At 64.6% G+C, this 229482-nt stretch carries 214 protein-coding genes, 1 tRNA gene, 2 pseudogenes and 1 riboswitch (2 of these 218 running past the window's edge); of the genes and pseudogenes, 96 read left to right on the forward strand and 121 right to left on the reverse strand.

Features of this window, described 5'->3' with window-relative positions:
- Together NLN62_RS14590 and NLN62_RS14595 are read left to right on the forward strand one after the other, a co-directional pair.
- Positions 1-753, forward strand: the 3' end of a protein-coding gene (locus NLN62_RS14590; protein WP_254109238.1) for a methyl-accepting chemotaxis protein. The gene continues 1389 nt to the left of window position 1, outside the view; only the last 753 of its 2142 coding nucleotides appear in the window; the start codon falls outside the window, past its left edge; its stop codon occupies positions 751-753.
- Positions 754-943: 190 nt separating this feature from the next.
- Complete coding sequence (locus NLN62_RS14595; RefSeq protein ID WP_254109239.1) at positions 944-2005, forward strand: MBL fold metallo-hydrolase; 1062 nt, start codon at positions 944-946, stop codon at positions 2003-2005.
- 9 nt (positions 2006-2014) lie between these two features.
- Here the strand turns inward: NLN62_RS14595 and aroQ are convergent, their stop codons facing one another.
- Complete coding sequence (gene aroQ / locus NLN62_RS14600) at positions 2015-2446, reverse strand: type II 3-dehydroquinate dehydratase (RefSeq protein WP_027521416.1); 432 nt, start codon at positions 2444-2446, stop codon at positions 2015-2017.
- 348 nt (positions 2447-2794) lie between these two features.
- Here aroQ and hemA point away from each other — a divergent pair, with 348 nt between their 5' ends.
- From hemA to NLN62_RS14615, 3 genes are all read left to right on the forward strand, one after another.
- Complete coding sequence (gene hemA, locus NLN62_RS14605) at positions 2795-4024, forward strand: 5-aminolevulinate synthase (RefSeq protein ID WP_254113494.1); 1230 nt, start codon at positions 2795-2797, stop codon at positions 4022-4024.
- A gap of 398 nt (positions 4025-4422) precedes the next feature.
- Complete coding sequence (locus NLN62_RS14610) at positions 4423-7932, forward strand: PAS domain-containing hybrid sensor histidine kinase/response regulator (protein WP_027521418.1); 3510 nt, start codon at positions 4423-4425, stop codon at positions 7930-7932.
- Positions 7933-8082: 150 nt separating this feature from the next.
- Complete coding sequence (locus NLN62_RS14615; protein ID WP_254109240.1) at positions 8083-8937, forward strand: class I adenylate-forming enzyme family protein; 855 nt, start codon at positions 8083-8085, stop codon at positions 8935-8937.
- 28 nt (positions 8938-8965) lie between these two features.
- On the opposite strand, the gene NLN62_RS14620 is transcribed toward NLN62_RS14615, so the two are convergent.
- Positions 8966-9637, reverse strand: a complete 672-nt coding sequence (locus NLN62_RS14620) for a response regulator transcription factor (RefSeq protein ID WP_027521419.1) — start codon at positions 9635-9637, stop codon at positions 8966-8968.
- Between the two features lie 341 nt (positions 9638-9978).
- Here NLN62_RS14620 and NLN62_RS14625 point away from each other — a divergent pair, with 341 nt between their 5' ends.
- Positions 9979-11604, forward strand: coding sequence for an MFS transporter (locus NLN62_RS14625; protein ID WP_254113497.1), 1626 nt, complete (start codon positions 9979-9981; stop codon positions 11602-11604).
- Between the two features lie 83 nt (positions 11605-11687).
- On the opposite strand, the gene NLN62_RS14630 is transcribed toward NLN62_RS14625, so the two are convergent.
- Entirely contained in the window at positions 11688-12158 is a 471-nt protein-coding gene (locus NLN62_RS14630; RefSeq protein ID WP_027521421.1) for a secondary thiamine-phosphate synthase enzyme YjbQ, read from the reverse strand.
- Between the two features lie 153 nt (positions 12159-12311).
- Positions 12312-12833 (reverse strand): hypothetical protein, encoded by a 522-nt coding sequence (locus tag NLN62_RS14635; RefSeq protein ID WP_027521422.1) that lies wholly within the window; start codon positions 12831-12833, stop codon positions 12312-12314.
- Between the two features lie 346 nt (positions 12834-13179).
- Here NLN62_RS14635 and NLN62_RS14640 point away from each other — a divergent pair, with 346 nt between their 5' ends.
- From NLN62_RS14640 to NLN62_RS14660, 5 genes are all read left to right on the forward strand, one after another.
- Positions 13180-13554, forward strand: a complete 375-nt coding sequence (locus tag NLN62_RS14640) for an AtpZ/AtpI family protein (RefSeq protein WP_027521423.1) — start codon at positions 13180-13182, stop codon at positions 13552-13554.
- A 108-nt stretch (positions 13555-13662) separates the two neighbouring features.
- Positions 13663-14412, forward strand: a complete 750-nt coding sequence (locus NLN62_RS14645) for a F0F1 ATP synthase subunit A (protein ID WP_027521424.1) — start codon at positions 13663-13665, stop codon at positions 14410-14412.
- Between the two features lie 53 nt (positions 14413-14465).
- Positions 14466-14696 carry a F0F1 ATP synthase subunit C gene (locus tag NLN62_RS14650; RefSeq protein WP_027521425.1) on the forward strand — a complete coding sequence of 77 codons (231 nt, stop codon included), beginning with the start codon at positions 14466-14468 and terminating at the stop codon, positions 14694-14696.
- A 59-nt stretch (positions 14697-14755) separates the two neighbouring features.
- Positions 14756-15322, forward strand: coding sequence for a F0F1 ATP synthase subunit B (locus tag NLN62_RS14655; RefSeq protein ID WP_254109241.1), 567 nt, complete (start codon positions 14756-14758; stop codon positions 15320-15322).
- Positions 15323-15327: 5 nt separating this feature from the next.
- On the forward strand, positions 15328-15813 hold the full coding sequence (locus tag NLN62_RS14660) for an ATP F0F1 synthase subunit B (protein WP_027521427.1): 486 nt from the start codon (positions 15328-15330) through the stop codon (positions 15811-15813).
- A 242-nt stretch (positions 15814-16055) separates the two neighbouring features.
- On the opposite strand, the gene NLN62_RS14665 is transcribed toward NLN62_RS14660, so the two are convergent.
- The 14 genes from NLN62_RS14665 to coxB all read right to left on the reverse strand — a co-directional run bounded on the left by NLN62_RS14665 (position 16056) and on the right by coxB (position 28460).
- Positions 16056-16736, reverse strand: a complete 681-nt coding sequence (locus NLN62_RS14665; RefSeq protein ID WP_035661294.1) for a hypothetical protein — start codon at positions 16734-16736, stop codon at positions 16056-16058.
- Between the two features lie 91 nt (positions 16737-16827).
- The gene (locus tag NLN62_RS14670; protein WP_027521429.1) at positions 16828-17415 is read right to left on the reverse strand and encodes a GNAT family N-acetyltransferase; all 588 of its coding nucleotides are present in this window, start codon (positions 17413-17415) and stop codon (positions 16828-16830) included.
- 44 nt (positions 17416-17459) lie between these two features.
- Positions 17460-18749, reverse strand: coding sequence for a pitrilysin family protein (locus tag NLN62_RS14675; RefSeq protein WP_027521430.1), 1290 nt, complete (start codon positions 18747-18749; stop codon positions 17460-17462).
- On the reverse strand, positions 18746-20164 hold the full coding sequence (thrC, locus tag NLN62_RS14680; RefSeq protein WP_027521431.1) for a threonine synthase: 1419 nt from the start codon (positions 20162-20164) through the stop codon (positions 18746-18748). Before thrC ends, NLN62_RS14675 begins: the two co-directional genes overlap by 4 nt.
- A 455-nt stretch (positions 20165-20619) precedes the next feature.
- Complete coding sequence (locus NLN62_RS14685; RefSeq protein ID WP_027521432.1) at positions 20620-21264, reverse strand: response regulator transcription factor; 645 nt, start codon at positions 21262-21264, stop codon at positions 20620-20622.
- A 154-nt stretch (positions 21265-21418) separates the two neighbouring features.
- Positions 21419-21784: a nuclear transport factor 2 family protein gene (locus NLN62_RS14690; protein WP_027521433.1), complete on the reverse strand. Its 366-nt coding sequence runs from the start codon at positions 21782-21784 to the stop codon at positions 21419-21421.
- 116 nt (positions 21785-21900) lie between these two features.
- On the reverse strand, positions 21901-22656 hold the full coding sequence (locus tag NLN62_RS14695) for an SURF1 family protein (RefSeq protein ID WP_027521434.1): 756 nt from the start codon (positions 22654-22656) through the stop codon (positions 21901-21903).
- Complete coding sequence (locus tag NLN62_RS14700) at positions 22653-23039, reverse strand: DUF983 domain-containing protein (RefSeq protein ID WP_027521435.1); 387 nt, start codon at positions 23037-23039, stop codon at positions 22653-22655. Before NLN62_RS14700 ends, NLN62_RS14695 begins: the two co-directional genes overlap by 4 nt.
- A gap of 81 nt (positions 23040-23120) precedes the next feature.
- A complete protein-coding gene (locus NLN62_RS14705) occupies positions 23121-24017 on the reverse strand; it encodes a cytochrome c oxidase subunit 3 (protein WP_027521436.1) in 897 nt (298 codons plus the stop codon).
- Positions 24018-24094: 77 nt separating this feature from the next.
- Positions 24095-24745 carry a cytochrome c oxidase assembly protein gene (locus NLN62_RS14710; protein WP_254109242.1) on the reverse strand — a complete coding sequence of 217 codons (651 nt, stop codon included), beginning with the start codon at positions 24743-24745 and terminating at the stop codon, positions 24095-24097.
- Between the two features lie 5 nt (positions 24746-24750).
- A complete protein-coding gene (locus NLN62_RS14715) occupies positions 24751-24915 on the reverse strand; it encodes a hypothetical protein (RefSeq protein WP_027521438.1) in 165 nt (54 codons plus the stop codon).
- A gap of 7 nt (positions 24916-24922) precedes the next feature.
- A complete protein-coding gene (locus NLN62_RS14720) occupies positions 24923-25861 on the reverse strand; it encodes a heme o synthase (RefSeq protein ID WP_254109243.1) in 939 nt (312 codons plus the stop codon).
- Between the two features lie 64 nt (positions 25862-25925).
- Positions 25926-27551: a cytochrome c oxidase subunit I gene (gene ctaD, locus NLN62_RS14725; RefSeq protein WP_254109244.1), complete on the reverse strand. Its 1626-nt coding sequence runs from the start codon at positions 27549-27551 to the stop codon at positions 25926-25928.
- Positions 27552-27620: 69 nt separating this feature from the next.
- Positions 27621-28460, reverse strand: a complete 840-nt coding sequence (gene coxB / locus NLN62_RS14730; RefSeq protein WP_027521441.1) for a cytochrome c oxidase subunit II — start codon at positions 28458-28460, stop codon at positions 27621-27623.
- A 453-nt stretch (positions 28461-28913) separates the two neighbouring features.
- On the opposite strand from coxB, the gene NLN62_RS14735 reads away from it, so the two are divergent.
- Positions 28914-29450 carry an invasion associated locus B family protein gene (locus tag NLN62_RS14735; RefSeq protein WP_254109245.1) on the forward strand — a complete coding sequence of 179 codons (537 nt, stop codon included), beginning with the start codon at positions 28914-28916 and terminating at the stop codon, positions 29448-29450.
- A gap of 293 nt (positions 29451-29743) precedes the next feature.
- Here the strand turns inward: NLN62_RS14735 and NLN62_RS14740 are convergent, their stop codons facing one another.
- Positions 29744-30031 carry a hypothetical protein gene (locus tag NLN62_RS14740; RefSeq protein WP_254109246.1) on the reverse strand — a complete coding sequence of 96 codons (288 nt, stop codon included), beginning with the start codon at positions 30029-30031 and terminating at the stop codon, positions 29744-29746.
- A 197-nt stretch (positions 30032-30228) separates the two neighbouring features.
- On the opposite strand from NLN62_RS14740, the gene tldD reads away from it, so the two are divergent.
- The 3 genes and pseudogenes from tldD (at position 30229) to NLN62_RS14755 (ending at position 33143) form a co-directional block, all read left to right on the forward strand.
- A complete protein-coding gene (gene tldD / locus NLN62_RS14745) occupies positions 30229-31656 on the forward strand; it encodes a metalloprotease TldD (RefSeq protein ID WP_027521444.1) in 1428 nt (475 codons plus the stop codon).
- Positions 31653-32453 (forward strand): signal peptidase I, encoded by an 801-nt coding sequence (gene lepB / locus NLN62_RS14750; RefSeq protein ID WP_254109247.1) that lies wholly within the window; start codon positions 31653-31655, stop codon positions 32451-32453. The genes tldD and lepB overlap by 4 nt, the downstream gene beginning before the upstream one ends.
- Positions 32454-32578: 125 nt before the next feature.
- Positions 32579-33143 (forward strand): annotated as a pseudogene (locus NLN62_RS14755) (nucleotidyltransferase family protein).
- A gap of 124 nt (positions 33144-33267) precedes the next feature.
- On the opposite strand, the gene NLN62_RS14760 reads toward NLN62_RS14755, so the two are convergent.
- From NLN62_RS14760 to NLN62_RS14770, 3 genes are all read right to left on the reverse strand, one after another.
- Positions 33268-33870, reverse strand: a complete 603-nt coding sequence (locus NLN62_RS14760; protein ID WP_254109248.1) for a PAN domain-containing protein — start codon at positions 33868-33870, stop codon at positions 33268-33270.
- Positions 33871-33978: 108 nt separating this feature from the next.
- Positions 33979-35349, reverse strand: a complete 1371-nt coding sequence (locus tag NLN62_RS14765; protein WP_027521448.1) for a glutamate--cysteine ligase — start codon at positions 35347-35349, stop codon at positions 33979-33981.
- 99 nt (positions 35350-35448) lie between these two features.
- Positions 35449-35937 (reverse strand): MarR family winged helix-turn-helix transcriptional regulator, encoded by a 489-nt coding sequence (locus NLN62_RS14770; RefSeq protein ID WP_027521449.1) that lies wholly within the window; start codon positions 35935-35937, stop codon positions 35449-35451.
- A 125-nt stretch (positions 35938-36062) separates the two neighbouring features.
- Here NLN62_RS14770 and gstA point away from each other — a divergent pair, with 125 nt between their 5' ends.
- From gstA to NLN62_RS14785, 3 genes are all read left to right on the forward strand, one after another.
- A complete protein-coding gene (gstA, locus tag NLN62_RS14775; RefSeq protein WP_254109249.1) occupies positions 36063-36677 on the forward strand; it encodes a glutathione transferase GstA in 615 nt (204 codons plus the stop codon).
- 231 nt (positions 36678-36908) lie between these two features.
- Positions 36909-37217 (forward strand): hypothetical protein, encoded by a 309-nt coding sequence (locus tag NLN62_RS14780; protein WP_254109250.1) that lies wholly within the window; start codon positions 36909-36911, stop codon positions 37215-37217.
- 274 nt (positions 37218-37491) lie between these two features.
- Positions 37492-37956 (forward strand): hypothetical protein, encoded by a 465-nt coding sequence (locus NLN62_RS14785; protein ID WP_254109251.1) that lies wholly within the window; start codon positions 37492-37494, stop codon positions 37954-37956.
- Between the two features lie 73 nt (positions 37957-38029).
- On the opposite strand, the gene NLN62_RS14790 is transcribed toward NLN62_RS14785, so the two are convergent.
- The 4 genes from NLN62_RS14790 to NLN62_RS14805 all read right to left on the reverse strand — a co-directional run bounded on the left by NLN62_RS14790 (position 38030) and on the right by NLN62_RS14805 (position 43991).
- Positions 38030-40243 (reverse strand): FAD-dependent oxidoreductase, encoded by a 2214-nt coding sequence (locus NLN62_RS14790; RefSeq protein ID WP_027521453.1) that lies wholly within the window; start codon positions 40241-40243, stop codon positions 38030-38032.
- Positions 40244-40398: 155 nt separating this feature from the next.
- Positions 40399-41607: an acetyl-CoA C-acetyltransferase gene (locus NLN62_RS14795; protein ID WP_027521454.1), complete on the reverse strand. Its 1209-nt coding sequence runs from the start codon at positions 41605-41607 to the stop codon at positions 40399-40401.
- Positions 41608-41662: 55 nt separating this feature from the next.
- Positions 41663-43453 carry an acyl-CoA dehydrogenase C-terminal domain-containing protein gene (locus NLN62_RS14800; RefSeq protein WP_254109252.1) on the reverse strand — a complete coding sequence of 597 codons (1791 nt, stop codon included), beginning with the start codon at positions 43451-43453 and terminating at the stop codon, positions 41663-41665.
- Positions 43454-43586: 133 nt separating this feature from the next.
- Positions 43587-43991 (reverse strand): hypothetical protein, encoded by a 405-nt coding sequence (locus NLN62_RS14805; protein ID WP_027521456.1) that lies wholly within the window; start codon positions 43989-43991, stop codon positions 43587-43589.
- A gap of 183 nt (positions 43992-44174) precedes the next feature.
- Here NLN62_RS14805 and NLN62_RS14810 point away from each other — a divergent pair, with 183 nt between their 5' ends.
- The 5 genes from NLN62_RS14810 (at position 44175) to NLN62_RS14830 (ending at position 51573) form a co-directional block, all read left to right on the forward strand.
- Positions 44175-44762, forward strand: coding sequence for a PadR family transcriptional regulator (locus tag NLN62_RS14810; RefSeq protein WP_027521457.1), 588 nt, complete (start codon positions 44175-44177; stop codon positions 44760-44762).
- A 424-nt stretch (positions 44763-45186) separates the two neighbouring features.
- On the forward strand, positions 45187-48579 hold the full coding sequence (locus tag NLN62_RS14815; RefSeq protein WP_254109253.1) for a tetratricopeptide repeat protein: 3393 nt from the start codon (positions 45187-45189) through the stop codon (positions 48577-48579).
- Positions 48580-48891: 312 nt separating this feature from the next.
- Positions 48892-49695 carry a hypothetical protein gene (locus NLN62_RS14820; RefSeq protein WP_254109254.1) on the forward strand — a complete coding sequence of 268 codons (804 nt, stop codon included), beginning with the start codon at positions 48892-48894 and terminating at the stop codon, positions 49693-49695.
- A gap of 190 nt (positions 49696-49885) precedes the next feature.
- On the forward strand, positions 49886-50803 hold the full coding sequence (locus NLN62_RS14825; protein ID WP_027521460.1) for a sulfite exporter TauE/SafE family protein: 918 nt from the start codon (positions 49886-49888) through the stop codon (positions 50801-50803).
- A complete protein-coding gene (locus tag NLN62_RS14830; RefSeq protein ID WP_027521461.1) occupies positions 50803-51573 on the forward strand; it encodes a TIGR02186 family protein in 771 nt (256 codons plus the stop codon). Before NLN62_RS14825 ends, NLN62_RS14830 begins: the two co-directional genes overlap by 1 nt.
- A gap of 218 nt (positions 51574-51791) precedes the next feature.
- Here NLN62_RS14830 and NLN62_RS14835 read toward each other — a convergent pair whose 3' ends face one another.
- Together NLN62_RS14835 and NLN62_RS14840 are read right to left on the reverse strand one after the other, a co-directional pair.
- Entirely contained in the window at positions 51792-52565 is a 774-nt protein-coding gene (locus NLN62_RS14835) for an MBL fold metallo-hydrolase (protein WP_027521462.1), read from the reverse strand.
- A 12-nt stretch (positions 52566-52577) separates the two neighbouring features.
- On the reverse strand, positions 52578-53504 hold the full coding sequence (locus NLN62_RS14840; RefSeq protein ID WP_254109255.1) for a DMT family transporter: 927 nt from the start codon (positions 53502-53504) through the stop codon (positions 52578-52580).
- Positions 53505-53611: 107 nt separating this feature from the next.
- Here NLN62_RS14840 and NLN62_RS14845 point away from each other — a divergent pair, with 107 nt between their 5' ends.
- Positions 53612-54475 (forward strand): LysR family transcriptional regulator, encoded by an 864-nt coding sequence (locus tag NLN62_RS14845; protein WP_254113500.1) that lies wholly within the window; start codon positions 53612-53614, stop codon positions 54473-54475.
- Between the two features lie 11 nt (positions 54476-54486).
- Here NLN62_RS14845 and NLN62_RS14850 read toward each other — a convergent pair whose 3' ends face one another.
- The 5 genes from NLN62_RS14850 to NLN62_RS14870 all read right to left on the reverse strand — a co-directional run bounded on the left by NLN62_RS14850 (position 54487) and on the right by NLN62_RS14870 (position 60782).
- Positions 54487-54894 (reverse strand): hypothetical protein, encoded by a 408-nt coding sequence (locus tag NLN62_RS14850; RefSeq protein WP_254109256.1) that lies wholly within the window; start codon positions 54892-54894, stop codon positions 54487-54489.
- A 10-nt stretch (positions 54895-54904) separates the two neighbouring features.
- Entirely contained in the window at positions 54905-55603 is a 699-nt protein-coding gene (gene pdeM, locus NLN62_RS14855) for a ligase-associated DNA damage response endonuclease PdeM (RefSeq protein WP_254109257.1), read from the reverse strand.
- Between the two features lie 57 nt (positions 55604-55660).
- Positions 55661-58288, reverse strand: coding sequence for a ligase-associated DNA damage response DEXH box helicase (locus NLN62_RS14860; protein WP_254109258.1), 2628 nt, complete (start codon positions 58286-58288; stop codon positions 55661-55663).
- Positions 58289-58507: 219 nt separating this feature from the next.
- Positions 58508-59737 carry an ABC transporter substrate-binding protein gene (locus NLN62_RS14865; protein WP_027521467.1) on the reverse strand — a complete coding sequence of 410 codons (1230 nt, stop codon included), beginning with the start codon at positions 59735-59737 and terminating at the stop codon, positions 58508-58510.
- 118 nt (positions 59738-59855) lie between these two features.
- Positions 59856-60782, reverse strand: a complete 927-nt coding sequence (locus tag NLN62_RS14870) for a class I SAM-dependent methyltransferase (protein WP_254109259.1) — start codon at positions 60780-60782, stop codon at positions 59856-59858.
- A 68-nt stretch (positions 60783-60850) separates the two neighbouring features.
- Here NLN62_RS14870 and NLN62_RS14875 point away from each other — a divergent pair, with 68 nt between their 5' ends.
- The 5 genes from NLN62_RS14875 (at position 60851) to NLN62_RS14895 (ending at position 66564) form a co-directional block, all read left to right on the forward strand.
- Positions 60851-61888, forward strand: a complete 1038-nt coding sequence (locus tag NLN62_RS14875) for a ligase-associated DNA damage response exonuclease (protein ID WP_254113503.1) — start codon at positions 60851-60853, stop codon at positions 61886-61888.
- A complete protein-coding gene (locus tag NLN62_RS14880) occupies positions 61885-63804 on the forward strand; it encodes an ATP-dependent DNA ligase (RefSeq protein WP_254109260.1) in 1920 nt (639 codons plus the stop codon). Before NLN62_RS14875 ends, NLN62_RS14880 begins: the two co-directional genes overlap by 4 nt.
- A 368-nt stretch (positions 63805-64172) precedes the next feature.
- Complete coding sequence (locus tag NLN62_RS14885; RefSeq protein ID WP_027521471.1) at positions 64173-64478, forward strand: DUF6460 domain-containing protein; 306 nt, start codon at positions 64173-64175, stop codon at positions 64476-64478.
- Positions 64479-64502: 24 nt separating this feature from the next.
- On the forward strand, positions 64503-65237 hold the full coding sequence (locus tag NLN62_RS14890) for an MBL fold metallo-hydrolase (protein WP_254109261.1): 735 nt from the start codon (positions 64503-64505) through the stop codon (positions 65235-65237).
- Position 65238: 1 nt separating this feature from the next.
- On the forward strand, positions 65239-66564 hold the full coding sequence (locus tag NLN62_RS14895; protein ID WP_027521473.1) for an MATE family efflux transporter: 1326 nt from the start codon (positions 65239-65241) through the stop codon (positions 66562-66564).
- A gap of 163 nt (positions 66565-66727) precedes the next feature.
- Here the strand turns inward: NLN62_RS14895 and NLN62_RS14900 are convergent, their stop codons facing one another.
- Together NLN62_RS14900 and NLN62_RS14905 are read right to left on the reverse strand one after the other, a co-directional pair.
- Positions 66728-67825 (reverse strand): quinone-dependent dihydroorotate dehydrogenase, encoded by a 1098-nt coding sequence (locus NLN62_RS14900; RefSeq protein WP_027521474.1) that lies wholly within the window; start codon positions 67823-67825, stop codon positions 66728-66730.
- Positions 67822-68166: a DUF952 domain-containing protein gene (locus tag NLN62_RS14905; protein ID WP_027521475.1), complete on the reverse strand. Its 345-nt coding sequence runs from the start codon at positions 68164-68166 to the stop codon at positions 67822-67824. Before NLN62_RS14905 ends, NLN62_RS14900 begins: the two co-directional genes overlap by 4 nt.
- Before the next feature lie 188 nt (positions 68167-68354).
- Here NLN62_RS14905 and NLN62_RS14910 point away from each other — a divergent pair, with 188 nt between their 5' ends.
- Positions 68355-69005: a helix-turn-helix transcriptional regulator gene (locus NLN62_RS14910; protein WP_027521476.1), complete on the forward strand. Its 651-nt coding sequence runs from the start codon at positions 68355-68357 to the stop codon at positions 69003-69005.
- Between the two features lie 212 nt (positions 69006-69217).
- Here NLN62_RS14910 and NLN62_RS14915 read toward each other — a convergent pair whose 3' ends face one another.
- From NLN62_RS14915 to NLN62_RS14935, 5 genes are all read right to left on the reverse strand, one after another.
- Positions 69218-70861, reverse strand: a complete 1644-nt coding sequence (locus NLN62_RS14915) for a lysine--tRNA ligase (protein ID WP_254109262.1) — start codon at positions 70859-70861, stop codon at positions 69218-69220.
- A gap of 185 nt (positions 70862-71046) precedes the next feature.
- On the reverse strand, positions 71047-71985 hold the full coding sequence (locus NLN62_RS14920) for a transporter substrate-binding domain-containing protein (protein ID WP_254109263.1): 939 nt from the start codon (positions 71983-71985) through the stop codon (positions 71047-71049).
- A 93-nt stretch (positions 71986-72078) separates the two neighbouring features.
- Positions 72079-72669 carry an SCO family protein gene (locus NLN62_RS14925; RefSeq protein WP_027521479.1) on the reverse strand — a complete coding sequence of 197 codons (591 nt, stop codon included), beginning with the start codon at positions 72667-72669 and terminating at the stop codon, positions 72079-72081.
- 25 nt (positions 72670-72694) lie between these two features.
- Positions 72695-72889, reverse strand: a complete 195-nt coding sequence (locus NLN62_RS14930) for a hypothetical protein (RefSeq protein ID WP_027521480.1) — start codon at positions 72887-72889, stop codon at positions 72695-72697.
- 120 nt (positions 72890-73009) lie between these two features.
- Positions 73010-73531, reverse strand: coding sequence for a hypothetical protein (locus NLN62_RS14935; RefSeq protein WP_254109264.1), 522 nt, complete (start codon positions 73529-73531; stop codon positions 73010-73012).
- A 255-nt stretch (positions 73532-73786) separates the two neighbouring features.
- Here NLN62_RS14935 and NLN62_RS14940 point away from each other — a divergent pair, with 255 nt between their 5' ends.
- From NLN62_RS14940 to NLN62_RS14965, 6 genes are all read left to right on the forward strand, one after another.
- Entirely contained in the window at positions 73787-75445 is a 1659-nt protein-coding gene (locus NLN62_RS14940) for an FAD-binding dehydrogenase (protein WP_254109265.1), read from the forward strand.
- A gap of 40 nt (positions 75446-75485) precedes the next feature.
- On the forward strand, positions 75486-76367 hold the full coding sequence (locus NLN62_RS14945; RefSeq protein WP_254109266.1) for a PHB depolymerase family esterase: 882 nt from the start codon (positions 75486-75488) through the stop codon (positions 76365-76367).
- Positions 76368-76603: 236 nt separating this feature from the next.
- Entirely contained in the window at positions 76604-76954 is a 351-nt protein-coding gene (locus NLN62_RS14950; protein WP_027521484.1) for a RidA family protein, read from the forward strand.
- 205 nt (positions 76955-77159) lie between these two features.
- On the forward strand, positions 77160-77525 hold the full coding sequence (locus NLN62_RS14955; protein ID WP_027521485.1) for a nuclear transport factor 2 family protein: 366 nt from the start codon (positions 77160-77162) through the stop codon (positions 77523-77525).
- A 263-nt stretch (positions 77526-77788) separates the two neighbouring features.
- On the forward strand, positions 77789-78247 hold the full coding sequence (locus NLN62_RS14960) for a MaoC/PaaZ C-terminal domain-containing protein (RefSeq protein ID WP_254109267.1): 459 nt from the start codon (positions 77789-77791) through the stop codon (positions 78245-78247).
- Between the two features lie 378 nt (positions 78248-78625).
- Complete coding sequence (locus NLN62_RS14965; RefSeq protein ID WP_254113506.1) at positions 78626-79063, forward strand: PaaI family thioesterase; 438 nt, start codon at positions 78626-78628, stop codon at positions 79061-79063.
- A 143-nt stretch (positions 79064-79206) separates the two neighbouring features.
- Here NLN62_RS14965 and NLN62_RS14970 read toward each other — a convergent pair whose 3' ends face one another.
- The 11 genes from NLN62_RS14970 to NLN62_RS15020 form a co-directional block, all read right to left on the reverse strand.
- Positions 79207-79482 carry a hypothetical protein gene (locus NLN62_RS14970; protein WP_254109268.1) on the reverse strand — a complete coding sequence of 92 codons (276 nt, stop codon included), beginning with the start codon at positions 79480-79482 and terminating at the stop codon, positions 79207-79209.
- A 464-nt stretch (positions 79483-79946) separates the two neighbouring features.
- The gene (locus tag NLN62_RS14975) at positions 79947-80789 is read right to left on the reverse strand and encodes an amidohydrolase (protein WP_254109269.1); all 843 of its coding nucleotides are present in this window, start codon (positions 80787-80789) and stop codon (positions 79947-79949) included.
- A gap of 94 nt (positions 80790-80883) precedes the next feature.
- Positions 80884-81816, reverse strand: a complete 933-nt coding sequence (locus NLN62_RS14980; RefSeq protein WP_254109270.1) for a sugar-binding protein — start codon at positions 81814-81816, stop codon at positions 80884-80886.
- Between the two features lie 94 nt (positions 81817-81910).
- On the reverse strand, positions 81911-82981 hold the full coding sequence (locus tag NLN62_RS14985) for an ABC transporter permease (protein ID WP_254109271.1): 1071 nt from the start codon (positions 82979-82981) through the stop codon (positions 81911-81913).
- Positions 82981-83745, reverse strand: coding sequence for an ATP-binding cassette domain-containing protein (locus tag NLN62_RS14990; RefSeq protein ID WP_027521489.1), 765 nt, complete (start codon positions 83743-83745; stop codon positions 82981-82983). The genes NLN62_RS14985 and NLN62_RS14990 overlap by 1 nt, the downstream gene beginning before the upstream one ends.
- A gap of 12 nt (positions 83746-83757) precedes the next feature.
- Positions 83758-85080, reverse strand: coding sequence for a xylose isomerase (gene xylA, locus NLN62_RS14995; protein WP_254109272.1), 1323 nt, complete (start codon positions 85078-85080; stop codon positions 83758-83760).
- Positions 85077-86534: a xylulokinase gene (gene xylB, locus NLN62_RS15000; protein WP_254109273.1), complete on the reverse strand. Its 1458-nt coding sequence runs from the start codon at positions 86532-86534 to the stop codon at positions 85077-85079. The genes xylA and xylB overlap by 4 nt, the downstream gene beginning before the upstream one ends.
- A gap of 82 nt (positions 86535-86616) precedes the next feature.
- The gene (locus NLN62_RS15005; RefSeq protein WP_027521492.1) at positions 86617-87669 is read right to left on the reverse strand and encodes a LacI family DNA-binding transcriptional regulator; all 1053 of its coding nucleotides are present in this window, start codon (positions 87667-87669) and stop codon (positions 86617-86619) included.
- Positions 87670-87751: 82 nt separating this feature from the next.
- Positions 87752-88216, reverse strand: a complete 465-nt coding sequence (locus tag NLN62_RS15010) for a GNAT family N-acetyltransferase (protein ID WP_254109274.1) — start codon at positions 88214-88216, stop codon at positions 87752-87754.
- 13 nt (positions 88217-88229) lie between these two features.
- Positions 88230-88742 (reverse strand): GNAT family N-acetyltransferase, encoded by a 513-nt coding sequence (locus NLN62_RS15015; RefSeq protein ID WP_254109275.1) that lies wholly within the window; start codon positions 88740-88742, stop codon positions 88230-88232.
- Positions 88742-89323, reverse strand: a complete 582-nt coding sequence (locus NLN62_RS15020) for a helix-turn-helix domain-containing protein (protein ID WP_254109276.1) — start codon at positions 89321-89323, stop codon at positions 88742-88744. The genes NLN62_RS15015 and NLN62_RS15020 overlap by 1 nt, the downstream gene beginning before the upstream one ends.
- A 176-nt stretch (positions 89324-89499) precedes the next feature.
- On the opposite strand from NLN62_RS15020, the gene NLN62_RS15025 reads away from it, so the two are divergent.
- A complete protein-coding gene (locus NLN62_RS15025) occupies positions 89500-90492 on the forward strand; it encodes an alpha/beta fold hydrolase (RefSeq protein ID WP_254109277.1) in 993 nt (330 codons plus the stop codon).
- A 57-nt stretch (positions 90493-90549) separates the two neighbouring features.
- Here the strand turns inward: NLN62_RS15025 and NLN62_RS15030 are convergent.
- Positions 90550-90623: transfer RNA gene (locus tag NLN62_RS15030), tRNA-Gly, on the reverse strand.
- 172 nt (positions 90624-90795) lie between these two features.
- On the opposite strand from NLN62_RS15030, the gene NLN62_RS15035 reads away from it, so the two are divergent.
- From NLN62_RS15035 to NLN62_RS15055, 5 genes are all read left to right on the forward strand, one after another.
- On the forward strand, positions 90796-91371 hold the full coding sequence (locus NLN62_RS15035) for a methylated-DNA--[protein]-cysteine S-methyltransferase (RefSeq protein ID WP_027521496.1): 576 nt from the start codon (positions 90796-90798) through the stop codon (positions 91369-91371).
- 96 nt (positions 91372-91467) lie between these two features.
- Positions 91468-92307 carry an AraC family transcriptional regulator gene (locus NLN62_RS15040; RefSeq protein ID WP_027521497.1) on the forward strand — a complete coding sequence of 280 codons (840 nt, stop codon included), beginning with the start codon at positions 91468-91470 and terminating at the stop codon, positions 92305-92307.
- A 57-nt stretch (positions 92308-92364) separates the two neighbouring features.
- Complete coding sequence (locus NLN62_RS15045) at positions 92365-92724, forward strand: VOC family protein (RefSeq protein WP_254109278.1); 360 nt, start codon at positions 92365-92367, stop codon at positions 92722-92724.
- Between the two features lie 220 nt (positions 92725-92944).
- Entirely contained in the window at positions 92945-93337 is a 393-nt protein-coding gene (locus tag NLN62_RS15050) for an SRPBCC family protein (RefSeq protein ID WP_027521499.1), read from the forward strand.
- A 126-nt stretch (positions 93338-93463) separates the two neighbouring features.
- Complete coding sequence (locus NLN62_RS15055) at positions 93464-93934, forward strand: hypothetical protein (protein ID WP_254109279.1); 471 nt, start codon at positions 93464-93466, stop codon at positions 93932-93934.
- 96 nt (positions 93935-94030) lie between these two features.
- On the opposite strand, the gene NLN62_RS15060 is transcribed toward NLN62_RS15055, so the two are convergent.
- From NLN62_RS15060 to NLN62_RS15080, 5 genes are all read right to left on the reverse strand, one after another.
- A complete protein-coding gene (locus tag NLN62_RS15060) occupies positions 94031-94723 on the reverse strand; it encodes a hypothetical protein (RefSeq protein ID WP_254109280.1) in 693 nt (230 codons plus the stop codon).
- Positions 94724-94866: 143 nt separating this feature from the next.
- Positions 94867-96333 carry an MATE family efflux transporter gene (locus tag NLN62_RS15065; protein WP_254109281.1) on the reverse strand — a complete coding sequence of 489 codons (1467 nt, stop codon included), beginning with the start codon at positions 96331-96333 and terminating at the stop codon, positions 94867-94869.
- A gap of 232 nt (positions 96334-96565) precedes the next feature.
- Complete coding sequence (locus NLN62_RS15070; protein WP_254109282.1) at positions 96566-97618, reverse strand: hypothetical protein; 1053 nt, start codon at positions 97616-97618, stop codon at positions 96566-96568.
- A 105-nt stretch (positions 97619-97723) separates the two neighbouring features.
- Positions 97724-98146, reverse strand: coding sequence for a PAS domain S-box protein (locus tag NLN62_RS15075; RefSeq protein WP_027521504.1), 423 nt, complete (start codon positions 98144-98146; stop codon positions 97724-97726).
- 224 nt (positions 98147-98370) lie between these two features.
- Complete coding sequence (locus NLN62_RS15080; protein WP_156944108.1) at positions 98371-99507, reverse strand: 2'-deoxycytidine 5'-triphosphate deaminase; 1137 nt, start codon at positions 99505-99507, stop codon at positions 98371-98373.
- 79 nt (positions 99508-99586) lie between these two features.
- Positions 99587-99666, forward strand: a riboswitch (SAM riboswitch).
- A gap of 69 nt (positions 99667-99735) precedes the next feature.
- On the opposite strand from NLN62_RS15080, the gene NLN62_RS15085 reads away from it, so the two are divergent.
- Positions 99736-100932 carry an O-succinylhomoserine sulfhydrylase gene (locus NLN62_RS15085; protein ID WP_027521506.1) on the forward strand — a complete coding sequence of 399 codons (1197 nt, stop codon included), beginning with the start codon at positions 99736-99738 and terminating at the stop codon, positions 100930-100932.
- Positions 100933-101034: 102 nt separating this feature from the next.
- Here the strand turns inward: NLN62_RS15085 and NLN62_RS15090 are convergent, their stop codons facing one another.
- The 3 genes from NLN62_RS15090 to NLN62_RS15100 are packed head-to-tail and all read right to left on the reverse strand — an operon-like array spanning position 101035 to position 104093.
- On the reverse strand, positions 101035-102042 hold the full coding sequence (locus NLN62_RS15090) for an SGNH/GDSL hydrolase family protein (RefSeq protein WP_027521507.1): 1008 nt from the start codon (positions 102040-102042) through the stop codon (positions 101035-101037).
- 12 nt (positions 102043-102054) lie between these two features.
- Positions 102055-102834: an SGNH/GDSL hydrolase family protein gene (locus NLN62_RS15095; RefSeq protein ID WP_027521508.1), complete on the reverse strand. Its 780-nt coding sequence runs from the start codon at positions 102832-102834 to the stop codon at positions 102055-102057.
- Complete coding sequence (locus NLN62_RS15100; RefSeq protein ID WP_027521509.1) at positions 102834-104093, reverse strand: OpgC domain-containing protein; 1260 nt, start codon at positions 104091-104093, stop codon at positions 102834-102836. Before NLN62_RS15100 ends, NLN62_RS15095 begins: the two co-directional genes overlap by 1 nt.
- Before the next feature lie 178 nt (positions 104094-104271).
- Between NLN62_RS15100 and apaG the strand changes: the two genes are divergently transcribed.
- Positions 104272-104667 carry a Co2+/Mg2+ efflux protein ApaG gene (apaG, locus tag NLN62_RS15105; RefSeq protein WP_027521510.1) on the forward strand — a complete coding sequence of 132 codons (396 nt, stop codon included), beginning with the start codon at positions 104272-104274 and terminating at the stop codon, positions 104665-104667.
- A 138-nt stretch (positions 104668-104805) separates the two neighbouring features.
- On the opposite strand, the gene NLN62_RS15110 is transcribed toward apaG, so the two are convergent.
- The 3 genes from NLN62_RS15110 to NLN62_RS15120 all read right to left on the reverse strand — a co-directional run bounded on the left by NLN62_RS15110 (position 104806) and on the right by NLN62_RS15120 (position 108166).
- On the reverse strand, positions 104806-105813 hold the full coding sequence (locus tag NLN62_RS15110; RefSeq protein WP_027521511.1) for an Hsp33 family molecular chaperone: 1008 nt from the start codon (positions 105811-105813) through the stop codon (positions 104806-104808).
- Between the two features lie 221 nt (positions 105814-106034).
- A complete protein-coding gene (gene argF, locus NLN62_RS15115; protein ID WP_254109283.1) occupies positions 106035-106958 on the reverse strand; it encodes an ornithine carbamoyltransferase in 924 nt (307 codons plus the stop codon).
- Positions 106958-108166 (reverse strand): aspartate aminotransferase family protein, encoded by a 1209-nt coding sequence (locus tag NLN62_RS15120; RefSeq protein WP_027521513.1) that lies wholly within the window; start codon positions 108164-108166, stop codon positions 106958-106960. The genes argF and NLN62_RS15120 overlap by 1 nt, the downstream gene beginning before the upstream one ends.
- A gap of 457 nt (positions 108167-108623) precedes the next feature.
- Between NLN62_RS15120 and NLN62_RS15125 the strand changes: the two genes are divergently transcribed.
- On the forward strand, positions 108624-109136 hold the full coding sequence (locus NLN62_RS15125) for a GcrA family cell cycle regulator (protein WP_027521514.1): 513 nt from the start codon (positions 108624-108626) through the stop codon (positions 109134-109136).
- An 82-nt stretch (positions 109137-109218) separates the two neighbouring features.
- Here the strand turns inward: NLN62_RS15125 and phoB are convergent, their stop codons facing one another.
- From phoB to NLN62_RS15175, 10 genes are all read right to left on the reverse strand, one after another.
- Complete coding sequence (gene phoB, locus NLN62_RS15130; RefSeq protein WP_027521515.1) at positions 109219-109926, reverse strand: phosphate regulon transcriptional regulator PhoB; 708 nt, start codon at positions 109924-109926, stop codon at positions 109219-109221.
- Positions 109927-109940: 14 nt separating this feature from the next.
- On the reverse strand, positions 109941-110657 hold the full coding sequence (gene phoU, locus NLN62_RS15135; protein WP_027521516.1) for a phosphate signaling complex protein PhoU: 717 nt from the start codon (positions 110655-110657) through the stop codon (positions 109941-109943).
- Between the two features lie 11 nt (positions 110658-110668).
- Positions 110669-111487 carry a phosphate ABC transporter ATP-binding protein PstB gene (gene pstB, locus NLN62_RS15140; RefSeq protein ID WP_027521517.1) on the reverse strand — a complete coding sequence of 273 codons (819 nt, stop codon included), beginning with the start codon at positions 111485-111487 and terminating at the stop codon, positions 110669-110671.
- Positions 111484-112329 carry a phosphate ABC transporter permease PstA gene (gene pstA, locus NLN62_RS15145; protein WP_027521518.1) on the reverse strand — a complete coding sequence of 282 codons (846 nt, stop codon included), beginning with the start codon at positions 112327-112329 and terminating at the stop codon, positions 111484-111486. The genes pstB and pstA overlap by 4 nt, the downstream gene beginning before the upstream one ends.
- A 4-nt stretch (positions 112330-112333) precedes the next feature.
- Positions 112334-113323 carry a phosphate ABC transporter permease subunit PstC gene (gene pstC, locus NLN62_RS15150; protein ID WP_027521519.1) on the reverse strand — a complete coding sequence of 330 codons (990 nt, stop codon included), beginning with the start codon at positions 113321-113323 and terminating at the stop codon, positions 112334-112336.
- Positions 113324-113493: 170 nt separating this feature from the next.
- Positions 113494-114504: a phosphate ABC transporter substrate-binding protein PstS gene (gene pstS, locus NLN62_RS15155; protein ID WP_027521520.1), complete on the reverse strand. Its 1011-nt coding sequence runs from the start codon at positions 114502-114504 to the stop codon at positions 113494-113496.
- A 142-nt stretch (positions 114505-114646) separates the two neighbouring features.
- Positions 114647-115945, reverse strand: a complete 1299-nt coding sequence (locus NLN62_RS15160) for an ATP-binding protein (protein WP_027521521.1) — start codon at positions 115943-115945, stop codon at positions 114647-114649.
- Between the two features lie 34 nt (positions 115946-115979).
- Positions 115980-117035: a lysylphosphatidylglycerol synthase domain-containing protein gene (locus tag NLN62_RS15165; RefSeq protein ID WP_027521522.1), complete on the reverse strand. Its 1056-nt coding sequence runs from the start codon at positions 117033-117035 to the stop codon at positions 115980-115982.
- Between the two features lie 474 nt (positions 117036-117509).
- The gene (locus NLN62_RS15170; RefSeq protein WP_027521523.1) at positions 117510-117806 is read right to left on the reverse strand and encodes a hypothetical protein; all 297 of its coding nucleotides are present in this window, start codon (positions 117804-117806) and stop codon (positions 117510-117512) included.
- A gap of 1 nt (position 117807) precedes the next feature.
- A complete protein-coding gene (locus NLN62_RS15175) occupies positions 117808-119202 on the reverse strand; it encodes an OmpA family protein (RefSeq protein WP_254109284.1) in 1395 nt (464 codons plus the stop codon).
- Positions 119203-119366: 164 nt separating this feature from the next.
- On the opposite strand from NLN62_RS15175, the gene NLN62_RS15180 reads away from it, so the two are divergent.
- Both NLN62_RS15180 and NLN62_RS15185 read left to right on the forward strand, forming a co-directional pair.
- Positions 119367-120425: a polysaccharide deacetylase family protein gene (locus NLN62_RS15180; protein WP_254109285.1), complete on the forward strand. Its 1059-nt coding sequence runs from the start codon at positions 119367-119369 to the stop codon at positions 120423-120425.
- Positions 120426-120548: 123 nt separating this feature from the next.
- Positions 120549-121358 carry an SDR family oxidoreductase gene (locus tag NLN62_RS15185; RefSeq protein WP_254109286.1) on the forward strand — a complete coding sequence of 270 codons (810 nt, stop codon included), beginning with the start codon at positions 120549-120551 and terminating at the stop codon, positions 121356-121358.
- 216 nt (positions 121359-121574) lie between these two features.
- On the opposite strand, the gene boxB is transcribed toward NLN62_RS15185, so the two are convergent.
- From boxB to NLN62_RS15210, 5 genes are all read right to left on the reverse strand, one after another.
- Complete coding sequence (gene boxB, locus NLN62_RS15190; protein ID WP_027521527.1) at positions 121575-123026, reverse strand: benzoyl-CoA 2,3-epoxidase subunit BoxB; 1452 nt, start codon at positions 123024-123026, stop codon at positions 121575-121577.
- Positions 123027-123171: 145 nt separating this feature from the next.
- Positions 123172-124860 (reverse strand): 2,3-epoxybenzoyl-CoA dihydrolase, encoded by a 1689-nt coding sequence (gene boxC, locus NLN62_RS15195; protein WP_254109287.1) that lies wholly within the window; start codon positions 124858-124860, stop codon positions 123172-123174.
- 119 nt (positions 124861-124979) lie between these two features.
- Positions 124980-125501: a DUF309 domain-containing protein gene (locus NLN62_RS15200; RefSeq protein ID WP_027521529.1), complete on the reverse strand. Its 522-nt coding sequence runs from the start codon at positions 125499-125501 to the stop codon at positions 124980-124982.
- A 21-nt stretch (positions 125502-125522) separates the two neighbouring features.
- Positions 125523-126359, reverse strand: a complete 837-nt coding sequence (locus NLN62_RS15205) for an alpha/beta fold hydrolase (RefSeq protein ID WP_254109288.1) — start codon at positions 126357-126359, stop codon at positions 125523-125525.
- A gap of 112 nt (positions 126360-126471) precedes the next feature.
- Complete coding sequence (locus NLN62_RS15210) at positions 126472-128013, reverse strand: benzoate-CoA ligase family protein (protein WP_254109289.1); 1542 nt, start codon at positions 128011-128013, stop codon at positions 126472-126474.
- Between the two features lie 90 nt (positions 128014-128103).
- Between NLN62_RS15210 and NLN62_RS15215 the strand changes: the two genes are divergently transcribed.
- Positions 128104-129045: a helix-turn-helix transcriptional regulator gene (locus NLN62_RS15215; protein ID WP_256575919.1), complete on the forward strand. Its 942-nt coding sequence runs from the start codon at positions 128104-128106 to the stop codon at positions 129043-129045.
- A gap of 188 nt (positions 129046-129233) precedes the next feature.
- Here NLN62_RS15215 and NLN62_RS15220 read toward each other — a convergent pair whose 3' ends face one another.
- The 3 genes from NLN62_RS15220 to NLN62_RS15230 all read right to left on the reverse strand — a co-directional run bounded on the left by NLN62_RS15220 (position 129234) and on the right by NLN62_RS15230 (position 131860).
- Entirely contained in the window at positions 129234-130364 is a 1131-nt protein-coding gene (locus NLN62_RS15220) for a glycoside hydrolase family 172 protein (RefSeq protein ID WP_254109290.1), read from the reverse strand.
- A 235-nt stretch (positions 130365-130599) separates the two neighbouring features.
- Positions 130600-130929: a PRC-barrel domain-containing protein gene (locus NLN62_RS15225; protein ID WP_027521534.1), complete on the reverse strand. Its 330-nt coding sequence runs from the start codon at positions 130927-130929 to the stop codon at positions 130600-130602.
- Between the two features lie 145 nt (positions 130930-131074).
- The gene (locus tag NLN62_RS15230) at positions 131075-131860 is read right to left on the reverse strand and encodes an IclR family transcriptional regulator C-terminal domain-containing protein (protein ID WP_254113511.1); all 786 of its coding nucleotides are present in this window, start codon (positions 131858-131860) and stop codon (positions 131075-131077) included.
- A gap of 111 nt (positions 131861-131971) precedes the next feature.
- On the opposite strand from NLN62_RS15230, the gene NLN62_RS15235 reads away from it, so the two are divergent.
- The 3 genes from NLN62_RS15235 (at position 131972) to NLN62_RS15245 (ending at position 135709) form a co-directional block, all read left to right on the forward strand.
- Entirely contained in the window at positions 131972-133330 is a 1359-nt protein-coding gene (locus NLN62_RS15235) for an aromatic ring-hydroxylating dioxygenase subunit alpha (protein WP_254109291.1), read from the forward strand.
- A gap of 211 nt (positions 133331-133541) precedes the next feature.
- Positions 133542-134978 carry a glutamine synthetase family protein gene (locus tag NLN62_RS15240; RefSeq protein ID WP_254109292.1) on the forward strand — a complete coding sequence of 479 codons (1437 nt, stop codon included), beginning with the start codon at positions 133542-133544 and terminating at the stop codon, positions 134976-134978.
- A gap of 431 nt (positions 134979-135409) precedes the next feature.
- Complete coding sequence (locus NLN62_RS15245; protein WP_254109293.1) at positions 135410-135709, forward strand: hypothetical protein; 300 nt, start codon at positions 135410-135412, stop codon at positions 135707-135709.
- Between the two features lie 213 nt (positions 135710-135922).
- On the opposite strand, the gene NLN62_RS15250 is transcribed toward NLN62_RS15245, so the two are convergent.
- From NLN62_RS15250 to NLN62_RS15280, 7 genes are all read right to left on the reverse strand, one after another.
- Positions 135923-136636, reverse strand: coding sequence for an ABC transporter ATP-binding protein (locus tag NLN62_RS15250; RefSeq protein ID WP_027521539.1), 714 nt, complete (start codon positions 136634-136636; stop codon positions 135923-135925).
- 4 nt (positions 136637-136640) lie between these two features.
- The gene (locus NLN62_RS15255) at positions 136641-137408 is read right to left on the reverse strand and encodes an ABC transporter ATP-binding protein (protein WP_027521540.1); all 768 of its coding nucleotides are present in this window, start codon (positions 137406-137408) and stop codon (positions 136641-136643) included.
- The gene (locus NLN62_RS15260) at positions 137401-138345 is read right to left on the reverse strand and encodes a branched-chain amino acid ABC transporter permease (RefSeq protein ID WP_027521541.1); all 945 of its coding nucleotides are present in this window, start codon (positions 138343-138345) and stop codon (positions 137401-137403) included. Before NLN62_RS15260 ends, NLN62_RS15255 begins: the two co-directional genes overlap by 8 nt.
- Positions 138342-139259, reverse strand: coding sequence for a branched-chain amino acid ABC transporter permease (locus NLN62_RS15265; RefSeq protein ID WP_027521542.1), 918 nt, complete (start codon positions 139257-139259; stop codon positions 138342-138344). The genes NLN62_RS15260 and NLN62_RS15265 overlap by 4 nt, the downstream gene beginning before the upstream one ends.
- 437 nt (positions 139260-139696) lie before the next feature.
- On the reverse strand, positions 139697-139912 hold the full coding sequence (locus NLN62_RS15270; protein ID WP_254109294.1) for a hypothetical protein: 216 nt from the start codon (positions 139910-139912) through the stop codon (positions 139697-139699).
- Positions 139913-139922: 10 nt separating this feature from the next.
- On the reverse strand, positions 139923-140582 hold the full coding sequence (locus tag NLN62_RS15275; RefSeq protein WP_254109295.1) for an acyl-homoserine-lactone synthase: 660 nt from the start codon (positions 140580-140582) through the stop codon (positions 139923-139925).
- Positions 140583-140662: 80 nt separating this feature from the next.
- Positions 140663-141391: a LuxR family transcriptional regulator gene (locus tag NLN62_RS15280; protein ID WP_027521545.1), complete on the reverse strand. Its 729-nt coding sequence runs from the start codon at positions 141389-141391 to the stop codon at positions 140663-140665.
- 175 nt (positions 141392-141566) lie between these two features.
- Between NLN62_RS15280 and NLN62_RS15285 the strand changes: the two genes are divergently transcribed.
- The 10 genes from NLN62_RS15285 (at position 141567) to NLN62_RS15330 (ending at position 151565) form a co-directional block, all read left to right on the forward strand.
- A complete protein-coding gene (locus tag NLN62_RS15285) occupies positions 141567-141743 on the forward strand; it encodes a hypothetical protein (protein ID WP_198031701.1) in 177 nt (58 codons plus the stop codon).
- Between the two features lie 243 nt (positions 141744-141986).
- On the forward strand, positions 141987-142925 hold the full coding sequence (locus NLN62_RS15290; protein ID WP_027521546.1) for a LysR family transcriptional regulator: 939 nt from the start codon (positions 141987-141989) through the stop codon (positions 142923-142925).
- 129 nt (positions 142926-143054) lie between these two features.
- The gene (locus tag NLN62_RS15295) at positions 143055-143930 is read left to right on the forward strand and encodes a shikimate dehydrogenase (protein WP_027521547.1); all 876 of its coding nucleotides are present in this window, start codon (positions 143055-143057) and stop codon (positions 143928-143930) included.
- A 58-nt stretch (positions 143931-143988) separates the two neighbouring features.
- Positions 143989-145116, forward strand: a complete 1128-nt coding sequence (locus tag NLN62_RS15300; RefSeq protein WP_027521548.1) for an ABC transporter substrate-binding protein — start codon at positions 143989-143991, stop codon at positions 145114-145116.
- A 167-nt stretch (positions 145117-145283) separates the two neighbouring features.
- The gene (locus NLN62_RS15305) at positions 145284-146159 is read left to right on the forward strand and encodes a branched-chain amino acid ABC transporter permease (RefSeq protein ID WP_254109296.1); all 876 of its coding nucleotides are present in this window, start codon (positions 145284-145286) and stop codon (positions 146157-146159) included.
- Complete coding sequence (locus NLN62_RS15310) at positions 146156-147154, forward strand: branched-chain amino acid ABC transporter permease (RefSeq protein WP_027521550.1); 999 nt, start codon at positions 146156-146158, stop codon at positions 147152-147154. The genes NLN62_RS15305 and NLN62_RS15310 overlap by 4 nt, the downstream gene beginning before the upstream one ends.
- Complete coding sequence (locus NLN62_RS15315; RefSeq protein WP_027521551.1) at positions 147151-147894, forward strand: ABC transporter ATP-binding protein; 744 nt, start codon at positions 147151-147153, stop codon at positions 147892-147894. The genes NLN62_RS15310 and NLN62_RS15315 overlap by 4 nt, the downstream gene beginning before the upstream one ends.
- Positions 147895-147904: 10 nt before the next feature.
- A complete protein-coding gene (locus NLN62_RS15320; RefSeq protein WP_027521552.1) occupies positions 147905-148642 on the forward strand; it encodes an ABC transporter ATP-binding protein in 738 nt (245 codons plus the stop codon).
- Positions 148639-149697 (forward strand): Gfo/Idh/MocA family protein, encoded by a 1059-nt coding sequence (locus tag NLN62_RS15325; RefSeq protein ID WP_027521553.1) that lies wholly within the window; start codon positions 148639-148641, stop codon positions 149695-149697. Before NLN62_RS15320 ends, NLN62_RS15325 begins: the two co-directional genes overlap by 4 nt.
- Positions 149694-151565, forward strand: a complete 1872-nt coding sequence (locus NLN62_RS15330) for a bifunctional sugar phosphate isomerase/epimerase/4-hydroxyphenylpyruvate dioxygenase family protein (RefSeq protein WP_027521554.1) — start codon at positions 149694-149696, stop codon at positions 151563-151565. Before NLN62_RS15325 ends, NLN62_RS15330 begins: the two co-directional genes overlap by 4 nt.
- Before the next feature lie 54 nt (positions 151566-151619).
- Here NLN62_RS15330 and NLN62_RS15335 read toward each other — a convergent pair whose 3' ends face one another.
- The gene (locus NLN62_RS15335; protein WP_027521555.1) at positions 151620-151898 is read right to left on the reverse strand and encodes a hypothetical protein; all 279 of its coding nucleotides are present in this window, start codon (positions 151896-151898) and stop codon (positions 151620-151622) included.
- A 265-nt stretch (positions 151899-152163) separates the two neighbouring features.
- On the opposite strand from NLN62_RS15335, the gene NLN62_RS15340 reads away from it, so the two are divergent.
- Positions 152164-152742: a hypothetical protein gene (locus NLN62_RS15340; RefSeq protein WP_254109297.1), complete on the forward strand. Its 579-nt coding sequence runs from the start codon at positions 152164-152166 to the stop codon at positions 152740-152742.
- Between the two features lie 250 nt (positions 152743-152992).
- Complete coding sequence (locus tag NLN62_RS15345; RefSeq protein ID WP_254109298.1) at positions 152993-153769, forward strand: response regulator transcription factor; 777 nt, start codon at positions 152993-152995, stop codon at positions 153767-153769.
- 18 nt (positions 153770-153787) lie between these two features.
- On the opposite strand, the gene NLN62_RS15350 is transcribed toward NLN62_RS15345, so the two are convergent.
- The 5 genes from NLN62_RS15350 to NLN62_RS15370 form a co-directional block, all read right to left on the reverse strand.
- Entirely contained in the window at positions 153788-155143 is a 1356-nt protein-coding gene (locus NLN62_RS15350; RefSeq protein WP_371932988.1) for an HlyD family type I secretion periplasmic adaptor subunit, read from the reverse strand.
- Between the two features lie 62 nt (positions 155144-155205).
- Entirely contained in the window at positions 155206-156993 is a 1788-nt protein-coding gene (locus NLN62_RS15355; RefSeq protein ID WP_254109300.1) for a type I secretion system permease/ATPase, read from the reverse strand.
- Between the two features lie 130 nt (positions 156994-157123).
- A complete protein-coding gene (locus NLN62_RS15360; protein WP_027521558.1) occupies positions 157124-157582 on the reverse strand; it encodes a hypothetical protein in 459 nt (152 codons plus the stop codon).
- Between the two features lie 361 nt (positions 157583-157943).
- Positions 157944-159152, reverse strand: coding sequence for a hypothetical protein (locus NLN62_RS15365; protein ID WP_035661324.1), 1209 nt, complete (start codon positions 159150-159152; stop codon positions 157944-157946).
- Positions 159153-159690: 538 nt separating this feature from the next.
- Complete coding sequence (locus NLN62_RS15370) at positions 159691-160863, reverse strand: ABC transporter substrate-binding protein (RefSeq protein WP_027521559.1); 1173 nt, start codon at positions 160861-160863, stop codon at positions 159691-159693.
- Between the two features lie 304 nt (positions 160864-161167).
- Between NLN62_RS15370 and NLN62_RS15375 the strand changes: the two genes are divergently transcribed.
- Positions 161168-162433 (forward strand): NAD(P)/FAD-dependent oxidoreductase, encoded by a 1266-nt coding sequence (locus tag NLN62_RS15375; RefSeq protein ID WP_254109301.1) that lies wholly within the window; start codon positions 161168-161170, stop codon positions 162431-162433.
- Positions 162434-162476: 43 nt separating this feature from the next.
- On the opposite strand, the gene NLN62_RS15380 is transcribed toward NLN62_RS15375, so the two are convergent.
- The 3 genes from NLN62_RS15380 to NLN62_RS15390 form a co-directional block, all read right to left on the reverse strand.
- Positions 162477-163253: a cyclase family protein gene (locus tag NLN62_RS15380; protein WP_027521561.1), complete on the reverse strand. Its 777-nt coding sequence runs from the start codon at positions 163251-163253 to the stop codon at positions 162477-162479.
- Positions 163254-163264: 11 nt separating this feature from the next.
- Positions 163265-164506, reverse strand: coding sequence for an MFS transporter (locus NLN62_RS15385; RefSeq protein WP_254109302.1), 1242 nt, complete (start codon positions 164504-164506; stop codon positions 163265-163267).
- A gap of 73 nt (positions 164507-164579) precedes the next feature.
- Positions 164580-165239, reverse strand: a complete 660-nt coding sequence (locus tag NLN62_RS15390; protein WP_027521563.1) for a GntR family transcriptional regulator — start codon at positions 165237-165239, stop codon at positions 164580-164582.
- Positions 165240-165344: 105 nt separating this feature from the next.
- On the opposite strand from NLN62_RS15390, the gene NLN62_RS15395 reads away from it, so the two are divergent.
- Positions 165345-166331 (forward strand): fumarylacetoacetate hydrolase family protein, encoded by a 987-nt coding sequence (locus NLN62_RS15395; protein WP_254109303.1) that lies wholly within the window; start codon positions 165345-165347, stop codon positions 166329-166331.
- A gap of 73 nt (positions 166332-166404) precedes the next feature.
- Here NLN62_RS15395 and NLN62_RS15400 read toward each other — a convergent pair whose 3' ends face one another.
- The 3 genes from NLN62_RS15400 to NLN62_RS15410 form a co-directional block, all read right to left on the reverse strand.
- Positions 166405-167616 (reverse strand): ABC transporter substrate-binding protein, encoded by a 1212-nt coding sequence (locus NLN62_RS15400; RefSeq protein ID WP_027521565.1) that lies wholly within the window; start codon positions 167614-167616, stop codon positions 166405-166407.
- Positions 167617-167678: 62 nt separating this feature from the next.
- Complete coding sequence (locus tag NLN62_RS15405; RefSeq protein ID WP_027521566.1) at positions 167679-168002, reverse strand: 2Fe-2S iron-sulfur cluster-binding protein; 324 nt, start codon at positions 168000-168002, stop codon at positions 167679-167681.
- A gap of 9 nt (positions 168003-168011) precedes the next feature.
- Positions 168012-169232: a cytochrome P450 gene (locus tag NLN62_RS15410; RefSeq protein WP_254109304.1), complete on the reverse strand. Its 1221-nt coding sequence runs from the start codon at positions 169230-169232 to the stop codon at positions 168012-168014.
- A gap of 80 nt (positions 169233-169312) precedes the next feature.
- Between NLN62_RS15410 and NLN62_RS15415 the strand changes: the two genes are divergently transcribed.
- Entirely contained in the window at positions 169313-169807 is a 495-nt protein-coding gene (locus tag NLN62_RS15415) for a MarR family winged helix-turn-helix transcriptional regulator (RefSeq protein ID WP_027521568.1), read from the forward strand.
- 359 nt (positions 169808-170166) lie between these two features.
- Here the strand turns inward: NLN62_RS15415 and NLN62_RS15420 are convergent, their stop codons facing one another.
- Together NLN62_RS15420 and NLN62_RS15425 are read right to left on the reverse strand one after the other, a co-directional pair.
- Positions 170167-171849 carry a tannase/feruloyl esterase family alpha/beta hydrolase gene (locus tag NLN62_RS15420; protein WP_254109305.1) on the reverse strand — a complete coding sequence of 561 codons (1683 nt, stop codon included), beginning with the start codon at positions 171847-171849 and terminating at the stop codon, positions 170167-170169.
- Between the two features lie 225 nt (positions 171850-172074).
- Complete coding sequence (locus NLN62_RS15425; protein ID WP_027521570.1) at positions 172075-173931, reverse strand: feruloyl-CoA synthase; 1857 nt, start codon at positions 173929-173931, stop codon at positions 172075-172077.
- 135 nt (positions 173932-174066) lie between these two features.
- Between NLN62_RS15425 and NLN62_RS15430 the strand changes: the two genes are divergently transcribed.
- Both NLN62_RS15430 and atzF read left to right on the forward strand, forming a co-directional pair.
- Positions 174067-174576, forward strand: a complete 510-nt coding sequence (locus tag NLN62_RS15430; RefSeq protein WP_254109306.1) for a MarR family winged helix-turn-helix transcriptional regulator — start codon at positions 174067-174069, stop codon at positions 174574-174576.
- Between the two features lie 196 nt (positions 174577-174772).
- A complete protein-coding gene (gene atzF / locus NLN62_RS15435; protein ID WP_027521572.1) occupies positions 174773-176581 on the forward strand; it encodes an allophanate hydrolase in 1809 nt (602 codons plus the stop codon).
- Positions 176582-176680: 99 nt separating this feature from the next.
- Here atzF and NLN62_RS15440 read toward each other — a convergent pair whose 3' ends face one another.
- From NLN62_RS15440 to ugpB, 11 genes are all read right to left on the reverse strand, one after another.
- Positions 176681-177403, reverse strand: a complete 723-nt coding sequence (locus NLN62_RS15440; protein ID WP_027521573.1) for a GntR family transcriptional regulator — start codon at positions 177401-177403, stop codon at positions 176681-176683.
- 4 nt (positions 177404-177407) lie between these two features.
- Positions 177408-177800 (reverse strand): oxalurate catabolism protein HpxZ, encoded by a 393-nt coding sequence (gene hpxZ / locus NLN62_RS15445; RefSeq protein ID WP_254109307.1) that lies wholly within the window; start codon positions 177798-177800, stop codon positions 177408-177410.
- A 1-nt stretch (position 177801) separates the two neighbouring features.
- On the reverse strand, positions 177802-179196 hold the full coding sequence (locus tag NLN62_RS15450) for an AtzE family amidohydrolase (RefSeq protein WP_027521575.1): 1395 nt from the start codon (positions 179194-179196) through the stop codon (positions 177802-177804).
- Between the two features lie 7 nt (positions 179197-179203).
- The gene (locus NLN62_RS15455) at positions 179204-179383 is read right to left on the reverse strand and encodes a DUF4089 domain-containing protein (protein ID WP_027521576.1); all 180 of its coding nucleotides are present in this window, start codon (positions 179381-179383) and stop codon (positions 179204-179206) included.
- 19 nt (positions 179384-179402) lie between these two features.
- Positions 179403-181211 carry an ABC transporter ATP-binding protein gene (locus NLN62_RS15460; RefSeq protein ID WP_254109308.1) on the reverse strand — a complete coding sequence of 603 codons (1809 nt, stop codon included), beginning with the start codon at positions 181209-181211 and terminating at the stop codon, positions 179403-179405.
- 290 nt (positions 181212-181501) lie between these two features.
- Complete coding sequence (locus NLN62_RS15465; protein WP_254109309.1) at positions 181502-182401, reverse strand: ABC transporter permease; 900 nt, start codon at positions 182399-182401, stop codon at positions 181502-181504.
- A 9-nt stretch (positions 182402-182410) separates the two neighbouring features.
- Entirely contained in the window at positions 182411-183424 is a 1014-nt protein-coding gene (locus tag NLN62_RS15470; protein ID WP_027521579.1) for an ABC transporter permease, read from the reverse strand.
- Between the two features lie 227 nt (positions 183425-183651).
- Positions 183652-185274, reverse strand: a complete 1623-nt coding sequence (locus tag NLN62_RS15475) for an ABC transporter substrate-binding protein (protein ID WP_027521580.1) — start codon at positions 185272-185274, stop codon at positions 183652-183654.
- A 315-nt stretch (positions 185275-185589) separates the two neighbouring features.
- Positions 185590-185856: a protealysin inhibitor emfourin gene (locus NLN62_RS15480; protein WP_027521581.1), complete on the reverse strand. Its 267-nt coding sequence runs from the start codon at positions 185854-185856 to the stop codon at positions 185590-185592.
- Between the two features lie 42 nt (positions 185857-185898).
- The gene (locus NLN62_RS15485) at positions 185899-186930 is read right to left on the reverse strand and encodes a M4 family metallopeptidase (protein ID WP_027521582.1); all 1032 of its coding nucleotides are present in this window, start codon (positions 186928-186930) and stop codon (positions 185899-185901) included.
- A 233-nt stretch (positions 186931-187163) separates the two neighbouring features.
- Complete coding sequence (gene ugpB, locus NLN62_RS15490; protein ID WP_027521583.1) at positions 187164-188504, reverse strand: sn-glycerol-3-phosphate ABC transporter substrate-binding protein UgpB; 1341 nt, start codon at positions 188502-188504, stop codon at positions 187164-187166.
- Between the two features lie 218 nt (positions 188505-188722).
- Here ugpB and NLN62_RS15495 point away from each other — a divergent pair, with 218 nt between their 5' ends.
- The 10 genes from NLN62_RS15495 (at position 188723) to NLN62_RS15540 (ending at position 200236) form a co-directional block, all read left to right on the forward strand.
- Complete coding sequence (locus NLN62_RS15495; RefSeq protein WP_027521584.1) at positions 188723-189718, forward strand: TRAP transporter substrate-binding protein; 996 nt, start codon at positions 188723-188725, stop codon at positions 189716-189718.
- 6 nt (positions 189719-189724) lie between these two features.
- Entirely contained in the window at positions 189725-191800 is a 2076-nt protein-coding gene (locus tag NLN62_RS15500) for an ATP-binding protein (protein WP_051389620.1), read from the forward strand.
- Entirely contained in the window at positions 191770-193518 is a 1749-nt protein-coding gene (locus NLN62_RS15505; RefSeq protein ID WP_027521586.1) for a DUF3369 domain-containing protein, read from the forward strand. The genes NLN62_RS15500 and NLN62_RS15505 overlap by 31 nt, the downstream gene beginning before the upstream one ends.
- Before the next feature lie 24 nt (positions 193519-193542).
- On the forward strand, positions 193543-194280 hold the full coding sequence (locus NLN62_RS15510; protein WP_027521587.1) for a response regulator: 738 nt from the start codon (positions 193543-193545) through the stop codon (positions 194278-194280).
- 375 nt (positions 194281-194655) lie between these two features.
- Positions 194656-195267 (forward strand): sigma-70 family RNA polymerase sigma factor, encoded by a 612-nt coding sequence (locus NLN62_RS15515; RefSeq protein ID WP_254109310.1) that lies wholly within the window; start codon positions 194656-194658, stop codon positions 195265-195267.
- 445 nt (positions 195268-195712) lie between these two features.
- A complete protein-coding gene (locus NLN62_RS15520) occupies positions 195713-196411 on the forward strand; it encodes a cytochrome c biogenesis CcdA family protein (RefSeq protein ID WP_254109311.1) in 699 nt (232 codons plus the stop codon).
- Positions 196412-196441: 30 nt separating this feature from the next.
- The gene (locus NLN62_RS15525) at positions 196442-197017 is read left to right on the forward strand and encodes a thioredoxin family protein (RefSeq protein ID WP_254109312.1); all 576 of its coding nucleotides are present in this window, start codon (positions 196442-196444) and stop codon (positions 197015-197017) included.
- Between the two features lie 128 nt (positions 197018-197145).
- Entirely contained in the window at positions 197146-198132 is a 987-nt protein-coding gene (locus NLN62_RS15530) for a hypothetical protein (RefSeq protein WP_027521591.1), read from the forward strand.
- A 361-nt stretch (positions 198133-198493) separates the two neighbouring features.
- On the forward strand, positions 198494-199087 hold the full coding sequence (locus NLN62_RS15535) for a L,D-transpeptidase (RefSeq protein WP_027521592.1): 594 nt from the start codon (positions 198494-198496) through the stop codon (positions 199085-199087).
- A 111-nt stretch (positions 199088-199198) separates the two neighbouring features.
- Complete coding sequence (locus tag NLN62_RS15540) at positions 199199-200236, forward strand: amino acid ABC transporter substrate-binding protein (protein ID WP_027521593.1); 1038 nt, start codon at positions 199199-199201, stop codon at positions 200234-200236.
- A gap of 273 nt (positions 200237-200509) precedes the next feature.
- On the opposite strand, the gene NLN62_RS15545 is transcribed toward NLN62_RS15540, so the two are convergent.
- Both NLN62_RS15545 and NLN62_RS15550 read right to left on the reverse strand, forming a co-directional pair.
- Complete coding sequence (locus tag NLN62_RS15545; RefSeq protein ID WP_027521594.1) at positions 200510-201649, reverse strand: acyl-CoA dehydrogenase family protein; 1140 nt, start codon at positions 201647-201649, stop codon at positions 200510-200512.
- Between the two features lie 130 nt (positions 201650-201779).
- Positions 201780-202994, reverse strand: a complete 1215-nt coding sequence (locus tag NLN62_RS15550; protein WP_254109313.1) for an acyl-CoA dehydrogenase family protein — start codon at positions 202992-202994, stop codon at positions 201780-201782.
- A 153-nt stretch (positions 202995-203147) separates the two neighbouring features.
- On the opposite strand from NLN62_RS15550, the gene NLN62_RS15555 reads away from it, so the two are divergent.
- Positions 203148-203693, forward strand: coding sequence for a carboxymuconolactone decarboxylase family protein (locus NLN62_RS15555; RefSeq protein WP_027521596.1), 546 nt, complete (start codon positions 203148-203150; stop codon positions 203691-203693).
- Between the two features lie 89 nt (positions 203694-203782).
- Positions 203783-204277, forward strand: a complete 495-nt coding sequence (locus tag NLN62_RS15560) for a VOC family protein (protein WP_027521597.1) — start codon at positions 203783-203785, stop codon at positions 204275-204277.
- Between the two features lie 132 nt (positions 204278-204409).
- Here the strand turns inward: NLN62_RS15560 and NLN62_RS15565 are convergent, their stop codons facing one another.
- The gene (locus NLN62_RS15565; protein WP_027521598.1) at positions 204410-205657 is read right to left on the reverse strand and encodes an MFS transporter; all 1248 of its coding nucleotides are present in this window, start codon (positions 205655-205657) and stop codon (positions 204410-204412) included.
- Positions 205658-205859: 202 nt separating this feature from the next.
- Between NLN62_RS15565 and NLN62_RS15570 the strand changes: the two are divergent.
- Positions 205860-207931: pseudogene (locus tag NLN62_RS15570) on the forward strand (prolyl oligopeptidase family protein).
- A 13-nt stretch (positions 207932-207944) separates the two neighbouring features.
- On the opposite strand, the gene NLN62_RS15575 reads toward NLN62_RS15570, so the two are convergent.
- Positions 207945-208619: a DUF938 domain-containing protein gene (locus tag NLN62_RS15575; RefSeq protein ID WP_027521600.1), complete on the reverse strand. Its 675-nt coding sequence runs from the start codon at positions 208617-208619 to the stop codon at positions 207945-207947.
- Between the two features lie 238 nt (positions 208620-208857).
- Here NLN62_RS15575 and soxX point away from each other — a divergent pair, with 238 nt between their 5' ends.
- The 10 genes from soxX (at position 208858) to NLN62_RS15625 (ending at position 216607) form a co-directional block, all read left to right on the forward strand.
- Positions 208858-209214, forward strand: a complete 357-nt coding sequence (gene soxX, locus NLN62_RS15580; protein WP_027521601.1) for a sulfur oxidation c-type cytochrome SoxX — start codon at positions 208858-208860, stop codon at positions 209212-209214.
- 49 nt (positions 209215-209263) lie between these two features.
- Positions 209264-209749 (forward strand): thiosulfate oxidation carrier protein SoxY, encoded by a 486-nt coding sequence (gene soxY / locus NLN62_RS15585; RefSeq protein WP_027521602.1) that lies wholly within the window; start codon positions 209264-209266, stop codon positions 209747-209749.
- An 18-nt stretch (positions 209750-209767) separates the two neighbouring features.
- Positions 209768-210079 (forward strand): thiosulfate oxidation carrier complex protein SoxZ, encoded by a 312-nt coding sequence (gene soxZ, locus NLN62_RS15590; RefSeq protein ID WP_027521603.1) that lies wholly within the window; start codon positions 209768-209770, stop codon positions 210077-210079.
- Complete coding sequence (soxA, locus tag NLN62_RS15595) at positions 210079-210942, forward strand: sulfur oxidation c-type cytochrome SoxA (RefSeq protein ID WP_254109314.1); 864 nt, start codon at positions 210079-210081, stop codon at positions 210940-210942. The genes soxZ and soxA overlap by 1 nt, the downstream gene beginning before the upstream one ends.
- The gene (locus NLN62_RS15600; protein WP_371932989.1) at positions 210939-211259 is read left to right on the forward strand and encodes a hypothetical protein; all 321 of its coding nucleotides are present in this window, start codon (positions 210939-210941) and stop codon (positions 211257-211259) included. The genes soxA and NLN62_RS15600 overlap by 4 nt, the downstream gene beginning before the upstream one ends.
- A 57-nt stretch (positions 211260-211316) precedes the next feature.
- On the forward strand, positions 211317-213065 hold the full coding sequence (soxB, locus tag NLN62_RS15605) for a thiosulfohydrolase SoxB (RefSeq protein ID WP_254109315.1): 1749 nt from the start codon (positions 211317-211319) through the stop codon (positions 213063-213065).
- A complete protein-coding gene (locus NLN62_RS15610; RefSeq protein WP_027521607.1) occupies positions 213062-213520 on the forward strand; it encodes a hypothetical protein in 459 nt (152 codons plus the stop codon). Before soxB ends, NLN62_RS15610 begins: the two co-directional genes overlap by 4 nt.
- 245 nt (positions 213521-213765) lie before the next feature.
- Positions 213766-214806 (forward strand): MBL fold metallo-hydrolase, encoded by a 1041-nt coding sequence (locus NLN62_RS15615; protein ID WP_027521608.1) that lies wholly within the window; start codon positions 213766-213768, stop codon positions 214804-214806.
- A gap of 105 nt (positions 214807-214911) precedes the next feature.
- Complete coding sequence (locus NLN62_RS15620) at positions 214912-215067, forward strand: hypothetical protein (RefSeq protein ID WP_198031703.1); 156 nt, start codon at positions 214912-214914, stop codon at positions 215065-215067.
- 331 nt (positions 215068-215398) lie between these two features.
- On the forward strand, positions 215399-216607 hold the full coding sequence (locus NLN62_RS15625) for an MFS transporter (RefSeq protein WP_027521609.1): 1209 nt from the start codon (positions 215399-215401) through the stop codon (positions 216605-216607).
- Between the two features lie 89 nt (positions 216608-216696).
- Here NLN62_RS15625 and NLN62_RS15630 read toward each other — a convergent pair whose 3' ends face one another.
- A complete protein-coding gene (locus tag NLN62_RS15630; RefSeq protein WP_254109316.1) occupies positions 216697-218028 on the reverse strand; it encodes an MFS transporter in 1332 nt (443 codons plus the stop codon).
- Positions 218029-218187: 159 nt separating this feature from the next.
- Here NLN62_RS15630 and NLN62_RS15635 point away from each other — a divergent pair, with 159 nt between their 5' ends.
- Genes NLN62_RS15635 through NLN62_RS15650 form a run of 4 tightly spaced genes read left to right on the forward strand, consistent with a single transcriptional unit; the run spans position 218188 to position 222790 of the window.
- Complete coding sequence (locus NLN62_RS15635; RefSeq protein WP_027521611.1) at positions 218188-218841, forward strand: ABC transporter ATP-binding protein; 654 nt, start codon at positions 218188-218190, stop codon at positions 218839-218841.
- Entirely contained in the window at positions 218838-221300 is a 2463-nt protein-coding gene (locus NLN62_RS15640) for an ABC transporter permease (RefSeq protein WP_254109317.1), read from the forward strand. Before NLN62_RS15635 ends, NLN62_RS15640 begins: the two co-directional genes overlap by 4 nt.
- On the forward strand, positions 221290-222372 hold the full coding sequence (locus tag NLN62_RS15645; RefSeq protein WP_254109318.1) for a lipocalin-like domain-containing protein: 1083 nt from the start codon (positions 221290-221292) through the stop codon (positions 222370-222372). Before NLN62_RS15640 ends, NLN62_RS15645 begins: the two co-directional genes overlap by 11 nt.
- Before the next feature lie 28 nt (positions 222373-222400).
- Positions 222401-222790, forward strand: coding sequence for an MAPEG family protein (locus NLN62_RS15650; RefSeq protein ID WP_254109319.1), 390 nt, complete (start codon positions 222401-222403; stop codon positions 222788-222790).
- 100 nt (positions 222791-222890) lie between these two features.
- On the opposite strand, the gene NLN62_RS15655 is transcribed toward NLN62_RS15650, so the two are convergent.
- The 3 genes from NLN62_RS15655 to NLN62_RS15665 all read right to left on the reverse strand — a co-directional run bounded on the left by NLN62_RS15655 (position 222891) and on the right by NLN62_RS15665 (position 228683).
- Positions 222891-224090 (reverse strand): ABC transporter substrate-binding protein, encoded by a 1200-nt coding sequence (locus NLN62_RS15655; RefSeq protein WP_254109320.1) that lies wholly within the window; start codon positions 224088-224090, stop codon positions 222891-222893.
- Positions 224091-224331: 241 nt separating this feature from the next.
- Complete coding sequence (locus tag NLN62_RS15660) at positions 224332-227487, reverse strand: efflux RND transporter permease subunit (RefSeq protein WP_254109321.1); 3156 nt, start codon at positions 227485-227487, stop codon at positions 224332-224334.
- Positions 227484-228683, reverse strand: a complete 1200-nt coding sequence (locus tag NLN62_RS15665) for an efflux RND transporter periplasmic adaptor subunit (RefSeq protein ID WP_254109322.1) — start codon at positions 228681-228683, stop codon at positions 227484-227486. The genes NLN62_RS15660 and NLN62_RS15665 overlap by 4 nt, the downstream gene beginning before the upstream one ends.
- Before the next feature lie 372 nt (positions 228684-229055).
- On the opposite strand from NLN62_RS15665, the gene NLN62_RS15670 reads away from it, so the two are divergent.
- On the forward strand, positions 229056-229482 hold the start of the coding sequence (locus tag NLN62_RS15670) for an iron-containing alcohol dehydrogenase (RefSeq protein WP_254109323.1). It continues 728 nt past the right edge of the window; only the first 427 of its 1155 coding nucleotides appear in the window; it begins with the start codon at positions 229056-229058; its stop codon lies beyond the right edge, outside the window.

The raw sequence follows: 229482 nt of genomic DNA on the forward strand, positions 1-229482 counted from the left end.
ACCGCGCAGAGCATGTCGTCGACGGCCGACCAGTCCAATGCGCTGGTCAACGCCGTGGCGTCGGCCGCCGAGGAGACCTCGGTCAACGTGCAGACGGTGTCGGCCGGCACCGAGCAATTGTCATCGTCGATTGCCGAGATCAGCCGCCAGGTGGTCACCTCGGCGGAGATCGCCAAGAAGGCGGTCATCGAAGCCGGAGCGACCGATGCGACCGTGCAGGGCCTCGCCGACAGCGCGAGCCGCATCAGCGTGGTCGTCGATCTCATCCAGACCATCGCCTCGCAGACCAATCTGCTCGCGCTCAACGCCACGATCGAAGCGGCGCGCGCCGGCGAAGCCGGCCGCGGTTTCGCCGTGGTCGCCTCCGAAGTGAAGAGCCTTGCAAGTCAGACCGCGAAGGCCACGGACGAGATCCGCACCCAGATCGCCAGCATGCAGCAGGTCACGACCTCTGCGGTCGGCGCGATCAGGGGCATCGGCCAGATCATAGGCGAGATCAACGACGTGACCACGGCGATCGCCGCCGCCGTCGAGGAACAGGGTGCCGCGACGCACGAGATCGCCCGCAACATCCAGCACGCCGCCGGTGGCACCAGCGAGGTCTCCAGCAACATCGTCGGCGTCTCCACGGCCTCGGCCGAGGCGGGCGCCGCGGCGACGGAGGTGCTGAGCGCCTCCGATGCGCTGCGCCGCGAGGCCGACGTGCTGCGCGGGGAAATCGACGCGTTCCTCAGCAATATCCGCGCGGCGTGATCGTCATTCCAGGGCGGTGCGCCAGCACCGAACCCGGAATCGCGCGCCACTACCTCGGGATTCCGGGTTCGCGGCTTTGCCGCGCCCCGGAATGACGTCGTGTCCGCCCGCCGGAATGACGGCCATGCGAACGTCACCCCGCGTGGTTTTTCGGCTGGCGTCCCGCCCGATGTGCGGGTACCGATAGTGCATGCATTCGAAGAGCGACAGTGTGCAGTCCTCGGCCGAGGCCCTGCGCTACCCCTGGGAACAGCACCCCGGCCCTGAAGAGGTCGTGGAGGTGCGTCCCGGCGTGTTGTGGGTGCGGCTCAAGCTGCCGTTCCGCCTCAACCACGTGAACATCTACCTGCTCGCCGACGGCGACGGGTATGCGATGATCGACTCCGGCTTCGGCAATGAGGAGACGATCGAGGCCTGGACGAAGCTGTTCGACGGGCCGCTGAAGGGCGTCAACATCTCGCGGCTTATTGTCACTCACTCCCATCCTGACCATGTCGGGCTCGCGGGCTGGATCGTCGAGCGGTTCAACTGTCCGCTCGAGATGTCGCAGGTCGAGTATCTGCAATCGGTCTATCACCAGAATCGCGGTACCGAGGAGCGCCGCAACGCGCAGCGGCTGTTCTTCCGCCGCCACGGCATGGACGAGACGCTGACCGACAAGCTGCTTGGCCGCGGCCAGGAATATCTGAAGCGCGTGTCGGTGCTGCCTGCCTCCTACCGCCGCATCTCGCATGGCGACGAGGTCGTGATCGGCACGCGCCGCTTCAAGGTGATCACCGGCGGCGGGCACGCGCTCGACCAGGTGATGCTGTATTGCGCCGACGACAAGCTGTTCCTGTCCGCCGACCAGGTGCTGAGCAAGATCTCGCCGAACGTCAGTGTCTGGGCTGTCGAGCCCGACCAGAACTCGCTCGGCGAATATCTGGCCTCGCTCGCGAGCCTCACCACGACGCTGCCCTATGACGTGCTGGTGCTGCCCGGCCACGGCGTGCCGTTCTACGGATTGAAGACCCGCATCAAGCAGCTCGCCGACCACCACGAGGAGCGCTGCCGCATGATCGCGGAAGCCTGCCGCGAGGTGCCGCAGACCTCGTCCCAGCTCGTGCCTGTCGTGTTCCACAAGCACGTGCTCGATCCCCACCAGATGGGCTTTGCCGCGGGCGAGTTGATCGCCCACGTCAACTACATGCTGGTCGAGGGACGACTGACCGCCGAAGAGAAGGACGGCATGCTTCAGTTCAGGACGACCTGAGCGCTCGGCTCACTTCATCTGCGCGATCGCGTGCATCGCCGCGATGTAGCCATAGGGCCCGAGCCCGCAGATCACGCCGGTTGCGACGAACGAAATCTTCGAGTGCCGGTGATATTCGTCGCGGGCGTGGATATTGGAGATGTGCACCTCCAGCACGGGGCCCTCGAACGCCTTGATCGCGTCCATGATCGCAACCGACGTGAAGGAGAAGCCGGCCGGATTGATGATGACGGCATCGGCATCCTGCCGCGCCGACTGGATCAGGTCGACGAGGACACCCTCGTGGTTGGACTGGTGGAAGGCAACCGTGAGTCCGAGCTTCGCGGCGGCCTCCTCGCAGCTCGCCTTGATCTCGGGAAGCGTCGTCGTGCCGTAGATATGCGGCTCGCGCACGCCGAGGAGATTGAGGTTCGGGCCGTTCAGGATCATCACTCGTTTCATGGCGCTTCCCTTTGCAAGAGCTGTCCTCCGGGCGAGCGACGCCGCAGCCGGTTCAACAGAACGGCCGCGCGCCCGGCTCAGCCGGTTCCGCGATCATGACCGGCTAGGCGCCATGGACAAAATGTCCATGCCGCCTGAGCGCGACCGCGCAGCCCAAGCGGCCGGCTCGCCGGCCGCGACGCGGTGGCACTAGCCGGTTGATCCACATCAATTATTACCGATGGCCCGCCGCTATGAATGGCGCTGCCCGCCGCACCGCCAAATGTGGGCTGGTACATAGACATTGGAGCTGGAAAAGCTCTAAGAAGAAATGGCCGCATGGGCCCAGGTTCAGCCGCAGGTCTGCCGATGGATTACAACGCGTACTTCAATTCCGCCCTCGACCGCCTCCACGCCGAGCGGCGCTATCGCGTCTTCGCCGATCTGGAGCGTATCGCCGGCCGGTTCCCGCATGCGATATGGCACTCGCCCAAGGGCAAGCGCGACGTCGTGATCTGGTGCTCCAACGACTATCTCGGCATGGGCCAGCACCCGAAGGTGGTCGGCGCCATGGTCGAGACTGCGACCCGGGTCGGTACCGGTGCGGGCGGCACGCGCAACATCGCCGGCACGCACCATCCGTTGGTGCAGCTCGAGGCCGAGCTCGCCGATCTCCATGGCAAGGAGGCCGCTCTCCTCTTCACCTCCGGCTACGTCTCGAACCAGACCGGGATTGCGACCATCGCAAAGCTGATCCCGAACTGCCTGATCCTGTCGGACGAGCTCAACCACAATTCGATGATCGAGGGCATCCGTCAGTCCGGCTGCGAACGGATCGTGTTCCGCCACAACGATCTCGCCGATCTCGAAGCGCTATTGAAGGCCGCCGGCCCGAGCCGGCCAAAACTGATCGCCTGCGAGAGCCTCTATTCGATGGACGGTGACGTCGCCCCGCTCGCAAAAATCTGCGACCTCGCCGAGAAATACGGCGCGATGACCTATGTGGATGAAGTCCACGCGGTCGGCATGTACGGCCCGCGCGGCGGCGGCATCGCCGAACGTGACGGCGTGATGCACCGCATCGACATCCTGGAAGGCACGCTGGCGAAAGCCTTCGGCTGCCTCGGCGGCTACATCGCCGCCAATGGCCAGGTCATCGACGCCGTGCGCTCCTATGCGCCAGGCTTCATCTTCACCACCGCGCTGCCGCCGGCGATCTGCTCGGCCGCGACCGCCGCGATCAAGCATCTGAAGACCTCGAGCTGGGAGCGCGAGCGCCACCAGGACCGCGCCGCCCGCGTCAAGGCGATCCTCGATGCCGCCGGCCTGCCGGTGATGTCGAGCGACACCCACATCGTGCCGCTGTTCGTCGGCGATCCCGAGAAGTGCAAACAGGCCTCCGACCTCCTGCTCGAAGAGCACGGCATCTACATCCAGCCGATCAACTATCCCACCGTGGCCAAGGGCACCGAGCGGCTGCGTATCACGCCCTCGCCCTATCACGACGACGGCCTCATCGATCAGCTCGCTGAAGCCCTGCTCCAGGTCTGGGACCGCCTCGGCCTGCCACTGCGCCAGAAATCTCTGGCGGCGGAGTAGGTCCTCCTTCAACTGCCACCGTCCCCGGGGCTACCCCCCCTCCCCAGCCCTCCCCCGCAAGGGGGGAGGGAGCGAGACAGGTGCTTACCCTCACGTCGATTGAGCGCACATACGGACACGGAGCTTGTCTCGTGCCTGTTGCAGCGGGCGATGCTCGCCCCGTTCCCTCCCCCCTTGCGGGGGAGGGTCAGGGGAGGGGGGTGCCACACGGGGACTCTCTCGGAAGGCCTGAGACCACCGTGCGGTCAGGCCACACCGCGCGGCTTAACGACGATGATGGTTCCTGCGGCAACCGGAAAAATGGCTGTCGCTTGCGGCAGGCTTAAGCGCTAGATTTTCTTCGGAAAATGAGATCGGACGCGGCCCCCGCCGCGACGCAAGGGAGAGGTTCCCCAGCAATGCTGCATGACTGGGGCGTGATCGCAGCCGCTTTCGGCTATATCGGCTTTCTGTTCCTGGTGGCGAGTCATGGCGACCGCCGCTCCCAGGCTAAAGCCGGCCGTGCCTCCGGCCTGATCTACCCGCTTTCGCTCGCGATCTATTGCACCTCGTGGACCTTCTTCGGCTCGGTCGGCTTCGCCACCCGCACCTCGACCGACTTCCTCGCGATCTATGTCGGCCCGGTCCTGATGATCGGGATCGGCACCGGCATCCTGCGCCGCGTGATCCAGCTCGCCAAGGCGCAGAACATCACCTCGATCGCCGACTTCATCGGTGCGCGCTACGGCAAGAGCCAGGCGGTGGCGGCAACGGTCGCTCTGATCGCGATCATCGGCTCGGTGCCCTATATCGCCCTGCAACTGAAGGCCGTCGCCTCCTCGCTCGAAACCATCTTGAGCGAGGACCAGGCCTTCTCCCACATCCCGATCCTCGGCGACATGGCGCTGATGGTGACGCTGACGATGGCGGCCTTCGCCGTGCTGTTCGGCACGCGTCAGACCGACGCCACCGAGCATCAGCACGGATTGATGCTCGCGGTCGCGACCGAATCCATCGTCAAGCTGGTCGCCTTCCTCGCCGCCGGCGCCTTCGTCACCTTCTGGATGTTCTCGCCGCAGGAACTGATCGAGCGCGCGATGAAGACGCCGGAGGCGGTGCGCGCCATCAACTATTCGCCCTCGATCGGCAACTTCCTCACCATGACGCTGCTGTCGTTCTGCGCGGTCATGCTGCTGCCGCGCCAGTTCCACGTCAGCGTGGTCGAGAATTCGTCCGATGCCGAGGTCGGCCGCGCACGCTGGCTGTTCCCGCTCTATCTCGTCGCCATCAACGTGTTCGTGATCCCGATCGCGCTCGCCGGCCTCGTGACCTTCCCGTTCGGCGCGATCGACCCCGACATGTACGTGCTGGCGCTGCCGATGGAGGGCGGCAACGACCTGCTCAGCGTCGCCATCTTCGTCGGCGGATTGTCGGCGGCGACCGCGATGGTGATCGTGGAATGCGTCGCGCTCTCCATCATGGTCTCCAACGACCTGGTGGTGCCGCTGGTGCTGAAGCGCCGGCCCGAGGGCCGCGCCGGCGCCACGGATTTCATCAACTTCCTGCTGCGCTCACGGCGGCTCGCGATCTTCGCCATCATGGTGATGGCCTATTTCTATTATCGCGCGCTCGGCAACACCCAGCTCGCGGCGATTGGTCTGCTGTCCTTCGCCGCCATCGCCCAGCTTGCGCCGAGCTTCTTCGGCGGCCTGTTGTGGCGGCGCGCGACCGCGCGCGGCGCCATCGGCGGCATGCTGGTCGGCTTCGCGGTGTGGCTCTACACGCTGTTCCTGCCGAGCTTCCTCGACTCCTCGACGTCAGGCATCCTGCTCCTCCAGCACGGTCCGTTCGGCATCGAAGCGTTGCGGCCGCAGGCGCTGTTCGGCGCCGACCTGCCGCCGCTGCTGCATGGCGTCGCCTGGTCGCTGTCGCTCAACGTCCTCACCTACGTACTGCTCTCGCTGGCGCGCCAGCCGAGCTCGATCGAGCTCGTGCAGGGCGACCTGTTCGTCCCCAACACGCTCGCGCCGATCGCACCGAATTTCCGCCGCTGGCGCACCACCGTCACCGTGCAGGACATCCAGAGCACCGTCGCGCAATATCTCGGGCCCGACCGCGCGCGGCATTCCTTCGAAGCCTTTGCAGCACGGCGCAATGTGCGGCTCGAAGCCGGGGCGCCGGCCGATTTCGAGCTGCTGCAGCATGCCGAGCACATGATCGCTTCCTCGATCGGGGCGGCCTCCTCACGCCTCGTGATGTCGCTCCTGCTGCGCAAGCGGACCGTATCGGCAAAAGCCGCGCTCAAACTCCTCGACGATTCCCATGCGGCGCTGCATTTCAACCGCGAGATCCTCCAGACCGCGCTCAACCATGTGCGCCAGGGCATCGCCGTGTTCGACGAGGACCTGCAGCTGATCTGCTCGAACCGGCAGTTCGGCGAGTTGCTGAGCGTGCCGCCGCATTTCATCCAGTTCGGCACGCCGCTGCGGGAGATCCTGGAATTCATGGGTGCCGGCAATCCGGCGGAAGTCGACGACCACGAGGCGATGCTGGCGCGGCGGCTCATCGCCTATACGACCGACAGCGCGCCGTATCTGGAGCGCCTGCCCGATCGCCACATGGTCATCGAGGTCCTGACCAATCGCATGCCCGGCGGCGGCTTCGTCATTACCTTCACCGACGTCACGCCCACCTTCGAGGCGGCGGAGGCACTGGAGCGCGCCAATGCCACGCTGGAAAAGCGGGTGCGCGACCGCACCGAGGAGCTGACCCGACTGAACTCGGAGCTGGCGCAGGCGAAGAGCAACGCCGAAGACGCCAACATATCCAAGACGCGCTTCCTCGCAGCGGCGAGCCACGACATTCTCCAGCCGCTGAACGCCGCGCGGCTCTACGCGACGAGCCTGGTCGAGCGTCAGCATGGCGGCGAGGAGACGCGGCTGGTCGAGAACATCGACGAGTCGCTCCAGGCGATCGAGGAGATTCTGGGCGCGCTGCTCGACATCTCGCGGCTGGATGCGGGTGCCATGACGACCTCGATCTCGAGCTTCAAGATCGGCGACCTGATGCGGTCGCTGGAGATCGAATTCGCGCCGATTGCACGCGCCAAGGGTTTGCGGCTGACCTTCATGCCCTGCTCGCTGGCGGTCAAATCGGACCGGCTGCTGCTGCGGCGCCTGCTCCAGAACCTGATTTCCAACGCGATAAAATATACGCCGCGCGGGCGCGTCCTGGTCGGTTGCCGCCGCCATGGACAATCGCTGAAAGTCTGCGTCTACGATACCGGCGTCGGCATCCCCGCCGTGAAGCGCAGCGAGATCTTCAAGGAATTCCACCGCCTCGAACAGGGCGCGCGGATCGCACGCGGCCTGGGGCTGGGCCTGTCGATCGTCGAGCGCCTGGCGCGAGTGCTCAAGCACGGCATCGCCATCGATGCCAATGCGAGCGGCGGCTCGATGTTCTCGGTGACGGTGCCGACCGCGAAGGCTGCGACCCATACCGCGGCCGTGACCAGCGCCACGCCGCTCGCACGCACACCGATTGCCGGCGCGCTGATCGTGTGCATCGAGAACGACGCGGCGATCCTCGACGGCATGCGCACGCTGCTGAAGGCCTGGGATGCCGAGGTCATCGCGGTCGCCGATCCCGAGGGCGCGATCAGCGCGATCGAGGCGGCCGGCCGCAACGTGACGGGCCTGCTCGTCGACTATCATCTCGACCGCGGCAACGGCATCGCCGCCATCCGCGACATCCGCCGCCGCTTCGGCGACAACATCCCCGCCATCCTGATCACCGCCGACCGCAGCCCGGCCGTGCAGCTCGCGGCGCGCGAGGAGCAGATCGCGGTGCTGAACAAGCCGGTGAAGCCGGCTTCACTGCGCGCTTTGCTTGGCCAATGGCGCACGCAGCAGATGGTGGCTGCGGAGTAACCCTCCACCATCCATGTGAACCCTCGTTCATGTCGGCCGTGCGATCGGGCGGCACATGCCTATCCGTGTCGCCATAGGCCCAGACAATGAGGCGCGACGGGCACAGCCTATTCAGAAATTGGGCACTATCGGTGTGGAACCCGTTGCCTTATGGCTTGGACAGGCGCTTCGCGCCGCAAGACGCTGTGCTTCGCAGCATCGCCCTACCAGGCGATCCGGATGATCGAGCTGTTCGGCATCGACATGCTCTATACCGCGACCGAGCAACTGGTCTCGCTGGTTCGCGTGGCCCGAAAAACCGGTGCGCTCGTGCGAAGCCTGCGCACGACCGTGGTCGCCGGCGGCATTCCCACACGCGCCTTGCTGGAAGGCGCGGCCGTCTATCTGTGCAAGAACATCGCCTGCCGCTACGGCACCTCGGAGCTTGGCGTGCTGGCTGAAGCGCCGGCCAGCAAGGTGCTGCAAAACCCCGGACTGATCGGCCATGTGCTGCCCGGGTTCGAGATGGCCGGTTTCAAGGAAGACGGCAGCCAATGTGCCCCCGGCGAAATGGGCATCGTCAAGGCCCGCGTCAAACCCAATCCGGACCGCGGCGAAGACTCCTGGACCGATCACGGCGACGTTGGCTGGGTCACAGCTGCGGAAGAGGTCTTCGTGGTCGGCCGGACCTCGGACATACGACCGGCCGACTTTGCCTCGGCCGCGGCGCGCGAGGTCTCGCCGGTCTACGAGATCGAGCATCTGGTGCGACTGGAGTGGGACGCCGCCGACGCTGCGGCTCTCATGGTCGAATCAGCCGGTGCCGGCGGCGGTCCGGAAATCTGGGTCGCAACGGTCGATTGCAAGGACGCGCGCGCCGACCGGATTGAAGACATCCTTCGCCAGCGCGGCATTGCGGGCAAGGTCCGTCTGTTCTCCGTCGCGGCAATTCCCCGTGGCGCGGCCGGCAAGATCCAGCGCGTGGAGTTGCAGTCCTTGCTGCGGAACGCCGACGAGCAAGCCTGAGAGACGCATCAATCCGGCCGGCATCCGACTACTCCGTCGGCGTGCCCTGCTTCCACTGGCCGCCGGCGATCTTGGCGGCGGCGATCACGGCCTGGGTGCGGCTTTCGACGCCGAGCTTTTGCAGGATGGCGGAGACGTGGGCCTTGATGGTCGCCTCGGAGACGCCGAGCTCATAGGCGATCTGCTTGTTGAGGAGACCTTCCGACAGCATCATCAGCACCCGCACCTGCTGCGGCGTCAGCGTCACCAGGCGATCGCGCAGACGCATCATGTCGGGATCGGCGGCGGAGTTGAGGTCGGTGTCCGGCGGCACCCAGACGTCGCCGTCCATCACCTTCAGGATGGCGTCACGCAGGGTCTCGACGCCGAACCGCTTGGGAATGAAACCGGAAGCGCCGAAGTCGAGCGAGCGGCGGATCGTGGCGCTGTCGTCGGACGCCGAGACGATGACCACCGGGATCGCCGGGTATTGCGCACGCAGATAGATCAGGCCGGAAAAGCCCGAAATTCCCGGCATCGACAGGTCGAGCAGGACCAGGTCGACGTCGGAATCCTGTTCCAGGAGCTTGGTCAGGTCTTCGAACGATCCAGCCTCGTCGACCCTCGCCGAGGTCAGAACGCCGGCCACGGCCTGGCGCAGCGCATCGCGGAACAGGGGATGATCATCGGCGATGACGAGGCGGGTTGCGGGAGCGTTCATCGATCTCTTGCTGTCGTTGTGGTCGGGCCAATTAGCCGAGGCACCGGCGGGTCAATTCTTCCCCGAGCGGCCGTGGCATGCAAGCACACATTATCCCTTTGCCGCAAAGGGGTTAATCCCGATCTTCTACCTCCCGCGGCATTGCATGCCAGCAGCCGTCAGGCACGCGTCAGTGCGAAAGGCCGAAAGTCGTATTGGGGCGGGTTTCACGGCGATGTTACCTTTGGGGCAAGCCCAGAGGCTGTTCGGCCGCGTCCGGACACCTGGGAGCGAGGAAACGATTTTCGGGGAGCGAACTCAACATGTCGACAATGACTGTGTCCCAGGCTCGTGCGGGAGGGATGACGAAGGACGAACGGTTCGTCATTCTCGCCTCTTCGCTCGGCACCGTCTTCGAGTGGTACGATTTTTACCTCTACGGTTCGCTCGCCGGCATCATCGGCCTGCAATTCTTCTCGGATTATCCGCCGGCGACCCGTGACATCTTCGCGCTGCTGGCCTTCGCGGCAGGCTTCCTGGTGCGCCCGTTCGGCGCCATCGTGTTCGGCCGCATCGGCGACATCGTCGGCCGCAAATACACCTTCCTCGTCACCATCCTGATCATGGGTCTGTCGACCTTCATCGTCGGCCTGCTGCCGAACGCCGCGACGATCGGGTTCGCAGCTCCCGTGATCCTGATCGCGCTGCGCCTCGCCCAGGGTCTCGCCCTCGGCGGCGAGTATGGCGGGGCGGCGACCTACGTTGCCGAACACGCGCCGAACGGCAAACGCGGCTACTATACCTCCTTCATCCAGACCACCGCGACGCTCGGTCTGTTCCTGTCGCTGCTGGTGATCCTGTTCACCCGCACCGCGACCGGCGAAGCCGACTTCGCCAAGTGGGGCTGGCGCATTCCGTTCCTGGTCTCCGTGCTCTTGCTTGGTGTCTCGGTCTGGATCCGGCTCCGCCTCAATGAATCGCCGATCTTCCAGAAGATGAAGGAAGAAGGAAAGAGCTCCAAGGCGCCGCTGACGGAAGCCTTCGCCAACTGGCAGAACGGCAAGCTCGTGCTGCTCGCCCTGCTCGGCGGCACCATGGGTCAGGGCGTGGTCTGGTACACCGGCCAGTTCTATGCGCTGTTCTTCCTGCAATCGATCCTGAAGGTCGACGGCTACACCGCGAACCTGCTGATCGCCTGGTCGCTCTTGCTGGGCACCGGCTTCTTCGTCGTGTTCGGCGCACTGTCCGACAAGATCGGCCGCAAGCCGATCATCCTCGGCGGCTGCCTGATCGCGGCGCTGACCTTCTTCCCGATCTTCAAGATGATCACCACCAACGCCAACCCGGCGCTGGAAAAGGCGATCGAATCGGGCAAGGTCGAGGTGTGGGCAGATCCCGCGGGCTGCGGCGACCTGTTCAACCCGGTCGGCACCCGCGTCTTCACCGCACCTTGCGACACCGCGCGCGCCTTCCTGTCCCAGTCGTCGGTCAAATACGTGACGATGCCGGGCACGGCCGGCTCCGGCGTCAAGGTCGTCGTCAACGGCAAGGAAGTGCCCTACGCCAACGCCAAGGACAGCAACCCGGCCGTCCTCGCGGCGGTGCAGGCAGCCGGTTATCCCAAGGCGGGTGACCCCGGCATCGTTAAGATGGCGCATCCGTTCGACATCTTCCGTCCGCAGGTGGCCGCGATCATCGGCCTGCTGTTCATCCTGGTGATCTTCGTCACAATGGTGTACGGGCCGATCGCGGCGATGCTGGTCGAGCTGTTCCCGACCAAAATCCGGTACACCTCGATGTCGCTGCCCTACCACATCGGCAACGGCTGGTTCGGCGGTCTGTTGCCGGCGACCGCGTTCGCGATCGTGGCCTCGACCGGCGACATCTATGCCGGCCTCTGGTATCCGATCGTGTTCGCAGTGATCACCGCCGTGGTCGGCTTCCTGTTCCTGCCTGAGACCAAGGACGTCGACATCAAGGCGACCTGATCGCGCAAGCTGCCGGCGCCTGCCGCCGGCGGCGCAAGCCAATAGCAAACCGGCCGCGGCATCCCGCGGCCGGTTTTGTTTTGTCAGCCCATGCCGGTCTGGCCGATGAATTGCAGCACGACCTCGCGGCGGTGCGGCGCCTTGCGATGCTCGACCAGATAGATCCCCTGCCAGGTGCCGAGTGCCAGTTCGCCCTTCAGGACCGGCACCTGGAGCGATGTCCCCGTTAGCATGGTCTTGATATGCGCCGGCATATCGTCCGGCCCTTCGAGGTCATGCACCCACCCGGAATTCTCCGGCGCGAGCCGCGACAGCGCCGTCGTGAGATCGACGAGCACGGAGGGATCGGCGTTCTCCTGGATCGTCAGCGATGCCGAGGTATGACGGATGAACAGCGTCAGCGCGCCCTCGCGCGCATGAACGTCGCGCACGAATTTCTCGGCTTCCGCGGTGAGATCGATAAAACCGCGGCCTGAAGTGTGCACCGTCAGCAACGATGTGCTGATCGTCGCGGACTGCACGGTCGATGGCGCGGAGCGCGTGGTCGATGTCATGAAAGGTCTCGCTCTATCGAACGCCATAGTAGGGCGGGCAAAGCGAAGCGTGCCCACCTCTTCTATAGCAATCGTGAAAAGACTGTGGGCACGGCGCTGACGCGCCTTTGCCCACCCTTCGAAGGCTCAACGCATCGGCGCGCCAGCGGGTCCTCAAATCTTCCCCGACACGTCCTTCTGCACGCGGTTGGCCATCTCGATCAATCGTCGCCAGGCACGCTCCAGGAATGACACCACGCGGTCGACGTCCTGATCGCTCGGCAACGGGACCTCGATCTTGCGATTGTTCTCCGCAGCTTTCGGCTCGGCCTTCTTCAGCGAGTCAGATTTCGGCAGCGCCTCCTCGACCTTGCCGGAGACGGTCGGCCCGGCGGCCACCTGCGCCTTCAGCTTCTCGAGCTCGGCCTGCAGGCGGCCGATCTCGGCATCGAGCGCGGAGCGCTCGTCGGGTACGGCGTAGCAGGCCCAGCCCGCCCCGTTGTTCGAGCAGGTGGACACGACCCCCGTGCGCGTATCGAGCCGCAACACGCCGTCCGGGGTCGGCGTCATCGTGTAGCGGCCGTTCTCGCTGTCGGGCGCCGCCTGCGCGAAAACGAGACCGCCACCCGCCGCGACAGCCACGGCGATGACGGCCGCCGAAAACCACGATGTCCTGGATGACGTCGCCGACCTCATGGCGCTGCTCCGTCGGAAATGATCTGACCTGTCCGCAATCCTACACCCCGCACGCGAAAAACGCGCCGGCGGGATGACTGATTTCCGTACCTCGTTCGGTATCCGCACAGCGGCCAAATCCGGGCAAGGCCCGCTGATTGCGGCGCGAGCTGCTGCGGTGCGGCGTCACGCTGTGTGTAGCGCTGGGGAACGCGGCGTTATCGCAAGTAATATCAAATAGATAAACGAAAACGACGCAATCGTGGCTTGGCTTGACTTGATTATGTGCGGTCAGTATGGTCCGCGCGGCTTTCGAGGGTGGCGGGCGTAATTTCCATTCAACCGCGGCGTTTCGGGTCTTCGTTGCATGACTACAGGCACGGGGCACGGCGAGAATGGAAATGGCGATAAATCGCCTGAGGAAGCTGCGCTTTCCGCAAGGCTCGGAAGTCTTAATCAGCGGTTGTCCGAATTTCGCGACCGCAGGATCAAGACCGAGCAACCCGAAGGTGAAGGTGGAGACAGAGCGGCCAGAGCCTCGGCGATGGCGCTTGGTTTCCGGCTATCCTCCGAGTTGATCGCCGGGGTCATTGTCGGAGCGGGGATTGGCTGGGGTTTCGACCGCTTGCTGTCGACGTCGCCTTTCGGATTTATCGTGTTCACGCTGCTCGGCTTCGTGGCTGGTGTGGTGAACGTGGTGAGATCGGCGGGCGCGGGTCAAAACAGGCGCAGTGGTTCGTAGCCCCTCAGGCCAGAGGAATTGATCGTGCCGGCCTCGCCGGTACGGGCCGGCCCGGCCGGCTGACCGAGACCAGCCGGCTTGCCCGGCAGACCGAGAGATGCCGCGCGGATGACAATCGACCCGATCCATCAGTTCAATATCGAGCCTCTCTTCACGATCGGCCATATCGGCAATCACGCGATCGCCTTCACCAATTCGTCGCTCTACATGCTGGTGGCGGTGGCGGTGATCTCGCTCCTGATGCTCGCCAGCGGCACCCAGCTCGTTCCCGGCCGCCTGCAGTCGGTTGCCGAAATCTCCTACGAATTCGTCGCGACCATGATCCGCAGCAACGCCGGCGCGGAAGGCATGAAGTTCTTCCCGCTGATCTTCTCGCTGTTCATGTTCATCGCCGTCTCGAACCTGATCGGCATCATCCCCTACACCTTCACGGTCGCGAGCCAGCTGATCATTACCGCGACGCTCGCGCTCCTGGTCTTCTTCACCGTCCTGATCTACGGCGTCTACAAGAACGGCCTGAAATTCTTTAGTATTTTCGTGCCGCACGGCGTTCCCGGCTACATCCTGCCGCTGGTGATGTTCATCGAGATCCTGTCGTTCTTACTGCGGCCGGTCTCGCACAGCGTGCGTCTGTTCGCCAACATGCTGGCCGGCCACATCGCGCTGAAGGTGTTCGCGGGCTTCGTCGCCATGCTCGGCGTCTCGCTCGGCGCCGTCGGCTGGATCGGCGGCGTGATGCCGCTCGCCCTTACCGTCGCGCTCACCGCGCTCGAACTTCTGGTCGCGTTCCTCCAGGCCTACGTGTTCGCGATCCTGACCTGCATCTACCTCAACGACGCCCTTCATCCCGGACACTGAGCGGTCCGGGGAATATCCACCCACAACCCAATCTTTCTTCCAAGGAGTCAAAAATGGATCCGGCAGCAGCAAAACTTATCGGCGCGGGCATCGCGTGCATCGGCATGGGCGGTGCGGGCGTCGGCGTTGGCGTCCTCTTCGGCAACTACCTCGCAGCCGCAGTGCGCAATCCGTCGGCCGCCCAGGGCCAGTTCGGCAACCTGATCTTCGGCTTCGCCGTGACCGAAGCGCTCGGCATCTTCTCGCTGCTGATCGCGCTGCTTCTGCTGTTCGTTCCGCTCTGAGGACGTGTTCGCGCCGCCCGACCTACGGGCGGCGCGCATGACAGCAACAGGAGATCTCCATGGCTGAGAGTCATGGCGGGGCAAAAGGCCCGGAGGCCAATGCTCACACCGAGGCCGAGGGCGGTCACCACGGCGGAGGCTTTCCGCCGTTCGACAGCAGCACCTTTCCATCGCAATTGGTGTCGCTCGCGATCTTCTTCGTCGCGCTCTATCTGATCGTGTCGCGCATTGCGCTGCCGCGCGTCGGCGGCGCGATCGAGGCGCGTCAGAACAAGATCGACGGTGATCTGGCCGAGGCGCAGAAGCTGAAGGACCAGTCCGACGCGGCGCTGAAGGCCTATGAAGGCGAGCTCGCTTCGGCGCGTTCGCGCGCCCAGGCGATCAGCAACGAGACCCGCGAAAAGTCGAATGCGCAGGCGGAAGCCGAACGCAAGACGCTGGAAGAGCAATTGGCGAAAAAGCTCGCCGAGGCGGAGAAGACCATCGCCTCGACCCGCGCCACCGCCATGGGCAACGTCCGCGGCATCGCGGCCGATGCGGCCGGCACGATCGTGCAGCGGCTGACCGGCGTCGTTCCCGACGCTGCGTCGGTCAACGCCGCGGTCGATGCGTCCCTGAAAGGTTAGTCGAGATGTTCTTCGAACCTGAATTTTGGGTCGCCGTCGCCTTTGTAATCCTGATGGTCGTGTTTGGCTATCTCGGCATTCACAAGACCGTGCTGACCACGCTCGACCACCGCGCCGAGCGCATCAAGGCCGAGCTCGACGACGCCCTGCGCCTCAAGCAGGAGGCGGCCAAGGTGCTCGCCGACTACAAGGCCCGCAGCGCCTCCGCCGAGCGTGAGGCCCAGGACATCATCGCCAACGCAAAGGCCGAAGCCGAACGCATCGCGGCCGAAGCCAAGGCGAAGATGGAGGATTTCGTCGCCCGCAGAACCAAGACCGCGGAGAGCAAGATCGCGCTCGCCGAGGCCCAGGCGCTCGCCGACGTCCGCGCCGCAGCCGCAGAGGCCGCCGTCCAGGCCGCCTCTACGATCCTGTCGCAGTCGGTCAAGGGCAAGGTCGCGGACGACCTCCTCGCCAAGGGCATCACCGAGGTCCGGCAGAAGCTGAACTGAGGCGAGCTTCCTCACAAATCGAAAAGCCGGCGCGATGAGCGCCGGCTTTTTTTTGTTGGCTGTTGTTGGGCTCGCACGCTTTCCAGATTCTCGTCGTCATCGCCCGCCTTGTGCGCAATTGCGCACTGGGGCGGGCGATCCAGTATTCCAGAGGCGGTGACGAATACGGAGAAGCCGCGGCGTACCGGATGCCCCGGTCAAGCCGGGGCATGACAGCCGAATTGATGGCCCCAGCTACCCGCTTATTTCTTCTTCTTCGCCGGCGCCTTCGACGATCCCGACAACGCCTGCGGGTCGAAGCCGACGTAGAAGATGTAGGAATCGGCGGTCGCGGCAGACGGCATCGAATAGACCATGTCCTCGGCGACGAAGGTGAAGGGCACGCTGCCGTCCTCGGACATCGCCACCGTGGTGCGATAGGCCTTCGACCCGATCACCTTTTCGCCGACACCGCCCTGCACCACCGCGACGCGCAGCGGAATCTCCACAGACGACGGCGCACCGGCGGGGCCGGCGACGATACGGCCCTGGATGCCGATCCGCGCGGTGATCTCGCTGCCGTTGCGGACGCATTCGCGCGCCATCTTGGTGATCGAGGCCTGGTAGCGCACGTCGTTGCCGACCGCCTGCTTGCCGGGAACGGCCACGGCATAGGTGGACGCGCCCGAACGCACCGTGACCGGCGGGCAATCGACCTCGGTCTGGGCGTCGGCCGGCTGGCCGGGTGCCGGCGTCGTGGTCTGGGGCGCCTGCTCGTCCGAGGATCCGCCGAAGAGGCTCTTGAACCGGTCAGTCAGCGACTGCGCCGTAGCCGGCGAGGCCGCCGCGAACACAATCGACAACGCCAGCGCCATCACCGGACCTCGCCGCAGCGCGGTCTGCGAGGACCGAAGCTCTCTCACCTTCAAGGGACCATACTCCATGACAATGTCCCGGCAGATCGCCGGCCTGCTGCGCGTTATATCGCCAAAATCGGCGAACCCAAGGCACACGACACGGTAACTTTCGGCCTGCTTAGCCGCGGAAATCCTCGTGCAGCAAGCCGAACAACAGATGGTCCTGCCAGACCCCGTTGATGCAGAGATAGCGGCGCGCCAGCCCCTCGCGGGAGAAGCCGCACTTCTCCAGCACCCGGATCGACGGCGCATTGGTGGGGATGCAGGCGGCCTCCACCCGGTGCAGATTGAGCTCGCCGAACAGGGTCGGCAGCAGCACCCGCAGCGCCGCGGTCATATAGCCGCGATGGGCGTAGGGCTGCCCGACCCAGTAGCCGATCGTGCCGGCCTGGACGATGCCACGGCGGACATTGGCAAGCGTAATGCCGCCGACCATGGCGCTGTCGAGTTCCCGGAAGATCAGGAACGGATAGGAGCGGTCCGCGGCGATGTCCTCGGCATAGCGGCGCAGGCGCCGGCGGAAGCCCGAGCGAGTGAGATCATCGGACGGCCAGATCGGCTCCCAGGGCGTCAGGTAGTCCCTGCTTCCCTCGCGCAGATGCGCCCATTGCAGGAAGTCGGACATCTGCGGCGCACGCAACAGCAGCCCGTTGCCGCGCGGGGCGAGGGCGGCGGGTCCACTGGATGGCAAGCGAAAAAGGGCCATGTGATGCTTCCCGGGGCGCAGCATGAGCCCTTTCGGCATAGCTCCTAGTGGAGCCTTGCCTTGGCTCGCGCCCGGGTCAATCCTTCCGCAAAAGACACTGCCGTGTCCAGACCCCTGCCGCTGCCCAATGCAACGACCGCGGGGCGGCTCCGCGATAATAGCGCTCGCGCCGCATTTCGCGTCGATTCGACGCTGACGGCATCGATTCGAGCCACCAGCTCCTGCACCGTCTGGGGCCGCCCATAGGCCAGCACATGCCGCGCGAGCTGCTCGGCGCGCGAAGAGCAGCTCTCCAGCGCCATCAGGAGGCCCGCCTTCATCTGTGCTTTTGCGCGCGCGATCTCGGCCTCGGTCAGCGTCTCCACCGAATCATTGATGATGTCGACGACGACCTCCATCATCTCCGGCGCGTCCCCCGGATCGGTGCCGGTGTAGAGCCCGAAGAAGCCGGTATCGGTATAGGGCGCATGGAAGCTGTAAATCGAGTAGCACAGCCCGCGCTTCTCCCGCACCTCCTGGAACAGCCGCGACGACATCCCGCCGCCGAGGACGTTGGTGAAGACCTGGAGCGAGAACAGCGACGGATCGGTCTGCGGCACGCCTTCCAGCGCCAGCGTCAGATGCGCCTGCTCGAGCTCGCGATGCACCACCTTGGCCCCGCCCTTGCCGAACATCGCAGGCGCCGGCTTCGGCCCTGGCGTCGCCTCGAAACTCGCAAACCGCTTCGCCACCTCGTCCACGACCTGACGGTGGTCGACCGCGCCTGCGGCAGCCACCACCATGTCGGGGCCGCGATAATGCGTGGAGAGATAGCCGCGCAGCATGTCGCGGTTGAAGCCGCGCAGCGTCTTGGCGGTGCCGAGCAGCGAGCGGCCCATCGGCTGGTCGGGATAGCAGAGCTCGTTGAGATGCTCGAACACGACGTCGTCGGGCGTGTCCTGCGCAGCGCCGATCTCCTGCACGATGACGTTCTTCTCGCGCTCGAGCTCTTCCGGCTCGAAGGCGGGATTGGCGAGGATGTCGGCGAGCACGTCGAGCGCCAGCGGCACGTCGGCCTTCATCACCCGCGCGTAGTAGGACGTCGTCTCGGTCGAGGTGCCGGCGTTGAGATCTCCGCCGACTGCCTCGATCTCCTCGACGATCTCGCGCGAGGAGCGCCGGGTGGTCCCCTTGAAGGCCATGTGCTCGAGCAGGTGCGAGATGCCATGCTCGTTCGACTTCTCGTCGCGGCCGCCCACGCCGGCCCAGACGCCGAGCGCGGCGGTCTCGACATGGGGCATGTTGTCGGTGACGACGGTGAGGCCGGAGCCAAGCTTGGAGATCTCGACGCTCATCCGGCAACTCCCTGCTTTGCGGCGCGGCTAACCGACAACACGAACCGCTCCACCTCGGCCTGATCGTTCTTCATCACCTTCATGTGTTCGGATTTGGTCATCAAGCCGTCGAGCCAGGCCGGCAATTGCGGCCGCATGCTGCAGGCGGCCTCGACCGCGTCGGGGAATTTGGCGGGATGCGCGGTGGACAGCACGATATTGGGCACCGTCGTGTCCGTGGTGTCGCGATCGGCCACCGCGAGGGCCACTGCGGTATGGGGATCGACGAGCTCGCCGGCCTCACGCCAGGCGGCACGGATCGCAGCCGAGGTTTCGGTCTCGTCCGCGCGGCCGGCATCGAACTCCTCGCGGATCGCAGCGAGCGTTGCGTCGGGCAGCACGAAGCGTCCCGACTGCTTCAGCGAATCCATCAGCCGGCGGACGCCGGCCGCATCGCGCCGGCTCGCCTCGAACATCAGCCGCTCGAAGTTCGAGGAGATCTGGATGTCCATCGAGGGCGACGCGGTGGCGTGCACCTCGCGCACTTCGTAGATGCCGGTCTTGAGCGTGCGCGCCAGGATGTCGTTGACATTGGCGGCGATGCGCAAGGTGCGCACCGGAAGCCCCATGCGCTTGGCGACGTAGCCCGCAAAGATGTCGCCGAAATTGCCGGTCGGCACCGTGAAATCGACCTGCCGCGCCGGCGCGCCCACCGCGACCGCGGAGGTGAAGTAGTAGACCACCTGCGCCACGATGCGCGCCCAGTTGATCGAGTTGACTCCGGACAGAGCGACGGTGTCGCGGAAGCGGTGATGGTTGAACATCCCCTTCACCAGCGCCTGGCAATCGTCGAACGTGCCTTCGATGGCGAGCGCATGCACGTTGGCGGCGCCCGTCGTCGTCATCATGCGCTGCTGCACGTTGGAGACGCGGTTGTGCGGAAACAGCACGATGAGGTCGACATTCTCCAGGCCCGCGAAGGCTTCGACGGCGGCGCCGCCGGTGTCGCCTGAGGTCGCGACCGCGATGGTGGTGCGCTGGCCGCGCTTGGCGAGGACGTGATCCATCAGCCGCGAGATCAGCTGCATCGCGACGTCCTTGAAGGCGAGCGTCGGACCGTGAAACAGCTCCAGCACGAATTGATGCGGCGACATCTGGCGCAGCGGCACCACGGCCGGGTGGCGGAAGGTGGCATAGGCCTCGTTCGCCATGCGGCCGAGATCGGCATCCGAGATCTCACCGCCGGTGAACGGGCGGATCACGTCGACCGCGACCTCCCAATAGGGACGGCCGAAGAATCCCGCGATCGTCTCTGGCGAGAGCTGCGGCCAGGCGAGGGGCACATAGAGCCCGCCATCGCGGGCAAGCCCGGTCAGCATCACGTCGCAGAAGCCAAGCTCGGGGGCCTCGCCCCGTGTGGAGATATATCGAGTCAAACCGCCCTCCAAAGGCCGGCCGATCGCCTAAACCTTTGATTTTAATGAAGTTACTTTCTCTTGCCGCAGCAAGCTGGAGGGCACCATAAAGCGTTTTGCCGCATCGGGAAACCGCTTCCCGTGTCGCCCCCGGCCTAAAGCGGCGCAAGAAAAAGGGCTGCGGCGGTGCCGCAGCCCTCTCCTGGAAGGGTCTGTCGTTACGTGTGCAGACCGGTTTTACCCATGTTCAGAGGCCGGTTCGTGGGCCAGGGCCTCGTCAAATCATTCGCCGTGAGCTTTTGGTCGGGTGTCATCTCATCGTCAAGGGAAAAACGGTTTGCGCCGGAGAACGTTCCAACTTTTCCCGCAACCTGCCAATGCGATGATCGCGGATCGCGCTCCGCTTTGAAGCTCGGCGTGACACGCCTGCTATTTTTTCCCGCCGCTGGAAGGCCGTTCAGTTGGGACGACCGAACTCAGTTCATCCCGACCGCCACCGCGATCCGGATCAGGTCAGAGTGGTTTTTCGCGCCAAGCTTCTGCTTCAACAGCGACGTGGTGTTGGCGACGGTCTTGTAGGAGATGCCGAGCGCTTCGGCGACCTCGACGATCTTGTCGCCGCGCCCTAACAGCCGCAGGATTTCCAATTCCCGCGGCGTCATCTGCGAGGCCGGGTTCGCCTTGATCGCCGCGCCGGAAAAGGTCACGGCCTCCGCGAGTTGCGGCGAGATGAAATTGTCGCCGGCCGCGACCTTGCGCACCGCCTTGACCAGGATCTTGATGTCGTCGCCCTTGGAGACATAGCCCTGTGCGCCCATCTCGACCGCCCGGACCACAAAAGCCGGATCGTCGTTGGTGCTGAGCATGATGATCTTGGCGTCCGGATCGTCCTTGCGGATACGGCGCATCAGCTCGAAGCCGGAGACGTCAGGCAGGCTGATGTCGATCAGGGTGACGTCGGGACGCTTGCTGACGAAGGCGCGGTGACCGGACTTTGCATCACTGGCCTCGTCGATCCGGATCGAGTGATCTGACGCGAACAGCGACCTGCAGCCGAATACGACGACCGGATGGTCGTCGACGATCAATATCCGCGTGGCCGGCTTGACGATGTCTTGCATTGTTCGTGCTCGCTTTCCCAAACAGATAAGCCAGCGGGAACAAATGGAAAGAGTGAAAATGCGACCTGCGTTAGAATTTAACTAAATGGGGAAGACCCTACGTGCATCTGGCTGCGCCCGTTTGCATATTTGGCGGCGCGGGGCCATTCCCCCGCTAGCAGGCAGAGCAGTCCATCGGATTCTGCCGCGCCGGCGCGCAGGTGGTCCGGGAAATCTTGCCATCGGCGCTGAAGCCGAAGCTGGCGCGGATGCGCAACGAGCCGGCAATCGAATATTCGAGCTCGACGCCCTGCGGCGCGGGGCTGATGTCCTCGAGCCCGAATCCGGCAGAGGAGAGTGCCCCAAGCCGCGATCCCCAATAAGCTTCGAGCTCGCTGCGGCCGTGGTAGAGATGCGTGCCCCCGCATTGGCATTCGAGGCTGGCATCATCGGTGTAGAGATCGATCAGCGACCTGAGGTCGCCCTTGCGACAGGCGTCCAGCCAGTCGACGACAATGCCCATCTGGTCGAAGTCACTCACGCGTCCATCCCGATCTGCTAACGCGAATTCGTTTCGCGGCTTTTGGCCACAGTCGCGAATGAACGCTGAATGGTAAAGCCCGGAAGATTCCGGGTTCCGCCGCGGAAACCGGTGGATCAGCTCCGCCGCCGTCCCCTCACCCATACGCCGAACGCGATCAGCACCGCGGCGGCGAGCGTGAACCAGGTGATGGCGTATTGCAGATGATCATCCTTCAGATGCACGTCGAGCGGTCCGGGACGCGGGATGCCGTTCTCGGGCGCAGGCTGTTCCAGATCGATGTAGAATGGTGCGACCGCGCCCCAGCCGAGCGCACTTGCCATCAGATGCTGATCGCGCACGAACCACAGCCGCTTGGTGCGATTCTCCGCAGGCGTGAGCCAGCCCGGCGCTTCCGGAAAACGCAAGTATCCGGTGAGCGCGACCGGCCCGCCGGTGACGAGCTTGGTTACAGCACGATCCTCGACGGACCGATCCTGCATCGTATTCTCGACGAAGCCGGCATCGATCACGATCATCTCGCCGGTCGGCAGCCGTGCCGGCAGGAAGGCCCAGGTGCCGGGACCGGCGGCATCCTTGCGCACGGCCGAGCCGGAGCTGTAGACCATGGCGTCTGGAAGCGGCGCGTAGGTGGCCGTGAAGCTCACGCGGCGAAACTCGTCATTGGCCGCGTTGAGCGTGCTCCACTGTAGAGGCGGCGGCAGCGCGACCGGCGGCGCTGCAAGCCGCTCGGTCAGCGCTGCGATCAATTCATGCTTGGCGACGCGGCGCTGCAATTGCCAGACACCGAGCGCGATGAAGGCTGCGATCATGGCGAGCGTGAACAGGCCAAAGCCCACCACGCCGCGGCGGCGCGTCGCGGTCCCGTTCATTTCGCGCGATCGACCAGCCGGCCCGGCGCCGCCTTGTGGTGGAATTGCAGCGCGATCAACAGAGACTTCATGGCGCGCAGCGGCAACAGCGTGGTGGCCAGGATCAGCGGCAGCCACAGCACCGCATGCAGCCAGAACGGCGGCTGGTATTTGACCTCGACGATCAGCGCGCAGGCCACCACGATCGCGCCGGCCAGCATGATGATGAAGATCGCCGGCCCGTCGCCGGAATCGATGAAGGCGTAATCGAGGCCACAGACCTCACACGACGGAGCGAGCGTGAGAAAGCCTGCATAGAGCTTGCCCCGTCCGCAGCGCGGGCATTTGCAGGCAAGTCCGCGCATCGCGCTCTGGAAAACGGTCGTGGGAGGATACTCGGTCATGCACTTTCCTTCGCCTCTCCCCACCTTAAGCAAAAGGGGCGGCCCTTGAGGCCGCCCCTTTGTATCACGATCGACGGGGCGTTAATGCGCGCCGTGGGCCATGGTCTCGGCGCCGCGACCCCAGACGTAGATGCAGATGAACAGGAACAGCCAGACCACGTCGACGAAGTGCCAGTACCAGGCGGCAAACTCGAAGCCGAGGTGCTGCTTCGGCGTGAAGTGACCGGCATAGGCGCGCGCCAGGCACACCAGCAGGAACACGGTGCCGACCAGCACGTGGAAACCGTGGAAGCCGGTCGCCATGAAGAAGGTCGCGCCGTAGATGTTGCCGGCAAAGGAGAACGCGGCGTGGCTGTACTCATAGGCCTGCACGCAGGTAAAGGTCGCGCCCAGGAGCACGGTAAGGATCAGACCGTACTTGAGGCCCTGGCGGTCGTTTTCCAGCAGCGCATGGTGCGCCCAGGTCGCGGTGGTGCCGGAGGTCAGGAGGATCAGCGTGTTAAGGAGCGGCAAGTGCCAGGGATCGAAGGTCTCGATGCCGTGCGGCGGCCAGGTGCCGGGCACGCTGCAGGCGCCGGCCGCGGTGCCCAGTCCGCAACCGAAGACTGCGTCACGGGTGGCCTGGATGGAGAAGTCGGGGAACAGCGCCGAGTTGAAGAAGGCCCAGAACCAGGCGACGAAGAACATCACCTCGGAGGCGATGAACAGGATCATGCCGTAGCGGTGGTGCAGCTGCACGACGCGGGTGTGGTCGCCCTTGTACTGGGCTTCCCTGATCACGTCGCCCCACCAGCTCGCCATGGTGTAGAGCACGCCGACGGTGCCGAAGCCGAAGATGATCGGCGCAGCCGCGAACATGTGGTGCATCCAGGCGATGGCGCCGAATGCCATGACGAAGGCCGAGACCGAGCCGACGGCCGGCCACGGAGACGGATCGACCAGGTGATAGTCGTGATGCTTGCCTTGCGCGGTCGCCATTTCCGTCTCTCTCCTTAGCCCGTGCCCGTCAGGCACTTATCCCCTTTAATTCCAATCCCCGGATCTGAGCCCGGCGATCAAAGATTGCCTTTGCGCTTGTCATCCTCGCCGGATGCGAGCGGCTTCACCGCCGGCTCGCGCACCGGATAGAACGTATAGGACAGCGTGATCGTGCCCAGCCCGTCATTGTCGTGATCGTCGATGATCGATGGATCGACATAGAACACCACGGGCATCTCCCGCTTCTCGCCGGGCGCCATGGTCTGCTCGGTGAAGCAGAAGCAGTTGATCTTCTGGAAATAGGACCCGACCGTCAGCGGCGCGACATTGTAGGCCGCTTGCCCCGCGGTGGTGCGCGCGGCCTGGTTGGTCACGGTGTAGTAGACGGTCGTGACCTGGCCGACATTGACCTCGATCTCGGTCTGCTCGGGCTCGAACTTCCAGGGCAGGCCCGGCGCGACGTTGGAATCGAAGCGCACCGCGATCTTGCGCGCGATCGGCCCGGTGGTAGGCGCGGAGGTCGCGACTTGAGTGGTGCCGTTGAAGCCGGTGGCGCGGCAGAACCAGTTGTAGAACGGCACGGCCGCGTAGGAGGCGCCGACCATCAGTGCGACCACGCCGCCACAGATCGAGGCGACCAGTGCGTCGCGGCCAAGACCGTTGAAAAGACCACGCCCCTTCGTGGCCCTTCGGCTCTCATCCCGCGATATGGTCGGCTTCTGATCCATCTTTCCTACAATGGCCGAACTAGCACCGCTGGTCCCTTGACCATGGTGACCGCGAAAAACAGCACCACGAGCACGCCGAGCGCGAGCGCGATCGCGATCGAGCGCTGACGGCGGCTCCTCTTCTGCGCCTCGGTGAGGACGATTCCATCTGGCTCGGGTTTGTCGGGCATGCCAGCGTCATGCGCCCCCTACCATCGGAGCAAGGGCGCGGAACACGACCTCGGCGAGCAGGGTCGCGAACAGCGCGAACAGATAAAGAATCGAGAAAGCAAACAATTTGCGCGTCGCCCGCAGCGACTGGCTGCGCTCGCGCCGCATATAGACGTTGCTGGCGAGCACCAGCATGCCGGCGCCGAGCACCAGCGAGGTGACGCCGTAGATCCAGTCGAAATAACCGAGCGCCCAGGGCGCCGCCGCCACCGCGATCAGGACGACGGTGTAGAGCAGGATCTGCAGCCGCGTCGCGTCGGGACCGGAGACGTTGGGCAGCATCGGGATGCCGGCACGGGCGTAATCGTCGGAGCGGAACAGCGCCAGCGCCCAGAAGTGCGGCGGAGTCCAGAAGAAGATGATGAGGAACAGGAGCAGCGGCTCGACGTCGACCGTGCCGGTCACTGCGGCCCAGGCGACCACCGGCGGCAGCGCGCCGGCGGCGCCGCCGATCACGATGTTCTGCGCGGTCCAGCGCTTCAACAGCATCGTGTAGATCACGACGTAGAAGAAGATGGTGAAGGCAAGCAGCGCGCCCGCGATCCAGTTGACGAGAATGCCGAGCGTCATCACCGAGAAGAAGGCGAGCGTCATGCCGAAGGTCATCGCCTCGGGCTTGGTGATGCGGCCGCGCGGGATTGGCCGGTTCGCGGTGCGCGACATCTTGGCGTCGATGTCGCCTTCCAGCGCCATGTTCAGCGCACCGGAGGCGCCGGCGCCGACCGCGATGCAGAGCAGCGAGGTGATCGCGAGCACGGGGTGGAAATGCCCGGGCGCCAGCATCAGCCCGACCAGCGCGGTGAAGATCACGAGCGACATCACCCGCGGCTTCAAGAGCGCGATGTAGTCGCCGACCTCCGCCTCGGAGATCCTGATATCGACAGCGTTCTGATCGAGGACCGACACTTAAACCTACTCGCTTCGTTATAGAGCAGCGGCGCCCGTAACAGGCGCCGCGGCGAAGGGTTGCTTACTGCACGCGGGGCAGCACTTCGAACTGGTGGAACGGCGGCGGCGAGGGCAGCGTCCACTCCAGCGTGGTTGCGCCGGCACCCCAGGGATTGTCGGCCGCCCGCTCCTTGCGGATGAAGGCGTCGAACACGCAGTAGAGGAAGATCAGCACGCCGAAGCCGGAGATGTAGGAGCCGATCGAGGAGATCAGGTTCCAGCCCGCGAACGCGTCGGGATAGTCGACATAGCGGCGCGGCATGCCCGACAGGCCGAGGAAGTGCTGCGGGAAGAACACCAGATTGACGCCGATGAAGGTGACCCAGAAGTGTGCCTTGGCGAGCGTCTCGTTGTACATGTAGCCCGTCATCTTCGGGAACCAGTAGTACCAGCCGGCGAAGATCGCGAACACCGCGCCGAGCGACAGCACATAGTGGAAGTGCGCGACGACGTAGTAGGTCTCCTGGAGCACGCGGTCGACGCCGGCATTCGCCAGCACGACGCCGGTGACGCCGCCGACCGTGAACAGGAAGATGAAGCCCACCGCCCAGATCATCGGCGCGCGGAACTCGATCGAGCCGCCCCACATCGTGGCGATCCACGAGAAGATCTTCACGCCCGTGGGCACCGCGATCACCATGGTCGCGGCGACGAAATAGGCCTGCGTCGCCGAGGACATGCCGACCGTGTACATGTGGTGCGCCCACACCACGAAGCCGATGCCGCCGATCGCGACCATGGCGTAGGCCATGCCGAGATAGCCGAACACGGGCTTGCGCGAGAAGGTCGACACGATCTGGCTGACCATGCCGAAGCCGGGCAGGATCAGGATGTACACCTCGGGGTGGCCGAAGAACCAGAACAGGTGCTGGAACAGCACGGGGTCGCCGCCGCCGTCCGGCGAGAAGAAGGTGGTGCCGAAGTTGCGGTCGGTGAGCAGCATGGTGATCGCGCCGGCGAGCACCGGCAGCGACAGCAGCAGCAGGAACACCGTCACCAGGATCGACCAGACGAACAGCGGCATCTTGTGCAGGGTCATGCCCGGTGCGCGCATGTTGAAGATCGTGGTGATGAAGTTGATCGCGCCCAGGATCGAGGAGGCACCGGCAAGGTGCAGCGACAGGATCGCGAAATCGACGGCCGGGCCCGGATGACCCGTGGTCGACAGCGGCGCGTAGATGGTCCAGCCCGCACCGACGCCGTTGGCGCCCGGCTCGCCCTCGACGAAGGTCGAGCAGAGCAGCAGCGCGAAGGAGGCCGGCAGCAGCCAGAACGAGATGTTGTTCATGCGCGGGAACGCCATGTCCGGCGCACCGATCATCAGCGGCACGAACCAGTTACCGAAGCCGCCGATCATCGCGGGCATGACCATGAAGAAGATCATGATCAGGCCGTGGCTGGTCACGAACACATTGTAGGTGTGGGTCTCGTGGAAGATCTGCACGCCCGGATACATCAGCTCGGCGCGGATCGCGATCGACATCGCCGCACCGATGATGCCCGCGATGACCGCGAAGATCAGGTACATCGTGCCGATGTCCTTGTGGTTGGTCGAATAGACGTAGCGCCGCCATCCGGTCGGATGGCCGTGATCGTCGTGTGCGTGGTCTTGGGCGTGATCGCCGTGTGTCGCTGCACTCGTTGCCATTTTCAAATCCTGCCTTGCGTCCCGTTCGGACCCCGAGAGGTCCCGCCCTTTCGTCCCCTGAACCGGCGCTTACTGCGCCGGGCCGGCCGCGGAGGCGTAAGTGCTCGTGCCACCGCTCGCAAATTTCTTCTTCGCCGTATCAACCCAGGAGGCGAATTCCTGGTCGCTGACCACGCGAATCGCGATCGGCATGAAGGCATGGTCCTTGCCGCAGAGCTCCGAGCACTGGCCGTAATACATGCCGGTCTTGGTCGCCTTGAACCAGGTCTCGTTCAGGCGGCCCGGAATCGCGTCGATCTTGACGCCGAAGGCCGGCAACGCGAAGGCGTGGATGACGTCGGCGCCGGTGGTCTGGACGCGAATCACCTTGTTGACCGGCACCACCATCTCGTTGTCGACGCCGAGCAGGCGGGGCTGCTTGTCCTGCGCCATCAGCGAGTCGAACTCGAACTTGCCGTTGTCCGGATAGGCGTAGGACCAGTACCACTGCTTGCCGGTGGCCTTGATGGTGAGGTCCGCCTTCGGCACGTCGAGCTCGAGGAACAGGAGGCGGAACGACGGCACCGCAATGCCGACCAGGATCAGCACCGGCACCAGCGTCCAGAGCACCTCGATCAGCGTGTTGTGGGTGGTCCGCGACGGCACCGGATTGGCTCTCGCGTTGAACTTCACGACCACGATCACCAGCAGCGCAAGCACGAACAGCGTGATCACGGTGATGAGCACGAACAGGAAATTGTGGAACCAGACGATGTTGTCCATCACCGGGGAACCGGATTGCTGGAGTGTCCACTCCCACGGCGCCGGCTGACCCAGCTCGGCAAATGCCGCGCCACCAGTGGCCAGCGTCAGGCCAGCTACGGCCAATCCCAGCAAGTGCCGGCCCATCCGGCCCATCGACATCCTCATGCCGCTCGCGCTCCCCTTACGAAATCACCCCAATGCGCTCCCCTATTTTTGGGGAACGCTTATTCGATCCGCCCGTCCGACAAACCGCCGCGCAAGAATACCTCTAAGAGGAATTGGGGCCAGATCGCTAGAACGCCGAAATCAAGCCTCTCAAACCATAATTCTTGATGTATCGCAATGCAGTCTTGAGCCCGGTCTGCCAGCCATCACACGCAAGATATTTCAGACAAAATGAGCGGTCCCGGGAGTGTCGCGGCTTGACAGCAGGATTGCCCGCTGTAGGCACTGATCGGCCGCCCCCGCAGGAGCCTGATTCGCGCGGGAAAAGGCGACCGGCGCGGCGCGAGATTTGCTTGTTGGTTGCTTGGGATCCGCCTTCAAGCCGCCGTCATTTCCGTACCTGAGTGAAAGCGAAGCCGCCCAAGCAGGTTGCGAACAGAGGGATCGACCCCGATGGGGCTTTCGACACGCATGGCGAAACCCGCTCCTTACCGCCATTTTGGCACGCTGGCCTGTCTTCTGGTGGCCGCCGCCCTCCTCCTGCCGGGCCTTGCGCATGCGCAAGGCGCGGTGCGCTCGGTCCATGGTGACTGGCAGATCCGCTGCGACACCCCGCCGGGCGCCCAGGCCGAGCAATGCGCCCTGATCCAGAGCGTTGTCGCCGAGGACCGCTCCAATGCCGGCCTGACCGTGATCGTGCTGAAGACCGCCGACCAGAAGAGCCGCCTGATGCGGGTGGTCGCGCCGCTCGGCGTGCTGCTGCCCTCCGGCCTCGGGCTGAAGCTCGACAACCAGGACGTCGGCCGCGCCGGCTTTGTCCGCTGCCTGCCAAACGGCTGCGTCGCCGAGGTCGTCCTGGAGGACAAGCTGCTCGGCCAGCTCCGTTCAGCCAAGACCGCGACCTTCATCATCTTCGAAACCCCCGAGGAAGGCATCGGCTTCCCGCTCAGCTTGAACGGGCTCGGCGAGGGCTATGACAAGTTGCCGTAGGGCGATGCCAGTCCCGACATCCTGAGGTGCGAGCCGCAAGGCTCGCCTCGAAGGATGAACAGCAGAATGGCCGGCCGGGCCGTCGCCCTTCGAGCCCTCCGCTACGCTCCAGCACCTCCAGCGACAATGGCTTCGCCATTGCGCGGTGGTGACGGTGACGGAGTGGACCCTAGCCACTCGAGTCATTGCGAGGAGCTCTTGCGACGAAGCAATCCAGAGTCTTTCCGCGGATTGCAGTCTGGATTGCTTCGCTGCGCTCGCAATGACGGGAGTGTGGGCCGCTCGTCCGCACCTCACGCCCTGTCGACGCGATAAAGCTCCGTCTCGCACCAGGTGCAGCGGTAGATGCGGCCGGCACTGGTGACAGCCATTCCGGCCGCCTTCTGCCGGCACTTGGCGCAGACGACGCCGCCCGCCGTCGCTGAGCCTGGATGGGCCGCGACGTACTGTTCGCGCGTGGGGTAGGATTTCCAGCCACGCCGGAAGATGAGCTGGTTGACGAACAGGACCAGGGCCAGCACGGCAAAGCCGATGATCAGGCCGTGATACTGATCCCAGAATGCAAGCAGGGAATTCCACATGCTTTGGCCGCCGGTTCACACAGGTGTGCGCCCGTATAGGCTGAAAACCTTGAAAACCGGCTTAAGACGAGGCCAATCGAAAGGCTGGCCGGGTGCGATCCCGACCATGTCGTTTCAGTAATGTGACGGCCCGCCCCCCTCGCCGAACGCTTTTGAAACCATTATCTTGCCCCACATCTCCCGATAATGGATCGCCGATGACCAACCCTGCCACGACCTCCCTGCTCGACCGCGCCAATCTCGATCGCGACCAGGTTCGCCACGAAGTCGCGCGCGGGCTTTCGGGCGCCGACGACGGCGAATTGTTCCTGGAATACAGCCAGACCGAAGCGCTGATGTTCGACAATGGGCGGCTGAAGCAGGCGACCTATGACACCTCGCAGGGCTTTGGCCTGCGCGCCGTGAAAGACGACGCGGTCGGCTACGCGCATTCCTCCGACGTGTCGCTGCCGGCGCTGATCCGCGCGGCCGATGCGGTCGCAGCAGTCCGCGGCGGCTATTCGGGAAGCTTTGCCGCGCCGCCGCCGCATACCAATGTGCGGCTCTATGCCGACGACAATCCGCTGGATGCGCCGGGTTTTGAAGCCAAGGTCAAGCTGCTCGCGGAGATCGACGCGTATTTGCGCGACAAGGATCCGCGCGTGCGGCAGGTCAGCGTGAGTATAGGGGCGACCTGGCAGGTGGTTGAAATCCTCCGCCCCGATGGCGAGAGCTATCGCGACATCCGCCCGTTGGTGCGCGTGAACATTTCCGTTGTCGCCGGCCAGGGCGATCGTCAGGAAAGCGGCAGCAAGGGCTATGGCGGCCGTGCCGGCTATGCCGAATTCATCGAGACCAGGAACTGGCGCGACGCAGCTGACGGCGCGCTGCGCGAGGCGCTGGTGAATCTGGAATCCGTGCCGGCGCCCGCCGGCGAGATGGACGTGGTGCTTGGCGCCGGCTGGCCCGGCGTCATGTTGCATGAGGCGGTCGGCCATGGCCTGGAGGGCGACTTCAACCGCAAGAAGACCTCGGCGTTTGCAGGGCTGATGGGCCAGCAGGTGGCGGCCAAGGGCGTCACCGTGGTCGACGACGGCACCATTGCCTCACGGCGCGGCTCGCTGTCGATCGACGACGAGGGCACGCCGACCAACCGCACGGTGCTGATCGATGACGGCATCCTGGTCGGCTATATGCAGGACCGCCAGAACGCGCGCCTGATGAACATGAAACCGACCGGCAACGGTCGCCGGCAGGGCTACGCCCATGTGCCGATGCCGCGCATGACCAACACCTACATGCTCGCGGGCGACCGCGAGCCGGGCGAGATCCTCGCCTCGGTGAAGAACGGCGTCTTCGCCGCGAATTTCGGCGGCGGCCAGGTCGACATCACCTCGGGCAAATACGTCTTCCAGTGCACCGAGGCCTACAAGATCGAGAACGGCAAGATCGGCGCGCCGCTGAAGGGCGCCATGCTGATCGGCAACGGGCCGACCGACCTGCATCGCATCCGCGCAATCGGCAACGATCTCGCGCTCGATACCGGCATCGGTACCTGCGGCAAGAACGGCCAGGGCGTGCCGGTCGGCGTCGGCCAGCCGACGCTTCTGATGGAACGGATTACGGTGGGTGGTACGGGCGCATGAGCGTTGAGAAAATGACTGCAACAACCAAGCCCAAGAGCGGCGGCAAGAACAGCGGCAAGAGCGGCACCTGGCGCGGACAGCTCGTGCAGCTTGCCGGCATCGTCGCCGCCGTGTTCATCGCCAAGGGTGCGCTGGCCGAGCCATTCTACGTGCCGTCGGGCTCGATGGAGCCGACCTTGCTGATCGGCGACGCGCTGCTCGCCTCGAAATTCCCCTATGGCTACGGCACCTCGTCGTTGCCGATCCAGATCAACCTGCCGGAAACCGGCCGCGTCTTCGCCGAGACGCCGAAGCTCGGCGACGTCGTCGTGTTCCGCTGGCCCGGCGACCGCTCGCAGGCCTGGGTCAAGCGCGTGGTCGGTCTGCCCGGCGACCGCATCCAGATGCGGCAGGGCCAGCTCTTCATCAACGACCGTCCTGCGGAGCTGAAGCCCGATGGCGTCGGCCAGGCTGAGGACGACAACGGCGGCAACGAGCCCGCCTATCGCTATGTCGAGACGCTGCCGAATGGCGTCTCGCATCTCATTTTCAAGATGCGCGACAACGGCCCGCTCGACAACACGCCGGAAGTGACGGTGCCGGCCGGGCATCTCTTCGTGCTCGGCGACAACAGGGACAACTCCGCCGACAGCCGCGTGTCGCTGCGCTCCGGCGGCGTCGGGCTGTTGCCGATCGACAATCTCGTCGGCCGCGCCGACGCAGTACTCGGCTCCTGGGATCTCGGCATGCGCAGCCAGCCGATGTGGACCTGGCTCTCGGGCTTCCGGATGGCCCGGTTCTTCACCGCGGTGAAGTGAGGCACGGAGCCGGAAGATCGTAGGCTGGGCACAGCGAAAGCGTGCCCGCCACTTCTGTCGCAATCCTGGAGAGATGGTGGGCACGACGCGCGAAGTGCGCGCCTTTGCCCACTCTACGATTCCCGATGACCCGCGACGAATTCCTCGCATTGGCGCTGCGCAATCCCGTCAACGTCGCGATCACCGACGCGCTCGCGCAGCTTGCGCTGCCGGATGCCTGGCTGGTGTCGGGATGCCTGGTGCAGACGGCGTGGAACGTGATCACGGGCCGCGCGATCGATCACGGCATCGCCGACTACGACGTGTTCTATTTCGACCCTGACACCTCGTGGGAAGCGGAAGACGCGGTGATCCGCAAGCTGGACGCCAGCCTTGCGCATCTCGGCGCGAAGATCGAAGCGCGCAACCAGGCGCGTGCATCTGTGGTACCCCGACAAGCACGGCCTGCCCTATCCGCCGCTGACCTGTTCGACCGACGGCATCGACCGTTTCCTGACGCAGAACACACAGATCGGCATCCGGCGTGCAGGCGATCGCTACGACGTCTATGCGCCGCACGGGTTCGACGACGTCGCGGGGTTGATCGCGCGTCCCAATCCGGGCGCGAATTTCTCCGCGACGAACTACGCGGCGAAAACTCAGCGATGGAAATCGCTATGGCCGGAGATCGCGATCATTGCGGCGGAGTAGGTCTCGTGTCCGGACGCGGCGCGGCACGCAGTGACGCGACGCAGAGCCGGGACCCAGCGACGTGGGCCCCGGTTCAGCAGCGCATCACTGCGTGCTGCACTGCGCCCGGGGCGCGAGAGTATCCCTACCTGACCACGCCCGACGTAAACCCCGCCTTCCTGCGTGGCGGCTTGATTTCCTTCTTCAGGAAGCATTTCGCGGCGCGCCCGGTATAACCGGGGCGCGCGAAGGTGAAGGCGCGGCACTTGTTGTCGGCGACGCAGGCGGCCTTGCAGGCGTCCTCGCCTTCGTCGACCTTCAGTTCGAAATTGCGCAGGTCCCCGCCGGGACGATCGATCGACGTCTCGACACCCTCGACGCGCGGCTCGATCACGCCCGCGCCGCGGACGCCGGAGATGCAGCAATTCGCCGGGCTGCGCGGCGGCACGGTGTTCTTCAGCCAGCACACCGCAGGCGCGCCCTCGACGTCGGGATAGCTGAAGCTCCAGGATCGGCAGCGCCGGTCGCGCTCGCACAGCAGCGCGCAGTCCTCGGGATCCCCTGACGCAACGGGCGTGTTGAAATAGTCGCCGCCGGGCCGGTCGAATGCGGTCTGGGCACTCGCCGGCACGATGGTAGGCAGGACTGCCAGCAGCATGACCCACGCCATACCCTGTGCCACGACCCTCGTCACGGCTCTTGCCATGACCTTTGCCATCAAGGCCCCTGGCAGGCGGCCTTTCCCCATTAGAACAGCTTTCGAGTTATTGAACGCGCTTGGATTTTTCAGCCGGTCATTTGATCGCCGCAAACCTGTACGGGCGATGAACGGCGGCGCGCCGCTCGTCCGGCTGAACTAGAACGCGTAGTCCTCGTAGGCCGGTTCCACGGATTCCTTCCAGGCGCCGTGAAATTTCTCCAGCATCTCCTCGGCCGGGGTCCGTCCGCAATCGATGATGCGGTCGAGTGGCTCCAGATGGCGGGTCTCATCCCGGCCGAGCTGGTCGATCCGGCCACGGCGGCGCAGGCCGGCATGGGCCAGCACCAGGCATTCCTTGGCAATCTCGAAGAGATAGCGGTCCTTGATCCGGGCCTTGAAGCCGAAGCGCGGCACATCGTCGCGCAGCGCCTGGCGCTCATGCGCGCTCCAGTGCTTCACCAGATCCCAGGCGGCATCGAGCGAGACGTTGTCATAGAGCAGCCCGACCCAGAACGCCGACAGCGCCGGCAGCCGGCCCCACGGACCACCGTCGGAGCCGCGCATCTCGAGGTAACGCTTCAGCCGCACCTCCGGGAAGATGGTCGAGAGATGATTGGCCCAGTCCGACAGCGTCGGCCGCTCGCCGGGAAGGTTGTTGTTGCGGCCGTCGAAGAAGGCGCGGAAGGAGGAGCCCGAGACGTCGATGTAGTCCTCGCCGCGCTTGACGAAATACATGGGCACGTCGAGCGCATAGTCGACATAGCGCTCAAAGCCCATGCCGTCCTCGAACGCGAAAGGCAGCATGCCGGAGCGTGCATTGTCGGTGTCGCGCCAGATTTCCGAGCGGAAGGACAGGAAGCCGTTGGGCTTGCCTTCGGTGAACGGCGAATTGGCAAACAGGGCAGTTGCGACCGGCTGAAGCGCAAGCGAGACGCGGAGCTTCTTGACCATGTCCGCTTCGGACGAGAAGTCGAGATTGGTCTGCACCGTGCAGGTGCGGTACATCATGTCGAGGCCGTATTTGCCGACCTTCGGCATGTAGTTGGTCATGATCTTGTAGCGGCCTTTCGGCATCACCGGAATGTCGGCGCGCGACCAGGACGGCGTCATGCCAAGGCCAAGGAAGCCGATGCCGAGCGGGGTCGCGATCTCCCGCACCTGCGCCAGATGCGCCATCAGCTCGCTCTGCGTCTGGTGCACGGTCTCGACCGGCGCGCCGGACAATTCGAACTGCCCGCCGGGTTCGAGCGAGATCGCGCCGCCGCCGGTAACGTCGTAGAGGCCGATGATGTTGCCCTTCTCCATGATCGGCTCCCAGCCGAGCAGGAGCTTCATGCCTTCGAGCAGCGCGCCGATGCCGCGCGCACCCTCGTAAGGAACCGGGCGGCGGCCTTCGAGCGTGAACGGCGTCTTCTCATGCTCGGTGCCGATGCGGAAGTCGTCGAGCGGCTTGCAGCCGGCCTCGAACCACGCGACGAGCTCGTCGCGTGACTGCAGCGGCGTCATATCGATCTGGTCTCGCGCCATATCAAACTCTAATCAAAAGCGCTTCGACCGAACGCGCGCGGGTGACAGGGATGGTCCGCGAACCCACCGGTTGCGCGGACATGTTGGTTTGCTGCGGAGTCATCGCAACGGTGTGCTTTCGTTGGCGACCGGCAGCTTCATCTCGCCGCAGGAGCAACCGAGACGGTCGAGCAGACCGCTGAGCTTGACGGCATCCGCATCGGACAGTTTTGAGCCGACATACTTCTCGATTGCGGCGGAATAGGCTCCCCACATCCGCTTCTGCAACTCGCGACCGGCTTCGGTGATCTCGACGAACTGGCCGCGCTTGTCGATCTTGCATTCGCGGCGCACGGCGAGGCCCTCGTCGACCAGGCGGTCGATCAACCGCGAGGTCGAATATTGCGGGATCAGCATCTGGCGCTCGAGCTCCACGGGGCGCAGCTCGCCCGACGGCGCGCGCGACAGCTCGAGAAGCGCATCATACCAGGCGAGCGGCGGGAAACCGGCTTTCTTCAGGTCCTGCTCCACGCAGTCGAGCACGCGGCTCTGCACCCGCATCAGGCGGATCCAGGCGGACGTCGCCTCGGTCGATGGTCTGCGTTTCATGGTCCCGCTCAAGTGTGTAGCCTGTTCTTAGCGCACTTGATGCACCTGCATCAATCTTGACTATTCCATGCAGATGCATGTAGGCGTTCTTTCGCCCCAACCAACCATCGGCAGGAGAAAATTCCATGAAACTCTATTACTCGCCGGGAGCGTGCTCGTTGTCCCCTCACATCGCCCTCCTCGAAGCCGACCTGCCCTACGAACTCGTCAAGGTCGATATCCGCGCCAAGAAGCTCGAAAACGGTGAGGATTTTCTGAAGGTCAACCCGAAGGGCCAGGTGCCGGCGCTCGGCCTCGATAGCGGAGAGATCGTGACCGAAGGCCCGGTCATTGTCCAGATGATCGCCGATCAGGCCTCGGCCAAAAGCCTGGCGCCTGCGCGCGACAGTTCCGAGCGCTACAAGCTGCTGGAGTGGCTGAACTTCCTCACCTCGGAGGTACACAAGAGCTTTGGCCCGCAGTTCTCGCCGGTGCTGGCCGACGATGCCAAGGCCTTCTTCAAGGACCGCGTGATGGGCAAGCTGAAATATATCGACGGTGAGCTCGCCGGACGCGACTACCTCATGGGCAAGCAGTTCACGGTCGCCGACGGCTATCTCTTCACCATGCTGACCTGGGCCGAGCGGATGAAGTTCGACCTCTCGGCGATGCCGAACCTCCTCGCCTACAAGGCCCGCGTCGCCGCGCGGCCGAAGGTGCAGGAAGCACTGAAGCGCGAAGGGCTCGCGCAGGCGGCGTGAGACCGTCGATCGAGGTTCAGTGACAAGGAGCCGGATCAGTGATCCGGCTCTTCTTTTTTGTTCGTTGGATTGCTCGTTTGCAGGCGAGCCGCGTCGGGAGCAATTGAACAGCATTGTCGCAGTTAATAATAACCGGCCTTGTGAACGGCGTGCGTAACACCATTGTTGCGTGAGCGACCGGGTTGGCCAACTATCGATTGCAGGGGGCGTTGGTGAAGTGGAATTGGAACTGTGACCGTTGCCGTCACCCTCCTGCTTGCGAGCCTGGTCGTCGGACTGGCGACAGGTCTGTTGTTCCGGGTCTGGGCGCTGGCGCTGGCTTCGCCGTTGGTCGCGGTCGTGTCCGCGATCGCTCTTCAGTCCGCGGGCTTTGAGTTTTTCGCCGGTGTGTCCGTGATCGTCGGGTGCCTCGTCGTCAGCCAGCTCGCCTATCTGCTGGCGACGTTCCACCTGCACCGGGAGAAACACTCAATGGAGGACGAAGTCGACGGCCTTCCAGGCAAACACCGCCAGAAGAATATCCGCGACCAGTACGAGTAGCGTCAATCCCGCCCAGGACGGAACCTTGCGGCGCTGACGCAAGGACTTTCGGCGCGTCAGCAGGCCACTCACAAAGGACAGGGGCGTGAATTGGAGCGCGATGCCGGCCGCACTCTTTTGGGACACCAGTGAGTTCATTGGGGGACACCTTCATTGCTGATCGTCGCCTTACCGGCTTGCTGGTGGGAACGGTAGCAAGAGCGGTGCCAGTACGCCGTGGGCGTGGCGTCCCTGCGGACGCGGCGCGGCCGGAGTGTGTCATCGCGGATGCGTGATGGCACCTGACGCGGGGTGCCAGGCAGCAGTTGCACGCAAAAATCGCATCGATGCCGCGAACTGCATGATCCGTCGCAGCGACCAAGGGCTGAACATCCTCACGCGAGAATATCCACTGATGAACCTGATCGTATTCATGACGTCCTCCGGGACGTACCTCGCCATGCTGCTACTGTCGCAACCTGTCGCGCCGCAACGCGACTGTGTCTTCACGCTTCACCCGGGGATGACCAGCGCCGCGTTCGAGAGCAGAGAGGGCCAGATCGTGTTTCCCGATCGGCCCACCGAATATCGCTGCACATACACCGAACGGAAGGACGGCGCGGAGATCGCGTTCACCAACCAGAACGACTGGCATTTCGAGGTGCGCGTTGCGCGCGGCAACAAGGGCAGCTGGACCGCCAGCAAGGGCGATGAACGCGTCTCCGGTCATGCGCTCTATCCGGAAGACTGCCTGGAATGAACGCGCAGGTCGAAAACCAAAAAAAGGCCGGATCGGTGATCCGGCCTTTTCACTACATAGCGACAGCGGAGTCTTACGCCGCCGATTTCTTCGGCGCGAAGCGCCCGTAGAAGGTCTCGCCCTTCGCCGCCATCTCCTCGAGCAGTTTGGGCGGCGTGAAGCGGGAGCCGTATTTGGCTTCCAGCTTGTGGCAGAGCTCGACGAACTTCTTCGTGCCCATGAAGTCGATGTAGGACAGCGTGCCGCCGGTGAACGGCGCGAAGCCGAAGCCGAGGATCGAGCCGACGTCCGCCTCGCGCGGATCAGTGATGACGTGATCCTCCACCGTGCGCGCGGCCTCCACCGCCTGCACCACCAGGAAGCGCTGCTTCAGCTCCTCGACGTCGAGCGTATCAGGATCGAGCTGCTTGGGCTGGAGCGCCGACAGCCCCGGCCACAGGCTCTTCTGACCCTTGCCCTTCTCCGGATAGTCGTAGAAGCCCTTGCTGTTTTTGCGGCCAAGCCGGCCCTGCTTCTCGACCATCTCCACCATCAGCTTCTTCTGATCGGGGTTGATGGCGTTGGGGCCGAGATCAGCTTCCGTCGCCTTCATGATCTTCAGACCGAGGTCGAGCGCGACTTCGTCGGACAGCGAGAGCGGGCCGACCGGCATGCCCGCCATCTTGGCGCAATTCTCGATCATCGCCGGCGGGACGCCTTCGAGGAACATCTCGTTGCCTTCGGCGACATAGCGGCCGACGCAACGGTTGGCGAAGAAGCCGCGGCTGTCGTTCACGACGATCGGCGTCTTGCCGATGGTGCGGACGTAGTCGAGCGCGGTCGCCAGCGCGACGTCACCGGTGTTCTTGCCGAGAATGATCTCGACCAGCATCATCTTCTCGACCGGCGAGAAGAAGTGGATGCCGACGAACTTGCCCTGGTCATTGAAGCTCTCGGCGAGCGAGGTGATCGGCAGCGTGGACGTGTTCGACGCGAAGATTACGTCGGACTTCAGATACTCCTGCGCCTTGGCGAACGTTTCCGCCTTGACCTTGCGATCCTCGAACACCGCCTCGATGACGAGGTCGACGTCCTTCAGCGCAGCATAATCAGCGGTCGGCGTGATGCGCGCGAGCAGCGCTTCGGCATCCGTGGGCTTGGCGCGGCCCTTCTTGATCTGCTCCTCAATCACCTTCTGCGCATGCGCCTTGCCCTTGTCGGCGCTCTCCTGGTCGCGGTCGATCAGGACGACGTCGAGACCGGCGCGGGCCGAGACGTAGCCGACGCTGGCGCCCATGAAGCCGGCGCCGATCACGGCGATCTTCTTCACCTTGGTCGGCGGCACGTCCTTCGGACGGCGCGCGCCCTTGTTGAGCTCCTGCATCGACAGGAACAGGCTGCGGATCATCGCAGCCGCTTCCTTGGAGCGCAGCACCGAGGTGAAGTAGCGCGACTCGACGCGCAACGCGGCGTCGATCGGCAACTGCAGGCCCTCATAGACGCAGCTCATGATCGCTCGCGCGGCCGGATAGTTGTCGTAGGTCTCGCGGCGGTAGATGGCATTGCCCGCTGGGAACATCATCATGCCGTTCTTGGAGAACACCGGGCCACCGGGCAGCTTGAAGCCCTTCTCGTCCCAGGGCGCGACCGCCTTGCCGCCGCCCTTGATCCAGTCCTTTGCCGCCTTGATGAGATCGGCCGCGGGAACGATGGCGTGGATCAGGTTGAGTTGCTTGGCCTTGTCGAGCGCGACGGGATCGCCCTTCAGCAGGATGGTCATCGCGTCCTGCGGCGGCACCAGGCGCGGCACGCGCTGCGTACCGCCGGCGCCGGGGAACAGGCCGACCTTGACCTCGGGCAGGCCGAGACGCGTCTTGGGATTCTCCGCCGCCACGCGATAGTGGCAGCACAGCGTGATCTCGAAGCCGCCGCCGAGCGCGAGGCCATTGATCGCGGCCGCCCACGGCTTGCCGGAGGTCTCGATCGAACGCAGCACCTGCGAGAAGCGGCGGCTCTGGTCGAACAGCATCTGGTTCGCGGCCGTCTCGCCCTGCTCCTTGAAGACCTTGGCGTAGGCCTGGTTCATGCCCTCGAGCATCGACAGATCGGCGCCGGCGCAGAACGCCTCCTTGCTGGAGGTGATGACGACGCCCTTCACCGCGTCATCCGCGGTGGTCTCTTTCACGATCGCATCGAGCTCGCTGGTCGAGGTCTCGTCGAGCACGTTCATCGAACGGCCCGGGATGTCCCAGGTGACGAGCGCGATGCCGTCGGCGTCGGTCTCAACCTTGAAGTTCTTGTAAGCCATGTTGGTTGCTCCTCGGTGCCGCAGCCAGTCTTTCGGCGCGGCGGTTGACTGTGATCTCGTAGGGTGGGCAAAGGCGCTCTTGCGCCGTGCCCACCATCATTCGCGGAGACATCAGTGGTGGGCACGCTTCGCTTTGCCCACCCTACGGCAGCTCGTTACACCCGCTCGATGATGGTCGCGGTACCCATGCCGCCGCCGATGCACAGCGTCACCAGCGCGGTCGACTTGTTGGTGCGCTCGAGCTCGTCGAGCACGGTGCCCAGGATCATCGCACCGGTTGCGCCGAGGGGATGGCCGAGTGCGATCGCGCCGCCATTGACGTTGATCCTGGCGTTGTCGATCTCGAAGGCCTGGATGTAGCGCAGCACGACGGAAGCAAAGGCCTCGTTGAGCTCGAACAGGTCGATGTCCGACTTCTTCATGCCCGAACGCGCAAACAGCTTTTCGGTGACGTCGACCGGACCGGTCAGCATCATCGCCGGCTCCGAGCCGATATTGGCGAAGGCGCGGATCTTTGCGCGCGGCTTCATGCCGTATTTCGCACCCGCCTCCTTGCTGCCGAGCAGCACGGCGCCGGCACCGTCGACGATGCCGGAAGAGTTGCCGGCATGGTGCACGTAATTGACGCGCTCGATCTCCGGATGCGACTGGACCGCCACCGCGTCGAAGCCGCCCATCTGCGCCATCATGGTGAAGGACGGCTGCAGCTGCGCCAACGACTGCATGGTCGTGGTGGGCCGCATATGCTCGTCCTTGGCGAGGATGGTGAGGCCGTTGATGTCCTTCACCGGCACCACCGACTTGTTGAAGCGGCCTTCGTCCCAGGCCTTGCCGGCACGCTGCTGGCTCTGCACGGCATAGGCGTCGACGTCGTCGCGGGAGAAGCCGTACTTCGTGGCGATCAGATCGGCCGAGACGCCCTGCGGCATGAAATAGGCCGGCACTGCCATCGAGGGATCCATCGGCCATGCACCGCCGGACGCGCCGATGCCGACGCGGCTCATGGATTCGGCGCCGCCGCCGATCACCAGCTCATGCTGGCCGCTCATGACCTGGGCAGCAGCGAAGTTCACGGCATCGAGGCCGGAGGCACAGAAGCGGCTGATCTGCACGCCGGGGACGGCTTCGCCGAGGCCGGCTTTGAGCGCCGCGAAGCGCGCGATGTCGCTGCCGGCCTCGCCGACGGGATCGACCACGCCGAGCACGACGTCATCGACGGAGTCCACGGGCAGGTTGTTGCGCTCCTTCAGCGCCTGCAGCGGCACGGTGGCGAGCGCCAACGCCGTGACCTCGTGCAGCGCGCCGTCCGGCTTGCCGCGGCCGCGCGGTGTGCGAACGTGGTCGTAGATGAATGCCTCAGGCATGACGCCCTCCTGATGTGATGTTCAATGCGATTGGGACCTGGCGACGGAAGCGGGCTTAAAATGCTTCCGCCGGCAGTTCCATGACGGTGGCGCAGCCGGCCTGGATGCGCGCGAGATTGGCCGCGGTCTCCGGCAGCATCCGCTCCATGAAGAAACGGCCGGTAACGAGCTTGGTCGAGAGATAGGGCGTGGACCCGGACTCGGCAATCTTGGCCTGCGTGACTTTCGCCATCCGCGCCCACATGTAGCCGAGCGCGACGAAGCCGAAGAGATGCAGGTAATCGGTTGCGGCGGCACCGGCATTGTCCGGCTTCGCCATCGCGTTCTGCATCAGCCAGGTGGTGGCCTGCTGGAGATGGCCGAGCGCGGTCGAGAGCGGCGCGACAAAAGGCTTCAGCGCCTCGTCGCCGCCGTTCTCCTTGGCAAAGGCTCCGACCTCGCCGAAGAACGCCATGATGGCGCGGCCGCCGTCGCGCGGCAGCTTGCGGCCGACGAGGTCGAGCGCCTGGATGCCGTTGGCGCCTTCATAGATCATGGCGATGCGGGCATCGCGCACGAACTGCTCCATGCCCTGCTCGGCGATGTAGCCGTGGCCGCCATACATCTGCTGCGCCTGCACGGCGTTGGCAAAACCGTAGTCGGTGAGGAAGCCCTTCAGCACCGGCGTCATCAGGCCCATGTGATCGTCGGCGGCCTGGCGGTCCTTGGGATCCTCGGAGCGGTGGGCGACATCGCTCTTCAAGGCAGTCCACACCACGAAGGCGCGCGCGGCTTCATTGAAGGCGCGGATGGACAGCAGCGTGCGGCGCACATCGGGATGCACGATGATCGGGTCGGCCGCCTTGTCCGGCGCCTTTGTACCGGTGAGCGCGCGGCCCTGGATGCGCTCGCGCGCATAGGCAACCGCGTTCTGATAGGCGACCTCGGACTGCGCGAGACCCTGCACTGCGACGCCGAGGCGGGCCTCGTTCATCATCACGAACATGCCCTGCATGCCCTTGTTCTCTTCGCCAATCAGCCACCCGGTGGCGTTGTCGTAGTTCATCACACAGGTGGAATTGCCGTGGATGCCCATCTTGTGCTCGATCGAGCCGCAGACCACCCCATTGCGCGCGCCGACGGAGCCGTCGGCATTGACCAGGAATTTCGGCACCACGAACAGCGAGACGCCCTTGATGCCGGCGGGCGCGCCCTCGATACGGGCCAGCACGAGGTGAATGATGTTGCCAGCAAGATCATGCTCGCCGGCCGAGATGAAGATCTTCGTGCCCGTGATCTTGAAGCTGCCGTCGGCCTGGCGCACCGCCTTGGTGCGGAGCATGCCGAGGTCGGTGCCGCAATGCGGCTCGGTCAGGTTCATGGTGCCGGTCCATTCACCCGCCACCATCTTCGGCACGTAAGTCTTCTTCTGCTCGGGGCTGCCGTGCACGAGCAGCGCCGCGGTCGCGCCCATGGTCAGGCCGCCATACATCGCGAAAGCCATGTTGGCCGAGCACTGGAATTCGTTGACCGCCTGGCTCAACGCCACCGGCAGGCCCTGCCCGCCATATTCGGTCGGCACGGAGAGGCCGAGCCAGCCGCCTTCGGCGAGCTGCTTGAAGGCGTCCTTGAAACCCTTCGGCGTGGTGACGCTGCCGTCGTCAGCGCGCTTGCAGCCTTCGAGATCGCCGACGCGGTTGAGCGGCTGCAGCACCTCTTCGGCGAGCTTGGCGGCTTCGCCCAGGATCGCCTCGCGCACATCGCTCGATGCGTCGGAGAAGCCGGGCAGATTGTCGTAGCGGTCGATCTGGAAGACGTCGTTGAAGAGGAAGTTCACGTCTTCGACGGGGGCTTTGTAGATCGGCATGGCGTTCTCCCGGCATGGAGCCGTTAAGTGGTGGTATTCTTTAAAATGCCCTGCGGCGCAGTCCTAGTCGCGAGTCTAGCGGTTTCTGCAACCTCAGGGCAGGTGGTATCGAGCACGCAGTTCGGCGAAAGCCTCACTGGGCTGCGAGCTGCTCCGCCATCAGGCGGTGCAGCATGTTGATGGCCTTGAGCGGACGCACCATCACCTTGAAATGCGTGATGCGGCCCTCGTTATCGAAGGTGATGATGTCGACGCCGTTGATCTCGATGCCGTCGATCTCTGTCTTGAATTCGAGCACGGCGCCGCTCGCGCTCTTCCACTCGCCGACATAACGGAAGCTGGGGCCGCCAAGCACCGTCTCGGCGCTCGACAGATATTTGAAGGTGATGTCGCGCCCGCGCTGCGGCGTGTGCACGACGGGACTTTCGAAGACGGCGTCGGGATGAAGCAGGTCCCACAGTTCGGCGCGCGCCGCAGCGCGGTCTCCAGCGTGCTCTTGGGACTTCATGTAGCCGTACCAGGAATCGAGGCCGGTCATTCTCAGGGTGCCTCCCTTGATAAAAGGCGTTGGCAAAAAGCTTGAAAACAACCCCATGCAAAGTAGCGCGAAGGCCGACGCCGGCTGGGCAACAGGCCGACCGTCATATGCACATTGACGCATATGCGTGGATATGCATAAAGTCAAGTCAATTGGTCGGGTACGTCTTAAGGGAGCCGTGTCATGGCGCTGGGCGACGCAATCCTCGCATGCCTGACGGAACGTCCGATGACGGGCTACGAGCTCGCCAAGACGTTCGACTCCTCGATCGGCTTCTTCTGGAAGGCCGACCACCAGCAGATCTATCGCGAGCTCTCCAAGCTGCGCGACCGCGGCTACATCCAGGGCCGCGAGGTCGTGCAGTCCGGCAAGCCCAACAAGCTGGTTTATACGCTTACCGAGGAGGGACGAACAGCGCTGCGGCACTGGGCCGCGCGCCCGAGCACCCCAGCCTCGACCAAGGATGACCTGCTCGTCCGCCTCCATGCCCTAGACAGCATCGACATCGAGCCCCTGCGCACCGATTTGATGGCCCGCCTGGAGCATCACCGCGACCGCCATGCCAATTACGAGCGCATCCTGAAGAAGCGCTTTCCGGACGGAGAGGCGTCGGGCGTGCTCGACCTCGGCAATTTGCTGCTGCTCCGCCTCGGCGCCCGGCACGAGCAGATGGTGGCCGACTTCTGCGAGGAAGCGCTCGAGGCGCTGTCGACCATGAACGCGCGCGGCACCGTGGTGCCGATCGACGAGGGCAAGCGCGAGAAGGGCTGAGCAACCAAGCGTGACACGAGGCAATGCCGCCGCCAGCCACTCCGCCGTCATCGCCCGGCTTGACCGGGCGATCCAGTACTCCGAGACGGTCATGATCGAATCGAATAGGCCGCGGCGTACTGGACGCCCCGCCTTCGCGGGGCATGACACCGGTGAATGTGGCAAATCGGGAGCGAGCCGCGGGCTCGAACAACCTCTCCCGCAAGCAGGAGAGGGAGCGCACCGACAATGCGCCACTCCTGTTCCCTGCGCCCAACTTTAAGACAGCGGCGACGGCTTCCTTAACCCGTTATTTACCGTAACAGAGAAAAGTCGGTTTTTGAGGCAGACGACCCGCGCCGAATGGAATTGTCTCTGCAACTGGGACGCGCGGGAAAGCTGGAGGCATCGGGTGGGGTGCCGAAGTCGGAACCGGACAGAAGTCATGAATTCGCGCGTATCGTGGAGTGTTGACGGCATCGATCCATCCGTCAGGGAGCGGGCCGAAGCAGCCGCGCGCCGTGCCGGCATGTCACTCAACGATTGGCTGAACTCCACCCTCGGCGACACCATCCCGCCGAACTTCCGCGGACCTTACGAGCAGCGCCCGCAAGCCCCGCAGGCCCCACACCTGGCACCGAGTCAGGAAAGCCGCGACGTCGCCGACATCCACCAGCGGCTGGATGCGATCACCCAGCAGATCGAGCGCATCTCGAAGCCCGCGCCGCGCCAAGACACGTCGCGCGACGCCTCGCGCGAGCAGGGCGTCGCGCGTCAGCTGAACGATGCGATCTCGCGGCTGGACGCGCGGCTGTCGCAGATCTCGCGGCCGCAGGCGCAGGCATCGCGGCCCGCTCCGGTCGAGACGCGCCAGCGCCAGGCCGAGGTGGTCGAGCGCGCGGCAGCACAGGTCTATCGCAACTCGCCGCCGCTCAGCCCCGCCTCGCTCGACGTTGCGGTGGCCGAAATCAGCGCGCGGCAGAACGAGCTCGACAGCTTTGCGCCCCGGCAGATGCCGCCGCGCGCGGCGCCTTCGATTGCGCCCGCCGCGCCGATGGCTCCCGCAATGTCTCCCCCGTTGGCGCCCCCTGCCCCCGCCTACGCGCCGCCGCCTCCGCAGCCGAGCTCCGACTTCTCTGCGCTCGAACGGCATCTCCTCAAGATCACCAGCCAGATCGAGGCGCTGCAGCGCCCCGATCACATCGAGCAGTCGATCACGGCGTTCCGCAACGAGCTTGCGGAGATCCGCCACGTCATCACCGAGGCGATGCCGCGCCGCGCGATCGAATCGATCGAAAACGAGATCCGCTCGCTGCATCGTCGCATTGATGAGACGCGCACCTCCAGCACCGACGGCCAGGCGCTCGCCGGCGTCGAGCACGCGCTATCCGAGATCAAGCAGGTGCTGCGCACGCTGACGCCGGCCGAGCAGCTCACCGGCTATGACGAGGCGATCCGCAATCTCGGCGGCAAGCTCGACCTGATCCTGCGCGCCAATGACGATCCCGGCACGGTGCAGCAGCTCGAAGGCGCGATCTCGGCGCTGCGCGGCATCGTCTCCAACGCCGCCTCCAACGAGGCGCTGGCACGGCTGTCCGAGGACGTGCAGCTGCTGTCGTCCAAGGTCGATCAGATCAGCCGCGCCTCCGTCCCCAGCGGCGACAGTTTTGCGGTGCTGGAGCAGCGCATCGCCGCGCTCACCGCGGCGCTGGAGACGCGCGAACAGCCTGCGCCGTCCCAAAGCACCGAGCATCTGGAGAACGCGATCCGCGCGCTGTCCGATCGCTTCGACCGCATGCAGGTCGGCGGCGACTCCGCCTCCACGTTCGCGCATCTCGAGCAGCGCGTGTCGTATCTCCTGGAGCGGATCGAGGCTGCCTCCGATCCGCGCAACGGCAATCTGAGCCGCGTCGAGGACGGCCTGCACGACATCCTGCGGCATCTGGAGCGGCAGCAGGCGACCTATGCCGCGCTCGCCGAGAGCCGCAGCTCGGCGCCGGCTTCCGATTCCGGCGTGGTCGATCTCGTCAAGCGCGAGCTCTCCGACATCCGCTTCAGCCAGGCTGAGACCAATCGCCACACGCAGGACTCGCTCGACGCGGTGCACAGCACGCTCGGCCATGTCGTCGATCGCCTTTCGATGATCGAGGGCGACCTGCGCGCGGTGCGCAGCGCGCCACCTCAGGCCGCGCCGCAGGCCTTCGCAGCACCGGCAATGCCGGCCGAACCGGCGCGCAGCGCGATGCCGACGCAGCCGCCCAGAGCCGACATCAAGCCCGATCTGCCCAATCCGGCCGCGGCGCAGGCGGCCTTCGTCGCCGCACCGCGCGAATTTCACGCCGCAACGCCGGCTGCTCCGCCGCCGGTCCCGGCGGCACCGCAAGTCACAGCACCCGTGCCGCCGCGCGCGATCAGCGAAATCCTGGAGCCGCATGCCGCGCCTGTGCGCGCTGCGATCGCACCGGAGCTGCCGCCGGATCATCCGCTGGAGCCGGGCACGCGGCCGAGCGGACGCGCCCCCACGCCGTCGGAGCGCATTGCCGCGTCCGAAAGCGCGATCAGCGAAATTCCCGCCCCGCCAAAGGAGCCGGTGTCGTCGTCGAGCTTCATCGCCGCCGCACGCAGGGCCGCACAGGCGGCCGCCGCGCAGCCCGAGAAGCCCGGCCGTGGCGGCAAGGCTGCCGCAGGCGGCGCTGCCCTGGACAAGGGCAAGGAAGGCTCGACCATCACCTCGAAGATCCGCTCGCTGCTGGTCGGCGCAAGCGTGGTCGTGATCGTGCTCGGCACCTTCAAGATGGCGATGAACCTGCTCGAGGGCGGCGGCAGCACTCCACCGGTGCCGGCGATGGAGACCCCCGCAAGCGCGCCCGCGCCGCAAGCCCCTGCCCCCGCCGAGAACAGCGCGAAGCCCGCCGTGCCCGAGCAGGTCACGCCGTCGATGACCTCGCCGACCCCCCTCGGCCGGCAATCCCTGAACAATGCCGCTCCCGCGAGCTCCGGCAGCGCCGCGTCGGTCGAGATCCCGCCCCCACCGGCGGTGGCTGGAAATAGCGACATCACCGGCGCGATCCCGACGACGCCGTCGCGCGCGCGGCTCGGCACCGTCCAGGTGCCGCCGAGCGAGCGGCTGGCCGACGGCATCGGCGGTCCGGTGCTGCGCGCCGCCGCGATGAAGGGTGATGCGACCGCGGCCTATGAGATCGGCGTACGCTTCGCCGAAGGCAAAGGCGTGGCTGCGAATTACGAGGAAGCAGTCAAATGGTATGACCGCGCGGCGCAGGCCGGCGTGGTGCTCGCGACCTTCCGGCTCGGCACGCTCTATGAGAAGGGCCTCGGCGTGAAGAGAGACGCCGACATCGCCCGCCGCTACTACACGCAGGCCGCCGAGCGCGGCAATGCCAAGGCTATGCACAATCTCGCGGTGCTCGACGCCGACGGCGGCGGACGCGGCGCCAACTACAAGAGCGCGTCGCAGTGGTTCCGCAAGGCCGCCGATCGCGGCGTCGCCGACAGCCAGTACAATCTCGGCATCCTCTATGCCCGTGGCATCGGCGTCGAACAGAACCTTGCCGAATCCTACAAATGGTTCAGCCTCGCCGCAGCCCAGGGCGACTCCGATGCGGCGACCAAGCGCGACGACGTTGCCAAGCGCCTCGACCCGCAGTCGCTCGCCGCTGCCAAGCTCGCAATCCAGACGTTCAGCGCCGAGCCGCAGCCGGATGATGCCGTCAACGTCGCAACGCCTGCCGGCGGCTGGGACAGCGCCCCGGCGCAGGCCAGCGCCAAGCCCGCGCCCAAGCCTGTCGCGACCAAGCGTCAGGCCTTGCTGGTGCATTAGCGCATCAAGAAATTTAGTTAGCTCGATCTTGCCACAGACTCGCTGCACCTCTCCCGCTTGCGGGGGAGGTCGGCGCGAAGCGCCGGGTGGGGGCTGTCTCCACATTGGGAGTCTCGATTGTGGCGACACCCTCACCCCAACCCTCTCCCGCAAGCGGGAGAGGGAGCGCACGTCCCTCGTGGTTGGCAATCTCACCCCGTTCTAAGGCGAAATCCTCTCGCGACCTGCGGTTGCGCCGTCCTATACCTCGCTGCTGATGCCGTGTAGAACTGCGGGACACCCGCGCGCGGTATCCAGCAGCAAGAGGTCGCCTTGTCCGAGACTGATCGCCGGGAGGAAAGCTCCTTCCGCAGCTCTCCCACCGGTCCGCGTATCGCACCTCCGCGCGGTGCGGCCCGACGGCTGACAGTCGAGGGGCCGGTGCCCCTGCCGGCGCGCAGGCGGCTGTTCTGGTCGGTTGTCATCTTCCTGCTCCTGTCGTCAGGTGTGCTCATCCGTGCCTATCGCGACGTGTCGCGGCCCGAGGCCTGGGCCTACTGGAGAGACCAGTATGTCTCGCCGAGCCTGAGCTCGGCCGTCATCGCCAATGTCGATCTCGGCGGCGCCGCGCGCGGCCGGCGCGCACTCGCCGTCAGCGGCGAGATCGGGCCGGCAGCCGCGAACTGGCTGCGTGACCGGCTGGATGATGCGCATCTCGTCCCCGGCGATCTAGTCCTGTTGTCCTCGCCGGGCGGCAACCTCAACCAGGCCGTCATCATGGGCGAGGCGATCCGCGCGCGCGGGCTTTCGACCGCCGTCGGTGTCGCCGACGCCTCGGGCCGGGTACGGCCGGCCTATTGCGCCAGCGCCTGCGTGCTCGTCTATGCCGGCGGCAAGATCCGCTATGGTGTCGAAGGATCGGCACTCGGGGTTCATCGGTTCGTGAACACAGCCGCAGTCAGCGACCCCGTCGCCGACGCCCAGCGCACGGCCGGCGCAGTGCTCGGCTACGTGACGCGCATGGGCATCTCCTCCTCGATCGTCGAGGCCATGTCGCAAACCAGGGACGTGCGCTGGCTGGCGCCCGACCAGGCCCTGGCGATGAATTTGATCACGGATCCCGTCGGCAAGCGGTGAGGATCGGCTCGCGTTAATCTGAACTATTCACCATGCCGGGCGGTCCTGATCGGACCACGGGCGAAAACGCCGCACGCCGGAAAATTCCTTGTCCCGCCGCGCGCCAAATTCGGCTAATGAGGGACGCGGCAATCGTTCCGCCTTCCCGCGAGCATTCCGCAATCCGATCCGTCTCGCCGGAACGTGCCCGATGCAGCTTTACCTCCCCATCGCTGATCTGCCGGTCAATGTGTTCCTGGTGCTCGCGATGGGCGCCGCGGTCGGTTTCGTCTCGGGCATGTTCGGGATCGGCGGCGGATTCTTGATGACGCCGCTGCTGATCTTCGTCGGCATTGCACCGGCGGTCGCGGTCGCTTCCGTCGCGAGCCACATCGCGGCTTCGTCCTTTTCCGGCGCGATCTCCTATTGGCGGCGGCGCGCGATCGACCCGGCGCTCGCGACCGTGCTGTTATGTGGCGGCGTGACGGGCACCGCGCTCGGGGTTTGGACCTTCACGCAGCTGCGCGCGCTCGGCCAGCTCGATTTGATGATCGCGCTCTCCTACGTCGTGCTGCTCACGACCGTGGGCAGCCTGATGTTCTCGGAAGGCCTGCGCGCGATGATGCGGACGCGGCGCGGCACTGTCCCGCCGCGGCGCACGCACAACTGGATCCATGGCCTGCCGCTGAAGATGCGCTTCAAGCGCTCGAAGATCTATCTGTCGGTGATCCCCGTGGTCGTGGTCGGCATCATCATCGGCTTCATCGGCGCCATCATGGGCATCGGCGGCGGCTTTATCCTGGTGCCGATCATGATCTATCTGTTGCGGGTGCCGACCTCGACGGTGATCGGCACGTCGATGATCCTGACGCTGGTCACCATGCTGGTCGCGACCATGCTGCATGCGATGACCAATCATCTGGTCGATGCGGTGCTGGCGCTGATCCTGATGGTTGGCGGCGTCACCGGCGCGCAGTTCGGCGCACGCGCCGGGCAGAAGATCCGCGGCGAGCAGTTGCGGCTGCTCCTGGGCCTGCTCATCCTCGCCGTCGGCCTGCGCTTCGCCGTCGAGCTCGTGCTCCGTCCCGAAGACCTCTTCACCATCCGCGAGATCGGAGTGACGGGATGATCGCGCGCGCAATCATCGCTGCCCTCCTGATGCTTTTGCTCGGCGGCGCCGCGCGGGCCGAGCGGCTGATCGTGTCGGTCTCCAACCACCGCGTCACCGTGACGCCGAACTATTCCGGCGAGGAGCTGGTGCTGTTCGGCTCGGTGGAGAGGGATGCGGCAACGCCTGCGAATCGCAATGCCTACGATCTCGTCGTCACCGTGCTGGGCCCGCGCGCGGACATGGTGACGCGCCGCAAGGAACGAAAGTTCGGCATCTGGATCAACACCGACTACCGGCAATTCTTGCAGGTGCCGAGCTATCTCGCGCTGTTCGCCAATCGCCCCTTCGACCAGATCACCTCGCCCGAGATCGCGCGGCGCCAGCAGATCGGGCTCAACAACGTGCTGCTGACCCAGCGCGTCGGCACCGACTATGCCGACGTGGTGCCGGACGACGCGTTCCGCAGCGCCTTCATCCGCCTGCGCACGCAGCGCGGGCTCTACCGCGAGGATCCGTCGGCGGTGACGTTCCTGACGCCGACGCTGTTCCGCACCGGCATTCCGCTGCCCGCGGAAGTGCCGATCGGAACCTATGAGGTCGAAATCAAACTGTTCGCGAACGGCGCGCTCGTGACCAAGACCGAGACGGCGTTCGAGATCGTCAAGGTCGGCTTCGAGCAGTTCGTCGCCACCAGCGCGCGGCAGAACGGATTGGCGTATGGGCTGGTGACGGCCGCGCTGGCGCTGATGTGCGGCTGGGCGGCGTCGATCGTGTTCAGGAAGGATTGAGGCGGGCGCTCGTTATGGGCGCAGGTGGACACCAATATCTCGGAGTCGTCCTGGCGAAAGCCAGGACCCATTACCACAGGCTGTTGTTGTTAGAAAACGCGGTGGCCACGGCTTGCCGCAACAACTCGAAGTCGGGGTAATGGGTCCTGGCCTTCGCCAGGACGACGTTGGGGGAGCAGCTCGCCTTCGCTGTTCGCAGTGACAACAGCGGAGTCTGTTTAGGGCGCCTCGATCACCGTAGGTACGCCGGGCTCGAGCAGGCGCAGGCGCGGGCCGAAGCCGAGGACGTCGAAGGTCTTGCGCAGGTCCTCGCCGTTCTGGCGGAAATGCGCCCAGCCTTCGGTATGGACGGGCACGATCACCGCATCGGGAAAGGCGCGCGCGGTCTCGATGGTGTCGTTGGTGTCCATGGTGAGATGGAACGGCCCGCGCGTCTGCGCAGCGCCGGCAAAGGGCAGCACCACGCCGCAATCGAAGCGGCGCGCTACTTCCGCAACACCGTCGAACCAGGTGGTGTCTCCGCTGATATAGATCGCGCGGCTGTCCTTGTTGCTGGAGGACACGACGAAGCCGATGACATCGCCCGACAGTGGCTCGATGCCGGCCGGACCGTGGCGCGCGGGCGTTGCGGTAATCGTCAGCGTGTTGCCGTCGCGATCCCTGACCTGCGTCGTGTCCCATGGCGCAAGTCCTTCGACGTGACCGCCGAGCCGTCTTGCGCCCGCTTCCGTCGTCAGCACGCGTTTCACCTTGAAGAGCAGCTCGCGGCCGGAATTGTCGAGATTGTCAGAATGCTGGTCATGGCTGAGCAGCACGGCATCGACCGGGCCGATCGCGTCGGCTTTCAACGCCGGCCCGATCGTCTTCTCCAGCTTCACATGCGGCAGCTGATAGGCGCCCGGACCATCGAAGGTCGGATCGGTGAGGAGCCGGAAGCCGTCGATCTCGATCAGCGCGGTCGGGCCGCCGATCAGCGTGATGGAAATGGGCATGACGGGCTCCTGTTACGCGGCGGACCTGGTTGCGAGGGTTTGGGCGGGACGCGTCACGAGATAAATGCCGATCGCCACCGGAAGGATCCCGAAGAGATCGCGCGCCTCGACATGCTCCCCCAACACGAGGAACGCGAACAGCATGCCGAGCGGCGGCATCAGGAAATGATAGGCACTGGCCGCGGTCGCGCCACACACTTTGAGGAGATGGAACCAGAGCAGATAAGCGAGGATCGAGCCGCCGAGCACCAGGAAGGCGAAGGCGCCGAGGAGGCCGGGCGTGTACTGGATGGCGTGGACATCAGCGAACGTCAGCGCGATCGGCGTGAGCACGATGCCGGCCGCCATGTTCTGGATGCCGTTGCCGATCCACAAGCTGCCCTTCGGCGCGAACAGCTTGAACAGGATGGTGCCGGCGACGATGGAGGCGAGCGAGGCCAGCGTGAACATGATTCCGTGCAGGCTGTCGGTGCCGACCGCGAGGCGATGCCAGACGATGAAGGTGACCCCAACGACGCCGAGCAGGAGGCCGCTCGCCTTGCGCCAGGTCATGCCCTCGCCGAGCAGCAGCGCGGCGAGCGCCGCCGTGAATACCGGGTTGGCCGACACGATCAGACCACCGAGGCCCGCGGAGACCCATTGCAGGCCGGTATAGCCGAGCCCGAGATAGAGCGCGTTGTTGGCGATGCCGAGCACGGCGAACATTGCGGCATCACGCCAGGTCATCTCCCACGCATCGCGGCGCAGCGCCGAGACGCCGAGGATCAAGATGCCGGCGAGCGAAAAGCGCGCCGCGAGCAGGATCGGCGGCGGGCAATCGGTGACGCCCATCTTTCCGGCGACGAAGGCAAAGCTCCAGAGCAGGCAGAACAGGCCGATGTAGAACGGGAGTGGATTGAAGCGGCTGCGGGGGACGGCGAGCGAGGGGGCGAGCGACATTGCGGTTCTCTTGGCATTCTCCTGAGCCCTCGATCTAGGGACGCCCCTTGTCATTTGGAAATTAAATGATTAACTGCCGTCCAGTGGATTTATAAATGGAGGCTGATATGCTCGATCTGGAGCTCCTCCGCAGCTTCGTGTCCGTGGTGGATGCCGGCGGCTTCACCCGCGCCAGCGAACGCGTCCATCGCACGCAATCGACGGTCAGCCAGCAGATCAAGCGGCTGGAGGAGGATGTCGGCCAGGTGCTGCTGCACCGTGACGGCAAGGACGTGCGCCCGACGGAGGCCGGCGAGCGGCTTTTGTCCTACGCGCGCCGCCTGTTGTCGCTCGCCGAGGAGGCGCGTGACGTGCTCAGCGAGCCGGGCAGCGAAGGCGCAATCCGGCTCGGCATCCCCGAGGATTTCGCCGCCTATCGGCTGGCAAAACTGCTCGGCACGTTCTCGCGCTCGCATCCGGGCCTGCGGCTGGATGTGCGTGCCGACCAGAGCAGGAACCTGTCCCGCGACCTCGAACGCGGCGAGCTCGACCTTGCGCTGTTCAAGCGCGAGGCCGGCGAGAAGGGCGCGATCGCCGTGTGGCCGGAGCGGGTGCACTGGGTGACCAGCAAGAGCCATCCGATTCAAGCCGACGTGTCGTCGGTGCCGCTGATCGGCTTTCCGCTCGGCTGCCTCTATCGCGCCGGCGCCATCCACGCGCTGGAAAGCGCCGGCCGGCCCTGGCACATGGCCTATACGTCATCGAGCCTCGCCGGCATCCAGGCGGCGGTTGCCGCCGGCATGGGCCTCAGCATCTTGTCGGAGATGGCGATCCAGTCCGATCACCGCGTACTGACAGCGAAGGACGGCTTTGCGCCAATCAACGAGACGGAGGTCGCGCTGATGGCCTCCCCGGGTGCGAGCCCGGCCACGTTGCGGCTTGCGGATCGCTTGGCCGAGTTCTGCGACACGGTACAGGCGAAGGCAGCGTAGCGAGCCGACGGCTACGTGGGGTCGACCAAAGCTTCTTTGGCCAGCACCCAGCCAGAGAGGCCATACGACGAACTTAGAATGAAGCCTTTGACGCCCTTTTCCGCGAGCACCTGCGCCGCAGTAGCCAAATCGGCCGCCCACGGCCCTGGGGCGCCCGCCATACGATAAGACTCCGCGATCGCGTAGCCATACTCTGCCAACACTTGCTCAATGGAAACCACCGCCAGTGAGAAGACGATGTTTCCAAATGCGTCGTCCTCGAACTGGTATCCCTCGACACCATTGAAAACGATGGTGCAGGGCCGCTGTTCGCGCTTCGCAGCGTCTCTGGGATCCGGTCTTGTGTGAAGTTTGATCTGGCGGGTTTCGCAGTTCACCTCGTACGAAACGACGAAATCATCGTGAAGAGAGGGCAGCATGGTCGTTCCCTCAACAACACCGCGACGCCGCGATGGCGTGCACGCGATTGTCGCCGAGAAGATGCGCGGTGAAGTGGCGCGCGCCAAAGACTTTTGCGAAGGCCGCGTCGCGGATGCTGAGGCCGCCGGCATAGGCGCCGAAGGCCGGCATCACGGCGCGCATTCCGTCGGAGGCGAAGCAGCGCCGCTCCATGGAGCGGCCGCGTGCGGTAACGCGCGCCTTGGGATGGAGATGGCCGGCGATCTCGCCGCACGCGCCGGTCGGCTCGTGACGGAAAATGATCGGGCCGATCGCGACTTCGTCGGCGACGGTGCCACCGAGATCGCGCGGCAGCGCCGGGTCGTGATTGCCTGAAATCCAGATCCAGTCGCGGCCGCTCTGGAGCGAGGTCATGGCGTCGCGATCCTCAATCGACAGCCGCTCATGGGCGCTGCGATCATGAAAACTGTCGCCGAGCGCGATCACGATCCGCGGATCGTGCCGCGCGATCACGGCCGCAAGACGACTGAGCGTGGCGACCGTGTCATAAGGCGGCAGCAGCACGCCGCGCGCAGCGAAGCTCGAGCCTTTTTCCAGATGCAGGTCGGAAACGACGAGCAGGCGCTGCTCGTCCCAGAACAGCGCGCCGGAGAGATCGGCATGGAACGATGCGCCGGCGACGTCCAGCGTGCGCGTCGACGTGATCGAAATGGCCGCCTGCTCGGTCAAGGCCGGGCTTGACGACTTGGCAGGAGTTGCGCCCCAAGGATTCATTCTGCGGACAGTCTACGACATCGCCTCTTTGACGAGCTCGTCGGCGGCCTCCGCCAGCAGCTCGTCTGCAGCTTCGCCATAAACTGACTCGCGGCCGATTTCCAGCATCACGGGGACGGCGAGCGGGGAGACGTGGTCGAGTTCCCGGTGCGTGATGTGGCCGTGGATGCGCGCGAGCATGTCCCCGAGCCGGCGCAGGTCGAGCAGGCCGGTCGCGGCATCGGCGCGCGCGGCGCGCAGCAGCATGTGATCGGCCTGGTGCTTGCGCAGGACGTCGTAGACGAGATCGGTCGAGAACAACACCTGCCGGCGGCTCTTGTCTTCATCCGTGAAACGGCGCTCGATCAGGCCGGATATCAGCGCACAGTTGCGGAACATCCGCTTCATCAGCGCGGATTCGGCGAGCCAGGCCTCGAGGTCGTCGCCGAGCATATCAGGATCGAACAACGCGTTGAGATCGAGCTGGCCATTGCGGATCATGAAGGAGGCATCACCCAGCCCCCAGATCGCGACCGCATATTCATTGGCGACGAAGCCGAGCGGCCGGGCGCGGGCGCGCTCCAGCCGGCGCGTGAGCAGCATGCCGAGCGTCTGGTGCGCGAGCCGCCCCTCGAAGGGATAGCAGATGAGATAGTGCTTGTTGCCGCGCGGAAAAGTTTCGACCAGGAGCTCGCGCACCGCGGGCACGCGCGAAACATCCTTTTGCAATGACAGCCAGTCGCGCACCTGCTCCGGCAGGGCACCCCACGCGCGCTTGTCATCCAGCAGCCGGCGCACGCGCTCGGCCAGATAAGTCGACAGCGGAAACTTGCCGCCCATATAGGACGGCACCTTGGGATCGGCGTCATGGGCGCGGGAGACGTAGACCTGGTCCTCGGCCAGTGCCTCATAGCGCACCACCTCGCCGCCGAACACGAAGGTGTCGCCGGGGCTAAGGCCCTCGATGAAATATTCCTCGATCTCGCCGAGCACGCGGCCGCCGCGCGCAATGGCGCCGGTCGAGCCTCCCGCTTTTCCTTGCCCCGTGGAGCGCGAGCGCACCAGCCGGACTTTCAGCATCGGCTCCTCGACGATGGTGCCGACATTGAGGCGATAGCTCTGCCGCACTTTTGGATTGGCGACGCGCCAGCGGCCCTGCTTGTCCTGCTTGATGCGCGCGAAGCGTTCATAGGTTTTCAGCGCGTAGCCGCCGGTAGCGACGAAATCGACGACGTCGTCGAAATCCTGCCGCGACAGATCGGCGTATGGCGCCGCCGTGCGCACCTCGTCATAGAGCTCGTCCGAGAAGAACGGCTCGCCGCAGGCGCAGCCGAGCACGTGCTGCGCCAGCACGTCGAGCGCTCCGATGCGTAGGGGCGGCGTATCCTGCGCATTCTCCGCGATTGCGTCGATCGCGGCGCGACACTCCAGCACCTCGAACCGGTTGGCTGGCACCAGCACCGCGCGCGAGGCCTCATCGAGGCGGTGATTGGCGCGGCCGATGCGCTGCATCAGGCGCGAGCAGCCTTTTGGCGCGCCGATATTGATGACCAGATCGACGTCGCCCCAGTCGACGCCGAGATCCAGCGACGAGGTGCAGACCACGCCGCGCAGTTTTCCCGCCGACATCGCGTCCTCGACCTTGCGGCGCTGCGCAACGTCGAGCGAGCCGTGATGCAGCGCGATCGCAAGTCCGTCGTCGTTCATGCGCCAGAGATCCTGGAACAGCATCTCGGCCTGGCTGCGGGTGTTGACGAAGACCAGCGTGGTCTTGTTCGCCTTGATCAGCTCGTAGACCTCGGCCAGCGCATGGCGCGCAGTGTGGCCGGCCCAGGGCAGGCGCTCGCTCGTATCCAGCATCTCGACGATCGGCGCCGCCGCGCCGCCGGCCATGACGATATCTGCGGCGGCGGCCTTTCCGGCCGGCTGCGGCATGAGGAATCGCGCCAGCGAGTCCGGCTCGGCCACCGTCGCCGACAGGCCGATCATGCGCATCTCCGGCGCAAGCCGCCACAGCCGCGCAAGCCCGAGCGACAGCAGGTCGCCGCGCTTGGAGGTGACGAGCGCATGCAACTCGTCGAGCACCACGCGCTTGAGCGATGAGAACAGGAACGGCGCATCGTCGGAGGACAGCAGCAATGCGAGCTGCTCCGGCGTCGTGAGAAGGATGTCCGGCGGATAGCGGCGCTGGCGCTGCCGCCGCGACACCGGCGTGTCACCCGTGCGGGTCTCGACCTTGATCGGCAGTCCCATCTCGGCAATCGGCCGCTCAAGGTTGCGCGCGATGTCGACGGCGAGCGCTTTCAGCGGGGAGATGTAGAGGGTGTGCAAACCGCCGCTGCGCTGAACGGCGCGGCCGGTGGAGATGATCTTGTGTTTGTCGTCGGCAGGCAGGGCTGCCCGTGGCCACCCCCCTCCCCGGCCCTCCCCCACAAGGGGGGAGGGAGAAGAGAGTTCGACCAGCGTCGGCAGAAATCCCGCCAGCGTCTTGCCGGCGCCGGTTGGTGCGATCAGCAGCGCGGAGCGACCCTCGCGAGCCTTTTCCAAGAGCGCCAATTGATGCGCGCGCGGCGACCAGCCGCGGGCCGCGAACCATGTCTGGAAGCGGTCGGGCAACGGTGCGGCCGGCTCGGCCGAGGCGGTGAGGATACGGGGCGGCACGGCGATAGAGGTAAGCCGTGGGGACGGGTTCGTCGAGGGGTGGGTTCTTCGCCTCGCCCCGCTCGCGGGGAGAGGCCGGAATTCAAGCACAGCTTGAATTCCGGGTGAGGGGGAGCTTCCACGAGTCCATCTATCACCGTGAATGCGGATGCAGCCCCTCACCCCGACCCTCTCCCCGTAAGAACGGGGAGAGGGAGAGGCGGCGTCAGCGCGCGCCCGCTACTCCGTCACGGGCTTGTCGGAGACCTGCCAGTCCTTGCCGTTGAAGGTCGAGATGAACAGTGTCTTCATCGGCGTGTAGTCGTCGGGCGTGTAGCTGTAGTCGACGCCGTCGAGGAAGAACGGCGAATGGAAGCCCTTGAGGTTCGCGGCCTGCTTCAGCACATTTTCGCGCGTGAGCTCGTCGCCGCAGCGGCGCAGGATCTCGCCCATGCTCACCGCCTGGCCGTAACCGGCATAGGCGATGGTGTTGTCGGGATCGACGTTTGGCAGATAATTCTTGCGTAACGTGTCGAACGCGATCACGTCCTTGTCATTCTCCCAGGGGCCGGGGCCGGCGTCCTTGGAATAGCGGATCGCGACGATGCCGGATGCGTTCTCGAAGCCGGCGGCGCCGAGGATGGATTTGCCGGTCGAGCCCGCCGAGAGCAATTGCAGCGGCTTCCAGCCGAGTTCGGCCGCTTTCCGGATCGACTGCGACGACGCCTTGCCGGTGGAGATGTTGTAGAAGACGTCGGCGCCCGACTTGGAGAGATTGATGAGTTGGGAATCGATGGTCGGATCGGTCAGGTCGTAGGTCTGCTCCAAAATCACCTGCGCGGTGCCGCCGGCATCCGCAAGCACCTTCTTGAAGGGCCCGAGGAAGTCGCGGCCGAAATCATCGTTCTGGTAGAGGATGCCGATCCTGGCATTCGGCTTCACGCTGATGACGTGCTTGGCGAGAATGCGCGCTTCGGTCGGATAGAGCGGCAGGCCCGCCATCGTCCATTTGAATTCCTTCGGGTTGTTCCACTTGGACGCGCCGGTATTGAGCAGGAGCTGCGGCACGCCCTTGGAATTCAGATATTTATGAACAGCGGTCTGCGGCGCGGTACCGAGCGAGCCATAGAGCGCCAGCACCTCCTCCTGCTCGACGAGGCGCCGCGTCGCCTCGACGCATTTCGGCGCGCTGTAGGCATCGTCCATGGTGAGGAATTTGACCTTGCGCCCGTTGATGCCGCCCTTCTCGTTCAGCATCTGGAAATAGGCTTCGCCGACACGACCCAGCACGCCATAGAGCGAGCCGGGGCCGGAATGCGGCACGGTCTGACCGATCTTGATCTCGGTGTCGCTCGCGCCCGCATCATATTTCTTCTCCGCAGCCCAAACGTAGGGCGCCGGCAAGGTCGAGGCTGCGATTGTGGCAAATGCACCGGCGCTGAAATCGCGCCGCGATGGATTTTTTGTCATTGGCGTTGTCTCCCTGATGCTGCGCATTGTGCGGACATCAAGGCACGCATCGCAAGTGGCAAGGCTGCGCTTTTGCGGCGCAATGACGCTCAATTTGCCGCAGCCCCAGCGCCTAGACTCAAGTTTTCTCGGCAACGATGACGAGGCCGCGCACCGGCTCGTTGTTCTCGTTTCGCGGCGAGGCCGGCGCCAGTGTCAGCAGCTTGAGGCCGGCATTCGCGATCGCAGCCTGCACATATTCCGCCGCATGGGCATAGCGCAGCCCCTCGCCCAGGACGACGCCGCTGCCGTCATGCGTCTCGAGCGTGAAGGCGAGCGTACCGCCGGTTGCGAGCACGCGCGTTGCTTCCATCAACACCGGCGCGAGATCGGACAGATACACGAACGCATCCGCAGCCACGACCAGACTCGCGCTCGCGTCCGGCTTGCTGCGCAGGCCGTCGATCATGTCGGCGACCTCCAGCTCGGCATAGAGGCCGGTGGCGCGCGCCTCCTTGATCATGCCGGGCGAAAGATCAATGCCGATGAAATGGTCGACCTGCTTTGCGAAGGCACTGGCCGCGAGCCCCGTGCCGCAGCCGAGATCGATCGCGCACTTGAAGTAGGCCGGCTTCTTCGCGGCGACGCGCGCGGCCAGCACCGCCTTGAAGATCAGCGCGGGGGCGCGATAGCCGAGATCGTTGATCAATGCATGCTCGAAGCGCGGCGCGTATTGATCGAACAGCGCCTGCACATAGGCTTTCGGCATCTCCGCCATCTGTGCCTCGCCGAGCCGCATCAGATGCAGGCCGGCGCCATGCTGGTCCTCAGGATCAGAGTCGCGCGCCTTGCGAAACGCCGCGGTCGCCTTGTCGCGCTCGCCGAGCTGCTGAAAGATTTCGCCGAGCGTGAACCAGGCCGATGTGAAGTTCGGCGCGAGCTCGATCGCCTGCTCCAGCAGGTCAGCTGCGGCCGGCAAATCGCCCTTCAGCTGCAGGTCGCGCGCGAACTCGAAACGGCGGTCGGCCATCAGATCGCCGGAGGACAGGAACAGACGCAGGGGCATTTTTGGAACCAGAAGACGACGCGGGCCAATGACTCGAATGAAACGGGCGTGCAGCCTATATGACAGAAATGCGCCCGCAAGACATCCTGTTGCCAACTGCTGCCGGCCTGTGCTGCAAGCCGGGCGGCTTCCATATCGATCCTGTCCGCCCGGTCGAGCGCGCCGTGATCACCCACGGCCATTCCGACCATGCGCGTGCCGGCCACGGCGTCGTGCTGGCGACGCAGGAGACGCTGGACATGATGCGCCTGCGCTATGGCGAGAACTTTGCCGGCACGACGCAGGCGATCCGCTATGGCGAGGAGATCCGGCTCGGCGACGTCAAGGTGAAGTTTCACCCCGCGGGCCACGTGCTGGGCTCGGCGCAGATCGCGGTGACCTGTAAGGACACCTGTATCGTCGCCTCCGGCGACTACAAGGACGCGCCGGACCCGACCTGCGCGCCGTTCGAACTCGTGCCCTGCGATGTCTTCATCACCGAGGCGACATTCGGCCTGCCGGTATTTCGCCACGGCGATGCGGCGGACGAGGTGAAGAAGCTGCTCGCCTCCGTGGAGCTGTTTCCGGAGCGCGCGCATCTCGTCGGCGCCTATTCGCTCGGCAAGGCGCAGCGCGTCATCGCACTGCTGCGCGCGGCCGGATACGACACGCCGATCTATCTGCATGGCGCGATGGAGACGATCACGCACTATTACCAGAGCCGCGGCATCGCGCTCGGCGAGCTACGCCCGGTGAAGGGCACGAAGAAGACCGATCTCGCCGGCACCATTACGCTGGCACCGCCCTCCGCCACCTCCGATATCTGGACGCGGCGGTTTCCCGATCCGGTCACGGCATTTGCTTCGGGCTGGATGCGGGTGCGCGCGCGAGCGCGGCAGGGCGGCGTGGAATTGCCGCTGGTGATTTCCGACCATGCCGATTGGGACGGCCTCACCGCGACGATCGCCGCGACCGGCGCCGGCGAAATCTGGGTCACGCACGGCCAGGAAGACGCGCTGGTGCATTGGTGCAAGAGCAAAGGATTGCGGGCCCAGCCGCTCGATCTCGTCGGCTATGGCGACGAGGAGGAGACCGAGACGCAGCTCGCAAGCGAGGCCGAGGCATGAACCGCTTCGCCCAACTGTTGGACCGTCTCGCCTACGAGCCCGGCCGCAACAACAAGCTGCGGCTGATCACCGGCTATTTTCGCGAGGTCGGCGATCCCGACCGCGGCTATGCGCTGGCGGCGCTGACCGGCGCGCTGAGCTTCAAGCACGCCAAGCCTGGGCTGATCCGCGACCTGATTGCGGCGCGTACCGATCCGGTGTTGTTCGGGTTGTCGTATGATTACGTTGGTGATCTCTCGGAAACAGTTGCGCTGATGTGGCCGAAGGGCGTCGTCAACGACAACCAGTCTTTCCTGGGCGACCCCCCTCCCCCGCCCTCCCCCGCAAGGGGGGAGGGAGCGCAGCGCGACGCGGGGCGACATGAGAGCGACACGTCGAACAACAAGTCTGAAGCAGTGGTGAGCGAAACCGTTACGGTTGTCGACGTATCGTCACGTGATGCAGGCACAGCTTCCACCGCTCCCTCCCCCCTTGCGGGGGAGGGACAGGGAGGGGGGTGCCCCGGGGGAGATGACAGCCACCATCTCCGCCCACGCAACCACAACCACCCGCCGCCACCAACCCTCACCGACGTCGTCACCACGCTGCGCACGCTCGGCAAGACCGAGCTGCCGGGCCAGCTTGCGCGCTGGCTCGACGAGCTCGACGAGACCGGCCGCTGGGCGCTGCTCAAACTCGTCACTGGCGCGCTTCGCATCGGCGTATCCGCACGCCTGGCAAAAACCGCGGCGGCCGCACTCGGCGACAAGGATCCGCATGAGATCGAGCTGATCTGGCCCGGCCTCGTCCCGCCCTATCTCGACTTGTTCGCCTGGCTCGAGGGCCGCGCGGAAAAGCCCGTCAACCGCGACCCCGCGCCGTTCCGTCCCGTCATGCTCGCGCATGCGATCGAGGACTCAGATTTCCAAAGCCTTGATCCCGCCGACTACGTTGCCGAGTGGAAATGGGACGGCATCCGCGTGCAGGCGGTGGCGGGCCGCAACGATCGCGGCCACATCACGGCGCGGCTCTATTCGCGCACCGGCGAGGACATCACGGGGAGCTTTCCGGACCTCGTGCCCTCGCTGCACCTGCCCGGCGCGATCGACGGCGAGCTGCTCGTCGTGCGCGACGGCCGCGTGCAGAGCTTCAACGTTCTCCAGCAGCGCCTCAACCGCAAGGTAGTCTCGCCAAAGCTGATCAAGGATTTTCCGATCCACCTGCGCGCCTATGATCTGCTCGGCGACGACGAGAACGATCTGCGCGAGCTGCCCTTTGCCGAGCGGCGCCAGCATCTCGAAACCTTCATCAAGAAGCTGGGCGATTCCCGCATCGACCTTTCACCGACCGTGCCCTTCGATAGCTGGGACGCACTCACCGCCGCGCGCGCCGATCCCGCAAGTGCCGGCGCCGGCGAGGATGCCGAGGCCGTCGAAGGCGTCATGCTGAAGCGGCGCGATGCACCCTATTTGCCGGGCCGGCCGAAGGGGCAATGGTGGAAATGGAAGCGCGACCCGCACATCATCGATGCCGTGCTGATGTATGCGCAGCGCGGCCATGGCAAGCGCTCGTCCTATTATTCCGACTACACCTTTGGTGTCTGGACGGGAGGCGAAGGCGGCGACGAGCTGGTACCGGTCGGCAAGGCCTATTTCGGCTTCACCGACGAGGAGCTGCTCGAGATCGACCGCTTCGTCCGCCGCAACACCACGGAAAAATTCGGCCCCGTGCGCCATGTTGTGCACGAGCCCGACAAGGGGCTGGTGCTCGAGGTCGCCTTCGAAGGATTGCAGCGCTCGCCGCGGCACAAATCCGGCGTCGCCATGCGCTTTCCCCGCATCAGCCGCCTGCGCTGGGACAAGCCGCCACGCGAGGCGGACCGGCTGGAGACGCTGGAAAAGATGCTGAAGGCGGAGGTGGCGGAGATTGAGGCGTGAAAGCGCAATGAGGCTGGATTGCGGCCAGGACGGCGGTGCCCCCTCTCCCGCTTGCGGGAGAGGGTTGGGGTGAGGGTGTCTCCGCATTGGGATTCCCCCAGAGGCGAGAGCCCTCACCCGGCGCTCCGCCATAGCCGAGGCTTTGCATCGGCGTTCTTTTAAGAGGAACGGCCGCCGGTGGCGGCCTGCGCCTCTCCCGCAAGCGGGAGAGGTTGCACCGAGCCTGCGACACGATCATCCCGCAACCAAGGCGTACTCCGCTTCCCGAATTAAAATCCCGTAAGCCGATTGACGGCCGGATGCGGGTTCCCCATCTGCCTCGCCGTGCCCTATAATGGGGATCGAATCCGCTGAGGAGTTTTTTTGAGATGGCCAACGACGTCAGAGATTTGCCGGCCGGCCACAGCGATGGCCTGAACCGCTTTCTCGGTGGCTCGCCGCTGGCGGTCGCATTCCGCCTGATCCTGCTCTCGATCCTGGTCGGCGTCGTGCTCGCTGCGATCGGTTTCGATCCCTGGAATATCATCCACAGCATTCGCCTCCTGTTCCAGCGGCTGTGGGACCTCGGCTTCGACGCGGTCAACTGGCTGTGGCGCTACTTCCTGCTCGGCGCTGTCATCGTGATCCCAGTGTGGTTTCTGTCGCGCCTGTTCGGCGCGCCGCGCGGCCGGTAGATTGGGAGAAGGAGTGCGCAGCCGATGCAATTGCGCTTTGTCGGCTGCGGCGATGCGTTCGGCTCGGGCGGCAGGGCCAACACCTGCTTTCACGTCACGGGGAGGCAGGTCAATTTCCTGATCGATTGCGGTGCCTCCTCGCTGCCGGCCTTGAAGCGGCTCGAGATCGATCGCGACGAAATCGACCTGATCCTGATCACGCATTTCCACGGCGATCATTTTGCCGGCCTCCCGTTCTTTCTGCTCGACGCGCAGTTCTCCAGGCGGACGCGACCGCTGGTGATTGCCGGCCCGCAAGGCATCGAGATGCGGCTCGCGCAGGTGATGGAGGCGCTGTTCGAGCACTCATCGAAGACCAAGCAGCGCTTCGAGCTTTCCGTCGTCGCGCTCTCGCCCGGCGAGAGCCGCAGCTTCGGTGGCGTGACGGTGACGCCCTATCCGGTCGTGCATGGCGAGTCCGGTGGGCCGTTCCTCGGCTATCGCATCGAGGCCGAAGGCCGCGTGCTCTCCTACAGCGCTGATACCGAATGGACGGAGACGCTCATTCCGCTGGCGCATGACGCGGACCTTTTCATCGTCGAAGCCTACATGTACGAGAAGGTGGTCAAGAACCATCTCAGCCTGAAAACCCTGGAACAGCATCTGCCCGAGATCGGCGCCAAGCGGCTGGTCCTCACCCATATGAGCGAGGACATGCTGTCGTGCCTTGATGACGTGCCGCATCTGGCGGCGGAGGACGGCATGATGCTGGTGTTCTGACATGCACGCACCGGTTCATCCCAGGGTCACCACAAGACAGGTGTTCGCCATCGCAGGCCCGGCGATGGTCGCGAACCTCACCACGCCGCTGATCGGCGTGGTCTCGACCACCGCGATCGGGCGGCTGAACGACGCCGCGCTGCTCGGCGGCGTCGCCATGGCGTCGGTGATCTTCGACTGCCTGTTCTGGCTGTTCGCCTTCCTGCGCATGAGCACGCTCGCCTTCACTGCGCAATCGCTCGGCGCCGGCGAGTCGGAGGAGAAGAGCGCAATTCTCGTGCGCGGCTTCATCGTGGCCGGACTGATCGGCGTCGCGCTGATCGCGCTTCAGGTACCGCTCGGCGCCGTGCTGTTCAGCCTGATGGGCGGCAGCGAGGGCGTGACGCGCGCGGCAAAGACCTATTTTGCGATCCGCATCTGGTCCTCGCCGCTGGCCTTCGCCAACTACGTCGTGCTCGGCTGGCTGGTGGGACTTGCCCGCGCCAATCTGGCGCTGCTCCAGCAGATCGTGATCAACCTCATCAACGTGGCGGCGACCGTGCTCCTGGTGCTCGTCTACGACACCGGCATTGCGGGCGCGGCGATCGCCGCTGTGATCGCGGAGGCCGCGGGCTTCCTGCTCAGCGCGATGGTGGCGCGGCGTCTCGCCAAAGGTGGTCTCGCCATTCCCCGCGCGCGGTTGTTCGACCGCGCCAAGCTGATCCGGATGCTGTCGGTCAACTCGGACATCATGGTGCGCACCGCCGCGCTGATCACCGTGTTCCTGTTCTTCACCGCCAAGGGCGCGCGGGCCGGCGATGTCACGCTCGCGGCCAATGCGGTGCTGAACAATTTCCTGCTGGTCAGCGCCTTCTTCCTCGATGGCCTCGCCAACGCCGCGCAGCAGCTCTGCGGCCGCACTTTTGGCGCGCGCGATGCGCGCGGCTTTGCCGATTCGACGCGGCTGGTGCTGCTCTGGGGCGTCGGCTTCGCGCTGGTCGTCGCGTTGCTCTTTGCGCTGTTCGGCCCGGCACTGATCAACCTGATGACCGCGAGCGAGGAGGTCCGCCGCAGCGCGCGCGATTTTCTCGTCTTCATCATCCTGGCGCCGCTGCCCGGCGTGTTCGCCTTTGGTTTCGACGGCATTTATGTCGGCGCGACCTGGGCGCGCGAGATGCGCAATCTGATGCTCGCCTCGCTCGGAATTTTTCTGGGCACGTGGTGGGCGCTGCAAGCGTTCGGCAATGCCGGACTGTGGACCGCGCTGCTCGGCTTCTATGTCGCGCGCGGCGGGCTGCAGGGCCTGCGCTATCCGGCGCTGTTTCGGGCGACGTTCGCCAAATCATGACCATCGTGTCCCGGACGCGGTGCGGCATGCCCCGGCGATGCGAAGCATCGTCCGATAATGCCGCTCCGCAGAGCCGGGACCCAGCGACTATGGGCCCCGGACCAGCAGCGCACCAAGCCAGCGAAGAGCGGCGCGCTGCGCTGCATCCGGGGCACGAGACCTTCTACATCCCCGGCCAGTCCTCGGCCGTGAGCGTGGCGGCGTCGGCGCCGACGATCTCGGACAGCGAGTCGCGCCCGGTGCGCAGCAGCGTCGAGGCGAGATCGCGCTTGATCTCGTCGACAAGGCCGAGGCCCTTGTAGACAAGCGACGAATAGAGCTGGATCAGGCTCGCGCCGGCGCGGATTTTTGTCAGCGCCGCACCGCCGCTATCCACGCCGCCGACGCCGATCAGCGGGAACGCGCCCTCGACGCGCACATAGGTCTCCGCGACCATGCGCGTCGACAGGCGAAACAGCGGCCGGCCGGAGAGACCGCCCTGCTCCTTCGCGCGCATCTGCTCGCGCAGCGTGCTCGGCCGCGCGATCGTCGTGTTCGACACGATCATGCCGTCGACCTTCCGCGCGCGGGCGACCTGCACGACGTCGTCGAGCTGGGCGAGGCTCAAATCCGGCGCGATCTTGAGCAGCACCGGCGTATCGCCGGCCGTCTCGCGCACGCGCTCGCGCGCGTCGATCACGTGGGCAAGGAGATCGTCGAGCAGCGCGCCCTCCTGCAAGTTGCGCAGGCCCGGCGTGTTCGGCGAGGAGACGTTCACGGTGAAATAGCTCGCGACCGGCGCAAACGTCTCGATCAGCTTGACGTAATCGGCGACGCGATCGGGCGAATCCTTGTTGGCCCCGACATTGACGCCGACGATGCCGCCGTTCTCAGCGCGCGCCGCAAGGCGCCGCAGCGCGATCGTCGCGCCGTCATTGTTGAAGCCCATGCGGTTGATGACGGCTTCATCGCGCTCCAGGCGAAACAGCCGCGGCCGCGGATTACCGGCCTGCGGTTTCGGCGTCACCGAGCCGATCTCGACGAAGCCGAAGCCGAGCCTGAGCAGTGCGTCCGGCACTTCCGCGCTCTTGTCGAAGCCCGCGGCCATGCCGATCGGATTGGGAAAATTCAGGCCGAAGGCCCGCACCGCCAGTTTCGGATCATCGGCGTGCGGCTTGGTCGGCGGCAGGAAGCGCAGGCCCTGGATCGCCAGGCGATGCGCATCCTCCGGATCGAGCCAGCGCAAGACAGGCAGCGAGAAAGCATCGAACGCGCGGATCACGGTGCAAGCTCCGGAATGTCGTGATTGCCGTCGGAGCGCATAGCGAGATTGATGATCGAGATCACCGCACCGAGATCGAGCTCGCCATAGAGATGCGGAAACAGCTCGTCGTTGCGCGAGCGCTCCCAGCGCAGGGCGTCGCCGAGCGCATCGCCGTCGATCTCGACCAGGAACAGGGCGCGCTGCCCGAAGAAATGCTTTCGCGCGGTCTCGGGAACCTGGGCGGCGGTGGAGAAATGGATGAAGCCGTCGCGCGCGTCATCCGCGCTGCCCCGGTACACACCCTGCCGTTCGGCCTCCCGCCAGGCCGAAGCGGCACAAATTTTATAGATCTTGACCACCTGTTGCGGTGTCCTGCTTACGCTTGCTCGTTGAGTCTCTTGGGGTTTTCGCTCCCCAAGGGTCCCAGACCCGGGCGCGACCGTAAAGGCGGCACCTTTCGAACTCAAGACTTGGCTGCCGCCTCTTGCACCGAAAACGGAAAACCGGTTCATTTGAGGCTAGTTTTCCTAGGCGGGCCGGATCGAGGATGATCAGACAGGCCAAAGCGCAGAGGATGCTGACTCACGAGCAGATCTGGGGAGCCCTGGATCGGCTCGCGGCGCGCGCCGGGCTGTCGCCGTCGGGGCTTGCCAAGCGGGCGGGGCTCGATCCCACCACCTTCAACAAGTCCAAGCGCGTGACCTCCGACGGCCGGGAGCGCTGGCCCTCGACCGAATCGATCGCCAAGGCGCTCGCGGCGGCCGGCTCGTCGATCGAGACCTTCGTGCAGCTGATCGGCGATGGCGTACGCGACGGCCGCTCGGTACCGCTGCTCGGCTTCGCGCAGGCCGCGACAAGCGGCCATTTCGACGAGCAGGGCCTCCCCGCCGGCAAGGGCTGGAGCGAAGTCGCGCTGCCCTCGGCGGAGGACGATCACAGCTTTGCGCTTGAGATTTCCGGCGATGCGCTCGCGCCCTATCGCGACGGCGACGTCATCCTGGTGTCGCCGGGCACGCCGATCCGCAAAGGCGACCGCGTGGTGGTGAAGACGAGGGCCGGCGAAATGCTGGTGAAGGCGCTGAAGCGCCGCACGGCGAAGTCGCTGGAATTGCAGTCGCTCGATGGCGCGCAGAACGAGCGCACGCTTGCGGTTGCCGATGTCGCCTGGATCGCAAGGATCGTGTGGGCGAGCCAGTGAGGGGCCGATGTGGCGCCTCAACTGCGCGATGTCGTCCTGGCGAAAGCCAGGACCCATTACCCCAGGAGGTCGTTTGGCGAAGACAACTCGTTTGGGACTGCGACCAGACGCAGTCGATAGATTCCGCGGTATGGGTCCTGGCTTTCGCAAGGACGACATCGGGGAGATAGTGCTTCCCGGATTTCGCTGCGTTCCATCCTGGCTACACGCCCTCACGCACTCCTCGCCAGCGCGCCGTCGATCATGTTGACGGCGTTCTGGATGCCGTAGACGGCGACGAAGGAGCCGAAGCGCGGGCCTTTCTCCTGGCCGAGCAGGACCTGGTAGAGCATGTTGAACCAGTCCAGCGTCACGCCGGGACGGCCATCCTTGCCCTTCTTGACCTGGTCGAGGAACGGCTCGCGGCGGCCGATCTCGTAGACCACGTTCTGGATATCCTCCGCCGAGGCGTCCTGCGGCAATTGCGAGAGCGCATCGCGCAGGTCCTGCAACGCGGCGCGCTCGCTATCGGTGGGCTCGCGGAACTGCTTCGTCGGCGCGACGAAGTCGCGATAGTAGTTGATGGCGTAGCCGACCATCGCGTCCAGCTTCGGATGCGTCTGCGGGCTCACGCCGGGGCGATAGCGGCCGATGAAGCCCCACAGCGTCTCGGCGTTTTCGGCGTTCGACGACGACACCAGCGTGAGCAGAAGCTGGAAGGTGACGGGCATGTCGGCCTTCGGCGGACGGCCGTCATGGATGTGCCAGACGGGATTGCCGAGCTGCTGCTTGGCATCCTGCCGCGAAAAGCCGTCGAGGAACTGCTGATAGTCGTCGACGTTGCGCGGGATGACATCGAAATAGAGCCGCTTGGCGGCCTTCGGCTCGCGATACATGAACAGCGACAGCGATTCCGGCGGCGCATAGCGCAGCCATTCGTCGATGGTCAGTCCGTTGCCCTTCGACTTCGAGATCTTCTGGCCCTTCTCGTCGAGGAACAGCTCGAAATTGAAGCCTTCGGGCGGCGTGCCGCCGAGCGTCCTCGCAATGGCGCCCGAGAGCTTCACCGAGTCGATCAGATCCTTGCCGGCCATCTCGTAGTCGACGCCGAGCGCGACCCAGCGCATCGCCCAGTCGGCCTTCCACTGGCACTTTACATGGCCGCCCGTGACCGGCGTCTCGACCTCTTCGCCTGTATCAGGATCGACGTAAGTGACGGTGCCGGCAGCGACGTCGCGGCGGATCATCGGCACCTGCAAGACGACGCCCATGGTCTTGCTGATGGGCAGAAACGGCGAATAGGTCGCGCGGCGGTCGGGCCCGAGCGTCGGCAGGATGATCGCCATCACTTTGTCGTAGGCGGCGAGCATCTTCAGCAGCGTCGCGTCGAACCGGCCCGAGGTGTAGTAGTCGGTTGCGCTGGCGAACTCGTAATCGAAGCCAAAGCTGTCGAGGAAGGCACGCAGGCGGGCATTGTTGTGGTGCCCGAACGACGGATAGTCGTTGGAGAACGGATCCGGCACCCGCGTCAGCGGCTTGCCGAGATGCGTCGCCAGCATCTCCCTGTTGGGCACGTTGTCGGGGACTTTCCGAAACCCGTCCATGTCATCGGAGAAGGCGATCAGCCGCGTCTTGATCTTGTCCTCGGTCAGCACGCGGAAGGCGTGACGCACCATGCTGGTGCGCGCGACCTCGCCGAAGGTGCCGATATGCGGCAGGCCGGACGGGCCGTAGCCGGTCTCGAACAGCACCTCGTCCTTCGGGCTCTTCTTCAGCCGCGCGACAAGCGCCTTCGCCTGCTCGAACGGCCAGGCGTTGGATTGTTCGGCGAGCGCACGAAGATCGCTCGGGCTGGCGGCAGGATCAATAACGGACATTCAAGGGGCCTCCGGGCCGCGGAAAATAGCGATTTCCGCGCAGAATGCAATTTTGTGGAGCGATACAACCTCACACGCCGTCATTGCGAGCGAAGCGAAGCAATCCAGAATCTTTCCGCGGAAACACTCTGGATTGCTTCGTCGCTGCGCTCCTCGCAATGACGGCGGAGGTGGCAGCGACTGACCTAAAACGGGCTCACCGAGAAGTACCGCAGCCACAGATCGGTGTAGCGGCCTTTTTCCCAGACGCGGAACAGCGCCCAGTTCAGCGCCTGCCGCAACAGATCGTTGCCCTTGCGCACGGCGATGCCGACGCCCTCGCCAAAGAAGCGGCTCTCGACGAAGGGGCCGCCGGAGAAGGCGCAGCAATCGCCGGAATCCGTGCCGTTGATCCAGAACGCCAGCGAGATGGCGTCGCCGAAGATGAAGTCGACCTCGCCGCGGCGGAGCGCGGTGCGCAAGGCCTCGTCATTGGGATAGCCGTGCAGCTCGGCATCGGTGAACATCGCCTTGAGATACGCTTCATGGGCGGAGCCCGCGATGACGCCGACCTTCTTGCCCTCGAGATATTCGGGACGGATCTCCTGCATCACCGCGTCCTTGCGCGAGGCGAAGCGCGCCGGCACGCGATAATAGGGATCGGTGAAATCGGCGCGCGCACGGAGCTGCGGGCTCACCGCCATGGACGCGATGATGGCATCGCCGCGGTTCGAGGAGAGCGCATCGACCAGCGTCTCGAAGCGGCGCATCTGCACCGTGCAGGTGACCTTGATCTCCTCGCAGAGCGCACGGGCGAGATCGACGTTGAAGCCGGCCGGATTGCCGTCGGCGCCGGTGTAGTTGAACGGCGGATAGTCGGTCTCGGTCAGGAAACGGATCACCGTCAGGCGCGACAGGTCCGGCCGTTCGGGCCGGCGGCGCGGGTCCCAGAAGCCGGGCACGGCCTGGGGAGCCGCTTGAGGCGAGACCTGCGGGGAAACCTGGGGAGCACCGGGCGCTGGCTTGGCCGGGGTCTGCGCAAGTGCGCCGGACGCAGTCGACAACAGGCAGGCGCCGGCTGCCGCCATCCCGATCAGGAGGCGGCGGACAGTTTTGAGCGATTTCGCCTGTTGCGATGGGGCCATCGGCTTGAGATTAGCGGGATTTCGTTGAGATCGGAGGGCCTTATAGACCATCCCGCCGGGAACGCGAGCGCCGATTGCAGCCCATCTGAGACCTCAGAGATACCGCTTCAGCTCGGCCGCGGCCTCTTCGGGGGGCCGCTTCATATTGAACGGCGCGACGAACCTCCCATCGCGGTCCATCAAATAGATCAGCGCGGTGTGGTCCATGGTGTAGTCGCCGTCCTTGGTCGGGACCTTCTTGGCGTAGACGCGGTAGGACGTCAGCACCTTGCTCGTCTCGGCGGGATCGCCGCTGAGGCCTTCCAGATGCGGATCGAAGCTCGACAGATAGTCCTTCATCGTCGACGGCGTGTCGCGCTCGGGATCGACCGAGATGAAATAGGCGTTCACCTTGTCGGCGTCCTTGCCCATCGCGCGCAGTACCTCCGAGATCTCGAACAGCGAGGTCGGGCAGACGTCCGGGCAATGGGTGTAGCCGAAGAAGATCAGGGTCGGCTTGCCCTTCAGGCTCTTGTCGGTGACGGTTTTGCCGTTCTGGTCGGTGAGCGTGAACGGCCCGCCAATCGCGGCCGGCTGCGCCACCTTGCTGACGCCGCCCATAGCCCAGAACATTACAAGCAGACCGACGACGAGGCTTGCGGCGAAGGCAGTCGCGATCACCAGCGGGCGGGCAGTCCGGCTCATCGTGGAGAGAATCCCATTTTACGGATCAGAAGCAGGCGGACAGGCCGGCCCTGATCACTTCAAAAAACACCTGGGTGCCGTAGTGGAACCATAGCGCCAGCGTGGCGAGCACGGCGAGACCGCCAAGCCCTGCGCCCGCAAATAGCAGCACGGACGGCGTCCTGCCGGCAGTGGGCGAATTGTCCGATACCGGATGTGCCGATTGCAGCGGTTGAGCCATGACAATGACCGGGGCGATGCGCGCCGGTTCCCTGCCCTTCAAATAGGCGCTGGCCCACGCCCGGGCAAGCGCCGCGGGCGGGCCAGAATAGCTCCCCGGATCAGCTCGTTCTGATGGATATTAGTGAAGCAGCTGGCCCCGGGCGGACTCCAGCTCATCCGCTTGCGGAAGAGCCCGGCGCGACGGCCGGCTGGGCGCGGCCTGCACGTCCATGTAGCAGGGCTTGTACATCGCCTGGAGCTGCCTGCCCCTGAGGAAGATCATGTGCGGGGTGAGGCCGCCACGCTGCGAGATCCAGCGCCTCACGTGCGACGGGTACATCGCATACAGCATCTGGGTCGCTTCGGGATTGGTGACGGCGCGGCCATTGGAGCCGAAATCCCAGGCGGCATGGAAGCCGAGCGTCGCATGCGAGGTCACGCAGATGCGGTCTCGCGGGATGGCACCGAGGACGATGGTGCAGGCAGAGGCGCAGAGCCCGTCGATGATCACGGTCTCGCCGGACTGCCGCAGGTCCTGGTACCTGTCGACATAGGTTCCGATGCGGCCGCCACGGTCGTCCGCGATACGAACCACTGCGCGAGAGGCCCCCATGCCCGCGAACAGGAGAACCGCTGCGAGCAACCCCGTCAGAAACTTCATGTCCCCCGCCCCAGTCCCATTCGAATCTGTGTGTCAGGTGATGATGCTGCGCCAGCGTCCGTCGTAACCGTGGTTTTGTCTAGGCGCGTGGGCTGGCTCAAAACAAATTCAAATACGGTGTTGCGCCCGCGCTGCACTTCGCCGATCCCTTGGCCGGCCCAATCCCAAAGTGGAACAAGTTAACGGATTCTTGCGCCCCTCCTCTTGATCCCAGCGACGGCGGCTGACAATCCGGATGACTACAGGGGGAACTCAATGGCTGAGCAGGCGGACGTCATCATTATCGGCGCGGGGTTGTCGGGGCTGGTTGCTGCAACCGAGATTGCCGATGCCGGCAAGCGCGTGATCGTCGTCGATCAGGAGGGCGAGCAATCGATCGGCGGTCAGGCGTTCTGGTCGTTCGGCGGATTGTTCCTGGTCGATTCGCCGGAACAGCGCCGGCTCGGGATCAAGGATTCCTTCGAGCTCGCATTGCAGGACTGGCTCGGCACCGCGGGCTTCGACCGCGACGAGGATTTGTGGCCAAGGAAATGGGCTGAAGCCTATGTGGCGTTCGCGGCCGGCGAGAAGCGCTCGTGGCTCCGCGCGATGGGCCATCGCATCTTCCCGGTGGTCGGCTGGGCCGAGCGCGGCGGCTATGACGCGATGGGGCACGGCAATTCGGTGCCGCGCTTTCACGTCACCTGGGGCACAGGACCCGGCATCGTCGAGCCGTTCGAGCGCCGCGCACGCGAGGCGGCCAGAAGGGGCCGGCTGACCTTCAAGTTCCGCCATCGCGTCGATGCATTGAACATCACGAACGGCACGGTCGACGGCGTGAGCGGAAAAATCCTCGAGCCTGACAGTGTCGAGCGCGGCAAGAGCTCCTCGCGCAAGGTAGTCGGCGACTTCACGTTGAAGGCGCAGGCGGTGATCGTTGCCTCCGGCGGCATCGGCGGCAATCACGATCTGGTGCGGCAGAACTGGCCGAAGCGGCTGGGCGAGCCGCCGAAGTTCATGATCTCCGGCGTGCCCGAACACGTCGACGGCCGCATGATCGGCATCACGGAAGGCGTCGGCGCGCGGCTGATCAACCGCGACCGCATGTGGCACTATGTCGAGGGCATCCAGAACTGGTCACCAATCTGGCCGCGCCACGGCATCCGCATCCTGCCCGGTCCCTCCTCGATGTGGTTCGATGCCACGGGCACGCGCCTGCCGGCGCCGCTCTTCCCAGGCTCGGACACGCTCGGCCAGCTCAAATACATCATGTCGACCGGCTATGATTATTCCTGGTTCGTGCTGACCCAGAGCATCATCAAGAAGGAATTTGCGCTCTCGGGCTCCGAGCAGAATCCGGATCTCACGGGAAAAAGCTGGCGCATGACCTTGCGCCGCGCCACCAACAAGGGCGCGCCGGCGCCGGTCGAAGCGTTCAAGAGCCATGGTGTCGACTTCATTGTGCGCGACAAGCTCGAGGAGCTCGTGGCTGCCATGAACAATCTTGCCGGCAACGATCTCCTCAGGCTCGACCATGTCAGGATGCAGATCGAGGCGCGCGACCGTGAGATCGCCAATCCCTTCGTCAAGGACGCGCAGGTCATGAATATCCACAATGCGCGCCGCTATATCGGCGACAAGCTGATCCGCACCGCCGCTCCCCATCGGATCCTCGATCCCGAGCACGGGCCGCTGATCGCGGTCAAGCTCAACATCCTGACGCGCAAGACGCTCGGCGGCTTCGAGACCGATCTGGACTCGCGCGTGTTCGGACAAGAGGGCCAGGTCATTCCCGGGCTTTACGCCGTGGGCGAGGCCGCCGGCTTCGGCGGCGGCGGCGTGCACGGCTACCGCTCGCTGGAAGGCACGTTCCTCGGCGGCTGCCTGTTCTCGGGCCGCAACGCCGGGCGCGCAGCGGCGAAGGCTGTGGGGTGACATCGTGCTGTGGCGGTGGGGCATTGGAGTTGTGGCTGCAATGCTGCTGTTCGCCGTACATGCCGAGGCCGACACGATCGACGTCAATGGCGTGACCCGCACGTTCATCATGATGCGGGCGCCGACCAAGCCGGCGCCGCTCGTCATCGTGCTGCACGGCAAGACGCAGCGCGGCGCCGACATGGTGACGCGGACATCCTGGCCGCTGATTGCCGGGCGCGACTCCTTTGCCGTGGTTTTCCCTGATGGACTGAGCAACGCCTGGGCTGATGCGCGACCCGACGCACGACGCGCCGGCCGCGGACCGCCCGAGGGCACCGACGACATCGCTTTCATCGTGGCCCTGGTCGACAAGCTCGTGAAGGACGGCACGGCAGACGCGCGCCGCGTCCATATCACCGGCATCTCCAATGGCGGCGCGATGACCATGACGCTGGCCTGCAACCGCGCCGATCTGTTCGCGGCCGCCGCGAGCGTGATCATGAACCTCAACGACGAATCGGCCGCCGCCTGCCATCCATCGCGTCCGCTGCCGATGCTGATCATGAACGGCACCGTCGATCCGCTGATCCCCTATGGCGGCGGCCGCGGCACGAGCTATTTCGCGGCCAACGGTTTCTGGTCGACCACGAAGACGCTGGCATTCTGGCGCAGTGTCGATGGCTGCGAAGCTGATGATGCCACGGCAACCGATCTGCCCGACAGGAATCCTCACGACGAGTCCACCGTGACGCAGATCGGCTCTCGCTGCCCGAAAGGGCGCGACGTCGTGCTCTATCGCGTCAATGGCGGCGGTCATCGCATGCCCGGGCATTTCCCCGACGCGAATTTCCCAAAGCTCGCGAACGGCCTGCTCGGCCCGCAGAACGGCGACATCGACGGCGCCGATACGATCTGGGCGTTCTTCAGCCGCTTTCCTTAGCGCATGATCCGGACCCGAAGGGCCGCGTTAGCGCAAAGTGCGAAGCGGTTTTCCGAAAAAGATCATGCACGATCAAGAACCTAAAGCGCGGTGACGATTGATTTCAATCTCATCGCGCTTTAGGCCGCGCATGCATCGGCCGCGACGCATGCGTCACCGGCGACGCATGCGTCACCGGGGTGGCAGAGCACAAGGCGCTGCGCTAGACAGGGCCGCCATTCCAACAGGAGATCCCCATGAGCATTCAACGTCTTGAATCCGGCCCGCGCATGAGCCAGGTCGTCGTGCACGGCAACACCGTCTATCTCGCTGGTGTCGTCGCCAGCAAGGCCGCCGGTGAAAGCGTGACGAAGCAGACCCAGGACATTCTGGCGACCATCGACAGCCATCTTGCCAAGGCAGGCACCGACAAATCGAAACTGCTGTCGGCGACGATCTACATCACCGACATGAAGACCTTTCAGGAAATGAACGCCGTGTGGGACGCCTGGGTGTCGCCCGGCAACACGCCGGCGCGTGCCACCGTGGAAGCCAAGCTCGCCGCCCCGCAATACACCGTCGAGATCATGGTGACCGCGGCGAAGTAAGCGTCGCCCGGACAAAATTGCGCGCGCCTGAAGCGCGATGAATATCATCGCGCTTCAGTTCTTTGTTGGCGCATGATCTTGTCGGAAAACCGCTTCACACCTTACCGGATCATGCGCATGACCTCCGAGGTAATCGATTGGCGCGCGCAAACCTTCGATAGTCAGGGACAGCCGAACCATCCGGCGTTTTTCGAAGGAGGCCACCATGACCGACCACATCACCCTCGCCCGCCGCTATATCGATCTCTGGAACGAGCGCACGCCGGGCAAACGGCGCGAACTGCTCAGCGAGAACTGGACGGCGGATGCGAGCTATATCGATCCCTTGATGCGCGGTGACGGCCATGACGGCGTCGATGCGCTGATCGCCGGCGTGCAGCAGCGCTTTCCGGAGTTCAGGTTCAAGCTGATCGGCGAGCCAAACGGCTATGGCGAGCACCTGCGCTTTTCCTGGGGCCTCGGCCCCGACGGCGTCGACAGCCCGATCAAGGGCACCGATTTCGCCGTACTGAAAGACGGCCGCATCAAGAGCATCACGGGATTCTTGGATCAGGTGCCTGCCGGCACGTGAGGGTGCGAATGCGGCTGCTTCACCCTCTCCCGACGCGCGTAACTTCGGGGCGATGCGGAATTTGGTCGCTCGCGGCGCATAGCGGGACCATGCCGACTTGCCGCTGGCTTAGCCGGTCGCGAATGACCATCGCGGACATTCGCTGCTGGCAGTTACTACGCTCCAAAGGACCTCTGTGATTGCACTCGACGAGAATTTCACCGTAATGTCTTGACCGTCCTCGCCGCTTTCCGCCTTCGAAAACCCAATGGATGGGGATGCTCATGAAGGTGACATACTTCGAGGATCTGAACGTCGGAGATAGTTGGACGACGACAGAACACCTCGTGGATCGAGAAGAAATGCTGGCCTATAATCGCGCATACGACCCGTGGCCTTTTCACGTTGATGCAGAGGCCGCCAGCAAATCGCCGTTCGGTGGACTGATCGCAAGCGGGGGTTACACAATCAGCTTGATGTATCGGTTGTTCCACGAAGTCGTGAACCAGCCGGATCGGAAGTGGGCTTTCTTGGGGGGCTTTGACTGGCAGGTCAAATTCCCGGAACCCGTGCGTGCAGGTGACCGGTTGCACGAATGCATCACAATTATTGAGAAGCGCCCGTCTCGCAAGCCGGGACGGGGTGTCATCAAGAACCGCGTCGAAGTGATCAACGATCGAAAAAGTGTGGTGCTATCAATCGAGGCCATTGTGTTGCTGGCCACTCGCTCACGGGGCGAGTAGACGGAATTTGCTTAGGGCCATGTGGTGCCCACTAATCCGGTTCTAGCCGTGCTGATGTCGTTTCTCCATCGCGTCATTTCGCTGCGATGCGGAAGTTGATCGCATAGCGGACTTTCTGGCGAGCCTCCGCCCTGCAACTGCAACCACGGATTTTCTCGCATTAGATGTTCTCGACAGAGGCGGTCGCGCGTACCTCGCGCTTTGGGGGCCTCCAAAGGACCCGGACGACCGATCGCCGGAGGTCGCATACCATCACCCATCGCAAGGCGTCGCGCTTCAATCCGGCACTTGGATGCCGAACCACGAGTACAATTGTTTCCTGCGGATCGTCAGCGAATGGCACAGGTTTTCGCCAAGGAACGGAGGTCGCGCATGACCATGAACAGCACCGGTATCCCCGAAGGTTTCGAACCGCACTTCCGTAAGAGCCCTTTAACCGATCCTTGGGAACCGCTCTATTCGAAGCGGACGGACAAAGCCGTGATCATGGGAGTACGGCTGGCCAAGCCGCACACCAATGCACGTGGCAACGTTCATGGCGGGCTGATCTCCGCGCTTGCTGACAACGCGATGGGCTATAGCTGCGCACAGGCGATTGGCTGGGCATCGTCGCTGGCGACGATCACTCTTGTGGTCGACTTCACCGGCATCGCACAGATCGGGCAATGGCTCACCGTGGACAGTGAGGTGATCAAAACCGGCAGAACGATCTGCTTCGCGCAAAGTCTAATCAAGGCCGACGACAGTGTAATCGCTCGGGCAAACGCCACGTTTCGCGTGGTGCGGAAGCATGAGGGTGACACTCATCCCCGCTAGCCGTTAACGCTCGCACCACACATCCGGCGTGAGAGAACATTCAGATCGATCTAGGTCCACAACGGGTCAAAATGCGAAGAACTCAACGTTAGCAAATCTTAACAAGCGTTTTCCGCGCGGCTCAATAAAAACTACGACTACGTTCAGTTTCCAAGCACGTTGCGGAGCGCTCGGTCGCGTACCGTCTTCGGACACTTTGGAGTTATGCTGCAAACCAAGGCCGAAATAGCGACAACTTCGCGAAGGCCAATCTTGTCGCACTTGAAGGTGATGGGCCCCCACCCAAGCTCGAGCGGCGGGTCAAAAAGGACCTCGTTTCCATTATGGAATGTGTAATGCTGTGGCACTTCGGCTTGCGCCTTCGACCATCCGGAAGTGCAAAGTACTACAATCAACGCAAAGCTAAATGCTTTGAACATGCAATCCTCCTCTGGCTTCAGCATTGGCGATTGCAGAATGCTAAACTATGCAACCGTTCCGATCGGTGAGGTAGATCACAGGGCGGGATGGTACCTCGGAAGATTTTTGGGTCTGCCCGTGCCCACATTGGTACCGCCACCGCTGCGACGCCGATCTCGCTACCAAGCCGCTGCGCTACGGATTGGGGTGGCCATCGCGCCAGCATCGAGCGTTCGCAAGCAGCAGGCGTCAGCATCGCCGCCCTAGGAAGGCCGTACAGTGCGCCGGGAGTGCAGGGCTACAGGAAAAGACGGGCCCGGCCTCGCCAGCGCACAGGCGGTCACGCATCATGCCGGAGTGCGCGGCAAGGAACCTCGCGCAAGGGACACTATATGGACACCGACTTCCGTTTTATCCGCTATTTCAATCGGTTGTGGATATCCTCATATTCCCACAAGGGAAGAAGGAAGTGCTCGCGGCCACATCAGCACAATCGATACGCCCGCTGCGCATTCGCTCCGAATGCTTTCTTGCGTACCTGTGGGCCCAGCTTCGTCAGACAATCATCGAGCGCGCCCTTGATCTCACCGTAGCTTCCTGCAAGCAGGCACACGGGCCAGTCGGAGCCGAAGATCAGGCGATCCTCGCCGAAGCATTTGGCGACGTGCTCGACGTAGGGCAATAGGCGCTCCGCGTCCCAGTCGTTCCAGCGGGCCTCCGTCGCAAGGCCGGAGATCTTGCACCAGACGTTGCCGCTGCTCGCGAGCGCCGCGATGCGACCGGCCCATTCGTCGCTCCATCCATCGGCGATCGGCGGCTTGGCGGCGTGATCGAGCACGAAACGCGCGTGCGGAAAGGCCTGGGCAGTTGCGATCGCGGCAGGCAGTTCGCGGGTGCGGACCAGGAAATCGTAGGTGAGATCGCACGCGAACACCGCCATCAGGCCACGCTGCACGTCCTCGCGCAACAGCCAGTCGGGATCGGCTTCGTCATGGACCTGGTGGCGGATGCCGACAAGCTTCTTGCCTTCTGGCGAGGCCCGCAGCCGGTCGAGCGTCTCGTCGAGCGCGCCATCCGTGAGATCGGCCCAGCCGACGACGCCGGCGACGAAGGGCGTTGCCGCAGCAATGCGCAGAAATTCCTCGGTCTCCGCGACCGAGGACCGGCACTGCACCAAAATGCTCGCATCGATGCCGTTCTGCTTCAGGAGCGGCGCGAGATCGGCGGGGCCGAAGGCGCGGCGGATCGGTGCGAGTTCGGTCGCCGCCATCCAGGGATAGTCGGCGCGCGCCGGGTCCCAGAAATGTTGATGCCCGTCGATCACCATGTTTCACCCTCCACCTGGCAAGATCCTAGCCTCTCCCGCCTGCGTGTCTGCAGGCGGGAGAGGAAGCGCAGGGACGTCGGGGCTGGCAGACGTCCTACTTCAAGAGTTGCGCGACGTTGTCCTTCGTCACGAGATCGAGGCCGGTGTAGATGATCTCCGGCACCTTCTCGCCCTTCTTGATCGCGAGCAGGGCGTCCATCGACTTCACGCCCATCTCGAACGGGCGCTGGCCGGTGAGCGCATTGGAATAGCCGTCACGCAGGAGCTCAAGCTGCATCTTGAGCGTATCGGCGACGACGAGCGTCAGCTTGCCGGAATCGATGTCCTTCTTGTTCTTGTTGACGAAAGCCTTGAAGCCTTCCGGCGCGAACATCGGCCAGCCACCGACCGGCACGATCGCGGCGAGGTCCGGCGTCGCGGTGCGCAGGTCCGCCATCTGCTGAACCGCGAGCGTGGAATCGTCGTTGCAGAAGGTCGGCGAGCCCGCGACCTCGACCCATTTCGAGCCCTTGAGCGCCTCGCGGACGCCATCGACGCGCTCGGCGAGGTTCTTCGCGCCCGGACCGCCGGAGACCATGGCATATTTGCCGCCCTCGGGCCGGAGCTGAAGCAATTGCTTGCCGAGCGCGAGGCCGAAGTCCTTGTTGTTGGTGCCGATATAGGCGATGCGCTTGGAGCCCGGCGCATCCGCGTCAAACGTGATGACGGGAATGCCGGCCGCGGTCGCCGCCTCGATCGACTTGGTCATTGCCGCGACGTCGGCAACGGAGATCGCCAGGCCATCCACCTTCTGGGTGATGAAGTCCTGGATGATCTGCGCCTGCGTCGCCGGCTCGTGCTCGATCGGCCCCTTGTAGATGCACTCGACGTTGCCGAGCTCTTTCGCGCGCTTCATGCAGCCGTCGCGTGCCACGTCGAAGAACGGATTGTTCATCGCCTTGGGTACGACCGCGAACTTGTAGGTCTGGGCGAACGCCGGGGTCACCATCATCGCGATGGCCATGCCGGCAAGCAGGATCTTCCTCATTACGTTCCCTCCACATTATGCCTATCCTCTTGAAAACGATGGCTCCGGAAGGCGGATAGACGATGCATTCGTTGCCCTCCCGGAGTAACTCTTGTCAGGCCATGCGCGAGCGGATGCGGTCCACCAGCACGGCCAGGATGATGATCACGCCGACCAGCGTCTGCTGCCAGTAGGAGTTGACCTGCGCGAGCACGAGGCCGTTGCGGATCACCTCGAGCAGCACGCAGCCGACGATGGCTCCCAACGGACCGCCGATGCCGCCGGCGAGATTGGCACCGCCGATGACGGCGGCCGCGATCACGTTGAGCTCGTAGGACGTCGCCATGTTCGCCGGCGCCGATCCCAGCCAGCCGGAGATGATGATGCCCTGAAGCCCCGCGGCGAGCGCGCAGATCACGTAGACCTCGATCTTCACGCGCACGACCGAGATGCCGGTCAATTCGGCCGCCTTCTCGTTGCCGCCGAGCGCAAAGACGTGACGACCGAAGGTGGTGTGGTGCAGCACCACCGCCATGACGAGGGCGAGGATCACGAGGTAAATGAACGGCGCGGGCACGCCGAACAGGTCGCCCGAGGTGAGCGCGTAGAAATAGTCGGCGTCCGGTCCGCCCGGAAAACTGCCGCGGCCGTTGGAGACGACATAAGCGAGCCCACGCACGATCGAGAGCATGCCGAGTGTCGTGACGAATGGCGACAGCCCCAGCGTCGCGATGCAGAAGCCGTTGATGAGCCCGACGACGAGTGCGGCCGCCAGCCCCGCCAGCACGGAGATCACGAGAATCAGTCCTGGCACGTTGGCGACGACGGTCTTGCCGTCAGCCGCCAAATGGACGAACAGCGACCCCGGTGCCGACAGCTCGACCATGACCATGGAGGTGATCATGGCAGAGAAGCACATCATCGAACCGACGGAAAGATCGATGCCGCCGGTGATGATGACGAAGGTGATTCCGAGGGTTGCGATGGCGATAAAGGAAAAGTTCTTCGCCACGTTCTGCATGTTGCCTTCGGTGAAGAAGTAGGGGCTGGCAAAATGCATGATGGCGAGCAGCACCAGGAGTGCGAGCAGGACGTAGCCGGTCTGCGTCGCAAGGAGACCGCGCTGCCACCATCTTGCCTTGCCGACATTGGTGAAGGTGATAGGGGATTCGATCTGGATCGCCATTACGCCGCCTCCTTCGCGCCGGTGATGAGGGCGGTGACTTCCTCGGGGCTGGTATCGTGGATCGCCTTGTCGGCGCGCTTCTCGCCGCGGCGCATCACGACGACGCGGTCGCAAACCGCGAACACGTCGGGCATGCGGTGCGAGATCAGCATCACGGCGACGCCCTGCTCCTTCAGGCGGTGGATCAGGCTCAGCACCTGCTCGACCTGGCGCACCGAGATCGCGGCGGTTGGCTCGTCCATCATCACGAGCTTGGCGTTCGACAGCCGCGTCCGCGCGATCGCGACCGCCTGGCGCTGGCCGCCCGACATCTGCTTGACGAGATCGTGCGGCCGCGTCTCCGAGCGCAACTCGCCGAACAAGTCCAGCGCGCGCGCCGCCATCGCCTTGTGGTCGAGCAGCGAGATGGGGCCGAATTTGCGCTTGAGCTCGCGGCCAAGAAAGACGTTCGCCGCAGCCGACAGATTGTCGGCGAGCGCGAGGTCCTGGTAGACCACCTCGATGCCGACAGCGCGGGCGTCGATCGGCCGGTAGAAATGCACGGCATTGCCGTCGAAGCGGATCTCGCCGTGGCTGGGACGGAAATTGCCGGCGATAATTTTCACCAGCGTCGACTTGCCGGCGCCGTTGTCGCCCATCAGGCCGACCACCTCGCCCGGATAGACCTGCATGTCGACGTCGTGCAGCGCGCGGATGGCGCCGAACTCCTTGCCGATCCCGGTCAGTTCGAGGACCGGCTGCCGTGTTGCTTCAACGTTTGTCATCAGCGGCCTCGCTCAGACGTACCGGTTGACCAGGGATTCAAGGTATTCCTGCCGGCCCGACCGCGGCTGCGGATCGAAGCCGGGGGCGAGCGCGCGATCGGCGAGATCGGCGAGCGAGCGCTGGCCGGCAAGGATGGCGCGGCCCTCAGCTCCAGCCCATCCGTTATAGCGCTCGGCGAGCGGCGCCGTGAGCGCGCCGGCATCGAGCATGTCGGCCGCCGCGAGGAAGGCCCGCGCGCAGGCATCCATCGAGGCGACATGGGCGTGGATCAGATCGTCGGGGTCGATCGATTGTCGCCTGATCTTGGCATCGAAATTGAGACCGCCCGTGGTAAAGCCGCCGCGGTTCAGCATCTCGTGGAACACCAGCACCAGCTCGCACACGTTCATCGCGAACTGGTCGGTGTCCCAGCCGAGCAGATCATCGCCGCGGTTGATGTCGAGCGAGCCGAACACACCGAGCGCCTCGGCAAGCGCAACCTCGTGCTGGAACGAGTGCCCGGCGAGGATGGCGTGGTTCTGCTCGATGTTGAGCTTGACGTCCTCGAGGAGGTCATAGCGCTGGAGGAAGCCGTAGCAGGTGGCAACGTCGAAGTCGTATTGATGCTTGGTCGGCTCCTTCGGCTTGGGCTCGATCAGGATCGGGCCCTTGAAACCGAGCTTGTGCTTGTGCTCGACGACCAGCGAGACGAAGCGGCCAAGCTGGTCGAGCTCGCGGCCGATGTCGGTGTTGAGCAGCGTCTCGTAGCCCTCGCGCCCGCCCCATAGCACGTAGTTCTGGCCGCCGAGCCGGTGCGTGACCTCGAGCGCGGCGCGCACCTGTCCGGCGGCATAGGTAAAGACGTCGGGATCCGGATTGGTCGCGGCGCCCGCCATGTAGCGACGGTGCGTGAACAGATTGGCCGTGCCCCAGAGCAGGCGCACCTTGGCGGAGGCCATCTTCTGTTCGAACAGATCGGCGATCGCGTTGAGGTTGGCGACGGATTCGGCGAGCGAGGCTCCTTCCGGCGCCGCATCGACGTCATGGAAGGTGAAGAACGGCACATCTAGCAGGCGGAACAGCTCGAAGGCGACATCGGCCTTGGCGCGCGCCATCGCCATGGCATCGCTGCCGTGATGCCATGGCCGCAGGAACGTCTCGCCGCCGAAGGGATCACCGCCCGGCCAGCAGAACGAATGCCAGTAGCAGACGGCAAAGCGCAAATGATCCTCCAGCCTGCGGCCGTGGACGATGCGGTCCTTGTCGTACCAGCGGAACGCGAGCGGGCCCTTGGCGTTCGTACCGCCATAGGCGACCGGCGCGGTCGCACCAAAGAAATTTGGGGATGCGTTCACAGCGAGAACTCCTTCAGCGCGGGATACAGTTTTCGCCACTGATGATAGGCGTCGTCATAGGCGGCAGCGGTGGACGCGCGCGGCGTGAAACTCGCGAGGCGCCGCGGCCGCGTGCAGACTTGCGCGGGCTCCTCGCCGGTGGCGGCCAGGCGTCCGAGCCGCGCGGCGCCCAGCGCAGCTCCGACCTCGCCTTCCTCGACGCGGTGGACGGGAATGCCGAGCACGTCGGCGCAGATCTGCGCCCACAAGGCCGAGCGCGATCCGCCGCCGACGAGATCGACCTCCGAAATCGCCGAGCTGGCGCTGCCGAGCGCGGCGAGATTGTCGCGCGCGGCGAAGGCAACGCCTTCGAGCACGGCCTGCACGATCTGGTCGCGTCCGTTTGCGCCGCGCAGGCCCACGAAGGCGCCGCTCGCTGCAGCATCATTGTGCGGCGTGCGCTCGCCATCGAGGTAGGGCAGGAACTTGATCGGGCTCGGCGCCTTGACGCTCTCGCCGAGCGGCGCAAGCAGCGCGGCCGCAGGCGTTGCCATCACGTCGGAAAGCCAGGCGAGGGAAGCCGCCGCCGAGAGCATCACGCCCATCTGATGCCACAGGCCGGGCAGTGCGTGGCAGAAGGCGTGCACGGCGGAAGCGGGCGCCGGCGCAAACCGGTCGGTGACACGGAAGATGACGCCGGAGGTGCCGAGCGACAGGAAGGCATCGCCGGGCGCGATCGCGCCGAGCCCGATCGCGCTCGCCGCGTTGTCACCGGCGCCACCGGCAACCACCACATTCTTCGCCATGCCCCATCGCTGCGCGTATTCTGGAGCCAGCACTGCACTGACCTCGCTGCCCTCGACGAGCCGCGGCATGTGATGCAGATCGAGGCCCGTGGCGTGCAGCAGCAGCGGCGACCAGCGGCGCTGGCCGACGTCGAGCCACAGCGTGCCGGCGGCATCCGACATGTCCTCGACCATCTCGCCGGTCAGGCGGTAGCGGACATAGGCCTTCGGCAACAGCACTTTTGCGACGCGCCTGAAGATCTCGGGCTCGTGCCCCGCGACCCACAACAGCTTTGGCGCAGTGAAACCGGGCATCGCCAGATTGCCCGCAATCGCATGCAGCGACGGACAGCGCCGCTCCAGCTTGGCACATTCGGCATGCGAGCGGCCGTCGTTCCAGAGAATGGCAGGGCGCAGCGGACGGCCGTCATCGCCAAGCAGCGTCGCGCCGTGCATCTGGCCGGACAGCCCGATGCCGCGAGTGAGCGCGACCTCGCTGCGGTTGCTGGCGGCGAGATCGTCGACCGCGCCGACCGCGGCATCGACCCAGGCGTCCGGATCCTGCTCGGACCACAGCGGCGCGGGATGCGACAGCGCAAGCTCGCGCGCGGCGGTCGCGACAATCGCACCGGCTTCGCTTACGAGCACCGCCTTCACACCGGACGTGCCGATGTCCAGTCCGAGAAACACGTTTCGTCCTCCCTTTCCGGCCCTGCTGGCGATCTCTGTCGCCTGTCCCGCACGGGCGGTCCTCACGCATCCGTTCTGCCGGCTAAGGCAGATTGTCCCGCATCACGATGTCGATGCGGATCTTCTCCTGTTCGCTCAAGATCGGCTCGCCCCGCGCCAGCGCCAGCAACACGCGCACGGCGGCGCGCGCCTCGTGCCCGGGGTTCTGCGAAATCGCGGCATCCATCACGCCCTGCAGCAGCAGCTTGCGCGTCAGGACCGTGACGTCGTGTCCGACGAACACGATCTGCTTGTCGCGGCCGGACTCCATCAGCGCCCTCGCAACGCCCTGCGTGCCCGCGCCGACATTGTAGAGGCCGACGATATCAGGGTGTTTGGCGAGCAGCCGCGCCAATAGCTGCCAGGAACGCTCGTCCTCGTCGCGCCCCTCCAGCACCGGCAGCACGCTCAGCTCGACGAACTCCGAGGCCATCACCTGGTTGAAGCCGAAGATGCGCTCGGCGTGGTCGCGCAGGCCCTGCGAGCCAGCGACGATCGCGACCTTGCCGGAGCTTAAATCTGACCTTGGACCCACGAGCCGGCCGACCAGCGCGCCCGCGGTGCGCCCCGCAGCGATGTTGTCGATGCCGACATAATGGTGGCGCCGCGACGACGGCACGTCGGAGACCAGCGTCACCACCTTGGCCCCGCCCTCGACGAGATCGTTGATCGCCGCCCGCACGCCGGGATGATCGAGCGCCACCACGGCGATGCCGTCATAGGTGCCGACGAGAGCCTCGAGCGAAGATGCGAGTACGGAAGCGTCGAACACGTCGGTCGCGATCATCTCGACCGCGAGGCGGCGGGCCGAGAGCCAGGCCGTCATCTCGCCGAGATAGGACTGGATCTGCTGCATGAAGAGGTTCGGTCCCGACGGCATCACGAAGGCAAAGCGTCGGGCGCGGCCGCGGGCGAGCTCGGCGGCGGCAACATGCGGCTGAAAGGAATTGCGTTCGATCGCCTCCTTGACGCGCCGGACCGTGTCCGGCCGCACGCCGGGCCGGTTGTGCAGAACGCGATCGACCGTGGCGAGGCTGACGCCAGCCTGGCTTGCGATGTCCCTCAATGTCAGCGCGGCGGGCGCGTCCTGCTTCATGGGCTGAAGGCTAGCAGAGGTTTTCTGAGGTACGCAACTCATTTTGAGGGACGGGCGGAAGGACGGCCGCCACCGCCGCGGCTCAGCGTCCGGTCAGGTCGAGCGTCAGGAACAGGCTGTTGCGATCCTCGACATAGCCCTCGAACGGACCGCAATCGACGAAGCCGTGCGCCCGGTAGAGCGCGTGCGCGGGCTTGAAATAATCCCACGATCCGGTTTCGAGGCTCAGCCGCGCCATGCCGCGCCCGCGCGCCTCGCCGATGATATGGCTGAGCATGAGCGCGCCAAAGCCGCGCCGGCGCGCGGTCTGAAGCGTGTGCATCGACTTCACCTCGCCATGATCGGCCGCGAGCGTCTTCAGCGCGCCGGTGGCGACCAGCGTCTCGTCATCCCAGCCGGTCCAGAACGCGACATCGGCTGCGCGAAGGCCGCTGAGATCGAGTGCATGCGCACTGCCGGGCGCCGTCTGCGCCGCCGCGCTTGTCCGGTGATAATCGAGCAGCGCGATGACGCGCGGATCATGGGTATCGCCGGTACGGATATGCATGTCGCTCCTCATCTCACGGCGCGATGTCAGTGGCGAGCCGCTTCTGCATGAAGACGAGATCGAGCCAGCGGCCGAACTTGCAGCCGACCTCCGGCATGCGCGCCACTTCGCTAAAGCCGAGCGAGGCATGCAGCGCGATCGAACCCGCATTGGCGGCCTCGATCCCTGCGATCATCGTGTGCTTGCGCATGGCGGTGGCGCGCTCGATCAGCGCGGCCATCAGGCTGCGACCGATGCCGCAGCGGTGATGGCGCTCGTCGACATACACCGAATTCTCCACGGTGTGGCGATAGCCGGGCCACGGGCGGAAGTCGCCGAAGGAGGCAAAGCCCACCACATCCGATCCGCGCATTGCGACCAGCACGGGATAGCCCGCCTCGCCGCGGGCGCGGATCCAGTCGCGCCTCGCCTCCAGATCCGACGGGCCGTCGGTCCATACTGCCGTGGTGTTCAGCGCGGCGAAATTGTAGATCGCCAAAATTTCGGCGGCGTCTTCCAGCGTGGCATCGCGCACGATCAGCGGCATCAGGCTTTCCCTTGAGTTGTTCCGCGCCGGATGACGATGACGTAGCGCGCATCCTGCCGGCTTTCGTTCTCGAAGGTCACCGCGCGCATGACGTCGAAGTCGAGACAATCGCCTTCGCGCAGGCGCAGCGTCTTGGCGTCGATATACACGGAGATCGCGCCCTCCAGCATCAGGAGCTGCTGGGTGAAGGCGGTGCGGCCCCAGGGGCTGTAGGGCACGCGCGCACCGGCCGGCAGGTCGACGACGATGATCTCGATGCCGCTAGCCGCATCCGTCGGCGAGGCGTGACGGCGGCGATAGCCGCTCTCGGGATCGCGCCATTGCGGCTGGTCGGCAAGCCGCACCAGCCGTTCCGGCGGCTTCTCGGCAAGCGCGACCACGTCGCTCAGCGAGACCTCGAGCGCCGCACAGAGCTTTCCGAGCAGCGAAGCCGTGGCGCTGCTCTGCGCGCGCTCGACGCGCCCAATCATCGCGCGGCTGACGCCCGAGCGCGCGGCGAGTTCGTTCAGGGTCATGCCGGCATGCATCCTCAATGTCTTCAATCGGCGACCGATTGCCCTGTCGAGCTTTTGCTGGTCCATGGCCCCTCATCCGAATATCGGCCGGCTGCCGGACCGCATCCGCCAAAGCAAGAACGAGCTTAGCGCGGCGCGCGGCGAACGCCGGGATCGAGAGGCTAATATATTAGAATCTTTGCGCGCCTCGCACACCCGGTTAGGATGCTGCGATCGACCGAGCACCCGTGGGAGGCAGTCACATGAGCCAGCCAACGCAGCGGATGATCCGGACCAATGGCATCAGCCTCAACGTCGCCGAGCAGGGTGAAGGGCCGGTCGTGCTGCTCTGCCACGGCTTTCCCGAGAGCTGGTACTCCTGGCGCCATCAGCTTGCCGCGCTGGCCGCGGCCGGCTTCCACGCCGTTGCGCCTGACATGCGTGGCTATGGCAAGAGCGACCGCCCCGAGGCGATCGACCAATACACGATCTTCCATATGGTCGGCGATCTGGTCGGACTGCTCGACGCTCTTGAAGCACCCACCGCCGTGATCGTCGGACACGACTGGGGCGCAACGATTGCCTGGCACACCGCGCGCCTGCGGCCGGATCGTTTTCGTGCGGCCGCCATCCTCAGCGTGCCGTTCCGCCCGCGGAGCCCGGCGCCCCCAACGAGCCTGATGCCGCAGACGGCGGAGGCGCAGTTCTATCAATTGTATTTCCAGGAGCCGGGCGTGGCAGAGGCAGAGTTCGAAAGGGATCCGCGCGCGACACTCGGTGCGATGCTCTATGGCGGATCGGGCGAAGGCGCAGCCGCGATCCGCGCGAGAGCCGCAAGCAGTGGCAGGAGCGTCGGCGTCGGCATGGTGTCGCGGACCGGCGGCATGCTGCCGAAGGTGCCGGTGCCGCTGCCGTCATGGCTCAGCGCGAGCGATCTCGACTTCTATGCCGCCGAGTTCGCCCGCAGCGGATTTCGCGGTCCCCTCAACTATTATCGCAACGTCGATCGCAACTGGGAGCTGATGGCCGCCTTCGAGGGCCTGAAGGTCACCGTGCCAACGCTCTTCATCGCCGGCGACCACGACATGGTCATCGCATTCCCCGGTGCGGCCGAGCACCTCGCCAACATGAAACAATCTGTGCCGCTGCTCCGTGACATCCAGATGCTCCCCGGCTGCGGCCACTGGACCCAGCAGGAACGGCCGAACGAGGTGAATGCGGCGATCATCGATTTCTTGAGGAGCTTGCCGAGCTAGCGGCAGCGGACGCTCGCGCGTCGGCAGATACGAGCGTTGGCTGGAAGAGCGAGCGCTTGGAGCGGGCGAAGGGAATCGAACCCTCGTATGCAGCTTGGGAAGCTGCCGTTCTACCATTGAACTACGCCCGCTTGATGCGTGGTCCGCACCCCCTTGATTAGCCGAGACGGCGTCTCGCGCCAAGCGCTTTGGCGCCTTTGCCCTCACGCTTCTTAACGTCCTGGCAAGAATCCAGGTGCGCCGGATTGTGGCGGTGTTATGATCTTTGTCCGGGCTAAGGACGTGCATGAGTGGGGCGTGCACATGGTGGGGCGGTCTTACCTGATATTCGATACGGCGATCGGCCGCTGCGGCATCGTGTGGAGCAGCGCCGGGATCGTGGCCGTGCAATTGCCGGAGGCGCGGGAGCTCGACACCCGCCGCCGGATTTTTCGGGCCCATCCCGAGGCACGCGAGCAGCGGCCGGACGGCAACACCGAGCTTGCGATCGAGGCGATCACCGCATTCCTGCATGGCGACGCCGCCGATCTCCCCGACATCAGCCTCGACATGAGCGGCGTGCCGCCCTTCAACCGGCGCGTCTATGACTTCGCCCGGGCCATCCCGCGCGGGGAGACGCGCACCTATGGCGAGATCGCCAAGGCTCTGGGCGCCTCTGGCGCTTCACATTCGGTGGCACAGGCGATCGGCAAAAATCCCTTCATAATCATCGTGCCCTGCCATCGCGTGCTGGAGGTCGGGAACTATGCCGACCGGATCTCGCCTTATGGCGGGGTGATCTCGAAACGCCGCCTGCTCTCGCTCGAGGGCGCCCACCCGGTCGCCAGCAAGACGCTGTTCGAGGTGCTGCTGCCCGTTGCCCCACCGCGCGCCAGCTAAAAGCGCGATTGTGATCGCGCTTTTGGTTTTATTTTTGGGCATGATCTTATCGGAAAACCGCTACACACTTTTCCGGATCATGCCTAGATAGGGTGGATGGAAGCGACCACGCTGAAGACGACGCCTTCGATGACGGTGTCGCGGTTTCGCTGCGATGCGGGACCGGACGACAAGCCGTTTGCCGAATACCGCACCGGCCATTCGCTCGCCTATGTCCGCGAAGGCAGCTTTGGCTGCCATTGCCGGGCCGGCTTCTTCGAGCTGGTGGCGGGCTCCGTGCTGGTCGGCCATCCCGGCGAGGAATACACCTGCACGCATGAGCATGTCAGCGGCGACGAATGCCTGTCGTTCTTCATTGGCGAAGACCTCGTCGAAGCGCTCGGCGGACGACGCGAAGTCTGGCAGGTCGGCGCCACGCCGCCGCTCCCCGAGCTGATGGTACTGGGCGAGCTGGCCCAGACGGCAGCAGATGGCAACAGCGACTTAGGCATCGACGAGATCGGCCAGATCCTTGCGGGCCGCTTCGTCGAGGTGGTCTCGGGCAAGGCGCGCAAACAGGTCGCGCCGACGGCACGCGACCGCCGCCGCGCCGTGGAGAGCGCGCTGTGGATCGACGAGAATTCAGGAGAGGACATCGACCTCGACGACGCCGCGCGGCAGGCTGGTCTCAGCCCGTTCCACTTCCTGCGACTGTTCTCAAACGTGCTCGGCGTCACCCCGCATCAATATCTCGTGCGCTCGCGGCTGCGGCACGCCGCTCGCCTGCTGACAGATCATGACATCGCGGTCACCGACATCGCCTATGACGTCGGCTTCGGCGATCTCTCCAACTTCGTCCGCACCTTCCATCGCGCCGCCGGGGTGTCTCCGACGAAGTTTCGCCAGGCCTCCCGGGGGATGCGCAAGATTTTCCAAGAGCAGCTTGCCCTCAACTGACTAGGTTCGTCTCCATGTCGCGCCATGACGAGGCGCGCTTTTGCAATGGAGACCATCATGTACGATCACATCGGATTGCGCGTTGCCGACCTCGACGCCAGCACGCGGTTCTATACCGCGGTGCTCAGTCCCCTCGGCTACGTGCTCTGCTCGAGCGGCGACGGCTATGCCGGCTTCGGGCCGAAGGGCGAGCCGGCGCTCTGGCTCCATCTGAACAAGGGCCGCAAGGCCGACGGCGCCCACATCGCATTCCGCGCCAAGGACCACGACGCCGTGAAGAAATTCCACAGCGAAGGCCTGAAGTCCGGCGGACGCGACAATGGTGGCGCGGGTCCGCGCAAGGACTACAGCCCGACCTACTACGCGGCGTTTTTGATCGACCCCGACGGCAACAATGTGGAAGCGGTGTGTACGTGAGGTGGTGACCACAGCACCACACACACTCTGTCATGCCCCGGCTTGACCGGGGCATCCAGTACGCCGCGGCTTCTCGATTCAATCACGCCCGTCTCTGGAATACCGGATCGCCCGATCAAGTCGGGCGATGACATCTGAGAGTACGGCATGCGCGTGCCCAAGGCTCGTCATCGCAATGACGGCCTTATGGCTCGTCTTTCCCAATCAAAAGGACACATCCATGGCCTCCATCCACAACGACGTTCCTCTCAACGCTCCCGCACACAAAGTGTGGGACGCGGTGCGCGATTTCGGTGCCCTGCACGAGCGTCTCGTGCCGGGCTTCGTCACGGCGTGCCAGCTCGACGGCGATGCGCGCATCGTCACCTTCTCCAACGGCTCGGTCGCGCGCGAGGTGCTGGTCGACGCCGACGACGCGCGGCAGCGGCTGGTCTATGCGATCAACAACGAGCGGCTGAAGCATTACAGCGCCTCGGTTCAGGTGATCGCCGACGGCGAGGCGAAGTGCCGGCTGGTCTGGACCATCGACATGCTGCCGAACGAGCTCGCACCTTACGTGCAGGGGCAGACCAGGGAAGCGGTGCATGCCATGCACAGGGCGTTCCCAGGTTAGCGGTTCCTCTGTGACGATTTTCACAGAGCCCTCCCCGCGCCGGCTCTAATCATGGCCCCATGCGTCCGTTTGGCTCCGCCTCCCGCGGCGCCGCGCATGCAGGGAGCCAGCCAATTGGAGCGAGCAATGAGAGGTGCTGACAAGGTGATCCGCCAGGCAGCCGCCGCGCTGCTGCTGCTGTTTTCCATCACGAGCACGCCGGCCCGCGCGCAGTTCGCAGGTCTCGGTGGCGGCGGAGGCGCCGGCGGTCAGGACATGATGACCCAGATGGCGCCGATGCTGGAGATGATGAAGGCGAAGATGGGCAAGCGCCGCTTCGCCATGCTGATGCAGACCATGGGCCCGATGATGAGCCGCATGGTGGAGAATGGCGGCGGTTTCGGCGGCATGATGGGCGGCGGCGGCGGTCTTGCCAGTGGCAGTCTCGGCGGCGGTTATGGCGGCTACGCGCCGATGGGCGGCATGGGCATGGGCGGCGGCGACATCATGGGCATGCTCGGCGGCGCGGGCGGCGGCGACATGATGGCAATGATCCCGCAACTGATGCGGCTTGCGAATGTCGGCGGTAGCGGCCATCGCCGCCACAGGCATCACTAGATCGCGTCGGCGTGGCAACCGTAGCAACAGGACAACCACCCTTCGGGGACCCGAAGGATGATTGCACCGAGCCGGTCGGATGATGCCTCGCCGATGTCAGATCCGGTCGTTGATGAGGACGCCGGAAAGCGACGGGTCGTTTGCGTTCGTCGGGTCGCCTGATCGCGTCGCGCTGTAGGTCGAATCCGCGAGCGAGCTTTTCAACGACTGAAGAAATTGTTGAAGCAGATCCGTCGCCGAATTGCCGCTTGACGAGCTGTCCGTGCCGTTGGCCGAAGAAGATCCGCTTGCATTCGCCCTGTCGCTTGCTCCTGTCGTGCTGGAAGAGCTCGAATCCGTGAGCGAGCTTGTCAGCGACTGAAGGAATTGTTGAAGCAGGTCCACCACGGAATTGCCGCTCGACGAATTATCCGTGCCGTTGGCGGGAGGAGGCCCGTCGGGTGGCGGTGGTCCACCTGCTCCACCCGGCCCATGGGAGAACGCGGCCTTGAAGATACCTTGCAGCTCGGTGCCCTGCTGGTCGGTCAGCTTGCCGGCCGACACTTCCTGCTGGATAAGATCATCGATCTTTGACTTGAAACCGTCGGTCGATGGTCTGCTACCGCTTGATTGATCGCTCGCGCTGCTCGATTGCAAGGCGGAATCAATGTCGCTGAGGGCGGACGACAGCGCCGACTGATCGGACGAATTGATCGCGCCCGAACTCACTTCAGCTTGCAGCTCGTCTTGTAGTCGCTGCAACGGCGATGTGTGGTGGTGGCGGGAGGAGAGCGCCGAAATCGAGGTCATGGTGGCTTTCCGTGCTTTAGCTGGACTCGAGGCGACGTTGTCCTCAAGAGCTTGCGCGGGGCCTTCGGCAGAGAGCAGCTCCAGTTACTCGATATTGCTTGGCGATAGATAGAAACATTTGGAAACAAAATGCGGCAAGCGCCCTAGTCCGCCGCGGCCGAAAGAACCGGCCTGATCGCGGGCTTCGTCTCGCGCGGTCCCCAGCGCGTCAGCACGACGCTGGAACAGGACAGCGTTCCAAGCAAGACCATCGAGCTTGCGGCGAGCCAGAAGTAGCTTTGCGCGGTCGCTTCATGCGTCGACAGCCACCAGCCGATCGTCGCGATGAAGACGAGCCGCGCGGTCTGCGCCAGCACCGGTCCCAGCACCTTGGCCGCGCCCTGCGAGGAAAAATACATTGCCGTGGCGAGGCCCATGAAGGCGTAGAACGGCGCGACGGTGGAGAGATATTGATGACTCGTCGCGCGCACGGTCGCGCTGTCGGTGAAGATATTGACCCAGAGATCGGGGAAGATCGCAATCAGGCTCGCGGGCGTGCCCACCGCGAAGAATGCTGCCACGCCGGCCGTCCAGGCAATGCGGCGTGCGCGTGCGATCTTGCCGCCGCCGATCGCCATGCCGACCATCGGCACCGAGGCGATGCCGAACGAGAACGCGATCGAGATCAGCAGAAACTCGAGCCGCGCGCCGACGCCGTAGCCGGCGAGGATCGCGGTGCCGAACTTGGCCAGCATATGGGTGAAGATCGAGATCGTCAGCACTGATTGCAGCGGTGAGAAGCAGGCGATGGCGCCCACTTTCAGGATGTCGAAGAACATCGCCCATTGGATCTTCAGGCCGGCCAGCTTGGGCACAACGCGCGCGCGGCCGGAAAACAAATACCAGCTCATCACGCCGATGTTGATCGTGTAGGCGATCAGCGCGCCGGCGGCGACGCCGCGCATACCGAATTGCGGGACGGGGCCGAGCCCGAGGCCCAGCGTGCCGCCGAGGATGATCTGGCATACCGCCGAATTGAGCATCAACAGCGAGGGCAGCTTCATGTTGCCGGTGCCGCGCAGCACGCCAGCCAAAGTATTGAGCAGCCAGGGCAGCACCGCGCCGCCGAAGAACACCTGCGTATAGGCGATCGCCTGCGCAAGCACATTGCCGCGGCCGCCGAGCAGCTCCAAAAGAAGCGGCCCGAAGATCAGCATGCCCAGCATGAAGACGAGGCCGAAGCTAATGCCGATCAGGAGCGCGTGCGCGGCAAGCGTTCCGGCGCGCTCGCGGTCGCCCGCCCCCAGCGCACGCGCAATCGCGGAAGCCACAGCACCGCCCATGGCGCCGCCGGACATCGTCATCATCAGGATCACGCAGGGAAACACCAGCGCCATCGCGGCGAGCGATTCGACGCCTAGGCGGCCGATATAGGAGGTCTCCGCGATCACCACGCAGGTGCCAGCGGAGAGCCCGATCACGTTCGGCCAGGCAAGCCCGAGCAGCGTGCGCAGGATCGGCCCATCGACCAGCGCGCTCCGTGGCGCAGCAGATCTCGCCGGCCGCGACTGCGGCGGCTTGGGACGCTCCTCCTCATCGACCGGAATCTCGGCGACGCCGACGTCGGACATTTCCTCTCCAAATGACTCTTTAAGATCCTCTCCAAATGACTCTTTAAGAAGGTGCTACGACGATTGGATCGCAGCGTCTGTGAGTATGATCACGTTCACCGTCAATTGACCGATTCAACCCATGAACGAACCTGATGAATGGCCAGTGTTAGCACGGCGATGACCGATTCCACCTGCGTCAGGCGCAAGCGTGCCCTGCGGGAGCGCATTTCGGCGCATGGAAGGTGCTTCGCTAACCGATGCTCCAGAGCAGCGGCGGCTTGCCGCCTGCACCCGCTTGCAGCCTGACGCCGATATGACGCCCGCAGCCGGCCGCAAGCCCCTCGAACAGGCCTTGCAGCACCTTCGCGATAGCCGGATGATAATCGGCGACATCATCCATCAGCTTCCAGCTTTGCTGACCGATCTCGAAGCCGCCTTCGGACTCCGCAAGATCGGCCGCATCGTCCTGTGCCGCGAGCAGGGCGTTCAGGAAGGATGCAAACTCCTTCGCGCCGCCGCGGCTCTTCCCCAGCGCCGCCGCGACCTCGTCAAAACTCTGCATGCCGATCAGTTTGCCCGTCAGATGCAGGAGATATCCGGCATCCTCGGGACCGAACAACTGCACCATCACAGGCGCGGCCGTGCGGACATATTCCATCGCGTAGTTGCGATAGGCCTTTTCCAGCCGCGGCTTTGGCCAGCTCGCGACCGGCAGTGCCGGCGCGCTGTCCGCATCGAACAGCGGTGCTTCGACATGGCGCGCGAATACCAGGCGCTGGTCGACCTCGAGCGGATGATCATATTCGTAGTAGTAACCTTCGAGCCCGTCCTGGCCGTCGACGCTCTGCTTGGTGCAGACGAAGCCGAGCCTGAGATCACCGAGCGCCGCGCCGTTGTTGGCGTGCCAGCCGCGCAGCATCGCGCGCGACACCTCGCCGGGAATGCCGCAGATCGCGGGGCCCTTCCAGATCCAGCGTGGCGGCGGATAGCGGATCCAGGCCTTAGCATCGCTCTCATACATGTATTCGACATGCACGCCGCCGATCCAGTTGGAGAGATAGTGATATTGCGCAGCCGCCACCGCCGGCGGCAAATGACGCAGCCCGAGCTTGTCGAGCCCGGGAAGGAAACGCTCCTGCTGCTGGTGGCGAAACACGCGGAAGACGAATTCGGCAGCATCCGCCGTGCCGCGTCGCGTCACCACGGTGAGGATGAGGCCGGTGAAATAGGCGTGGTAGAGATCGGCGATGGCGCGCCAGCGTTGCCACCGGGCTTCCTGCGCGGAGTCTGCTGCAGCGGCCATGTTCGCTCCCGATCGTTGTTTTGATCGAGTGTGTCACTGCCCCCAGTGACGAGCAAGCTGACGCTCGTGCAGGGCGCCCTGCACGCTTCCTAGCCCAATTCCGGATCACGAAGTTGGCGGCGGCGACGCAGCCTTGGCCGCGCGCTCGCGTTCGACCCTTTCGGTCACATCGCGCGCCATTGCCACCGCCCCCTGCACGGCGCCGCCAGCGTCTCTGACTAGCGCAAACGTCATCTCGATGTAGAGCTTGCGCCCGCTCTTGTGCAGCGCGCGGGTCAGCGTAGGGCGGCCGGCGAGCTTCATCGCGCCGCTCGACGTCGCAGTCTCAAAGCCCTTCCAATGCGCGGCGCGCAAATGCTCGGGAACGATCAGGTCGAGGTTCTGGCCGAGCGCCTCCTGCGCGGAGAAACCGAACAGCGCGCTCGAGGCGCGATTCCATCGGACGATCGTGCCCGCCCGATCCGAATAGATCAGCGCATCCGCGGCGTCTTCGAGAATTCTTGTGTCGAGGTCGGATTGATCTGTCATGTCGTCACCTCGGACGGAATGTAGCCCGGATGGAGCGCAGCGCAATCCGGGATCTTTTTGGTGGCGAGAGTTCCCGGATTTCGCTTCGCAACCTGACGCACATTCGGTGTCATCGCCCGACCTCGATCGGGCGATCCGGTATTCCAGAGGCGGTCGAGCCTGAACAATGGGCCGCGGCGTAGTGGTGCCCCGATCAAGCCGGGGCATGACATCGGAGGATGCGGCTACACCCGGAAATGCTTGCTCAGCTTCAGGCCCTGCGCCTGGTAGTTCGAGCCGATGCGCTGGCCGTACATTGCGTCGGGCCGCGCCAGCATCTTCTCGTAGACGAGGCGGCCGACGATCTGGCCGTGCTCGAGGATGAAGGGCACTTCGCGCGAGCGCACCTCGAGTACCGCGCGCGCGCCTTGCCCGCCCGCACCGGCATAGCCGAAGCCGGGATCGAAGAAGCCGGCATAGTGCACGCGGAATTCGCCGACCAGAGGATCGAACGGCACCATCTCCGCGGCGTAGTCCGGCGGCACCTGCACGGCTTCCTTGGAGGCGAGGATGTAGAACTCGCCGGGATCGAGAATGAGGCTGCCGTCGGGACGCGCCGAGATCGGCTCCCAGAAATCCTCGACCGCGTAGCCGGCGCGGCGATCGACGTCGACGACGCCGGTGTGTCGTTTGGCGCGATAGCCGACGAAGCCGCCGCCCTTCTCGCCGGAGAGATCGACAGAGACGGCGACACCGCCGGTGAGATCGGCCTCGTCGATATCGACGAGACGCTCGGTCGCATGCAGCGCCTCGAGCTGGTCAATGTTGAGGATGGCATCGCCGGTGCGGAAGCGCACCTGCGATAGCCGCGAGCCTTCGCTCACCAGCACCGGAAACGTTTTTGGGCTGATCTCGGCATAGAGCGGGCCATGATAGCCCGCGCCGATCATGTCGAAGCGGCGGGTGCCGTCGGCGATCACGCGGGTAAAGACGTCGAGCCGGCCGGTCGAGCTCTTCGGATTGGCGGCCGCGACGATCTCCGGCGGCAGCGCGAGGCTCTCGAGCAGCGGCACGATGTAGACGCAATTGGTCTCCAGCACCGCGCCGTCGGCAAGGCTGAACTCATGCAGCTTCAGCTCATCGATGCGCTCGGCGACGGTCGCGCCCGGCCCGGGCAGGAAGCTCGCGCGGACGCGGTAGGCGATATCGCCGAGACGCAAATCGAGGCTCGCCGGCTGGATCTGGCTTTCGACGAAGTCGTAGGCGGGCAGGATGAGCCCGTCATCCGCCATCGCCGCGATCATGCGGTCGGGCAGAATACCATTGGCGTCGGCGGCGACCGTGAACGTCAACCGGTGGTCCTCATCTCGGGTCAAACGCATCCAAAAATGCGGAAAAACGAACCTTTTACCGCTATCCGATGGATGCCTTGACGAAAAGGGCATGGCGGAATATGAGCATGACTTATCCCGTGGTGATTTGAGCCGGCCGGCTTGCAGCCACGTTAAATAAATCGCTAAACAGGCCGGGGACCTCTGTGATCCCGGCCAGTGGAGATATCCAGGCCGGTTTTTTTGTGACCATTTTCAAGTGGTCACGTTGGAGGTCCTATGTCGAAGTCCCCGGCGTCCGCCGCGCAATACCGTCCCGAAACCCGCCTGGTCCATTCCGGCACCCTGCGCTCGCAATATGGCGAGACGTCCGAGGCGTTGTTCCTGACCCAGGGCTACGTCTACGCGAGCGCCGAGGAATGCGAGGCGCGGTTCAAGGGCGAAGATCCCGGCTTCATCTATTCGCGCTATTCCAACCCCACGATCGCGATGTTCGAGCAGCGCATGATCGAGCTCGAAGGCGCCGAAGCCGCCCGCTCGGCAGCGACCGGCATGGCCGCGGTGACAACCGCGATCCTGGCGCCCTTGAAGTCTGGCGATCACGTGGTGGCATCAAAGGCACTGTTCGGCTCGTGCCTCTACGTGGTGCAGGATCTGTTGCCGCGCTACGGCATCGAGACCACGCTGGTCGATGGTCTGGATCTCGACCAGTGGCAGCGCGCGGTCAAGCCGAACACCAAGACGTTCTTCCTGGAGAGCCCGACCAATCCGACGCTCGACGTGCTCGACATCCCGGCCATCGCCGAGATCGCGCACAAGGGCGGCGCACGGCTCGTTGTCGACAACGTGTTCGCCACCCCGATCTGGCAGAGCCCGCTCGCGCTCGGTGCCGATGTCGTGGTCTATTCCGCGACCAAGCATATCGACGGCCAGGGTCGGTGCCTGGGGGGCGTCATCCTGTCGTCGGAAGCCTTCATCGCCGAGCACATCCACAATTTCATGCGCCAGACCGGGCCGTCGATCTCGCCGTTCAACGCCTGGGTTTTGCTCAAGGGGCTGGAGACGCTCGGCGTGCGCGTGCGTGCGCAGACCGACACCGCGGCCCGCGTTGCCGAGGTGCTCGCGAGCCATCCAAAGATCTCGCGGCTGGTCTATCCCGGCCGCGCCGATCATCCGCAGGCGGCGCTGGTGAAGAAGCAGATGCGCGGCGGCTCGACGCTGGTCGGCTTCGAGGTCAAGGGCGGCAAGCAGGCGGCATTCCGCGTGCTCAATGCGCTTAAGCTGGCGAAGATTTCGAACAATCTCGGCGACGCCAAGAGTCTGGTGACGCATCCGGCGACCACGACGCATCAGCGCCTGAAGCCGGAAGACCGCGCTGCGCTCGGCATCAGCGAGGGCTTTATACGCTTCTCCGCGGGGCTCGAGCATGCCGATGATCTGATCGAGGATCTCACCGCGGCGCTGGAGAAGGCGTAACCACGCACTCGAAATCGTAGGGTGGGCAAAGCGAAGCGTGCCCACCACTTCTGCCGACGTTTGAGTTAGATAAAGTGGTGGGCACGGCCCACCCTACGGCAGCTACATCGGCCTATACGTCCGCACGTCGGCAGGCACGTTGACCCCTAACTTGATCTGGCCGACGGAGCGGATGATGTCGTCGCCGAGGAGCTGCGCGAAGCAGGCGTAGCCCCAATCATTCATGTGCAGGCCGTCGGAGATCACGAAACTCTCGACCGGAATGGCCTGCTTCTCGTGCCAGTCGCGCATCACCTCGAAGCGCGGGAAGATCCCGACGTGGCGGAGCTCGGCGACACGGCCGAGCAGCTTCACCATCTTGCCGGCGCTCTCGGGGCGCTCGGTGACGCGCGGCGAATATTGCGGATCGACCAGCACGATGTCGGCATCGCCGGCCGCCTGGATGCGCGTGATGCCGTCCTCGACGAGCTTTGCGGTGTCGCCCGGATCGAGGTTGCGCAGCACCGCATTGGTGCCGACCTGCCAGATCACGAGGTCCGGATGCACGTCGATCACCTCCTTCTGGAGGCGCTTCATCATCTCGGGCGCGTCCTCGCCGCCGACACCGGCGTTGATGACGGTGATGTCGGCAGTCGGATATTGCCGGCGAAGCTGTCCGGCGAGGCGGTTCGGATAGTTGAAATCGGGCGAGCTCGCACCGAAGCCCGCCGTCGACGACGATCCGAACGCGACGATCACGACCGGCTTGCCGGCGACCAGCTTGCCCGCGACATGCGGCAGCGAGCCCATCGATTTCGCGCTGCCCTTGTTCGCGCTGCCCTTGGGCGGCAGGCACGGCACGCGGCTAAAGATGTCGCCGGCGGATTTGGCGACCTGCTTGACCCTGTCAATGGCCCGCGCGGTGAGGCCGCGCTGCTCGGGAAAGTCTTGCTGGCTGGTCGCGGGGGTCGTGATCTGCGGTGCGGGCGCCGGACCAGCGGCCTGTGGGGCCGTCGGCGCGACCGCCACGGCCTGCGCGTGGGCGGGTGACAGCGCCACAGGCATCAGCAGCGCGGCCGCTATGGGCGCAGCCAGCCATGCCGTCAGGCCAAAAGGGCGGAAAGAACTCATTTACGCTGAACCTCAATTTTGCTGCTGGGCCGGACCCAGATGGGCGGCATCGACGACGAACTGCGCCAGCGCCCGGCCAAGGCAATCATGGACCTGTTTCGCCAACTCCGGTCCACGCGACGAATTGAACAGGTCGAACTGCCCCTGATCATTCCATTGACGCATGATCGCGAAACGGTCGAACAGCGGAATATCATGCTCCTGCGCGACCACGCGCATATTATCTAGGTAGGGCGGCACCGAGATCATGGTTTCGGTCCGCGGGCTATACTGCAAGTTCATCAATATAACGTCGGCCCCAGCGTTTTGCAGCGCAGTAACGCCATCCGTGACGGCACCGCGGAACTCATCGGGATCGATGGATCGGATAGCATCCACGGTCCCGGTCTGCCAGATGACCAAAGTAGGCCTTTTCGCTTCCATAAGCTTAACGAAGGTGGATGCGGCCTCTTCTGCGGTCTTCTTGCTCTGTAGTTCTACGGAGACGTGCACCGGTTCCGACGGCAGCTTCTCCTTCAGGATCGCCTGCAGCCGGGCCGGATAGGAGCTCTCTTCCGACGACGGGATGGTGGTCGACCGGCTGCCGACGACCAGGATTTCGAGCGGCTTTTCGCTCTTCACGGCCTCGGCGACCTTCGGGAGCTGGCTTTCGGTGGCGAGCAGATAGGACGGCACCTCGCAGGCCGCAGGCCCTGCGGGAGCTTGAGGCGCAGCATTATCCTCGGCGCGCGCGGAAGGCGCGGCGAGCACACCGCATAGCAGGATCAGGCTCCGGAGAACCTTCGCCTTCATCAGCCCCCTCCCGCCAGATCGGCGTTGCCGACGGCGTTTTTGGTTTTCGAACCGCTCTTGTCAGCCACCTGCTTGTACCACGAAATCACCCAGGCCATGGCCCACATGATCAGGATTCCGCAGAGACTAATCAGCGCATGCATGCCCGGGCCACCGGACACCTCGGCCAGGATGAAATGGCCGGCAAAGGCCAGGAACACGCCGAGGCAGAAGATCTCCAGCGAATGCTGGCCGCAGAGGATCAACGGCCTCAGGAGAGGCGATTTCAGGCCCGGCCAGTCCCGCGGCAGGAAGCGCACGGTGAGCGCGGCCAGCGCCAGGAAATGCGTGAAGCGCAGCACGTCCAGATCGGTCTTGTCGATCGGATACATCCACTGCTCGATCCGCTTCGGCATGAAGTGGGAGAGCTGCGGCACGTACCAGGTCAACGTCACGTAGAACGCCGCGGCCAGATAGGCGATCGAGATCCACATCGTCACGGGTGATGCCAGGATCCGTGACATGCGCCGTGCACCTCCGAGCGCACACCAGGCACCGAACACGAACAGCAATTGCCAGGCCAGCGGGTTGAACGCCCAGAAGCCGTTCGGATAGGCCGAAAAATAGAGATCGAACTCCCAAGTCACCACGTAGAGCACGACCGACAGGCCGAGCGTGAGATCCGGCTTCCATTTCATCAGCCAGAGGATCAGCGGCAGCGCCAGCATCAACACGATGTAGAGCGGCAGCACGTCCATGTTGACGGGCCGGAAGCGCAGCAGCAGCGCCTGCACGATGGTGACGTCGGGCTGCTTGAGGAAATCCATGATGCCCATCTCTTCCGTGTAGAGCGGGTTCTCGAAGCTGGTCGCGACATAGGAGATTTCCGCGAGGAAGATCGTGAACAGGAAGACGTGGGCGACATAGATCTGCCAAACCCGACGCAGGATCCGCGCCGTGGCGATGACGACGCCTGAGTCCAGCATCGCGCGGCCGTAGACGAAGGCCGCGGTGTAGCCGGAGATGAAGATGAAGATCTCGGTGGCGTCGCTGAAGCCGTAGTTGCGGATGGTGAACCAGGTCAGCAGATTTGGCGGCAAGTGGTCGATGAAGATCAGCCACAACGCCAGCCCGCGGAAAAGGTCGAGGCGAAGCTCGCGCTCGCCGATGACGGGCAGCGTGATGGCGGGCGCCGCCGCGCGCGGCTTCGCCTCCACGGTGGACTTGGCATCCGCGGTTCCGGCGACCGGTGATCCCGTCACTTGGTCGGCAATGGTCATCGGGCCAAAACCCTTGCGCAAATCGCAGCGTTTGAGGAGTGTACCGGGCCGGTGGCCTGCTCGCAAAGCGATCGGATCACATTGGGGTGTAACTACGGTGCCAATTCGGGCGGCACGATGTCGCTGACGCCGCGAGCCACGATTGGTTCCCGGCAAGCTTTTCGTTATGATGGCAGCCATGTACCGTGCCGTGACCCGCCAGATCGAAGTGACCGTCGAGCCGAACTTTGTCCCGGAGCAGTCGTCGGCCGAGCGCTCGCGCTACTTCTGGTCCTACACCATCGTGATCACCAATTCCGGCGACGAGACCGTGCAGCTCAAGACGCGGCACTGGATCATCACCGACGCGACGGGGCGGCAGCAGGAGGTTAAAGGCGAAGGCGTGATCGGCGAGCAGCCAATCCTCGCGCCCGGCGAGCGCTACGAATACACCTCCGGCGTCCCGCTCTCGACCGCCTCGGGCTTCATGACCGGCCGCTACCAGATGGTCAACGAAAGCGGCGAGCGATTTGAGATCGACGTGCCGACGTTCTCGCTGGACAGCCCGGACGGCGGCAAGCGGGTGTTGAATTGAGGGGCGGCGAGCTGCGGTATCGCGACTGTAGCTGCCGTAGGGTGGGCAAAGCGAAGCGTGCCCACCATCTCTCCAATCATGCGACAGAAGTTGATGGGCACGCTTCGCTTTGCCCACCTACGATTTCCGAGCGCTTGGCTACGCGTTTTCCACGCCCGCCTCGTGCGGCGTGAATTGATACACCGAGCTGCAGAACTCGCAGGTCACGACGACCTTGTCGTCCTTGACCATCGCGGCACGATCATCCGGCGAAAAGCTCTTCAGCATCGCTGCCACCGCATCGCGCGAGCAGGAACATTCCGCCTTCAGACCGTGCGGCTTGAACACGCGCACGCCGCGCTCGTGGAAGAGGCGGTACAACAGCCGCTCGCCGGAGAGATCGGGATCGATCAGCTCGACGTCCTCGGCCGTGCCGATCAGCGAGCGCGCCTCGACCCAGGCATCGTCCTCGGCGACGGTATGCGGCGTGGTGCCTTCGGGCGCGTCACCGGGATGCAGGTCGGCCTGTCGCGCGCGCTCCGGCGCCTTCGGCAAGAACTGCATCAAGAGACCACCGGCGCGCCAGCGGTGCTTGCCGCCGTCGCTCGAGCGCCATTCCTCGCCGACGGCGAGGCGCACCTGGGTCGGGATCTGCTCCGAGCGCAGGAAGTACTCATGCGCGGCGTCTTCCAGGCTGCCGCCGTCGAGCGCGACGAGGCCCTGGTAGCGGCTCATATCCGCGCCCTGGTCGATGGTCATGGCGAGATGGCCGCGACCGAGCAGCGAGCCGGAGTCCTTCGCCTCGCCGAGCCGCGAGGCGTCGTAGCGGGCATAGGCGCGCAGGCGGTCGGGTGCCTTGAAGTCGACCACCAGGAATGACACCGGGCCGTCAGTCTGCGCCTGAAGAATGAAGCGACCTTCGAATTTCACCGCCGAGCCGAGCAGCGTCGTCAGCACGATGGCCTCGCCAAGCAGCTTGCCGACCGGCGCGGGATAATCGTGCTTGGTGAGGATATCGTCGAGCGTGGGCCCGAGCCGGGTCAAGCGCCCGCGCACGTCGAGCGCATCGACCTCGAAGGGCAGCACGGCATCGTCGACGGGAACGGAAGACGGCGCGCGAACCGGGCTTTCGGGCCCGGCTTTGATGTCAGGGGATTGGGAGACCATGGCGCTCTATCTGGGGTCGGAGGAGGTGAAATGGAAGGGGTGACGAGACGCTCCGTTTCGGATGCAGAATGGATCGTACACAGCACACCATATTCGGTGTCGTCCCCGATCTGCGCTCCGCTTCGCTGCGCTTGTCCGGGACGACGACCAACGTTAGGGCGAAAGCAGCGCCACGCCGCCATCGCCACGGCACTGTCGTCCGCCAGGACGACGATCCAAACCTACTTCACCGCGTCAAAGCACCAGGCCAAAATGCCCTTCTGCGCGTGCAGGCGGTTTTCGGCCTCGTCGAACACGACGGATTGCGGGCCGTCGATCACCTCGTCGGTAACCTCCTCGCCGCGATGGGCGGGCAGGCAGTGCATGAACAGCGCATCGGGCTTGGCGAGCGACATCAGCTTGGCGTTCACTTGGTAGGGCTTGAGCACGTTGTGGCGGCGCTCGCCTTCCTTGTCGCCCATCGAGACCCAGGTATCGGTGACGACGCAATCGGCGCCGCGCACCGCGGCTTCCGGATCGGTACCCAGCATGATCGGAGCGCCCGTCGCCTTCACCCAGTCGCGCATCGCCTTTTTCGGCGCGAGCTCCGGCGGGGTCGCGACATTGAGGTTGAACTTGAAGCGCTCGGCGGCATGCGCCCAGGAGGCGAGAACGTTGTTGTCGTCGCCGGTCCAGGCCACCGTCTTTCCTTCGATCGGCCCCCGATGCTCCTCATAGGTCATGAGGTCGGCCATCACCTGGCAGGGATGCGAACGCCGCGTCAGCCCGTTGATGACGGGCACGGTCGCATTCGCCGCGAGCTCGAGCAGCGCATCGTGATTGAGGATGCGGATCATGATGGCATCGACATAGCGCGACAGCACGCGCGCGGTGTCGGCGATGGTCTCGCCGCGGCCGAGCTGCATCTCGGCGCCGGTGAGCATGATGGGCTCGCCGCCGAGCTGGCGCATGGCGACATCGAACGACACCCGCGTCCGCGTCGACGGACGCTCGAAGATCATCGCCAGCGTCTTGCCTTCGAGCGGCTTGACCGGCTGATGCGCCTTCTGCTTCGCCTTCATGGCGGAGGAAGCGGCGAGCATGCTCTTGAGCTCCGCCAGCGGCAGCTCGTTGATGTCCAGGAAGTGCTTGGGCGTCTTGCTCATCAGCCTGCCGCCCGTGCCTTGAGATTCGATTCAATCGCCGTGCAGGCGCGCTCGAGCCGCGCGACCCCCTCCTCGATCTCCACCTCGGTGACGATCAAAGGCGGCAGGAAGCGCACCACATTGTCGCCGGCGCCGACGGTGAGCAGCTTTTCGTTGCGCAGCGCCGTGGCGAGATCGCCGGAGGGCACGACGGCCTTGAGGCCGATCAAAAGCCCCTCGCCGCGCACCTCGCTGACGACATCGGGATGGCGGTCGATCACGGAGGCCAGCTTCTGCTTGAGCAGCAGCGACATCTTCTGCACGTGATCGAAGAAACCGGGCTTGAGCATGACGTCGAGCACGGCGTTCGCCGCGGACACGGCGAGCGGATTGCCGCCGAAGGTCGAGCCGTGCGAGCCGGGCGTCATGCCTGAGGCGGCTTCGGCGGTCGCAAGGCACGCGCCGATCGGAAAGCCGCCGCCGAGTGCCTTCGCAAGCGACATCACGTCGGGAGTCACGCCGAGACGGCGATGGGCAAAGAGATCGCCGGTGCGGCCCATGCCGGTCTGCACCTCGTCGAAGGCAAGCAGAAGACCATGCTCGTCGCAGAGCTGGCGCAGCGCGCGATAGAAGGCGGGAGGAGCCGAGCGTACGCCGCCCTCGCCCTGGATCGGCTCGATCAGGATGCCTGCAGTCTGTGGGCCGATCGCCTTCTTGACGGCTTCGAGGTCGCCATGCGGCACCTGGTCAAAGCCGTCGAGCTGCGGGCCGAAACCTTCGAGATATTTTGCCGAGCCGGTCGCCGCGAGCGTTGCCAGCGTGCGGCCATGGAAGGCGCCCTCGAAAGTGATCATGCGGTAGCGCTCGGGATGGCCCTTGGAGGCGTGATAGCGGCGCACCACTTTGATTACGCATTCCATCGCCTCGGCGCCGGAATTGCAGAAGAACACGAAGTCCGCAAAGCTCTCGTTGCAGAGCCTGACTGCCAGCTTCTCGCCGTCCGGGCTCTGGAACAGGTTCGACATGTGCCAGAGCTTCGTGGCCTGCTCCTGCAAGGCCTTGACCAAAGCGGGATGTGCATGGCCCAGCGCATTCACGGCGACACCCGAGGTGAAATCGAGATAGCGCTCGCCATTGGTCGCGACCAGCCAGCAGCCTTCGCCGCGCTCGAAGCCGAGCTCGGCCCTGGCGAAAACGGGAAGCAAATGCGTCGCGGCGCTTTTGGTCATGACGGTCACTTGAATGTTGAGGCTGGCTCACGAGACTGCCTTGCGCAGCGCATCGTTGACCTGCCCGGAAAACGAAACGTGCCGCCTTTTAAGGGCGGCACGTGTCACCATTTTATGCTTGGAAAAACCGCTGTCAATGCCGCCAGAAGGCCCTGCAAGGCGTGCGGCCGTAGTCTTGCGGTGGCATTTTTGAGTTCTTTTAGCGACGGAACATGTGGACGCGGAGCCGCAGACTCTTGCGCGGGAGTCACGCCATATTGTAGCGTTTCCCCTGTCAGATACGACATCTCGTGCAGCAGTTCTGATCCTCTTAGTCCTCATGTACCGGCGTAGCGTTCAGGTGCGTTTTCGCGCCCGGCGAGCCTTAAGGGATTCTGGCGGCACGGGTTTTTCGAGGCTTAGACATCGCCACGCGGCCCCAAGGGATTGGCAGGCGCGCGGCGAGGGGAAGGGTGCAATGACGGTTTTGACCTGGTCCGACGATCGCGTCGAGCAATTGAAAAAGCTCTGGGAAGCCGGGCTTTCGGCCAGCCAGATCGCTGCCGAACTCGGGAATGTGACCCGCAACGCCGTAATCGGCAAGGTGCACCGGCTGGGCCTGTCCGGCCGCGCCAAGAGCCCGTCCTCGGCGGCTCCCCGGCCGCGCAAGGCGCGCCCGGCGCAGCACATGATGCGGGTGAGCCGCCCGATCTCGCGCGGCAACACCGCCCTCGCCCAGGCCTTCGAGGTCGAGGTCGAGCCCGATCCGATCACCTATGACAATGTCGTTCCGATGAGCCAGCGCCTGTCGCTGCTCGAGCTCAACGAGGCGACCTGCCACTGGCCGGTCGGCGATCCCTCGAGCCCGGATTTCTTCTTCTGCGGCGGCAAGTCGCTCTCGGGCCTGCCCTATTGCGCACAGCACTCGCGCGTCGCCTACCAGCCGGCCGCCGACCGCCGCCGCGCACCGGCCAAGCCCGGCACGCGCTGAGTTCAGCCACAAACGACAACGTCCCGGTGCAAGGCCGGGACGCTTGATCGAGAAACGTCAGCGCGCCATCCGGCGCGCTTTTTTACGTCTGCTCCGCCTTCGCGAAACGATCATCCAGCGCGTAGCCGGCGCCACGGACGGTGCGGATCGGGTCCTGCTCGCGACCGAGATTGAGCAGCTTGCGCAGGCGGCCGATGTGGACGTCGACGGTGCGCTCGTCGATATAGATGTCGCGGCCCCAGACGCTGTCGAGCAGCTGCTCGCGCGAGAACACCCGGCCGGGATGCTCCAGGAAGAACTCCAGGAGGCGATATTCGGTCGGGCCGAGGTCGATCGGCCGACCGGAGCGCGCCACGCGGCGCTTCTCGCGGTCGAGCTCGATGTCGCCAAAGGCGAGTATGGTCGCGAGCCGCTCGGGGCTTGCACGCCGGAGCAGGCCTTTCACGCGCGCGAGCAATTCGGGCACCGAGAACGGCTTGACGATGTAGTCGTCGGCGCCGGTCGCAAGCCCGCGCACCCGCTCGCTCTCCTCACCGCGCGCGGTGAGCATGATGATCGGCAGCTGCTTGGTCTCGGGCCTGGCGCGAAGCCTGCGGCACAGCTCGATGCCGGACAGTCCCGGCAGCATCCAGTCGAGCACGATCAGGTCGGGAATGTGCTCCTTGAGGCGGGTGTCGGCGTCGTCGCCGCGCATCACCGTCTCGACATCGTAGCCGTCGCCTTCGAGGTTGTAGCGCAACAGCTCGGTCAGCGCTTCCTCGTCCTCAACAACCAGAATGCGTGCGCCCATGGCGTCGTCGCTCCTTAAGTGTTCGGCACGGTCGTGGCGAAGGTCGTCATATCGCCCTTCGGCCGCTTGTCCGCGATGGCCTGACCTTCGATCATGTAGAAGACGGTCTCGGCGATGTTGGTCGCATGGTCGCCAATCCGCTCGATGTTCTTGGCGCAGAACATCAAATGGATGCAGAACGAGATGTTGCGCGGATCCTCCATCATGTAGGTGAGGAGCTCGCGGAACAGCGAGGTGCAGATCGCGTCGACCTCCTCGTCGCCCTTCCACACCATCATCGCCGCCGGCAGGTCATGCGCGGCATAGGCGTCCAGCACCGACTTGACCTGCTGCTGCACGAGGTCGGTCATGTGTTCCAGGCCGCGGAACAGCTTCAGCGGATGGAAATCGGTTTCCAGCGCGGCGACGCGCTTGCCCATGTTCTTGGCGAGGTCGCCGATCCGCTCCAGATCGGTCGCAACGCGCATGGCGCCGACGATCTCGCGCAGGTCGACCGCCATCGGCTGCCGGCGCGCGATCGTGAGCACGGCGCGCTCCTCGATCTTCTTCTGGAGCGCGTCGATCTCGGCGTCGGTCGCCACCACGCGCTGGCCGAGAGCGACGTCACGGCGGATCAGCGCATCGACGGAATCGACGATCATGCGCTCGGCAAGGCCGCCCATCTCCGCAACGAGCCGCGTGAGCTCCTGGAGGTCGGTGTCGAAGGCCTTTGCGGTATGTTCAGAAGCCATTTCCTGTCTCCTCAGCCGAAGCGGCCGGTGATGTAGTCCTGGGTGCGCCGGTCGCTGGGCGACGTGAAGATCTTGCTGGTCTCGTCGAACTCGATCAACTCGCCAAGATACATGAAGGCGGTCTTGTCGGAGACGCGCGCCGCCTGCTGCATGTTGTGGGTGACGATCGCGATCGTGTAGTTCTCTGCGAGCTCCTGGATAAGCTCCTCGACCTTGGCGGTCGAGATCGGATCGAGCGCCGAGCAGGGCTCGTCGAACAGGATCACCTCAGGACGCACCGCAACGGTGCGGGCGATACAGAGACGCTGCTGCTGGCCGCCGGAGAGCGACAGGCCGGAGGCGTTGAGCTTGTCCTTGACCTCGTTCCACAGCGCGCCGCCGCGCAGCGCCTTCTCGACCCGGTCGTCCATCTCGGACTTGGAGATCTTCTCATAGAGGCGGATGCCGAAGGCGATGTTCTCGTAGATCGTCATCGGGAACGGCGTCGGCTTCTGGAACACCATGCCGACGCGAGCGCGCAGCAGATTGAGGTCGAGCTTGGTGTCGAGGATGTTGGTCTGGTCGAGCATGAGCTGACCGGTGGCGCGCTGGCCCGGATAGAGATCGTACATCCGGTTGAAGATGCGCAGCAGGGTCGACTTGCCGCAGCCCGACGGACCGATGAACGCCGTAACGCGGTTGGTGCCGAGCGTCAGGTTGATGTTCTTCAGCGCGTGGTGCTCGCCGTAATAGAAATTGAGGTTGCGCACCGTCACCTTGGCCGGAGCCTCAGGCAGCGTCGGCGACGCCTGACGTCCGGTGGAACTTACGGAAACGGACAGATCGCTCATTTTGCAGTCCTCTCGGCGCCAAGAATGCGCGCGCCAATGTTCAGGGCAAGCACGGTCAGGGTGATCAGCAGCGCCCCGCTCCAGGCCAGCTGCTTCCAGTAGGCGTAGGGGCTCTGCACGAAATTGTTGATGGTGACCGGCAGATTCGCCATCGTCTTGTTCAGGCTGAGGCTGAAGAACTGGTTCGACAAGGCGGTGAACAGCAGCGGCGCGGTCTCACCGGCAACGCGGGCGGTCGCGAGCAGCACACCGGTGATGAGGCCGGAGCGCGCCGCGCGGTAGGCGATCCGCTTGATCACCAGCGAGCGCGGCAGGCCGAGCGCGGAGGCCGCTTCGCGCAGCGCGTTCGGCACCAGCAGCAGCATGTCCTCGGTCGTGCGCAGCACCACCGGGATCACGATGACGGCCAGCGCGAGGGAGCCGGCGATCGCGGAGAAGCCGCGCATCGGCACCACCACCGCGCCATAGATGAACAGGCCGATGATGATCGAGGGCGCGCTGAGCAGGATGTCGTTGATGAAGCGGATCACCGAGGTCAGCTTGTCGTTGCGGCCGTACTCGGCGAGATAGGTGCCGGCGAACAGGCCGAGCGGCGCGCCGATGCCGACGCCGATCACGGTCATGATGATCGAACCGATGATGGCATTGCGCAGGCCGCCTTCGGTCGAGCCCGGAGGCGGAGTGTCCGCGACGAAGAGCTGAAGGTTCAGACCGGTGAGGCCGTTGTAGAGCAGCGTGATCAGGATCAGCGCGAGCCAGGTCACACCGAAGGCGGCGGCTGCGATGCAGAGCCCGCGGATCACGATGTCCTTGCGGCGGCGGCGTGCGTAGATCGGGTTCATGGCGTCACTTCCCCGCCTTCTGTTCCAGCCGCAGCAGCATCAGCCGCGCACCGGCCAGCACGAAGAACGTGAGTACGAACAGCAGGAGGCCGAGCAGGATCAGGCCGGACTGGTGCAGGCCGTCGCTTTCGGCGAACTCGGATGCGATCGCCGCTGAGATCGTGGTGCCCGGCGCGAAGATCGAGGAGGAGATACGGAAGGAGTTGCCGATGATGAAGGTCACCGCCATGGTCTCGCCGAGCGCGCGGCCGAGTGCCAGCATGACCCCGCCGATGATGCCGACACGCGTATAGGGGATCACCACGCTGCGCACGACCTCCCAGGTGGTGCAGCCGACGCCATAGGCGGCTTCCTTCAGGACCGGCGGCACGGTCTTGAACACGTCGACCGAGATCGAGGTGATGAAGGGCAGCACCATGATCGCCAGGATCAGCGAGGCGTTGAACAGGCTGAGATAGGACGGCGGGCCGGCGAAGATCGCGCCCAGCACGGGAACGCCGTCGAACAGCTTGATCATGAAGGGCTGGAATGTGTTGGCCAGGAACGGACCCAGCACAAAGAAACCCCACATGCCGTAGATGATCGAGGGAATGCCGGCGAGCAGCTCGACCGCCATGCCGATCGGGCGGCGCAGCCATTGCGGGCAGAGCTCGGTGAGGAAGATCGCAATCCCGAGCCCAACGGGGATGGCGATCAGCATCGCGATGAAGGAGGTAACGAGCGTGCCGTACATCGGCCCGAGTGCGCCGAGCACGGGCGGATCGGCCGAGGGCGCCCAGCGCTGCGTCCACAGGAACGAAAGGCCGTATTCCCTGATCGCCGGGAAGGCGCCGACGATCAGCGACAGGATGATGCCCCCTAAGATCAGGAGCACCGAGATCGCGCTGAGCCGCGTGATCCAGTAGAAGGTCATGTCGCCGAGCTTGAACGCGCTCAAGGCCTTGGCGCGGTCATATGGTCCGGCGTCGTCGACGATATCGCTCTGAACGGCCATCTCTGCCACGCCGATCCCCTGCACCAATTAAGTTGCGCCTGTTGTCGGTCTCGTGCCCCGGATGCGGCGCAGCGCGAAGCGGTGCGACGCTGATCCGGGGCCGAAGTTGTGATGGTCCCGGCTCAGCGGCGCGGCATTTCATGCCGCACCGCGTCCGGGACACAAGCATCTCAGCTCTTGATCTCGGCAGCCCAGGTCTTCTCGATCAGCTGGACGACGCTGTCCGGCATCGGGATGTAGTCGAGCTCCTCGGCCGCCTTGCCGCCGTTCTTGAAGGCCCAGCGGAAGAACTTGATGGCTTCCTGCGAGGCCGCCTTGTCGGTCGCATCCTTGTGCATGAGGATGAAGGTCGCCGCGGTGATCGGCCAGGACTTGTCGCCGGGCTGGTCGGTCAGGATCACGTAATAGCCGGGCGCCTTGGACCAGTCGGCGTTGGACGCGGCCGCCTGGAACGCCTCGACGGTCGGCTGCACCGGCTTGCCGGCCTTGTTGACGAGACCGGTGTAGGTCAGCTTGTTCTGCTTGGCATAGGCGTACTCGACATAGCCGATCGAGTTCTTGGTCTGGCTGATGTTGCCGGACACGCCTTCGTTGCCCTTGGCGCCGACGCCGACCGGCCATTCGACGGCCGTGCCCTCGCCGACCTTGCTCTTCCAGTCCGCGCTGGCCTTGGAGAGATAGTTGGTGAAGTTGAAGGTGGTGCCCGAACCGTCGGAGCGGCGCACGACCGTGATCGCCTCGGAGGGCAGCTTCACGTTCGGATTGAGCTTCTTGATGGCCGGATCATCCCACTTGGTGATCTTGCCGAGATAGACGCTGGCGAGCGTCTCGCCGTCGAACACCAGTTCGCCGGCCTTCACGCCCTCGATGTTGACCACGGGAACGATGGCGCCCATGACCATCGGCCACTGCGCGAGACCGTCCTTGTCGAGTTGCTCGGCCTTGAGCGGAGCGTCGGTCGCGCCGAAGGTCACCGTCTTGGCCTGGATCTGCTTGATGCCGCCGCCGGAGCCGATCGACTGGTAGTTCAGACCGTTGCCGGTCTCCTTCTTGTAGGCGTCAGCCCACTTCGAATAGATCGGGAACGGGAAGGTCGCACCGGCGCCGGTGATATCGGCAGCGAAGGCCGACGTCGATGCGGCCACCAGGCCAGCAGCGACGATAGTTTTGATGAAATTCATGCTGGTCTCCATAGGGGGAGCGAAGCGCCATGCGCGCCCGATCGCGCTCCCGCGCCGCCCCTTTAGGAGCGGTCGGTAGTGCTTTTACGAAGGTTTCGTGACAGTCGGATGACAGGCTTAAGTTACTGAAATAACTTTGATTTCAGCTCGAAGCCGGGGGCTTCGCCTGGGGAAAACAGGCGGTGAAAGTGGCGCCCTGTTTGAGCACGCTTTCGATCAAAAGCCGGCCGCGATGCCGGTTAACAATATGTTTCACCAGCGATAATCCGAGGCCCGTCCCGCCCTGCGAGCGACTGTCGCCGACGTCAACCCGATAGAAGCGCTCGGTCAGCCGCGGCAGGTGTTCCGGTGCAATCCCGGGCCCGAAGTCGCGCACCATGACGCGGATCTCCGGCGAGCCGTCGGCCGCAGTGACCATGGTGAGCGAGACGATCACCCGCCCGCCCGAGGCGCCGTATTTCAGCGCATTCTCGATCAGGTTCTCGAACAGGCGCAACAGCTCCTCGCGGTCGCCCGCGATCATCACCGCCGTCTCCGGCAGATCGATCTCGACGTCCACCTGCCGCTCGCGCGCCAGCGGTTCGAGCCCGTCGGCGACCTGGCGGATGATCGGCACGACATCGACCAGCGTGTCGGGCCGCACATGCGCCGACAATTCCACCCGCGACAGCGACAGCAGATCGTCGATCAGCCGCGCCATGCGCGTCGCCTGGGTGTGCATGATGCCGAGGAAGCGCTCGCGCGCCTTCGGATCATCCTTGGCCTGGCCCTGAAGCGTATCGATGAAGCCGGAGAGCGCGGCCAGCGGCGTGCGCAGCTCGTGGCTGGCATTGGCGACGAAATCGGCGCGCATCTCCTCGACCCGGCGCAGCGGCGTCTGGTCATGGAAGGTCATCAACATGCATTTGTCGGCGCCGCCGAACGTGGTCGGCACCGGGACCGGCGTGATGATCAGCTCCATCCAGCGATCGACCGGAACGTGATCGAGATAATCGGCGCGGCGTGGCTCGGATGTAGCGATCGCCTCGCGCAGCGCAGTGATGATCTCGGGCGAGCGCAACGCGAACTGGGCGAGCTCGTTCTTGCGCAGCGCCGGCGCAAGCTGGGCTGCGGCGGCATTGAGATGGATGACGCGCCCGGCGCGGTCGAGCAGCACGGCCGGGTCCGGCATGCCCGAGACCACCGCGGCTACCGCTGCGCTTTCGACCGGGTTGATGCGGCGGACGTCGTCGCGCGAGGCTGCGGTATCGTGCAGTCGCCAGGGGATCAGCGCCGCGGCCGCGATGCAGAGGAAGACCGCGACCGCCCGCGTCACCGACAATTCCCCGAGCGAGACCACCACCGACAGCGCCAGCGCCGCCGCGATCAGGATGATCGCAGAATGCCGCAGCCGGTCGGACCAGGGCTGGACCGAGGGAGAAGGGTGGGCGTCGATCGCCATCGGGGCAGGCTTCTCCTTAGGAATTGTCGGCCGGTCAGGCGCTCTTGTCGCTGCGCTCTCTCACATAAGCGGCTTCGCGCGCAGGGCCGGGATCGAGCTTGAGGGCCGCCTGTTGCAGGCGTTTGGATCGGGCGCCGATAATAACCTCTCGAAACGTCAGCAAGATTACAGATATGACAAAGGGCGAAAGATAATAGAGGACGCGGAACAGGAGCATTCCCCCAAGGAGCTCCTCACGGTCCATCTGCCACAACCCGACCAGCATGGCCGCATCGAACACGCCGAGCCCGCCGGGAGAGTGGCTGGCGAAGCCGAGCAGCGTGGCGGACACGAAGATCACCGCGACCACGACGAAGCCGAGATTGGGCTCGTCCGGAACCAGCACGTACATCGCGAGCGCGCAGAAGCCGAGATCGACGATGCCGATCGCGATCTGGAGCAGCGTCAGCGGCCCGCCCGGCAGCACCACCGTCCAGGGACCACGACCGACCACGCGCGGCTGGGTCCAGACCCAGACGACATAGGCGACCAGCGCGACGATGATCGCCATCGCGACCAGCCGGTTGAGCCAGGGCGGCAGCTGGTCGATCGAGGCCGCGGCTTCGGGGTGATAGCTGATCCCGAGGCCGAGCACCGCGGCGTTGCCGAGCCAGAAGGTCAGGCCGGCGAGGAAGCAGATCTTGGCGACGTCGATCGCATTGAGGCCCCAGGCCGAGTAGATGCGATAGCGCACCGCGCCGCCGGTGAAGACGCTGGCGCCGACATTGTGACCGATCGAGTAGCTGGTGAAGGCGGCGAGCGCATTGATGCGGTAGGGAACGTGGGCGTGGCCGATCGCGCGCGTCGCAAACAGATCGTAGAAGGTCAGGGTGAAATAGCCGGCGGCCACGAACAGCGCCGCCATCGCGATCTGGCTCGGCTCGGTGCTCTTGATCGCCTCGACCACCTCGTTGAAGTCGATGCCGCGCAGCATGTGGTAAAGCACGTAGCAAGCGATGCCGATGACCGTCACGCTGATCACGACGCCAAGCTTATGCAGGATTTGCTTCTGGCGCAGCAACGTCATCGCCCTGCGTATGGCTTCCAGCATCTAGACCTCGAACTACGCTTCCGCGGCCGTGGCGGCCGCGAAGTGGCAAACGAACAGGCAGTCGGCGAACCCTTGGCGCCGGCTCCAGTTTCGCGCTTGCCCCCCACCCCTCCAGTAGCGCGTTTTGAGCCGGAGTGGAATTCGCCAATAAGCACAAAAACGCGTTTCTTCAATATTTTAGGCGGGTACCCGCGTTTGCCCTGCACCGTTTGGTTCTTTTCCGCGACGGCCGTTGCCGAATCTCTATCGCGATCCTGCGTACGGGCCGTGAAGTTTTGATGATCTCGCCCGGGGCAATGTTCCACCGCGGCTTAAGCCGGCGTCAATCTTCGGGCCTTCGATCGGCGGCGGAAAGGCAAGGCGGGACGCAGTTTTGGCATGCACCGAAGCGCCGTGGCCGTGTGCGGCGCCCAAGGCGCAGCCACTGGGACAGTCAACGCGCCTTGCGGATAGGCACGGGTGCAAGCGCAAAGCTCAGGCCGCGGGTGCGCTACGCGAGACGACCCAGTTGCGCAGGCAGGCGCCAATGGTGCAGCCGACGAGATAGCAGCCGAACATGACAAGGCCGAGGTCGAGCCAGTAGCCGAAACGGCCGGGGACCACGCGGGCGAGCGAGACCGCGACCAACGCGGCCACGAGGACCGCAAGCCAGCGGGCCAGCACCTTCGAGGTGCCGCTACCGCGCTGGACCACCGAGATCCATCCCATCGCCAGCCCGAGCAGCAGCGATCCGACCAGCCAACCCCAATGGAACGACAGCAGAAAGGACATGTCATCTCACCAGAAATTCGATGCGGCGGTTTTGTGCCTTGCCTTCGTCGGTATCGTTGCCGGCGACCGGCTGCGTGCTGCCATAGCCGACCGCCGTGAAGCGATCGGCCGGAAGGCCCGCCCTGACGAGATAGTCGATCACGGCCTGGGCGCGCTTCTCCGACAGCGCCTGGTTGAAGGCGTCCTCGCCGTCGGAATCGGTGTGGCCGGCGACCTCGATGATGGCGTTCGGGCAGCGCAGCGCCGTTTCGATGAGGTGATCGAGCAGGCCTGCGGAATCCGGGTCGATCGTGGCGCGCTTCGGCTCGAAGCGGATCTTGCCCTTGGTCAGGAGCTCGGAGAACAGCTGCTGACAGACCGTGCCGTCGACCGGACCTGCGGCAGGCTTCACCGTGATTTCCGGCTTGTACTGCCAGGTCTTGGGAAAATCCTTGCCAAGGCCTGCGCGGATATCGGCGGCCGCGCCCTCGTAGAGCGCATCGCCCGACAGCTTGACCTCGCGATCCGTCACAACCAGCGTGCCGGTCGAGAGCCGGGACAATGCGCCAAGCGCGGCGACCACCGAATTGCCGAACGAAGCAGGCGCGCCGACACTGGCCTTGAGATTGTCGACGATCTTCTCGCCGAAGAATTTTCGCCCAGCCGCCGTGGCGATGGCCGCGTGGATGGTGTTGTCGGGCACGTAGCCGGTCAGCGTCACGGTGGCCGCGACCGGATCCTTGTAGGCCTGGAAGATGTAAGGCGGCGCCTTGATGTCGTTGGTCGCGACCGAAAAACCCTCCGGCAAATTCTTCAACGCCGCCGCAATGGCTTCGCGGCCGCCGAGCTCGCGCGCCATGCCGGACAGGCTGACGTTGGTATCGGAGATCGTGATCTTGCCGTCCTTGAGCTTGCCGACCTGGTCGAGCAGGAGCATCGCGGCATTCTCGAAGCGCGGCGGCGCGCCGCGCGCCAATCCCATCTGATCGGCGACCTCGATGCCGCCGAGGTCCTTGCGGGCGGCCTCCATCAGCCGGCCCTTGACCCCCGGCAGCGGCGCGCTGCCGGACAGGGTGACCCGGACGACGTCCCGTTCCGCATTCCAGACGAAAGGCTTGGCCTCGGGAACCAGCCGGGTCTGGTCGTCGACCAGGCGCACGCCCGGCACGGTTTCGACCGCCATGACGGCGTCGCGGCGGCCCTCCTCCGAGAACGCTTCGGCGGCAAAACTGACGTCGCGGCCGGCCACCGCGATCCGGGTCTTGTCCAGGACGGTATTTTTCAGGGCGGCGGCGGATCGGGCGGAGAGGTCGGCCTCCAGCGGCAAGGTGTTATTCCAGGCCGCAATTCCCCACATGACGGCCAAGGGGATCAATCCCGGCCACCATTTGCTGGCCCACCTGAAAAGCTTCTGCATTCGACGACCCGAACTCTGGAACCGGAGACAAAACAAACCCTTGGCGGGCTGTCAAACCGGAAATGGCGGCGTTGTGAAGGCTTGGGGTGAGCAACCGGACTAACTTTTTCTTCAAGGGTTCCCCCCTAGGTTGACCGTGGAATGCCGGGGTCAACCAGCCTTCAATGAAACAACTGCGCAACAACGTCATCCGCGTCGGGCTGGAAGCACTCTATTTCAGCGGGGCGCACCACCTGCTGCGGCCGCTGCTCGCCGGCGTCGGCGCGATTTTCATGCTGCACCATGTGCGGCCGCCCCGGGAGGATGCGTTTCAGCCCAATCGGCATCTCGAGGTCACGCCGGACTTCCTGCGCACCACGCTGCGCCATCTGCGTTCGCACGACATCGACATCGTCTCGATGGACGAATTGCATGAGCGGCTGGTGCAGGGCCGGTTCACCCGCCGCTTCGCCGCCTTCACGCTCGACGACGGCTACCGCGACAACCGGGATTTTGCGCTCCCCGTGCTGCGCGAATTCGGCGCACCTTCCACCATCTATGTCGCGACCGATTTCGCCGAGGGCACCGGACGTCTCTGGTGGATCGCGCTCGAGGCCGTCATTGCCAAGGCGAGCCATGTCGAGGTGCAAATCGGCAACGCCGCATTGCGTCTCGATGCCACGACCGCGCCGGCGAAGCAGGCGGCATTCGACCGCCTGCATGACTGGCTGCGCGCGTTGCCGGGCGAGCACGACCTCCAGCGCGAGATCACCACGCTCTGCGCGAGGTATGATGTCGGCATGCCAGCGCTCTGCCGCGACCTCTGCCTGTCCTGGGACGAGCTGAAGGCGCTGGCCGCGGATTCGCAAGTCGCGATCGGCGCCCATACCATCACCCATTGCAATCTCGCCAAGCAGAGCGAGGAGATCGTCGCGCGGGAGATGGCGGCGAGCCGCGTGCGGATCGAGCACGCGCTCGGCCGCCCCGTGCAGCACTTCGCCTATCCCTATGGCGACCGGCATGCCGCGGGGAATCGCGAATTCGCGCTGGCCGCGGCGAGCGGCTTCAAGACCGCCGTGACGACGCGCCCGGGCATGCTGTTCGCCGAGAATGCCGGCCACCCGACCGCACTGCCGCGCGTCTCGCTCAACGGCAATTACCAGGACGCCCGCATCCTGCCAGTGCTGACTTCGGGCGCCGCCACTGCGATGTGGAACGGCTTCCGCCGGTTTGCGGCGGCTTAAATTGATCCAGTTACTCCGACCTCATCCTGAGGAGCGCTCCGAAGGAGCGCGGGTCAGGCAGCTGCACTTCCTTGACTCCCCCCATCACCCCGCCCACAACGAGCGGCAACCAAGGGAGACGTCATGTTCACGGATCTGTTCTCACTCAAGGGCCGCATCGCGCTCGTCACCGGCGGGTCGCGCGGCATCGGCAAGATGATCGCGGCAGGCTTCCTCAGCCAGGGCGCGGCAAAAGTCTACATCACGGCGCGCAAGGCGGCGGCCTGCGAAGCGACTGCGAACGAGCTGTCCGCGCAATATGACGGCGAATGCATCGCGCTGCCGATCGACATCTCCAACCTCGCCGGCGTCGAGATGCTGGCAGGCGAGATCAAGAAGCGCGAACCCAAGCTCGACATCCTCGTCAACAATGCAGGCGCAGCCTGGGGCGCGGAGTTCGACGAATTCCCGGAGAGCGGCTGGGACAAGGTGATGAATTTGAACGTCAAGTCGCCGTTCTTCCTGACCAAGGCGCTCGCCGGCCCCTTGCGTGCGGCGGCGTCCGCACGGCGGCCGGCGAAGGTGATCAACATCGCCTCAATCGACGGCATCTTCGTCAATCCGATGGAGACGTATTCTTATGCGGCGAGCAAGGCCGGGCTGATCCACCTGACGCGGCGGATGGCGGTGAAGCTGATCCCCGATCACATCGTTGTCACGGCGATCGCGCCGGGCCCGTTCAAATCGGACATGAACCGCGCCGCGCGCGACCACGGCGACGAGGTCGCAACCCGCGTGCCCGCGGGCCGGATCGGCACCGACGAGGACATGGCGGGTGCGGCGATCTATCTCGCCTCGCGCGCCGGCGACTACGTGGTCGGCGCGACCATCGCGGTCGACGGCGGCATCGTCTACGCGAATGCGGGGATCAAAGGAGACGGGTGGGATAGCTGAGGGCAGTTTTCGACCAAGCTGCTTACGGCCCGGGCCGTACGCTCACCCAATATTCGCTGTCATGCCCCGGCTTGATGTATAGACCGGGGCATCCAGTACGCCGCGGCTTCTCGGCATACGTCACTGTCTGTGGAGCACTGGATCACCCGCTTTCGCGGGTGATGACAGCTTCAATGTTGCAAGGGTGTTAGCCCCTGACCGCGCGGCACTGAGCCCTTACGACTCGATCTTCACGTACTCGAAATCGCCGGGCTTGTTGTCGATGCCGACTTTCGGCGGCGAGATCCAGGAGGCGAATTGGCCGATCTCGGTGACGGGCTTCATCAGGGAGGCAATGAAATCGCCGTCGTTTGTTGACGGCAGCCAGTCGTCCCTGCGCTTGGCCCAGGTGGCGTCGTCGATCAGGATGCCCTCGGGCGTCGCGTGCACATCCTTGAACTCGCCGATGTGACGATGGAAGGTAACGTGCGGCACCGTCAGCTTGAAGTCAAAGCCGGCCGTCGAGATCACCTTGTTCCAGCGCAGCATGCCCTTGACACAGTCCTGGGTGTAGTCGTCGCGCAGCCGCATGTTGAGCGCGGTCAGCGCGGGCTCGTCGACCATCTTGATCTGGCCGTCGACGAACTTCATGACCGGGTAGGTCGCACTCTTGAGCTGGTGATCGTCCTCGATCGACGTTTCCTTGTAGCGGCCCTTGATGCCGGCGTTGAACGCGTTGGCGGCGTTGGTCGACACCTCCGAGCCGAACAGGTCGAGCGACAGCGAATAGTGCAGGTTCAGCTTCTTCTGGATGGTCGGCAGGTCGATGACGCCGAGCGCTCGCACCTTGGCGATGTCGGTGGGATCGGAGATGCCCGCCTCGCTCATCGCCTCGCAGGTCCGCTGCACCACGCGGGTGATGCCGGTCTCGCCGACGAACATGTGATGCGCTTCTTCGGTCAGCATGAAGCGGCAGGTGCGCGACAACGGATCGAAGCCCGACTGCGCCAGTGAGTGCAGCTGCATCTTGCCGTCGCGGTCGGTGAAATAGGTGAACATGAAGAAGGACAGCCAGTCCGGCGTCGCCTCGTTGAAGGCGCCCAGCATGCGCGGCGCGTCCGCATCGCCGGAGCGGCGGCGCAGGAGTTCGTCCGCCTCCTCGCGGCCGTCGCGGCCGAAATATTTCTGCAGCAGATAGACCATCGCCCAGAGGTGACGGCCTTCCTCGACATTGACCTGGAACAGGTTGCGCATGTCGTAGAGCGAGGGCGCGGTCTTGCCGAGGTGACGCTGCTGTTCGACCGAGGCGGGCTCGGTGTCGCCCTGGATCACGATCAGGCGGCGCAGCATCGCGCGATGCTCGCCAGGGACCTCCTGCCAGGCCGGCTCGCCATAGCGCTCGCCGAACGGCACGACGCGGTTCTCCTCCTGCGGCGCAAGCAGGATGCCCCAGCGATAGTCGGGCATGCGCACATAGTCGAACTTGGCCCAGCCGCGCGGATCGACGGAGTAAGCGGTGCGCAAGTAAACCAGCGATTCCTGGAAGCCGTCCGGGCCCATGTCGCTCCACCAGTCCATGTAGCCGGGATGCCAGCCTTCCAGCGCCTTCAGCACCTGGCGGTCTTCGGCGAGATTCACGTTGTTGGGAATCTTGGTCGAGTAGTCGACGTTCATGATGTTCATGTTCATGGCCGTGCTCCTTGTCCGTCTCATGTCCCGGACGCAGTGCAGCGCGAAGCGATGCGCTGCTGAGCCGGGACCTATTGTCTTGTCCACGTGGGTCCCGGTTCTGCGCAGCGTCACTTCGTGCCGCGGCGCGCCCGGGACATGAGAGTTACACCCGCGTCATATCGAATTTCGGCTTCTGGCCGCTGCCGTAGCGGCGCAGCGCGCCCTCCTCGCCGACCGCGTTCGGGCGCTGGAAGATCCAGTTCTGCCACGCGGTCAGGCGCGCGAAGATTTTTGACTCCATCGTCTCCGGACCGACGAAGCGCAGGCTGGCTTCCATGCCGGTGAGGCTGTCGGGCGAGAAGCTCGCGCGCTCCTCGAGGAACACGCGGACCTCGTCATCCCAGTCGATGTCATCGAGCGCGAAGGTGACGAGGCCGAGCTCCTCGGCCTCCTCGGCGTCGAGGCTGGTGCCGACGGTGGCTTCCGCGCGCTCCACATCGGACGGATCGGCCTGGAATCGCGATTGCAGACGGGTCAGCCCATGACTCATCGGATAGGGACCGAAATTCATCGCGGAAAGTTCGATCGAGGGCGGTGGGCGGTTGTCGCCCTGGCGCGTGCCGATCAGCATGTAGGAGCGATCGGCGGCGAACACGAGCTCGGCCAGCGTGCCGGCGAAGCAGGAGCCGGGCTCGACCAGCGTCACCAGCGTGCGCGAGGTGACATCGATGCGCTTGAGCACGCGCTTCCAGTAGTGGCGGATCTCGTTGACCAGCCAGTGCGCCTTGTTGGCTTCGAGGAAGGCATCGGACGCAAGCACATGGGCGCGCTCGCCATGGCTCTTGAACACGAGCATCGCGATCTCGAGCTCGTTGATGCGCAGGTGCAGGATCGCGTCATCGAGCTCGCGCGCCACCTGGAGCGGCCAGAAGGACGCGCCCTGCGCCAGGATGCCGTCGATGTCGGCTGGCGGTGCAGCCTCCGGCGCCTTGATCGAGATGGTGGCGATGCGGGCAGTGCGATCGATATCGACGCTGACGAAGCCGTAGCGGATGCTGGTCTCGTCGATGATGCGCTTGAGCGGGGTGAGCGCAATGCCCTGGCCGCTGCCCTTGCGCTTGGATGACGCTGCAAACTCCTTGGCGCGCTCGCCAATCCTCGCTTCCAGCTTCGAGTTCGGTGCGATCTCGTCGACCAGCCGCCAGGCGACGGCGCGTTTGCCCTTCACGCCTTCCTCGATGGTGCAGAAGAAATCGGCATGGTCGCGGCGCACCTTGCGCTTGTCGACGACGCGCGTGAGCCCGCCGGTACCCGGCAGCACCGCGAGCAGCGGCACTTCGGGCAATGCAACAGCAGAAGAGCCGTCATCGGCAAGGATGATGTGGTCAGTTGCGAGCGCGAGCTCATAACCGCCACCGGCGGCCGAGCCGTTCACGACGGTGATGAAACGCTGGCCGGAATTCTCCGAGGAGTCCTCCATGCCGTTGCGGGTCTCGTTGGTGAACTTGCAGAAGTTGACCTTGTGGGCGTGGGTGGAGCCGGCGAGCATGCGGATGTTGGCGCCGGCGCAGAACACGCGGTTCTTGGCCGAGCGCATCAGCACGACCTTCACTTCCGGGTGCTCGAAGCGCAGCCGCTGGATCGCATCCGCGAGCTCGATGTCGACGCCGAGGTCGTAGGAATTGAGCTTGAGCAGGTAGCCCTCGAACAGGCCGCCATTCTCGTCGACGTCCATGGTCAGCGTCGCAACGTCGCCGTCGATCGCGAGCTTCCAGTGCCGGTAGCGCGACGGATCGGTCTGGAAATCGATGAATTTCGCACCGCCTGCGAGGCGACGATCTTCCCCGGCCATGGGCCACCCTTGAGCTTGATTATGCGCGTCTGGTTTTAACCGTTACATGCACAATAATGCATCTTTTTGGGCGCGTCTAGTCCTCCGCGGACCATATATGCATTTTGCTTCATGATTGCTCAGGAACGCGGAATCGTCCCGAGTGGGACCCAATCAGCCTTGGACAGCTGGGGACGGCCGAGTTTGGCTTGGAGACGAGCAACCAGCGCCTCGGTCGGAAAGCGGTCGACGAAGCCGTCCCCGCCGGCGGACGCCTTGCGTGTCCGGAGCTCGCCCAGTTCCTCCAGAGCCTCGCCGAACAGGCGCGAGGCCGAATGCGGCCTGACGATGCGCAGCCGCAAGTTCGCGTTGGCGACATAGATGCAGGCGCGGAGCAGGATGCGCTCGCGGCCGCGCTGGGGAGCCGCCGCCCACACCGCTTCCAGGATCTCCTGCGATTCCCAGAAGTAGCCGCGATCGTTGAGCTCGAGCCCATAGCGCAGCGCCGGATGCCGTGCCGGGACATAGCCGCGGAACGCCGGCGGCACCAGCGCCTTGGCGATGTCGAGCGTCTCGCAATCGGCGTCGAGGTCGGTTTCGCCGGGCACATAGGCCCATTGCGGCCATGGCAAGGAGCCGCCCGCGGATGGTCGCGCAGTCATCGGAGCGGAGCCTCCGATGATTCATGCGGCATGTCCCTCAAGGCCCTGGTCGGCGCGCAAGGCCGCCCGGGCAAATTCTGCAATAGCGTCAAGCGTCGCCCCAGGCGCTTCACGATGCGGAGCGTGCCCCGCCTCTGAAATGACTTTCAAATCTACCGGACAATAACATTCTTCCTGCGCAATCTCGACCTGTCGCATGGTGCCATACTGGTCATCCACACCTTGCACCATGAGGACCGGTACGCGGATATAGGCAAGGTACTCGGAAATATCCCAGTTGCGAAATTTGGGATCGAGCCAGGCGCCGTTCCAGCCACGGAAGGCATTGTCGACATCCTTGTGCCAGCGCGCCAGTTTCACTCTTAGATCAGTGGTCTCGTAAACCGTCTTGATCTCGGCGATCGACTTCACCGAGATGTCCTCGACGATGAAATGCGGTGCGATCAGCGCGATGCCTTGCAGGCGATGGTCCTGATGTGAACCGGCGTAAATAGTTGCGATCGACGCGCCGTCGGAATGGCCGAGCAACAGGCCGCGCTTGAAGCCGATCGCATCGAGCAGCTTCGGCAGCACGTCCAGCGCCTCGCGATGCATGTAGTCCAGCGGCCGCGGCAGCGTCACGGGACTCGACTGACCATAGCCGGCGCGGGAATAGAGGAAGATGCCGGCGCCGGTCGCCGCTTGCAGTTTTTCCGGAAAATCTCCCCACTGCCCGACCGAGCCGAGGCCTTCGTGCAGCATGACGATGGTGGGCGCATCCGCGGCGCGCGGTGCGAGCCATTTGTATTCGAGGCTGGCCCCGCCGATGGTGAGGAAGCCTGTGGGGGTGAGGTTGGCCATGCTGTCGTTCCCGTTCATTCCGTCATTCCGGACTGCTCGTAACGCGAGCTGATCCGGAATCTCGAGATTGTCGTTTGCCGCTCGAGATTCCGGGTTCGATGCTTCGCATCGCCCCGGAATGACGAACTCGTCAATTAGCCCCGTCGCGCAGCTTGAAGCGCTGGATCTTGCCGGTGGCCGTCTTCGGCAATGACTCCACCACGTCGATCCAGCGCGGATATTTCCAGGGGCCGATCTTCTGCTTGACGTGCTCCTTCAGCATCTCCTGGAGATCGCTGGTCTTTGCGCCGGGGCGCAGCACGACGAATGCCTTCGGCTTCAACAGGCCCTCCGGATCGGCCTCGGGCACGACGGCGGCTTCCAGCACGGCCGGGTGTGTGATCAGCGCGCTCTCGACCTCGAACGGCGACACCCAGATGCCGGAGACCTTGAACATGTCGTCGGAGCGTCCGCAGAAGGTGTAGCGGCCCTCGGCGTCGCGGACATATTTATCGCCGGTGCGCGTCCACGGACCTTCGAAGGTGCGGCGGCTCTTGTGGCGCTGGTTCCAGTAGCCTTCACCGGCCGAGGGTGCATCGACCAGGAGCTCGCCGACCTCGCCGTCAGGCACGTCCTGGCCGGCCTCGTTCACCAGCCGCACCGCATAGCCCGGCACCGGCTTGCCGGATGATCCGTATTTGATATCGCCGGGCGCATTCGACAGGAAGATGTGCAACAGCTCGGTCGAACCGACGCCGTCGAGGATGTCGACGCCGAAGCGCGCCTTCCAGCTATTGCCGACGGATTCCGGCAGCGCCTCGCCGGCCGAGGTGCAAATGCGAAGCTTCTTGCCGCCGCGTTCCTGCTTGCCGGCCTCGTCGTTGAGCATGGCCGCGAACAGTGTCGGCACGCCATAGAAGATGGTCGGGTTGTACTTGTTCATCAGCTCGAACATGCGCGCCGGCGTCGGCCGCTCGGTGTTCAGCACAGTGGTGGCGCCGACCGACATCGGAAAGGTCAGCGCATTGCCGAGGCCATAGGCGAAGAACAGTTTTGCGGCTGACAGACACACGTCATCCTCGCGGATGCCGAGCACCTGCTTGGCATAGGTGTCCGCGGTCGCCTGCAAGTTCGAGTGCAGATGGCGCACGCCCTTGGGCATGCCGGTCGAACCGGACGAATAGAGCCAGAACGCCGGCTCGTCCGGATGCGTCGCGGCAGTGGCGAAATCATCGCTCTCGCCCGCGAGCTCTTCGGCAAGCTGCTTGTGACCGTTCTGCTTGTTGCCGGAGACGACGACATGCTCGAGATCCGGCATGCGGCCGACGATGTCCTTGATGACGGGATAGAGCGCCTCGGAGACGAACAGCACGCGCGCGCGGCAGTCGGCGAGGATGTAGGCGTATTGCTCCGCAGTCAGCAGCGTGTTGAGCGGCACCGGCACGATGCCGGCGCGAATCGCGCCCAGAAACACGATCGGGAAATCGATCGTGTCGAGCATGATCATCGCCACGCGCTCCTCGCGGCGAACGCCGAGACGGCGCAGCATGTTGGCTGCGCGGCGCGTCTGTTTCTGGAGCTCGCCATAGGTCAGGCGGGAGACGGTGTCGTCGAAGACGAGCTTGTTACCCCTGCCCTCCGCGACGTTACGGTCGAGCAGCCAGGTCACCGCGTTGTAGGATCCCTCGCTCACGGACTTCTCCCCCGAATTTTGAATTATAATTCATAGAAAGACACTCCGTCGGCTTGCTGTCAATGCCATCAGGCATTATGTTTCCGACAAATGCGCCGCCGGACATCCGCTAAAAGAAGGCAAATGACCGAAAGTCCCGACGCCGAATCCCAATTCCTCGAACAGCTTGGCCAGCGCGTGCGCACCATGCGCGCGCTGCGCGGCATGTCGCGAAAAGTGCTCGCCAAGGTGTCCGGCATTTCCGAACGCTACATCGCCCAGCTCGAGAGCGGCAAAGGCAATGTCTCGATCGTGCTGCTCAGGCGCGTGTCGAACGCGATGGGCGCGCATCTGGAAGACCTCCTGCCGACGATCGAGCCGGTGCCGGACTGGCAGATGTTCCGCGACCTCCTGCGCAAGGCGACGCCTGGCCAGATCGCGCAGGCCAAGGACCTGCTCGCCGGCGGCAGCGCGTCGGCGCCGCGGCGCGCGCCGTTCTGCGGTATCGCGCTGATCGGCCTGCGCGGCGCCGGCAAGTCCACGCTCGGAAAGATCCTGGCGAAAAAGATCGGCTGGAGCTTCGTCGAGCTCAACAAGGCGATCGAGGAGCAGAACGGGCTTTCGATCGCCGAGATCATCGCGCTCTACGGCCAGGAAGGCTTTCGCCGCATGGAGCAGGCGGCGCTGCAACAGCTCCTCGCGCGCCACGAGTTGATGGTGCTCGCGACCGGCGGCGGCATCGTCTCGGAGCCGCTGACCTTCGACCAGATCCTGTCCTCGTTCTACACGATCTGGCTGAAGGCCGAGCCGGAGGAGCACATGGCCCGGGTGCGCCGCCAGGGCGACCTGCGGCCGATGGCGGACGACCGCTCGGCGATGACGGAGCTGCGCAACATATTGGTGAGCCGCGAGCCGCTCTATTCGCGGGCGACTGCGGTGGTGGATACCGCGGGGCTGTCAGTCGATGCGGCCGCCGCACGGCTGATCGATGCGGTGCGGCCTGTGCTGCAGAACGAAGCACGGTCGTTTGGGCTGCGCAGCGTGGCGTTGTAGGCGCGCGGCGGCGCCGGCGACGTAATTCCCGCCATCTCCTCATCGTCGTCCTGGCGAAAGCCAGGACCCATTAGCCCAGGAAGTGGTTTGGCGAAGATTCGTCGTTCGGTACTCCTACCGTCCCCAATCGATAGATTCCGCGGTATGGGTCCTGGCTTTCGCCAGGACGACATCGAGGAAGCACAGGTTCAGTCCACCTCGAGATAATCCGCGGCCGGCATTTCCGGAAACGGCGCCGTCGGCAGCGTCTGGTACCAGAACGCGACTGATGCGACGTCGTCCTGCAGGGGCAGGTATTTCGGCTCCTTTACGCCGGAGCGCCAGCCGAGCGCCTGGATCGTCACGCGCAGATCGCTCTGGAAGCGCACGGGGTCAGGGATGTGCCAGCGGTATAGGCCAAAGCGCTGCTGCGACTTGTAGACACCGTCGGGGCGGATCACCTGAGGCAGGCCGGCATAGGGCGTGGTGAATTCGAGATAGCGCGAGGCCGGCCCGCCGCTCGCGCCGGGATTGGCGAGCTGCCACGGCACGCGCGGATCGAAATTGTAGGCGCCGCCAAAATAATCCTCGGTGCCGGTGCCGCAGATGGTCGGAAACTCGCCGTCGCCGTCGATGAAGAATTTTATCTCGCCCTCGCCCCACCAGCCATTGTTGTTCGAGCCCCAGGCCATGTAGGTGCCGATGTAGTGGCCGTGGCCGGTGATGCCATCGAGCAGCGTGTGGACCTCCTTGTACGGTACCGGATTGCTGCGGCGGAACTGGGCATGAAAATAGGCGCAATCTTCCGGCACGTCCGTCAACGTGTAGTTGATCTGGTAGTAGATGGTCTGCGCTTCCTCGTTGCGATTCTCCAGCGTGACCCGCGCGCGCTTGCGGAACGGCATTTCCCAATAGCAATTGAAGCCGCGGCCCGGATTGACGCAGACGGCGAGCGAGGACACCTGCGCAAATTCCTCCCAGCCACAGGCAAAGAAATCGCCGATCGGACATTCGACGCTGGGCAGCGCTTGGTCATCCCAATAGATGCGCAGGATGGAACGGCGCAGACGGCCGCGCGAAATCGTCATCCAGATCTGCTGGATCGCGCCCGCGCCTTCGATGTCGGCGAGCGTAAAGGTCGCGCCGGGCTCGATGACGACGTAAGGTGAGATCTTCCAGCCTCGTCCGAGGTCACGCGCCTGAGGTGCCGCCGGGCCATCGACGGCCATGCCGCCCTTGCCTTTCTCGCCGGTGAAATTTTCCGGACTGATCGAGCGCGACTGCGCGTTCGACAGGCGCGAGAGGTTGCCGAGATGGAGGCCTAGTCCGGAGAATGTCATTGTGTCTCTCGCCTTGCTGTGCGTCGAGACACGAAACTAGCCTAGCCGGATCGGCAACAGCAAACTGCGAGCGAGCATGGTCGGCGCATTCGCGCCGCAGATTGTAGAGTGGGTTAGCGAAGCGTAACCCACCTCTTTGCTGTCCGCGCTGTGAGAAAAGCGGTGGGTTACGCGGAGCCTGTCATCGGGCCGCGCTTCGCGCGGACCCGTTGGCCAACCCACCCTACACATGTCGCTACACCGACCAGTAGTTCGGATGCTGGTAGGCTCGCGAGCGGTCGCCCCAGTCGAACTCCTCGCCGTCGAACTCGCACGGGCCGGCGCTGAGCTCGTCCAGCGTCACCTCCACCTGGAAGGCCTGGCGGTGCGGGTCGTATTTCAACGCGCTCCACTGGAGGGGATAGTGATGGTGGGTGCCGAGCAGCCCGCCGGTCTTGATCACGGCATAGGCGACCGTACCGCTCAGCTTGTCGAGCATCAGCCGCTCGATCGTGCCGAGCTTCGTGCCGTCGCGCCCGAAGACGGCGACATGCTCAACGCGATCACTGGGAACCATGGTGTGCATGGCGTGCTCCCTGGGTTCTTGCGTTGCGCGCACTATAGCACAGGCGACGGAAATGTAGGGCGGGTTAGCGTCAGCGTAACCCACCTCTTTTCGTCCCACGGAGAGAGAAGCGGTGGGTTACGCTTCGCTAACCCACCCTACGCTGCTACAGCAACTGCAAGCGCACCGACTCCGCGCCCTCGCGCAGCAGCGGCAGGAAGCGGTCGATCAGCTCCTGCGTCGGCACGCGATCGACATGGGCGCCCATGTTGATGGCGGCAACGATGGTGTCGTCGTAGCGGCGGACAGGCACGGAGATCGAGCGGAAATGCGGCTCGGCTTCGCGATCGACCAGCGAAAAACCCTGCGCCCGATCGGCGGCGATCTGCGCAAGGAGCAGCTTCGGATCGGTCACGGTCTGCGCCGTCAGCGCCTCGCGCTTCATCTTCTTCAGGCGGGCGGCGAGCGCCGCGTCGTCGAACTGTCCGAGCATAGCGCGGCCGACCGAGGTGCAAAACGCCGGCAGCCGGTAGCCGATCTCGAGCCCGCCGGAGAACACCCGCATGGGACTGCCGCGCGCGATGAACACGACGTCATCGCCGTCGAGCACGGCGAGGGAGGAGATCTCCTGCGCCGCGGTTGCGACGCGGTCGAGCAACGGCTGCAGCACGGCGACGAGCTGGTTGGAGCGCAAATACGACGCCGCCAGCGTCAGCACGTGCGGCGTCAGCGAGAACAACTTGCCGTCGCTCGCGACGAATCCGCCGCGCTGCAGTGTGAACAGGCTGCGCCGTGCGGTGGCGCGCGGCAGCTCGGCGGCGCGAGCAAGATCGCTCAGTGTCATCGGGCCGGCGGTCGTGCCGAAGGTCTGGAGCAGTCGCAGGCCGCGATCGAGGCTCTCGACGAAATCCGTCGCTCGCTCCTCCGTCTCGTTCCGCTTCAGCTTGGGCATCCGCTCCGCGCCTGCAAAATATTGCTTGCTGCCAAACCAACGCATGTCATAATTCGCCCATTCGTTCAATAGGCGAACAACGCCACTCCGAGCAAAAGGGACGCGACCGCCATGATGAGCCAGGAGCAGAACGACCTGATCACGCGCACCGGGCCGAAGGATCCCTGCGGCAGACTGATGCGGAGCTACTGGCAGCCGGCGGCGCTGGTGGACGAGCTGGAGGGCGCGCGACCGGTACGGCCCGTCAAATTGCTCGGCGAGAACCTGGTGCTGTTCCGCGACGAGAGCGGCCGCTACGGCCTGATCGACCGCCACTGCGCGCATCGCGGTGCCGACCTCGCCTTCGGACGGCTCGAGAATGGCGGTCTGCGCTGCGCCTTCCATGGCTGGTTGTTCGACGCGACGGGGCAGTGCATCGAGACGCCGGCCGAACCGAGGGATTCAAAGCTCTGCCAGAACATCCGCCAGCGCTCCTATCCCGTGGTGGAGAAGAGCGGCATCCTCTGGGCCTTTCTCGGCGAGGGTGAACCGCCGGCCTTTCCGGAGCTCGACTGTTTTGTCGCGCCGGGCACGCACACTTTTGCGTTCAAGGGCCACATGGCCTGCAACTGGCTCCAGGCGCTGGAAGTCGGCATCGATCCCGCGCACGCCTCCTATCTGCACCGCTTCTTCGAGGACGAGGACACCTCGACCGCCTACGGCAAGCAGTTCCGCGGCGCATCCGCCGGCTCCGAACTGCCGATGACCAAAATCCTGCGCGAATACGACCGTCCCATCATCAATGTCGAGCACACCGAATACGGTCTGCGGCTGATCGCGCTGCGCGAGATCGACGAGGAGCGCACACATGTGCGCGTCACCAACCAGCTCTTCCCGCACGGCTTCGTCATTCCCATGAGCACGGAGATGACGATCACGCAGTGGCACGTGCCGGTCGATGACGAGAACTGCTACTGGTACGCGATCTTCACCAGCTACACCAACCCGGTCGACAAGCAAAAGATGCGCGACCAGCGGCTCGAGCTCTACGAGCTGCCGGATTACATCTCCCGCAAGAACAAGGCCAACGACTACGGCTTTGATCCGCACGAGCAGCAGACCGTGACCTATACCGGCATGGGCACCGACATCAACGTCCACGACCAGTGGGCGGTGGAATCCATGGGCGCGATCCAGGACCGCACCAAGGAGCATCTCGGGCAGAGCGACAAGGCGATCGTGCAATTTCGCCGCCTGCTCCGGCAGGAGATCGAGAAGGTCTTGGGCGGCGAGAAGCCGATGCTGCATCTCGACGACAGCAACGCACGCAGCATCCAGGGGCCGGCGACCATGGACGGAATCGGCCCGACCCAGGGCTGGGAGACCTACTGGATGGAAGTCGACGTCAAGCGGAGGCGCGGCGCGCCCTGGATGGCACCGGTGCCGAAGGACATTGCCGATAACGTGCACCGGCTGACGGCGGCGGAGTGATAATGCCGTTCGCTGCCAGCAGGTCGCGACGGCGGCTCCCCATTCTCCGCTGTGATGCCCCGCGAAGGCGGGGCATCCAGTACGCCGCGGCCTCTCGTGGACGCGTACCGTCTCTGGAATACTGGATCGTCGCCCCAGTGCGCAAATTGCGCACAAGGCGGACGATGACAGCGTGGGTTATATTCTCACCGAGCGAGAAGGAACTACCCAAGTGAGTTTCGTCGCGCGTCATGGGCTTTGGTCGGCCGAGCAGAAGGACGCGGCGCTGCGCGTGCGGCGGCTCGTCGAGGAGAAGAACCTCGAGGTCGTCCGCCTCGCCTTCCCCGACCAGCACGGTATTTTGCGCGGCAAGACCATCATCGCATCGGAGGCCATCGCGTCGCTGGAGAGCGGCTGCTCCATCACCACGACCATGCTCGCCAAGGACACATCGCACCGCACGGTGTTTCCCGTGTTCACATCAGGCGGCGGCTTCGGCATGAAGGAGATGGAGGGCGCGGCCGACGTGCTTATGGTCGCCGATCCCACGACATTCCGCGTCCTGCCCTGGGCGCCGACCACGGGCTGGCTGCTGTGCGACCTCTACTTCAATGACGGACGGCCGGTGCCGTTCGCGACGCGCAACCTTTACCGGCGCGTGCTCGACGAGCTCGGCGCGCGCGGCCATGATTTCGTCGCCGGCCTCGAAGTCGAATTCCACATCTTCAGGCTCGACGACGCGCATATGCGCGCCGAAGACGCCGGCCAGCCCGGCACGCCGCCGTCGGTGAGCCTGCTCAGCCACGGCTATCAGTACCTCACCGAGCAGCGCTTCGATCAGATGGAGCCGGTGCTGGAAATCCTGCGCCGCGACATCGTGGCGCTCGGGCTTCCCCTGCGCTCCGTCGAGGTCGAGTTCGGACCGAGCCAGTGTGAATTTACTTTCCAGCCGCGGAAGGGCATCGAGCCCGCCGACAACATGGTGCTGTTCCGCTCCGCCGTGAAGCAGATCGCGCGCCGTCACGGCTATCACGCCACCTTCATGTGCCGGCCAAAACTGCCGAACGTATTCGCGAGCGGCTGGCATCTGCACCAGTCGATCGTCTCGCGCGCGACGGCTGAGAATCTGTTCATGGCGCAGGAAGCCGGTCAGCCGCTGAGCGAATTCGGCCGCGCCTGGCTGGCAGGCCTGCTCGATCACGCCCGCGCCTCGGCTGTATTCACGACACCGACTATCAACGGCTACAAGCGCTACCGCTCTTATTCGCTGGCGCCGGACCGCGCGATCTGGGGCCGCGACAATCGCGGCGTGATGATCCGCGTGCTCGGCGGTACAAACGATCCGGCGACGCGCCTGGAGAACCGCATCGGCGAGCCCGCCGCCAATCCCTATCTCTACATGGCTTCGCAAATCCTCTCGGGGCTGGACGGTGTCGATCGCAAGCTCGATCCCGGCCCGTCGGCCGACGCGCCCTACGAGACCAAGGCGCCGCTACTGCCAAAATCCCTGCGCGATGCCGTCGGCGCGCTGAAGGACGACCCGTTCTTCCGCGAGAAGCTGGGCGCCGAGTTCGTCGACTACTACACCCACATCAAGAATGCCGAGATCGACCGCTTCCTGGCCGAGGTGACCGACTGGGAGCATCGCGAATATTTCGAGATGTTCTAGTTTTAGGACGTCATTCCGGGGCGATGCGTCAGCATCGAGCCATGGTGCGCACTTGCGCACCTGAGAATCTCGAGATTCCCCGAAGCGCAATTGCGCTCGGAGGTTCGGTCCTCCCGGACCGCCCCGGAATGACGGCCCGCACATCTCACACCGCCGTGAGGCGACTTCGTCCCGCCTGTTCCGACGACATCACGTCGCCGCCGGACGAAGCCATTTTCCGCATCCCTCGAAAACAGCCGGAAAGATTGCGGCGCTAGGTTGCCAGCATATGATCAGACAATGGAGTTCGGTCATGTGGGGTCAATTGTTCAGCCTGATTTACCGCCTGTCTTGCCGCACCACCCTGATCGAGATCGGCGTGCACCGCCTGTCGCGCTGAGCGCGACTGCTACCTTTAGGTAAGGCGGATTGACCAAATAGCGGGGTATCCCATGCGCAAGCTGGTCATGATTGCCGCAATCTCGCTGCTGGCAACGCAGGCCTATGCCGGCGGCTCGCGGAGCCTGAGCGTCGCCGCCACCAATGCGAACGAGCAGACGGCCGCCACGACGCCGCAGGCGACGGTGACGACAACGACGACTACGCCGATGGCAACACCGCCCGCGCAAACCACCGCTCCCGCCGCGACCACCGAGCCAAAGACGACGGCTTCAAGCAAGCCCAGGCATCGCGAACCGTCAGTCGAAGCCCGCGTCATCCGCGAACTGCATCGCCACGGGATCTATTGGTGATTTGGATCGACTACCTCCCGAATGTCGTCCTGGCGAAAGCCAGGACCCATTACCCCAGGGAGGAGTTTGATGAAGATCGGTGGTCCGGTACTCCCACCACTCACAATCGATAGATTCCGCGGTATGGGTCCTGGCCTGCGCCAGGACGACACCGAAAGGCTGGCACGAGGATATCACCCCTCACCCCCGACGCGCGGTAGAGCTGCCGAAAACCTAAATCCCCAGATACCGGTGCTGCAATTCCGGCTCGGCCGTCAGCTCGTCCGAGGTGCCGCTCCACACCGTCTTGCCGCGCTCGATGATGTAGTGGCGGTCGCAGATGCGGGCGAGGTGGTCGATATTCTTGTCGACGACCAGGATGGACTGACCGCGCTTCTTGAGCAGCGACAGGCAATTCCAGATCTCCTCGCGGATCAGCGGGGCGAGGCCTTCGGTCGCTTCGTCCAGGATCAGGAGCTTTGGATTGGTCATCAGCGCACGGCCGATCGCGAGCATCTGCTGCTCACCGCCGGAGAGCTGGTTGCCCATGTTGGATGCGCGCTCGGCCAGCCGCGGGAACAAGACGTAGATCGCAGCCAGCGTCCAGGGATTGTCGCTGCCGAAGCGGTCGGCGGCAGCCGCGACGAGATTTTCGCGCACGGTGAGATTGGGAAAGATCTGGCGTCCCTCGGGGACCAGGCCGACGCCGAGCTTCGCGATCCTGTAGGACGGAAGCTGCCGCACCTCTGAGCCTGCAAAGCGGATCGCGCCGGCGCGTGCCGGCGTCAGGCCCATGATGGAGCGGATCGTGGTGGTCTTGCCCATGCCGTTGCGGCCCATCAACGAGACCATCTCGCCCGCCTTGATGGACAGCGACAGGCCGAACAGCACCTGGGAGAGACCGTAGCAGGTCTCGATGCCGTCGACGTCGAGCAGCGTGTCGGCCATCCGGTCAACCATGGCGCGTCACCACATGCTGGTCGCCGAGATAGGCGCGCTTGACCTCGTCATTGCCGCGGATCGCAGCCGGATCGCCGGAGGCGATGACGCGGCCATAGACCAGCACCGAGATGCGATCGGCGAGCGCGAACACCGCCGGCATGTCATGCTCGACCAGTACGATCGAGACTTCTTTCCGCAGATCCTGAAGCAGCTTCACCATGCGCTGGGATTCGGTCACGCCAAGGCCGGCCATCGGCTCGTCCAGCAGCAGGATTTTCGGCTTGCTCGCCAGCGCGACCGCAAGCTCAAGCTCGCGCCGCTCGCCATGGCTGAGCCTGCTCACCACGACATCGGCGCGATGCGACAGGCCGACGCGATCGAGCGCGGCGTGCGCGGCATCGCGCAAGGATCGCTCCTTCCGCGCATTGGCAAAGAATCGGAACGACGTGCCGGCATGCGCCTGCGCCGCGAGTGCGACATTGTCCGCGGCGGTGAAGTCGAGCAGCAGCGAGGTAATCTGGAACGAGCGCGCGAGCCCCAGCGCACAACGGCGATAGGCCGGCAGGTACGTGATGTCGCGCCCGCCGAGCGAGACGCTGCCCGCATGCGGCGAGAGGTGGCCGGTGAGCTGGCTGATCAACGTGGTCTTGCCGGCGCCGTTCGGGCCGATGATGGCATGCAGCTCGCCGGCCGAAACATCGAGCGAGACATGGTCGGTCGCGGTGATGCCGCCGAAGCGGCGCACCAGCTTTTCGACGCGGAGCAACGGTTCAGCCACGACCAGCCCTCCCGAGCAGGCCCATGATGCCGCCGCGCCCGAACAACACGATCAGCAGCAAGAGCGGGCCCATGATCAGCGCCCAATATTCGGTGATCTGCGACAGGAATTCTTCCAGCAGCAGATACACCACCGCACCCATGACCGGGCCGAACAGCGTACCCATGCCCCCTAGGATCACCATCACCATGAGATCGCCGGATCGGGTCCAGTACATCACGGCCGGGCTGACGAAGTCGGTGTTGTTGGCGAGCAGCGCGCCGGCGAGGCCGCACATGGTGCCTGATATGACGAAGCAAACGAGCTGGTAGCGCTTTGCCGGAAAGCCGATCGCCTGCATGCGCTGCTCATTCGAGCGCAGCCCCTGCACGACGAGACCGAAGCGCGAATTGACGATGCGCCAGATCAGGAAGATGACCCCGAGCAGGCAGGCGAGGCAAAGATAGTAGAACTGCACGCGACCGGAGAGATTGATCAGCCCGGAAAAATCGCTGCGCTTGTAGACGGTGAGACCGTCGTCGCCGCCGTAGCGCGCGAGGCCCGAGGCGACGTAATAGGCCATCTGCGCGAAGGCGAGCGTGATCATGATGAAATAGACGCCGCGCGTGCGCAAGGACAGCGCGCCGATCACGAGCGCATACAGCGCGGACGCCGCAAGCGCGACCGGGAACTGGATGAAGCCCGAGCCGACGCCTTCCTGCGCCAGAATGCCGACCGCGTAGCCGCCGATGCCGAGATAGGCGGCGTGGCCAAAGCTCATCATGCCGCCATAGCCCATGATGAGGTTGAGGCTCGCGGCCGCGAGCGCCAGGATTACGATGCGGGTGAACAACGTCAAGATGAAGATGTTGCCGGACAGCTGCGAATAGAGCGGCAGCAGCACGAGGCCTGCCAGCACCAGGGCCGTGACGGCCTTGCTCACGGTCAAAGCCTTCATCGACGATTGGCTGGAAACAGCCCCTCCGGCCGCACCACCAGCACGATCGCCATCAAGAGATAGATCAGCATCGAGGACAGCGCGGGCGCGGCGGTGGACGCTGCGGTTGAACTCAGGATCTGGCGCAGCAGGTTCGGCAGGAAGGCGCGGCCGAGCGTGTCGATCATGCCGACGAAGATCGCTGCGAGGAACGCGCCGCGGATCGAGCCGATGCCGCCGATCACGATGATGACGAAGGCAAGGATCAGGATGTTCTCGCCCATGCCGATCTGCACGGTGAGAATCGGCGCCTGCATCAAGCCGGCGAGGCCCGCGAGCGCCGCGCCAAGGCCGAACACCAGCGTGTAGAGCAGCTTGATGTTGATGCCGAGCGCGCCGATCATTTCGCGGTTGGAGGCGCCGGCGCGGATCAGCATGCCGATGCGGGTGCGCATCACACCGAGATAGAGCAGCAGCGCGACCAGAAGCGCGACCACGATGATGGCTAGCCGATAGGCCGGATAATAGATGCCGGGCAGGATCGGCACCGGAACGGTGAGCCAGGGCGGCAGCGGCAGCGCCAGGCCCGCCGGCCCCCAGATCAACCGCACCGCTTCATTGAAGAACAGGATCAGGCCGAAGGTCGCGAGCACGTGGTCGAGATGGTCGCGTCCATAGAGATGCCTGAGTGCCACGACTTCGAGCACGATGCCGAGCACGAGCGTCGCGCCCAGCGCGAGCAGCGCGCCCAGCAGGAAATTGCCGGTCCATGCGACGAAGGTCGCGGCGAAATAGGCGCCCATCATGTAGAGCGAGCCGTGCGCGAGGTTGACGAGATCCATGATCCCGAACACCAGCGTCAGGCCGGCGGCCAGCAGGAAAAGAAGCAGCCCGAACTGCAATCCGTTGAGGAATTGTTCGATGACGAGCAGCATCGATGCTCTTCAGCCACGCATCACGTTGCGCCGATGTTCGAACACGGCCGCCATCAGTGAAAGAGCTCCCCCTGCCTCTTCAAGGCCAAAATCGGTAACGGCAGTATCGTTCCGACGCAAGAGCGATTCTGCGCCCGACATGCACTTTGTTGCATCTCATCGAACAGGCGATGAGCGCGCCAGGCAAGAAGATTGCTGTGGAGGATGGGTCAACCTGCCGCACCTGTCCTCAACGGACCGGCTCGACCGATGTTGAACGGTCAGGTTGTCGTCTGCGTTCGCACACAACCCATTGTGCATGCTCGGGGCGATCCTGCGGGAGGGCACCGTTGCACTGCGACCGGTGCTATCACCTCGCCCTGTTTCCGGGAGAGAGGGAAAAAGAGAACTCCCCCTCCCCGCAAGGACGGAGAGAGCGAGCAGGATCATCGCCGCAACTAGTGCGACCTCATGTGGTGAGGAAAATCGTCGGCAGCGGGGGAATCCACGGTGGAGGCTTCCAGCGCCGCCATCCGGAACAGATAGGCGAGCGTGGCGTGGCCGCAATCGTCCGCCATCTGCGCCAGCTCGAGCGCCATGTCGGACAGGTAGCCGAGATTCTCTTCCTTCATCTTCTTCTTGAGCTTCGCAAGGGTTTGGCTGTCTCGCATCATGTTCGACATCTCAGGCGGTCTTTCGTTGCGCGGCGGTGAGGCCGCAGGTGTTGGCACGGGCGATGGCATTGAGGCGCGGACCGTCCTTGCGCACGACCGTCGCCATGCCGATCCGCTCGCGCACGATATCGAGCGACTCCCGGCAAACGTCGATCGTGGCAGCCATGGTCCAGGAGCCGTCGACCAGCGCGGGCAATCCCAGAGGCGTGACGACGAATCCGATGTCGTGGAAGCGCGGCAACCACCAGGTCTCCATGACGAGGCAGAGACGCTCGATGCCCTGGTCGAGACAGAACTCCTGTGCCGATGCCATCAATTGCAGATTGACGGTTCCGTCGCGGCGATCACGTGCGACGAAGAAGCGCGACCACTCCCAGACCAGCGCGTCCGCCGGACAGCCGCGCACCGCAGCGAGATGCGGAAAGATCTCGCTCATCATCGTCGGCTTGGTGGTCGGATAGAGCCGGTAGCCGCCGATCACCCGGCGGCTCTCCAGCGCGAGCATGTAGATCGCATCCTCGTCGTCGTAGGCGTCGATCTCGCGGCCGTCGGGCTTGCGCAGCGCTTCCCACTTGCGCTCGTCGACGAATATCTCGTGCCGCAAGCGGAAGTGTTGCTCGACGACATCTTCGTACAGATAGCGATTCGCCGATGAAACTGCGTGGATCATGAAATCCCCCGTTCCTCGAAACGGGGGAAGCCTCGTTGAAAAGAGGCGGATTCGATATTGGGAAATTTCCCAGTGAGAGCTTATGGATTGATGATTTTGTGCCTGATCGCGATCGCGACTGCATGCGTACGGTTGACGGCACCGAGCTTGCGCGCAGCGGTTGCAAGATGCTCTTCCGCGGTCCGCTGCGTGATGTGGAGTATCTCGCCGATCTCCCAGGCCGACTTGCCTTGCGAGGCCCAGGCGATCACCTCGCGCTCGCGCGGCGTCAGCAGCGCCGGCGGCGTCGGACGCGGATCGAGCAGGCGGCGAATGCGGTCGAAGCCATACATCGCCATCAGGTGCAGCGCCGGCTTGCTTCGCGCGTTGAGATCGAGATGCACGCCGCCGAGCGAAACGCCGGCCTCATAGCCGGTCAGTCCGTGGATCGGCACGACGAAACCGCGCGACATGCGGAAATCGGTGGCGCGATTCATCACCTCCACCGCACCGGGCTCCCGCTCGGCATCGTAAGGCGCCTCCGACCATTCGAAGGGATTCACCGACTGCCGGCACATCCGGATCACCGGATCGAAGCGGACGTAGTTCCTCTCGGTGTACATCCTGAACCATTCCGCCGGCCAGCGCTTGGCGAGCACCATCTGCTCGAAGTGCTGCTCCGGATTCGGCAGTCCCGTGACGATGATGTGCTCGAAGCCGAAGCGGCCAAATGCCGCCTCAAGCGCGTCCATCGCATCCGGAACCCTACTGTAGGCTTCCAGTCCTTCGATGAAGTCGAGAGCTTCGCGGCCATAGTCCACGGCGGACATCGGTTCGTTCCTGCCCCCTGCCTGCCTGCGCAGATCGCGTTGTAACCTGACTCGGGCGTCGCCTCAATGCGTCGCCTCCGTAGTTTCACGGTGCAACACGCTCTGAAGGTTTAATCTACTTGTGGAGGAAGGGGGGTCAAGATACACCTCCATCGTCTGGAGCGGGAAAGCCACGATGGAAGATGAGAACATCGCCCTCAACAGCGTGCTCGGCCTGGAACTCAACCGCGTGTTCTTCGCTGTGCGCGAGACCACGAACAAGCAGAAGATCATCGAGTTCGCGCGCGAGGTGCTGGAAAGCGAACGCACCGAGCTGCCCGATAGCGTTTCGCCCGACGGGCCGGCACGCTAGAACGCAATTGCAGCAATAGCGTGTGATGAAACGCTGGCGCAACCTGCGCCGCTTTTCAATTCGAACGCACTGAATTTAGTCGAAACAATCTCACCGCGAATTTTGGTTTTCCCCTTCTCCCTTGTGGGAGAGGGCAAGCATTCCGAGCTTACGCACGTTGACAGGCATTTGCGGCTGGATGACATGACGCCTGTCGTGAAATGATGGTCACTCACGATCGTTCGTCGGGGATTATCCTAGAGCATGATGACGCTGCGCCAGGTTGAAGTGATCCGTGCCGTGATGGTGACGGGAACCATTGGCGGCGCCGCGAAGCTGTTGAACGTCTCGGCGCCCGGCATCAGCCGTCTCGTCAAATACACCGAGCGCTCGCTCGGTATCCGCTTCTTCCAGCGCCAGAACGGACGCTACTTTCCGACGCCCGAGGCCGAGAACATTTTCGAGCAGATCAACGGCGTCTACAAGAAGGTCGACGACCTCTCCGAGATCATCTCCAAGATCGGCCGCGGCGGACTGTCGGAGCTGCGCATCGGCTCGGTGCCGAGCATCTCGCAGGTGATGGTGCCGCGCGCGATCGAGCGCGTCCGGCGGCGCTATCCGGATATCGGCATCGACATCAACATCCTGAAGCTCGAGGAAGCCATTGACTATCTCATGCTCGGCCGCGGCGAGTGCGTCGCGATGAGCTACCGCCTCGAACATTCCGGCCTCGACTTCATGCCGCTCGCTTCCGGCGAGCTCTATTGCATCGTGCCGCCCGGCCATGAACTCGCCGGCCGCAAGCAGGTCTCGGCGGCCGAAATCACACGCTATCCGCTGATCGGCATCGATCCGAACGATCCTTACGGGCGGATCATGGCCGAGATCTTTGCCCGTCACCGGCTCGACTACAACATCACCATCCGCGCCCGCTTCGGCACCACGGTGTGCGCGCTGGTGAAGGCGGGCCTCGGGATCGCGATCATCGACCAGTTCACGGTCGCCCATGGCGGCTATCCCGGCATCGAGCTGTTGAAGATCACCGAGCCGACGCGGTTCGACACCTACATCGCGGTGAAGCGCGGCGCCCCGCTCTCGCTCCACGTCGAATATTTCATCGAGCAGCTCCGCGCCGAGATGCGCGCGGTCGAGCCGTCGCGCAGCGGCCAGAAGGGCGCCGCGACGCGTGGACGCAGAAAATAACATTATGTTAGGTTTGCAGGATAGATGGGTAATTGTGTTAGGCCGGAGACAGGCTATCGTCGGGCTTGAGCTTTGCCGATTTCCGCGCAACACCGCGTGGCGAAACACACACCAAGACCAATCCGGATCATGTCAACGCGCCGACCTGCTGTATCTCAGAAACTCCTCACCGGCCTGATCGGCGCGCCGATTAAGCATTCCGCCTCCCCCGCCATGCACGAGCGCGCCGCCGAGGCGCTGGGGCTGCGCGGCCACTACCAGCTCATCGAGGTCGCCGGCGCGGATGCGACCGGGCTCAGCATGATGCTCGAGGGCGTGCGGCGCCTTGGCTTTGCCGGCGTCAACGTCACCTATCCCTACAAGGAAGCCGTGGTGCCGCTGCTCGACGAGCTTGCGCCGGGCGCAGCCGCCATGGGCGCGGTCAACACCGTCGTCGTCCGGGATGGCCGGCTGATCGGCCACAACACCGATACCACGGGATTTGCCCGTGCGGTGGCGCCGCTGCTGGCGCCCGCGGGCAATGCGGTCGCCGTGATCGGCGCCGGCGGCGTCGGCAAGGCGATCGCCTTTGCGCTGGCGAGCCAGAAGGTCGCCGACATCCGCATCGTCGACAGCGAACCGGCGCGAGCCGAGAAGCTCGCCGCGCTCCTGACCGAGAACGGCGCAAAGGTCGCCTCGAGCGTCGAGGATGCGCTCGAGGGCGCAACCGGCCTGATCAACGGCACGCCGGTCGGCATGCTTCCGAACCGCGACACGCCGGTGCCGACGGCGCTGCTGCGTGCAGACCTTTGGGTCGCCGATGCCGTCTATTCGCCGCTGATCACCCCGCTGCTCGCGGCCGCGCAGGCCAAGGGCGCGCGGATCATGACCGGGCGCGAGCTCGCGATCTACCAGGCCGCGGACGCGTTCGAACTGTTCACCGGCCTTGCCCCGTCGACCGAGGTCATGGGCGAGGCTTTTGACGCCGTGATGGCGGCGCGCAGCGCCACCTATCAGGCAGCTTGACGGAAAGCGGCCGGAAACAAGGCCGCTTGCATAACTGAAGAGAAACGGGAGGAGTGAGATGAAATCGACACTACTGGGTGCCCTGCTTGCGGTTGCCATGGCAACGAGCGCCTTTGCGCAGCCGATCAAGCTGGCCGACGTCGCCGAGCTGTCCGGCGGCGGCGCCACCGTCGGCACCAACTGGAAGAACGGCATCGATCTCGCGATCGAGGAGATCAACGCCAAGGGCGGCGTGCTCGGGCGCAAGCTCGAGGTCACCCATGCCGACTCGCAGTCCAACCCGGGCGTGGCACGCGCGCAGGTCCAGAAGGCGCTCGACGCCGAGCCCTATGTGCTGCTCGGACCCGGCTATTCCGGATCGGTAAAGGTCACCGCGCCACTCGCCGCCGAAGCCGGCATCGCGCAGATCATGGGTGGCGAGGCCGCCGAGCTCACGCAAGCGGGCAACAAGTTCTTGTTCCGCACCTCCTTCGGCCAGCAATCCTCGATGCCGAAGGTCGCCAAGTACATCCACGACGACATGAAGGCGAAGTCGGTCGCGGTGGTCTGGGTCAACAACGACTTCGGCCGCGGCGGACGCGACGTCGTCGTGAAGGAGCTCGAGCGCCTCGGCTCCAAGGTGGTCGCCGATCTCTCCACCGAAGCGGGCCAGGCCGATTTTGCCGCCGACGTCGGCAAGATCAAGGCTGCCAATCCGGACGCGGTGTTCGTCTATCTCAACGAAGAAGAAAGCGCGCGTATCCTCAAAGAGCTGAAGCGCCAAGGCGTCACCGCGCCGCTGATGGGCGAAACCACGCTGATCGGCCAGAAGGTGATCGAGCTGGCCGGCGATGCCGCCAACGGCGCGCGCGGCCATGTCGGCCTCACCACGGATGCGCCAGTCGACTTGATCAAGGGCTTCCGCGATCGGTTCTCCAAGAAGTACAACTACGTGCCCGACCATAACGGCCTGAAGGGCTACCTCGCCGTCTACATGGTGAAGGCCACCACCGAGAAGATGGGCAAGGTCGACTCCAAGGCGTTCGCCGACACGCTGCACGGCCTGACCATCAAGGCCGCAGACGAGCCGGGCATTCTGATGGACGTCACCTTCAGCGATACCGGCGACATCGATCGCCAGAGCTTCCTGGTCGAGGTCGTGGAAGGCAAGCAGGTGGTGAAGCAGGTGCTGCCGAAGCTGAAGTGAGCGCGTGCGATACTCCCTCTCCCCGCTCTTCGCGGGGAGAGGGTTGGGGTGAGGGGCTGCTTCCGCGGACACGGTGAGCGATGAGCTCGCGGAGAGGGCCCCTCACCCCACCCTCTCCCCGTAAGAACGGGGAGAGGGAGAAGAACGCAGCGCGGGGAGAGGGGAAAATGTCCAATCTGTTCGATCTTCTGGTCGCGGGACTTGCAACAGGCGCGATCTACGCGCTGGTGGCAGTTGGCTTCACGCTACTCTGGCAGACCTCGCAGACGATCAATTTCGCGCAAGGCGAGTTCGTGATGCTGCCGGCGTTCCTGATGCTGGCGGCGATGCATGTGGGGGCGCCGTTCTGGCTCGCCATCATCCTCGGCATCCTGCTGTCGATGGTCCTGCTTGGCCTCGCCTTCAAGATGCTGCTGGTCGATCCGATGATGCGCCATGGCGTGCTGCCGCTGGCAATTGCCACCATGGCGCTAGCGATCGGCATCAAGGAAGCCGTCAAGCAGTTCTTCAGCGCCGAGGCCTCGCCCTTCCCCTCGATCGTGCCGACCGGTGACATCTCTGTCTTTGGACATGCGGTCTCGTTGCAAAGCATCGGCGTGCTCGTCGTCGCCATTCTCGCCGTGGTCGGGCTGACCACGCTTCTGAACCGCACCTCGCTCGGCCACCAGATGCAGGCCGCGGCGCAGAACCCGACAGTGGCGCGCATCATCGGCGTTCCCGTCGAGCGCATGATCCTCCTGACCTTCCTGATCAACGCCTTCCTGGTCGCGCTGGCCTCGCTGCTGATCACGCCGATCTATCTGGCGAAATTCTCTTCCGGCGAGGTACTCGGCCAGGCCGCCTTCATCGCCGCGATCGTCGGCGGCTTCAACCAGGTGCGCGGCGCGATCGCCGGCGGCCTCCTGATCGGGGTGCTCGATAATCTCGCGGCCTCCTACGTCTCGACCCAATACCGCGCGGCAGTGCCGATGCTCGTCCTGATCATCGTCATCCTGTTCCGTCCCCAGGGCCTGCTCGGCCGCGCAGAGGAGCGCACGGTATGAGCGGATTTGCCAAACCCCTGAAGATCGCGCTTGGCATCGCCGTCATCGCCGCGCTGATCGTCGTTCCCATGAACTTCAATCGCTACGGCCTGTTCATCCTGAGCCAGTGGGCCGTGATGACGATCGCCGCGATGGGCCTCAACCTCACGCTCGGCTATGCCGGCCAGGTCTCGCTGGCCCAGGGCGCCTTCGTCGGCATCGGCGCTTACGCCGCGGCAATCATGACGACCCATGGCTGGCCGCTGCCCGCCGCGATCGCAGCAGCCATCGTGCTGAGCTTCGCGGTCGGCTGGGTGCTCGGCTATCCGGCGCTGCGCGTGCAGCACCACTACCTCGCCTTCGTCACGCTCGCCTTCTCCACCCTCGCCTTCCTGGTGTTCCGCAACGAGAGCTGGCTCACCGGCGGCATCTACGGCATCTCCAATATTCCGCGGCCGCATATTTTCGGCATCGCGACCAACAAGCCGCTGCCGTTCTACTATGTCTGCCTCGGCTCGCTTGCGATCGTGTCGCTCGCCGTCTGGTGGCTGATCCGCTCGCCCTGGGGCCGCGCCTTCATCGCGCTGCGCGAGAACCCGCTGCGCGCACAATCGCTCGGCGTCGACACCCGCCGCTACACGCTGATGGCGTTCGCGATCGGCTCGGCGCTCGGCGGCATCGCCGGCGCGCTCTATGCGCCGCTGACGCAATATATCGATCCGGTGCCGTTCAACCTGTCGCTCTCGCTCGACCTGTTGATGATGGTGATCGTCGGCGGCGCCGGCTTCTATTTTGGCCCCTTCCTCGGCGCGATGATCGCGGTGCTGCTGCCGGAATGGCTGCGCTTCACGGAGGGCTATTACCTGATGCTCTACGCGATCGCGGTGATGCTGCTCCTGATCTGGTCGCCGACCGGCATTCTGGGGATCCTCGATCGCTACATGGCCGCGCGACGCACCAAGGCTGCGTCTGCGCTCAGGGCCGTCGCGAAATCCCGCCTGGAGACGGCGCAATGAGTGCGGTGCTCGAAGTCACCAATATCAAGAAGAACTTTGGCGGCATCTCAGCGGTCGATGGCGTCAGCTTCGATGTCCGCGAAGGCGAGATCCTCGGCCTGATCGGGCCGAACGGCTGCGGCAAGTCAACGCTGTTCAACTGCATCCTCGGCCAGCTCACGCCAAGCAGCGGCGAGGTCAAGCTCGACGGCAGGACCGTCACGGGCCTGCGCCCCTCCGAGCTCAACAAGCTCGGGGTCAGCCGCACCTTCCAGCTCCTGCAGGTGTTTCCAAAACTCTCGGTGCGCGAGAACCTGATCCTTGCCGGACAGGAGCACCAGGGCAACATGGCCTCGCGCCTCGTCGGCCGCTCCGACGCCGGGCTGACGGACGCCGCCAACCAGATGATCGGTTTCTTCAAGCTCGATCATCTCGCCGCCGAGCCGGCCGGCGGCCTCTCCTACGGCCAACAGAAGCTGCTCGATGCCGCGATGGCTTTCATGGGCGGACCGCGGCTCGTGCTGCTCGATGAGCCTGCCGGCGGCGTCAACCCGACGATGCTGTCGGACCTCAAGGAGCGCCTGATCGCGATCAACCGCGAGAAGAACGCGACTTTCGTGGTGATCGAGCACAACATGGAATTCGTGATGTCGCTGTGCTCGCGCGTGATGGTGATGGCGGAAGGCAAGGTGCTGGCGATGGGGCGGCCGGACGAGGTGCGCAAGAACCCCGCCGTGATCGAAGCCTATCTCGGACATTGAGGAGCGAGCGATGAGCGACACGATCCTCTCGGTTCACAATCTCGTCGGCGGCTACGGCAAGATGACCATCCTGAACGGCACCACGTTCGCCGTGCCGCAAGCCACCATCACCACCATCATCGGCCCTAATGGCGCCGGCAAGTCGACCGTGTTCAAGGCGATCTTCGGCCTGTTGAAGCTGCGCGAGGGCAAGATCAGCTTCGCCGACCGTGACGTCACGAATTTGAGCCAGCGCGCCCTGCTCAATGCCGGCATCTGCTACGTCCCGCAGGGCCGCAACATTTTTCCGGAGCTATCGGTGCGTCACAACATCGAGCTCGGCGGCGTCGCGGCCGAGAAGGGCATCGACTTGCCCGGGCGCATCGAGGCTGCGCTCGACCTGTTCCCGGCACTGCGGCGGAAATCTGCACAGCAGGCCTCGACACTGTCGGGCGGCGAGCAGAAACAGCTCGAGATCGCACGCTCGCTCCTGCTCGAGCCAAAACTCGTGCTGATCGACGAACCCTCGATCGGCCTGTCGCCGCTGATGGTGCAGCAGACTTTCGATATCCTCAAATCCTTGCGCGACCGCGGCGTGACGATCCTGATGATCGAGCAGAACGCGCGCTCTGCGCTGGAAATATCCGATTTCGGCATTGTTCTCGAGCTTGGCCAGACCCGCATGTTCGACAAGGCCGAACGCATACTGAATGACCCGCGCATCGGCCAGCTCTTCCTTGGCGGCGCCATGGAGGAGAGTGCCGCATGAGCGAGAAAATGCGCATCGCCGTTGCCGGCGCCGGCCTGATCGGCCGCCGCCATATCGAGCTGATCGACGCCTCGCCGGATTGCGCGCTTGCCGGCATCGCCGATCCCTCGCCCGCGGCGAAAGACTATGCGCAGGCGCGCGGCACGCCCTGCTACGCAGATCACCGCGCGCTGCTGGAGCAGGAAAAGCCGGACGGGCTGATCATCGCCTCGCCGAATGCGCTGCATCTCCAGATGGCGCTCGATTGCGTCGCCGCAAAGACGCCGGCGCTGATCGAGAAGCCGGTGACCGACACGGTCGCCACCGCACAACGTCTCTGCGCGGCGGTCAGGCAGAGCGGCGTGCCGATGCTGGTCGGCCACCACCGCCGGCACAATCCGATCATCAAGGCCGCGCGCGAGACGGTGGCGAACGGCAAGCTCGGCCAGCTCACCGCAGTGGTCGGGCTGTGGCTCCTGAAAAAGCCCGACGATTACTTCGAGGTCGTCTGGCGGCGCGAACAGGGCGGCGGACCGCTGCTGATCAATCTCATTCACGACATCGACAATCTGCGCTTCGTCTGCGGCGAAATCGTCGAGGTGCAGGCGCTGACCTCGAACAAGGTTCGCGGCTTCGCGGTCGAGGACACCGCCGCGCTGCTGCTGCGCTTCGCCAATGGCGCGCTCGGCACTGTGACTGTGTCCGATGCGACGCCCGCACCGTGGAGCTGGGAGCTGACCGCGGGCGAGAACGCAGTCTACCCGAAGCAGGACCAGCCCTGCTACGTCTTTGCCGGCACGAACGGCTCGCTGTCGGTGCCGAACATGGAGCTGTGGTCCTACCCACAAAATCCCGGCTGGCACGCGCCGCTGGTTCGCGAGCCCGTCGCACTCTCCGGTTACGATCCGCTCGCCGAGCAACTCCGGCATTTCCAGGCGGTGATCGCCGGCCGCGAGCAACCGTTGATTTCGGTCGAAGACGCGATGGGAACACTCGCCGTGGTCGAAGCCGTCAGTGAAGCGGCGCGCACGGGACAAAAGATATCGCCGGGCCGGATCATGGAGCAGGCAGCATGAACAAACGCTCGATCGCAACGGTCTCCCTCTCCGGCGCGCTGGACGAAAAGCTCCGCGCAATCGCATCGGCCGGCTTCGATGCCGTCGAGATTTTCGAGAACGACCTATTGTCGTTCGGCGCGAGCCCGCGCGAGGTGGCGCGCCTCTGCAAGGACCTCAATCTCGAGATCTGTGCCTTCCAGCCGTTCCGCGACTTCGAGGGCATGCCGGAGCCGCAGCGCTCGCGCAACTTTGCCCGCGCCGAGCGCAAGTTCGATTTGATGCAGGAGCTCGGCACCGATCTCCTCCTGATCTGCAGCAACGTCTCGCCGGCCTCGCTCGGCGGCATTGACCGCGCCGCGGACGATTTCCGCGAGCTAGGCGATCGCGCTGCCAAGCGCTCTTTGCGCGTCGGCTACGAGGCGCTGGCCTGGGGACGTCACGTCAACGACTACCGGGATGCCTGGGAGATCGTGCGCCGTGCCGACCATCCCGCGATCGGCGTCATCCTCGACAGCTTTCACGCTCTGGCGCCGGGCTTCCCGACACGCGCGATGGCCTCGATCCCCGGCGACAAGGTCTTTCTGGTACAGCTTGCCGACGCGCCGAAGCTCGAGCTCGATATCCTCTCCTGGAGCCGGCACTTCCGTTCCTTCCCCGGCCAGGGCGACCTGCCTGTCGGCGAATTCATGGAGGCGATCGCGGCGACCGGCTATGCCGGGCCGCTGTCGCTGGAAATCTTCAATGACCAGTTCCGCGCCGGCTCCGCGGCGCAGACGGCGACCGACGGCCTGCGCTCGCTGATCCTGTTGCAGGACCAGCTCGCGGCAAAATGGCCGAAGCTCGCCGACAAGCAACTCGCACCGAAGGCGAAGACCCGCGGCACCGGCTTCGTCGAGTTCGCGGTCAACGAGACCAAGGCGGAGGAGCTTGCCGGCCTGTTCTCGCAGCTCGGCTTCCGCAAGACCGGCAAGCACCGCAGCAAGGCGGTGGAGCGCTGGACGCAAGGCAAGGTCGAGCTCGTGATCAACTGCGAGACCGACGGCTTTGCGCATTCGCACTACGTCACGCACGGCCCCGGCGTCTGCGCCATCGCGCTCGACGTCGACGATTCCGGCCGCGCCATGGCGCGCGCGGAAGCCCTGAAAGCGCGCACCTTCTATTCTCCGGTCGGTCCGGGCGAGCTGGAGATCCCTGCGATCCACGGCGTTGGCGGCAGCCTGCTCTATTTCCTCGACCAGGCCGGCAAGAACTGGGACACCGATTTCGAAGAGATCGCAAGCAACGCCGGCGCCGATCAGCTTCTCGCGGTCGACCACATCGCGCAGTCGATGCCCTATGACGAGATGCTGTCCTGGCTCTTGTTCTACACCGGCATCCTCGATCTGACCCGCCTTCCGCAGATGGAGATCGCGGACCCGCGCGGCCTCGTGCAGAGCCAGGCGATCATCAATGGCGACCAGAGCCTGCGCTTCGTGCTCAACGGCTCCTCCGCCAACCGCACGCTGCCGGCGCGCTTCATCTCTGAGTTTTTTGGCTCAGGCGTGCAGCATATCGCCTTCTCCTGCCAGGACATCTTTGCGACGGTAGCCGCCATGCGCGAGCGCGGTGCGGAGTTTCTGGAAATCCCTGACAATTACTACGACGACATCGAAGCCAAGTACGATCTCGCGCCCGAGGTGATGGCGCAGCTTCGCGAGAACCAGATCCTCTACGACCGCGAGGGCGACGGCGAGTTCTTCCAGGTCTACACCCACATTTTCGACGAGCGCTTCTTCTTCGAGATCGTCGAGCGTCGCAACTACCAGGGCTTTGGCGCAGCGAACGCCGCCATCCGCCTCGCAGCGCAAGCGCGCGAGGTTCGCCCCGCGAGCATGCCGAGGATCTGAGTGGATGCAGCACGTTTGGTGCTGCATTTGATGGCGACAGCAGCCAAACTCTGACTACTTACCGGGCTTTCGACGATCTTCGGCAGGCGTCAGCGCGGCATCCCACTCTCGATCGGACAGGTTTCCGACGAGGTTCGACAGCTCGACCGCAAGCGCACGAAGCCGCGCATTCTCCTCAAGGAGCCGCAGAACCTCATCTGGCGGCGATTCATCGTCGTCGAACTCCTCCAGAAGCTGTGGTGACAGGAATCTCAACGCATCATTGGACGCGGCATCGTCCGCAGTCGAAATAGCTTCCTGTTTCTCGCTGAGCGGCAAATATTCGTTACTCATGGCAAATCCCCGAACAGGCCCCCGAGCCTTCGAAGGAATTCACTGAGTCGCTGGCGGATTTGAGTCTGAAATCGGACCAGCGCAAGGTCACGCGACGCGCCGATTAAATCAATCTTCGCGCGATATAGCGCATGATACGCAACCTCTGATCTGAAAAACGCTTAATGAGCGCTTAATGCTTTTGCGCAACTAATGGGTCACCAGCGCAAAAGTACGTCTTAGTCATAAGTGTGAACCGAGCTCCGCCCCCGGGGAGTCGAATCGGATGGGACTGCTTTTCATTGGCGTGCTGGCCGGAATTTTGATCGGCTTTGGCTTCTTTGCCCCCTCTCAGGGTTACTTCCTGGGCTGCGGCTCGCAACCCTGTTTTGACAGGGTGGCAATGGCTCAACCGCCGACAGCGAAGCCTGCTGCCCTCGGGCCGGATCCCTCGATTGCAAAGGCGAGTCCTGCGACCGCGGCAGGATCGAGCAAGAGGCCATCGGAGAAGAAGCGCGGCGACACCATTCTGGCCAAGGCGGCGCCTCCGGCGACACGGATCCGCGTCTCGCCATCCAATTCGGCCGCGGAAGATTCCGTATTGAGTAAGGCAAAGACTTCGATCGCAGCAAAGATGGAGAATCCGAACTCCGCCGAATTCAGCGATATGAAGCGGGCCAACAGGAAGAACACACTGGGGCGTTCCGTGGACACCATTTGCGGGCGCGTCAAAGGGAAAAATGCGTCAGGGGAGGAGACCGGAGAACGGCCCTTTCTCTATCTCGTGAAGGAGAACGATGCCTACGTTGTCGACGGACCGGCAAGCTCGGCGGCGGCGATCGCCTATCGCAACATCTGCAACTAGAGCGTGAGGTGAAAGCGAAAAGGGAGGTTTGCGCGCGATGAAGACCGGAGTGCATCGCCAGGCACGCGGCCGTGCGATGAATTGCGTGGAAAGAATTTCCGGGCAACTGAACTGACAGCTGCGCCCCGGCCCAAGGGTGCGCAGGAGGACCGCAAGATGGAATTGATGCATCGGCTTCCCGATGCGCAATGCGTTGCGGTCGCGGAATTGGTGAGGTGAGCTTACAGAGTTCTTTGCATTCGAGGATATTATGCACGATCAGGTTCATTCCGCTGAACGGCTCAACGAATCCCTGCAACTGCCTGTCCTGGCGCTCATCGAGCCGATCACGCTCACGCGCACCAGCATTCTGAGCATCCTCAGGCGCGAGCTGGCGTCGCTCGAGATCGTCGACATGGCGACCACCCAGGGACTGGATTGCGTGCCCACACGGGACGTTCGTCTGGTCGCGCTGAGCATCGGGGACAAGCCGCCGGACGATCGCACCGTCGAGGACGATCTTGCGCTGATCGCCGAGGGCTGCCTGAACGCCTCCATCGCCCTGATCTCCAATCGTGATGACGAGGCCACCGCACTCGCCGCAATGCAGCGGGGTGTGCGTGGTTTCTTCCCCACCTCGCTTCCCATCGAAGTCGCTGTTGCCGGTCTGCGCCTTGTTCTGGCCGGCGGGGTTTACAGGCCACTGCCGGTCATCGAGTTGAGCAAGGCACCCGGGCTCGACCAGTCATATCCTCGCGCACTTGCATCAGCGTACTCGAATGGTGACAGGAGCTCGGCCGACAGGAATACGACCGATTTCACACCTCGCGAGCAGCAGGTGCTGACGGAACTGGAGCTTGGCCTGCCCAACAAGTTGATTGCCGCCAAGCTGAATCTCTCCGAAAACACCGTCAAAATGCACATTCAGCACATCATGCGAAAATGCGCCGCCCGCAACCGCACCGAGGCGGTTCTCCGCTGGAGCGGTCGACTGTCAGCACACGGTCGCGACACCGACGCGAACGCGTCTTCGATTCCCGAGGTATAGGTGGCCAACGCGCGACGTTCAATCCTCGCGGAACGCACCATGGAAGCTGTCGAGCAGGGGCCTTAGGGCGTAAAGCGCGACGGTACCGCGTCCTGTCGTGATGAAAACCTGAACCGGCATCCCCGGGATGATCTGGATATCGTTTGCGGCGATCTGTGCGTCGTCGACGCGAATTTTCGTCGCGTAGTACGGCTGGTCGGTGCGCTTGTCGAGAAGCCGGTCGGCCGACACGTGTGTCACGATTCCCTTCAGCCGCGGCACACGACGCTGATTGTACGGGAGGAGATGGACTTCCGCATTCAGGCCCGGATGAACCACATCGATGTCCTCGGGCCTCAGGCGCGCGGTGACAATCAGGCGATCCTGCCGCGGCACCAGATCCATGAGTGGAGCCCCCGCCCCGATCACGCCCCCCGGCGTGTGAACCCGGAGGTCGGTCACGACGCCGTCCTCAGGCGCTTTGATCACCGTTCGCGACAACTGGTCCTGGGCCGCCGGCAACCGCTCGCGCAGCTGGAAAATCTGGTTCTGTGCTTCACGCAATGCTTGTGCGATCTCGTTTTGCCTGTCGCTCTCGAGCTTGATCAGGTTTGCCTGCGATTCACTGATCACTTGCCCGGCACGTGAGATCTGCGCGGCGATCTCGCCCCGACGCCCCTCGATGTCAGCCAATTCCCGTTGAAGGTTCAAAAGACGCGGTCGCCGCTCGAGGCCCTTGCTGACGAGAGTGGCGACCATGTCGAGCTCCTCCCGGGCGATGTCGATGCGCTGCGCGACGGCGGCCTCCTGGGCCTTGAGGCCCTCGATTTCCTTCTCGACCTGCCCTCGCCGCTCTCGAAGCACCGTCACCTGCGACTGAAACACCTTCCGCCGCGACAAAAAGACGGTCTGCTGCGTCGACAGAATCGTGGCGGCGGCCAGATTCGCACTGGCCGCATGCTCCAGCGTTTCCGAAAACGAGAGCTTCTCATATCCCCGCTGCTCGGCGTCGAGCCGGGCTTCGCGTGCCATTGCATCCCACAGCTGGCCCTGAAGGCTTTGCACTTCGGCACGAGCCCTGGTGTCGTCCAGCGCGATCATTGCCTGACCGCTACGCACGACGTCGCCGTCTGAAACCAGAATCTTTCCGATGATGCCGCCCTCCAGGTGCTGGATGGTCTTGCGGCTCGATTCCGATTCCACGACGCCGGAAGCGATCGCCGCGCTCTCCAGAGGCGCAAGGCTCGACCACGTACCCAGCCCCAGCATGAAGCAGAGTACGAGCAGATTGCCCGCGAGCGTCACCCCGCGGAGCCTCGTCCGTGGCGAGATCGGCGTCGGGGCCGTGCACCATGGAAACTCGAGGGGCTCGTAATCGTCGATCGCGGTAATCACGACTCCACGCCTCCGCTCGGCGGGTGGGGTGCGCAGGGGCACGCGCGTTTTCGGTTTCCGCATCATGGGCGAACCGGCTGTCCCGGCACCTTGGCGGTTGCAGGCGCGCTCTCGGCCGGCGCGACTTGCGATACCACCTGGGGCCTGCTCAGATGCCGCTCGAACATTTCCTCGCTTTCGCCGAACGCGATGACCGCGCCGCCTTCCATGATGGCGATCTTGTCCGTGGCACCAAGGATGCCCATCCGGTGAGTGACGACGATCACCGTGACATTGGCGATCTTCAACTGCTCGATGGCGTCCAGCAGCATCCGCTCCCCGGCGTAGTCGAGGCTGGCGTTCGGCTCGTCGAGAACGACGAGGCGCGGGTTGCGGAAAAAGGCCCGAGCAAGACCGAGGCGCTGGCGATATCCGCGAGAGAAGGCCACGCCCCCGCCGGGCACCACGGTGTGGTAAGCTTGCGGCAGTCGCATGATCGCGTCGTGGATGCCGACGAGCTTGGCAGTCTCGACGATCTCGCGCGGATCGGCATCGTCAAGACGCGCGATGATCTCGTTTATCGTTTCGCCAAAGAGATTGATGTCTTGAGGGAGGTATCCGAGATGGCGACCGCCTCGTCCCTCGCGGAGCAGCGATACGTCGGCATTGTCGAGCAGCACACGACCGTGCGTTGGAATCGTAAGTCCGGCGATGACTTGGCCAAGCAGCGACTTGCCCGAGCCGGACGGACCGATGATGCCAAGGCATTCGCCGGGTGCGAGACTGAATGAGATGCCTTTCAACGGAAAGTTGTTGGACCCGGACAATCTCAGGCTGACGTTATCGACGACGAGGCCGCTCAGCGGCTGCTGGGACGGGAATTCTGCATTCACGCCCGTGGCCGGAATTGCGGCGAGCACGGCGTTGAGTCGCCGATAGGCTTTCATGGCCGTCGCGAGTGATTTCCAGCTTGCAATCGCACCTTCGACCGGTGCGATGGCGCGGCCAGACATCAGTGTCGCCACAAAAATGATCGCCGGGCTCTTGCCGTAGTCGAGCACGAGCCACGCTGCCGCTCCCATGATCACGACCTGCGACAGCGCTCGTACCGGCTTGGTCGCGAGCATGATGAGCGCGTGCCGCGAGAGCGCAACATCATGCTCTCTGCGCGCTTCCTGTGCGTCGGTGTATATGAGGCGCGCCGTGCCATCCACCATTCCCATTGCGCGGATCAAGTGAATATTGCCGATCGCAGCCGCGAGCCGGCCGTAGCTCTTGGACAACGCTGCGCCGGACTTGACCGTAGCATCGTCCGTGAGCAGGTCGCCTGCAAGCGTGAGACCGAACAGCAGAATCACGCTGCAGGCTCCCACGACCCCAAGCAACGGGTGAACGAGAAAAAGGACACCGAGAAAGAAGGGTGTCCAGAGCGCATCGAACAGCAGCGGGCATGCGCTGGACTCGACGAACTGGCGCAGAGCCGTGAGATCCCGATATGCGTCCGGCGACTGGGCCCAATCGCCGCGAAAGGCGGATTCGAGGCAAGCCGAAAGCACGGAAGGACGAAGTCGGTCTTCAACCCACGCGCCAAGGCGGCCCAACAGGACGCGGCGCAATGCGTCAAGCACTCCACCGACAACGACCGTGAGCGCAACGATGAAGGTGAGCATCAGAAGCGTGTCGCCGCTCCGGCTCGACAACACCCGATCGTAGATCTGAAGCAGGTAGATTGAAGGCGCAAAGAGCAGCAGATTGTAGCTGCAGCTATACGCGAACACGAGACCGAGCGGGCCCGCGCAGGCCCAAAGCGCGGCTTCCAACGAAGTCCGGGCCGATGGCAGAAGCGGTGTTCGGAGAGGCGGCATCAGCATTTTTCGTCACCGCCGGAGATTTGGTTTGGCCTCACGCCTGCCCGTCGATCAGACGTGACGACGAACCATTCGCTGCAAATCCGGGACCGGCGGCACGCGCCGCCGGTCCCGCCACGCGACGAGCTGCTGGTCAGAGCACGTCGAAGTGGAAGCCCACGTCTCCACCCTGTGCGTAGTTGAGGCTTCCACCGTCACCGCCGATACCGGCGGCCGCGTCCTGGTGCTGGTCTACCCAGAGCTTGTTGATCTGGGTGGCGTCCGTATTCGCGTAGACCTTGGATGTATCGTAGCCACTCTCCGAACTCTGGCTTCCGTTCGACGTTGCGGTTCCGCCATGGGCCTTTGCGTACCATGAGGCGGTCGCATTCGCGCCGCCGGCATCCCAGTCCGCCGTTTGCTTGACGTGATCGCCGGTGTTGACGTGCACGTCGGCACCTTCCGCCTTGTTGGTTGGGTCGAAGGTGAGCGTGGGCTTGTTGATGATGGCTCCCTTGAAAGTGCCGTCACCGCCGTTTCCGACACTTTGACCACCGGTGTCGATCGATTTGAAGCCGATTGAATCTGAAATGTGGATCGCCTTGGGCATCATTTGAGCCTCCCTCCGTTTGCTGACTTGCACGCATCATCCATCCCGATCAGATGGACACGCTCAGCAACTCTGATCCGCGCATGCTGGGCGGCGATAGATGTCAAATCGGACACCATCCGGTTTGGTGGGCCTACGCACGAAAGTATGACCTCCGTGCTGACATCTTGACCTCGCAGACGTCAGGGTGCGTCCGGGTGCTTGCATGCGCGGCGCATCGACGAAGCAGCCGCGTTGCGATCGGGCGAGCGACGCAAGTCTCGCTAAAGCACGATCCGGAAAAGTGCGAAGCGGTTTTCCGAAAAGATCATGCGCAATCAATCACCTGAAGCGCGATGACGATTCATCCTGATCTCATCGCGCTTCAGGCCATCAAGTGCAGATCTGGCAGAAGATGCGTTGCAAGATCGCCACCCAGCGCCAGATTGCCATGGCCGCCGTCGCCGCCCACTCCGGCGATCTGGACCGCGCTCTGGTCGATGTGCACATCGTTGGTCTGATCCGCGATTGCCGTCGAATGCGGGCCGGCGATTGCGATATTGATGGGAGCATAGATCGCGACGCTGACGTCGATCAGGTTCCCCGAGGAATGGCCGCTCCCGCCATTGCCCGCGCCGTTGGCCCCAGTGGCAATCGCGTCGGAGCCGCCCCACAGGCTGTGAGAGACAAGGCTGCCGCCCATCGCAACGTTTCCGTTGCCCCCATGCCCGCCGATGCCGGCGATCTGAAGGGCGGACTGATCCACATACACGCTATTGGTCTGGATCGCGTAAGCACTGGAGTTGTAACCCGCGACCGCGATGTTGATCGGGTCGTACAGCACGAAGGAGGTATGAACCAGCTCTCCAGAGAAGGAACCGTCCCCGCCATTGCCGGCCTGGCTGCCACCCGTCTCCACCAGATGCCAGGCGTTTCCGCCGTTGCTTGATCCCCAGGCGGGATCGAGCGTGATGACGCTGCCGCCACCGGCGACGTTGCCGTTTCCTCCGCTCCCGCCAACACCTGCGATCTGGACGGCCGACTGATTGATATCGACCGCATTCGACTGACTTGCGTATGCGGTGCCACCTGGGCCCGCCACCGCAATATTGACCGGATGGTAGATCACGACGGGAGCGTCCACCAGCGCGCCGGAGAAATAGCCGTCGCCCCCGTTGCCGGCACTGCTGCCACCGGTCGCGATCACGGCGGAGCCCGTGGAGGCGCCACCGATGCCGCCTCCTGCCGCGATATTGCCGTTGCCGCCGTCTCCCCCGACGCCCGCCATCTGAAAGGCGGACTGATCGACATTCACGTCGTTGGTTTGCTGAGCCAATGCAACGGAGCCGTATCCGACGGACACCGATATGTTGATCGGCTCATAGATCAGGATGGAGGCATGAATGATGCCTCCATAAGAATAGCCATCTCCGCCATGACCGGCCGTGTTGCCTCCGCTCTGGATTGAGCCCGAACCGAGCCCCGAGTTACCCGATCCAGATCCGATGTTACCCGATCCAGATCCGATTCCGTCGGATGGAGTGGCGTGATGGTCGCTATCGGGCTCGGAAGACACGGCGTCGTGCCGGCTCATGATTCCAGTGGGAGAGTGCGCCTCCTGACCCGCAAACCAGAGCCGGCCATGGGCGCCAACTCCATCGTCTCCAGAAGTCGGCATGGAGGAAGGCGAAGTGTCCCTCGATGCGGAAGCGAACCTGTCATAGCCATTATCGTCAACGTGATGGTGGTCGCGGTGAAGCGGTACGATCGCGTCCGACGGGTACCGGAAATTCATGTCGCCTCCCTCGCCGCAATCGGACGGGCCTTCCCCCGACGTCAAGGAGTGTCAGCCTGGGCAGGTCAAAAGCCGAGTCGTCAATTCGAGTGCAGCGATTCGAATGGAGGACGTCAGATCGGCTACACCCGTTTGGGAGCAGACAGCCGTTGCGGGAGCAGGTCTCCGCGAACGTGCCGCAGGTGTAGCTCTTCACCTCGCCCCGCTTGCGGCGACAGGTCGCAATTCACGCGCAGCGGGAATGCGGGCGAGGGAGACTCTCCGCGAGTCCGTCTCTTACCGTGATTGTAGAGGCAGCCCTCTCCCCGTAAGAACGGGGAGAGGGAGAGGAGCGAGCTTACTTCATCGCGCACTTGTCGTGGAAGCGGTCCTGGTCGTCCTTGACGATGGTGGCAACCGTCTTCAGCGCGAGCTGTCCGTCGGCGTCCTTCACGACGTCCTGGAGATAGAAGTTCTGGATCGGGATGTGGTTGTTGCCGTACTTGTACGGACCACGCAGCGACTTGAAGTTGGCCTTCTCCATCTCGGCCTTCATCGCGTCCTTCTTGCTGGTGTCACCCTTCACCGCCACGACCGCGCTGTTGATGAGCTGGGCCGCGTCGTAGGCTTGCGCTCCGTAATAGGTCGGGCGCAGGCTGGTGTACTTCTTGCGGTAATCGGCGACAAAGCGCTTGTTCTCGTCGTTCGGGAGATCGTTGACCCATTCCTGCGCGCCGGGGATACCCAGCGCATTCTCCTTCTGAAGCGGCAGCGACAGCTCGTCGACGGTGAACACCGTATAGAGCGGGATCTGGGTCTTCAGGCCCGCCTGCACATATTGGTTGAGGAACTGCACGCCGGCCGCACCCGGATAGAACACGAAGATCGAATCCGCGCCCGAGGCGCGAGCCTTCGACAGCTCGGCGGAGAAATCGAGCTGGCTCGGCCACACCGTATATTCCTCGCCCTTGATCTCGCCCTTGAAGGTGCTCTTGACGCCCGCGAGCATGTCCTTGCCCGCGGCGTAGTTCGGTCCGATCAGGAAGACGCTCTTGACGCCCTTCTGGTTCATGTACTGGCCCATCGCCTGCGGCGTCTGGTCGTTCTGCCAGGAGGTCGAGAACACGTAAGGAGAGCAGAGCTCGCCGGCGAGCTGCGACGGGCCGGCATTGGCCGAGATCAGGAAGGTCTTCGAATCCACCGCGGTCTTGAGCGAGGCGAGCAGCACGTTGGACCAGATGTAGCCGACGATGAAATCGACCTTGTCGGACTGCACCAGCTTCTCGGTCTTCTGCTTGCCGACATCGGGCTTCTGCTGGTCGTCCTCGTAGATCACCTCGACCGGCTTGCCGTCCATCTTGCGGCCCAGATGGTCGAGCGCGAGCTCGAAGGAGTTGCGCATGTCGTTGCCAATCACCGCGGTCGGGCCGCTGAAGGTCGAGACGAAGCCGATCTTGATGGTGTCGCCGGCCGATGCCGGGCTTGCCAGCGCGAGCGCAGCCGCGCCCGCCAGCCAGAATGCCGTCCTCATAACCACTCCCCTCCTCAATTTTCATTGCCCCGAAATGGCGGATGGCCGCTTCCGGTTCGTTCTGTTTAGGACGCAAAATCGTGTGAGCCGTCAATGGCTCAGCGCCCGCCCCTGCACCATAATTCGCCCTCATCCCGGATGGCAAGAAATATAGTTCTACTCCCTTCGACGAGGGCTGCGGCGCTTTTTCGCGGTCTCGTCGATACGACGTCGCTATTCCTCAATTGATGACGGCTATTGGACCGCGACCCCGTCTTCGCTCTTTAATGAGCGGCGCGCACCCAGCGAATCGAGGGCAGCTTTCATGACTGCGAAACCCCACCGCGTCGTCATTGTCGGGGCCGGCTTCGGCGGGCTGGAGACGACCTACCGGCTCAGCGGCGTGCCGGTCGAGATCACGCTGATCGACCGCCGCAATCATCACCTGTTTCAACCGCTGCTCTACCAGGTCGCGACCGCTTCGCTCGCGACCAGCGATATTGCCTGGCCGGTCCGCCACCTCATGCGGGCGCGGCGCGAAGTGACGACGCTGTTTGCGACCGTGAACGGCGTCGATGCCGAGCGGCGCGCCGTGCTGCTCGATGACGGCAGCGAAGTTCCTTACGACACGCTGGTGCTCGCGACCGGCGTCCGCCACGCTTATTTCGGCCACGACGAATGGGAGCAGTGGGCACCCGGCTTGAAGACGCTGGAGGATGCGACCACGCTGCGCCGTCACATCCTGGTCGCGTTCGAGCGCGCCGAGCGCGAGACCGATCCGGAGCGCCGCGCCGCGCGGCTGACCTTCGTCATCATCGGCGCCGGTCCGACCGGCGTCGAGCTTGCCGGCACCATCGCCGAGATGGCGCATCACACCCTGCCGGGCGATTTTCGCAACATCGACACGCGCAAGGCGCGCGTCGTGCTGATCGAGGCGGGACCGCGCGTGCTCGCCGGCTTTGCCGACGATCTCTCGGCCTATGCACAGGCTTCGCTGGAGAAGATCGGCGTCGAGGTCGTGCTGGAGCAGCCCGTCACCGAGGTTGACCGCGACGGCGTGGTCTATGGCGGACAGCGGCTCAACGCGAAAACCAAGATCTGGGCCGCCGGCGTGCGCGCCTCGCCCGCCGCCGAATGGCTGAACGCGCCGGCCGACCGCGCGGGACGCGTGGAGGTCGAAGGCGACCTGACGGTGCCGGGCCATCCGGATGTCTTCGCCATCGGCGACACCGTCACGATTCCCGCGTGGGACGGCAAGCCCGTACCCGGCATCGCGCCGGCGGCCAAGCAGCAGGGACGCTACGTTGCAAACCTCATCAAGGCTCGGCTGCGCGGCGAGAAGCTCGGCCCCTTCCGCTACAAGCATGCCGGCAGCCTCGCGCAGATCGGCAAGCGTCTCGCGGTGATCGATTTCGGCCGCGTAAAGCTGCGCGGCGCGATCGCGTGGTGGATCTGGGGCATCGCCCACATCTACTTCCTGATCGGCCTGCGCCATCGGCTCGCCGTCGCGCTGACCTGGCTCTGGATCTACGTCCGTGACCAGCGCGCCGCACGCCTGATCACGCAAGGCAGCAGCAAGGTGTCGGGGTGACGTTCCTCTCCCTCTGCCCGTTCTTACGGGGAGAGGTGACGCCTCAGCCGTCGATGATCGCCACTGCGCGGGTCCAGCCGGCCGACGCGCGCGCGATCTTGACTGGAAAGCACGACACAGTGAATCCGGTCGAGGGCAGGAGCTCCAGATTGTGCAGCTTCTCCAGATGGCAGTAGCCGGTGTGCCGGCCGGCCTTGTGCCCCTCCCAGATCAACGAGGCATCCCTGGTTTCGGCATATTTCTGCGCTGTGAAGACAAAGGGAGCGTCCCAGCTCCAGGCATCCGTTCCGGTCAGCCGCACGCCGCGATCCAGGAGGTACATCGTCGCCTCATACCCCAGGCCGCAACCGGAACTGACGTAGTCGGGCAGGCCGAACCTGGCGCCGGCACGGGTGTTGACGACGACGATCTCAAGCGGCTTCAGCGTGTGGCCGATACGCTCGAGCTCGACTTCGACGTCCTTGGCGGTCGCCACATGACCGTCCGGCAGATGCCGGAAATCGAGCTTCACGCCCGGCTGGAAACACCATTCCAGCGGCACCTCGTCGATGGTCCACGACGACTGGCCGCGATTCATCGTCGGGTGAAAGTGCCAGGGCGCATCCAGATGGGTACCGTTATGGGTCGACAGCGTCACGTGCTCGACCGCCCAGCCCTGCCCGTCCGGCAGATCCTCCGCCTTCAGGCCTGCAAAGAATTGCAGCATGCCCGGCAGGCCTTGCTGGTGATCGATGTACTGAATGGTTGGCCGGTTGCCAGGGGGATCCGCTGGCACATCGTTCTGCAACGGGACCGAGATGTCGATGATTCGCCTTGCCATGTCTCTTGATCCTACGACGTTCCCTGCATCTCGTTGTCAGACGTCCCGACAAAGCGCGGCAATGTCCCGAGAGACAATGCCCCGAAAACGAGACACGCCACCATCAGCCAAAGTGCGGCCTCGTAGTTCTTGTTGAGGTCGAACAGGCGTCCCATGACGGCGGGGCCAGCAGCCGCGCCGACGCTGAACAGCGAATAGGCCAATCCATAGAGGAAGCCGCAATTGCGCATGCCGAAGTAGCGCGCGGTCAGGTAGGCGATGAGATCGATTTCCGCGCCGAAGGCAAAGCCGATCAGCAGTGCAGCGACCGGAGCGCCTTGCGCACCACCGTAGTTGAGAAGCGCGCAGCCTGCTGCCGCAACCAAGAAGACTGTGCAAGCCACGTAGGGCGCAAAGATGCGATCAATGCCCCATCCGATCAGCACACGCCCGGCAATGACGCCGACACCGATCAGCGAGGCGACGCCGGCGGCGGTCGACAGCGGCACGCCGGCATCCCGCAGCAGCGGCACCAGATGAACGACCGTTCCCGATATGGCTGCCGCAACGGCGAGGAACCCAATCGCGATGGTCCAGAAGACGCGAGACCGTAGCGCCTCCCAGCGTCCGGCGCCCGCCGTGACAGTACGCGTCGGCTGCATCGCGCCTTCCAGATCGCGGAAGCCGAAATAGACCAGGGGCCAGGCCACAGCGGCGAGCGCAGCCAGGACGATGAAGCCCGCGTGCCAGCCAAATGACGCGATCTGCGAGGCGAGCAGCGGCGGCAAGGCCAGTGCAGAGATCCCGCCTCCGGCCAATACGATGCCGAGCGCCAGACCGCGCGACGCGCTGAAGTTGGCGTTGACGACCCGGGTGTAGACGACCGGCGTCGTGCCGCCGCCGAAACATCCGGCGGCAAAGAACAATGCATAAAAGGCGGAGATGGAATCGTTGAGGCTGCCGAGACCGACCATGCTCAGCACCAAGAGCGGGATCGATATCAGCGCGACGATCCGCGCGCCGAACCTGTCGATCAGCGAGCCGACGACCGGCCCGGAAACGACGAGGCCGGCGGTGAGGTAGATCAAGGCGCCGGAAATCTGCCCGCGGTTCCAGTTGAACTCTCGCTGCAGCGGCTCGAAAAATACCCCGATGCTGTAGAACAAGAGAGACGACGCGCCGACCGCGATGCCGACGAGCGCCATGGCCAGGATGAACCAGCCGCGGGTGATCTCATGCTTCCGCAGCCCGACTGGATGATCGATCAAACTCACAACTCCCTCCCTCATACTGAATTCTCCCTGCGCTCTTTGCTTTGGGTTCTGTCGCGCAGATGCTGGCTTCGCTCTAGTCGGGCATCGCCCCGTAGATGTCGCTGTAGGTGCGCTGGAGATGAGCCGTGAGCTTGGTCACGGCGGCGCTGGCGGAACGCGACAGGACGACGTTGGCGAGCGCCTCGTGCTCGGCAACGAAGTCCTGCGCGACGACGGCATTCGAGAGCATCAGATTGCGATACCGCGACGCCTGATCGTAGAGCTGACTTGCCAGCCCAACGGTTCGCGGCGAACTGCAAGCCGCGATCAGGCCGGCATGAAATAATTTGTGAACCCTGTCGAGCTCGGGCGTATTCTTCAGAATCCTGGATCGACCGGCGACACGCTTGAGCTGGTGCAGGCAGGAGACGATCTCTCCCTCCCATTTCGCATCGCCATGTCGGATCGACTGGCGCAGCGCCGCCGCTTCGAGCGCAATTCGCGTCGATGTGATGTCGGCGAGATCCGTGTCGCTCATGGGCGCCACACGGAATCCACGCTGCCCCACCGCGATCACCAGCCCCTTTGACGCGAGCCGCGACAATGCCTCGCGGGCCGGCGTCTGGCTGACGCCGTAGTCAGCCGCGATGTCTGCGATCTTGAGCTTGGCGCCCGGGCGCAGCTCGCCCTTGACGATGGCGACTTCCAACGCTGCTTCGGCGCGCTCGGTAAGGGTCGCGCTTTCCTGATCCATGGACCTTGCCTTCGCTGATGGTCGTCCTGGGCTTGCGGACGAACGGCTGGCATTGACAACTTTGTATATTTTAGTGAAGAACATATATTTTTCAAGGAGCCCTCAATGAAACTTGCGACATTCGTTCCGCCTGGCGGGTCTGCCCGACCCGGCGCGATCATCGACACTGCTGGAGGTCAGCGGGTGCTCGACCTTGTGGCCGCGGCGACACGAACGGGCCGCGCGGATGCCGTTGGCGCGAGCCTGCTGCAATTGATCGAGGCGGGAGAAGCAGCTCTCGAAGCCACGCGTCGGGTGGTGGAAGCCTGTGCGGCGGACGAGGACATCTCCTCCCCGCTCGACCGCATCAGGCTCTTGGCTCCGGTCCCCGAGCCGCCGCAGATGCGCGATTTTTCGGTCTTTCCCGGGCACATCCGCGAAGCTCCGGCGGGCATGGCGCGCATCGCGCAGCGGAAGGGGGTCGCAAGCGATGCGCCCAGACGACCACTCCAGGAGGTGCCCCAAGTCTACCGCGAGCGGCCGATCTACTACATCACCAACCGCTTCAGCGTGTCCGGCCCGGACGCGACGGTGCCGTGGCCCGCGTACAGCGAGCTGATGGATTTCGAGCTCGAGTTCGGGATTTTCCTGTCGAAGGGAGGATGCGACATCCCGCTCGCGAAGGCGCGTGAGCACATCTTCGGCTACACGATCTACAATGACTTCTCCGCGCGCGACGCGCAGTTTGAGGAAATGCGGGGCATGCTCGGCCCCGCCAAAGGCAAGAGCTTCGATGCCGGCAACGTGATCGGCCCCTGGATCGTGACCTCGGACGAAATTCCCGATCCCTACAATCTTGCCATGCGTGCACGCGTCAATGGCGAGATCTGGACCGACAGCACGAGCAGCGGCATGCTGCACTCCTTCGAGGACATGATCGCCCATGTCTCGCGCGGCGAGACGTTGCGGGCGGGTGAATTCATGGGCTCAGGTACGGTCGGCGGCGGCTGCGGCCTCGAGCTCGATCGCTGGTTGCACCATGGCGATACCGTCGAGCTCGAGGTCGAGAGGATCGGCAGACTGCGCAATCAGGTGCTCCGCAGGGATGTCTGAACCGCGACGCTCTTGCAAACTCCTTCTTCTCCCCTTGTAAGGGGAGAAGTGCCGCGGATACTCGCGGCTGCAATTACTTCACCAGCGAACACCCACCCTCCGCCATCGGCCGGAAGGCCTGATCCGCAGGGATCGTCGAGACCAACTTGTAATAGTCGTACGGATATTTCGACTCCTCCGGCTTCTTCACCTCGAACAGGTACATCGGGTGCACGACGCGGCCGTCCTGGCGGATCGCAGTGTCGCCGAACAGCTTGTCCTTGCCTTGGAACTTCTTCATCTCCGGCACGACAGCCCCAGCATTATCGCTGCCAGTTGCGGCAACCGCGTTGAGATAGGCGAGCGTCGAGGCATAGACGCCGGCCTGGTTGCCGCTCGGCATCTTGCCGTTCATGCCGGGGCGCGCGGCAAAGCGTTTTGCGAAGGCGCGGGTGTCGTCGTTCATGTCCCAGTAGAAGGCTTCCATGAGCTGGAGGCCTTGAGCGACCTTCAAACCCATGCCGTGAACGTCGTTGATGAAGAGCAGGAAGGCGACGAGCTTCTGCCCGCTCTGCTGGATGCCGAACTCGGCGGCCTGCTTCACTGCGTTGATGGTGTCGCCGCCGGCATTGGCGAGGCCAATCACCTGCGCCTTCGAGCCCTGCGCCTGCAGCAGGAACGAGGCGAAATCGGAGGTGCCGAGCGGATGTTTTGAGGAGCCGATCACCTTGCCGCCATGCGCCTCGATGTATTTCTGCGCCTCTGACTCGATACCCTTGCCGAGCGCGAAGTCGACCGTGAGGAAGTACCATTCTTTGCCGCCGCGCGAGACCATCGCGGCCGCCGTGGTATTGCCGGTCGCCCAGGTGTCGTTGACCCATTGGATGGTGTTGGGCGAGCAGGCCTTGCCGGTGAGGTCGGCACTTGCCGTGGACGATGCCAGGAACGTCATGCGGCTGTCGCGCAGCAGCGTGTTGATGGAGAGACCGACCGCCGAATTCGGCACGTCGACGATCGCATCGACGCCCTCGACATCGAGCCATTTGCGCGCGATTGCCGCGCCGACGTCGGCCTTGTTCTGGTGGTCGGCATAGACGATCTCGACCTTGATGTTCTTTCCCCCGCCATTGAAGTCCTCGGCCGCCATGCGCGCGGCTTCGACAGAGCCCATGCCGTTGGTGTCCTGAAAAATGCCGGAAATGTCGTTGAGCACGCCGATACGTACGACATTGTCGGATATTTCGGCGCTGGCCGAGCCGGCAATCAGGCATGCCGCAAGCGCAAGCGTCCACTTCAAGTGCCTCATCATTCCCTCTCCTGTTGAATTTTCGGTCGTGCCACCGGTCGTTGCCGAGGGCGATCAGAACGTTAGACCTGCCGCTCCGGCAGGCGCAGCACGAGCCCGTCGAGCTCGTGTGTGATCCTGATCTGGCAGGACAGCCGGCTGTTGGCCATGCGCTCGGCGGCGGCGCCGTCGAGCAGCGCGTCCTCGTCATCCGCCATCGCCGGCAGGCGCGCGAGCCAGCCGTCGTCGACATAGACATGGCAGGTCGCGCACATCGTGTTGCCGCCGCATTCGGCCAAAATGCCGTCGAGGCCGTGGCGGGTCGCGGCGTGCATGGCGCTCTCGCCGTCGCTGACGTCAACACGATCGGTTTTGCCGCCGGAATGGATGAAGGTGATCGCAGGCATCAAAGATCCTCAAGCCGGAGTGATGGTCACCGGCAGGCTGTCGAGCCCGCGCAGCGTATTGTTGAAGCGGCGCTTCGGCTCGCCCGTGATCTCGATCTTCGCGATACGCCGCGCCAGCGCCGACAGCATCACTTCACCCTCGAGGCGTGCGACGAGCTGGCCGACGCACATGTGGATGCCCGAACCGAAGCCGACATGGCCGGAGGTACGTCGCGTGATGTCATAGGTATCGGGCTTGTCCCAGCGCCGCGGATCGCGATTGGCCGCGCCAAGGAACATCAAAACCTTCTCGCCCTCGCCGATGACAGCGCCACCAATTTCGACCTCGCGCGTCGTGGTGCGGAAGAAGGTCTGCACGGGGCTCTCGAAACGCACGGCTTCCTCGAAGGCATTGCGCGCCAACGTAGGATCATCGCGCAGCCGCTGCCACTGATCGGGAAATCGCGCGAGACAATAGACCGCGGCGCCGATGCCGTTGACGGTGGTGTCGAGCCCCGCCGACAGCAGCGAGCGCACCAGGAGCGGTGCCTCCGTCGCAGTGATCTCGCCTTCATCGACGCGGGCGTGGATGCAGGCCCCGAAACCGCCGGGCGCAAGGTTCTCGCGCTGGCATTGCTCGGCGATATAGGCCTGGTGCGGCGCCGAGCGCTCGATAGCCTCCTGGCGCAACTGGTTCGGCGGGCCGAAGGCGTTGAACACCAGGCTCGCATAGGGGATGAGATGCTCGCGGCCTTCCGGCCTCAAGCCCAACGCGTCCGGGAAGATCGAAAGCGGATAGGCTTCCGCGAGATCAGCGATCGCATCAAAGCTGCGCTTCTCCAGCAAGAGATCCACCCGCTCCTCTGCCGCTGCGGCAAAGCGATCGCGCACCTGCTTCATCACCGTCGGCGACAGCACGCGCGAGAGCACGGCGCGGGTGCGCGTGTGGGCGGGCGGATCGGCTTCCAGGATCAGGCTCGGCGGCCGCCACGGCTTCTCCTTCTTGAAGTCGCTGAGGCCCACGCCGCGGCTGGAGCAGAACGTCATGGGATCGTTCAGCACCGCATGGACTTCGGCATAGCGCGCGACGCCATAGACGTTCCACTTGTCGAGATAGACCACGGGGCCGGCGTCCCGCAGCACGTCATGGGTGGGAAAGGGATCGGCGAAGAACCCGATCGCGAAGGGATCGACATCGAGATGCGGGATGGCGGGCGGGCCGCCGGTCGAAGCGAAGCTGGCTGCACTCATTCACATCCTCCCAATTTTGCGCTTGTGGAGCGCGCGCGCATGTCCTTATTTCTGTCGCGCATGAAGCGAGCCCCGATCAGATGACCGCGCCCTCGACCAGAAGCCACAAGAAGCCTGCGGAAGCGGGGCCGACGCTCGATCTCGACCGTTACGTCCCGGCCTTCATCACCTTCATCGCCAACAAGCTCTCGAACAGCGCGACCGCATTCTATCAGCGCGAATTCGGCGTCAACGTCACGGAATGGCGGATCATGTCGCTGCTCGCGATCGAGCCGGGCATTCCGGCCTCGCGCATCTGCCACGTCATCGGCTTCGACAAGGGGCCGGTGAGCCGGACATTGGCGAGTCTCGAAAAGCGCGGGCTGGTGGCGATCCGCAGCGATCCCAACGACGGACGCACGCACTCGATCTCGCTCACCGCAAAAGGCCGCGCCACCCATGACAAGGTGATCGTCGCCGCCTTCGCGCGCGAGCGGCGGCTGCTGTCGTGCCTGTCCAGGGACGAGCAGGAGGTGCTGATCGATCTGTTGCGCCGGCTGCACGAAAATCTCGGCGCGGTGACCGGCGACGCGTAACGGCGCGCATCTCGTGCGCGCCAGATCGCGTTCACCTGGCATGCGCCAGCGATTGCCGGCGGCACCATTCCTGCCGAACATGAATCCTCCCGTTGAGGCGCAGCGGTTTTCCCGCCGTCACCCTTGCCTGCGAAGGACTCGCATAAATTAGTTGCTTAGGCAACAAAAAGTTTCAGGAGACGTTTTAGGACAGGAGCGTTGGCCTTGGTGGAAAGCCCGCGGTCTCGTGTCCCGGACGCGGCGCGGCATGAAATGACGCGACGCAGAGCCGGGACCCAGCAGTATGGGCCCCGGCTCTGCAGTGCAGCGCTACGCGCCGCACTGCGTCCGGGGCACGAGATTGCACTTCGGTCTCTCAGTTACGGCGCCTTGCAGACGAAGTTCGCGGCGTCCTCGATATCGCCCTGCCCCGAGTAGGCCGCATACGTCGGATAGGGACAGAGCGGCCGCGTGCGGCCCGGGCTCCAAGCCGCCGGGACTTCCTTGTTCGCCGGATTGATCGAGGCGACGATCCGCTCGGGCGCCTTGCCCTGCTCCACCCAATCCGTCAGCGCGGTCAGCGCATCGAACTTGTCGAGCGTGACGCCGCCGCCGCAATGCGTGCCGCCAGGCATGGTGAAGAGGCGCGCAAAATTGTTGGCGTTTCCTTGCGCGTTCTTGTTCAACCGGTCGTACCAGCGGATGGTGTCGTTGACCGAGAACACCGGATCGGCCTGCCCGTGATAGATCAGCATCTTGCGACCTGCTTTCTGCAGGCCGGCGAGCTTGGGATCATCGACATCGGGCGGCGTCATGAAGTCCATCGCCGACTCCGTGAAGGGGCCATCCTTGGCAAAAATCTTCGGCGCGTCCTTGTCGAAGTCGTAGGCCTTCAGCGCGTCGATCAGCTTCTCATTGCTGCCCTCCACCGCGACGGGCGGAGTCGAGAAGATATAGTTCAGCGACACTGCGCCCATGGTCGCGATGATCGGGAAATTGTTCCAGGGCGCGACAGGACTCTCGACCTTCCAGGCGCGCCAATTGCCGGTGCCGATGCCACCATCGAGCGGCCAGTCCGAATAGAGCGCCTCGCCCTTCGAATTTTTCGGACCGGCAAGGCTGGTCCTGAGCGCATCGACCTTGGCTTCCGGCAAGCAAGCATTGGTCTGGCCCGGAGCGCAAACTAGGATCTTGAAATCGAACGCCTTCTGGCAGGCGGCGAGATTGGACGTGAGGCCATCCTTCGCTCCATCGAGCGCATCGCAGGCCTCGGTGATGCGCGAGGCGATTGTCTGCGCCTCCTCCTTGGTGATCGACTTGCGGAGATCCGGATCAGCCTTCAGGAAGGCCTGCACGTCCCAGGCGTGCTGGACCGCGGCGCGCGGCAGATCGAAGCCGGGATTGCCGACGAGGAAGCCATCATAGTTTTCTGGCATGCGCGATGCTGCCACCATCGCATGACGTCCGCCGTTCGAGCAGCCTGCCATGTAGGAACGATCCGGCTGGCGGCCGTAATGCAGCGCGATGATCTTCTTCGCGACCGGCGAGAGCGTCATGTCGGCGGAATAGCCGTAATCGCGCCGCGCCTGCGGGTCGAGCCCGAAGGCCGCGCCTGCGGCGAGCCCGAGCGGCTTGTTCGCGGGATCGGAACCGGAATGACCACTGTCGGATGACAGCACCGCAAAACCGCGGGCGAGCGGCACCGTGCCGCCCGAGGCCCACCCGTCCGGCTTGTCACCGAGCGCCGGCACCACGACGCCGTCATTGCCGCCATTGACCTGATGGAGGAAGCGACCGTTCCATTCGGCCGGCAGCCTGAGCTCGAACTGGATGGCATAGGACTTTCCGTCCGCACCGGTGCGCTGATTGGCGAGGCCGGTCACGATGCAATGCTTGGGCAGACCGTTGCCGGCCTCCTGAAGCTTGGAGCTAACGATCTCGACGCCCGGGACGGACAACGACGCCGAGGTAACGGGCGAGCAGCCCTCGCCTTCGGCGCGCGCGAGCGCGGTGGATCCAAGAAGGGCAGCCAGCGCGACTGCCGATATCAAGCCAGACCTCACGGCGGCCTCCCATGTTTGATTATATAGTATAATTATTACTCATATTCCATATCTTGGCAAGCCGAACTCTCGTGTCCCGGACGCGGCGCAGCACGCAGTGATGCGCTGCAGAGCCGGGGCCCAGTCTTTCTTTGAAGACGGCCATGGGTCCCGGCTCTGCGTCGCATCGCCAAGCGCGCTGCGCCGCGTCCGGGGCACGAGAGCGTTTAGCGTGGAGGCGATCGGTTACCTGGCGCAGCCGATCCATTCGGCCGACGCGTCATCGTTCAGCCGCGCCACTGCCTCCGCTCGGCGCGTCAGCACGGCGCGCTGGTTGATGTAACCCTTGTCGGTGATCTCGCCACCGTCGACCGAAGGCGGCTCCGCCAGCAGCAGCGCGCGCGTCGCGTGGCCGGAGGAGTTTGCACCTTGCGCTTTCAGCTTTGCGAGCCCCAGCGCGATCGCACTTCTCACCTTGTCGTGGCCAAGCACCTCGCTCACGGCAGCTGCATCCGGCAGCCCCGCATGCGTCCGACAACCTGCGATGTTGGGAAATACCAGGAAGCGCACGTCATCGCCGCCATGGCCCGTCACGACGATGTCCTGCGCCAGCGGTGCGAGCGACGCAATGCCGGCGACGCGCAGCGTGCCGACACTGACCCAGGTGCCGGAATTCAGCTTGAAGTCCTCGGCGACGCGGCCGTCGAAGAACAGGCCGCGCTCGGGGCGCGCGCTGTCGGCGAATTTCACGGCGTCGCCGATGAGGTAAAAACCTTCCTCATCGAACGCCTGCTTCGTCAGCTCCGGCGCCTTCCAATATCCCGGCGTGACGTTGGGGCCGCGCACGCGCACTTCCAGCTTGTCACCAGAGGTGACGAGTTTCAGCTCGGTGCCGGGGATCGGCACGCCGATATTGCCGGAGCGCTCGGCCAGGAAGTGGCAGTCGGTCGCGAGCGGCGAGGTTTCCGTCGAGCCCCAGGCCGACACCATCGGCAGCGCGCGACCGACGGTCTTGAGCGAGAGCTCCTCGAGCGCATCCCAGAGATTCTGCGGCAGCGCCGCGCCGGCATAGAAGGCGAACTTGACCTCGCCGAAGAAACGGCGCCGCAGCTCCTCGTCGGTGCGCAACGCCGCGATCAGCATGTCGAAGCCGCGCGGCACGTTGAAATAGACCGTCGGCATCACGCTCTTCAAGTTCGCCAGCGACGTCGCAAAGAGTCCGGGCGCCGGCTTGCCGCCGTCGATATAGAGCGAGCCGCCATTGCGCAGCACCAGATTGAAATTGTGGTTGGCGCCGAACGTATGACTCCAGGGCAGCCAGTCGAGGATCACGAGGTCGCCGCCTTGCGCGAGAAAGGTCCAGGTCTGCGCCTTGGCCTGCTGGCTCGAGGTCAGCATGCGCTGGGTGTTGATCACGGCCTTCGGAGTGCCGGTCGAGCCCGAGGTGAACAGGAATTTTGCGATCGTGTCCGGCGTCACCGCGGCGAAAGCCTTTGCGACGTCGGAAGACTCCGGCGTCGCGGTGAGCGCGCGGAAGGACAGCGCATCGGCGTCATCGGGATTGCCGCTCACGATTTCCGCCTGATGCAGCGGCCTGATCGCGGCCAGCGCTGCCGCGAACGGTTTTGTGTCGCTGACATAGATCACGCCGGGCTGAAGCAGGCTGATCATGCTCTTGAGCTTGTCGAAATCCCTGGACATCAGCGAGTAGGCCGGCGAGATCGCGGCGGAGGGCACGCCGACATGCTGGGCAGCCAGCGCGAGCAGCGCGTGATCGACGCTGTTGTCGGAGAGGATGACGAGCGGACGCTCCGTGCTCAGCCCTTCCGCGAGGATCCAGGACGCCAGCGAGCGCACCTGCTGCAAGGCTTGCGCGTAGGTGACGCTGGTCCAGGACGCGTCAGGCTTGCCACGCTCTGCCAGGAAGATCTTGCTCGGCGCTTGCAGCGCCCATTGCTCCAGCCAGTCGCCGGTGCAGCGCGCAGCCTCGCGCAAGGGATCGGGCGAGCGCAACACGATGCTGCCGTCGGCGCGATGCTCGGCGACCGTCCTGGGCGTTGCGAACAGGCTGGAAGCCTCACCTCCTACGGCGGCCATGGTCATGGGTGTCCTCCCGGGCAGCGGCCTCGTGCGGGCTGCTTTGGCAATAATGTTGGGCAGAGCAATTGTTGTCGTCAACAACAATCTTTGCCAAAGCCCGGCGAGGCGCTAGACTTGCGCGCCGCCGGAGAAAAGAAAGTGACAACCAGTGCAGGTCGAAATGAACTGCCAACCCGCGCGCCGCGCAAGCGGGCCGGCAGGGGCGCGGCGCGTCCCGATGACGCGGACGAGGTCGGTCTCGACGCGCTGGTCGGTCACGCCGGCTATGCGGTGCGGCGCTTCCAGATCTGGATTTTTCAGGACTTCGTCCGCACGCTCGCTTCAGTCGACATCCGGCCAACGCAATATTCGGTGATGACCGTGATCGGCGCCAATCCGGGCCTCTCCCAGATGGCGGTCGCAAAGCGCCTCGGCATCGAGCGGGCGCGGCTGGTACATCTCCTCGACAGCCTCGAGGGGCGCAAGCTCGTCAGGCGGATCAAGTCGAAGACGGACCGCCGCTCCCACGCCCTGCATCTCACCGCGCAGGGCGGGCTGTCGCTGGCGAAGTTCAAGCAGCTCGCCGCCGAGCACGAGCGCCATGTCGAGGAGAAGATCGGCAGGGGGAACCGGGAGCGGCTGTTGCAGATCCTCGCCGGTTTTACCTGAACCGCCGCTGCTCAAAAGTTGCGCAAATGCACACATCCGGGCGTTACCCCCGCACCGCTGCCGGCCGGTGATTATTCTCGTAACTGACTGATCTTTCGATAATATCCGGAGAAGACGGCCTGCACGGATTCTGTACACAATGGCACATCGCTTGCTTCATGGCTGCCAGAAGTCCGTTGCCGGAGTTTTTGTTGCCATGGGGGCTGACCAGCCTGAGACGGTAGCCGCGATCGTCGCCGCGCATCGCGCGGGCGCGATGACGCCGGCGGAGACGATCGCGCGCAGCTATCAGCGTATCCGCGACTATGGCGATGATGCCGTCTTCATCAGCCTGCGCGACGAGAAGGACGCGATCGCGGAGGCTGAGAAGCTTGCGGCACGGAAAGATGCAGCGAGCCTGCCGCTCTACGGCGTGCCTGTCGCGGTGAAGGACAATATCGACGCGCTGGGCTTTCCGACCACGGCGGCCTGCCCGGCCTTCTCCTACACGCCGACGCGTGACTCCACAGCCGTCGAGCGCCTGCGCGCGGCCGGCGCCATCATCATCGGCAAGACCAATCTCGACCAGTTCGCAACCGGCCTCGTCGGCGTGCGCTCACCCTATGGGGTCCCCAAAAATCCAATTCGCGAGGATCTCGTTCCCGGCGGATCGAGCTCGGGCTCGGCAACTGCCGTCGGCGCGGGTCTCGTGCCGCTGTCGCTTGGCACCGACACTGCGGGAAGCGGCCGCGTGCCGGCGATGCTCAACAACATCGTCGGGCTGAAGCCGAGCCTCGGCATGATCTCGACGGCAGGGCTCGTGCCCGCATGCCGCACGCTCGATTGCATCTCGGTGTTCGCTCTCACGGTCGACGATGCCGCGCTCGCGCTTGCCGTGATGGCGGGGCCGGACCAGGCCGATCCATTCTCGCGCGACCGGCCGCTTGGCGCGATGACACCGTTTCCAGCCACCGTTCGTCTGGGCGTGCCGCGCAACGGGCAACTGATCTTCTTCGGCGACAAGAAATCGGAGGCCGCCTATGGCGAGGCCCTGAAGCGCTGGACGACACTTGGCGCGACACTCGTCGAGTTCGACCTCGAGCCGTTCTACGAGACCGCGCGGCTGCTCTATGAGGGACCCTGGGTCGCCGAGCGCTATCTCGTGATCCGCAATCTCCTCGCCTCCGCGCCGGATGCGATCCATCCGGTGACGCGGGAGATCACCGCCGCGGGCGCGCGGCTCACCGCGGCCGAGACCTTCTCCGCGCTCTATCGCCTGCAAGGGCTGCGCAAGATCGTCGAGCGCGCCTTCGCGCATCTGGATGCGATGGTGCTGCCGACGGCGCCCACGGTCTATTCGACCGCGCAGGTGCTCGCCAACCCGATCGAGCTCAACAGCCGGCTCGGCACCTACACCAACTTCGTCAATCTGCTCGATCTCTGCGGCCTGGCGCTGCCGGCATCGATGCGACCCGACGGCGCGCCCTTCGGCATCACGCTGCTCGCGCCCGCCGGCCGCGATGGATTCCTCGCCAGCATCGGCCGCGTGTTCCACGCCGACACCAAGCTCAGCGTGGGCGCGAAGGGTGTTGTGCAAGCACCACTCGCTCCGTTGCCGGCCAGCAGCGCCGACGAGATTCCGATTGCCGTGGTCGGCGCGCATCTGTCCGGGATGGCGCTGAACGGCGAGTTGAAGGCGCTGAACGCTCACCTGATCGAAGCCACGAAGACGGCGCCCGACTACAAGCTCTACGCGCTCGACACAACGCCGCCAAAACCTGGCATGCTGCGCGTCGAGGCCGGCAAGGGATCTGCGATCGAGCTGGAGATCTGGTCCCTTTCGGCGTCCGCCTTCGGCAAGTTCGTCAACGCGATCCCGCCGCCGCTGTCGATCGGCAGCATCAAGCTCGCCGATGGCCGCAGCGTGAAGGGCTTCATCGTCGAGCCGGAAGCGCTGGGCGCCGCGCGCGACATCACGGCCTATGGTGGCTGGCGCGCGTATATGGCGGAAGCTGCGACGGCGTAGTCGCCTGTCGTAGGGTGGGCAAAGCGTAGCGTGCCCACCAATTGTGCCGCGCGAAAAGCGGTGGGCACGGCGCTGTGCGCCTTTGCCCACCGTACGAGATCACACCGACACCGCGTAGATCTCGTACTCTCCGCGCACCAGTTCGATATGCGCGCGCATGGCGGCAGCGGCGCCTTGCTTGTCGCCGCGCATGATGGCGACGACGACGCGGTCGTGCTCGGCCTGCGACTTGGCGAGCCGGCCGAGGTTACGGAACTGGGCGCGACGGAACGGCTGCACGCGCACGCGGGTCGCAAGCGTGATTTCGGCGATATAGCCGTTCTGCGAGCCGGCATAGATCGCGTTGTGGAAGCGCTCGTTGACCTCGTGGAACCGTTCCGGATTGCCGGTGTAGCTCAAGACCCGCAGCTCCTCGTGAATGGCTTCCAGACCATGGCGCTCGGCCGCCGACATCCGCTCGGCGGCAAGGCCGGCGCACAAGGCTTCCAGTTCCGCCATCGCCTCGAACATGCCCGTCAGCCGCTCGATCGAGGGCTGCGCCACCACCGCGCCGCGATGGGCCCGCGCCTCGACGAGGCCGCTTGCGACGAGCTGACGCAGCGCTTCACGCACCGGCGTGCGCGAGACGTTGAAGCGCCGCGCGATATCGGTCTCGTCCAGCGGCGCACCGGGCGGCAGCATGCCACGCACGATCTCGTCCGCGAGCTGAAGCCGCAGCTCCTCGGCACGCGTGACCTTCTGCACCGAAGGCAGCGGCCGGTCGACGCGCGGCACCACCGTCTCAGTCGGCAGGGCTCCAGGCGGAAGGTCGTCAAGCGTCATGCGATCAGGTCTCTTTCGGCTCGTCGATGATGCTGACATGGGCGGCGACGACGCGCCAGCCCTCGGGGAAGCGGATCCAGGTCTGCATCTGCCGGCCGACCCGGCCCGGCATGGTGTCGCGATAAAACAGCGTGGAGGCGACCGCGGTGTCGCGGCCAAAGCTGGTGATCACGGTTTTCGCGGTGCGGCGGTTCAGGCCGACCGGCGAGCGCGCGGCGCGAAAGCCGGAGATCGCCTCATAGCCGTAGAGATTCTCGCCGATGCCGTAGCGCAGCGTCCGGGGATCATTGCGGAACAGCTCACCGAGCACGGCGACGTCGTTGCTGACCAGCGCGGTCTCATAACGCTCGAACGCCGACTTGACTTCCGCGATCACGTCGGGGAGATCGATCTCCATCTCAAAACCCTCTCGGCGACGGCGCGGATACCACGCCCATCCGTTCCAATGCGTGCGCGACGCGCAGCGCAATGTCCTCGCGCCAGGGCGCGGCGATGATCTGCACACCGATCGGCATCGGCTCGAGCGGCACCGGCACGGCAACCACAGGCAGGCCGATGAAGGAGATCGGCTGGGTGTGGACGCCGATATTGGCGCGCACCGGCAATTCGACGCCATCGAGCTTGAACGTCACCTGCCCGAGCTTTGGCGCCGTACAGGGCGTCGCCGGCGCGAGCAGCACATCGACCGACCCAAAGATCTCGGCGAGCCGCGCGCGGTACCAGCGGCGGAATTTTTGCGCGCGGTCGACCAGCGCCGCCGGCACCATTGCGCCCGCGATCAACCGGTCGCGCACCGCGGGGTCGAAATCGTTGGGTCGCTGGCGCAGCCGATCGAGATGCAGCGAAGCGCCTTCGGTGGTGGTGATGACATAGGCGGCCGCGCGGGCCCGCGCGGCTTCGGGAATGTCGACCACACGCGTTGCACCAAGGGCCTTGGCGACGCGGCCAACGGCTTCGACGGCTTCGGGGAAGACGTTCTTCTGAAAATAGCCGCCGGCGATTGCGACGCGCAGGCCGGAGATCGGCTCCGACAATAGCGGCGTCACCGGCTCGACCGGCCTCGTGGTACAGGCGGCATCGTCGGCATCCGGGCCCTGCATCGCGTCATAGGCGAGCGCGAGATCGGTGACGGAGCGCGCGAACGGGCCGAGATGATCGAGGCTCGCGACGAAGGGGAAGGAGCGTGCGCGCGACAGCCGGCCGTAGGTCGGCTTCAGGCCAAAGATGCCGCAGAACGAGGACGGCACGCGGATCGAACCGTTGGTGTCCGAGCCGAGCGCGATCGGCACCAGCGCGCCGCCGACAGCGCTGCCGGAGCCGCCGGACGAGCCGCCGCTCATCCGCGTCACATCGTGCGGATTGCGCGAGGGACCGTCATGGACGTTCTCGCCGGTGAAGTCGTAGGCGTATTCGCCCATGTTGAGCGCGCCGACCAGCACCGCGCCGGCAGCTTCCATCCGCTCGATCAGCGTGGCATCGCGCGCGGCGGGCGCGCGGTCGCGGTTGATCTTCGAGCCGGCCCGCGTCGGCAGGCCCGCAACGTCGAACAGATTCTTCACCGCAAACGGGACGCCCGCGAGCGGGCCGACCTTTCTGCCCGCCGCGATGTCGGCATCGATCGCGCGCGCTTTTGCGCGAGCGCGCTCGGCAGTGACGTCGGTGAAGGAATTGAGAATCGTGTCATGTTGCTTGATGCGGGCGAGCGCCGCTTCGGTCGCATCGAGTGCGGACAGCTTGCCGCCCGCCACCGCTCTGGCGATGTTCGCAGCCGTCCCTTCAGGAGCTGTCGTCATGGCAACATCAGGCGGCGAACACGGGCGCCGGCTCGGTCTCGTCCGGCAGCGCGAATTCGTCGACGAGGCGGGCGAGCCGCAGCGACACCTCGAGGTTGGCGCGAATGGCCGGTCGCCAGGCCTCCTCGATCGGCAACGCCAGCGCTTGCGCGACAGCGTCGATATAGTCGTCCAGCGGTTCGGCCATCACACTCCCAAACAGGCTCTCAGTGCACCGGCAACGGCGGATGCGGGATCGCCGTCAACAGCTCCTTGGTGTAGTCGTCCTGCGGATCGCTAAGGACCTGTTCGGAGGTCCCCTCTTCGACGATTCGACCCGCCCGCATCACAATGACACGATCGCACAGCAAGCGCACTACATTCAAATCGTGCGAGACGAACAGGTAGCTCATACCTAGCCGCGCCTTGAGGTCCTGGAGCAGATTGAGCACCACCGCCTGGACCGAGACGTCCAGCGCGGCGGTCGGCTCGTCCAGGACGACGAGCTTTGGATGCAGCGCGATCGCGCGAGCGATGCCGACGCGGGCCTTCTGTCCCCCTGACAATTGATGCGGGAAGCGGTCGAGCAGATTGTGCGGCAGGCCAACCATGGTCGCGAGTTCCTCGCAGCGCGCGCGCAGCGCATCGCGTCCCCTGACGTCGCCGAGTTGCATGATCGGATCGGCAATGGCACGCGCGGCGGTGAAGCGCGGATTGAGGCTGTCGGTCGGGTCCTGGAACACCATCTGGATGCGGCTGCGCAGCGGCAGGCGCGCAAAGGCGCTCGGCATCATGCTGCCGATCTCCTCGCCGTCGAACTGGATGCGGCCGGAGGTCTGATCCAAGAGCCGCATCACCATCATCGAGGTCGTCGATTTGCCGCAGCCGGACTCGCCGACCAGGCCAACGCTCTCGCCGGTGCGGATCGAGAAGCTGATGCCGTCGACCGCGCGGAACATCTCCGGCTCCACCGGCGGCTTGCGGCTGAACAGCTTGCCGAGCACGGCGGTCGTGCCCTGGCGCGGGTATTCCTTGACGAGCTTTTCGATGAGGAGGAGGGGTTTCTTCTCCCTCTCCCCGTCCTTCACGGGGAGAGGGTCGGGGTGAGGGGCTGATTCCACGGGCACGACTCGTGGAGAGTCCCCCTCACCCGCCGCGCTTCGCGTGTCGGCCTCTCCCCGCGTGCGGGGAGAGACGAAGGCAGCCGACTCGTCTTCAGGCAGCAAGTCTCTCAAGGACACACCGATCCGCGGCGTCGCGCGCATCAGTTTCCGGGTGTAGGGGTGCTGCGGATTGGCGAAGATGTCGGCGGCCTTGGCGGTCTCGACCACCCTGCCCTTCTCCATCACCACGACGCGGTCGCAATAGGCGGCTGCCAATCCCAGGTCGTGCGTGATCAGGATGGTCGACATCGCACGCCGCTTGGTCAGCTCGACGATCAGATCCATCACCGCCTTCTGGGTGGTGACATCGAGACCTGTGGTCGGCTCGTCCGCGATCAGGAGCTGCGGATTGCAGGCGAGTGCCAGCGCGATGACGACGCGCTGGCACATGCCGCCCGACAGCTCGAACGGATAGGCGTGGTAGCGCTCGCGCGGGCGGGCGATCTTGACCTGCTCCAGCGCCTCGATCGCCTTTTCTCCGTGGTCCGAAACCATAGCCTGCTGCACATGGGTGCGCAGCACGTCCTCGATCTGATCGCCCACCTTGCGAATGGGATTGAGTGCCGCACGCGGGTTCTGAAAGATCATCGAGACCTCGCGGCCGCGCAGGTCGCGCATCTGGTCTTCGCTCGCCGCCTTGACGTCTATGCCGGAGAACATCACCGAGCCCTCGGCGATCTTGCCGGCGCGGTCAAGGATGCGCATCACGGCATATGAGGTCACCGACTTGCCCGAGCCGGACTCGCCAACGATCGCCAGCGTCTCGCCCTTGGCGACGGAGATGTTGACGTGCTGCACCGCCTTCACGATGCCGCGCCGGGTGGTGAATTCGACCGTGAGGTCCTGGACGTCGAGCAGCGGCTGGGACGTCATGACTGCCTCCGGCTCAGAAACGTCGAAAACAACCCCATGCACAGTAGAAGGGAGCTGAATTCATTGGAGAATTTTGGCCAGAAATTCGCACGTAAGGCGGGCGCAACTCTCTCGCTCCCTCCCCCCTTGTGGGGGAGGGTTGGGGAGGGGGGCAGCCCCGGGTGAGGTCGGAGTTCGTGGCTACCCCCCTCCCTGCTCCTCCCCCACAAGGGGGGAGGGAATGAGAGGATGGTGTCCGCCTCACATGTAGGGTCCGCGTTCCTGTTCCCGCGCTTGAAACCAAACATCGCTCACGTCCTCCGCTGCGGGTCGACGATGTCGCGCAGGCCGTCGCCGAGGAGGTTGAAGCAGAACACGGCGACCATCAGAGCAAGGCCGGGGAACAGCGCGATCCACCACTCCCCCGACACCATGAAGCCCGCGCCTTCGGCGACCATGATGCCCCATTCCGCCGTCGGCGGGCGGACGCCGAGGCCGATGAAGGACAGGCCGGCGGCATTGAGGATGGCGTAGCCCATGGTCAGCGACATCTGCACGATCATGATCGGCATGATGTTGGGCAGGATGTGCACCAGGAGGATGCGGAACTCGCCGTTGCCCGACAGCCGCGCCGCCTGCACGAAGCCGGCGTTGCGGCGGACGTTCGCTTCGGCACGCGCGACGCGGGCATAGAGCGGGAAGTTCACGATGGCGGTCGCCAGGATGATGTTCTGCACGGTGTTGCCGAGCGCGGCGACGATGCCCATCGCCAGCACGAACAACGGAAAGGCCATGATGGTGTCGGCGATGCGGCCAACGATGCGGTCGGTCCAGCCGCCGAAATAGCCGGCGGCGATGCCGGCAAGCCCGCCCATCAGGAACACCAGCACGACCGAGGCGATCGCGATGAAGAAATCGAGACGCGTTGCGACAATGACGCGGCTGAAGATGTCGCGGCCGAGCTGATCGGTGCCGAACCAGTGCGCCGCCGAAGGCGATTTCAGCGCGGCTGCGGTATCCGAGGCGAGCGGATCGTACGGCACGACATAGGGACCGAGGATCGCGGCAACGAGGATCAGGATCAGGAGCGCGAAGGCGAAGCCCGTGACCTTGTTCTCGCTGAGCACATAGCGTGTCTGTTCGAGGATCGCAGTCAGTCCCGACGTGCGTGCGGGACCGACGGGTTCAACAACAGGTGCAACGGAGCTCATTGTGTCCCCCTACCCTTCCAGCCGCACACGCGGATCGATCACGCCGTAGAGAATGTCGATCACGAGATTCAAAAGCACGTACATGACCGCCATGGTCAGCACGAAACCCTGCACGGGCGCGAAGTCCGACGAAATGAGCGCTTCCACCGCATAGGAGCCGATGCCGGGCCAGGCGAAGACTTTTTCCACCAGCACGTTGGCCCCCAGCAGGAAGGAGAACACCATGCTCAGCGTGGTGATGACCGGCAGCATCGCGTTGCGGAAGGCGTAGGTGACGATCACGGTCGACGGCGACAATCCGCTGGCGCGCGCGGTGCGGACGAATTCGCTAGCGAGCACCGCGAGCATCGAGGCGCGCGTCATGCGCGCGATCGGCGCCAGCGAGAAGATCGCAAGCGTGGTCGCGGGCAGGATGAGTTGACTGAGTGCAGAACGAAAAGCCTCGACATCGCGCGCGACCAGCGTGTCGATCAGATAGAAGCCGGTGATCGTTGGCGGCGCGCTGTAGAACACATCCAACCGGCCGAGCGGCGCCGGCGACCAGCCGAGCTGGAAGTAGAAGACATAGACCAGCACGAGGCCGGTGAAGAACACCGGCAGCGACACGCCGGCCGTCGTCGTCACCCGACAGAGATGGTCTATCCACGATCCCGGCCGCGTCGCGGCCAGCACGCCGAGCGGAATCGCGATTGCGATCGAGACGATGAGGCCGAGCAGAGTCAGCTCGGCGGAAGCCGGCAGGCGGTTGCGGATCTCGGTCGCGACCGGCTGGCCGGTCGTAAGCGAATTGCCGAAATCACCATGCGCGAGATCGCCCGCGTAGCGGAAGAACTGTTCGATCAGCGGCTTGTCGAAGCCGAGCTTTTTGCGGATCTGCTCGACGGCTTCTTTCGTTGCGGCGGGGCCGGCGAAATACGCAGCCGGATCACCCGGCAGCGCGCGCGTCAGCAGGAAGGTGACGATGACAACCCCGATCAGCGAGGGAATCGCGAACATCAGCCGCTTGCCGATCATGGTCAGCATGGCGGCCTCCTTGTGCGCGAAGAGAATGAGGCTCTCGCTGCGCGCTCCTCTGCGCCCCCTCTCCCCTTGTGGGAGAGGGTTGGGGTGAGGGATAGTTCCAGGCGAGGTCGGAGTTCGTGGCTACCCCTCACCCTGCCCCTCTCCCACAAGGGGAGAGGGAATGAGAGAGCAGTGCTCACCCCACTCAAGACAGCCGGCGCCGGGGTCGTATCGCGCACCATGACGCATCACCCCTTCGCCATGGCGCGATAGTCAAGCCTGCGGTGGAACCAGTATTGATAGCCGGAGATGTTCTTCTGCATCGCGACGTTGACGAAGGGCTGGTAGAGCGGAATGCGCGGGACCTCGGCGAAGGCGAGGTCGACGAAACCCTTCACGTCGGCATCGTAGGCCGACTTGTCGCCGATGGCGGCGGCAGTGCGCGCGCCGTCGATGAGCTTGTCCATCTCCGCCGACTTGTAGCTCATGGTGTTGAAGACGGAATTGTTGCCGTGATAGCACCAGTAGAAGAAGTACTCGGGGTAATCGAGCCAGCCTGAGAACACGTTGGTGAAGAGCGGCATCTCCTTCTTGTTCAACTCGGTGCGCCAGTTGGCGCCGGGCACCTTGTTGATGGTGGTCTTGATGCCGAGCTGCGCGAGGCTCTCCTGCACCAGCACGCAGAGCGGCTCGTTGACCCCTGCGAAATTAAGGTCGAACGAGATCGTCGTCTCGAAGCCGTTGGCGTAACCTGCCTCGCTAAGCAGCGCTTTCGCCTTCTCCATGTCGGTCGCGAATTTGTGCGGCTGCGGCCAGGCGACCTCCGTCGCCTTGTCGGCGCTCGCACCGAACATGGGATTGCCGAGCCCGAACAGCACGGCGTCCATGATCTTCTGGTACGGCATCGCATAGGCCATCGCCTGCCGCACCTTGACATTGTCGAAGGGCGGCTTGGTCACGTTCATGCCGATGTACTGGATGCCATTGGAGAACGGCAGCGACACCACGTTGAGCTTGCCGTTCGCCTTCATCTCCTGAAAGTCCTTGAACGGCAGCTCGTAGGAGATGTCGGCGTCACCGCGCTCCAAAAGCGCACGGCGGTTGCCGGCCTGCGGCACCATGCGCCAGATCACGCGCTTGATCTTCGGCAAGGGGCCGCCGACCCACTCCTCGTTGCGCTCCATCACGACTTCAGTGCCGGCAGTCCACTTCGTCACCTTGTAGGCGCCGGAGCCCGCGGTCTGTTGCTTCGTGTATTCAAGACCCCATGGGTCCTTCTCGTTCGCGTTCTTCTTCACAAGCTCCGAATTGACGACGCAGGGAACAATAACGGCGAGATCGGGAATCGTCAGGCGATCCTTCTTCAGAAAGTCGACGCGCACCGTGTAATCGTCGACCACCACGAACTGCTCGGGCTTCGTCAGCGAGCCCGCGCTCATCTGGAAGGTCGGGAAGCCGCCGACGCTGACGGCGCGGTCGAGCGACCATTTCACGTCCTTCGCGGTGACCTGTGTGCCATCGTGGAATTTGGCGTTCTTCTTCAGCTTGAAGGTGACCGACATGTCGTCGATCTTCATGTCGTCGGCGAGCTCGCCCTTGAACTTGTCGCGATCGTAATAGGGCACACCGCCCGGGCCGCTCTTCATCTCGTGGCTGATCAGGCGGTCGTAGCAATTCCAGGACACCTCGTAGCCGGGCACGTTGGTGCCGACGCCGTGGATGTCGAGATTGTTGGGCCCGCCCTCGGAGACGATCAGCAGCGTCTCGGAGCGTGCATCGGCCTTAGCGGGCGAGATCACATGAAGGGCCGCCGGGAGCACCGCGCCGGCAGCCAATCCAGAGACGGATTTCAGGAAATCGCGGCGCTTCATGGCAATGCTCCAACGCAAAAAGGTTTTTGGTTGGAACAGGATTCGCAAGGTTCGTGCCAAAGCTTAACGAGACGTTACAGGCCTCCTAATCTATTGATTTACAAAGCGATTGATGCAATCGCGTCTGTGCGTCACTTCTTAAGCACCCCACAATTGCATACAAAGATGCGATTTTGATTGAAAATTAGGCTGAAAAACTGAGCGCCCTGGAATTGAGCAAGAGTGTCGCACGCCTTCAGTCAGGCGTCGCGACGGTCCGACCGCTCAGCCCGGCCAAATCAAATCCTTCATCAAGGCGCCCGGCTCCGCCTGGCCCTACTCCAGCACATCCTTGACGCTGTTCCTGATGGTCGAGGGGACCGCATGCTCGGGGACTTCGATCGTCTGGGCACCGCGCGTGATTCGGTAGCTGAACGCGTCGGCCTGACCTGGATGCGTCGCAGGGACTTTCTTCGGATCGGCAAACAACGACTCCACCGTCTTCTGGTCGACGAGCGACAAATCCGACAACGCCACTTCACCGCGGCTCTTGAGATGAGGGCCGCCGAAGCCGGCGAACCCTCCGACGCGCTCGATCTTCAAGCGATCCACGCTTCCTTCCTTTCGTAACGCGCTGCAACCGGCCTACAGCCCGACCTTTTTCCATCCTGCATCGACGGCGGCGAAGACCGCGGGGTCGGCAGGATACAACGTGTGAGCGCCCTGCCGGGTCCTCGCTGCAAACGCCTTCATCGTCATGTTCGGCGTCGGCCCGAAACCCGTGAGCGAATGGTACCACACCTGGCCGATCTTGGCCCAACTGTATCCGCCAAGCGTCGTGCAGGCCGTATGGAAGGCGAGGTTCGGCGGCCCGCTGGCGTAATGCGGATCCATGCCGGGCGTAATCTGGGAATATTGGGTCGGCTGCGGCGCCAGGCAGTGCTTGGCTGCGGGATTGGCCATGTCGCGCAGGCAGGTGAGCCCTTGCTTCTTGGCGGCGGGACCCATGATGTCACGCCCGATCAGCCAGTCGGCCTTTTGGACGTTCTGCTTGGCTTGCCACTGCCGGAACATCGAACCGAAACAGTCGGAGATGCTCTCGTTCAGGCCGCCTGCATCGCCGCTATAGGCAAGCTGGAGGCTGTGCTGGGTCACGCCATGGGTCAACTCATGCCCGATGACGTCGTTGCCTCTGGTGAAGTCGACGAAGATGCTGCCGTCCCCGTCGCCGTAGATCATCTGCGAACCATTCCACATCGCGTTGTTGTATTTGTTGCCGAAGTGAACCGACGACATCATGGTCATGCCGTGATCATCGATCGAATTCCGGTTGAAGACCTGCTGGTAGAACTTGGCCACCTTGCTCGTCTCGTTGAAGGTGCGCTTGACGGACCCGTCCGAGGACGTCTTCGGCTTCGGCACAGGGCTACCCGGCAGCGTCTGCGTGTGCTTGCAGTCGTACACCGTGATGGACGGCGCCGCCGCAAGCGTGACGAGTCCACTGGCACGCGCGGCGGCAACGCTGGTCAATCTCGCAGCCTGCTTCCGCAATTCGCGCAGTTCATGACTGATCTGGACTGTGTCGACCAGCTGCTTGCGAAGCGCAGCAGACAGCTTCTTGTCGTGGGAGAGCTTGGTCAGAACGTCGTTTGGGATGATGAAACATGAGCACGGCATGGATAATCTCCACTACAACTTTCCCGGAAAAATTATGGATGAAACAACTTCAAGATTATAGCTGCAGGCGGGCGGCCACAAGCGCCGCCGCGCGCTCAGGCTTCACGGTTCCGAGAGCGTGGACGCGCGGCTCGTTGCGCGTGGATTCACGCACTCTTCCGACGTCCAATTGAATTTGCTGACGAGTGAACGTCGCGCCTGATGCGCGACCGGTGCGGCAATCTGCGCCGTTCCTACCGGTCCGGGCTGGCGCGCTCGAACTGGCGGAGCAGCTTGTTGCCGCGCTCGACCGCGGAATCGAGTGCCGCCTGGGCGCCCTTCTTGCCGGCAAAGGCCTGCTCCAGCTCGTCCTCGATGACGCCGCGGATCAGCACGAAGGAGCCGAGCCGGATGCCCTTCGAGTTCTCCGTCGGCGGATGCAGCGTGATCTGCTCGAAGGAGATCGCGGCGCCCGGGTTGCGCTCGTAAAAGCCCTGCGCGCGGGTCAGCTCGAAGGCTGCGCGGGTGATCGGAAGGTAGCCTGTGTTCTGGTGCCAGGCCGCCTGCACGCCCGGCTGCGACAGGTAAGCGAAGAATCTCGCCACGCCCTTGTACTCGTTGCGTGGACGGTCGCGCAGCACCCACAGCGTGGCGCCTCCGATGATCGAGTTCTGTGGCGCGCCCTTCACGTCCGGCCAATACGGCATCATGCCGTAGCCGACCTCGAACTTCGAATTGGCCTTGATGTCGGCGCGCGTGCCGGACGAGCCGATGAAGATGCCGCATTCGCCGTTCTGGAAGCGCGGCTCGGCCGACTGGCCGCGGCCGCCATAGTCGAACACCTTGTCCTTCTGCCACTCGGCAAGCTCAGCGACATGGTGCACGAGAAGCGGATTGTTGATGCGCAATTCCGCATCCAGCCCGGCAAAGCCGTTGGCTCTCGTCGCAAGCGGCAGATCGTGAAACGCCGAGAAATTCTCGACAAGAATCCAGGACGGCCAGGACGTGGTGAAGCCGCAGGCCGCGCCGCGCTCGCGCAGGCGTTTTGCGGCAGCCCCGAGCTCCGGCCAGGTTTTTGGCGGCGTCTCCGGATCAAGGCCGGCGTCACGGAACATGGTCTTGTTGTAGTAGAGGATCGGCGTCGAGGCGTTGAACGGGAATGACAGCAGATTGCCGGCTGCGTCCGTGTAATAGCCGGACACGGCCGGCAGATAGGCATCGGGCGAGAACGGCTCGTTCTGATCCTGCATCAGGCTGAACACGGGATAGATCGCGCCCTTGGCCGCGGTCATGGTGGCGGTCGCCACCTCGTTGACCTGGACGATCGCCGGCTGGCCGCGCGAGCGGAAGGCGAAGATCGCCGCCGTCACCGTCTCGGTGTAGTTGCCCTTGTAGCTCGGCACGATCCGGTAGTCGGATTGCGAGGCATTGAAGTCGGAGGTGAGCTTCTCCAACTGCCGGCCGAGCTCGCCGGACATCGCGTGCCAGAGCTGGATGTCGGTCGCGGCACGCGCTGGCGAGACCGGGACAATCTGCATCAAGGCGAAGGCCGCTGCGACGGCGACGGTCTGCAAAAGACGCAAGGCTCTAACCACGATCGTTCATCCCGTCTCGCGCGAACAAAAGGCGACTACTTTTGCCCCGTACCTGCTTAAGGCGCGGCATGGCTGGTTTCAATCAGGAATAAGAATCGGCCGCGCTGCACAATCGGCCCGCTTCGCCGCTCGCGGCAGGATAGCGTTCCCCCCACCTTCTGCTAGATTGCATTGAACCTTTTCTTCCCGCCATGGACTCCATCACTGAGGGGTTGAGTGTGCCAGTGTTGAGCCGTGCCGAACTCTCGCGGACCGGGGTGGTTTTCGTCGTGCTCTTGTTCGCGATGTGCGCGACGGGGACGTTTGCGCGCGAGTTTCGCGCCGCCGATACCCAGGCCGAGGACTACCCGACCGTCCAGGCGCTGCGTTACATGGGCGCCCTGATCGCGGAACGCACTGGTGGTCGGCATGAGGTCAAGGTGTTCCACTCCCGCCAGCTCGGCGAGGAGAAGGAGACGATCGAGCAGACAAGGGTCGGCGCGATCGACCTCAACCGAACCAACGTGGCGCTGATCGGCAACTTCGTCCCGGCGATGAATGTACTCGCCATGCCATTCCTGTTCCGCTCCATCGAGCACGTGCAAAAAGTGCTGGACGGGCCGATCGGCCGCGAAATCCTCAACAGCTTCGAGCCTTTCGGCTTCGTCGGCCTTGCCTTCTACGATTCCGGCGCGCGGTCGATCTACAACCGCATCCGGCCGGTGAAGAGCGTGGCCGACCTCAGGGGCTTACGGATCCGAGTCCAGCAGTCGGAGTTGATGTCGGTGATGATACGCTCGCTCGGCGCCGAGCCGGTCGAATTGCCCTATGGGCAGGTGCTCACGGGGCTCGCGACCCATCTGATCGATGGTGCGGAAAACAACTGGCCGTCCTTCGTGACCACGGACCATTACAAATATGCAGGCTACTATACGCTGACCGAACACACGATGAGCCCGGAGGTGCTGGTGATCTCGCTAAAAGCGTGGCGAAGCCTGTCGGCGGAGGATCAGCAGATCTTTCGCGAGGCCGCGCTGCGCTCCAGCCACTTCATGCGCGAGAAGTGGCGCGATCTGGAGGAGCAGTCGCAGCGCAAGGCGCAAGCTGCCGGCGTCACCATCGTCAGGGATATCGACCGCAAGCCGTTCGAGGACGCGATGGCCCCGATCTACGCCAAGGCCGCGCAGGATCCCGCCGCGGCCGCGCTGATCGAACGTATTCGCAAGGTGGAGTGAGGCCGCTTGGCAGCGCTTGGACACAGCGAGAAGGAAAAACTGCCCGGCCCGGTCGGACGCTTGCGCGCCCGGATCGTCGGCCTGCTGCGCGCCGTCCCGATCCGCTGGCGCATCCTGTCGATCGCGGCGCTGAACTCCGCCGTGGTCGTGGTGCTGGTGGCGATGATCTGGAACGGGGCGCAGGTGCTGGCCTCAGCCTGGGACGACCTCCGCCAGGTGCGCGAGTCCGACAAGATCCTGGCGCTGCTCGAAAGCGAGACCGGGCGCCTGCAAAACCTCATCCACCGCTACATCAACCAGCCGAGCCCGGACCTGTTCGCCGAGATCCTGCTGCTCCGCGAGGCCGTGCTGGGCACGCTGACCAACCGCGCCGCCAAGGACCCGATGCTGGCGGGCTCGGTCGAGGAGCTCGAGCGCACCACCGAGCGCTTCCTCAACGGTTTTGGCGAATTGCGCAGCGTGCAGGCGACCATCGCCAAGACCTATGAGGACCAGGTGCTGGGGCCCGCCAAGGACATGGCCGGGCTCTATTCCATCATCGAAGGCGCCACCGGCCATCGCGACGCGCTGATCTGGCCCTCGCTCGGCAAGTCCCGCGAAGCCTTCACCGCCATGCTGGTCGCGGCCAATTCCTACTATCTCTCGCTCGCGTCGGCTTCCGCCGAGGACGCCCGCCGCAACACCGAGACGATCGAGAAGACCATCCCTGTCATGAGGGATCTCGCCGACAACGATCTCCAGCGCATGGCGCTGGAGCGGCTCGCCACCCGCACCACCGCGCTGCGCGAGGGCTTTGCAAACCTCTCCGAGCAGCTCACCAGCCGCACCGATCTCTTGCGCAACACCATCGACGCCAGCCAGGCCGAGGCGATCGGCGCCATCGACGACCTCTCGACCAAGATGCGCCAGCGCGAGCAGCGGGCGCAGGAGACCTTCGACCGAACGCTGTCGGACATTTCGAGAAGAGTCCTGTCGATCGCGGTGATCTTCCTCGGCATCATCCTCACCGTCGGCGTGCTGATCGCGCTGTCGATCCGGCTGCCCCTGCAGCAGATCATGACGGCGATGCGCGCGATCACGATCGGCGATCTCGACCGCGAGGTGCAGGGCATCAAGGCGCGCGACGAGGTCGGCGCCATGGCGCGCGCAGTGGAAGTGTTCCGCGAGAATGCGATCGCCAAGCGCAAGACCGAGGACGAGCTGCGCGCATCGAAGGAGAAGGCCGAGAGCGCGCTGCTGGAGCTCAACACCGCGCAGCAGAACCTGATTGACGCCGAGCGGCTTGCGGCCCTCGGCGGCCTCGTTGCCGGCGTCGCCCACGAGGTCAACAACCCCATCGGCATCAGCCTCACCGTTGCTTCCAGTTTTGCCCGGCGCAGCGAGATCTTCGAGGCGCAGTTGAAAGGCGACAGCGGCCTGCGCCGCTCGCAGCTCGAGGAGTTCGTGCATTCCTCGCGCGACGCCTCGCAGCAGCTCGTCGCCAACCTCCAGCGCGCCGGCGAGCTGATCCAGTCGTTCAAGCAGGTCGCGGTCGACCGCTCCCATGCCGAGCGGCGGCAGTTCAGCTTGAGCGAGGCCACCGACCAGATCATCGCGAGCCTGCGCCCGGTGCTGAAGCGCTCGCCGATTACGCTCAACGTCGACGTGCCGGAGGGGCTGCTGCTCGACGGCTATCCCGGCTCCTATGGCCAGATCCTGACCAACCTGTTCCTCAATGCCGCCAACCACGCTTTCGCCGACGGCCGCGCCGGCACCATCTCGATCTCGGCACGGCCACGCGGCTCTGATGACATCGAGATCAGCTTTGTCGACGACGGCGCCGGCATGACGCCGGACGTGCAGCGGCAGGCCTTTGACCCTTTCTTTACCACCCGGCGCAATGAAGGCGGCACGGGTCTCGGCCTCCATATCGTCTATAACCTGGTCACCCAGCAGCTCGGCGGGCGGATGATGCTGGAATCCAAGCTGGGACAAGGCACCACTTTTCGCATTATCATGCCCCGGGTCGCCAAGGGCGGCATGCAAAGCACAGAGACTGACGGGACTTCTCAATGGCCGAACAGGACGATGTCCTCCACCTGATCGACGACACCGCCACCGCGGCGGAGGATACGACTGCGCGGAAATGGAAGATCGCCGTCATCGACGACGATCCCGCCGTGCATGACGGTACGCGCTTTGCGCTCTCGGACTACACCCTGAACGGCCAGGGTCTCGAGATCCTCTCCGCCTATTCGGCGGCCGAGGGCCGCAAGCTGATGCGCGAGCACAACGACGTCGCCGCCGTGCTGCTCGACGTCATCATGGAGACGGATGTCGCGGGGCTCGAGCTCGTCGAATTCATCCGCAACGAGGTCCGCAACGAGACCGTCCGCATCATCCTGCGCACGGGACAGCCCGGCCAGGCGCCGGAGCGGCGCGTCATCGTCCAGTACGACATCAACGACTACAAGGCGAAGACCGAGCTCACCGCCGACAAGCTGTTCACCTCGCTGACCGCGGCGCTGCGCTCCTATCAGCAGCTCGAGCGCATGGTGCAGACGCGGCGCGGGCTCGAGATCATCATCGACGCTGCCTCCACGCTCTATGACTTCAAGTCGATGCAGCGGCTCGCCGAGGGCGTGCTGACCCAGCTCGCCTCGCTGCTTAACGTCGACTGCGCCGGTATACTGGTACTGCGCGACAATGGCGGATCGGCGGGCGCGGAGCTGTCGGTGCTGGCTGGAAGTGGCTGCTACAGCCGCTTCATCGGCACCACTACATCGAAAGCGCTCGACCCCGATCTGCGCGCGCTCGTGGAAGCCGCCTTCCAGCGCCGCAAAAACGAATTCGCCGACCATCGCAGCGTGCTCTATTTGCGCACCGGCAGCGGCCGCGAGGTCGTGGTTTTGCTCCAGGCCGAACGCGACCTGTCGGAGACCGACCGCTCGCTGGTCGAGATTTTCTCCAGCCGGCTCTCGATCGCCTTCGACAACGTCATTCTCTATCAGCAGCTCCAGGACGCCAATACCCAGCTCGAGGACCGTGTCGCCCAGCGCACCCGTGCCTTGATGCAGGCCAACCGGCGCCTCTCCGCGCAGTGGCTGCGGCTCCAGCGCGCCAACGGCTTCAAGAACGAGATTCTGGGCACCGTCGCCCATGACCTGAAGAATCCGCTCGGCGTCATCCTCGGCCGTACCGAGATGCTGAAGGAGCTGATCACGACCGGCGCCTCGAGCGGCGGCGTCATCGCGCAGGTCGATCACATTCGCGACGCCACCAAACGCCTGACCACGATGGTCGATCACCTGATCTCGGATGCGATGGCAGACGCTTTCGACATCACGATCCGCCGCGAACCTGTTGACGTCGCTTCCCTGGTGCAGGAGGTCGCCGAGGCCAACCAGCCGCTCGCCGTCAACAAGCAGCAGACGATTGGCGTCACCGCCCCTGCAAACATCGTCACCATGTGCGACACCGACCGCATCCGCGAGGCGATCGACAATTTGATCAGCAATGCGATCAAATACAGTCCGATCGGCGGCAGGATCGGCGTGACCGTCACGCATGAGGGCAGCGACACCGTCATTCGCGTCAATGACGAGGGCGCGGGCCTGTCGCCGGAGGATTTGGGCCGCCTTTTCGGCCGATTCCAGCGGCTTTCCGCAAAACCGACCGCGGGCGAGAGCTCGACAGGCCTTGGGCTTTCGATCGTCAAGCGTATTATCGACATGCACGGCGGCGAGGTGACCGCCGCGAGCGACGGCCCCGGCAAGGGCGCGACCTTCACCATCACGCTACCTTCGACCGAATTGCCATAGTTTGAGTGCCAGGATCTGAATGACATGACACAGAGCCAGCACATCATGATCGTCGACGACGAGGCCCCGGCCCGGGAAATGGTCGGCGATTACCTCAAGATGCACGGCTTCACCGTGACGCTGTGCGACGGCGGCAAGTCCTTACGCACCGCGATCCAGGGCAGCATGCCCGATCTCGTCGTGCTCGATCTCAACATGCCCGAGGAAGACGGCCTGTCGATCATCCGCGACCTCAAGAGCCGCATCAACGTGCCGGTGATCATGCTCACGGCGACCGCGAGCCCGATCGACCGCGTCGTGGGGCTCGAGCTCGGTGCCGACGATTATGTCGCCAAACCCTGCGAGCTCAGGGAGTTGATGGCACGCATCCGCTCGGTGCTGCGGCGGAGCATGCCGGTGAAGGCGGTGGCGGCGGAAACGGCGGCAGCGAAATCCGACAAGGATCAGCTGGTGCGCTTCGGGACAAAATGGCTCGATCTCGAAGCACAGGCGCTGCGCGACGACGAAGGCAACGAGCATCCGCTGACCGCATCCGAATTCGGGCTGCTCAAAGTGTTCGCGGCCAATCCGAAGCGCGTGCTGTCGCGCGAGCGTCTCCTGGAGCTCGCCAATGCGCGCGACGCCGAGGCCTTCGACCGCGCCGTCGATCTGCGCATCATGCGCATTCGCCGCAAGATCGAGCCCGACCCGACCAAGCCCGCCGTGATCCGCACGATCAGAGGCGGCGGCTATCTGTTCTCGCCGTCCGGCGAGAAGGCGTAGCCCTTCACTCTCGCGTCGCCATTCCGGGGCGCGCGTAAGCACGAACCCGGAATCTCGAGATTCTCAGGTGCGCAATTGCGCACCATAGTTCGATGCTGCGCATCGCCCCGGAATGACGGTGTGTGGAGGTCGCGCACGAACGCGGAAACCAAAGATTCGTTCCCGCCCCTGCAAAGTCCGCAGCCCCGTAAATCCCGTATATTGAAATAATTGGCTTTTTTGCCCCGAATGTTTCGTCGCCGGCCCCACGACGAAACAATTTGGCAGCGCACGAAACCATTTTCCGCTTGTCGCGCAGACATCCCGAAACGCTGGCTCTTTAACACTTTGGTCCAAGGAAACGCCGCTCGGTTGCGGCGTTACGGGGAGCCAGTCATGCAGAACGTCGTCGCCATCAACGCCCAGGCCAGCCAGGGCATCCTTGCCGCTCAGGCGACATCGGACGAAATGCTTCTGGAGAGCGTCGCCGACGGCAACCGGACGGCCATGCACATCCTGTACTGCCGTCACAATGTGCGGGTGTACCGCTTCATCCTGCGCATCGTGCGCGACGCCACCACGGCCGAAGACCTCGTGAGCCAGGTCTTCCTGGACGTGTGGCGGACCGCCAGCCAATTCCAGGGCCGCTCGCAGGTTTCGACCTGGCTGCTCTCGATCGCCCGCTTCAAGGCGCTGACCGCGATGCGCCAGCGCCGCTTCGAGGACATCGACCAGGAAGACGTGCGCCAGATCCCGGACGAGCACGACACGCCGGAAACCGCCCTCGACCGCAACGACACCAGCGCGATCCTGCGCGCCTGCGTGGCCAAGCTGTCGCCGGCGCACCGCGAGATCATCAACCTCGTCTACTACCACGAGAAATCGGTGGAGGAGGTCGGCCAGATCATCGGCATCCCCCAGAGCACGGTGAAGACGCGGATGTTCTATGCCCGCAAGCAACTCGCCGATTTGCTTAAGGTTGCCGGCGTCGACCGCTTCGCAGCCTAAAGATATGTAATCTCAAAGGGATAGGACCAGCTAAACGGCCCTGTCCCGGCACACGGAAGCGTTACCGCCGACGAAACAATTGAAACAAACCACAACATCAGGCGGAAAAACTTCCTTCCTATAAAGCTCCATACGGTTTGCTTAAACCTCCCAAGGACCTCCAACGACCCGGACGGTGTGCCCGCCTCCGGGTCGTTTTTTATTCATGGTGCAGTGAGGCGGGCACCGCTCTCTCATTCCCTCCCCCCTTGCGGGGGAGGGGCAGGGAGGGGGTGCCACGAACTCCGACCTCGCCCGGGGCTACCCCCCTCCCAGCCCTCCCCCACAAGGGGGGAGGGAGCGCACCGCCGTCGTGGCCAACACTGCTGCGTCACGAAGGCGTGACGCCGCGTAACGATCGAAGCATCCGGCCCGAACAGCCTCGTGTCCACCTACGAGTGCCCCGATGCTCGACCTGATCTTTGCTGTTCTTGCCGGCGTCCTCACCATCGCCGCGCCCTGCACGCTGCCGGTGTTGCCGATCCTGCTCGGCGCCTCGATCGGCCGCGCCGGGTATTTGCGGCCAGCGATGATTGCGCTGGGTTTCGTCGTCTCGTTCTCCGCAACCGCGCTGCTGCTCGGCGCGGTCACGCGCCTGTTCGATTTCGACCCGAACGTGCTGCGTTCGGCTGCCGCCGTTCTCCTGCTCGGCTTCGGCCTACTGATGCTGTGGCCGGCGCCGTTCGAGTGGCTGTCGATCCGGCTCCACGGCTGGCTCGATCTCGGCGCCTCGCAGAGCGCGCAGCGCGAGGGCGCGCTTGGCGGGCTGGTGCTCGGCACCACGCTTGGCCTGGTCTGGACGCCTTGCGCGGGTCCCGTGCTCGGCTCGATCCTCACCCTGGTTGCGACCTCCAAGAACCTCGCCTGGGCCGGCACGCTACTGATCGCCTACGCGATCGGCGCGGCGCTGCCGATGCTCGCCATCGCCTATGGCGGACAGGCCGTGACCACGCGTATAGCCGGCATCGCGCGCATCTCGCCGCGCTTGCAGCAGGCCTTTGGCGTCGTCGTCATCGCCTTCGCCCTCGCCGCCTACTTCCAATACGACACGCTGATCGTGGCGTGGCTCACCGGATTCTATCCCACCGGCCAGATCGGCCTGTAATCGCCTGCGTTCCATCGGAGGAAAGCTTCCATGACCCCAAGACCGATGCCAAGACTGCTCGCCGTGTCCGCCGCGCTGATCGGCTTCGTCCTGACCGGCGCCGTCATCCCCGGCATCTGCGACGAGGCCGCGCGCCCGACGCCGATGGTCACTGCTGCCGCAAGCCAGGAGATCGCGCCGGACTTCACCGGCATCAGCAACTGGTTCAACTCAAAGCCGCTGAGCCTCGCCGATCTCCGCGGCAAGGTCGTGCTGGTGGATTTCTGGACCTATGGCTGCGTCAACTGCGTCAACACGCTGCCGCATGTCACCGAGCTCTACGCCAAATACAGGGACAAGGGCCTGGTCGTTGTCGGCGTGCACACGCCGGAATTCCCGTTCGAGCGCTCAGCCTCCAACGTCCAGGCCGCGCTGAAGCGCCACGGCATCACCTATCCGGTGGCGCAGGACAATGATTCCAGGACCTGGAACGCCTATCGCAACCAGTATTGGCCGGCGCAATACATCATCGACCAGAACGGACGGATCGTGTTCGAGCATGCCGGCGAGGGCCGCTATGACGAGATCGACCGCACGGTCGCACGCCTGCTCAATGCCAGTAGCTGATCCCGCGCGGACGTCACGTGGCCGGTTTACTTGGCCGGTTTACTTGGCTGGCTTTGGATGCCGCCCTTGTTGCTTGACTCCACGGATGCGTCCGTGGAGTTTCGTGGCGACGGAATCGGCCGCCCGAAATGGACGACGCGACCACCAATAGCGACATCCGCCTTCGTGAAGGCTCCTCAATTGCGCAGCGGCTGGTGATCGCCGGCTTCGCGGCAATCGTTTCGCTTTGCTTCACGCCAGGCCTGTTCGCGCACGATGTCCTGGAACTGATCATCTCCGTGCTCGCGCTGCTCCTGGGAGCGGCGTTCATCGGCGCCGTCATGCTTGCACCGGCAGTGGTGTGGATCATCACGCCGAATGAAATCCTGATCGGGCGCCAGCGTCCGTTCGGACGACTTCGCACCAGGATCGTCGCGAAAGATGAAATCTCGCAACTGCAGGTCCAGGGACAGGTCCAGGCCCGCAAGGCGTCCACGACGCGCTTCCATCTGGCCTTCACGCTCGTCTCGGGAGAGCGCCTGACGTCCCCGCCCATCTCCGACGTCACGCATGTCCGCGACACCGTTGCCCGGATCGCCGCGCAGTTCGGCGTTCCCAATGTCGAGGCACCGGTCAATCCGCTCGATGCTGCCAATCCCGAAATGCATCTCGGCGAGCCCGTCGAGCCGTTCTCCAGCAGGGACATCAGGATCGTCGCATTGATCGCCGTCGGACTGTCCGCCGTTCCCTACGCCTACAAGCTATGGCGTGGCCTTTCGCCCGGCCCGGTCGACATGCTGCTGCTGCCGATCGGCGCGGTCGCCGCGTTCGCCGTTCACAGATACGCAAATCTCGTGACCGGCGCCTTCTGGATCATCCGGCAAGGCGATGTTCGCGTTGAACGCCTCTCGGGCGACGGCAGCTTGCGCGCTGACCATATCGAGGGACACGACGTGGAGGCGATCACGGTCGAGCGCCGCGGCCGATCCGAGGACGAGCACTGCATCGTCGTGATCAGATTGCGGTCCGGACAAAGGTTTCGCAGTCCCCGCATCGGCTCGCGGCAAGAGGCCCGCGCCGTGGGCACCGAGATCGTCCGGCGACTTAGAATAGGGCCTGAGAACAACCGGATCTAGTAAACGCGATGCCTGTTGGCTCAGGTGATTTGGCCACGCGCTTTGCTCAACCTCTCCCGCTTGCGGGAGAGGTCGCGCCGAAGGCGCGGGTGAGGGCTCTCTCCAGGCCGGGAGCTACCCATTGCGGAGACCCTCTCCCCAACCCTCTCCCGCAAGCGGGAGAGGGAGCGCACCGGCCTCGCGGCTGCATACTTCTATGCTTTTCGCGCCATGCCCCCCTGTTCGTGGCATTGATACATGTCAAAAAACCAAAACATCCTAGTGACATACCAGCCGGACGCGCCATTAACTTGCCATGAAGCTGCCCCTGAGTTTTGATGGTTCCGAATGATTTGCGCTGTGGCAGCGGGGAGAGCTTGAAATGACGGATTTTCGTCGCCTGACCGGGATGTTCATCGCCACACTCGGCCTGATTTTTTCCACCTCTTACGCTTCCGCCCAGCAGCCCGACCGCGGCGACGAGCCGGGCCTGATCGCGGACGATTCCTACCAGCTCGATCCGGAATGGCAGAAGCAGGTCGTCTACTACCGCACGACCGAAGCGCCGGGCACCATCATCATCTCGACCAACGAGCGGCACCTCTATCTGGTGCAGCCCGGCGGGCGCGCGATCCGCTACGGCATCGGCGTCGGCCGCGACGGCTTCCAGTGGCAGGGGCTAGTGAACATCACCAACAAGAAGGAATGGCCGGACTGGACGCCGCCGCCGGAGATGATCCAGCGCCAGCCCTATCTGCCGCGCTTCATGGCCGGCGGCCCCGGCAACCCGCTCGGCGCGCGCGCCATGTATCTCGGCACCACCGTCTACCGCATCCACGGCACCAACCGCCCTGATACGATCGGCACCAAGGTGTCGTCGGGCTGCTTCCGTCTCGTCAACAATGACGTCGCCGATCTCTACGATCGCGTCCCGGTCGGGACCAAGGTGGTCATCCGGCAGAAGCCCGAACTCTAAGGGTTATCGTTTGAGCATGAGCTTTTCGGAAAACCGCTTCGCACTTTTCCGGATCATGCTCTCCGCCTTCGTCCAAACTCCTTTTCCCGATTTTTTCGAGAGAGACAAATCATGCGCACTTTTCGAGGCGGCCTGCTGATTGGGCTCGCAGTCGCGGTCCTGGTCGGCGCTTTGGCCGTTGTCTATGAGATGTACGACACCCGCACGCTGAAGCGCACGGTCCGGCGCGGCGAGGTCTTCTGCGGCGTCAACAAGGGGCTGCCGGGCTTCTCGATCCCCGACGACAAGGGCAACTGGACCGGTTTCGACGTCGATTTCTGCCGCGCGGTGGCGGCCGCCATCTTCAACGATCCGAGCAAGGCCAAGTTCATTCCGCTCGACGCCAGCGAGCGCTTCAAGGAGTTGCAGAGCCGGAAGGTCGACATCCTCTCGCGCAACTCCACCTGGAGCATGGCGCGTGAGCTCGACTACGATCTCTATTTCCCGGCGGTCGCCTATTACGACGGCGAAGGTTTCATGCTGCCGCGCTCGCGCAACAAGGAGACTGCGCTGGACCTGAACGGCAGCAAGGTCTGCGTGCAGGCGGGCACCACGACGCTGCTCAACCTCGCCGACTACTTCCGCGCCAACAACATGAAGTACGAAGAGGTGAAGTTCGACAAGCTCGAGGACGTCGTTAAAGCCTATGACAGCGGCAAGTGCGACACGCTGACCGCCGACGCCTCCCAGCTTTACGCGCTGCGGCTCAACCTTTCCAAGCCCGGCGACCACATGATCCTGCCGGACATGATCTCCAAGGAACCGCTCGCACCGGTCGTACGCCAGCGCGACGACGACTGGATGATGATCGTGAAGTGGACGCTTTACGCGATGATCAACGCCGAGGAGCTCGGCATCACCTCGGAGAATATCGACGAGGCCCTGAAGTCGAAGAAGCCCGAAGTGATGCGCCTCGTCGGCACCGAAGGCAATTACGGCGAGCAGCTTGGACTGACCAAGGACTGGGCCGTGCGCATCATCCGCCACGTCGGCAATTACGGCGAGATGTACGAGCGCAATATCGGCGAGAAATCCAAGCTGAAGATCCCGCGCGGCATGAACCAGCTCTGGAACGCGGGTGGTGTGCAGTACGCACCGCCGATGCGGTAGGAGGTCTCTCCTTCGTCATTGCGAGCGAAGCGAAGCAATCCAGAGTCTTTCCGCGGTGACAGTCTGGATTGCTTCGCTGCGCTCGCAATGACAAGCTTGGGGCAGACGTTCTACATCCTCTCAACTGTCATCGCCCGCGAAAGCGGGCGATCCAGTATTCCAGAGGCAGTGATGGGGTGCGGAGGGGCCGCGGCGTACTGGATCGCCCGGTCAAGCCGGGCGATGACGCCTGAGGATGAGGCGGCGTCGCTGCCTCGCCTCACTCAATACGCCTCAATACCCCCTCGCCCTCGCCAGTTGCTCGGCGTGGTAATTCGCGTCGCCGAACAATTCCTCGCAGACCCGGGCGCGCTTCATGAAGAAGCCGATGTCGAACTGGTCGGTCATGCCCATGCCGCCATGCATCTGCACGCCTTCCTGCACCGCGCGCGTCGCGGTGGTGCCGGCGCGTGCCTTGGCGACCGCGACGGCTGACGCGGCCTTGGCCACGTCGGCATCGAGCGCCTGCATCGCCTTCATGACGGCGGCGCGGGTGATCTCGATGTCGACATAGAGCTCCGCGGCACGGTGCTGCAGCGCCTGGAATTCGCCGATCAGCTTGCCGAACTGCTTGCGCTGCTTCAGGTACTCGACAGTACGGCCGAACACCTCTTCGCTCAGGCCCACCATTTCGGAGGCGACCGCGCCGCGGCCGATATCGAGCATGCCGTCGAGCAGGCTTGCGCCCTGATCGACCTCGCCGAGCACGCTGTCGGCATTGACCTCGACATTGTTGAACTCGATGCGCGCAGCATTATGCGCGTCGACCATGATGGTGCGCTCGACGGCAACGCCCTTGGCCGCAGGGTTGACCAGGAACAGCGTCAACCCCTCGCGCTCGCCGGCGGCGCCGGCCGTGCGCGCTGCAACGATGAACAAATCGGCGACATGGCCGTCGACGACCAGCGCCTTGGCGCCGGAGAGCTTGAAGCCGTTGCCGGCGCGGACCGCTTGCAGGTTGGTCTGGAGCGGCCGGTGCTTGGCGCCCTCGTCGACAGCGAGAGTGGCGAGCAGCGAGCCGTTCGAGATCTTCGGCAGATGTTCCGATTTCTGCGCGGCATTGCCGCCATGCGTGAGCGCGGACGCTGCGACCACGCTGGTTGCCAGGAACGGCGACGGCATCAGCGTGCGGCCGATCTCCTCCATGACGACGCCAGCCTCGACGCAGCCGAGCCCACTGCCACCGAACTCTTCCGGCACCAGGAGGCCGGCAAAGCCCATCTCGGCGAAGGACTGCCAGAGCTCCTTGGAGAAGCCGGTCGGATCCTTGCTGTCGCGCAAGTGCCGCAGATGCGACACCGGCGCCTTGTCGCTGATCAGCCCGCGCGCGGAGTCGCGGAGCATCGATTGTTCTTCGGTGAGGACGAGGGCCATGGCTTTAAGTCTCTAGCGTCTAGCGAAATGCATATTTGTTGATGTCATTCCGGGGCGCGCGTTCGCGCGAACCCGGAATCTCGAGGTTCCGGGTTCGGTCCTTACGGACCGCCCCGGAACGACGGCGCGGTTAAGCCCCCGGCAGATCGAGGATGCGCTTGGCGACGATACCGAGCATCACTTCGGTGGTACCGCCCTCGATCGAGTTGGCCTTGGTGCGCAGCCAGGCGCGCGGGCGGGCGCCCTGCCTGGAGCGCTCGCTCTCCCATTCCAGCGCGTCGACGCCGCCGGCCGACATCAGAATCTCGTAGCGGCGCTTGTTGAGCTCGGTGCCGTAATATTTCATCGCGGAGGAGAACGCCGGATGCGCCTGCCCCGCCTTGGCGAGATCGACCGCGCGCTCGGCGCAGGCTGCAAGCGCCGCTTCGTCGACATCGAAGCTCGCGATCTGGCCGCGCAGCATCGCATCGTCGAGCTTGCCCTGCGCATCGGTGCCGACCGAGTCAGCGGCGATCTGGCCGAGCGGACGACCGACGCCGCGCTCGCCCATGCCCGAGATCATCGCGCGCTCGTGCTGCAACAGATATTTTGCAACGTCCCAGCCACGGTTGACGGTGCCGACCACATGCGATTTCGGCAAGCGGACATTGTCGAAGAAGGTCTCGCAGAACGGCGAGTAGCCGGAGATCAGCAAAATCGGCTTGGTCGAGACGCCCTTCGAGGTCATGTCGAACAGGATGAAGCTGATGCCGTCATGCTTCTTCGCCGCCGGATCGGTGCGCACCAGGCAGAAGATCCAGTCGGCGTAGTTGGCGTAGGACGTCCAGATCTTCTGGCCCGTGATGACGAAATCGTCGCCGTCGCTCTCCGCGCGGGTCTGGAGCGAAGCGAGATCGGAGCCGGCATTCGGCTCGGAATAGCCCTGGCACCAGCGGATCAGGCCCGCCGCGATTTTTGGCAGATGCTCCTTCTTCTGCGCCTCGTTGCCGTATTTCAGCAGCGCCGGCCCGAGCATCCAGATGCCAAAGCTCGACAGCGGCGGCCGCGCGCCGATTTTTGCCATCTCGCTCCGCAGCACCTTGTGCTCGGCTGCGCTGAGGCCGCCGCCGCCAAATTCCTTCGGCCAGTCCGGCACGGTCCAGCCCTTGTCGCGCATGCGCTCGAACCAGACGCGTTGCGGCTCGGAGGAAAATTTCGCGTTACGCCCACCCCAGAACACGTCGGCATCCGAGGCCGCAGGCTTGCGCATCTCGGGCGGGCAGTTGGCTTCCAGCCAGGCGCGGGTCTCGTTGCGGAATGTTTCGAGCTCGGTTGATTCAGAATCCGGCGCTTTGGAGTCAGTCATGGGTCGCTTCCATCAAGATCACTTGTTGCCGATGACTCTGGGCCATCGCATCGCGGAATTCAACCTATTCCGCACGCTCCGGCTACTCACCCTGTTCGTCGTCGGGCTATACTTGCCGTCGCGGCGAAGCTTGAAAACACAGGGAAAACGACGATGCGCCTAAAACTACTTTCGCCTGGCGAAATGAGCGACGACCAGCGGCAGACCTATGACGAGTCGATTGCCGGAAAACGCGGCAAGCCGCCCGCGCCGATGATGGCCTGGCTCAACAGCCCGGAGATGGCGCGCCACGCGACGCGGCTCGGCGAGGTCATGCGCTTCAACACCGTCTTTCCCGCAAAGCTCTCGGAGATCGCGATTCTTGTGACGGCGCGGCACTGGACCTCGCATTACGAATGGTATGCGCACAAGCGCCTGGCGCTTCAGGGCGGGATGAAGGTAGAGATCATCGACGCGATCCGCGACCGCCGCACGCCGGAGTTCGACGATCCCAAGGGCCAGATGATCTACGACGTCGCAAAATCGCTGCATGAGGCCCACGGGCTGGCGAAGGGCCTCTACGACGAGGCCGTCGAGCTGCTCGGCGAGCGCGGGCTCGTCGAAGTGATCGGCCTGTGCGGCTATTACACGCTGGTGTCGATGACGCTGAACAGCTTTGAGTTCGAGCTGCCTGAGGGCGAGGTGTCGGAACTGGGCTAACTGCCGATCCGGAAACGCTGGGTTTCGGGATCGGCCAGTTCCACTGTCGCGCAGCAGTCCCTATGTCGGTGGATAAACGGAGCAATAGCATGTCACCAAACCCCGCCGTCAATCCCGGAACCCGCATCGGACACGTTCACCTCAAGGTCGCCGATCTCGACCGGGCGCTCGGCTTTTATTGCGGCGTGCTCGGCTTTGAGCTGATGCAGCGCATGGGCTCGGGCGCCGCCTTCATCTCCGCCGGCGGCTATCATCACCACATCGGGCTCAACACCTGGGAGAGCAAGGGCGGCTCGCCGCCGCCGCCGGGCACGACCGGGCTCTATCACACCGCGATCCTCTATCCGACGCGGCCGGCGCTGGCCGATGCGCTGCATCGCGTGCTCTCCGCCGGCATCGCGCTCGACGGCGCGAGCGACCATGGCGTGTCCGAGGCGCTGTATTTACGCGACCCCGACGAGAACGGTGTCGAGCTCTATTGGGACCGGCCCAAGGAGCAATGGCCGCTCACGCCGGACGGCAAGCTTGCGATGTTTACGAAGCGATTGGACCTGGAGGATTTGCTGAAGCAGCGGGAGGCGTGAGCTCGTAGGGTGGGCAAAGCGAAGCGTGCCCACCACTTCTGTCGCAATCGTGGAGAGATGGTGGGCACGGCGCTCCGCGCCTTTGCCCACCCTACGATTCCGAGGCTGCGGGAGAAACTCAGCAGCACTCCGTCAAATTGCATCCGGAAACTCGCCCATCGCGGCTTCCAGCTGCGCCTTGCGGCGGCGCGCCCAGGAGGCGAACGAGAGAACCGCAAGGCCCAAGAGCACCGGCGGGAACACCACCATGTTCACCGCCGACCAGCCGTAGTTGGCGAGCAACTGGCCCGACGAGAACGAGCCGATTGCCATCATGCCGAACACCAGGAAATCGTTGAACGCCTGCACCTTGTTGCGCTCGTTCGGGCGGTGCGTCTCCAGCACCAGCGCGGAGGCGCCGATGAAGGAGAAATTCCAGCCGACGCCGAGCACGATCAGCGTCGCCCAGAAATGCATCGCGGTGATGCCGGAGAGGCCGATCGCTGCGGCGCCTGCCTCCAGCAAGAGGCCGGTAGCGACGATCCTCGGCGCGCCGAAGCGCGCGATCAGCGCGCCGGTGAAGAAGCTGGGGCCGTACATGGCGACGATGTGCCATTGAATGCCGAAATTGGAATCGCTGACGCTGAGGCCGCAGAGCTTCATGGCAAGCGGCGCCGAAGTCATCACCAGGTTCATCATGGGATAGGCGATGACGCCGCACAGCGCGGCCGCGATGAAGCGCGGCTGCCGCACGATGCGCAGCAGTGGCCGTCCGCCGTGAAGATCGGCCGCGGCCGGCTTCGGCATATCGACGCCGGCAACGATGCCCATCGCGATCAGCGCCACCGCCGCCTGCACCACGAAGCTGAAGGCGAACAGATAGGGCGGCCAGACGTCCATGGTCCATTGCACGAGCTGCGGACCGAGCACGCCGGCGAACACGCCGCCCGCCATCACCCATGACACCGCCTTGGGCCGGTAGGCCGCGCTGGCGCCGTCGGCGGCGGCAAAGCGATAGGATTGCGCCACCGCTCCGTAGAGGCCACCGAGGAAGGTCGCGACACAAAACAGCGCGAACGAGCCATTGAGGATCGCGAACGAGCCGACGAGGCCGGTGAGCGTGCCGCAGGCGGTGCCGATGATGAAGGCCATGCGGCGGCCAAACCGGCGGGAGATCGCACCGGTCGGCAAGGTCCCTGCGGCAAGCCCCAGCACATACATCGACAGCGGCACGGTCGCGAGCGACATGTCGGGCGCGAGCGTCGCGCCGACGATCGAGCCGGTCGCGAAGATCACGGCCGAATTGGCGCCGGTCAGCGCCTGCGCAGCCGCAAGGCGCACCACATTGGCACGCACGCGGGCGTCGTCGACAATCTCGTCGGCTAAAGTCACGTCTAACATCGGCATTTCCGCCCGGGGAGCGTTCGTTGATTCCCGTCACTATGGAGGGGCGCGGCAGGGCGGGCAACTGGCGCAAACGGGCGCAAGCCATGCCGAGGGCGCAATTGGACAGCACCTAGCAGGCCGCGCTATCAAAGCCTTGCGCTCGATCAAGTTCACCTTGCAAATTCGCCTTTGCAAGTTCGCTTCCGGAGTTCGGATTATGCCCGTTGACGACAGGCCCACGTTGTCCGCTCCCGACGACGATCCGTATCTCTGGCTGGAAGACATCGAAGGCGAGCGGGCGCTCGACTTCGTCGAGCGGCAGAATCGCCTGACGCTGGAGCAATTCGGCGGCCCCGCGTTCGAGCGCGACAGCGATCTTCTGGCCGCCATCTACGACCGGCCGGACAATATCCCCTATGTCGGCCGCAGCGACGGCCTCCTCTACAATCTCTGGAAGGACGTGAACAATCCGCGCGGCCTGTGGCGGCGGACCACGATGGATGAATTCCGCAAGCCCAATCCATCCTGGGAGACCCTGCTCGACATCGACGCGCTCGCGGCTGATGAAGGCGAGGACTGGCTGCTGAACTGGTCGAGCTCGCTGCCCGGCGATGCCCCGCAGACGATCCTGAGCCTGTCGCGCGGCGGCAGCGATGCCGTGACCCTGCGCGAATTCGATCTGAACACGAAGAGCTTTGTCGCCGGCGGCTTCGCGCTACCGGAAGCCAAGGGCGGCGCCGCGTGGGTCGATGCCGATACGGTGCTGCTATCCAGTGCACTCGGCGAGGGCATGGCGACAAGCTCGGGCTATGCGAGGACGGTACGGCTGTGGCGGCGCGGCGAGCCCGTGGAGCAGGCGTCCCTGGTGTTCGAGACCACACCCGATCGGATGAGCGCCTATTGCGACGTCGACCGGACCGGCGAGACGCCGCGCGTCTGGTTCATCGACCGGCTGGACTTCTTCAACTTCGACATCTGGCTCGGCACCGAGCGTGGTGCGACCGTGAAGCTCGATCTTCCCTCCGACATCTGGCTGCAAATCCACCAGGACTGGTTCGCGATCAAGCTGCGCACGGCCTGGACGGTCGGCGGAGTGACCCATGCTCCGGACGCCGTGCTCGGCATTTCGCTGTCGGCCTTCCTCGCCGGCGATCGCAATTTCACCGTCGTGTTCGCGCCTGGGCCGCGCGTGCATTGCAGGGATTTTCCTGGGCCGCCGGCAAGCTCCTCCTCAGCATCCTCGACGAGCTGCGGCCGGTCTTCGAGATCTGCACGCCGTCGGCCACGGGCTGGAGCCGTGAGACGCTGCGCGGGCTGCCCGACATCGGCGTGGTCGACGTCTGGCGCTTCGACCATCATGAATCCGAAAGCAATGGCGACCTGCTCGCCAATGTCCAGGATCCGCTCATCCCACCGGCGCTGATGCTGATCGAGCGCGGCGTTGCCAGCCCGACCGTGCTCAAGCAGGCGCCGAAGACGTTCACTTCAGACGGTCTCGTGGTGACGCAGCACGAAGCCATCTCCATTGACGGCGAGCGCATCCCCTATGTGCAGACCGGGCCCGCTGGTGAGACCGGCGATGCGCCGGTCTATATGAGCGCCTATGGCGGCTTCGCGCTCTCGGTCAAGCCGTACTACAATCCGGCGCTCGGCAGGCTGTGGCTGGAGCGCGGCGGCACCACGGTGCAGGCGAATCTGCGCGGCGGCGGCGAGTTCGGCACGCGCTGGCACGATGCCGGGCGGCTCGCCGGCAAGCGGCTCTCGCATGATGATTTCGCGGCAGTCGCCGCCGACCTCGTGCGCCGCGGCGTGACGCGCGCAAAACGTATCGCCGCACAGGGCGGATCGAACGGCGGCATTCTCATCACGAACATGCTGACGCGCTATCCCGAGCGGTTCGGCGCGCTGTTCTGCACGATCCCGCTGGTCGACATGCGCCGCTACACAAAGCTGCTCGCAGGCGCGAGCTGGATCGCGGAATATGGCGACCCCGACAAACCCGAGGATTGGGAGTGGCTGAAGACCTATTCGGCCTACCATGCCGCAAAGCCCGGCCAGCCCTATCCACCGATCCTGATCGCCACGACGCGGCGGGACGATCGCGTCCATCCCGGACATGCGCGCAAGATGGCCGCAAAGCTCCAGGCCATGGGCTATGAGGCTTATTTCTACGAGCCGGCCGCGGGCGGCCATGGCTACGGCAAGGACAACAAGGAACGCGCCGGCTTCCAGGTGCTCGGCTTTGAATTCTTGAAAAGCAGGATCGGCTGGCACGACAACCGAGCGTAGCCGCCCTCGCGGCTCAGGCCTTCGCAAACACCAGCGTGAGATTGTTGGCGGGCATGTCGATCAGATCGATCAAACGCAGGCCCACGTGCTGCGCGAGCTTTTCGACGTCGCCGAGATCGCGCACGCCCCATTCCGCGTTGCCTTCGCGCAAGGAGGTGTCGAACACCGCGTTGCTGAGCGCGGTATGCTTGCCGTCGCGCTTGAAGGGGCCGTAGAGGAACAGCGTGCCGCCGGGCCGCAAATAGCGGCCGGCACCGGCGAACAGCCCCTCGGCCACGTTCCACGGCGCGATGTGGATGACATTGGCGCAGAACACCGCCGCGAGATCCTTCGGCCCCTCGCCGCTCTTCATCTCCGGGCACCAGTCGGGATCGGACAGATCGACCCGCAGCGGCGGGCGGATGTTTGGCAGGCTGGAATGGACGCGCCAGGCCTCGATGCTTTTCAGATGCCGCTGGTTGAGGTCGCTCGGCCACCAGACGAGATCAGGCGCATGGCGGGCGAAGTGGACCACATGCTGGCCGGTTCCGCTGCCGACCTCGACGACGTCGCCGAGGCGGCCGGCAAGATGTTTCTCCAGCGCCGCCCAGATCGGCTCGTGATTGCGATGGAACGCCGGCGCATCGAGGCGCCCATCGGGCTCGACCCGCCCGCCGTCCTTGCCAAATTCGGCGACATATTCAGCCAATTGAGGCCTCCGGGAAAAGACAACGAGATAAAAAACGTCACTGGACGCCGAGACGCCCCAATATTACTGGCCCGTCAGGGCCGAAACTGCCGAACAAATAGTCCGTTCGGTTGCAATGCGGAAGATCTTAACACCAATTTGCGACCTACATCGTCGTGATTGTCAGGCGGTGCCCTTTGTGCTTTGAGCACTATATTTCGCGAATGCAAACATCGACATAACGCCTCGGACCGACGCCTTGACCGCCTTTCCCCGGAAGCCCGCCCTGGTTTTCATTCTGGCCGCCCTCGCCGCGATGGCCGCTGCGCCAGCGCGCGCCCAATCCGCTGCCGCCGAGGGGCAGAAGCTCGCCTTCGACCGCGGCAAGGGCAATTGTCTGACCTGCCACGTGATCAAGGGCGGCGATCTGCCCGGCACGATCGGGCCTGAGCTGAAGGACATCAAGGCGAAGTACCCCGACCGCAACGAGTTGGTCGCGATCCTGTTCGACGAGACCAGGCGCAATCCGCAGACCATGATGCCACCGTTCGGTCGGAACCGGATTTTGACCGAACAGGAGATCAACGCGATCGTTGATTTCCTGCAGAGCCTGTGACGGCGCCGATACCTAAGGGATCGCTGAGGCGATCGACCAGGAGACTGAGATGAGTTCAACGACCGGCCTTCTCGCGACGCGGCGCCTGATCCTGCAAGGCGCGGCCTCCGTTGCGCTGATCGGCCTCGGCAATCTACCGTTCGGAGCCGCGCGCGCCGCGGCCAACGACAAATATCCGGAAGAGGCGTTCAAGCAGAAGAGCGAGGCCGACGCGATCAAGGCGCTCTATGGCAAGACCGCCGAGCCGTCCGACAAGATCAAGCTGGATGCGCCCGAGATCGCCGAGAACGGCGGAGTCGTGCCGATCTCGGTGACGACGACGCTCGAGAAGGTGACCTCGATCTCGTTCTTCGTCGCGGAGAACCCGAACGCGCTGGCAGCAAGCTACAAGATTCCCGACGGCACGGTCCCGAGCGTCGCCAACCGGCTGAAGATGGCGAAGACCACCAACGTGGTCGCGATCGTGGAGGCCGACGGCAAACTCTTCAGCGCGACCAAAGAGGTCAAGGTCACCGTCGGCGGCTGCGGCGGCTAGCGGCGAAGGAGAACCGAGATGGCATCCACCATTCGCGTACGCGCCACCGCCAACGGCGATATCACCGAGGTGCAGGCGCTGATTCAGCACCCCATGGATTCCGGCTTCGTCAAGGACGCCAAGGGCGAGCTGATCCCGGCGCACTTCATCCAGGAACTGAAATTCGAATATAACGGCAAGGACGTGTTCGTCGCCGATTGGGGCCCTGCCGTCTCCAAGGATCCCTACGTCAAGTTCAGCTTCAAGGGGGCTAAGAAGGGCGACGACCTCAAGATAAGCTGGACCGACAACAAGGGTGCGTCGGACACGACCACCGCGAAGATCTCGTGATGAAGGCGCGCTCCGCAATCTGGCTCGGCTCGGCGCTCGTCGCGCTCGCTGCGCTGGCCTTCACCGCGCCGCACGTGATCGCGGCCGACAAGATCGATACCGCCACCGAGGCCAAGGCGTTCCAGAACTTCTTCTTCCAGAAATTCCCGAACGTGAAGCACGAGGATTTCGTCAACGGTCCTTATTCCATGAACGAGGACATGAAGCGGCAGTGGCAGGAGAAGGAGGAGTTCCCGCCTTACGAGTTCGCGCTCGACGCCGGCAAGGAGATGTTTGCGACGCCATTCAAGAACGGCAAGACCTACGCCGACTGCTTCCCGAACGGCGGCATCGGCATCCGCCAGAACTATCCTTACTTCGACGAGAAGGAAGGCAAGGTCGTCACGCTCGAGCTCGCGCTCAACCGCTGCCGCGAGGCCAACGGGGAAGCACCCTACTCCTACGTCAAGGACGAAATGGCCTCGCTGACCGCCTACATGGCCTTCACTTCGCGCGGCAAGCTGATGGACATCAAGATCCCCGACGATCCGCGCGCGCTCGAGGCGTACGAAAACGGCAAGCGCTATTTCTACACGCGGCGCGGGCAGATGAACTTCTCCTGCGCGAGCTGCCATGTGCAGAGCCCGGGCGAGCGCATCCGCGCGGAGGTGCTGGCGCCTGCGCTCGGCATCATGAACGCTCTGCCGATCTACCGCAGCGAATGGAGCGGCATGGGCACGACCACCCGCCGCCTCATGACCTGCAACAGCCAGACCCGCGCGGTTCCGCTGGAACCGCAATCGGACGATTACCGCGACGTTGAATATTTCCTGTCCTACGTCGCCAATGGCCTGCCGATTTCCGGCCCGGGAGCGCGGCCATGAGCACGAGGATGATCGGAATGCGATCACTGGCACTCGTGTTGCTGCTGGCGGCTGCTGCAGCGCCCGCGCGGGCGGCAACCGAAGCCGACTACAAGGCGGCCTATGCCGCGGCGGAAGCTGCCAGCAAGGAAGCGGCCGGCTTGCGCAACCAGTGGACCACGACCGTCTCGACGATCGCCGCCGCAAAGAAGGCCGGCGACAGCGGCGATTTCGACCGTGCGGTTGCCGCCGCCAAGGAGGCCGAAGCGCTGGCGAAGGCCTCGATCTTCCAGGCGACGTCGGAAAAAGACGCCTGGAAGGCGATGGAAATCCGCTAGACTGGCTCTCGTGGAACTGTTGGGCGATCTTCTTCTTTAAGGGGCGGAGAATTTGGGATGACCATCCGCCGCCGCGATTTCCTGAGAGCCGCAGGCGCTGCCGCCGTCACGGCCGGGCTGCCGCGGCTCGCGCGCGGCACCGACACCGCCAGCATCTACGACCTCGAACGCTTCGGCAATGCGCGCATCCTGCACATCACCGATACGCATGCACAGCTCAACCCGGTCTATTTCCGCGAGCCCAGCGTCAATATCGGCATCGGCGAGATGGCGGGACGGCCGCCGCATCTGGTCGGCCGCGCCTTCCTCGAACGTTTCGGCATCCGGCCCGACAGCGCGGACGCCTATGCCTTTACCTGCTTCGAGTTCGAGAAGTCCGCGGCCCGCTTCGGCAGGCTCGGCGGCTTTGCGCATCTGAAGACGCTGATCGACCGCTTACGCAACGACGTCGGCGATCTGCATTCGCTACTGCTCGACGGCGGTGACCTCTGGCAGGGCACCGGCCTTGCCAACACCATGCAGGGCCGCGACATGGTCGAGGTGGCGAACCTGCTCGGCATCGAGGCGATGACCGGCCATTGGGAGTTCACCTATGGCGAGCAGGCGCTGCGCGACAATCTCGAGCGCTTCAAGGGCGAGTTTCTGGCGCAGAACGTCTTCCTGACGGAGGAGGCCGCCTTCAACGACGCGCGCGCCTTCGACAAGGCGACGGGGCGCGTGTTCAAGCCTTCGACCATCAGGGAACTCGGCGGTTATCGCGTCGCGATCATCGGCCAGGCCTTCCCCTACGTGCCGATCGCGCATCCCAGACGCTTCACGCCGGACTGGACCTTTGGCATCCGCGAGGAGGAGCTGCAGAAGCTCGTCGACGGCTTGCGCGGCAGAGACAAGGTCGATGCCGTGATCCTGCTGTCGCATAACGGCATGGATGTCGATCTCAAGCTTGCGAGCCGCGTCACCGGCATCGACGTCATCCTCGGCGGCCACACCCATGACGCCGTCCCGCAACCGGTGGCGGTGAAGAATGCGAGCGGTACGACGCTCGTCAGCAATGCCGGCTCGAATGGAAAGTTTCTCGCCGTGCTCGATCTGCAGCTCGCCAAGGGCAAGGTCAGCGATATCAGATACCATTTGCTGCCGGTCTATTCCGAGTTGTTGAAGCCGGATCCGGCGATGGCCGAGCTGATCGGCAAGGTGCGCGCGCCGCACGTCACCGACTGGTCGGAGAAGATCGCGACGCCCGACCGCCTGCTCTATCGCCGCGGCAATTTTTCCGGCCCCATGGATGAGCTCATCTGCGCGGCGCTACGCCACGAGCTCGATGCCGAGATCGCGCTGTCGCCGGGTTTTCGCTGGGGCGTCACCGCGCTCGCCGGCCAGCCGTTCACGCTCGAGGATGTGCTGGCGGAGACCGCGATCTCCTATCCCGAGACCTATGTGCAGGAGATGCCAGGGGCCCAGATCAGGGACGTGCTGGAGGACATCTGCGACAACCTCTTCAACGCCGATCCCTATCACCAGCAGGGCGGCGATATGGTACGCACCGGCGGGCTCAATTACACCTGCACGCCGACAGCCGCGATCGGCAGCCGCATCTCTGCCCTGACGCTCGATAACGGCAAGCCGATCGAGGCTGACAGGCGCTACAAGGTCGCGGGCTGGGCATCGGTCAATGCGCAGCAAGGCGCGCCTGTCTGGGACGTGGTCGCAAAATATCTGCGCTCGGGCCGGATGGCGGAGAACAAGAGCTCCGGCGTCACGCTCAGGGGCGTCGAGGACAATCCGGGAATTGCAGGACAGGGATGACGCGTTCGCCAAATCTTCGCACGATGCTGTTGGCGCTGGTCGCCTGGGCTTTGGTGCTGCCCGCCTTCGCGCAGCAGGTGCCCTTGCAGGACAAGCCGTTTGCTGAGCACAGGATTGTGCTCCAGCTCTCCGACGGTGATGCCAGGAAGCAGGCGCTGGTGCTCAGCGTCGCCAACAATCTCCTGAAAGCCTATGACCCCGACAAGGTCGCGATCGAGGTGGTGGCGTTCGGTCCGGGCATCGACCTGCTGCTCGCCGCCAACGACCACCGCAAGCAGGTCGAGAGCCTGATCGCGCAGGGCGTCCGCTTCGACATTTGCCTCAACACCGTCGACACGATCGAGCGCGAGACCGGCCGTCGGCCGGACTTCATCTCGTCAGCCACGCCAGTGCAGGTCGGGGTCGGCCAGATCCTGTTCCTGACCGAGAATGGCTACAATCTGGTGCGGCCGTAACCGCGCTCTCGTCATTCCGGGGCGGTCCGCAATTCCGGGGCGGTCCGCGGGACCGAACCTGGAATCCATCCCGCCCCCGGGGTCTGCGGCCAAATGGATTCCGGGCTTGATGCTTTGCATCGCCCCGGAATGACGGCCCCAGCAGCAGCAAAATCTTCCGAATTTACCGGTTCAGGCAGTAAAATACTTCTCTTTTAATCGGCCTTCGTAGTATGATTTTGAATCATCCGACGCGGGGGTCCGCCATGATCTTTCGCCAACTGTTCGACAGCGTTTCGGGAACCTACAGCTATCTGCTGGCCAGCCGCGCCGGCGGCGAGGCGCTGATCCTCGATCCCGTGCTGGAGAAGGTCGACCGCTATTGCCAATTGCTGCGCGAGCTCGACCTCAAGCTGGTCAAGGCCGTCGACACCCACCTGCATGCCGACCACGTCACCGGGCTCGGCGAGCTGCGCGACCGCACCCACTGCATGACCATCATGGGCGACCAGAGCAAGGCCGACGTGGTGGCGATGCGGGTCTCCGACGGCGACAAGGTGACGATCGAGGGCCTGTCGCTCGACGTGATGTACACGCCCGGCCACACCGATGACTCCTACTCATATCTCATGGGCGATCGCGTCTTCACCGGCGACACGCTGTTGATCCGCGGCACCGGCCGCACCGACTTCCAGAACGGATCTTCGCGCGCGCAATACGACTCGATCTTCAATCACCTGTTGAAGCTGCCCGACGAGACGCTGGTCTTCCCCGCGCATGACTACAAGGGCGACACCGTCTCCACCATCGGCGAGGAGAAGCGTTACAATCCCCGTCTCCAGGTGCGCTCGGTCGACGAATATATCGAGCTGATGGCCAACCTGAAGCTGCCCAATCCGAAGATGATGGATGTGGCGGTGCCGGCCAACATGCATGTCGGCCTGCATCAGGAGGAATTGGAGAAGGAAGGCCGCGCGCTCAGCGCCGTCGACGCGATGCGCGCACTCGGCCGGCCCGACATCCTCTTGGTCGATCTGCGCGAGAGCAATGAGCGCGCCAAGCACGGCATGCTCGAGGGCGCGCTGCATGCGCCCTATCCGTCGATCGAGGAGAGCCTGAAGCCCGGCGGCATGCTGCGCGAGGTGGCGGCCGCCACCGGCCGCCGCGTCCTGTTCTTCTGCGCCTTCGGTGAGCGCTCGGCGATGGCGGTTGCCGCCGCGAAACAGGCCGGACTCGCCAACACCGCGCATATCGCCGGCGGCATCGACGCCTGGAAGAAGGCGGGCGGGCCGGTGGTCCGGGTGTGATGGCGTTTCCCCTGTGGTGCTTTCCGAGCACCGCTTGAGAAAGGTCAAGCGGATCGGAGCGGGTCCGGTTAGCATGCGTTGATGCATCACCATCCGGAGAAGGTCATGGCCAAGGCCGGCAACAAGAACCCGCCGCCGAAGAAGGCAGACGACAACAAGAAAAAGCCGCAGCCGCCGCGCGACACCGACGACGATTACGAAGACGGCGACATCGCCACCCCGAAACGCGATCGTTACGGCACGGATGACGAGCCGCTGTAAGGGGGCGCCCTTGCGAGACCCGTCATCCTGAGGTGCGAGCAGCGCAGTGCGCCTGCACTGCGCTGGGAGCCTCGAAGGATGAACGGCCCGGATGCAGCCGGGCCGTCGCCCTTCGAGGCCTGCGCTTCGCTCCGGCACCTCAGGGTGACGGTGAGAGATAGTGTCCGCTCTTGCTTCCCGTCATTGCCGCGCAGGACTAACCCGCCCTAAGGATCGAGCTGAGATACGAGAATCATCCCTCGGCACTACCTGCCATGCGCCGGCATTCATGGACAAATAACCGCTCACGCCGATAGTTAGCGCACCGAAAAGGAAGTGAAACGGAACTGCGATGGCCGACGTTCTCGCCGCACCGCAACAGGGGAAGACCGACAGCGCGCTGCGCACGCTGACGGGGATCTCGATCGCGCATTGGGTCAGCCATTTCCATCTGCTCGTCCTGCCGATGCTGTTTCCGTTCCTCAAAACCCAGCTGGGCGTCGGCTATATCGAGCTTGGCTTTGCGCTGACCGTGTCTGCGGTTGTTTCCGGCCTGACTCAGGCGCCGACCGGCTATCTCGTCGACCATTTTGGTGCGCGAAAGATTCTGCTGATGGGCCTCGTGATCGGCGGGCTATCTCTGGTGCTGCTCGGCCTGCACCTGAGTTACGCCTCGTTGATTACCTGCGCGGTGCTGCTCGGCCTTGCCAACAGCGTCTATCACCCGGCCGATTACGCGATCCTCGCCGAGCACATGGACGAGGCGCGGATGGGCCGCGCGTTCTCGGTTCACACCTTTGCCGGCTATCTCGGCGGCGCAGTGGCGCCGGCGATCGTTGCCGCGCTCGTCACGGTCTCGGGCGGCTTCGGCGCGCTGATCGCATCGGGCGCGATCGGCGTGCTCTGCGCGCTGCTGCTCATCGTGATGAACATTCCTGACGCCGGCGCGCACAGGAGGAAACCCGGAAACGAAGCCGCGCCAAAACAGGCGGTCATTACGCCGACGCTGATCATGCTGACCGCGCTGTTCATGCTGCTCAGCCTGTCGGTTGCAGGCATCAGCAATTTCGGCGTGGTGGCGCTGATGAGCGGCTATGCCGCCTCCTACTCCGCCGCCAATGTCGCGCTGACGGCATTTTTGGGGGCAAGCGCCGTCGGCGTGCTCGCCGGCGGCTTCCTCGCGGACCGGACCGAGCGCCATGGCCAGCTCGCCGCCGCCTGCTTTGCCGCGAACGCGGCGATCGTGCTTCTGATTGCGCTCGTCGGACTGCCCGGCTTGCTGCTGACGGCTGCGATGACCGTTGCGGGCTTCCTGTCCGGCGTGATCGCACCTTCGCGCGACATGCTGGTGCGCAATGCGGCGCCTGCGGGCGCCGCCGGGCGTGCCTTCGGCATCGTCTCCACCGGCTTCAATATCGGCGGCATCATCAGCCCGCTGCTGTTCGGCTGGATCATGGACCAGAACGCGCCGCACTGGGTGTTCGGCGCGTCGGTGGTGTTCATGGTGGCCACGGTGTTCCTGTCGCTGCTGACGGAGCGGCGGGAGCAGGCTGGACGATAGCTCCGCCAGCAACGCAACTCCACTCGGTGTCGTCCCGGGGCGCGCACAGCGCGAGCTTGGGACGACAGCTTGAATTTTGGTCCGACCAACTACGTCGGCGACACCACGCCCTTCAGCGCGCCGGGCTGCGCGGCGGCGCCGCGGGTCAGCCTCGACTTCTCCGTGTTCGGCCAGAGCAGCAGCAGGCCGAGCACGCCGGAGCCGATCATGACCACCGCGTTGATGGTGTAGCCGGTCAGGTAGCCGTCGACCGTTGAGCCGGCGCGCTGGATCACGCTGCCCATCACGGCCGGGGCGATGATGCCGGCGAGCGTGTAGAGCGCGCCGTAGATCGCGATGACGGCACCGCGCTGCGAGGCCGGGGTAAACTCGCCGAGCATTGGCGGGCAGACGACGTAGATCGCCCCGCACAGGCCCGAGCCGACCACGAGCAGCGCGATCTGCAAGCCCGCACCCTGCACGTGCGGCATCGCCGCGATGATGAGACCGCCGAGCACCAGCGGGACCGAGCCGAGAACGCCGCGCGCAACGCGCGTGGTCGCGCCACGTGCCATCATCACCTGCGAGATCCACCCCGTGAGGATGACGATCGTGGCGCCAAATACCCAGGGCAAGATCGAAATGAAGCCCGCATCGGTTTGCGAGAAGCCAAACCCCTTGACGATGAAGGACGTGAACCAGGTGAGCCCGAGCGACAGCGCCCAATAGGCGCCGAAGGTCGCCGCCACGCAGCCGATGAAGGTGCGCGAGGTGAGAAGCTGGAAATAGGGAATCTTCGGCTCGGTGGCCGCCAGGAGCTGCGTGTCCTCCAGCGGTCCCTCCTTGCCGAGCGCGAGCCAGGCCGCGACCCAGATCAGGCCGACGATGCCGAGCGCGCCGAAGGCGTAGTGCCAGGAATGATTGACGATCACCCAGTTCAGCGCCGGCACCGCGAGAATGACGCCGAAGGCCGAGCCCTGCGACAGGATCGCGGTCGGCAGCGTGCGCTTCTCGTCCGGAAACCATTTGTAGATCGCATGTGCGGCGACCGAGAAGCCCGGCCCCTCGCCCGCGCCGAGCACGATACGGCAGATCAGGAGCGTGGTGAAGCTGACGGTGCCCACCATCGGAAACTGCGCCAACGACCAGATCACTGCGAGCGTCAGCAGCACCCAGCGCGTCGGCACCTTGTTGACGATGAAGCCGACTACGATGGTCGAGATCGAGAACAGGAAGAAGAAGGATGAGCCGAGCAGGCCGAACTGCTCCGGCTCGAGCTTCAGGTCGGTCATGATCGGCACGCCGGCGAGACCCACGACGATCTTGTCGGCGAAATTCACCACCATGAAGAGAAACAGGAGAAAGGTGACGGTCCAGGCGCCCTTTGGCGTTGCCTCAGCTGTCGTACTGCCCGCCGTTTTGGGCGTTCCCTGAGCGCTCATCTCTCTCCCCGATTTTTCGCTTTCGGCACTCTTGATTTGTGCCGTCTTGTTTGGCGGTCTTGCGAGCTAACAACGGCTTGAACGGCAACGCAACCCCGGCATTTTCGCATCAACTGTGCTACGCAACATCCCAGTTAATTCCGTGCGGCGCCATTCATCGTGCTGAACATTAAAAACCTCTCCAAAAGCTTCTCCTCGGCCGGCGAGCCGGTCCATGTGCTGCGCGGCGTCGATCTCGACGTGCGCCCCGGCGAGCGCGTTGCGCTGACCGGCGAATCCGGCAGCGGCAAGAGCACGCTGCTGCACCTGATCGCGGGGCTGGATGCCGCCGACGGCGGCACGATCATGCTCGAAAGCGCCGATGTGACGGCGCTGCCGGATGCAGGACGGGCGGCGCTGCGGCGCAACCGGCTGGGGCTGGTCTTCCAGCAGTTCAACCTGATCCCGAGCCTGTCGGTCGAGGACAACCTTTCATTTCAGGCGCGGATCGCCGGCCGGCACGATGCCGCCTGGCACGGCGAGCTGATCGAGCGTCTCGGGCTCCGCAAGCTCTTGAGGCGCTACCCCGAGCAACTCTCGGGCGGCCAGCAGCAGCGAGTCGCGATTGGTAGGGCGCTCGCGATCAAGCCGTCACTTCTGCTCGCGGACGAGCCGACCGGCAATCTCGACGAGGCGACCGCCGACGACGTGCTGGCCCTGACGCGCGATCTCGTGGCGCGCACAGGCTGCGGCTTTCTGATGGTAACGCACAGCTTGCATCTGGCCGGCACGCTCGACCGCCACGTCACGCTGCATGCGGGGCGGATCACATGAGGCGCGCGCTCTGGATCCTGGCCGTGCTGCTGAGCCACTGGCGGCGGCATCCGATGCAGCTCGCGACGCTGCTGATCGGCTTGATCGCGGCGACCGCGCTGTGGAGCGGTGTGCAGGCGATCAACCAGCAGGCGCGCAACGCCTATGACCGTGCGGCGGCGACGTTCGGCGGCGTGCGCACGGCGATGCTGGTTGCGCCCGATGCCGCGACGTTCTCGCAGGACCTGTTCGTCGCGCTCAGCCGCGCCGGCTGGCCAGTCTCGCCGGTCGTGGAGGGCCGCGTCCAGATCAACGGACGCTCGTTCCGCCTGCTCGGCATCGAGCCGGTGACGCTGCCGGCCGAGGTCGGCAACGCGCCGCGGCTCGGTGCGTCGGACTTGCGCGCTTTCGTCGCCCCACCCGGCCAAACGCTCGTCGCGCCGGAGACGCTCGCCGATCTCGACGCGGCGGAGGGCGCGGCGCCGCTGATCAGCAGCGGCGCAATACTGCCGCCACTGCATGCGCAGCCGCAGCTCGTGCCCGACGTGCTGGTGGTCGATATCGGCTTCGCGCAGCGGCTGCTTGGCAAGCAAGGCCAGCTCTCGCGGCTGCTGATCGGCAAGGCCAAGGGCAAACCTGCGCCGCTTGCGAGCGTGGTCGGTGACCGCTTGCAGCGGGTCGAACCGAACGCGGAGACCGAGCTCGAACGCCTCACCGACAGCTTTCATCTCAATCTCACCGCCTTTGGCCTGCTCTCGTTCTTCGTCGGGCTCTTCATCGTCAATTCGGCCGTCGGCCTTGCCTTCGAGCAGCGGCTGCCGATGCTGCGCACGTTGCGTGCCTGCGGCGCTTCCGCACGCATGCTCAACAGCGTGCTGGTGCTCGAGCTAGTGGTGCTGGCGCTCGCCGCGGGACTCGTGGGACTGGTGTGCGGCTATGTCATCGCGGCCGCGCTGCTGCCGGATGTCGTGGCATCGCTGCGCGGGCTCTATGGCGCGCAGATCCCGGGCCAACTATCGCTGCGCGGCGAATGGTGGCTAGCCGGCATCGGCATCAGCATCGCCGGCGCGCTGATCGCGGCGGCAATGAGCCTGATCAAGGCGATGCGTCTGCCTTTGCTTGCGACCGCGCAACCACAGGCCTGGCAACAGGCGCAGCGGCGCTGGCTGATCCTGCAAAGCGCGGCTGCGCTCGCCGTGTTTGCGGTCGCACTGCTGTTGCTGCGCTATGGCGATTCGTTGATCGCTGGCTTTGGCGTGCTCGCCGCGCTGATGCTGGGCGCGGCGCTGATCCTCCCAGCGCTGCTGGAGATCATCCTCTCGATCGGCCAGCGCCGCGCGCGCCGTTCGCTTGCGCTGTGGTTCTGGGCCGACAGCCGGCAGCAGCTCTCCGGGTTGTCGCTGGCGCTGATGGCGCTACTGCTCGCGCTCGCCGTCAATGTCGGCGTCTCCACCATGGTGGAAACGTTCAGCCGCACCTTCATCAGCTGGCTGAACGGGCGGCTCGCCGCCGACGTCTATATCAGCGCGCCCGATAATGCGAAGGCGGTTGCGATCCGGAGCTGGCTGCGCGAGCGCAGCGAGGTGCAGGCGATTTTGAGCGGCGGGCGGGCGGAGACGCAACTGGAGGGACACCCCGTGGAGCTGCTCGGCCTGCCCGACCACGCGCTCTATCGCGAGCGCTGGCCGCTGCTTGAAGCCGCGCCGCGCGCCTGGGCGCAGCTCGTGCCGGGTGATGCCGCCTTCGTCAGCGAGCAATTGAGCCGGCGGTTGAACCTGCGCGTCGGCGACGTCATCGAGATCCCCGCGCCGGGCGGCAGCTGGGTGCTCGACATCGCCGGCATCTATGCCGATTACGGCAATCCCAAGGGACAGCTCGCCGTGAATGTCGCAGCGCTGATCCGGCGCTTTCCGCAGACGCCGCAGACGCGGATCGGACTCATCGTTCCCCGAGACAAGATTCCCGGCCTGATCACGGCGTTGCAGAGGCAGTTTGCCCTCGACGACCGCAGCGTCGCCGACCAGGCAACGGTGAAGGCGGAATCGATCCGTATCTTCAACCGCACTTTCGCGGTGACCGGAGCACTGAACGCCTTCACCCTCGGCGTCGCCGGCATCGCGCTGCTGACCAGCCTGCTGACGCTTGCCAATTCCCGCCTGCCGCAGCTCGCGCCGCTCTGGGCGATCGGCCTCACGCGGTCGCGCCTTGCTGCGATCGAACTGACCAAGACGCTGGCGGTCGCGCTGTTCACGGCGCTGCTGGCATTACCGCTAGGACTCATCGTGGCCTGGTGCCTGATCGCTATCGTCAACGTGAAAGCGTTCGGCTGGCGCCTGCCGTTCCACGTGTTTCCGCTGCAACTGGTCGAGCTGGTCGCGGTGGCGCTGCTCGCCTCGCTGCTGGCCGCCTTGCTGCCGGTGGCGCGGCTCGCGCGGATGCAGCCGGCAAATTTGGTGAAGGTGTTCGCCAATGAGCGCTGACAGACTATCGCGCCGCGCATTTGCCGGTGGCCTTGCCGCGCTGACGTTTTCGCGCTGCGCGTTCGCACAAGGCTATGCCGGCCTCGGCGAGACCGCGGACGGCTTTGCACAGGTGACGCCTGGAAAGGCGTTTTCGTTCCCCGCCGACCACGGGCCGCATCCGGATTTCCGTATCGAGTGGTGGTACCTCACGGCGAATCTGATCGATGCCAGTGGCGCGGCTTGTGGCCTGCAATGGACGCTGTTTCGCCAGGCCACTGAGGCCGGGCCGCAGCGCGAGGGGTGGGCCAATCAGCAGCTCTGGATGGGACACGCCGCAGTGACCCGCGCCGACACCCACCGCTTCAACGAGCTGTTCGCCCGCGGCGACGTCGGGCAGGCAGGCGTGGACGCAAAGCCGTTCGCGGCCTGGATCAACGACTGGGAGATGAAGGGCGCTGAGGGCACCGATGATCGCGTGCTGTCGCCGCTGACGCTGAAGGCGTCAGGCACCGATTTCAGCTATGCGCTGACGCTTCAAGCCGATCGTCCGGTGGTGCTGCAAGGCGATGCCGGCTTCAGCCGCAAATCCGAGCGCGGCCAGGCGTCGTATTACTACAGCCAGCCGTTTTTCCGGGCGCGCGGCAGTCTCGTCATCGACGACAAGCCGATCGACGTGTCGGGCCAGGCGTGGATGGACCGCGAATGGAGCAGCCAGCCGCTCGACCCCGACCAGACCGGCTGGGACTGGCTCTCGCTGCATCTCTCATCGGGCGACAAGCTGATGCTTTACCGGCTGCGGCAGAAGGACGGCAAGGACGATCCGTTCGGCAACTGGATATCGCCCGACGGCCGCACTCAGCAGATCTTTGCCGCCGACATCCAGATGACACCGAAAGGATGGGCGGAGGTCGCGGGGCGCAAACTGCCGGTGGAATGGCAGATCGCGATCCCCTCGCGGTCGTTCACGATTACCTGCAAGCCGCTCAATCCCACCGCCTGGATGGGCACCGGCTTTTCCTATTGGGAGGGCCCGATCAGCTTCTCCGGCAGCCATGACGGCGTTGGCTATCTCGAGCTAACAGGCTATTGAGCGCCGGCGACTTCAAGGGGACCTTGTAATGTATCATCTCACCGCGCTCGTCACGCTGCTGGCCGTGGCGTTCTGCTTCTTCACAGGCGTCAATGTCGCGCGGTCGCGCGCGAAGACCGGCGTCAAGGTGCCGGCGATGTCGGGCCATCCCGACTTCGAGCGCGCCTTCCGCATCCAGATGAACACGCTGGAATGGATGCCGATCTTCCTGCCGTCGCTCTGGCTGTTCGCGATCTACATCAGTGACGCCATCGCGGCTGCAATCGGCGCGGTCTGGATCGTCGGTCGCATCGTCTATTTCATCGGCTATTCGAAGGAAGCCGCCAAGCGCGGCCCGGGATTTGCCATCCAGGCCTTCGCCAGCATCGCGCTGTGGGTGGGCGCGCTGGTCGCGGTGGTTTGGCGGCTGGGGCATTGAAGGAGAGCGGCGGCAACGATCACAGCCGTCGTCCCGGACAAGCGAAGCGAAGCGGAGCGCCGATCCGGGACGACACCAGGAATGCGGCGCTGGCGCTGCCTCACTTCGTCAGCGGGCAGCCGCTCTCCTTGACGGTGAAGAAGGCCTTGTCGCCGGGGACGGTTGCGAGCAGCTTGTAGTAGTCAAAGGGCCGCTTCGATTCCGAGGGCTTCTTGACCTCGAACAGGTACATGTCGTGGACCATGCGGCCGTTCTCCAAGACCTTGCCTTGCGCGAAGGCATCGTCGACCGGAAGCTCCTTCAGCTTCTTGGCGACCGCATCGGGATCCTTGGTGCCGGCGGCCTTGACCGCCTTCAGATAGCTCAGCGTCGCCGAATAGGTGCCGGCGTGGATCATGCTCGGCATCCGCCCGGTGCGCTTGAAGAAGCGTTCGCCGAGATCGCGCGTCTTGTCGTTGAGATCCCAGTAATAGCCTTCCGTGAGCACGAGGCCTTGCGCGGCCTGCAAGCCGAGGCCGTTGACCTCGGCAAGCGTCATCAAGAGGCCGGCGAGCTTCTGGCCGCCGGTGACGATGCCGAACTCGGCGGCCTGCTTGATCGAGTTGCTTGTGTCGAGGCCCGCATTTGCAAGGCCGACGATCTTGGCCTTGGAGCTCTGCGCCTGGAGCAGGAAGGAGGAGAAGTCCGACGAGTTGAGGGGCACGCGGACCGAGCCGACCACCTTGCCGCCATTGGCAGTGACGATCTCGCTGGTGTCCTTTTCCAGCGCATAGCCGAAGGCATAGTCGGCGGTGAGGAAGAACCAGGTATCGCCGCCGGCCTTGGTCAGCGCGCCCCCGGTGCCGACCGCGAGTGCGCGGGTGTCATAGGCCCAGTGGAAGCCATAGGGCTGGCAGGCATCGCCGGTGAGGCGCGACGTCGCAGCACCCACGACGATGTCGATCTTCTTCTTTTCCTTGGAGAGCTCATGGATCGCGAGCGCGACCGAAGAGGTCGTCAGCTCCGTGATCATGTCGACGTTCTCGACGTCGTACCAGCGCCGCGCGATGGAGGTGGCGAGATCCGGCTTGTTCTGGTGATCGGCGGTAACGAGCTCGATCTTGTGCCCCAGCACCTCGCCGCCAAAATCCTCGATCGCCATTTTTGCGGCTTCGACCGACCATTTGCCGCCGTAATCGGCGTAGACGCCGGACTGGTCGTTGAGGATGCCGATCTTGACGCCTTGATTGGCGTTTTGCGCGGTCGCCGGCGCCGCCAGCAACACGGACACGGCAGCGGCGGCCAAAAGTGCTGATTTCATATTTTAACTCCCAGCAGTTTTCTGTTTTGAAATCGCGCGGATACTAGTGAAGAACCCCGGCCCTGCCCATCCTCTTCGGCCTCAGCCGTTAGTATGGGCGCGGGGTCCATAACCACAGGAAGGAATTTGGCGAAGACCGGCAATCACGATCTCCCGCCACAACTACTCCCTGTGGTTATGGCCTTCGCCGGGGCGACACCGAGGTTGTGGATGTGGCGGTGGCCACAATGACCAATCATCCTCACGCCGCGGCAGCCTGTTTCTTCCCGCGTCCGTCCGCGAGGTTGCGCACGATCATGTAGAAGATCGGGGTGAAGACGAGACCGAACAGCGTGACGCCGAGCATGCCGAAGAACACGGCGACGCCGACGGCTTGCCGCATCTCCGAGCCCGAGCCGGTCGAGACCACGAGCGGCAGCACGCCGAGGATGAAGGCGAAGGACGTCATCAGGATCGGCCGCAGGCGCAGGCGGCAGGCTTCGATCACGGCTTCCAGCCGCGGCTTGCCTTCGAGCTCGATGTCGCGGGCGAACTCGACGATCAGGATGGCGTTTTTGGCGGCAAGCCCCACCAGCACCACGAAGCCGATTTGCGTGAGGATGTTGACGTCCTGCCCCATGATGCGCACACCGATGGTAGCAGCGAGCAGACACATCGGCACGATCAGGATCACCGCGAACGGCAGCGACCAGCTGCCGTATTGCGCGGCAAGCACGAGATAGACGAACAGCACGCAGATCGGGAACACATAGAGACCGGCATTGCCGCCGGTGACCTGCTGATAGGACAGGTCCGTCCATTCGAAGGAGAAGCCGCTCGGCAAGGTCTCGTCCGCGAGCTTCTTGATGGCGTTGAGCGCGGTGGTCGAGCTCGTGCCCGGCGCCGGCTCGCCCTGCAATTCGGACGCCGCATAGAGATTGTAGCGTGCAACGCGATCGGGTCCGGAGACGTCGCGGAAATCGACCACGCTGCCGAGCAACACCATGTCGCCGGACGCATTGCGCGTGCGCAGCCGCGCGAGATCGCTGGTTTCTTTCCGGAACGGCTGGTCGGCCTGCGCCGTGACGTGATAGGTGCGGCCGAACAGGTTGAAGTCGTTGACATAGGTCGACCCGAAATAGGTCTGGATCGTGTCGTTGATGTTGGCGATGGGAACGCCGAGCTTCTGCGCCTTGGTGCGGTCGATGTCGACGAAGACCTGGGGCGTGTTCGCCGTGAAGGGCGAGAACACCGAAGTAAGCTCCGGCGTCTTGCGTGCCGCGGCCACCAGCTCGTCGGTCGCTGCCGCCAGCAATTCCGGCCCGCGGCCCTGGCGATCCTGGATGCGGATGGTGAAGCCACCGCCGGTACCGATTCCGGGCACGGCCGGCGGCGGAATGACGATGATGAAGGCGCCTTCGATTCTCGACAGCCGCTTGCGCAGCTCGGCCGTGATGACGTTCGCGGACAGCCCTTTCTTCAGCCGCGCCTCCGGCTCGTCGAACACCGGAAACAGCGCCGCCGCATTGCCGGCCTGCGTGCGCGTCGCGCCCGAGAAACCGGCAAAGGCGGCAACGCGAACGATGCCCGGCGTATCCAGCGCTATGCGCTCGATCTCGCGGACGATCTCGGTGGTGCGCGCCAGCGACGCCGCGCCCGGCAATTGCACGGAGACGATGACATAGCCGCGATCCTGCGCCGGGATGAAGCCTTGCGGCGTGGTCGCAATCAGCCAGCCGGCGCTGCCGATCAGCGCGACATAGATCAGGAGCATCACCGCCGAATGCCGGATCACGAAGTTGGCGACGGCAGCATAGCCATGCGACAGCCGATCGAACACGCGGTTGAAGACGCCGGTGAACGCGTCCCAGCCGCGCGCGATGAAATTCCAGCGCGCCGGCGGGCGCTTTTCCGCATGCGGCGTGAGGATCTGCGAGGCCAGCGCCGGCGACAGCGTCAGCGAGCAGAAGCAGGAGATCGCGGTCGCAACCGCGATGGTGACGGCAAATTGCTGGAAGAACTGTCCGGAAATGCCGCCGAGGAACGCTGTCGGCACGAACACCGCGCACAGCACCAGCGCAATTGAGACCAGCGCGCCGCCGACCTCCTCCATCGTCTTGAGCGCAGCGTCGCGCCGGCTCATGCCGTGCTCGAGATGGCGCTCGACATTCTCGACCACCACGATGGCGTCGTCGACCACGATGCCGACGGCGAGCACGAGGCCGAACAGCGTGAGATTGTTGATGGAGAAACCGAGTGCCGCCATCACTGCGAAGGTGCCGACCAGCGAGACCGGGATCGCGATGATCGGAATGATCGCGGGCCGCCAACCCTGCAGGAAGATCAGCACCACGATGACCACGAGCAGCATGGCCTCGTAGATGGTCTTGATCAGCTCATGGACGGATTGCGCGATGAACTCGGTCGGGTTGTAGCCGATGTTGTAGTCGAGGCCCTTCGGGAAGCTCGCCTTGAGCCGGGCCATGGTGTCGGAAATGTTCTTGGCGGTCGCGAGCGCGTTCGATCCGGGCCGCTGGGTGACCAGCATGGCGACGGCTGATTTGCGCAGCAGGAAGCTGTTGGTGGTGTAGGACAGCGCGCCGAGTTCGATGCGGGCGACGTCGCGCAGGCGCACCGTGCGGCCGTCGGAGCCGGCCTTGATCAGGATGTCCTCAAACTGCCTCTGGTCTTTCAGGCGCCCCGTGAAGGTGAGGTTCGGCTGGAAGGCGCGGTCCGCGATCGGCGGCTCGGCGATCTGGCCGCCCGCGATCTGCACGTTCTGCGACCGGATCGCAGCGAGCACCTCGGTCGAGGTCAGCCCGAGATTGGCGATGCGGTCGGGATCGAGCCACAGCCGCATCGAATAGTCGCGCGCGCCAAAGATCTGGATGTCGCCGACGCCGTCGAGCCGCAGCAGCTGGTCGCGGACCTGGAGCAGCGCGTAGTTGGAGATGTAGAGCTGGTCGAACGTGTCGTCAGGCGACAGCATGAACACGACCATCAGGATGTCGGGCGAGTTCTTGCGCGTGGTGACGCCGTTGCGCTGGACTTCCTCAGGCAGACGCGGCTGCGCGATCGCGACGCGGTTCTGCACCAGCACCTGGGCCTTGTCGAGATCGGTGCCGAGCTTGAAGGTGACGGTGATGGTGAGCTGGCCGTTCGAGGTCGCCTGGCTGTAGAGATATAGCATGTCCTCGACGCCGTTGATCTCCTGCTCGATGGGAGCGGCGACCGTGTCGGACACGGTCTGCGCGGAGGCGCCGGGATATTGCGTGGTCACCACCACCGTCGGCGGCACGACTTGCGGATATTCGGAGACCGGCAGCGTGGTGTAGGCGAGCGCGCCGACGATCAGGAGCACGATCGACAGCACCATCGCCAGGATGGGCTGGTTGATGGAGAGGCGGCCGAGGTTCATGACTTGCCACCCGCCGGCGCTTGCGCTTGATGCGGGCTGACCTTGGCGCCGACGCGGGCGCGCTGGATGCCGTCAACGATCACGCGGTCATCGGCCTTCAACCCTTCGCGGATCACGCGCAGCCCCTCGTCGAGCGGACCGAGCGTCACGGGGCGCGCCTCGACGGTATCATCAGGCTTGACCACGAAGACGATCTTGCGGGACTGATCGGTCGCGACCGCGACGTCCGGAATCAGCAGCGCCTCGTAGGGCGCGCTGCCGATCAGCCGCACGCGGCCGAACTGCCCGGGCAGGATCGAGAGATCGGTGTTCTTGATGACAGCGCGGCTGCGCAGCGTGCCGGTGGAGACATCGAGGCGGTTGTCGAGGAAGTTGATGGTGCCGTCATGCGACGGCTTGGTCTCGCCGGCTAGCGTCACCTGCACCGGGTTCGGCGTATCGCGCGAGCTGGGGCGCTTGCCCTCGAACCAGAGCTTGCTGTTCTTGATGTAGGTCGCCTCGTCCATGTCGAAATAGATGTAGATCGGATCGAGCGACACGATCGAGGTCAGCAGTGTCGAGGTGCCGGTGTCACTGCCCTGGACGAGATTGCCGGGGCTGACGAGGTGACGGCTGACACGGCCGGTGAGCGGCGCCGCCACATGGGTGAACTCGATATTGAGCTTGGCGGCCTTCAGCGCGCCCTCAGCCTGCATCTCGGCGGCATGCGCGGCCTGCAAGGCCTGGCGGCGCTGGTCGACGACCTGTTCGGAGACGGCACTGGTCTGGACCAGGTTCAGGCCGCGGTCGAGTTCGCGCTTGGCAAGCTCCACCTTCGCGCGGGCATCCGAAAGCTGACCGTCAGCCTGCTCGGCGGCCGCCTCGAACGGCCGCGAGTCGATCACATAAAGGAGATCGCCGGCGTGAACGATCGCGCCGTCCTGGAATTCGACCGAGGTGACGAAGCCGCCGACCCGCGGGCGCACCTGCACTTCTTCCACGGCCTCGAAGCGGCCGGTGAATTCTTCCCAATCGGTGACGGTGCGCTTGACCGGCTGAGCGACGGTGACGGAAGGCGCCGGCGGAGCTGCCGCCTGCGAGGCCGGCTTGTCGCAGCCGGCGAAAAGGCCGGTCACCGTCAGCGCCAGAACCACGAGGAAGGGACGCGGCGCGGATTTCCGTCGGACTGGATGATGCCTCGGGTTCGGCTCGCTCATGTCTTGCCCCCTTCCTTGGTGGCTGCGGCGGCAAACAGGGTACCGGCTTACCCGCCGGCGGCACAAGATGGGTTTCAATGATGAACTCTTCAAGACGGAAGACGGCTCAATCTTTGGCGGAACGCCTAGCCGGATGGCGGGTTGTGCGGAGATAGTCGGTCGCGCAGCCGGCGATCAGGTGGCTGAGCGCGAATGGACTTATTCGCGGGCTCATGAATGCGAGGCGCCGCAAGCGCTCTCTCCTTCGCCTCTCCCCGCGAAGAGCGGGGCGAGGGAGAAGAGAGAACCCCAGCGTCTTCGCGCATGACGGGCGCCGGCGGCTCGGCTAGATTGATCGTACAAAAACAAGACGAATTGTCCGGGAGGACAGGCGTGCATCAAGGGCGTGTCGTTTTCGGCGCGATCGAGGAGGTCGTGTTCGGCCATCCGGCCGCGGGCGCTGTTCTGGCGCAGATGGATCGCTTGGGGTCAAACCGCGCCTTCCTGATGGTCTCAGGCACGCTCAACCGGCAGACCAACGAAATCCAGAAGATCACGCAGGCGCTGGGCGCGCGCTGTGCCGGCCTGTTCGACGCCATGCCGGCGCACACGCCGCGCGAAGCGGTGATCGCGGCCGCGAACATGGCGCGAGACGCGAAGGCGGACCTGATCGTCACCGTCGGCGGTGGCTCGATCACCGACGGCGCCAAGGCGGTGCAGCTCTGCCTCGCCAACGATATCGACAGCACCGATGGCATCGAACGCATCCGCGTCCACAAGGGCGTCGCACCCGAGATGAATGCCCCATTGGTGCGCCAGA

Origin of the sequence: Bradyrhizobium sp. CCGUVB23 (assembly GCF_024199885.1) — a bacterium.
In the GTDB taxonomy this organism is placed as follows: Bacteria; Pseudomonadota; Alphaproteobacteria; order Rhizobiales; family Xanthobacteraceae; genus Bradyrhizobium.

Bases quoted from the DNA above. Each gene is read 5' to 3' on its own strand.
- aroQ (WP_027521416.1), bottom strand. From the start codon at position 2,446: ATGAAACGAGTGATGATCCTGAACGGCCCGAACCTCAATCTCCTCGGC.
- soxY (WP_027521602.1), top strand. From the start codon at position 209,264: ATGAGTTCAACGACCGGCCTTCTCGCGACGCGGCGCCTGATCCTGCAA.
- NLN62_RS15065 (WP_254109281.1), bottom strand. From the start codon at position 96,333: ATGTCCGACGTCGGCGTCGCCGAGATTCCGGTCGATGAGGAGGAGCGT.
- NLN62_RS15345 (WP_254109298.1), top strand. From the start codon at position 152,993: ATGCACGATCAGGTTCATTCCGCTGAACGGCTCAACGAATCCCTGCAA.
- NLN62_RS14640 (WP_027521423.1), top strand. From the start codon at position 13,180: ATGACTACAGGCACGGGGCACGGCGAGAATGGAAATGGCGATAAATCG.
- NLN62_RS15520 (WP_254109311.1), top strand. From the start codon at position 195,713: ATGCTCGACCTGATCTTTGCTGTTCTTGCCGGCGTCCTCACCATCGCC.
- NLN62_RS15650 (WP_254109319.1), top strand. From the start codon at position 222,401: ATGTATCATCTCACCGCGCTCGTCACGCTGCTGGCCGTGGCGTTCTGC.
- NLN62_RS15275 (WP_254109295.1), bottom strand. From the start codon at position 140,582: ATGATCCACGCAGTTTCATCGGCGAATCGCTATCTGTACGAAGATGTC.
- NLN62_RS15015 (WP_254109275.1), bottom strand. From the start codon at position 88,742: ATGCCGCTGATCGTGCGCGATGCCACGCTGGAAGACGCCGCCGAAATT.
- NLN62_RS15450 (WP_027521575.1), bottom strand. From the start codon at position 179,196: ATGACGACAGCTCCTGAAGGGACGGCTGCGAACATCGCCAGAGCGGTG.
- NLN62_RS15355 (WP_254109300.1), bottom strand. From the start codon at position 156,993: ATGCTGATGCCGCCTCTCCGAACACCGCTTCTGCCATCGGCCCGGACT.
- NLN62_RS15390 (WP_027521563.1), bottom strand. From the start codon at position 165,239: ATGGATCAGGAAAGCGCGACCCTTACCGAGCGCGCCGAAGCAGCGTTG.
- NLN62_RS15410 (WP_254109304.1), bottom strand. From the start codon at position 169,232: ATGAGTGCAGCCAGCTTCGCTTCGACCGGCGGCCCGCCCGCCATCCCG.
- NLN62_RS14885 (WP_027521471.1), top strand. From the start codon at position 64,173: ATGGCCAACGACGTCAGAGATTTGCCGGCCGGCCACAGCGATGGCCTG.
- NLN62_RS15085 (WP_027521506.1), top strand. From the start codon at position 99,736: ATGTCGAAGTCCCCGGCGTCCGCCGCGCAATACCGTCCCGAAACCCGC.
- NLN62_RS15120 (WP_027521513.1), bottom strand. From the start codon at position 108,166: ATGACCAAAAGCGCCGCGACGCATTTGCTTCCCGTTTTCGCCAGGGCC.
- NLN62_RS14760 (WP_254109248.1), bottom strand. From the start codon at position 33,870: ATGGGGAAAGGCCGCCTGCCAGGGGCCTTGATGGCAAAGGTCATGGCA.
- NLN62_RS15035 (WP_027521496.1), top strand. From the start codon at position 90,796: ATGGTGGGGCGGTCTTACCTGATATTCGATACGGCGATCGGCCGCTGC.
- NLN62_RS14895 (WP_027521473.1), top strand. From the start codon at position 65,239: ATGCACGCACCGGTTCATCCCAGGGTCACCACAAGACAGGTGTTCGCC.
- NLN62_RS14670 (WP_027521429.1), bottom strand. From the start codon at position 17,415: ATGGCCCTTTTTCGCTTGCCATCCAGTGGACCCGCCGCCCTCGCCCCG.
- NLN62_RS15530 (WP_027521591.1), top strand. From the start codon at position 197,146: ATGGACGACGCGACCACCAATAGCGACATCCGCCTTCGTGAAGGCTCC.
- NLN62_RS15625 (WP_027521609.1), top strand. From the start codon at position 215,399: ATGGCCGACGTTCTCGCCGCACCGCAACAGGGGAAGACCGACAGCGCG.
- NLN62_RS14910 (WP_027521476.1), top strand. From the start codon at position 68,355: ATGATCAGACAGGCCAAAGCGCAGAGGATGCTGACTCACGAGCAGATC.
- NLN62_RS15365 (WP_035661324.1), bottom strand. From the start codon at position 159,152: ATGAGCCGGCACGACGCCGTGTCTTCCGAGCCCGATAGCGACCATCAC.
- NLN62_RS15485 (WP_027521582.1), bottom strand. From the start codon at position 186,930: ATGCCGTGCTCATGTTTCATCATCCCAAACGACGTTCTGACCAAGCTC.
- NLN62_RS14865 (WP_027521467.1), bottom strand. From the start codon at position 59,737: ATGACAAAAAATCCATCGCGGCGCGATTTCAGCGCCGGTGCATTTGCC.
- NLN62_RS14790 (WP_027521453.1), bottom strand. From the start codon at position 40,243: ATGGCTTACAAGAACTTCAAGGTTGAGACCGACGCCGACGGCATCGCG.
- pstB (WP_027521517.1), bottom strand. From the start codon at position 111,487: ATGAGCGATCTGTCCGTTTCCGTAAGTTCCACCGGACGTCAGGCGTCG.
- NLN62_RS15565 (WP_027521598.1), bottom strand. From the start codon at position 205,657: ATGTTAGACGTGACTTTAGCCGACGAGATTGTCGACGACGCCCGCGTG.
- NLN62_RS14975 (WP_254109269.1), bottom strand. From the start codon at position 80,789: ATGGTGATCGACGGGCATCAACATTTCTGGGACCCGGCGCGCGCCGAC.
- NLN62_RS15375 (WP_254109301.1), top strand. From the start codon at position 161,168: ATGACTGCGAAACCCCACCGCGTCGTCATTGTCGGGGCCGGCTTCGGC.
- hpxZ (WP_254109307.1), bottom strand. From the start codon at position 177,800: ATGGAGATCGATCTCCCCGACGTGATCGCGGAAGTCAAGTCGGCGTTC.
- NLN62_RS15235 (WP_254109291.1), top strand. From the start codon at position 131,972: ATGATGAGCCAGGAGCAGAACGACCTGATCACGCGCACCGGGCCGAAG.
- NLN62_RS15095 (WP_027521508.1), bottom strand. From the start codon at position 102,834: ATGAAGGCGAAGGTTCTCCGGAGCCTGATCCTGCTATGCGGTGTGCTC.
- NLN62_RS14835 (WP_027521462.1), bottom strand. From the start codon at position 52,565: ATGCCCATTTCCATCACGCTGATCGGCGGCCCGACCGCGCTGATCGAG.
- NLN62_RS15250 (WP_027521539.1), bottom strand. From the start codon at position 136,636: ATGGCCGACACGCTGCTCGACGTCGACGGCATCGAGACCTGCTACGGT.
- NLN62_RS14800 (WP_254109252.1), bottom strand. From the start codon at position 43,453: ATGCCGATCTACAAAGCCCCCGTCGAAGACGTGAACTTCCTCTTCAAC.
- NLN62_RS15090 (WP_027521507.1), bottom strand. From the start codon at position 102,042: ATGAGTTCTTTCCGCCCTTTTGGCCTGACGGCATGGCTGGCTGCGCCC.
- NLN62_RS15620 (WP_198031703.1), top strand. From the start codon at position 214,912: ATGGCCAAGGCCGGCAACAAGAACCCGCCGCCGAAGAAGGCAGACGAC.
- NLN62_RS15265 (WP_027521542.1), bottom strand. From the start codon at position 139,259: ATGCTGCTCGTCATCGAACAATTCCTCAACGGATTGCAGTTCGGGCTG.
- NLN62_RS15600 (WP_371932989.1), top strand. From the start codon at position 210,939: ATGAGCACGAGGATGATCGGAATGCGATCACTGGCACTCGTGTTGCTG.
- NLN62_RS14925 (WP_027521479.1), bottom strand. From the start codon at position 72,669: ATGAGCCGGACTGCCCGCCCGCTGGTGATCGCGACTGCCTTCGCCGCA.
- NLN62_RS15470 (WP_027521579.1), bottom strand. From the start codon at position 183,424: ATGCTGACCATGATCGGCAAGCGGCTGATGTTCGCGATTCCCTCGCTG.
- NLN62_RS15045 (WP_254109278.1), top strand. From the start codon at position 92,365: ATGTACGATCACATCGGATTGCGCGTTGCCGACCTCGACGCCAGCACG.
- NLN62_RS14655 (WP_254109241.1), top strand. From the start codon at position 14,756: ATGGCTGAGAGTCATGGCGGGGCAAAAGGCCCGGAGGCCAATGCTCAC.
- NLN62_RS14740 (WP_254109246.1), bottom strand. From the start codon at position 30,031: ATGTGGAATTCCCTGCTTGCATTCTGGGATCAGTATCACGGCCTGATC.
- phoU (WP_027521516.1), bottom strand. From the start codon at position 110,657: ATGGCTTCTGAACATACCGCAAAGGCCTTCGACACCGACCTCCAGGAG.
- NLN62_RS15515 (WP_254109310.1), top strand. From the start codon at position 194,656: ATGCAGAACGTCGTCGCCATCAACGCCCAGGCCAGCCAGGGCATCCTT.
- NLN62_RS15070 (WP_254109282.1), bottom strand. From the start codon at position 97,618: ATGGCCGCTGCAGCAGACTCCGCGCAGGAAGCCCGGTGGCAACGCTGG.
- NLN62_RS14770 (WP_027521449.1), bottom strand. From the start codon at position 35,937: ATGAAACGCAGACCATCGACCGAGGCGACGTCCGCCTGGATCCGCCTG.
- NLN62_RS15020 (WP_254109276.1), bottom strand. From the start codon at position 89,323: ATGGACCAGCAAAAGCTCGACAGGGCAATCGGTCGCCGATTGAAGACA.
- NLN62_RS15645 (WP_254109318.1), top strand. From the start codon at position 221,290: ATGAGCGCTGACAGACTATCGCGCCGCGCATTTGCCGGTGGCCTTGCC.
- NLN62_RS14970 (WP_254109268.1), bottom strand. From the start codon at position 79,482: ATGTTCAAAGCATTTAGCTTTGCGTTGATTGTAGTACTTTGCACTTCC.
- NLN62_RS15535 (WP_027521592.1), top strand. From the start codon at position 198,494: ATGACGGATTTTCGTCGCCTGACCGGGATGTTCATCGCCACACTCGGC.
- NLN62_RS14950 (WP_027521484.1), top strand. From the start codon at position 76,604: ATGAGCATTCAACGTCTTGAATCCGGCCCGCGCATGAGCCAGGTCGTC.
- pstA (WP_027521518.1), bottom strand. From the start codon at position 112,329: ATGAACCCGATCTACGCACGCCGCCGCCGCAAGGACATCGTGATCCGC.
- NLN62_RS15270 (WP_254109294.1), bottom strand. From the start codon at position 139,912: ATGATGCGAGACAGCCAAACCCTTGCGAAGCTCAAGAAGAAGATGAAG.
- NLN62_RS14960 (WP_254109267.1), top strand. From the start codon at position 77,789: ATGAAGGTGACATACTTCGAGGATCTGAACGTCGGAGATAGTTGGACG.
- NLN62_RS15215 (WP_256575919.1), top strand. From the start codon at position 128,104: ATGCGCCGCCGGACATCCGCTAAAAGAAGGCAAATGACCGAAAGTCCC.
- NLN62_RS15185 (WP_254109286.1), top strand. From the start codon at position 120,549: ATGTTCACGGATCTGTTCTCACTCAAGGGCCGCATCGCGCTCGTCACC.
- NLN62_RS15400 (WP_027521565.1), bottom strand. From the start codon at position 167,616: ATGAGGCACTTGAAGTGGACGCTTGCGCTTGCGGCATGCCTGATTGCC.
- NLN62_RS15180 (WP_254109285.1), top strand. From the start codon at position 119,367: ATGAAACAACTGCGCAACAACGTCATCCGCGTCGGGCTGGAAGCACTC.
- NLN62_RS14715 (WP_027521438.1), bottom strand. From the start codon at position 24,915: ATGCCCGACAAACCCGAGCCAGATGGAATCGTCCTCACCGAGGCGCAG.
- NLN62_RS14955 (WP_027521485.1), top strand. From the start codon at position 77,160: ATGACCGACCACATCACCCTCGCCCGCCGCTATATCGATCTCTGGAAC.
- NLN62_RS15060 (WP_254109280.1), bottom strand. From the start codon at position 94,723: ATGACCTCGATTTCGGCGCTCTCCTCCCGCCACCACCACACATCGCCG.
- NLN62_RS15165 (WP_027521522.1), bottom strand. From the start codon at position 117,035: ATGCTGGAAGCCATACGCAGGGCGATGACGTTGCTGCGCCAGAAGCAA.
- NLN62_RS14880 (WP_254109260.1), top strand. From the start codon at position 61,885: ATGAACCGCTTCGCCCAACTGTTGGACCGTCTCGCCTACGAGCCCGGC.
- NLN62_RS14845 (WP_254113500.1), top strand. From the start codon at position 53,612: ATGCTCGATCTGGAGCTCCTCCGCAGCTTCGTGTCCGTGGTGGATGCC.
- NLN62_RS14615 (WP_254109240.1), top strand. From the start codon at position 8,083: ATGGCTTGGACAGGCGCTTCGCGCCGCAAGACGCTGTGCTTCGCAGCA.
- NLN62_RS15610 (WP_027521607.1), top strand. From the start codon at position 213,062: ATGACGCGTTCGCCAAATCTTCGCACGATGCTGTTGGCGCTGGTCGCC.
- boxB (WP_027521527.1), bottom strand. From the start codon at position 123,026: ATGAACATGAACATCATGAACGTCGACTACTCGACCAAGATTCCCAAC.
- NLN62_RS15335 (WP_027521555.1), bottom strand. From the start codon at position 151,898: ATGAGTAACGAATATTTGCCGCTCAGCGAGAAACAGGAAGCTATTTCG.
- pstC (WP_027521519.1), bottom strand. From the start codon at position 113,323: ATGGCCGTTCAGAGCGATATCGTCGACGACGCCGGACCATATGACCGC.
- NLN62_RS14710 (WP_254109242.1), bottom strand. From the start codon at position 24,745: ATGGATCAGAAGCCGACCATATCGCGGGATGAGAGCCGAAGGGCCACG.
- NLN62_RS14840 (WP_254109255.1), bottom strand. From the start codon at position 53,504: ATGTCGCTCGCCCCCTCGCTCGCCGTCCCCCGCAGCCGCTTCAATCCA.
- NLN62_RS15245 (WP_254109293.1), top strand. From the start codon at position 135,410: ATGCGCAAGCTGGTCATGATTGCCGCAATCTCGCTGCTGGCAACGCAG.
- NLN62_RS15010 (WP_254109274.1), bottom strand. From the start codon at position 88,216: ATGCATATCCGTACCGGCGATACCCATGATCCGCGCGTCATCGCGCTG.
- NLN62_RS15380 (WP_027521561.1), bottom strand. From the start codon at position 163,253: ATGGCAAGGCGAATCATCGACATCTCGGTCCCGTTGCAGAACGATGTG.
- NLN62_RS14645 (WP_027521424.1), top strand. From the start codon at position 13,663: ATGACAATCGACCCGATCCATCAGTTCAATATCGAGCCTCTCTTCACG.
- NLN62_RS15225 (WP_027521534.1), bottom strand. From the start codon at position 130,929: ATGCACACCATGGTTCCCAGTGATCGCGTTGAGCATGTCGCCGTCTTC.
- NLN62_RS15545 (WP_027521594.1), bottom strand. From the start codon at position 201,649: ATGGCCCTCGTCCTCACCGAAGAACAATCGATGCTCCGCGACTCCGCG.
- NLN62_RS15555 (WP_027521596.1), top strand. From the start codon at position 203,148: ATGCGCCTAAAACTACTTTCGCCTGGCGAAATGAGCGACGACCAGCGG.
- soxZ (WP_027521603.1), top strand. From the start codon at position 209,768: ATGGCATCCACCATTCGCGTACGCGCCACCGCCAACGGCGATATCACC.
- soxB (WP_254109315.1), top strand. From the start codon at position 211,317: ATGACCATCCGCCGCCGCGATTTCCTGAGAGCCGCAGGCGCTGCCGCC.
- NLN62_RS14785 (WP_254109251.1), top strand. From the start codon at position 37,492: ATGGCACCTGACGCGGGGTGCCAGGCAGCAGTTGCACGCAAAAATCGC.
- NLN62_RS14945 (WP_254109266.1), top strand. From the start codon at position 75,486: ATGCTGCTGTTCGCCGTACATGCCGAGGCCGACACGATCGACGTCAAT.
- NLN62_RS14870 (WP_254109259.1), bottom strand. From the start codon at position 60,782: ATGCCCCTGCGTCTGTTCCTGTCCTCCGGCGATCTGATGGCCGACCGC.
- NLN62_RS15005 (WP_027521492.1), bottom strand. From the start codon at position 87,669: ATGAAGCAGGACGCGCCCGCCGCGCTGACATTGAGGGACATCGCAAGC.
- NLN62_RS15160 (WP_027521521.1), bottom strand. From the start codon at position 115,945: ATGGCGATCGACGCCCACCCTTCTCCCTCGGTCCAGCCCTGGTCCGAC.
- NLN62_RS15125 (WP_027521514.1), top strand. From the start codon at position 108,624: ATGACGGTTTTGACCTGGTCCGACGATCGCGTCGAGCAATTGAAAAAG.
- NLN62_RS14700 (WP_027521435.1), bottom strand. From the start codon at position 23,039: ATGACCGAGTATCCTCCCACGACCGTTTTCCAGAGCGCGATGCGCGGA.
- apaG (WP_027521510.1), top strand. From the start codon at position 104,272: ATGTACCGTGCCGTGACCCGCCAGATCGAAGTGACCGTCGAGCCGAAC.
- NLN62_RS15370 (WP_027521559.1), bottom strand. From the start codon at position 160,863: ATGAGGACGGCATTCTGGCTGGCGGGCGCGGCTGCGCTCGCGCTGGCA.
- NLN62_RS15055 (WP_254109279.1), top strand. From the start codon at position 93,464: ATGAGAGGTGCTGACAAGGTGATCCGCCAGGCAGCCGCCGCGCTGCTG.
- NLN62_RS15205 (WP_254109288.1), bottom strand. From the start codon at position 126,359: ATGAACGGGAACGACAGCATGGCCAACCTCACCCCCACAGGCTTCCTC.
- NLN62_RS14765 (WP_027521448.1), bottom strand. From the start codon at position 35,349: ATGGCGCGAGACCAGATCGATATGACGCCGCTGCAGTCACGCGACGAG.
- NLN62_RS14635 (WP_027521422.1), bottom strand. From the start codon at position 12,833: ATGAGGTCGGCGACGTCATCCAGGACATCGTGGTTTTCGGCGGCCGTC.
- NLN62_RS15280 (WP_027521545.1), bottom strand. From the start codon at position 141,391: ATGTCCGCCGTGGACTATGGCCGCGAAGCTCTCGACTTCATCGAAGGA.
- NLN62_RS14625 (WP_254113497.1), top strand. From the start codon at position 9,979: ATGACGAAGGACGAACGGTTCGTCATTCTCGCCTCTTCGCTCGGCACC.
- NLN62_RS15560 (WP_027521597.1), top strand. From the start codon at position 203,783: ATGTCACCAAACCCCGCCGTCAATCCCGGAACCCGCATCGGACACGTT.
- soxA (WP_254109314.1), top strand. From the start codon at position 210,079: ATGAAGGCGCGCTCCGCAATCTGGCTCGGCTCGGCGCTCGTCGCGCTC.
- NLN62_RS14940 (WP_254109265.1), top strand. From the start codon at position 73,787: ATGGCTGAGCAGGCGGACGTCATCATTATCGGCGCGGGGTTGTCGGGG.
- NLN62_RS14705 (WP_027521436.1), bottom strand. From the start codon at position 24,017: ATGGCGACCGCGCAAGGCAAGCATCACGACTATCACCTGGTCGATCCG.
- NLN62_RS14980 (WP_254109270.1), bottom strand. From the start codon at position 81,816: ATGAGGAAGATCCTGCTTGCCGGCATGGCCATCGCGATGATGGTGACC.
- NLN62_RS14890 (WP_254109261.1), top strand. From the start codon at position 64,503: ATGCAATTGCGCTTTGTCGGCTGCGGCGATGCGTTCGGCTCGGGCGGC.
- NLN62_RS15425 (WP_027521570.1), bottom strand. From the start codon at position 173,931: ATGACCATGGCCGCCGTAGGAGGTGAGGCTTCCAGCCTGTTCGCAACG.
- NLN62_RS14675 (WP_027521430.1), bottom strand. From the start codon at position 18,749: ATGAGCGTCGAGATCTCCAAGCTTGGCTCCGGCCTCACCGTCGTCACC.
- NLN62_RS15640 (WP_254109317.1), top strand. From the start codon at position 218,838: ATGAGGCGCGCGCTCTGGATCCTGGCCGTGCTGCTGAGCCACTGGCGG.
- NLN62_RS14805 (WP_027521456.1), bottom strand. From the start codon at position 43,991: ATGACCGGCCTCGATTCCTGGTACGGCTACATGAAGTCCCAAGAGCAC.
- gstA (WP_254109249.1), top strand. From the start codon at position 36,063: ATGAAACTCTATTACTCGCCGGGAGCGTGCTCGTTGTCCCCTCACATC.
- NLN62_RS15550 (WP_254109313.1), bottom strand. From the start codon at position 202,994: ATGACTGACTCCAAAGCGCCGGATTCTGAATCAACCGAGCTCGAAACA.
- NLN62_RS15660 (WP_254109321.1), bottom strand. From the start codon at position 227,487: ATGAACCTCGGCCGCCTCTCCATCAACCAGCCCATCCTGGCGATGGTG.
- coxB (WP_027521441.1), bottom strand. From the start codon at position 28,460: ATGAGGATGTCGATGGGCCGGATGGGCCGGCACTTGCTGGGATTGGCC.
- NLN62_RS15460 (WP_254109308.1), bottom strand. From the start codon at position 181,211: ATGACGTCCCAGCCGCTGCTCGACGTCCAGGACCTCACGGTCGAATTC.
- NLN62_RS15310 (WP_027521550.1), top strand. From the start codon at position 146,156: ATGAGCGGATTTGCCAAACCCCTGAAGATCGCGCTTGGCATCGCCGTC.
- NLN62_RS15110 (WP_027521511.1), bottom strand. From the start codon at position 105,813: ATGGTCTCCCAATCCCCTGACATCAAAGCCGGGCCCGAAAGCCCGGTT.
- NLN62_RS15330 (WP_027521554.1), top strand. From the start codon at position 149,694: ATGAACAAACGCTCGATCGCAACGGTCTCCCTCTCCGGCGCGCTGGAC.
- NLN62_RS15040 (WP_027521497.1), top strand. From the start codon at position 91,468: ATGGAAGCGACCACGCTGAAGACGACGCCTTCGATGACGGTGTCGCGG.
- NLN62_RS15320 (WP_027521552.1), top strand. From the start codon at position 147,905: ATGAGCGACACGATCCTCTCGGTTCACAATCTCGTCGGCGGCTACGGC.
- hemA (WP_254113494.1), top strand. From the start codon at position 2,795: ATGGATTACAACGCGTACTTCAATTCCGCCCTCGACCGCCTCCACGCC.
- NLN62_RS15230 (WP_254113511.1), bottom strand. From the start codon at position 131,860: ATGCCCAAGCTGAAGCGGAACGAGACGGAGGAGCGAGCGACGGATTTC.
- NLN62_RS14875 (WP_254113503.1), top strand. From the start codon at position 60,851: ATGCGCCCGCAAGACATCCTGTTGCCAACTGCTGCCGGCCTGTGCTGC.
- NLN62_RS14650 (WP_027521425.1), top strand. From the start codon at position 14,466: ATGGATCCGGCAGCAGCAAAACTTATCGGCGCGGGCATCGCGTGCATC.
- NLN62_RS14930 (WP_027521480.1), bottom strand. From the start codon at position 72,889: ATGGCTCAACCGCTGCAATCGGCACATCCGGTATCGGACAATTCGCCC.
- NLN62_RS15295 (WP_027521547.1), top strand. From the start codon at position 143,055: ATGTCAACGCGCCGACCTGCTGTATCTCAGAAACTCCTCACCGGCCTG.
- argF (WP_254109283.1), bottom strand. From the start codon at position 106,958: ATGAGCAAGACGCCCAAGCACTTCCTGGACATCAACGAGCTGCCGCTG.
- NLN62_RS15220 (WP_254109290.1), bottom strand. From the start codon at position 130,364: ATGACATTCTCCGGACTAGGCCTCCATCTCGGCAACCTCTCGCGCCTG.
- NLN62_RS14985 (WP_254109271.1), bottom strand. From the start codon at position 82,981: ATGGCGATCCAGATCGAATCCCCTATCACCTTCACCAATGTCGGCAAG.
- NLN62_RS14850 (WP_254109256.1), bottom strand. From the start codon at position 54,894: ATGCTGCCCTCTCTTCACGATGATTTCGTCGTTTCGTACGAGGTGAAC.
- NLN62_RS15285 (WP_198031701.1), top strand. From the start codon at position 141,567: ATGGAAGATGAGAACATCGCCCTCAACAGCGTGCTCGGCCTGGAACTC.
- NLN62_RS14935 (WP_254109264.1), bottom strand. From the start codon at position 73,531: ATGAAGTTTCTGACGGGGTTGCTCGCAGCGGTTCTCCTGTTCGCGGGC.
- NLN62_RS14965 (WP_254113506.1), top strand. From the start codon at position 78,626: ATGAACAGCACCGGTATCCCCGAAGGTTTCGAACCGCACTTCCGTAAG.
- NLN62_RS15525 (WP_254109312.1), top strand. From the start codon at position 196,442: ATGACCCCAAGACCGATGCCAAGACTGCTCGCCGTGTCCGCCGCGCTG.
- NLN62_RS15465 (WP_254109309.1), bottom strand. From the start codon at position 182,401: ATGAGCTCCGTTGCACCTGTTGTTGAACCCGTCGGTCCCGCACGCACG.
- pstS (WP_027521520.1), bottom strand. From the start codon at position 114,504: ATGAATTTCATCAAAACTATCGTCGCTGCTGGCCTGGTGGCCGCATCG.
- NLN62_RS14990 (WP_027521489.1), bottom strand. From the start codon at position 83,745: ATGACAAACGTTGAAGCAACACGGCAGCCGGTCCTCGAACTGACCGGG.
- NLN62_RS15395 (WP_254109303.1), top strand. From the start codon at position 165,345: ATGAAACTTGCGACATTCGTTCCGCCTGGCGGGTCTGCCCGACCCGGC.
- NLN62_RS15615 (WP_027521608.1), top strand. From the start codon at position 213,766: ATGATCTTTCGCCAACTGTTCGACAGCGTTTCGGGAACCTACAGCTAT.
- NLN62_RS15080 (WP_156944108.1), bottom strand. From the start codon at position 99,507: ATGCGTTTGACCCGAGATGAGGACCACCGGTTGACGTTCACGGTCGCC.
- NLN62_RS15655 (WP_254109320.1), bottom strand. From the start codon at position 224,090: ATGAAATCAGCACTTTTGGCCGCCGCTGCCGTGTCCGTGTTGCTGGCG.
- NLN62_RS15360 (WP_027521558.1), bottom strand. From the start codon at position 157,582: ATGATGCCCAAGGCGATCCACATTTCAGATTCAATCGGCTTCAAATCG.
- NLN62_RS15315 (WP_027521551.1), top strand. From the start codon at position 147,151: ATGAGTGCGGTGCTCGAAGTCACCAATATCAAGAAGAACTTTGGCGGC.
- NLN62_RS15200 (WP_027521529.1), bottom strand. From the start codon at position 125,501: ATGACTGCGCGACCATCCGCGGGCGGCTCCTTGCCATGGCCGCAATGG.
- NLN62_RS14795 (WP_027521454.1), bottom strand. From the start codon at position 41,607: ATGCCTGAGGCATTCATCTACGACCACGTTCGCACACCGCGCGGCCGC.
- NLN62_RS15510 (WP_027521587.1), top strand. From the start codon at position 193,543: ATGACACAGAGCCAGCACATCATGATCGTCGACGACGAGGCCCCGGCC.
- lepB (WP_254109247.1), top strand. From the start codon at position 31,653: ATGAGCGTTGAGAAAATGACTGCAACAACCAAGCCCAAGAGCGGCGGC.
- NLN62_RS14915 (WP_254109262.1), bottom strand. From the start codon at position 70,861: ATGTCCGTTATTGATCCTGCCGCCAGCCCGAGCGATCTTCGTGCGCTC.
- NLN62_RS14735 (WP_254109245.1), top strand. From the start codon at position 28,914: ATGGGGCTTTCGACACGCATGGCGAAACCCGCTCCTTACCGCCATTTT.
- NLN62_RS14665 (WP_035661294.1), bottom strand. From the start codon at position 16,736: ATGGAGTATGGTCCCTTGAAGGTGAGAGAGCTTCGGTCCTCGCAGACC.
- NLN62_RS15455 (WP_027521576.1), bottom strand. From the start codon at position 179,383: ATGGCCGAACCGCTGGACGACTATATCGACGCTGTCGCGCAAGCGCTG.
- NLN62_RS15325 (WP_027521553.1), top strand. From the start codon at position 148,639: ATGAGCGAGAAAATGCGCATCGCCGTTGCCGGCGCCGGCCTGATCGGC.
- NLN62_RS15260 (WP_027521541.1), bottom strand. From the start codon at position 138,345: ATGAAGGCTTTGACCGTGAGCAAGGCCGTCACGGCCCTGGTGCTGGCA.
- NLN62_RS15075 (WP_027521504.1), bottom strand. From the start codon at position 98,146: ATGACAGATCAATCCGACCTCGACACAAGAATTCTCGAAGACGCCGCG.
- NLN62_RS15175 (WP_254109284.1), bottom strand. From the start codon at position 119,202: ATGCAGAAGCTTTTCAGGTGGGCCAGCAAATGGTGGCCGGGATTGATC.
- ctaD (WP_254109244.1), bottom strand. From the start codon at position 27,551: ATGGCAACGAGTGCAGCGACACACGGCGATCACGCCCAAGACCACGCA.
- NLN62_RS15630 (WP_254109316.1), bottom strand. From the start codon at position 218,028: ATGAGCGCTCAGGGAACGCCCAAAACGGCGGGCAGTACGACAGCTGAG.
- NLN62_RS15415 (WP_027521568.1), top strand. From the start codon at position 169,313: ATGACCGCGCCCTCGACCAGAAGCCACAAGAAGCCTGCGGAAGCGGGG.
- NLN62_RS14595 (WP_254109239.1), top strand. From the start codon at position 944: ATGCATTCGAAGAGCGACAGTGTGCAGTCCTCGGCCGAGGCCCTGCGC.
- NLN62_RS14810 (WP_027521457.1), top strand. From the start codon at position 44,175: ATGGCGCTGGGCGACGCAATCCTCGCATGCCTGACGGAACGTCCGATG.
- NLN62_RS14920 (WP_254109263.1), bottom strand. From the start codon at position 71,985: ATGGCCCCATCGCAACAGGCGAAATCGCTCAAAACTGTCCGCCGCCTC.
- NLN62_RS15540 (WP_027521593.1), top strand. From the start codon at position 199,199: ATGCGCACTTTTCGAGGCGGCCTGCTGATTGGGCTCGCAGTCGCGGTC.
- NLN62_RS15405 (WP_027521566.1), bottom strand. From the start codon at position 168,002: ATGCCTGCGATCACCTTCATCCATTCCGGCGGCAAAACCGATCGTGTT.
- NLN62_RS14815 (WP_254109253.1), top strand. From the start codon at position 45,187: ATGAATTCGCGCGTATCGTGGAGTGTTGACGGCATCGATCCATCCGTC.
- tldD (WP_027521444.1), top strand. From the start codon at position 30,229: ATGACCAACCCTGCCACGACCTCCCTGCTCGACCGCGCCAATCTCGAT.
- NLN62_RS15170 (WP_027521523.1), bottom strand. From the start codon at position 117,806: ATGTCCTTTCTGCTGTCGTTCCATTGGGGTTGGCTGGTCGGATCGCTG.
- NLN62_RS14660 (WP_027521427.1), top strand. From the start codon at position 15,328: ATGTTCTTCGAACCTGAATTTTGGGTCGCCGTCGCCTTTGTAATCCTG.
- atzF (WP_027521572.1), top strand. From the start codon at position 174,773: ATGGGGGCTGACCAGCCTGAGACGGTAGCCGCGATCGTCGCCGCGCAT.
- NLN62_RS15100 (WP_027521509.1), bottom strand. From the start codon at position 104,093: ATGACCATTGCCGACCAAGTGACGGGATCACCGGTCGCCGGAACCGCG.
- NLN62_RS15025 (WP_254109277.1), top strand. From the start codon at position 89,500: ATGAGCCAGCCAACGCAGCGGATGATCCGGACCAATGGCATCAGCCTC.
- NLN62_RS14630 (WP_027521421.1), bottom strand. From the start codon at position 12,158: ATGACATCGACCACGCGCTCCGCGCCATCGACCGTGCAGTCCGCGACG.
- NLN62_RS15300 (WP_027521548.1), top strand. From the start codon at position 143,989: ATGAAATCGACACTACTGGGTGCCCTGCTTGCGGTTGCCATGGCAACG.
- NLN62_RS14825 (WP_027521460.1), top strand. From the start codon at position 49,886: ATGCAGCTTTACCTCCCCATCGCTGATCTGCCGGTCAATGTGTTCCTG.
- NLN62_RS15050 (WP_027521499.1), top strand. From the start codon at position 92,945: ATGGCCTCCATCCACAACGACGTTCCTCTCAACGCTCCCGCACACAAA.
- NLN62_RS15340 (WP_254109297.1), top strand. From the start codon at position 152,164: ATGGGACTGCTTTTCATTGGCGTGCTGGCCGGAATTTTGATCGGCTTT.
- NLN62_RS14685 (WP_027521432.1), bottom strand. From the start codon at position 21,264: ATGCAAGACATCGTCAAGCCGGCCACGCGGATATTGATCGTCGACGAC.
- NLN62_RS14695 (WP_027521434.1), bottom strand. From the start codon at position 22,656: ATGAACGGGACCGCGACGCGCCGCCGCGGCGTGGTGGGCTTTGGCCTG.
- phoB (WP_027521515.1), bottom strand. From the start codon at position 109,926: ATGGGCGCACGCATTCTGGTTGTTGAGGACGAGGAAGCGCTGACCGAG.
- NLN62_RS15505 (WP_027521586.1), top strand. From the start codon at position 191,770: ATGGCCGAACAGGACGATGTCCTCCACCTGATCGACGACACCGCCACC.
- NLN62_RS15665 (WP_254109322.1), bottom strand. From the start codon at position 228,683: ATGAGCGAGCCGAACCCGAGGCATCATCCAGTCCGACGGAAATCCGCG.
- NLN62_RS15305 (WP_254109296.1), top strand. From the start codon at position 145,284: ATGTCCAATCTGTTCGATCTTCTGGTCGCGGGACTTGCAACAGGCGCG.
- NLN62_RS14610 (WP_027521418.1), top strand. From the start codon at position 4,423: ATGCTGCATGACTGGGGCGTGATCGCAGCCGCTTTCGGCTATATCGGC.
- NLN62_RS15290 (WP_027521546.1), top strand. From the start codon at position 141,987: ATGATGACGCTGCGCCAGGTTGAAGTGATCCGTGCCGTGATGGTGACG.
- NLN62_RS15475 (WP_027521580.1), bottom strand. From the start codon at position 185,274: ATGAAGCGCCGCGATTTCCTGAAATCCGTCTCTGGATTGGCTGCCGGC.
- boxC (WP_254109287.1), bottom strand. From the start codon at position 124,860: ATGGCCGGGGAAGATCGTCGCCTCGCAGGCGGTGCGAAATTCATCGAT.
- NLN62_RS15440 (WP_027521573.1), bottom strand. From the start codon at position 177,403: ATGACGCTTGACGACCTTCCGCCTGGAGCCCTGCCGACTGAGACGGTG.
- NLN62_RS14620 (WP_027521419.1), bottom strand. From the start codon at position 9,637: ATGAACGCTCCCGCAACCCGCCTCGTCATCGCCGATGATCATCCCCTG.